The sequence below is a fragment of the Pseudosulfitobacter sp. SM2401 genome, assembly GCF_042932805.1.
Lineage (GTDB): Bacteria > Pseudomonadota > Alphaproteobacteria > Rhodobacterales > Rhodobacteraceae > Ascidiaceihabitans.
Window position 1 is genome coordinate 3,410,867 of record NZ_CP170633.1, and the last position, 227,822, is coordinate 3,638,688.

At 54.2% G+C, this 227,822-nt stretch carries 227 protein-coding genes and 1 pseudogene (2 of these 228 running past the window's edge); 132 read left to right on the top strand and 96 right to left on the bottom strand.

The features are described from left to right. Window positions 1-243 carry the start of an MG2 domain-containing protein gene (locus tag ACFIO0_RS16700; RefSeq protein ID WP_390911527.1) on the bottom strand. 5,145 nt of this gene lie to the left of the window's left edge, so the window shows 243 of its 5,388 coding nt (coding positions 1-243); its start codon is at window positions 241-243; its stop codon lies off the left edge, out of view. 138 nt (window positions 244-381) lie between these two features. On the opposite strand from ACFIO0_RS16700, the gene ACFIO0_RS16705 reads away from it, so the two are divergent. Beyond that, entirely contained in the window at window positions 382-2,586 is a 2,205-nt protein-coding gene (locus ACFIO0_RS16705; RefSeq protein ID WP_390911528.1) for a response regulator, read from the top strand. Window positions 2,587-2,622: 36 nt separating this feature from the next. Beyond that, entirely contained in the window at window positions 2,623-3,582 is a 960-nt protein-coding gene (locus tag ACFIO0_RS16710; RefSeq protein WP_390911529.1) for an EamA family transporter, read from the top strand. Here ACFIO0_RS16710 and yaaA read toward each other — a convergent pair. The 3 genes from yaaA to ACFIO0_RS16725 all read right to left on the bottom strand — a co-directional run bounded on the left by yaaA (window position 3,579) and on the right by ACFIO0_RS16725 (window position 6,798). Beyond that, window positions 3,579-4,352, bottom strand: a complete 774-nt coding sequence (yaaA, locus tag ACFIO0_RS16715; protein WP_390911530.1) for a peroxide stress protein YaaA — start codon at window positions 4,350-4,352, stop codon at window positions 3,579-3,581. The two genes, ACFIO0_RS16710 and yaaA, sit on opposite strands and share 4 nt — an antisense overlap. Before the next feature lie 29 nt (window positions 4,353-4,381). Then, on the bottom strand, window positions 4,382-6,427 hold the full coding sequence (recQ, locus tag ACFIO0_RS16720; protein WP_390911531.1) for a DNA helicase RecQ: 2,046 nt from the start codon (window positions 6,425-6,427) through the stop codon (window positions 4,382-4,384). Window positions 6,428-6,507: 80 nt separating this feature from the next. Then, window positions 6,508-6,798 (bottom strand): YggT family protein, encoded by a 291-nt coding sequence (locus ACFIO0_RS16725; protein ID WP_390911532.1) that lies wholly within the window; start codon window positions 6,796-6,798, stop codon window positions 6,508-6,510. Between the two features lie 135 nt (window positions 6,799-6,933). On the opposite strand from ACFIO0_RS16725, the gene ACFIO0_RS16730 reads away from it, so the two are divergent. From ACFIO0_RS16730 to ACFIO0_RS16760, 7 genes are all read left to right on the top strand, one after another. Beyond that, complete coding sequence (locus ACFIO0_RS16730; protein ID WP_390911533.1) at window positions 6,934-7,476, top strand: thioesterase family protein; 543 nt, start codon at window positions 6,934-6,936, stop codon at window positions 7,474-7,476. A 92-nt stretch (window positions 7,477-7,568) separates the two neighbouring features. Then, window positions 7,569-8,942 carry an MFS transporter gene (locus ACFIO0_RS16735; protein ID WP_390911534.1) on the top strand — a complete coding sequence of 458 codons (1,374 nt, stop codon included), beginning with the start codon at window positions 7,569-7,571 and terminating at the stop codon, window positions 8,940-8,942. Between the two features lie 77 nt (window positions 8,943-9,019). Next, on the top strand, window positions 9,020-9,940 hold the full coding sequence (gene mepA, locus ACFIO0_RS16740; protein ID WP_390911535.1) for a penicillin-insensitive murein endopeptidase: 921 nt from the start codon (window positions 9,020-9,022) through the stop codon (window positions 9,938-9,940). Further along, window positions 9,913-10,737, top strand: a complete 825-nt coding sequence (locus ACFIO0_RS16745) for an esterase-like activity of phytase family protein (protein ID WP_390911536.1) — start codon at window positions 9,913-9,915, stop codon at window positions 10,735-10,737. The genes mepA and ACFIO0_RS16745 overlap by 28 nt, the downstream gene beginning before the upstream one ends. Before the next feature lie 91 nt (window positions 10,738-10,828). Then, window positions 10,829-11,452 carry a queuosine precursor transporter gene (locus ACFIO0_RS16750; protein WP_390911537.1) on the top strand — a complete coding sequence of 208 codons (624 nt, stop codon included), beginning with the start codon at window positions 10,829-10,831 and terminating at the stop codon, window positions 11,450-11,452. Between the two features lie 270 nt (window positions 11,453-11,722). Next, window positions 11,723-12,145 (top strand): alternative ribosome rescue aminoacyl-tRNA hydrolase ArfB, encoded by a 423-nt coding sequence (gene arfB, locus ACFIO0_RS16755; RefSeq protein ID WP_390911538.1) that lies wholly within the window; start codon window positions 11,723-11,725, stop codon window positions 12,143-12,145. A gap of 71 nt (window positions 12,146-12,216) precedes the next feature. Next, on the top strand, window positions 12,217-13,101 hold the full coding sequence (locus ACFIO0_RS16760) for an EamA family transporter (RefSeq protein WP_390911539.1): 885 nt from the start codon (window positions 12,217-12,219) through the stop codon (window positions 13,099-13,101). On the opposite strand, the gene ACFIO0_RS16765 is transcribed toward ACFIO0_RS16760, so the two are convergent. The 3 genes from ACFIO0_RS16765 to ACFIO0_RS16775 all read right to left on the bottom strand — a co-directional run bounded on the left by ACFIO0_RS16765 (window position 13,098) and on the right by ACFIO0_RS16775 (window position 16,011). Beyond that, window positions 13,098-14,390 carry a nicotinate phosphoribosyltransferase gene (locus ACFIO0_RS16765; protein WP_390911540.1) on the bottom strand — a complete coding sequence of 431 codons (1,293 nt, stop codon included), beginning with the start codon at window positions 14,388-14,390 and terminating at the stop codon, window positions 13,098-13,100. The two genes, ACFIO0_RS16760 and ACFIO0_RS16765, sit on opposite strands and share 4 nt — an antisense overlap. Before the next feature lie 90 nt (window positions 14,391-14,480). Continuing rightward, complete coding sequence (gene pncA / locus ACFIO0_RS16770; RefSeq protein ID WP_390911541.1) at window positions 14,481-15,077, bottom strand: bifunctional nicotinamidase/pyrazinamidase; 597 nt, start codon at window positions 15,075-15,077, stop codon at window positions 14,481-14,483. A 52-nt stretch (window positions 15,078-15,129) separates the two neighbouring features. After that, a complete protein-coding gene (locus ACFIO0_RS16775) occupies window positions 15,130-16,011 on the bottom strand; it encodes an alpha/beta fold hydrolase (protein WP_390911542.1) in 882 nt (293 codons plus the stop codon). A gap of 60 nt (window positions 16,012-16,071) precedes the next feature. On the opposite strand from ACFIO0_RS16775, the gene ACFIO0_RS16780 reads away from it, so the two are divergent. Next, window positions 16,072-16,974: a rhodanese-related sulfurtransferase gene (locus tag ACFIO0_RS16780; RefSeq protein ID WP_390911543.1), complete on the top strand. Its 903-nt coding sequence runs from the start codon at window positions 16,072-16,074 to the stop codon at window positions 16,972-16,974. Between the two features lie 41 nt (window positions 16,975-17,015). Here ACFIO0_RS16780 and ACFIO0_RS16785 read toward each other — a convergent pair whose 3' ends face one another. Beyond that, window positions 17,016-18,233 carry an MFS transporter gene (locus tag ACFIO0_RS16785; RefSeq protein WP_390911544.1) on the bottom strand — a complete coding sequence of 406 codons (1,218 nt, stop codon included), beginning with the start codon at window positions 18,231-18,233 and terminating at the stop codon, window positions 17,016-17,018. Between the two features lie 141 nt (window positions 18,234-18,374). Between ACFIO0_RS16785 and ACFIO0_RS16790 the strand changes: the two genes are divergently transcribed. The 5 genes from ACFIO0_RS16790 (at window position 18,375) to ACFIO0_RS16810 (ending at window position 24,259) form a co-directional block, all read left to right on the top strand. Continuing rightward, window positions 18,375-19,217, top strand: a complete 843-nt coding sequence (locus ACFIO0_RS16790) for a flagellar motor protein MotB (protein WP_390911545.1) — start codon at window positions 18,375-18,377, stop codon at window positions 19,215-19,217. Between the two features lie 109 nt (window positions 19,218-19,326). Further along, on the top strand, window positions 19,327-20,628 hold the full coding sequence (locus tag ACFIO0_RS16795) for a flagellar hook-basal body complex protein (protein ID WP_390911546.1): 1,302 nt from the start codon (window positions 19,327-19,329) through the stop codon (window positions 20,626-20,628). A gap of 67 nt (window positions 20,629-20,695) precedes the next feature. Further along, window positions 20,696-22,150: a flagellar hook-associated protein FlgK gene (flgK, locus tag ACFIO0_RS16800; RefSeq protein WP_390911547.1), complete on the top strand. Its 1,455-nt coding sequence runs from the start codon at window positions 20,696-20,698 to the stop codon at window positions 22,148-22,150. Between the two features lie 4 nt (window positions 22,151-22,154). Then, window positions 22,155-23,162 (top strand): flagellin, encoded by a 1,008-nt coding sequence (locus ACFIO0_RS16805; protein WP_390911548.1) that lies wholly within the window; start codon window positions 22,155-22,157, stop codon window positions 23,160-23,162. A gap of 2 nt (window positions 23,163-23,164) precedes the next feature. Then, window positions 23,165-24,259 (top strand): flagellar basal body P-ring protein FlgI, encoded by a 1,095-nt coding sequence (locus ACFIO0_RS16810; protein WP_390911549.1) that lies wholly within the window; start codon window positions 23,165-23,167, stop codon window positions 24,257-24,259. Between the two features lie 3 nt (window positions 24,260-24,262). Here ACFIO0_RS16810 and ACFIO0_RS16815 read toward each other — a convergent pair whose 3' ends face one another. The 8 genes from ACFIO0_RS16815 to rpsT form a co-directional block, all read right to left on the bottom strand. Then, window positions 24,263-25,399, bottom strand: a complete 1,137-nt coding sequence (locus ACFIO0_RS16815; protein WP_390911550.1) for a hypothetical protein — start codon at window positions 25,397-25,399, stop codon at window positions 24,263-24,265. A 168-nt stretch (window positions 25,400-25,567) separates the two neighbouring features. Further along, the gene (gyrB, locus tag ACFIO0_RS16820; protein ID WP_390911551.1) at window positions 25,568-27,985 is read right to left on the bottom strand and encodes a DNA topoisomerase (ATP-hydrolyzing) subunit B; all 2,418 of its coding nucleotides are present in this window, start codon (window positions 27,983-27,985) and stop codon (window positions 25,568-25,570) included. Between the two features lie 78 nt (window positions 27,986-28,063). Further along, entirely contained in the window at window positions 28,064-28,684 is a 621-nt protein-coding gene (locus ACFIO0_RS16825) for a LysE family transporter (protein ID WP_390911552.1), read from the bottom strand. Then, window positions 28,681-29,784 (bottom strand): DNA replication/repair protein RecF, encoded by a 1,104-nt coding sequence (gene recF, locus ACFIO0_RS16830; protein WP_390911553.1) that lies wholly within the window; start codon window positions 29,782-29,784, stop codon window positions 28,681-28,683. The genes ACFIO0_RS16825 and recF overlap by 4 nt, the downstream gene beginning before the upstream one ends. A gap of 53 nt (window positions 29,785-29,837) precedes the next feature. Further along, entirely contained in the window at window positions 29,838-30,956 is a 1,119-nt protein-coding gene (gene dnaN / locus ACFIO0_RS16835; protein WP_390911554.1) for a DNA polymerase III subunit beta, read from the bottom strand. 164 nt (window positions 30,957-31,120) lie between these two features. After that, window positions 31,121-31,888, bottom strand: coding sequence for a hypothetical protein (locus ACFIO0_RS16840; protein ID WP_390911555.1), 768 nt, complete (start codon window positions 31,886-31,888; stop codon window positions 31,121-31,123). 11 nt (window positions 31,889-31,899) lie between these two features. Further along, window positions 31,900-33,258 (bottom strand): chromosomal replication initiator protein DnaA, encoded by a 1,359-nt coding sequence (gene dnaA / locus ACFIO0_RS16845; protein WP_390911556.1) that lies wholly within the window; start codon window positions 33,256-33,258, stop codon window positions 31,900-31,902. A gap of 519 nt (window positions 33,259-33,777) precedes the next feature. Then, on the bottom strand, window positions 33,778-34,041 hold the full coding sequence (gene rpsT / locus ACFIO0_RS16850) for a 30S ribosomal protein S20 (RefSeq protein WP_390911557.1): 264 nt from the start codon (window positions 34,039-34,041) through the stop codon (window positions 33,778-33,780). A gap of 209 nt (window positions 34,042-34,250) precedes the next feature. Between rpsT and ACFIO0_RS16855 the strand changes: the two genes are divergently transcribed. Continuing rightward, entirely contained in the window at window positions 34,251-34,544 is a 294-nt protein-coding gene (locus ACFIO0_RS16855) for a DUF1330 domain-containing protein (protein ID WP_390911558.1), read from the top strand. 16 nt (window positions 34,545-34,560) lie between these two features. Here the strand turns inward: ACFIO0_RS16855 and ACFIO0_RS16860 are convergent, their stop codons facing one another. Together ACFIO0_RS16860 and mutM are read right to left on the bottom strand one after the other, a co-directional pair. Beyond that, window positions 34,561-35,337 (bottom strand): enoyl-CoA hydratase, encoded by a 777-nt coding sequence (locus ACFIO0_RS16860; protein WP_390911559.1) that lies wholly within the window; start codon window positions 35,335-35,337, stop codon window positions 34,561-34,563. A gap of 73 nt (window positions 35,338-35,410) precedes the next feature. After that, window positions 35,411-36,262 carry a bifunctional DNA-formamidopyrimidine glycosylase/DNA-(apurinic or apyrimidinic site) lyase gene (gene mutM, locus ACFIO0_RS16865; protein WP_390911560.1) on the bottom strand — a complete coding sequence of 284 codons (852 nt, stop codon included), beginning with the start codon at window positions 36,260-36,262 and terminating at the stop codon, window positions 35,411-35,413. Window positions 36,263-36,357: 95 nt separating this feature from the next. On the opposite strand from mutM, the gene ubiE reads away from it, so the two are divergent. Together ubiE and ubiB are read left to right on the top strand one after the other, a co-directional pair. Next, entirely contained in the window at window positions 36,358-37,122 is a 765-nt protein-coding gene (gene ubiE, locus ACFIO0_RS16870) for a bifunctional demethylmenaquinone methyltransferase/2-methoxy-6-polyprenyl-1,4-benzoquinol methylase UbiE (protein ID WP_390911561.1), read from the top strand. Between the two features lies 1 nt (window position 37,123). Beyond that, window positions 37,124-38,656, top strand: coding sequence for a 2-polyprenylphenol 6-hydroxylase (ubiB, locus tag ACFIO0_RS16875; protein WP_390911562.1), 1,533 nt, complete (start codon window positions 37,124-37,126; stop codon window positions 38,654-38,656). 39 nt (window positions 38,657-38,695) lie between these two features. On the opposite strand, the gene ACFIO0_RS16880 is transcribed toward ubiB, so the two are convergent. Next, window positions 38,696-39,871: a beta-ketothiolase BktB gene (locus tag ACFIO0_RS16880; protein ID WP_390911563.1), complete on the bottom strand. Its 1,176-nt coding sequence runs from the start codon at window positions 39,869-39,871 to the stop codon at window positions 38,696-38,698. A gap of 103 nt (window positions 39,872-39,974) precedes the next feature. Here ACFIO0_RS16880 and ACFIO0_RS16885 point away from each other — a divergent pair, with 103 nt between their 5' ends. The 3 genes from ACFIO0_RS16885 to tdh all read left to right on the top strand — a co-directional run bounded on the left by ACFIO0_RS16885 (window position 39,975) and on the right by tdh (window position 42,856). Continuing rightward, entirely contained in the window at window positions 39,975-40,538 is a 564-nt protein-coding gene (locus ACFIO0_RS16885) for a helix-turn-helix domain-containing protein (RefSeq protein ID WP_390911564.1), read from the top strand. 96 nt (window positions 40,539-40,634) lie between these two features. Continuing rightward, window positions 40,635-41,819 carry a glycine C-acetyltransferase gene (locus tag ACFIO0_RS16890; RefSeq protein ID WP_390911565.1) on the top strand — a complete coding sequence of 395 codons (1,185 nt, stop codon included), beginning with the start codon at window positions 40,635-40,637 and terminating at the stop codon, window positions 41,817-41,819. After that, the gene (gene tdh, locus ACFIO0_RS16895; RefSeq protein ID WP_390911566.1) at window positions 41,819-42,856 is read left to right on the top strand and encodes an L-threonine 3-dehydrogenase; all 1,038 of its coding nucleotides are present in this window, start codon (window positions 41,819-41,821) and stop codon (window positions 42,854-42,856) included. Before ACFIO0_RS16890 ends, tdh begins: the two co-directional genes overlap by 1 nt. Here tdh and ACFIO0_RS16900 read toward each other — a convergent pair. The 4 genes from ACFIO0_RS16900 to ACFIO0_RS16915 all read right to left on the bottom strand — a co-directional run bounded on the left by ACFIO0_RS16900 (window position 42,853) and on the right by ACFIO0_RS16915 (window position 47,223). Continuing rightward, window positions 42,853-43,584: a metallophosphoesterase gene (locus ACFIO0_RS16900; RefSeq protein ID WP_390911567.1), complete on the bottom strand. Its 732-nt coding sequence runs from the start codon at window positions 43,582-43,584 to the stop codon at window positions 42,853-42,855. The two genes, tdh and ACFIO0_RS16900, sit on opposite strands and share 4 nt — an antisense overlap. 71 nt (window positions 43,585-43,655) lie before the next feature. Further along, entirely contained in the window at window positions 43,656-44,393 is a 738-nt protein-coding gene (locus ACFIO0_RS16905; protein WP_390911568.1) for a Stf0 family sulfotransferase, read from the bottom strand. A gap of 36 nt (window positions 44,394-44,429) precedes the next feature. Next, the gene (gene serA / locus ACFIO0_RS16910) at window positions 44,430-46,025 is read right to left on the bottom strand and encodes a phosphoglycerate dehydrogenase (RefSeq protein WP_390911569.1); all 1,596 of its coding nucleotides are present in this window, start codon (window positions 46,023-46,025) and stop codon (window positions 44,430-44,432) included. Window positions 46,026-46,083: 58 nt separating this feature from the next. Continuing rightward, window positions 46,084-47,223 carry a phosphoserine transaminase gene (locus ACFIO0_RS16915; protein WP_390911570.1) on the bottom strand — a complete coding sequence of 380 codons (1,140 nt, stop codon included), beginning with the start codon at window positions 47,221-47,223 and terminating at the stop codon, window positions 46,084-46,086. 247 nt (window positions 47,224-47,470) lie between these two features. Here ACFIO0_RS16915 and serB point away from each other — a divergent pair, with 247 nt between their 5' ends. Continuing rightward, on the top strand, window positions 47,471-48,349 hold the full coding sequence (gene serB / locus ACFIO0_RS16920; RefSeq protein ID WP_390911571.1) for a phosphoserine phosphatase SerB: 879 nt from the start codon (window positions 47,471-47,473) through the stop codon (window positions 48,347-48,349). A gap of 76 nt (window positions 48,350-48,425) precedes the next feature. Continuing rightward, window positions 48,426-48,743, top strand: a complete 318-nt coding sequence (locus ACFIO0_RS16925) for a hypothetical protein (RefSeq protein WP_390911572.1) — start codon at window positions 48,426-48,428, stop codon at window positions 48,741-48,743. Here ACFIO0_RS16925 and ACFIO0_RS16930 read toward each other — a convergent pair. Beyond that, window positions 48,740-49,720 carry an asparaginase gene (locus ACFIO0_RS16930; RefSeq protein ID WP_390911573.1) on the bottom strand — a complete coding sequence of 327 codons (981 nt, stop codon included), beginning with the start codon at window positions 49,718-49,720 and terminating at the stop codon, window positions 48,740-48,742. The genes ACFIO0_RS16925 and ACFIO0_RS16930 overlap by 4 nt on opposite strands. Window positions 49,721-49,896: 176 nt before the next feature. On the opposite strand from ACFIO0_RS16930, the gene ACFIO0_RS16935 reads away from it, so the two are divergent. Beyond that, complete coding sequence (locus ACFIO0_RS16935; protein WP_390911574.1) at window positions 49,897-50,427, top strand: invasion associated locus B family protein; 531 nt, start codon at window positions 49,897-49,899, stop codon at window positions 50,425-50,427. A 126-nt stretch (window positions 50,428-50,553) separates the two neighbouring features. Continuing rightward, window positions 50,554-51,732 (top strand): 23S rRNA (adenine(2503)-C(2))-methyltransferase RlmN, encoded by a 1,179-nt coding sequence (gene rlmN / locus ACFIO0_RS16940; RefSeq protein ID WP_390911575.1) that lies wholly within the window; start codon window positions 50,554-50,556, stop codon window positions 51,730-51,732. A 29-nt stretch (window positions 51,733-51,761) separates the two neighbouring features. Here rlmN and ACFIO0_RS16945 read toward each other — a convergent pair whose 3' ends face one another. Further along, entirely contained in the window at window positions 51,762-53,234 is a 1,473-nt protein-coding gene (locus tag ACFIO0_RS16945) for a zinc-dependent metalloprotease family protein (protein WP_390911576.1), read from the bottom strand. 265 nt (window positions 53,235-53,499) lie between these two features. Here ACFIO0_RS16945 and ACFIO0_RS16950 point away from each other — a divergent pair, with 265 nt between their 5' ends. Then, a complete protein-coding gene (locus ACFIO0_RS16950; RefSeq protein WP_390911577.1) occupies window positions 53,500-53,712 on the top strand; it encodes a hypothetical protein in 213 nt (70 codons plus the stop codon). Window positions 53,713-53,760: 48 nt separating this feature from the next. On the opposite strand, the gene ACFIO0_RS16955 is transcribed toward ACFIO0_RS16950, so the two are convergent. Next, window positions 53,761-54,603, bottom strand: a complete 843-nt coding sequence (locus tag ACFIO0_RS16955; RefSeq protein WP_390911578.1) for a TIGR00730 family Rossman fold protein — start codon at window positions 54,601-54,603, stop codon at window positions 53,761-53,763. Window positions 54,604-54,726: 123 nt separating this feature from the next. Between ACFIO0_RS16955 and dapD the strand changes: the two genes are divergently transcribed. Together dapD and ACFIO0_RS16965 are read left to right on the top strand one after the other, a co-directional pair. Further along, window positions 54,727-55,554, top strand: coding sequence for a 2,3,4,5-tetrahydropyridine-2,6-dicarboxylate N-succinyltransferase (gene dapD, locus ACFIO0_RS16960; protein WP_390911579.1), 828 nt, complete (start codon window positions 54,727-54,729; stop codon window positions 55,552-55,554). Continuing rightward, window positions 55,547-55,897 (top strand): hypothetical protein, encoded by a 351-nt coding sequence (locus ACFIO0_RS16965; RefSeq protein WP_390911580.1) that lies wholly within the window; start codon window positions 55,547-55,549, stop codon window positions 55,895-55,897. The genes dapD and ACFIO0_RS16965 overlap by 8 nt, the downstream gene beginning before the upstream one ends. Window positions 55,898-55,900: 3 nt before the next feature. Here the strand turns inward: ACFIO0_RS16965 and ACFIO0_RS16970 are convergent, their stop codons facing one another. Genes ACFIO0_RS16970 through ACFIO0_RS16980 form a run of 3 tightly spaced genes read right to left on the bottom strand, consistent with a single transcriptional unit; the run spans window position 55,901 to window position 59,721 of the window. Continuing rightward, a complete protein-coding gene (locus tag ACFIO0_RS16970) occupies window positions 55,901-56,953 on the bottom strand; it encodes a transporter substrate-binding domain-containing protein (protein ID WP_390911581.1) in 1,053 nt (350 codons plus the stop codon). 35 nt (window positions 56,954-56,988) lie between these two features. Beyond that, window positions 56,989-58,083, bottom strand: a complete 1,095-nt coding sequence (locus ACFIO0_RS16975) for a Hint domain-containing protein (protein ID WP_390911582.1) — start codon at window positions 58,081-58,083, stop codon at window positions 56,989-56,991. A 6-nt stretch (window positions 58,084-58,089) separates the two neighbouring features. Then, a complete protein-coding gene (locus ACFIO0_RS16980; protein WP_390911583.1) occupies window positions 58,090-59,721 on the bottom strand; it encodes a Hint domain-containing protein in 1,632 nt (543 codons plus the stop codon). A 264-nt stretch (window positions 59,722-59,985) separates the two neighbouring features. On the opposite strand from ACFIO0_RS16980, the gene dapE reads away from it, so the two are divergent. From dapE to rnr, 4 genes are read left to right on the top strand one after another with little or no spacing between them, the layout of a single operon-like run. Further along, on the top strand, window positions 59,986-61,131 hold the full coding sequence (dapE, locus tag ACFIO0_RS16985; protein WP_390911584.1) for a succinyl-diaminopimelate desuccinylase: 1,146 nt from the start codon (window positions 59,986-59,988) through the stop codon (window positions 61,129-61,131). Beyond that, entirely contained in the window at window positions 61,128-61,550 is a 423-nt protein-coding gene (locus tag ACFIO0_RS16990) for a GNAT family N-acetyltransferase (protein ID WP_390911585.1), read from the top strand. Before dapE ends, ACFIO0_RS16990 begins: the two co-directional genes overlap by 4 nt. Window positions 61,551-61,570: 20 nt before the next feature. Then, entirely contained in the window at window positions 61,571-62,149 is a 579-nt protein-coding gene (locus ACFIO0_RS16995; protein WP_390915355.1) for a TIGR04282 family arsenosugar biosynthesis glycosyltransferase, read from the top strand. Between the two features lie 6 nt (window positions 62,150-62,155). Further along, on the top strand, window positions 62,156-64,411 hold the full coding sequence (gene rnr, locus ACFIO0_RS17000; RefSeq protein WP_390911586.1) for a ribonuclease R: 2,256 nt from the start codon (window positions 62,156-62,158) through the stop codon (window positions 64,409-64,411). Here the strand turns inward: rnr and ACFIO0_RS17005 are convergent. Further along, window positions 64,408-65,100 (bottom strand): Tom37 metaxin N-terminal-like domain-containing protein, encoded by a 693-nt coding sequence (locus tag ACFIO0_RS17005; protein ID WP_390911587.1) that lies wholly within the window; start codon window positions 65,098-65,100, stop codon window positions 64,408-64,410. The two genes, rnr and ACFIO0_RS17005, sit on opposite strands and share 4 nt — an antisense overlap. 84 nt (window positions 65,101-65,184) lie before the next feature. On the opposite strand from ACFIO0_RS17005, the gene ACFIO0_RS17010 reads away from it, so the two are divergent. Then, window positions 65,185-65,898 carry a WYL domain-containing protein gene (locus ACFIO0_RS17010; protein ID WP_390911588.1) on the top strand — a complete coding sequence of 238 codons (714 nt, stop codon included), beginning with the start codon at window positions 65,185-65,187 and terminating at the stop codon, window positions 65,896-65,898. Between the two features lie 58 nt (window positions 65,899-65,956). After that, window positions 65,957-67,282 (top strand): lytic murein transglycosylase, encoded by a 1,326-nt coding sequence (locus tag ACFIO0_RS17015; RefSeq protein WP_390911589.1) that lies wholly within the window; start codon window positions 65,957-65,959, stop codon window positions 67,280-67,282. On the opposite strand, the gene ACFIO0_RS17020 is transcribed toward ACFIO0_RS17015, so the two are convergent. From ACFIO0_RS17020 to ACFIO0_RS17035, 4 genes are all read right to left on the bottom strand, one after another. Continuing rightward, window positions 67,279-68,490: an ABC transporter permease subunit gene (locus ACFIO0_RS17020; protein WP_390911590.1), complete on the bottom strand. Its 1,212-nt coding sequence runs from the start codon at window positions 68,488-68,490 to the stop codon at window positions 67,279-67,281. The genes ACFIO0_RS17015 and ACFIO0_RS17020 overlap by 4 nt on opposite strands. Window positions 68,491-68,495: 5 nt before the next feature. Next, window positions 68,496-69,767, bottom strand: a complete 1,272-nt coding sequence (locus tag ACFIO0_RS17025; protein ID WP_390911591.1) for an ABC transporter permease subunit — start codon at window positions 69,765-69,767, stop codon at window positions 68,496-68,498. Window positions 69,768-69,828: 61 nt separating this feature from the next. Beyond that, window positions 69,829-70,935 carry an extracellular solute-binding protein gene (locus tag ACFIO0_RS17030; RefSeq protein WP_390911592.1) on the bottom strand — a complete coding sequence of 369 codons (1,107 nt, stop codon included), beginning with the start codon at window positions 70,933-70,935 and terminating at the stop codon, window positions 69,829-69,831. A 111-nt stretch (window positions 70,936-71,046) separates the two neighbouring features. Next, window positions 71,047-72,102 carry a polyamine ABC transporter ATP-binding protein gene (locus ACFIO0_RS17035; RefSeq protein ID WP_390915356.1) on the bottom strand — a complete coding sequence of 352 codons (1,056 nt, stop codon included), beginning with the start codon at window positions 72,100-72,102 and terminating at the stop codon, window positions 71,047-71,049. Window positions 72,103-72,360: 258 nt separating this feature from the next. On the opposite strand from ACFIO0_RS17035, the gene ACFIO0_RS17040 reads away from it, so the two are divergent. Beyond that, window positions 72,361-73,539, top strand: a complete 1,179-nt coding sequence (locus tag ACFIO0_RS17040) for a M24 family metallopeptidase (RefSeq protein WP_390911593.1) — start codon at window positions 72,361-72,363, stop codon at window positions 73,537-73,539. Further along, a complete protein-coding gene (gene argE / locus ACFIO0_RS17045; protein WP_390911594.1) occupies window positions 73,536-74,675 on the top strand; it encodes an acetylornithine deacetylase in 1,140 nt (379 codons plus the stop codon). Before ACFIO0_RS17040 ends, argE begins: the two co-directional genes overlap by 4 nt. 5 nt (window positions 74,676-74,680) lie before the next feature. On the opposite strand, the gene ACFIO0_RS17050 is transcribed toward argE, so the two are convergent. Continuing rightward, window positions 74,681-76,078 carry an aminotransferase gene (locus tag ACFIO0_RS17050; protein WP_390911595.1) on the bottom strand — a complete coding sequence of 466 codons (1,398 nt, stop codon included), beginning with the start codon at window positions 76,076-76,078 and terminating at the stop codon, window positions 74,681-74,683. Window positions 76,079-76,236: 158 nt separating this feature from the next. Between ACFIO0_RS17050 and ACFIO0_RS17055 the strand changes: the two genes are divergently transcribed. The 6 genes from ACFIO0_RS17055 to ACFIO0_RS17080 all read left to right on the top strand — a co-directional run bounded on the left by ACFIO0_RS17055 (window position 76,237) and on the right by ACFIO0_RS17080 (window position 82,946). Continuing rightward, window positions 76,237-77,322 (top strand): extracellular solute-binding protein, encoded by a 1,086-nt coding sequence (locus ACFIO0_RS17055; RefSeq protein ID WP_390911596.1) that lies wholly within the window; start codon window positions 76,237-76,239, stop codon window positions 77,320-77,322. A gap of 59 nt (window positions 77,323-77,381) precedes the next feature. Next, entirely contained in the window at window positions 77,382-78,503 is a 1,122-nt protein-coding gene (locus tag ACFIO0_RS17060; RefSeq protein WP_390911597.1) for a polyamine ABC transporter ATP-binding protein, read from the top strand. Continuing rightward, window positions 78,500-79,375 (top strand): ABC transporter permease subunit, encoded by an 876-nt coding sequence (locus tag ACFIO0_RS17065; RefSeq protein ID WP_390911598.1) that lies wholly within the window; start codon window positions 78,500-78,502, stop codon window positions 79,373-79,375. The genes ACFIO0_RS17060 and ACFIO0_RS17065 overlap by 4 nt, the downstream gene beginning before the upstream one ends. Further along, window positions 79,372-80,190: an ABC transporter permease subunit gene (locus ACFIO0_RS17070; protein WP_390911599.1), complete on the top strand. Its 819-nt coding sequence runs from the start codon at window positions 79,372-79,374 to the stop codon at window positions 80,188-80,190. Before ACFIO0_RS17065 ends, ACFIO0_RS17070 begins: the two co-directional genes overlap by 4 nt. Beyond that, window positions 80,187-81,500 carry an FAD-dependent oxidoreductase gene (locus ACFIO0_RS17075; RefSeq protein WP_390911600.1) on the top strand — a complete coding sequence of 438 codons (1,314 nt, stop codon included), beginning with the start codon at window positions 80,187-80,189 and terminating at the stop codon, window positions 81,498-81,500. Before ACFIO0_RS17070 ends, ACFIO0_RS17075 begins: the two co-directional genes overlap by 4 nt. A 120-nt stretch (window positions 81,501-81,620) precedes the next feature. Further along, window positions 81,621-82,946 (top strand): nucleotide sugar dehydrogenase, encoded by a 1,326-nt coding sequence (locus ACFIO0_RS17080; protein WP_390911601.1) that lies wholly within the window; start codon window positions 81,621-81,623, stop codon window positions 82,944-82,946. Here the strand turns inward: ACFIO0_RS17080 and ACFIO0_RS17085 are convergent. Next, window positions 82,943-83,605: a flagellar hook capping FlgD N-terminal domain-containing protein gene (locus tag ACFIO0_RS17085; protein WP_390911602.1), complete on the bottom strand. Its 663-nt coding sequence runs from the start codon at window positions 83,603-83,605 to the stop codon at window positions 82,943-82,945. The two genes, ACFIO0_RS17080 and ACFIO0_RS17085, sit on opposite strands and share 4 nt — an antisense overlap. 11 nt (window positions 83,606-83,616) lie before the next feature. After that, the gene (locus tag ACFIO0_RS17090; protein ID WP_390911603.1) at window positions 83,617-85,119 is read right to left on the bottom strand and encodes a flagellar hook-length control protein FliK; all 1,503 of its coding nucleotides are present in this window, start codon (window positions 85,117-85,119) and stop codon (window positions 83,617-83,619) included. A gap of 115 nt (window positions 85,120-85,234) precedes the next feature. Between ACFIO0_RS17090 and ACFIO0_RS17095 the strand changes: the two genes are divergently transcribed. Continuing rightward, entirely contained in the window at window positions 85,235-85,519 is a 285-nt protein-coding gene (locus ACFIO0_RS17095) for a rod-binding protein (protein ID WP_390915357.1), read from the top strand. After that, window positions 85,512-85,868 (top strand): flagellar biosynthesis protein FlgN, encoded by a 357-nt coding sequence (locus tag ACFIO0_RS17100; RefSeq protein ID WP_390911604.1) that lies wholly within the window; start codon window positions 85,512-85,514, stop codon window positions 85,866-85,868. The genes ACFIO0_RS17095 and ACFIO0_RS17100 overlap by 8 nt, the downstream gene beginning before the upstream one ends. A 161-nt stretch (window positions 85,869-86,029) precedes the next feature. Here the strand turns inward: ACFIO0_RS17100 and ACFIO0_RS17105 are convergent, their stop codons facing one another. Then, complete coding sequence (locus tag ACFIO0_RS17105) at window positions 86,030-86,242, bottom strand: hypothetical protein (RefSeq protein WP_390915384.1); 213 nt, start codon at window positions 86,240-86,242, stop codon at window positions 86,030-86,032. On the opposite strand from ACFIO0_RS17105, the gene ACFIO0_RS17110 reads away from it, so the two are divergent. The 5 genes from ACFIO0_RS17110 (at window position 86,142) to ACFIO0_RS17130 (ending at window position 89,962) form a co-directional block, all read left to right on the top strand. After that, window positions 86,142-87,296 carry a flagellin gene (locus ACFIO0_RS17110; protein ID WP_390915358.1) on the top strand — a complete coding sequence of 385 codons (1,155 nt, stop codon included), beginning with the start codon at window positions 86,142-86,144 and terminating at the stop codon, window positions 87,294-87,296. The two genes, ACFIO0_RS17105 and ACFIO0_RS17110, sit on opposite strands and share 101 nt — an antisense overlap. Before the next feature lie 78 nt (window positions 87,297-87,374). Then, the gene (gene flaF, locus ACFIO0_RS17115) at window positions 87,375-87,752 is read left to right on the top strand and encodes a flagellar biosynthesis regulator FlaF (RefSeq protein ID WP_390911605.1); all 378 of its coding nucleotides are present in this window, start codon (window positions 87,375-87,377) and stop codon (window positions 87,750-87,752) included. Then, window positions 87,749-88,150 carry a flagellar biosynthesis repressor FlbT gene (gene flbT / locus ACFIO0_RS17120; RefSeq protein ID WP_390911606.1) on the top strand — a complete coding sequence of 134 codons (402 nt, stop codon included), beginning with the start codon at window positions 87,749-87,751 and terminating at the stop codon, window positions 88,148-88,150. Before flaF ends, flbT begins: the two co-directional genes overlap by 4 nt. A gap of 2 nt (window positions 88,151-88,152) precedes the next feature. Continuing rightward, the gene (locus ACFIO0_RS17125; RefSeq protein WP_390911607.1) at window positions 88,153-88,941 is read left to right on the top strand and encodes a DUF1217 domain-containing protein; all 789 of its coding nucleotides are present in this window, start codon (window positions 88,153-88,155) and stop codon (window positions 88,939-88,941) included. A gap of 88 nt (window positions 88,942-89,029) precedes the next feature. Continuing rightward, on the top strand, window positions 89,030-89,962 hold the full coding sequence (locus tag ACFIO0_RS17130) for an IS5 family transposase (protein ID WP_390910353.1): 933 nt from the start codon (window positions 89,030-89,032) through the stop codon (window positions 89,960-89,962). 57 nt (window positions 89,963-90,019) lie between these two features. Here the strand turns inward: ACFIO0_RS17130 and ACFIO0_RS17135 are convergent, their stop codons facing one another. After that, the gene (locus tag ACFIO0_RS17135; protein ID WP_390911608.1) at window positions 90,020-91,372 is read right to left on the bottom strand and encodes a FliI/YscN family ATPase; all 1,353 of its coding nucleotides are present in this window, start codon (window positions 91,370-91,372) and stop codon (window positions 90,020-90,022) included. An 82-nt stretch (window positions 91,373-91,454) separates the two neighbouring features. Between ACFIO0_RS17135 and ACFIO0_RS17140 the strand changes: the two genes are divergently transcribed. The 9 genes from ACFIO0_RS17140 to ACFIO0_RS17180 are packed head-to-tail and all read left to right on the top strand — an operon-like array spanning window position 91,455 to window position 96,006. Further along, window positions 91,455-91,838: a FlgB family protein gene (locus tag ACFIO0_RS17140; RefSeq protein WP_390911609.1), complete on the top strand. Its 384-nt coding sequence runs from the start codon at window positions 91,455-91,457 to the stop codon at window positions 91,836-91,838. 8 nt (window positions 91,839-91,846) lie between these two features. Further along, window positions 91,847-92,239, top strand: coding sequence for a flagellar basal body rod protein FlgC (flgC, locus tag ACFIO0_RS17145; protein ID WP_390911610.1), 393 nt, complete (start codon window positions 91,847-91,849; stop codon window positions 92,237-92,239). Window positions 92,240-92,276: 37 nt separating this feature from the next. Continuing rightward, the gene (fliE, locus tag ACFIO0_RS17150; RefSeq protein ID WP_390911611.1) at window positions 92,277-92,561 is read left to right on the top strand and encodes a flagellar hook-basal body complex protein FliE; all 285 of its coding nucleotides are present in this window, start codon (window positions 92,277-92,279) and stop codon (window positions 92,559-92,561) included. Further along, complete coding sequence (locus ACFIO0_RS17155) at window positions 92,561-92,830, top strand: flagellar biosynthetic protein FliQ (protein WP_390911612.1); 270 nt, start codon at window positions 92,561-92,563, stop codon at window positions 92,828-92,830. The genes fliE and ACFIO0_RS17155 overlap by 1 nt, the downstream gene beginning before the upstream one ends. Before the next feature lies 1 nt (window position 92,831). After that, window positions 92,832-93,545 carry a flagellar hook-basal body complex protein gene (locus ACFIO0_RS17160; RefSeq protein ID WP_390911613.1) on the top strand — a complete coding sequence of 238 codons (714 nt, stop codon included), beginning with the start codon at window positions 92,832-92,834 and terminating at the stop codon, window positions 93,543-93,545. Between the two features lie 19 nt (window positions 93,546-93,564). Next, a complete protein-coding gene (flgG, locus tag ACFIO0_RS17165; RefSeq protein ID WP_390911614.1) occupies window positions 93,565-94,350 on the top strand; it encodes a flagellar basal-body rod protein FlgG in 786 nt (261 codons plus the stop codon). Continuing rightward, a complete protein-coding gene (gene flgA / locus ACFIO0_RS17170) occupies window positions 94,347-94,769 on the top strand; it encodes a flagellar basal body P-ring formation chaperone FlgA (protein ID WP_390911615.1) in 423 nt (140 codons plus the stop codon). Before flgG ends, flgA begins: the two co-directional genes overlap by 4 nt. Window positions 94,770-94,779: 10 nt before the next feature. Further along, window positions 94,780-95,511: a flagellar basal body L-ring protein FlgH gene (flgH, locus tag ACFIO0_RS17175; protein ID WP_390911616.1), complete on the top strand. Its 732-nt coding sequence runs from the start codon at window positions 94,780-94,782 to the stop codon at window positions 95,509-95,511. 12 nt (window positions 95,512-95,523) lie between these two features. After that, the gene (locus tag ACFIO0_RS17180) at window positions 95,524-96,006 is read left to right on the top strand and encodes a flagellar basal body-associated FliL family protein (protein ID WP_390911617.1); all 483 of its coding nucleotides are present in this window, start codon (window positions 95,524-95,526) and stop codon (window positions 96,004-96,006) included. On the opposite strand, the gene ACFIO0_RS17185 is transcribed toward ACFIO0_RS17180, so the two are convergent. The 10 genes from ACFIO0_RS17185 to fliL form a co-directional block, all read right to left on the bottom strand. Next, window positions 96,003-96,416, bottom strand: coding sequence for a hypothetical protein (locus ACFIO0_RS17185; RefSeq protein ID WP_390911618.1), 414 nt, complete (start codon window positions 96,414-96,416; stop codon window positions 96,003-96,005). The genes ACFIO0_RS17180 and ACFIO0_RS17185 overlap by 4 nt on opposite strands. A 2-nt stretch (window positions 96,417-96,418) precedes the next feature. Further along, complete coding sequence (gene flhB, locus ACFIO0_RS17190) at window positions 96,419-97,504, bottom strand: EscU/YscU/HrcU family type III secretion system export apparatus switch protein (protein ID WP_390911619.1); 1,086 nt, start codon at window positions 97,502-97,504, stop codon at window positions 96,419-96,421. After that, a complete protein-coding gene (locus tag ACFIO0_RS17195; RefSeq protein WP_390911620.1) occupies window positions 97,501-98,271 on the bottom strand; it encodes a flagellar biosynthetic protein FliR in 771 nt (256 codons plus the stop codon). Before ACFIO0_RS17195 ends, flhB begins: the two co-directional genes overlap by 4 nt. Next, window positions 98,271-100,346: a flagellar biosynthesis protein FlhA gene (gene flhA, locus ACFIO0_RS17200; RefSeq protein WP_390915359.1), complete on the bottom strand. Its 2,076-nt coding sequence runs from the start codon at window positions 100,344-100,346 to the stop codon at window positions 98,271-98,273. Before flhA ends, ACFIO0_RS17195 begins: the two co-directional genes overlap by 1 nt. 12 nt (window positions 100,347-100,358) lie before the next feature. Further along, complete coding sequence (locus ACFIO0_RS17205; RefSeq protein ID WP_390911621.1) at window positions 100,359-101,081, bottom strand: transglycosylase SLT domain-containing protein; 723 nt, start codon at window positions 101,079-101,081, stop codon at window positions 100,359-100,361. A 75-nt stretch (window positions 101,082-101,156) separates the two neighbouring features. Beyond that, window positions 101,157-103,454 (bottom strand): hypothetical protein, encoded by a 2,298-nt coding sequence (locus ACFIO0_RS17210; protein ID WP_390911622.1) that lies wholly within the window; start codon window positions 103,452-103,454, stop codon window positions 101,157-101,159. Continuing rightward, window positions 103,451-104,320 carry a flagellar motor stator protein MotA gene (gene motA / locus ACFIO0_RS17215; RefSeq protein WP_390911623.1) on the bottom strand — a complete coding sequence of 290 codons (870 nt, stop codon included), beginning with the start codon at window positions 104,318-104,320 and terminating at the stop codon, window positions 103,451-103,453. Before motA ends, ACFIO0_RS17210 begins: the two co-directional genes overlap by 4 nt. 67 nt (window positions 104,321-104,387) lie before the next feature. Further along, on the bottom strand, window positions 104,388-104,984 hold the full coding sequence (locus ACFIO0_RS17220; RefSeq protein ID WP_390911624.1) for a MotE family protein: 597 nt from the start codon (window positions 104,982-104,984) through the stop codon (window positions 104,388-104,390). Continuing rightward, window positions 104,981-105,388 (bottom strand): hypothetical protein, encoded by a 408-nt coding sequence (locus ACFIO0_RS17225; RefSeq protein ID WP_390911625.1) that lies wholly within the window; start codon window positions 105,386-105,388, stop codon window positions 104,981-104,983. The genes ACFIO0_RS17220 and ACFIO0_RS17225 overlap by 4 nt, the downstream gene beginning before the upstream one ends. A 10-nt stretch (window positions 105,389-105,398) precedes the next feature. Next, entirely contained in the window at window positions 105,399-105,887 is a 489-nt protein-coding gene (gene fliL, locus ACFIO0_RS17230) for a flagellar basal body-associated FliL family protein (protein ID WP_390911626.1), read from the bottom strand. A gap of 122 nt (window positions 105,888-106,009) precedes the next feature. Between fliL and fliF the strand changes: the two genes are divergently transcribed. Genes fliF through fliP form a run of 4 tightly spaced genes read left to right on the top strand, consistent with a single transcriptional unit; the run spans window position 106,010 to window position 109,280 of the window. Beyond that, window positions 106,010-107,659 carry a flagellar basal-body MS-ring/collar protein FliF gene (fliF, locus tag ACFIO0_RS17235; protein ID WP_390911627.1) on the top strand — a complete coding sequence of 550 codons (1,650 nt, stop codon included), beginning with the start codon at window positions 106,010-106,012 and terminating at the stop codon, window positions 107,657-107,659. Next, complete coding sequence (locus ACFIO0_RS17240; protein WP_390911628.1) at window positions 107,656-108,258, top strand: hypothetical protein; 603 nt, start codon at window positions 107,656-107,658, stop codon at window positions 108,256-108,258. Before fliF ends, ACFIO0_RS17240 begins: the two co-directional genes overlap by 4 nt. Next, window positions 108,251-108,544: a FliM/FliN family flagellar motor switch protein gene (locus tag ACFIO0_RS17245; protein WP_390911629.1), complete on the top strand. Its 294-nt coding sequence runs from the start codon at window positions 108,251-108,253 to the stop codon at window positions 108,542-108,544. The genes ACFIO0_RS17240 and ACFIO0_RS17245 overlap by 8 nt, the downstream gene beginning before the upstream one ends. Before the next feature lie 10 nt (window positions 108,545-108,554). After that, window positions 108,555-109,280, top strand: coding sequence for a flagellar type III secretion system pore protein FliP (gene fliP / locus ACFIO0_RS17250; protein WP_390911630.1), 726 nt, complete (start codon window positions 108,555-108,557; stop codon window positions 109,278-109,280). A gap of 3 nt (window positions 109,281-109,283) precedes the next feature. On the opposite strand, the gene gmd is transcribed toward fliP, so the two are convergent. Further along, window positions 109,284-110,402, bottom strand: a complete 1,119-nt coding sequence (gmd, locus tag ACFIO0_RS17255; RefSeq protein WP_390911631.1) for a GDP-mannose 4,6-dehydratase — start codon at window positions 110,400-110,402, stop codon at window positions 109,284-109,286. Between the two features lie 52 nt (window positions 110,403-110,454). Between gmd and ACFIO0_RS17260 the strand changes: the two genes are divergently transcribed. Then, window positions 110,455-111,189 (top strand): extensin family protein, encoded by a 735-nt coding sequence (locus ACFIO0_RS17260; protein WP_390911632.1) that lies wholly within the window; start codon window positions 110,455-110,457, stop codon window positions 111,187-111,189. Between the two features lie 119 nt (window positions 111,190-111,308). After that, a complete protein-coding gene (locus ACFIO0_RS17265) occupies window positions 111,309-111,650 on the top strand; it encodes a DUF2853 family protein (protein ID WP_390911633.1) in 342 nt (113 codons plus the stop codon). Window positions 111,651-111,882: 232 nt separating this feature from the next. On the opposite strand, the gene ACFIO0_RS17270 is transcribed toward ACFIO0_RS17265, so the two are convergent. The 5 genes from ACFIO0_RS17270 to tsaD all read right to left on the bottom strand — a co-directional run bounded on the left by ACFIO0_RS17270 (window position 111,883) and on the right by tsaD (window position 115,107). Continuing rightward, the gene (locus ACFIO0_RS17270; RefSeq protein ID WP_390911634.1) at window positions 111,883-112,278 is read right to left on the bottom strand and encodes a DUF1761 family protein; all 396 of its coding nucleotides are present in this window, start codon (window positions 112,276-112,278) and stop codon (window positions 111,883-111,885) included. 79 nt (window positions 112,279-112,357) lie between these two features. After that, window positions 112,358-112,777 (bottom strand): EVE domain-containing protein, encoded by a 420-nt coding sequence (locus ACFIO0_RS17275; protein ID WP_390911635.1) that lies wholly within the window; start codon window positions 112,775-112,777, stop codon window positions 112,358-112,360. Further along, window positions 112,777-113,049 carry a YciI family protein gene (locus ACFIO0_RS17280; protein ID WP_390911636.1) on the bottom strand — a complete coding sequence of 91 codons (273 nt, stop codon included), beginning with the start codon at window positions 113,047-113,049 and terminating at the stop codon, window positions 112,777-112,779. The genes ACFIO0_RS17275 and ACFIO0_RS17280 overlap by 1 nt, the downstream gene beginning before the upstream one ends. Before the next feature lies 1 nt (window position 113,050). Further along, window positions 113,051-114,013 carry an NAD(P)H-dependent glycerol-3-phosphate dehydrogenase gene (locus ACFIO0_RS17285; protein WP_390911637.1) on the bottom strand — a complete coding sequence of 321 codons (963 nt, stop codon included), beginning with the start codon at window positions 114,011-114,013 and terminating at the stop codon, window positions 113,051-113,053. Continuing rightward, window positions 114,010-115,107 (bottom strand): tRNA (adenosine(37)-N6)-threonylcarbamoyltransferase complex transferase subunit TsaD, encoded by a 1,098-nt coding sequence (tsaD, locus tag ACFIO0_RS17290; protein ID WP_390915360.1) that lies wholly within the window; start codon window positions 115,105-115,107, stop codon window positions 114,010-114,012. The genes ACFIO0_RS17285 and tsaD overlap by 4 nt, the downstream gene beginning before the upstream one ends. 87 nt (window positions 115,108-115,194) lie before the next feature. Here tsaD and ACFIO0_RS17295 point away from each other — a divergent pair, with 87 nt between their 5' ends. The 4 genes from ACFIO0_RS17295 to ACFIO0_RS17310 all read left to right on the top strand — a co-directional run bounded on the left by ACFIO0_RS17295 (window position 115,195) and on the right by ACFIO0_RS17310 (window position 119,496). Beyond that, on the top strand, window positions 115,195-115,872 hold the full coding sequence (locus tag ACFIO0_RS17295) for a uroporphyrinogen-III synthase (protein WP_390911638.1): 678 nt from the start codon (window positions 115,195-115,197) through the stop codon (window positions 115,870-115,872). Window positions 115,873-115,943: 71 nt separating this feature from the next. Then, entirely contained in the window at window positions 115,944-117,185 is a 1,242-nt protein-coding gene (locus tag ACFIO0_RS17300; protein WP_390911639.1) for a COG4223 family protein, read from the top strand. Window positions 117,186-117,194: 9 nt separating this feature from the next. Continuing rightward, entirely contained in the window at window positions 117,195-118,652 is a 1,458-nt protein-coding gene (locus tag ACFIO0_RS17305; RefSeq protein WP_390911640.1) for a heme biosynthesis HemY N-terminal domain-containing protein, read from the top strand. A gap of 85 nt (window positions 118,653-118,737) precedes the next feature. Next, on the top strand, window positions 118,738-119,496 hold the full coding sequence (locus tag ACFIO0_RS17310; RefSeq protein ID WP_390911641.1) for a YHYH protein: 759 nt from the start codon (window positions 118,738-118,740) through the stop codon (window positions 119,494-119,496). A 74-nt stretch (window positions 119,497-119,570) separates the two neighbouring features. On the opposite strand, the gene ahcY is transcribed toward ACFIO0_RS17310, so the two are convergent. Then, the gene (gene ahcY, locus ACFIO0_RS17315) at window positions 119,571-120,959 is read right to left on the bottom strand and encodes an adenosylhomocysteinase (RefSeq protein ID WP_390911642.1); all 1,389 of its coding nucleotides are present in this window, start codon (window positions 120,957-120,959) and stop codon (window positions 119,571-119,573) included. A 406-nt stretch (window positions 120,960-121,365) separates the two neighbouring features. Here ahcY and ACFIO0_RS17320 point away from each other — a divergent pair, with 406 nt between their 5' ends. The 3 genes from ACFIO0_RS17320 (at window position 121,366) to ACFIO0_RS17330 (ending at window position 122,782) form a co-directional block, all read left to right on the top strand. Beyond that, a complete protein-coding gene (locus ACFIO0_RS17320; protein WP_390915361.1) occupies window positions 121,366-121,479 on the top strand; it encodes a hypothetical protein in 114 nt (37 codons plus the stop codon). A 218-nt stretch (window positions 121,480-121,697) separates the two neighbouring features. Beyond that, window positions 121,698-122,291 carry an HD domain-containing protein gene (locus tag ACFIO0_RS17325; RefSeq protein ID WP_390911643.1) on the top strand — a complete coding sequence of 198 codons (594 nt, stop codon included), beginning with the start codon at window positions 121,698-121,700 and terminating at the stop codon, window positions 122,289-122,291. After that, complete coding sequence (locus ACFIO0_RS17330; RefSeq protein WP_390911644.1) at window positions 122,288-122,782, top strand: GNAT family N-acetyltransferase; 495 nt, start codon at window positions 122,288-122,290, stop codon at window positions 122,780-122,782. Before ACFIO0_RS17325 ends, ACFIO0_RS17330 begins: the two co-directional genes overlap by 4 nt. On the opposite strand, the gene ACFIO0_RS17335 is transcribed toward ACFIO0_RS17330, so the two are convergent. Further along, entirely contained in the window at window positions 122,779-123,333 is a 555-nt protein-coding gene (locus ACFIO0_RS17335; RefSeq protein ID WP_390911645.1) for an ActR/PrrA/RegA family redox response regulator transcription factor, read from the bottom strand. The two genes, ACFIO0_RS17330 and ACFIO0_RS17335, sit on opposite strands and share 4 nt — an antisense overlap. Before the next feature lie 101 nt (window positions 123,334-123,434). Then, the gene (locus ACFIO0_RS17340) at window positions 123,435-124,049 is read right to left on the bottom strand and encodes an SCO family protein (RefSeq protein WP_390911646.1); all 615 of its coding nucleotides are present in this window, start codon (window positions 124,047-124,049) and stop codon (window positions 123,435-123,437) included. An 88-nt stretch (window positions 124,050-124,137) separates the two neighbouring features. Between ACFIO0_RS17340 and regB the strand changes: the two genes are divergently transcribed. From regB to trxA, 8 genes are all read left to right on the top strand, one after another. After that, window positions 124,138-125,535 (top strand): sensor histidine kinase RegB, encoded by a 1,398-nt coding sequence (gene regB, locus ACFIO0_RS17345; protein WP_390911647.1) that lies wholly within the window; start codon window positions 124,138-124,140, stop codon window positions 125,533-125,535. A 98-nt stretch (window positions 125,536-125,633) separates the two neighbouring features. Beyond that, window positions 125,634-127,166: a PAS-domain containing protein gene (locus ACFIO0_RS17350; protein WP_390911648.1), complete on the top strand. Its 1,533-nt coding sequence runs from the start codon at window positions 125,634-125,636 to the stop codon at window positions 127,164-127,166. A gap of 47 nt (window positions 127,167-127,213) precedes the next feature. After that, the gene (tsaE, locus tag ACFIO0_RS17355) at window positions 127,214-127,690 is read left to right on the top strand and encodes a tRNA (adenosine(37)-N6)-threonylcarbamoyltransferase complex ATPase subunit type 1 TsaE (RefSeq protein WP_390911649.1); all 477 of its coding nucleotides are present in this window, start codon (window positions 127,214-127,216) and stop codon (window positions 127,688-127,690) included. Next, complete coding sequence (locus tag ACFIO0_RS17360) at window positions 127,683-128,693, top strand: phosphotransferase (RefSeq protein ID WP_390911650.1); 1,011 nt, start codon at window positions 127,683-127,685, stop codon at window positions 128,691-128,693. Before tsaE ends, ACFIO0_RS17360 begins: the two co-directional genes overlap by 8 nt. Then, the gene (locus tag ACFIO0_RS17365) at window positions 128,669-129,352 is read left to right on the top strand and encodes an NTP transferase domain-containing protein (protein ID WP_390911651.1); all 684 of its coding nucleotides are present in this window, start codon (window positions 128,669-128,671) and stop codon (window positions 129,350-129,352) included. Before ACFIO0_RS17360 ends, ACFIO0_RS17365 begins: the two co-directional genes overlap by 25 nt. Then, a complete protein-coding gene (gene addB / locus ACFIO0_RS17370) occupies window positions 129,345-132,302 on the top strand; it encodes a double-strand break repair protein AddB (RefSeq protein WP_390911652.1) in 2,958 nt (985 codons plus the stop codon). The genes ACFIO0_RS17365 and addB overlap by 8 nt, the downstream gene beginning before the upstream one ends. Further along, a complete protein-coding gene (gene addA / locus ACFIO0_RS17375; protein WP_390911653.1) occupies window positions 132,299-135,646 on the top strand; it encodes a double-strand break repair helicase AddA in 3,348 nt (1,115 codons plus the stop codon). The genes addB and addA overlap by 4 nt, the downstream gene beginning before the upstream one ends. Before the next feature lie 55 nt (window positions 135,647-135,701). Further along, window positions 135,702-136,022, top strand: coding sequence for a thioredoxin (trxA, locus tag ACFIO0_RS17380; RefSeq protein WP_390911654.1), 321 nt, complete (start codon window positions 135,702-135,704; stop codon window positions 136,020-136,022). 48 nt (window positions 136,023-136,070) lie between these two features. Here the strand turns inward: trxA and ACFIO0_RS17385 are convergent, their stop codons facing one another. After that, on the bottom strand, window positions 136,071-136,958 hold the full coding sequence (locus ACFIO0_RS17385; protein ID WP_390911655.1) for a hypothetical protein: 888 nt from the start codon (window positions 136,956-136,958) through the stop codon (window positions 136,071-136,073). Window positions 136,959-137,062: 104 nt separating this feature from the next. Here ACFIO0_RS17385 and hslV point away from each other — a divergent pair, with 104 nt between their 5' ends. From hslV to ACFIO0_RS17405, 4 genes are read left to right on the top strand one after another with little or no spacing between them, the layout of a single operon-like run. Beyond that, a complete protein-coding gene (hslV, locus tag ACFIO0_RS17390) occupies window positions 137,063-137,620 on the top strand; it encodes an ATP-dependent protease subunit HslV (protein WP_390911656.1) in 558 nt (185 codons plus the stop codon). Continuing rightward, window positions 137,617-138,924: an ATP-dependent protease ATPase subunit HslU gene (hslU, locus tag ACFIO0_RS17395; RefSeq protein WP_390911657.1), complete on the top strand. Its 1,308-nt coding sequence runs from the start codon at window positions 137,617-137,619 to the stop codon at window positions 138,922-138,924. Before hslV ends, hslU begins: the two co-directional genes overlap by 4 nt. Window positions 138,925-138,983: 59 nt before the next feature. Continuing rightward, the gene (locus ACFIO0_RS17400; protein ID WP_390911658.1) at window positions 138,984-140,066 is read left to right on the top strand and encodes an alpha/beta fold hydrolase; all 1,083 of its coding nucleotides are present in this window, start codon (window positions 138,984-138,986) and stop codon (window positions 140,064-140,066) included. After that, window positions 140,067-141,278 (top strand): MFS transporter, encoded by a 1,212-nt coding sequence (locus ACFIO0_RS17405; RefSeq protein ID WP_390911659.1) that lies wholly within the window; start codon window positions 140,067-140,069, stop codon window positions 141,276-141,278. Here the strand turns inward: ACFIO0_RS17405 and ACFIO0_RS17410 are convergent. The 3 genes from ACFIO0_RS17410 to ACFIO0_RS17420 are packed head-to-tail and all read right to left on the bottom strand — an operon-like array spanning window position 141,275 to window position 143,558. Further along, a complete protein-coding gene (locus ACFIO0_RS17410; protein WP_390911660.1) occupies window positions 141,275-141,871 on the bottom strand; it encodes a Smr/MutS family protein in 597 nt (198 codons plus the stop codon). The genes ACFIO0_RS17405 and ACFIO0_RS17410 overlap by 4 nt on opposite strands. Further along, window positions 141,868-142,857 carry an MltA domain-containing protein gene (locus ACFIO0_RS17415; RefSeq protein WP_390911661.1) on the bottom strand — a complete coding sequence of 330 codons (990 nt, stop codon included), beginning with the start codon at window positions 142,855-142,857 and terminating at the stop codon, window positions 141,868-141,870. The genes ACFIO0_RS17410 and ACFIO0_RS17415 overlap by 4 nt, the downstream gene beginning before the upstream one ends. 41 nt (window positions 142,858-142,898) lie before the next feature. Next, on the bottom strand, window positions 142,899-143,558 hold the full coding sequence (locus ACFIO0_RS17420) for a Tim44/TimA family putative adaptor protein (RefSeq protein WP_390911662.1): 660 nt from the start codon (window positions 143,556-143,558) through the stop codon (window positions 142,899-142,901). A 106-nt stretch (window positions 143,559-143,664) separates the two neighbouring features. Here ACFIO0_RS17420 and ACFIO0_RS17425 point away from each other — a divergent pair, with 106 nt between their 5' ends. Beyond that, entirely contained in the window at window positions 143,665-144,162 is a 498-nt protein-coding gene (locus ACFIO0_RS17425) for an FxsA family protein (RefSeq protein WP_390911663.1), read from the top strand. Between the two features lie 60 nt (window positions 144,163-144,222). After that, window positions 144,223-144,705, top strand: a complete 483-nt coding sequence (gene secB, locus ACFIO0_RS17430; RefSeq protein ID WP_390911664.1) for a protein-export chaperone SecB — start codon at window positions 144,223-144,225, stop codon at window positions 144,703-144,705. 3 nt (window positions 144,706-144,708) lie between these two features. Here secB and dnaQ read toward each other — a convergent pair whose 3' ends face one another. From dnaQ to ACFIO0_RS17450, 4 genes are read right to left on the bottom strand one after another with little or no spacing between them, the layout of a single operon-like run. Further along, a complete protein-coding gene (gene dnaQ / locus ACFIO0_RS17435) occupies window positions 144,709-145,395 on the bottom strand; it encodes a DNA polymerase III subunit epsilon (protein ID WP_390911665.1) in 687 nt (228 codons plus the stop codon). Beyond that, a complete protein-coding gene (coaE, locus tag ACFIO0_RS17440) occupies window positions 145,388-145,978 on the bottom strand; it encodes a dephospho-CoA kinase (protein WP_390911666.1) in 591 nt (196 codons plus the stop codon). The genes dnaQ and coaE overlap by 8 nt, the downstream gene beginning before the upstream one ends. After that, window positions 145,978-146,805: a shikimate dehydrogenase gene (locus ACFIO0_RS17445; RefSeq protein WP_390911667.1), complete on the bottom strand. Its 828-nt coding sequence runs from the start codon at window positions 146,803-146,805 to the stop codon at window positions 145,978-145,980. Before ACFIO0_RS17445 ends, coaE begins: the two co-directional genes overlap by 1 nt. Beyond that, window positions 146,802-147,395, bottom strand: coding sequence for a Maf family nucleotide pyrophosphatase (locus tag ACFIO0_RS17450; RefSeq protein ID WP_390911668.1), 594 nt, complete (start codon window positions 147,393-147,395; stop codon window positions 146,802-146,804). Before ACFIO0_RS17450 ends, ACFIO0_RS17445 begins: the two co-directional genes overlap by 4 nt. A 405-nt stretch (window positions 147,396-147,800) precedes the next feature. Between ACFIO0_RS17450 and ACFIO0_RS17455 the strand changes: the two genes are divergently transcribed. The 7 genes from ACFIO0_RS17455 (at window position 147,801) to ACFIO0_RS17485 (ending at window position 155,222) form a co-directional block, all read left to right on the top strand. Further along, the gene (locus tag ACFIO0_RS17455; protein ID WP_390911669.1) at window positions 147,801-148,250 is read left to right on the top strand and encodes a CopD family protein; all 450 of its coding nucleotides are present in this window, start codon (window positions 147,801-147,803) and stop codon (window positions 148,248-148,250) included. A 128-nt stretch (window positions 148,251-148,378) separates the two neighbouring features. Next, window positions 148,379-149,710, top strand: coding sequence for a transcription termination factor Rho (gene rho, locus ACFIO0_RS17460; protein ID WP_390911670.1), 1,332 nt, complete (start codon window positions 148,379-148,381; stop codon window positions 149,708-149,710). Between the two features lie 30 nt (window positions 149,711-149,740). Beyond that, complete coding sequence (mnmE, locus tag ACFIO0_RS17465) at window positions 149,741-151,018, top strand: tRNA uridine-5-carboxymethylaminomethyl(34) synthesis GTPase MnmE (RefSeq protein WP_390911671.1); 1,278 nt, start codon at window positions 149,741-149,743, stop codon at window positions 151,016-151,018. Between the two features lie 13 nt (window positions 151,019-151,031). Next, complete coding sequence (gene mnmG / locus ACFIO0_RS17470) at window positions 151,032-152,891, top strand: tRNA uridine-5-carboxymethylaminomethyl(34) synthesis enzyme MnmG (protein WP_390911672.1); 1,860 nt, start codon at window positions 151,032-151,034, stop codon at window positions 152,889-152,891. Beyond that, window positions 152,888-153,502, top strand: a complete 615-nt coding sequence (gene rsmG, locus ACFIO0_RS17475) for a 16S rRNA (guanine(527)-N(7))-methyltransferase RsmG (RefSeq protein ID WP_390911673.1) — start codon at window positions 152,888-152,890, stop codon at window positions 153,500-153,502. Before mnmG ends, rsmG begins: the two co-directional genes overlap by 4 nt. After that, window positions 153,495-154,292: an AAA family ATPase gene (locus ACFIO0_RS17480; protein WP_390911674.1), complete on the top strand. Its 798-nt coding sequence runs from the start codon at window positions 153,495-153,497 to the stop codon at window positions 154,290-154,292. Before rsmG ends, ACFIO0_RS17480 begins: the two co-directional genes overlap by 8 nt. 24 nt (window positions 154,293-154,316) lie before the next feature. Then, window positions 154,317-155,222 carry a ParB/RepB/Spo0J family partition protein gene (locus tag ACFIO0_RS17485; protein WP_390911675.1) on the top strand — a complete coding sequence of 302 codons (906 nt, stop codon included), beginning with the start codon at window positions 154,317-154,319 and terminating at the stop codon, window positions 155,220-155,222. Here the strand turns inward: ACFIO0_RS17485 and hemW are convergent. The 3 genes from hemW to rph are packed head-to-tail and all read right to left on the bottom strand — an operon-like array spanning window position 155,219 to window position 157,690. Continuing rightward, entirely contained in the window at window positions 155,219-156,376 is a 1,158-nt protein-coding gene (hemW, locus tag ACFIO0_RS17490) for a radical SAM family heme chaperone HemW (RefSeq protein WP_390911676.1), read from the bottom strand. The two genes, ACFIO0_RS17485 and hemW, sit on opposite strands and share 4 nt — an antisense overlap. Then, a complete protein-coding gene (gene rdgB / locus ACFIO0_RS17495) occupies window positions 156,369-156,980 on the bottom strand; it encodes an RdgB/HAM1 family non-canonical purine NTP pyrophosphatase (RefSeq protein ID WP_390911677.1) in 612 nt (203 codons plus the stop codon). The genes hemW and rdgB overlap by 8 nt, the downstream gene beginning before the upstream one ends. Further along, the gene (gene rph, locus ACFIO0_RS17500) at window positions 156,977-157,690 is read right to left on the bottom strand and encodes a ribonuclease PH (RefSeq protein WP_390911678.1); all 714 of its coding nucleotides are present in this window, start codon (window positions 157,688-157,690) and stop codon (window positions 156,977-156,979) included. The genes rdgB and rph overlap by 4 nt, the downstream gene beginning before the upstream one ends. Window positions 157,691-157,805: 115 nt before the next feature. On the opposite strand from rph, the gene hrcA reads away from it, so the two are divergent. Further along, window positions 157,806-158,870, top strand: a complete 1,065-nt coding sequence (gene hrcA, locus ACFIO0_RS17505) for a heat-inducible transcriptional repressor HrcA (RefSeq protein ID WP_390911679.1) — start codon at window positions 157,806-157,808, stop codon at window positions 158,868-158,870. Window positions 158,871-158,879: 9 nt separating this feature from the next. Then, window positions 158,880-159,443 carry a nucleotide exchange factor GrpE gene (locus tag ACFIO0_RS17510; protein ID WP_390911680.1) on the top strand — a complete coding sequence of 188 codons (564 nt, stop codon included), beginning with the start codon at window positions 158,880-158,882 and terminating at the stop codon, window positions 159,441-159,443. A gap of 31 nt (window positions 159,444-159,474) precedes the next feature. Here ACFIO0_RS17510 and mutS read toward each other — a convergent pair whose 3' ends face one another. Continuing rightward, window positions 159,475-162,105: a DNA mismatch repair protein MutS gene (gene mutS / locus ACFIO0_RS17515; protein WP_390911681.1), complete on the bottom strand. Its 2,631-nt coding sequence runs from the start codon at window positions 162,103-162,105 to the stop codon at window positions 159,475-159,477. A 134-nt stretch (window positions 162,106-162,239) separates the two neighbouring features. On the opposite strand from mutS, the gene ACFIO0_RS17520 reads away from it, so the two are divergent. Next, complete coding sequence (locus ACFIO0_RS17520; protein ID WP_390911682.1) at window positions 162,240-164,495, top strand: phosphate acyltransferase; 2,256 nt, start codon at window positions 162,240-162,242, stop codon at window positions 164,493-164,495. Then, a complete protein-coding gene (locus ACFIO0_RS17525) occupies window positions 164,495-165,370 on the top strand; it encodes a PfkB family carbohydrate kinase (protein WP_390911683.1) in 876 nt (291 codons plus the stop codon). The genes ACFIO0_RS17520 and ACFIO0_RS17525 overlap by 1 nt, the downstream gene beginning before the upstream one ends. On the opposite strand, the gene msrA is transcribed toward ACFIO0_RS17525, so the two are convergent. Beyond that, window positions 165,367-166,026, bottom strand: coding sequence for a peptide-methionine (S)-S-oxide reductase MsrA (gene msrA, locus ACFIO0_RS17530; protein ID WP_390911684.1), 660 nt, complete (start codon window positions 166,024-166,026; stop codon window positions 165,367-165,369). The genes ACFIO0_RS17525 and msrA overlap by 4 nt on opposite strands. 166 nt (window positions 166,027-166,192) lie before the next feature. Here msrA and ACFIO0_RS17535 point away from each other — a divergent pair, with 166 nt between their 5' ends. Beyond that, the gene (locus tag ACFIO0_RS17535) at window positions 166,193-166,888 is read left to right on the top strand and encodes an HAD family hydrolase (RefSeq protein ID WP_390915362.1); all 696 of its coding nucleotides are present in this window, start codon (window positions 166,193-166,195) and stop codon (window positions 166,886-166,888) included. 1 nt (window position 166,889) lies between these two features. Here ACFIO0_RS17535 and ACFIO0_RS17540 read toward each other — a convergent pair whose 3' ends face one another. After that, on the bottom strand, window positions 166,890-168,107 hold the full coding sequence (locus ACFIO0_RS17540) for an argininosuccinate synthase (RefSeq protein WP_390911685.1): 1,218 nt from the start codon (window positions 168,105-168,107) through the stop codon (window positions 166,890-166,892). A gap of 124 nt (window positions 168,108-168,231) precedes the next feature. On the opposite strand from ACFIO0_RS17540, the gene ilvA reads away from it, so the two are divergent. Then, window positions 168,232-169,467: a threonine ammonia-lyase IlvA gene (gene ilvA / locus ACFIO0_RS17545; RefSeq protein WP_390911686.1), complete on the top strand. Its 1,236-nt coding sequence runs from the start codon at window positions 168,232-168,234 to the stop codon at window positions 169,465-169,467. A gap of 5 nt (window positions 169,468-169,472) precedes the next feature. On the opposite strand, the gene ACFIO0_RS17550 is transcribed toward ilvA, so the two are convergent. After that, complete coding sequence (locus ACFIO0_RS17550) at window positions 169,473-169,802, bottom strand: Hpt domain-containing protein (protein ID WP_390911687.1); 330 nt, start codon at window positions 169,800-169,802, stop codon at window positions 169,473-169,475. A 159-nt stretch (window positions 169,803-169,961) separates the two neighbouring features. On the opposite strand from ACFIO0_RS17550, the gene ACFIO0_RS17555 reads away from it, so the two are divergent. Beyond that, the gene (locus tag ACFIO0_RS17555) at window positions 169,962-171,230 is read left to right on the top strand and encodes a SpoIIE family protein phosphatase (RefSeq protein WP_390911688.1); all 1,269 of its coding nucleotides are present in this window, start codon (window positions 169,962-169,964) and stop codon (window positions 171,228-171,230) included. A 3-nt stretch (window positions 171,231-171,233) separates the two neighbouring features. Here the strand turns inward: ACFIO0_RS17555 and ACFIO0_RS17560 are convergent, their stop codons facing one another. Next, on the bottom strand, window positions 171,234-171,671 hold the full coding sequence (locus ACFIO0_RS17560) for an NUDIX domain-containing protein (RefSeq protein ID WP_390911689.1): 438 nt from the start codon (window positions 171,669-171,671) through the stop codon (window positions 171,234-171,236). Between the two features lie 78 nt (window positions 171,672-171,749). Between ACFIO0_RS17560 and ACFIO0_RS17565 the strand changes: the two genes are divergently transcribed. From ACFIO0_RS17565 to ACFIO0_RS17595, 7 genes are all read left to right on the top strand, one after another. Further along, window positions 171,750-172,736, top strand: a complete 987-nt coding sequence (locus ACFIO0_RS17565; RefSeq protein WP_390911690.1) for an Hsp33 family molecular chaperone HslO — start codon at window positions 171,750-171,752, stop codon at window positions 172,734-172,736. Then, on the top strand, window positions 172,729-173,322 hold the full coding sequence (locus ACFIO0_RS17570; protein ID WP_390911691.1) for a CoA pyrophosphatase: 594 nt from the start codon (window positions 172,729-172,731) through the stop codon (window positions 173,320-173,322). The genes ACFIO0_RS17565 and ACFIO0_RS17570 overlap by 8 nt, the downstream gene beginning before the upstream one ends. Next, window positions 173,301-174,473 carry a CCA tRNA nucleotidyltransferase gene (locus tag ACFIO0_RS17575; RefSeq protein ID WP_390911692.1) on the top strand — a complete coding sequence of 391 codons (1,173 nt, stop codon included), beginning with the start codon at window positions 173,301-173,303 and terminating at the stop codon, window positions 174,471-174,473. Before ACFIO0_RS17570 ends, ACFIO0_RS17575 begins: the two co-directional genes overlap by 22 nt. A 162-nt stretch (window positions 174,474-174,635) precedes the next feature. Then, a complete protein-coding gene (locus ACFIO0_RS17580; protein WP_390915363.1) occupies window positions 174,636-176,474 on the top strand; it encodes an ATP-binding cassette domain-containing protein in 1,839 nt (612 codons plus the stop codon). A 2-nt stretch (window positions 176,475-176,476) separates the two neighbouring features. After that, window positions 176,477-178,309 carry an ATP-binding cassette domain-containing protein gene (locus ACFIO0_RS17585; RefSeq protein WP_390915364.1) on the top strand — a complete coding sequence of 611 codons (1,833 nt, stop codon included), beginning with the start codon at window positions 176,477-176,479 and terminating at the stop codon, window positions 178,307-178,309. Beyond that, window positions 178,306-179,523, top strand: coding sequence for a class I SAM-dependent RNA methyltransferase (locus tag ACFIO0_RS17590; protein WP_390911693.1), 1,218 nt, complete (start codon window positions 178,306-178,308; stop codon window positions 179,521-179,523). The genes ACFIO0_RS17585 and ACFIO0_RS17590 overlap by 4 nt, the downstream gene beginning before the upstream one ends. A 97-nt stretch (window positions 179,524-179,620) precedes the next feature. After that, a complete protein-coding gene (locus ACFIO0_RS17595) occupies window positions 179,621-180,124 on the top strand; it encodes a L,D-transpeptidase family protein (RefSeq protein ID WP_390911694.1) in 504 nt (167 codons plus the stop codon). A gap of 12 nt (window positions 180,125-180,136) precedes the next feature. Here the strand turns inward: ACFIO0_RS17595 and ACFIO0_RS17600 are convergent, their stop codons facing one another. Next, window positions 180,137-180,775 carry a CAP domain-containing protein gene (locus ACFIO0_RS17600; RefSeq protein WP_390911695.1) on the bottom strand — a complete coding sequence of 213 codons (639 nt, stop codon included), beginning with the start codon at window positions 180,773-180,775 and terminating at the stop codon, window positions 180,137-180,139. A gap of 174 nt (window positions 180,776-180,949) precedes the next feature. Between ACFIO0_RS17600 and ACFIO0_RS17605 the strand changes: the two genes are divergently transcribed. The 3 genes from ACFIO0_RS17605 (at window position 180,950) to ACFIO0_RS17615 (ending at window position 182,254) form a co-directional block, all read left to right on the top strand. Then, window positions 180,950-181,540, top strand: a complete 591-nt coding sequence (locus ACFIO0_RS17605; RefSeq protein ID WP_390911696.1) for a L,D-transpeptidase family protein — start codon at window positions 180,950-180,952, stop codon at window positions 181,538-181,540. A gap of 141 nt (window positions 181,541-181,681) precedes the next feature. Beyond that, complete coding sequence (locus tag ACFIO0_RS17610) at window positions 181,682-181,861, top strand: hypothetical protein (protein ID WP_390911697.1); 180 nt, start codon at window positions 181,682-181,684, stop codon at window positions 181,859-181,861. 210 nt (window positions 181,862-182,071) lie between these two features. Beyond that, window positions 182,072-182,254 (top strand): hypothetical protein, encoded by a 183-nt coding sequence (locus ACFIO0_RS17615; protein WP_390911698.1) that lies wholly within the window; start codon window positions 182,072-182,074, stop codon window positions 182,252-182,254. Window positions 182,255-182,305: 51 nt separating this feature from the next. On the opposite strand, the gene hemH is transcribed toward ACFIO0_RS17615, so the two are convergent. After that, the gene (gene hemH / locus ACFIO0_RS17620; protein ID WP_390911699.1) at window positions 182,306-183,367 is read right to left on the bottom strand and encodes a ferrochelatase; all 1,062 of its coding nucleotides are present in this window, start codon (window positions 183,365-183,367) and stop codon (window positions 182,306-182,308) included. A gap of 91 nt (window positions 183,368-183,458) precedes the next feature. After that, window positions 183,459-184,277 (bottom strand): SAM-dependent methyltransferase, encoded by an 819-nt coding sequence (locus tag ACFIO0_RS17625; protein ID WP_390911700.1) that lies wholly within the window; start codon window positions 184,275-184,277, stop codon window positions 183,459-183,461. A 15-nt stretch (window positions 184,278-184,292) separates the two neighbouring features. On the opposite strand from ACFIO0_RS17625, the gene ACFIO0_RS17630 reads away from it, so the two are divergent. From ACFIO0_RS17630 to ACFIO0_RS17645, 4 genes are read left to right on the top strand one after another with little or no spacing between them, the layout of a single operon-like run. After that, the gene (locus tag ACFIO0_RS17630) at window positions 184,293-185,024 is read left to right on the top strand and encodes a double zinc ribbon domain-containing protein (RefSeq protein WP_390911701.1); all 732 of its coding nucleotides are present in this window, start codon (window positions 184,293-184,295) and stop codon (window positions 185,022-185,024) included. A 37-nt stretch (window positions 185,025-185,061) separates the two neighbouring features. Next, the gene (gene grxC / locus ACFIO0_RS17635) at window positions 185,062-185,322 is read left to right on the top strand and encodes a glutaredoxin 3 (RefSeq protein ID WP_390911702.1); all 261 of its coding nucleotides are present in this window, start codon (window positions 185,062-185,064) and stop codon (window positions 185,320-185,322) included. Continuing rightward, window positions 185,319-186,149: a nitrilase-related carbon-nitrogen hydrolase gene (locus ACFIO0_RS17640; protein ID WP_390911703.1), complete on the top strand. Its 831-nt coding sequence runs from the start codon at window positions 185,319-185,321 to the stop codon at window positions 186,147-186,149. The genes grxC and ACFIO0_RS17640 overlap by 4 nt, the downstream gene beginning before the upstream one ends. Before the next feature lie 16 nt (window positions 186,150-186,165). After that, entirely contained in the window at window positions 186,166-186,597 is a 432-nt protein-coding gene (locus ACFIO0_RS17645; protein ID WP_390911704.1) for a MarR family transcriptional regulator, read from the top strand. Here ACFIO0_RS17645 and ubiG read toward each other — a convergent pair. Beyond that, the gene (gene ubiG, locus ACFIO0_RS17650) at window positions 186,594-187,340 is read right to left on the bottom strand and encodes a bifunctional 2-polyprenyl-6-hydroxyphenol methylase/3-demethylubiquinol 3-O-methyltransferase UbiG (protein ID WP_390911705.1); all 747 of its coding nucleotides are present in this window, start codon (window positions 187,338-187,340) and stop codon (window positions 186,594-186,596) included. The genes ACFIO0_RS17645 and ubiG overlap by 4 nt on opposite strands. Window positions 187,341-187,389: 49 nt before the next feature. On the opposite strand from ubiG, the gene pip reads away from it, so the two are divergent. From pip to infB, 6 genes are all read left to right on the top strand, one after another. After that, window positions 187,390-188,373 carry a prolyl aminopeptidase gene (gene pip / locus ACFIO0_RS17655; protein ID WP_390911706.1) on the top strand — a complete coding sequence of 328 codons (984 nt, stop codon included), beginning with the start codon at window positions 187,390-187,392 and terminating at the stop codon, window positions 188,371-188,373. Next, complete coding sequence (locus tag ACFIO0_RS17660; RefSeq protein ID WP_390911707.1) at window positions 188,370-189,230, top strand: ABC transporter substrate-binding protein; 861 nt, start codon at window positions 188,370-188,372, stop codon at window positions 189,228-189,230. Before pip ends, ACFIO0_RS17660 begins: the two co-directional genes overlap by 4 nt. Before the next feature lie 139 nt (window positions 189,231-189,369). Beyond that, the gene (rimP, locus tag ACFIO0_RS17665; RefSeq protein ID WP_390911708.1) at window positions 189,370-189,948 is read left to right on the top strand and encodes a ribosome maturation factor RimP; all 579 of its coding nucleotides are present in this window, start codon (window positions 189,370-189,372) and stop codon (window positions 189,946-189,948) included. Continuing rightward, on the top strand, window positions 189,948-191,564 hold the full coding sequence (gene nusA / locus ACFIO0_RS17670; protein WP_390911709.1) for a transcription termination factor NusA: 1,617 nt from the start codon (window positions 189,948-189,950) through the stop codon (window positions 191,562-191,564). Before rimP ends, nusA begins: the two co-directional genes overlap by 1 nt. 22 nt (window positions 191,565-191,586) lie before the next feature. Beyond that, window positions 191,587-192,207 carry an RNA-binding protein gene (locus ACFIO0_RS17675; protein ID WP_390911710.1) on the top strand — a complete coding sequence of 207 codons (621 nt, stop codon included), beginning with the start codon at window positions 191,587-191,589 and terminating at the stop codon, window positions 192,205-192,207. A gap of 9 nt (window positions 192,208-192,216) precedes the next feature. Beyond that, window positions 192,217-194,694 carry a translation initiation factor IF-2 gene (gene infB / locus ACFIO0_RS17680; protein WP_390911711.1) on the top strand — a complete coding sequence of 826 codons (2,478 nt, stop codon included), beginning with the start codon at window positions 192,217-192,219 and terminating at the stop codon, window positions 194,692-194,694. A 266-nt stretch (window positions 194,695-194,960) separates the two neighbouring features. Here the strand turns inward: infB and ACFIO0_RS17685 are convergent, their stop codons facing one another. The 3 genes from ACFIO0_RS17685 to ACFIO0_RS17695 are packed head-to-tail and all read right to left on the bottom strand — an operon-like array spanning window position 194,961 to window position 197,428. After that, window positions 194,961-195,359 carry an NUDIX domain-containing protein gene (locus ACFIO0_RS17685; protein ID WP_390911712.1) on the bottom strand — a complete coding sequence of 133 codons (399 nt, stop codon included), beginning with the start codon at window positions 195,357-195,359 and terminating at the stop codon, window positions 194,961-194,963. After that, complete coding sequence (argJ, locus tag ACFIO0_RS17690) at window positions 195,356-196,582, bottom strand: bifunctional glutamate N-acetyltransferase/amino-acid acetyltransferase ArgJ (RefSeq protein ID WP_390911713.1); 1,227 nt, start codon at window positions 196,580-196,582, stop codon at window positions 195,356-195,358. The genes ACFIO0_RS17685 and argJ overlap by 4 nt, the downstream gene beginning before the upstream one ends. 6 nt (window positions 196,583-196,588) lie before the next feature. After that, window positions 196,589-197,428: a peptidylprolyl isomerase gene (locus tag ACFIO0_RS17695; RefSeq protein ID WP_390911714.1), complete on the bottom strand. Its 840-nt coding sequence runs from the start codon at window positions 197,426-197,428 to the stop codon at window positions 196,589-196,591. A gap of 186 nt (window positions 197,429-197,614) precedes the next feature. On the opposite strand from ACFIO0_RS17695, the gene secA reads away from it, so the two are divergent. The 3 genes from secA (at window position 197,615) to ACFIO0_RS17710 (ending at window position 203,009) form a co-directional block, all read left to right on the top strand. After that, window positions 197,615-200,311, top strand: a complete 2,697-nt coding sequence (gene secA / locus ACFIO0_RS17700; protein ID WP_390911715.1) for a preprotein translocase subunit SecA — start codon at window positions 197,615-197,617, stop codon at window positions 200,309-200,311. A 120-nt stretch (window positions 200,312-200,431) separates the two neighbouring features. Then, window positions 200,432-201,430 carry a hypothetical protein gene (locus ACFIO0_RS17705; protein WP_390911716.1) on the top strand — a complete coding sequence of 333 codons (999 nt, stop codon included), beginning with the start codon at window positions 200,432-200,434 and terminating at the stop codon, window positions 201,428-201,430. Between the two features lie 19 nt (window positions 201,431-201,449). Next, window positions 201,450-203,009, top strand: a complete 1,560-nt coding sequence (locus ACFIO0_RS17710) for a substrate-binding domain-containing protein (RefSeq protein WP_390911717.1) — start codon at window positions 201,450-201,452, stop codon at window positions 203,007-203,009. Here ACFIO0_RS17710 and radC read toward each other — a convergent pair. From radC to dnaK, 3 genes are all read right to left on the bottom strand, one after another. Next, on the bottom strand, window positions 203,006-203,776 hold the full coding sequence (gene radC, locus ACFIO0_RS17715; protein WP_390911718.1) for a DNA repair protein RadC: 771 nt from the start codon (window positions 203,774-203,776) through the stop codon (window positions 203,006-203,008). The genes ACFIO0_RS17710 and radC overlap by 4 nt on opposite strands. Window positions 203,777-203,817: 41 nt before the next feature. Next, window positions 203,818-204,972, bottom strand: a complete 1,155-nt coding sequence (gene dnaJ, locus ACFIO0_RS17720; RefSeq protein ID WP_390911719.1) for a molecular chaperone DnaJ — start codon at window positions 204,970-204,972, stop codon at window positions 203,818-203,820. A 78-nt stretch (window positions 204,973-205,050) separates the two neighbouring features. Then, window positions 205,051-206,961: a molecular chaperone DnaK gene (gene dnaK / locus ACFIO0_RS17725; RefSeq protein ID WP_390911720.1), complete on the bottom strand. Its 1,911-nt coding sequence runs from the start codon at window positions 206,959-206,961 to the stop codon at window positions 205,051-205,053. 189 nt (window positions 206,962-207,150) lie between these two features. On the opposite strand from dnaK, the gene ACFIO0_RS17730 reads away from it, so the two are divergent. Then, window positions 207,151-207,753 carry an alpha-ketoglutarate-dependent dioxygenase AlkB gene (locus ACFIO0_RS17730; protein WP_390911721.1) on the top strand — a complete coding sequence of 201 codons (603 nt, stop codon included), beginning with the start codon at window positions 207,151-207,153 and terminating at the stop codon, window positions 207,751-207,753. Here ACFIO0_RS17730 and ACFIO0_RS17735 read toward each other — a convergent pair. Next, window positions 207,750-208,355 carry an SH3 domain-containing protein gene (locus tag ACFIO0_RS17735; protein ID WP_390911722.1) on the bottom strand — a complete coding sequence of 202 codons (606 nt, stop codon included), beginning with the start codon at window positions 208,353-208,355 and terminating at the stop codon, window positions 207,750-207,752. The two genes, ACFIO0_RS17730 and ACFIO0_RS17735, sit on opposite strands and share 4 nt — an antisense overlap. Then, the gene (locus tag ACFIO0_RS17740; protein WP_390911723.1) at window positions 208,352-209,176 is read right to left on the bottom strand and encodes an ABC transporter permease; all 825 of its coding nucleotides are present in this window, start codon (window positions 209,174-209,176) and stop codon (window positions 208,352-208,354) included. The genes ACFIO0_RS17735 and ACFIO0_RS17740 overlap by 4 nt, the downstream gene beginning before the upstream one ends. A 130-nt stretch (window positions 209,177-209,306) precedes the next feature. On the opposite strand from ACFIO0_RS17740, the gene cysQ reads away from it, so the two are divergent. The 9 genes and pseudogenes from cysQ (at window position 209,307) to ACFIO0_RS17785 (ending at window position 219,548) form a co-directional block, all read left to right on the top strand. Then, window positions 209,307-210,104 carry a 3'(2'),5'-bisphosphate nucleotidase CysQ gene (gene cysQ / locus ACFIO0_RS17745; protein WP_390911724.1) on the top strand — a complete coding sequence of 266 codons (798 nt, stop codon included), beginning with the start codon at window positions 209,307-209,309 and terminating at the stop codon, window positions 210,102-210,104. Further along, complete coding sequence (locus ACFIO0_RS17750) at window positions 210,104-210,904, top strand: 3-deoxy-manno-octulosonate cytidylyltransferase (protein ID WP_390911725.1); 801 nt, start codon at window positions 210,104-210,106, stop codon at window positions 210,902-210,904. Before cysQ ends, ACFIO0_RS17750 begins: the two co-directional genes overlap by 1 nt. Beyond that, window positions 210,901-211,551, top strand: a pseudogene (locus ACFIO0_RS17755) (glycosyltransferase family 2 protein); the annotation flags it as partial. The gene ACFIO0_RS17750 and the pseudogene ACFIO0_RS17755, both read left to right, overlap by 4 nt. Before the next feature lie 726 nt (window positions 211,552-212,277). Continuing rightward, window positions 212,278-213,171, top strand: coding sequence for a UTP--glucose-1-phosphate uridylyltransferase GalU (gene galU / locus ACFIO0_RS17760; RefSeq protein WP_390911726.1), 894 nt, complete (start codon window positions 212,278-212,280; stop codon window positions 213,169-213,171). Window positions 213,172-213,190: 19 nt separating this feature from the next. Then, window positions 213,191-214,177 (top strand): UDP-glucose 4-epimerase GalE, encoded by a 987-nt coding sequence (galE, locus tag ACFIO0_RS17765; RefSeq protein ID WP_390911727.1) that lies wholly within the window; start codon window positions 213,191-213,193, stop codon window positions 214,175-214,177. A 13-nt stretch (window positions 214,178-214,190) separates the two neighbouring features. After that, complete coding sequence (locus ACFIO0_RS17770; RefSeq protein WP_390911728.1) at window positions 214,191-215,363, top strand: glycosyltransferase; 1,173 nt, start codon at window positions 214,191-214,193, stop codon at window positions 215,361-215,363. A 49-nt stretch (window positions 215,364-215,412) separates the two neighbouring features. After that, window positions 215,413-216,423, top strand: a complete 1,011-nt coding sequence (locus tag ACFIO0_RS17775; RefSeq protein WP_390911729.1) for a glycosyltransferase family 2 protein — start codon at window positions 215,413-215,415, stop codon at window positions 216,421-216,423. After that, window positions 216,420-218,117: a beta-1,6-N-acetylglucosaminyltransferase gene (locus ACFIO0_RS17780; protein WP_390911730.1), complete on the top strand. Its 1,698-nt coding sequence runs from the start codon at window positions 216,420-216,422 to the stop codon at window positions 218,115-218,117. The genes ACFIO0_RS17775 and ACFIO0_RS17780 overlap by 4 nt, the downstream gene beginning before the upstream one ends. A 3-nt stretch (window positions 218,118-218,120) precedes the next feature. Then, entirely contained in the window at window positions 218,121-219,548 is a 1,428-nt protein-coding gene (locus ACFIO0_RS17785) for a sulfotransferase domain-containing protein (protein ID WP_390911731.1), read from the top strand. Here the strand turns inward: ACFIO0_RS17785 and ACFIO0_RS17790 are convergent. The 10 genes from ACFIO0_RS17790 to ACFIO0_RS17835 form a co-directional block, all read right to left on the bottom strand. Next, window positions 219,545-220,009: a PTS sugar transporter subunit IIA gene (locus ACFIO0_RS17790; protein WP_390911732.1), complete on the bottom strand. Its 465-nt coding sequence runs from the start codon at window positions 220,007-220,009 to the stop codon at window positions 219,545-219,547. The genes ACFIO0_RS17785 and ACFIO0_RS17790 overlap by 4 nt on opposite strands. A gap of 41 nt (window positions 220,010-220,050) precedes the next feature. Continuing rightward, window positions 220,051-220,617, bottom strand: coding sequence for a ribosome hibernation-promoting factor, HPF/YfiA family (hpf, locus tag ACFIO0_RS17795; RefSeq protein ID WP_390911733.1), 567 nt, complete (start codon window positions 220,615-220,617; stop codon window positions 220,051-220,053). A 250-nt stretch (window positions 220,618-220,867) separates the two neighbouring features. Continuing rightward, window positions 220,868-221,626, bottom strand: a complete 759-nt coding sequence (gene lptB / locus ACFIO0_RS17800) for an LPS export ABC transporter ATP-binding protein (protein WP_390911734.1) — start codon at window positions 221,624-221,626, stop codon at window positions 220,868-220,870. Further along, entirely contained in the window at window positions 221,626-222,123 is a 498-nt protein-coding gene (locus ACFIO0_RS17805; RefSeq protein WP_390911735.1) for an LptA/OstA family protein, read from the bottom strand. Before ACFIO0_RS17805 ends, lptB begins: the two co-directional genes overlap by 1 nt. Continuing rightward, entirely contained in the window at window positions 222,120-222,719 is a 600-nt protein-coding gene (gene lptC, locus ACFIO0_RS17810; RefSeq protein ID WP_390911736.1) for an LPS export ABC transporter periplasmic protein LptC, read from the bottom strand. Before lptC ends, ACFIO0_RS17805 begins: the two co-directional genes overlap by 4 nt. Window positions 222,720-222,722: 3 nt before the next feature. Further along, a complete protein-coding gene (locus tag ACFIO0_RS17815; protein ID WP_390911737.1) occupies window positions 222,723-223,688 on the bottom strand; it encodes a KpsF/GutQ family sugar-phosphate isomerase in 966 nt (321 codons plus the stop codon). Further along, on the bottom strand, window positions 223,685-224,299 hold the full coding sequence (locus ACFIO0_RS17820) for a ribonuclease H-like domain-containing protein (protein WP_390911738.1): 615 nt from the start codon (window positions 224,297-224,299) through the stop codon (window positions 223,685-223,687). Before ACFIO0_RS17820 ends, ACFIO0_RS17815 begins: the two co-directional genes overlap by 4 nt. Window positions 224,300-224,356: 57 nt before the next feature. Then, window positions 224,357-225,136 carry a PaaX family transcriptional regulator C-terminal domain-containing protein gene (locus ACFIO0_RS17825; RefSeq protein ID WP_390911739.1) on the bottom strand — a complete coding sequence of 260 codons (780 nt, stop codon included), beginning with the start codon at window positions 225,134-225,136 and terminating at the stop codon, window positions 224,357-224,359. Beyond that, the gene (paaZ, locus tag ACFIO0_RS17830) at window positions 225,137-227,152 is read right to left on the bottom strand and encodes a phenylacetic acid degradation bifunctional protein PaaZ (RefSeq protein ID WP_390911740.1); all 2,016 of its coding nucleotides are present in this window, start codon (window positions 227,150-227,152) and stop codon (window positions 225,137-225,139) included. It lies immediately after the preceding gene. A gap of 10 nt (window positions 227,153-227,162) precedes the next feature. Beyond that, on the bottom strand, window positions 227,163-227,822 hold the 3' portion of the coding sequence (locus tag ACFIO0_RS17835) for a 2Fe-2S iron-sulfur cluster-binding protein (RefSeq protein WP_390911741.1). The gene runs 405 nt beyond the window's last position; 660 of the gene's 1,065 nt are visible here — the last part of the coding sequence; its start codon lies off the right edge, out of view; it ends in the stop codon at window positions 227,163-227,165.

Here is a 227,822-nt window from a genome sequence, read left to right on the forward strand (position 1 = left end):
GGCCGATTTGGGAAAGCACGCGCTGGAACGGCTGTTGTAGGTGAATGCAACGCAGGCAGAGGACGCCGAGCAACTGCGCCGGCACGCGTCTTGGGTGGTGTCAAAAAGCGGGGTTAAATCCGAGCCGTAGTAATCGACACCCGATGAATAAACGTAGCGATCCTTGGGCAAACTGGACTGAGCGTAGGCCGCCTGTGCGCAAAATACCGCAAGGGCCGTCAGGACATAAGTCAAACGTTTCATCAAAATGCTCCACCATTAATGTGCTTTAGGATCGCATGGGGTTTGTACAATTTGCAACGATTCCCCCGCAGATTAAGGCGATGTTCACTGAACTGTCCGATTTTGCAGGGGTATCGAACGCAAGGGGCGACACTCAGGATGATTCTTGCCACCAAACTGGCTGAGGAACGGCGCGGGCGCTTGGCTGCCGAGCGTATGCTTGAGCTAAAGCAGGCCGAACTGTTTGCCGCGAATCGCAAACTGGGGCGGCATGCGCAGGCCCTTAGCGAAGAAATCGTCGAAACCCGCGCCGAAGTCGAAGAGGTGCGTGGTGAAAACGAGCGGGTGAAATCCGATCTGGGTGTTGCCAATCAAAAGATCCTGATTGCTGAACGTCGTCTTTGGCATTCCGTCGAAACGATCACTGACGGGTTTGCCTTTTTCAACGCTGAAAACCGGATGATCGCCGCCAATCAGGCCTACCTGTCCATCTTTGACGGGTTAGAAGAAATCAAACCGGGCGTGAACTACGTCACTATTTTGCAAATGCTGACCGACGAAGGCATTGTTAACACCGAAAACATGAGCGCGATTGAGTGGCGTGAAATGATGGTGCAGCGGTGGTACGAACCGCAGCCGCCCCCCGTGACTTTGCACCTGTGGAACGATCAATACGTCAAGCTGGTCGATCGTCGTGGTCAGGATGGCGATATCGTGTCGCTGGGGCTGAACATCACAACGATTGTTGAAAACACCAAACAGCTGGACGAGGCCCGCCAGATTGCTGAATCCGCGAACCGCGCCAAGTCCGCCTTTTTGGCCAACATGAGCCATGAAATTCGCACGCCCATGAACGGTGTCGTGGGCATGTCGGATTTGCTGGGCGAAACTGGTCTGTCCGAAGAACAGCAGCTGTATGTGGATACGATCAAAAACTCTGGCGAGGCGCTGTTGGTGATCATCAACGACGTGCTGGATTACTCAAAGATCGAGGCCAAAAAGATGGAGCTTTATCCCGAACCCTTTGATCTGGAACGCAGTATTCACGAGGTGATCATGCTGTTGCAACCCTCGGCGCGCGACAAAGGTCTAAGCATCGTTCTGGACTATGATCTGTTCCTGCCGACGCGGTTTATTTGCGATCCGGGACGCATCCGGCAAGTGCTGACCAACCTGATGGGCAACGCGGTCAAATTCACCGCGTCAGGGCATGTTTTGGTCCGTGTCCTTGGTGTTCCCAACGAAGAATTGGGGTGCGCAGATGTCACGATCACGATCGAAGACACCGGTATCGGCATTTCCAAAGATATGGTCGGACATATTTTCGGTGAGTTCAATCAAGTCGAAAACGAGCGTAACCGACAGTTTGACGGCACCGGATTGGGATTGGCAATTTCCAAGCGGCTTGTTGATTTGATGGAAGGCGAAATCTGGGTGACAAGCGAGGAAGGCGTCGGGTCGTGTTTTGGCTTTCGCGTGCCGATGGACACCACGGAGATTGATGTTGATGCCCATCCGGTCATTCCAGATGGGCTGCGCCACGTTTTGGTTGTCGATGATATCGCCGCCAATCGCACGATTCTGGAACGGCAGTTGGAACAATTGGGGCTGAAAGTCACGTCTTGCACCAACGGAAAAGAGGCGTTGGTGCATCTGGTGTCCGGACAAAATAGTCAGATTGATCTGGTTTTGACAGATCACAACATGCCAGAAATGGACGGCTTGGAACTGGCCGAGGCATTGCGCCAACGCGGCAATGAAACGCCAATTATCTTGCTCAGCTCGAACCCCGGATTTGCCGAAAAAGACCCCTCGCGCAGGCATCTACACGCCTTGATGCAAAAACCGGTGCGCCGCAAAGAACTGTTCGCCAAGTTGGAATCGTTGGGTGGCATTCATGAGGATGTCGTTGTGGAAAAACCAGCCCCATTGGCAGTGTCTACAGCCACCAGAAAAATGCGCGTGCTCGCCGCTGAGGACAACAAAACCAACCAATTGGTGTTCCGTAAAATGGTCAAAGATTTGGACATCGATCTGGAGTTCGCCAACAATGGAATCGAAGCGGTTGAGGCCTTCAAGACCTTTGCCCCTGATCTGATTTTCATGGATATTTCGATGCCGAAATTGGATGGCAAAGAGGCGACCCGCCAGATTCGCGCCTTGCAAAAAGACGGCAAAGACCAAGTTGTGATTGTCGCCCTGACCGCCCACGCGATGGACGGCGACGACCAAGGCATCCTTGAGGCGGGCCTAGATCACTATTTGACCAAACCTTTGCGCAAACCGCAAATCCACGCGCAGATAGCGCAAACTTGCCCAAAAGATGCGATGCCGCCCTTGCCGCCTGAGCAAAACGAGGGATAGATCAAGGTTATCTATCGTCGAAACGGGACACCTCAAATGCGGACACTCAAACTTTCCCCAAACAGCGCTGGTGCAGTTTTTGCGCTGGTCGGGTTTGCGGTTTTTTCGACGCATGACCTGATTATCAAGCAACTTGGCGCGACCTATTCGACGTTTCAAATCGTGTTCTATACGGCCTTGTTCAGCTTTCCTTTGTTGACGCTGGTGATGATCGGGGATCATAAACCTACGACATTGCGCCCGGTTCATCCGTATTGGATCGCTATTCGCAGTCTTGCTGGCGTTGTCTCTGGTTTGTCCGCGTTTTACGCCATCAGCACACTGCCTTTGTCACAGGTTTACGCATTTATTTTTGCCTCACCTTTGTTGATCACTTTGCTGGCGATTCCGGTGCTGGGCGAAACCGTAAGGCTGCGTCGCGGCTTGGCCGTTTTGGTTGGATTGTTTGGCGTTTTGATCGTCTTGCGCCCAGGTGCCGAACCTTTGACAGGCGGACACATCGCAGCCCTCATCGCGGCTTTTGCAGGGGCGTTGGTGTCGGTCATCACACGTAAAATCGGGCGCGAAGAGCGCGGCGTCGTCATGATTTTGTACCCGATGATGACCAATCTGATCGTGACCGCAATTGCCCTGCCATTTGTCTATGTCGAGGTTCCGCTCGCGCACCTTGGCATGTTCGCTGTCGATTCCGTTTTGGTGCTGATCGCAATGACTTTACTGGTCAAAGCCTACACAAACGCCGACGCAATTTTGGTCGCACCCATGCAATATTCCCAGATCATTTGGGCCACGATTTTCGGAATTCTAATTTTTAACGAATACCCTGAATGGCAAACTTATTTGGGCACTGCGGTGATTGCCTTGTCCGGTTTTTACATTCTGCGCCGCGAAGCAACAGGCAACGTGTCGTCGAACACGCCTGTCTCCAAAACCCGCACCCGCATCGGCCATACAATGGCAATGCGGGTTGGTGATGCGCTGCGAAAACGGCGTTAAGCTTTGGGGTACGGGCGTACAAAAACCGGCTTGTCTGGCGTCGAAAGATCTGGTTGATACGAGTATCCGCCGATGTCAAAATCCTGCAAAGCGGCCACGTCTTTCAAACGGTTTTGCACCATGTAACGCGCCATCGCGCCACGGGCTTTTTTGGCAAAAAAGCTGACGATTTTGGGGCCTTGGCCTTTGTCTTCCATGAAGGCTGGCGTGACCACTCGCAGCTTTAGCGCCTTGAGAGCGACTGCCCCAAAGTATTCCTGGCTCGCACAGTTAACCAAGACATCAGACCCCGTCGCTGCGCCCTGAGTGTTCAACGCCTTTGACAAATCATCACGCCAATAGTCATACAAATTCCCGCCACGGCGTGTCTTTAGGCGGCTGCCCATTTCCAAACGATACGCTTGAATTGAATCGAGCGGGCGCAACACCCCGTAAAGGCCGGATAAAATCCGCAAATGATCTTGGGCGTAGGCCATTTCATCAGCGTCCAAAGTGCCCGCTTCTAACCCTTGATAGGTGTCACCGGCAAAGGCCAACGCGGCGGGGCGCGTCACGTCATCCGTCGGGGCATCCTGAAATGCTTTGAACCGGTCGCGGTTCAAACGGGCCAAATCATCGCTCAGGTGCATCAAACCCTTAAGGTTACCAAGCGTCAGATTCCGGGCCGTCCGCGCCAAACTGATTGCGTCATCCTGAAAATCAGGCGCAGTCGCAGCCACATCCCGTTCTGCCCAATCCAGCCGTTTGGCCGGCGAAATCACCACTAGCATCGCATCACCTCTTGTTGTTGCTCTTTGATCTAGCCCGCCTCGCGTAGCACGTCCAGAAATGCGGGACCGAATCTTTCTGCGCGTCGCTCACCCAGCAATCGATTTAGACCTGCGTCGTCGCTGGGGCGCATTTGCGCGACCTTGGCCAGCATCGCGGCTGAACAGCTCAGCGGCTTGTCGATGCCTTCGATTCCACGGGCAAGTTCCGCCTGCACTTCGAGCAAACGATCATAGACCGATGCTGCCTCGCGCCCTGCCAGCTTGCGCCGTTTGGGATGCATAACTTCGGCTTCACCGTTGATGACCTCAAGAAACGCAGAGCCGTAACTTTCCAGTTTCTTTGCGCCGACGCCGCCGATGCGGGCCATGTCATCCAGATTTGCAGGTCGGGTTTCAGCCATTTCAATCAGCGTTTTATCGTTGAAAATGATGTAAGCGGGCACTTTGTTTGCCTCTGCAAACCCGCGCCGCTTGGCCTTGAGCGCGCTGAGCAACGGCGCGTCTTCTTCGGATACCATTTCTTTGACCGCCGGACGCCGATTGCGACCTGCAGCCTTGATCGTATCGCGGCGCAGCTCGATTGTTGCCTCGTCGCGCAGGATCGGTAGCGCGTCATCCGTCATGCGCAACGCGCCATGGCGTTCGGGGTCCGGACGCACCAAATCATGCCCCATCATTTGGCGAAACACGGCTTGCCATTGGCGTTTGTCGTATTCCTTGCCCACTGCAAATGTCGGCAGGGCGTCATGCCCGCGTTCGCGGACACGATCGGTCATGTTGCCCAAAAGAATATCGATCAGATGCCCAGCGCCAAAGCGTTCGTCGGTGCGCAAAATCGCCGAAAGCGCCTTGCGCACTGCCGTTGTTCCGTCGAACACATCCACCGGCGCATCACACAAATCGCAGCGCCCACAGGTGATGTCGTGTTCGTCAAAATAGCCGAGCAGGTTTTTGCGGCGGCATTGCAGCGCTTCTGCCAGCCCAAGTAACGCGTTCAGTCGTGCGTGATCTGCGGCGCGGCGTTCGGGCGGCGCGAGCCCTTCGTCGATTTGCGAGCGGCGCAAGCGGATGTCTTCGGGCCCGAACAGCGTCAGGGTTTCGGCGGGGGCCCCGTCGCGACCCGCGCGTCCGATTTCTTGATAGTATGCCTCGATCGATTTGGGCAAATCGGCGTGTGCGACCCAGCGAATATCCGGTTTGTCGACGCCCATGCCAAAGGCCACGGTGGCGACAACGATTAACCCGTCTTCTTGTTGGAAACGGCGTTCCGCGATGCGGCGATCCTCGGCATCCATCCCGCCGTGATAGTGCAGTGACACGTGGCCCGCGTCGCGCAACGCGCCAGCTAACCCTTCGGTTTTGGCGCGGGTGCCGCAATAGACAATGCCGGATTGGCCTTTGCGGGCGTTTGCGAAATCCAGAATTTGGCCGCGCGGGCCGTCTTTGGCAGCAAACGCGAGGTGGATGTTGGGCCGGTCAAAGCCGCGCAGGAATGCGCGTGGCGGGCTGCCGTCAAACAGCTTTTGCACAATTTCGGTTTGGGTTTCGGCGTCTGCGGTTGCTGTAAACGCGGCCAATGGCACGTCGAGCATGCGGCGCAATTCACCGATGCGCAGATAGTCGGGGCGGAAATCATGACCCCATTGGCTGACGCAGTGGGCTTCGTCGACCGCGATCATGTTCACACCGACGCGGCGCAGCATGTTCATCGCCCCACCTGATGCGAGCCGTTCGGGGGCCATGTAGAGCAGTTTCAGATCGCCGCGTTCCAACCCTTCCCACACCGCATCGGTTTCCTCAGGGGTGTTGCCAGAGGTCAGCGCACCGGCGCAAACGCCCACTTCTTGCAAGGCGCGAACTTGATCGCGCATCAATGCAATCAGCGGTGAAATCACTACCGTGACCCCCTCGCGCATCAGAGCAGGCAATTGGAAACACAGGGATTTACCGCCACCTGTCGGCATGATGGCAAGCACGTTTTCGCCCGCTGTTACGGCTTCAACAATTTCTTGCTGGCCGGGGCGGAAGGCGTCAAAGCCAAATACGTCGCTTAACAGCGTGGCAGCGCTGGCCATTTATGGAACCCTGTAAGTAAAATTATCTGCTATTTTGATGCAGAGTCACACACTAAGATTCCGTGGACAAGGGATTAAGATCAGCGCAGCCCAAAAACCGTGGGCAAGACTGAATTTGTCAGCAAAATCACGATCAGCAAGGCCACCAGCGGGGCCAGATCAAGCGTGCCTGTATCTGGCAAAAAGCGGCGGATACGGTTGTAAAGCGGCTCTAGCAGACGGTTCAGGCCGTACCAAATTTGCGAAACCAGCGGTTGGTGCAAGTTCAGAACCTGGAAATTAATCAACCAACTCATGATGATATGGACGATCATCACCCCATAGACGACTCCCAATATCAATTGCAGCGCGTCGTAAATGATGATCAGCATGGTGGCGTCCTTTAAATTCGATATATCGCAAGTAAGCGGCGCGACGAAAAAGCGCAAGCCTGCCCCGAGGTATGGCCTTGACCAAAACCGCAATCCGCTCATCTTGCCCAACATGTGTTAAAGGAGCGTTCCCGCATGTTTCCCTTCGTCCGGTTTTTCAAAGACATAGCACTGGCCCGCAGAATGCCACCGATTTCGGGGTTCGATGAAATCCACGTGTCACACCACATTTGCTGGCCGTGGGATTTGGATATGTTCGCCGAGATGAACAACGGGCGGGTGTTGACGATTTACGATTTGGGTCGCTTTGCACTGGCCCAGCGCGGCGGGTTGGTTGCGGCCTTGTTCAAGCACAAATGGGGGCTGACAATGGCCGGCGCATCCGTGCGGTATCGACGTCGGTTGACCGCATTCGAACGCTTTGAGATGCGCAGCAAAATGGTGTGTTGGGACGACCGTTTCATGTATTTGGAACAATCGATGTGGAAGCAAAACGGCGACTGCGCCAGTCACGTGATTTACCGGGCGGCCTTGACCGAAAAGGGCAAAGGCATCGCGCCCACCCGCATGGCCGAGGCCCTAGGTCAAAGCCCGATTTCGCCGCCGATGCCCGAATATATTGCCGCGTGGGTCGAGGCAGAAAGCAAACGACCATGGCCACCGATGGCTGAAACCTGACATCGCAACCACAGGTAAGGTCATGAAACCATGACTTGATTAACCCAAGCGCGCCTGTTCTTACTCTTTCAACAAAAAGAATGGGACAGACAATGGCCGACGTATCACTGCGCAAGCGCATCTGGGGATGGTATTTTTTCGATTGGGCAAGCCAGCCTTATCACACTGTACTAAACACCTTTATTTTCGGCCCGTTCTTTGCGGTGATCGCGGCGACATATTTCCTAAACCTGGGACTAACCGAAGACGTTGCCGACGCCAAAGCCCAATCGCTTTGGGCATGGAGCACAGCATTGTTCGGTCTGATCATCGCATTCACTGCGCCGATTTTCGGGGCGATGGCAGACAGCACGGGGCGGCGGATGCCTTGGATTGTCGGCTTTAGCATTATGTACGTCGTGGGCGCGGGGCTGTTGTGGTTCACCGATCCTGCGGCGGGTAACCTGTATTGGATGCTGGCGGCCTTTGGCATGGGATTCATCGGGGCGGAATACGCGCTGATCTTTATCAATGCGCAATTACCCGCGTTGGGCACCAAGGAAGAGATCGGCAAAATCTCGGGCTCGGGATTTGCGTTTGGGTACATGGGCGGCGTCATTTCGCTGGCCATCGTGCTGGTGTTTGTGGTCGAGCAGAACACAGGCAAAACCATTGCCGGGCTGGACCCGATATTCGGGCTTGATGCGTCGATGCGCGAAGGCACCCGCGCGACCGGCCCCTTTGCCGCCCTGTGGTTTGCGATCTTTATGATCCCCTATTTTTTGTGGGTGCGCGAAGTCCGCACAACCCGCAAACGCGCCAGCATCCCCCAAGCGTTGAGCACGGTTATCGACACCATCAAACGCCTGAAATCACGCCCCAGCCTTGGCGTGTATCTGGTGTCATCGATGCTGTACCGCGACGGGCTAAACGGGCTTTATACCTTTGGCGGCGTCTATGCGGCACTGGTGCTGAATTGGGAAGTCAGCCAGATCGGCATGTTCGGCGTAATTGCGGCCATCGGGGCCATGGTCTTTAGCTACTTTGGTGGCTTTATGGATCGCAAATTTGGACCCAAACCCGTGGTCGTTTGCGCGATTTTGATGCTGATGGCCGTCAGTTTTGTCATCATCAACCTGTCACCCACAACCTTTTTCGGCGTCGCATTGGCGGCAGGCACCGGCCTACCCGACATGGTGTTTTTGGTCTGCGGCGTGTTCATCGGCGGGATGGGCGGCATCGTGCAGTCGGCAAGCCGGTCCTTGATGGTACGCCACTGCGACCCCAAAACCTCGACCGAGTATTTCGGCCTGTACGGCATGTCAGGGCGCGCGACTGCGTTTCTAGCCCCACTGCTGATCGGCATCACCACGCATGTCACCGGCAGCGCCCGATTGGGGATTTCGCCCGTGTTGTTTTTGTTCGCAATCGGCTTGTTCTTACTCATTTGGGTCAATGCACAAGGCGAAGACACCGCTGCCGCCTGACTGGTTACAACTTTCATCTTTTCGTTTGCCCCGTGGTCCTGCTACCATCGGGGCGAACGACGTGAGGGTAGTACGATATGGTCAAGTTTCGACGCACATTTAGCCTGATGCTGGCGCTTTCTTTGGTCGCTTGTTCGGGAAAATCAGACACCAACATTGACGGCACGCAGGTTAAAGAACCCGCACCTGCCGAAATCCGTGGGCTGGCCAAGGCCGCTTTTGGTGCAGCCCGTGTAGGGTCTTCGCAGAAATCCGCGCCGCTTGGCGGATACGCACGGGGCTGTTTGGCAGGGTCCGAACAGCTGGCTGAAACTGGCCCGACATGGCAAGCTATGCGCCTGTCACGCAACCGCAATTGGGGTCACCCCGAACTGGTCGATATGGTTCAGAACCTGTCCAAAGTTGCGGCAGCGCAACCCGGGTGGAACGGTCTGTATGTCGGCGACATGAGCCAACCACGCGGCGGTCCGATGTTGACAGGTCACCGCAGTCACCAAGTCGGTTTGGACGCGGACATCTGGATGCTACCTGCCACGAATTTGAACCTGTCAGTGACAGAGCGCGAAAATATCTCGTCCATCTCTACACGCCGATCCAGCGGAGCGTTCACCAACTCTAGCTGGTCACGCGCGCATCACAACATCATCAAAGCTGCTGCCAAAGACAAACGCACCGCCCGCATTTTTGTGTTTCCAGGGGCCAAGGTGCAGATGTGCAAAGACGAAAAAGGCAACCGCGACTGGCTGCGCAAAGTGCGCCCATGGTACGGGCACCACTATCATTTCCACGTGCGTTTGGCCTGCCCGCGCGGGGCCAAAGGGTGCAAGGACCAGACCCCACCACCGGCTGGCGACGGCTGCGCAGATGCCCAACAATGGGTGAACAACATCCTTAACCCACCTCCGCCAAACCCCAACCCGACCCCTCGTAAAAAGCGCCGCGAATTCACGGTTGCCGATCTGCCGCAGCAATGTTCAAACGTTTTACGTTCGCAATAGCGCTGGCCTTTGGTGGGTCTACCGCTGATGCCCAATCGCTAGAATTCATGTCTGCTACAAACATGCCGGACCCGCTCGGCACGTTTGGTGGGCTGTCCGCCCTCGAGGTATCGCCCGATGGTCTGTCCGCGCTGACCCTGTCTGATCGCGGCCACATCTTTGATCTGGCAATCACGCGGGACGCCGATAACAACATTTCGGACGTACAAGTCACGCGTTCAAAACACCCCAAATTCAAACACGACACCGAAGGTTTGGCGATTGGCAAAGGCGGCACCTTTGTGTCGTTTGAGGGACCGGGGCAGGTTCGCGAATTGGGTGGAAAAGCCCTGCCCAGCCATCCGGATTTCAAAACCATGGCCCCCAACAGCGCGCTTGAGGCGTTGGCCATCGACCAGGCCGGCACGCTTTACACATTGCCCGAACGCTCCGGTGAAATCGACAAACCGTTCCCGCTTTACGCCTTCAAAAATGGTGCCTGGAGCACCGCGTATCAGATCCCGCGCAACGGACCGTTCCTGCCAGTTGGTGCCGATTTTGGCCCCGACGGATTGTTCTATCTTCTTGAACGAGCATTCACCCCACTAGGGTTTCGCACGCGCATCCGCCGCTTTGACCTGATCAAAAATACTCAAAAACCTGTCGAACTTTTGCGCACCTATCCAGCGCGTCACGACAACCTTGAGGGGCTTAGCGTGTGGCGCGATGCAAACGATGACATCCGCCTGACCATGGTGTCTGACGACAATTTCCTGCCGGTTTTGCGCAATGAAATCGTAGAATATATCCTGCGATAACTCTTGCGCCGTCCGACAACCCCGCCTAAAGACCACCCGTCTGCATGGTGCAGGCCGAGTTCTCCGCTACCTTGTAAAACGGATCAAAATCATGACACGCATTCACCTTCCCGGCATTCTTGCCATGGCCGCCATCGTTGTGGCCTCAAATATTCTTGTGCAACATTTGTTTGGCCAATGGCTGACGTGGGGCGCGTTCACCTACCCGCTCGCATTTCTTGTCACCGACGTGATGAACCGCGTTTACGGGGCCGGACCTGCGCGCACCGTCGTGCTGACCGGTTTCGTGGTTGGCGTGTTCTGCTCTCTGGTTGGCACCCAGATCATGGGCGAATTCGGACCACTGGTCACACTGCGCATCGCAATCGGTTCTGGCCTCGCGTTCTTGGTCGCGCAAATGCTGGACGTCGGTATTTTCTCGGCTTTGCGCAATGGCACATGGTGGAAGGCACCGCTGGCCTCGACCTTGATCGGGTCCACCGTCGACACGGCGTTGTTCTTCACAATCGCCTTTGCCGCGCCGCTGACCTTTTTGGAACCGTCCAATGATGTGTCTTGGGCCAACGAAGTTCTCCCCTTGTTGGGCGTCGGCGTGATGGCCCCGTTGTGGGTGTCGCTGGCGGTCGCTGACTGGACTGTAAAACTCACTTTGGCGCTGTTGGCACTGATCCCGTTCCGCCTGATTACTGCGCGTTTTACCGCAGCGGCTGGATAATTCACAAAAAAGGCTTTGCGATTCGGAGAACTTGTGCGACGATTCGAATGAGTTCAACAAATGCAAAGGAGGTGATCTAGTGTCGAGGAAGATATTGGAGCGAGGTGTCGGAACAGCTTGGGAGGTCGCCCGTTAAGGCAGCCCATGACGGTGTAAACCGTCCAAGTGGATCCATCCGGTCTAACCGAGATCCCTCCTGAAACTTTCGAAAGGGCCGCCTGTAATCGGGCGGCCCTTTTTCGTGTCTCATCAAAGGTGTATAGGGGCTGCATGGTGCGCATCAACGATGACATAACCCTGCACGACTGGGAGCTTTCCGAAAGCTTTGTACGCGCGTCTGGTCCCGGTGGGCAGAACGTGAACAAGGTGTCGTCGGCCGTGGAATTGCGGTTTGAGGCAGAGCGCAGCCCGTCATTGACCGCCCCCGTCAAAGTGCGCCTGAAACGGCTGGCCGGACGACGTTGGACGCTGGATGGTGCCTTGATTTTGCAGTGTGACGAGACGCGGTCCCAAGCGCGCAATCGCGACATCGTACGCCAGCGGTTGGCCGAACTGATCCGCAAATCCTTGGTTGCCCCTAAACGCCGGATCGCGACGCGACCAACATTAGGGTCGAAAAAACGCCGCCTGAAGGCCAAGAAAGTGCGCGGCGAGGTCAAAAACATGCGCGGCCGCGTGGACCCCGACGATTAAACCAGATGCCACCCAGAGGCACGTCGCTTTTCGCCATGACATTGATCGGCGGGACACTAAGGTGGGCGCATATGAGCACCCCTGACAAAACCGGCCTCGCCATCATTCTCAGCCTTATCGCGCTGACGTTGTTTGACGCGATGGGCCTGATCATCAAGCACCTGTCGAACGGGTATTCCGCCGCTGAATTATCGGCGTGGCGCAATCTGTTCGGCCTGGTTCCGTCGATCATTGCCCTGTGGTCGTCGCGCGCGTGGCATGCAGGCGGCAGACGCTTGAAAATCCGCCAATGGAAGCTCGCGTTGATGCGCGGTGCCATCGTGACCTTTGCGCAGCTGTGTTTTTATATGTCGTTGGGATTAATGGCTTTTGCGACCGCATCGACCATCACTTACGCCAATGCGTTGTTCATGACAGCGCTGGCAATCCCGATCCTGGGCGAACGCGTCGGCTGGGTCAGGTGGGGGGCAGTTTTAGTCGGCTTTGTCGGCGTCATCATGATCATGCAACCGGGCAGCGACGGGTTTTCTGTCTATGCGTTGTTGCCGCTGGCAGCAGCCGCGTTTTACGCGTTGGTCGGGGTCACAGCGCGCCTGTTTGACGACGACGTATCGAGCCCTTTGGTCAATCTGTATTCGTCGTTAACGGCTGTCGTCGGCGCATTCACCATCGCATTTTTCTGGGGTGGTTTTACACCAATTGCGTCCGCCGCTGACATGGGTTGGATCATCGCCATGGGAGGATTTGGCGGCACGGCAGTGCTATTCCTCGTGGTCAGCTACCGCATGACCGAGCAAAGCAACCTCGCGCCGTTCAGCTATTTTGGCATTCCGCTGGCGTTCGTCATGGGCTGGCTGTTCTTCGACGAGGCCCCTTGGAGCACGCTTTTCCCCGGCGCAATTTTGATCGCAGCAGGCGGTTTGCTGATCGTGTGGCGCGAACGGACGCGGGGCTAAACCACCACGTCCTGTTCGTCCTGTTCACCAACACCAAACACCCGTTTGTAGCGCGCGATTTCGGACGCGGGCCCCATCGCTTTTTTCGGGTTGTCCGACAGTTTAACCGTCGGCTGGCCATTCGCCTTGACCGCTTTGCACACCAATGAAAACGGGGCCAATGCGTCATCCGGCACCAGCCCGCGAAAATCATTGGTCAGCAATGTGCCCCACCCGAATGAGATGTTGGTTTTGCCTGCAAACTGCGCCTGCAATTCCTGAATTTTCGTGACATCCAAGCCGTCACTAAAGATCACACGCTTGTCGCGAGGGTCTTCGCCGCGTGATTTCCACCAATCAATCGCGACGTTTGCCGCCGTTGCAGGATCGCCGCTATCGATGCGGATGCCCGTCCAGCCCGCCAGCCAATCGGGGGCTTTGTCGAGGAACCCTTGGGTGCCGTAGGTGTCTGGCAAAATGATGCGCAAGTTGCCTTCGTGCTCGTCCTGCCAGTCTTGCAAAACATCGTAGGGTGCCTGCGCCAAAGCCGCGTCATCGGGTGCCAAGGCGGCGTAGACCATCGGCAATTCGTGGGCGTTGGTGCCGATCGCTTCGACCTCGCGGTTCATGGCGATTTTGCAGTTCGACGTGCCGGTGAATTTGTCGCCCAGCCCCTCGCGCATGGCTTGAACGCACCAGTCTTGCCAGAGGTACGAATGGCGACGGCGCGTGCCAAAATCGGCAATCGAAAGGTCGGGCAATTCGCGCAGTTTCTCGATCTTTTCCCAAACGCGAGTCATGCCACGGGCGTATAGAACTTGCAGTTCGAACTTGCCCATCTGGTCCAGAACAGCGCGGCCGCGCAGCTCCATCAAAATCGCCAAGGCGGGAATTTCCCACAGCATAACTTCGTGCCATTTGCCCTCGAACGTCAGCTCGTATTGGTCACCTTTACGTTCCAGATGGTAGGCTGGCAGGCGCAATCCCTCGAACCATTCCATGAAATCAGAGGTGAACATCTGGCGTTTGCCGTAGAACGTATTGCCACGCAGCCACGTGCTTTCGCCGCGGCTAAGCGACAGGGACCGGACGTGATCCAACTGTTCGCGCAGCTCGCCTTCGTCGATCAAATGGGCCAGCGGCACATGTTTTGACCGGTTGATCAGGCTGAACGTGACTTGGGTGTCGGGTTTGTTGCGATAGATGCTTTGGCACATCAGCAATTTGTAGAAATCCGTGTCGATCAGGGACCGCACAATCGGGTCGATCTTCCACTTGTGATTCCAGACGCGGGTGGCGATGTCGACCATTCTAGGCTTCTCCCTCATTCGCAGCGATTTAGATCAGCCAGCGCGATTGGGGGCAAGCGGTTGTTGCAGATGAGGATAATGATCGGTGCCTTAGGCGAGTTTCACCTTGGCCGATTGCATCCCGCTCATCGCTGATTCGAGGGATCCGTTCAGATCAATTGCACGGCACAGATCTGTTTTGACCGTGACATCGAAACCCAGTTTTGCCGCATCCACGGCTGAGAAATTCACGCAGAAATCCAAGGCCAGTCCGACCATGACCAGTTCAGAGATACCGCGAGATTTCAGATACCCTTCCAGCCCTGTTGGGGTCGTCTGGTCGTTTTCAAAAAACGCCGAATAGCTGTCGATCTGCGGGTTGTAGCCTTTGCGAATGACCAAATCGGCGCGGTCGCGGTGCAGATCTGTGTGAAACCGCGCGCCTGTGGATCCGATAATGCAGTGATCAGGCCACAGCATTTGATCGCCGTAGGGCATGTCGATCAGGTCGTAGGGCGCTTTGTCGGTGTGCGAGGATGCGAAGGATGAATGCCCCGCCGGATGCCAGTCCTGGGTCAGCACAACCGCTTCGGCGTCGTTCATCAAAGCATTGATGCCTTCGATGATTTCATCGCCACCCGGAACGGCAAGCGCGCCATGGGGGCAAAAATCATTCTGCACATCTATCACAATCAAGGCTTTGGTCATCGGAGCGCTCCAATTTGGTGTCACACATCCCTAGGTGGCGCCGGGCGGTCCGTCAATGTTGCTGCATCCATTCGGCGACACGTGGCCACAAACTGTTTGCCGCAGCGCGTGACCGGATGAGGCGCGCGTGGTTGAAATCTTCGGGGTAGCCTTGGGCGCGGCCACAGATTTCGAACGTCGCGTGTCCTGCGAATCCATCGGCGATTGCACGACATCCTGCTTGGGGCGCGATGACCTTGTCGGCCGCGCCCGCCAGAACCAGCACAGGCAGGGCAACATCGGACAATTGCGCAATCACATCGCGCCCTGCGCGGTCGGTGAATTGTCGTTTGCGGTTCCACAGCGCCCAGTTTTGCATGATGCCCGTCGCCTCACTGCACGGTCCCAGACGCACAATGCGCGCAGGCCAATACCCCAACCGCCGCCCGGCAAACCCCATCAGACGCATGAACAGTTGCACGCGTTTCGGGGACAAATGCGAATGGGTCGCCTGCGCCCCCATCAAGGTCAGCGTGCGCATCACCCGCACCAGATTTGGCGTTTGCGCCAGCGCCAGAACCATCGCCAATCCGCCACCCGAATGCCCCACAACATGCACGCCGTTTTTAGGGTGTTGTTGGTGAACGTGCGCCACTGCATCGGTCATCTCGTCCTCGGCCAAATCGTGGTAGTCAAAGCGCGTGATGTTGCCGCGCCGCAAATCACGCCCACGCCACTCAATCACATAGGTCGGGGCAATCCGCCCAAAATGCTGCGCAATCGGTAGGCATGTTTCTGCGTTTGAAAATGTGCCGTGCGTAATCAACACAGGCGCACCCTCGGACTGATCGCCAATCACGCGCCACAACTGGCCCGGCCCCTGCCAATCTTGTACTTTGATCAAACCGTCTGTTGTCATTTCCACATCGTCGGGCACAGGACCTGCATGCGTCAAAGGTTCCGTCGCGTCCGCCTCCCCTTGCCTGTGCAAAAAGATCGGCGTATCTGAGCGCGCATGTACACCATTGCCGCCCTTTACCACTTTACCCGTTTTGCTGATCCTGATGGTCTACGCCCTGCTTTGCGTGCGGTGTGCGAAGGCAGTGCCGTCAAAGGCACGCTGCTGATTGCAGGCGAAGGCATCAACGGCACGATTGCCGGTCCGCGTGCCGGAATTGACGCCGTTCTGGCCCACATTCGCGCCCTGCCCGGATGTGACGGTTTAGAGTGGAAGGAAAGCTTTTCCGACACCCCGCCGTTTGGCAAAATGAAGGTTCGACTCAAGCGTGAAATCGTGACAATGGGCCAACCCGACGTCGATCCAAAAGCACGGGTTGGCAACTATGTCGAGGCCGCCGATTGGAACGATCTGATCGCACGCGATGATGTTGCCGTGATCGACACGCGCAATGATTACGAGGTAGCGATTGGCACGTTTGACGGCGCGATAGACCCTGAAACGTCGACTTTTGGCGAATTCCCCGCATGGTGGGCGGCCAACAAAGATCGCTTTCATAACAAGAAAGTCGCGATGTTTTGCACAGGCGGAATTCGCTGTGAGAAGTCCACGAACTATCTGCTGGGCCAAGGCGTCGAGGACGTGTTTCACCTAAAGGGTGGCATTCTGAAGTACCTCGAAGAAGTGCCTGAGGCCGACAGCACGTGGCAGGGCGATTGCTTTGTTTTCGACAACCGTGTCAGCGTTGGACATGGCCTAAAGGTTGGACCGCACCAGTTGTGTCATGCTTGTCGTCGTCCGTTGTTTCCTGAGGATGTGAAGAAGGTGGAATTTGTCGTTGGGGTCAGCTGCCACCAGTGCATTGATGAGACGTCCGAGGCTGACAAAAACCGGTTTCGCGAACGCCAAAAACAGATCGAACTGGCGCGTAGCCGTGGCGGCGAGCACTTCGGCAGCTAAACGCGCGCGGTGAGGTAAGGTAGGTCTTGACCCACCAGCCCCTACGCCGCTTGCAATGCCCCTTGCGTTCGACTGCGCGACAGCAACCACACCAGAATGCCGATGTTCAGGAAATTCCACGCGATTCCGTTGATGAATGCCAACTGATACGATCCCGTCAGATCGTAGATCCAGCCAGACATCCAGCCGCCAATCGCCATTCCAAAAATCGTCGCCATCAGGACGAAACCGACCCGCGCCCCGGCTTCGCGCGCGGGCATGTATTCGCGTACGACAACAGCGTAGCTGGGCACGATGCCCCCTTGGCTAAGGCCAAAGATCAGGCTGACCACATACAGCGAAATCAGCGCATCAGACGGCAGGTACAAGAACAGCGCGATACACTGTAGCGCCGAACCGATCAGGATGGTGCGCACGCCGCCCAACCAATCCGCCAATGCGCCAGAGATCAGGCGCGACACCACGCCGCCCGCCAACATCAGCGCCAACATCTCTGCGCCCACCGCAGGTCCGTAACCTAGATCGACGCAGTAGGACACGATATGCACCTGTGGCATCGACATCGCCACGCAGCACCCGATGCCGGCCAGTCCCAACAGGCAGGCCAGTGCCGTTGGTGACAGGCCCGAGCTTTTGGCATTGGCCGATGATACGGCCTCGGCGCGGGCGTGGGCTTCTTCTGGAACTTTGCGGCGCAAAATGAGAGCAAGGGGGATCACAACCACCACCGTTACAATCGCCATTGTCGAATAAACGCTGCGCCACCCAAGGTCCGCCAGCATCCCCGAAAGGGCGACGGGCCAAATCACGCCGCTTAGATAATTGCCGCTAGCCACGATCGCCATTGCGATGCCGCGTCTGCGCATAAACCAGTGCGAAATGTCTGCGATTAGCGGTCCAAACCCCACGGCAGAGGCGAACCCGACCAGCAGTTGCGCCAATGAAATCATGGCGATAGACGTACTGATCACCGCCAACATCATGCCCAAAGACACGCCAACTGCCGCCCCGATCAAGCACAGGCTGACGCCGAATCTATCCACCGCCCGCCCGATGAAAAAGTTGCCCAGCGCAAAGCCAATCATCGTAAGCGTATAAGGTAGTGAGGCGTCGGCGCGATCCACGCCCAATTCGAATTGCATCGCTGGCATGATCGAAATGATCAGCCACATGCCCGCATTGATGACCATCGCAACGGCCAGGGTCAGGCCCATTCGAATCCACGAATATCGGCTGTCGAGAACGGTTAATGCTGACATGAAAATACCTCTGGTTTCTTTGTGCGGGCAATTGGTGCGCCTGCGCAACCCATGTCAGAAAATCGTGACAATTTGAGACGTTAAGCCAAGCGTAATTCAGCGCTGCTAAGTCTGCCTTTGGGTGAAATAGAGGTGGCGGATATGACTGCGCAAGTGAACGTACGTCCAATCATTATCAAAAAGAAAAAGGTCATCAAAGGCGGTGGCCACCATGGTGGCGCATGGAAAGTTGCCTATGCGGATTTCGTGACCGCGATGATGGCGTTTTTTATGCTGATGTGGCTGCTGAATGCGACAACGGAAAAGCAACGCAAAGGGATTGCGGATTACTTTTCACCCACGATTCCGATCAACCGGATTTCAGGCGGTGGAGATGGTGCCTTTGGTGGTGATTCAGTGTTTTCAGAGAATACGCTGCCGCAGAACGGAACGGGTGCCTCGGCTGAACGTCCGACCTCGCAGAATCAGGCGCGTGGCGAATCCGGCATGTCTGATCAGGGTGATGCGGCGGCGGCCTTAGAAGAAGAATCATTCGAGTCACTTGAGGTCAAGTTGTTGGGCAAAGGCGGCGAAAGCCAGGTCATGGAAAACGAGCTTCAGCACATTGTGACACGCATTACGGACGAAGGTCTGGTGATTGAGCTTTTCGCCGTCGAAGGTCAGCCGTTATTCGAATCTGACAGACTGACCCCGACGCCGCTTTTGCGCAGTTTGGCAGCTATGATTACCGATACCGTGCAGACTGTGACCAACCAAATGGCAATCGGCGGCCATGTCGCCGCCCAACCGATTGTTTTGGCAAACAACAGGGTTTGGAACACATCGGCGGCACAAGCCGATGCGATGCGTAAGCTATTGTTAGACGTCGGTATTTCGCCGCGACGCGTACAACGTGTAACGGGTCATGCTGATCGCCAACCTGCATCGCGCAACCCTATGGCCACGCGGAATAACCGGTTGGAAATCATTCTGTTGCGCAAATAAGCCCGGCAAATTTTCAAGACAAATAGAACGCATTTTATCTGTTAGGCGCACGTTAAGCGGAGCCGTCTAAGTATCTCTCAAATCTTAGGTGCAGCAGAAAGGCGTATCCATGACAATATCATCCTCCCTCAATGCAGGTGTAGCAGGGTTGCAATCCAACGCAACGCGACTGGCGTCCATTTCCGATAACATCGCTAACTCGTCGACCTACGGGTACAAGCGTGTGACGACCGATTTTCAGTCCATGGTGATCTCGTCCAAAGGTGGGACATATTCCGCAGGCGGTGTGCGTGCCACGACGGAACGGTTGATTGACCAACGTGGGTCTTTGGTATCGACGTCAAATGCAACAGACTTGGCGGTTCGTGGTCGCGGTATGCTACCCGTCGCACAAGTGTCTGAAGTGCAAGTTGGCAATGGCGACAACCAAATGTACCTGACAACAACAGGTTCATTCCGCACAGATGCAGACGGCTATATGGTATCTCAATCTGGGTTGGTTTTGATGGGTTGGCCTGCTTTGGCTGACGGCACAATCCCCACCTATCCGCGTGACACATCTGACGGGTTGGAACCTGTGCAGATCAATGTGAACCAATTTTCGGGTGAGCCGACCACTCAGATGACACTTGGTGTTAACCTGCCTGCGACAGAAACTGATGCCGGCGCGGATGGTGACACGCAGGAACTATCAGTTGAATACTTCGACAACCTAGGCACATCGGAAAGTATCGGGATTACCTTTACACCTTCTGTTCCGGGTACGGGATCATCCAACGAATGGACCGTCACATTGACTGATTCCGCCCAATCGGGCGCAGTGATTGGCGAATATGTTCTGACTTTTGATGACGGCCGTACATCGGGCGGTACACTGCAATCGATCGTGACATCGACTGGCGGTGCATACGATCCGGCGACAGGTTCGATCATTGTGAACGTCGACGGCGGGCCGATGGAAATCAACATCGGCAAAATTGGCGAAAGCGATGGTTTGACCCAGTTGTCTGACAACTTTGCACCAGTTTCGATTTCGAAAGACGGGTCACCCGTTGGAAACATGACAAGCGTTGAAGTTGACGCAAACGGCTACGTTCACGCATTCTTTGATACCGGAATCACGCGCACAATTTACCAAGTTCCGTTGGTCGACTTGCCCAATCCAAATGGCATGGTTGCGCTAGATCAACAGACCTATTTGCCGTCACCAGAAAGCGGTTCGTATTTTCTATGGGATGCCGGTGACGGACCAACTGGTGATGTTGTTGCCTACGCCCGCGAAGAATCTGCCACGGACGTTGCTGGTGAACTTACAGCGATGATCCAAACACAACGCGCGTATTCTTCGAACGCAAAGGTCATCCAGACAGTGGATGAAATGTTGCAAGAAACCACAAATATCAAACGATAAACGATAGCGGCTGACCCAACCGGGTCGGCAGTTCCACGCTTCTACAGCTTCAAGAATTGAGGTCTACATGACGATCACAGGCGCATTGAACAACGCAATGTCAGGATTAAGGGCTGCGGGCTACGCTTCGCAGGTGGTGTCATCCAACCTATCAAACGCGTTAACTCCGGGCTATGCGCGGCGCAGCTTGGAACTGTCGTCGTCTGCTTTGGGCGGCAACGGGGGCGTACGTGTTGACGGACAGGTGCGGCATATAGATCCAGGCTTGTTAGCTGATAGGCAAATGGCCAGCGCCAGTTTTGGTAACAAGCGTGACACGTCTGCTTTCTTATCCGAACTGGAACGATTGCTGGGGACACCAGATCAAGCTGGATCATTGGCAGGCCAGTTCGCCAACTTCGAAAGCAGCTTGATCACTGCCGCAAGTCGACCGGACGCTCCAGATCGACTCGCCTCCGCTGTGAATGCAGCGCGGGATTTGGTAGATACAGTTGGAACAGCGGCTGCCGGTATCCAAGATCAACGGACACGTGCTGATCGTTCCATTGATGCACAAGTTACCCGTCTAAATGATGCTCTAGGGGAACTTCAAACCTTGAATGGTGCCATCACTGCCACCCGCGTTCAGGGCGGTGATGACGCAGCATTGCAAGACCATCGCCAACGATTGGTCGACGAAGTGAGTGAAATGGTGCCTGTACGCACGGTCGCACGTGCCAATGGCGGCATCGCGCTCTACACCAACGGCGGCGCAACCTTGCTAGATGGCAAAGCTGCTGAGATCGGATTTGAGCCAGTCAATCTAGTCGCGTCTGGTATGTCTATCGAGGCGGGTTCTCTTTCTGGTCTAACGCTCAACGGAAACAGCGTTCGAACGGCGTCTCACAATGGCGCACTAAAGGGCGGAACACTGTCAGCGCAATTTGAAATTCGCGACGAACTTGCGCCGGAAGCCGAAACAAATCTTGACGCAGTCACGCGCGATCTCATCGAACGTTTTCAAGACAGTGGTGTAGATTCGACTTTGGCCGCAGGTGCGGCTGGGCTTTTCACTGACAGCGGATCGGCGTTTGACGCAATAAATGAGGCCGGTGTGTCCAGCCGTCTGACAGTCAACGCGTTAGTTGATCCAGATCAGGGCGGCGAAACTTGGCGCATCCGGGATGGTTTAGGCGCGGCAGCCCCGGGAAATGTGGGTGATGCGCACTTGCTGCAAGCGCTAGGGGATGCACTGACGCAAACCCGTGTCCCGGGTTCCGGGGCATTTGGATCAGGGGCTTTTGACGCCTCCGGTTTGACCACTTCAATGATGTCACAGATCGCTGCGGATCGAACCAATTCAGAGCAACACCTTAGCTTTGCTTCTTCAATGCTGAGTGAGCTAACGAGCCAAGAATCGGCGCAAGGCGTCGACAGCGACACTGAGTTGCAACAATTGATCTTGATCGAACAAGCTTACGCTGCCAACGCGCGGATGATCCAAACCGTTGACGAAATGATGCAAACTTTGCTGAGGTTATAACGCTATGAATGGTTTATCTATTGGCGATCTGGCCAACTCTTTTCTGCTGCAACGACGTGGTACTGCATTGAAAACCGAGATGTCCCGTCTCACACAAGAATTGGCGACGGGGCAAGTAACCGACATCAAGACGGTGCTGGCTGGAAATTTCAGCTATCTCAGTGACATTGAAAACAGCATGAAAACTCTGGCCGGCTATAAGGTAGCTGGCGCAGAAGCAACGCAACTTTCAAGCACGATGCAAGCGGTCCTGGAAAACGTACAAAATATCAGTAGCGATTTTGCCGCTGATCTTCTGGCTGTGTCATCTGGGGGTTTGGATTCTATCGCCCAGCAAAGTGCGACCGAGGCCCGCCAACAACTGGGCAGTGTGGTGTCCGCGCTTAATACCAATTTTGCGGGGCGAAACCTGTTTTCCGGTACCGCGACAAACACAGTGCCCATGCCGACATCAGATACAATTATTGACGCACTACGCACAGAGTTAGCTGGCGTTACCGGCTCCGCATCAAAAGCTGCAGCAGCCAAGGCGTGGTTCGATGATCCAGCTGGTTTTGACACCGTCATTTATCAAGGATCCAACGATGCTTTGGCTCCTTTTCGGTTGTCTGATACAGAGGATATCTCTCTAGACATTCGGGCGAATTCTGAGGAGTTGAAGGAGGTTATCCGTCATTTGGCGCTGGCTGGATTGGCAAACGATGCTAGCCTATCGATAGATGCCGCTGAACGCAGCGATATGTTGTTGGCGTCGGGTGAAGGGCTGATAAAAGCCCAAGATAACTTGACTGCTTTGCGTGCAAATGTTGGTTTCACCGAAGCACGAATAGACCAAATTTCAACACGTAATGCATCAGAAATGACGTCGATGGAATACGCTAAAGGAACGTTGCTGTCAGTCGATCCGTTTGAAACCGTCACCCGTCTGGAGGAAGTCCAATTTCAATTGCAAAGCCTGTACACCGTCACGTCAAGATCTTCCGAGCTTACACTTTTGAACTTTCTACGATGAGTATGCTTAGGGTCATTATAGCCTGGCTTTATCTGGCGAGCGTAAGTCTAGCCGGGCCTGTGCGGATCAAAGACTTGGTCGAATTTGATGGCGTTCGCGGCAATGATTTGGTCGGGTATGGGCTGGTTGTTGGCTTAAATGGCAGCGGTGACGGGCTGCGAAATGCACCTTTCACTGAAGAAATTATGTCAAATATTTTGGAGCGTCTCGGTGTAAATGTTGCAGGCGAGCAGTTCAGACCGAAAAATGTAGCAGCAGTCTTGGTCACGGCAAGCTTGCCGCCGTTTTCTCGTGCTGGTGGCAAAATTGATGTGACCGTCTCTGCAATCGGGGATGCAAAAAGCCTACTTGGCGGTACTTTGGTGATGACACCATTGAACGCGGCAGATGGCGATATCTACGCAGTGGCCCAAGGCAGTATTATTGCCGGCGGTGCGGTTGCTGAAGGTGATGGCGCAAAAGTCACGCGTGGCGTCCCGACGGCGGGCGTCATCCCATCTGGTGCACGTGTGGAACGAGAAATTGACTTTGATCTTGGAAGCCTAAGCATCGTACGTTTAGCTCTGCGTGATGCAGATTTCACGACGGCGGCCCGTATTGAACAAGCTATCAATTCGAATTTTGGCCGGCGTGTCGCATTGATGTTGGATTCGGGAACTGTATCTTTGGATATCGCCCAGACGAGAATGATTTCCGTTGCCCATGCTTTGGGGCGTGTCGAAAATATATCTGTGGAACCAGAACGCAAAGCACGTGTGGTTGTAGACCAAAGGTCCGGGACTATCGTCATGGGCGAAGACGTTCGCATTTCACGAGTGGCTGTGTCTCAGGGGAATTTAACGCTTCGCATTCAAGAAGCGCCGATTGTTGTTCAACCCAATCCCTTTGCGGAGGGTGAAACTGTGGTGGTCCCACGCACCAACGCCGCAATCGAGGAAGAGCCTGGAATCGGCCTGGCCGAAGTTCCTGACGGTGCCTCGCTATCCGAGGTTGTTGCAGGTTTGAATGCGCTGGGCGTGTCGCCAAGAGACATGATCGATATTCTCAAAAGTATCAAAGCCGCAGGTGCATTGCATGCAGAATTCGTTGTGAACTAGCTGTTACGTGAAAACCCGGATCTTTTTCACAAAAAGTGCTGTTGGCCCCGGCCAAATTCGATGATGTTTTATAACGTGAAAACTCAAGATTGAGGCCGCCAATATTCTGTATACTGCATATGATTGAGCGATGTCGTTTGCATGTATTTCTGGACGGAATACCAACATGCCAGCCGCGCCAATTGATCCGAAAATCGACGCAAGATCTTGGGTAGAACGCGGTAGCAGAATTTGCGCCACAACGGCGGATTGACCTAGAGCTGCGGGAACAAAAATCGAGATCAATAGATATGTCGCGGTCGTGCCAAAGGAGCCCACATTCAGATACGTTGTTGATACAGAAGGCTGAAAAGTTACTAGCATCGTCGCCACGGCTGCCGCGATCAAAAAGAAGCTAAGATTGACTCGTGCCATCGCACTCACAAAATCAGAATGTTTGGACTGCCGATGTGTTTGAACAATTGCCGGCGCGATCAAAGTCTCGAAACTATGCAAAACAGCAGGTAGTAAAAAAGTCGTTAACCGCGCGGCAAAATACAAAATTGCTTGTGCGGGAGACAACAACATTGCTGCGATCCATAGGTCGGCAGTATTTGTCATCGAAAGGCAGTTTATCTGCAGCCTCGCATTTTCAAAAACGCGTTGTGGCTTGAAAGAAAGGTCACACAGCGCAATCATAAGCGACGTTAGACACATCAGCAAAACCACCATTTCTAAATTCCAGGCTGCAAACATGCTCAGTACGGATAGTATCAGCGTCGACAATCCCAGAACTAACGCCGTTCCGTTAACCGCATTTCCCAAAGTGGTCCGCGCTGTGATCGCGCAAACCTGCGTCAGACAAAACGCGCTAGCAATGAAAAGCGACGGCAAAAAGCCTGTTAACCACAAGATGCTTGAGGTGGCCAAAGAAACGATGACCATCCCCAACACTTTTGCAGGTCCTCGTAATCCCTGAGACGCGGAGGATTGAGCGATTCCAGTAACAGCGATTAACGTTACGACTAGCACTAAGATGCCATGTGATCGGTGGGCCTGAACGCCAGACAGCGTTACAGCGCACAATACGATGCCGCACAGAACTGTTATCGGCCATTCAAAAATGCCCGAACGCCCAGTGTGATGGACCGGGTCAGACATTATCTTGCCCATGCACTAAATGCAGATACCAAACCGTAAGCTTCATTTTCACTCTACCCTTTTCCCAATTTGCAAATTCGCAGAAGGATAAAAAGAGGGCATTAACAACGCAGATCGCCGCCCCATAAAAGAGCGGCGATTGTAATTTAAATCTGGCCTATCGGTATCTTAGAAGTCCAGATTTTCCACGTTCAGCGCGTTCTGCTGGATGAATTCACGACGTGGTTCGACAACGTCACCCATCAGTTTGGTGAACAAATCATCGGCCTCGGCCATATCGGCGACCTGTACTTGCAACAAAGTTCGTGCATCCGGGTCCAGCGTCGTTTCCCACAACTGATCAGGGTTCATTTCACCCAAGCCTTTGTAGCGTTGCAGGGACAAGCCTTTTTCACCTTCTGCCAAAATCGCATTCAGTAAATCCATCGGGCCAAAAATCATCTGCGTTCGGTCTTTGCGGATCAGTTGCGCTGGCAGCGAATAGACCTCTTGCAAGCTTTGCGTAAACGACCCGGTCCGCCGGGCTTCACCACCGCGCAAAATACGACCATCCAGCGTGCGAACTTCTTCGACACCGCGCAGAATACGAGCCAAACGAATGCCGTGATCTTGGGTAATGCGGCCCTGCCAGCCCTGTTCATATTCCAAGGCGATCAGGTTCAAACGCGCCGCAACTTTGTCCGCTGTGCCTTGCAAATCAGACTCGACAACGCCGGGCGAAAAAGCACCTGCAATCGCAGCCTGCTCCAGAATATGGCGCGGATAATGCGTCGGAAAGGCCTCAAGCACACGGCGCATTTGACGGGCCAAATCGACGACACGCATCAGGTCTGCACCGCTAATTTCTTCACCGTTGCCTTGGCGCAGCATCGCGCCGTCAATACCTTGATTTACCAGATAATCTTCCATGGCGGCTTGGTCTTTGAGGTACACTTCGGACTTGCCGCGTGACACTTTGTACAACGGTGGCTGCGCGATATACAGGTGACCGCGCTCGATCAATTGCGGCATTTGGCGATAGAAGAATGTCAGCAAAAGTGTGCGGATGTGCGCGCCATCGACGTCCGCATCCGTCATGATGACGATCTTGTGGTAGCGCAATTTGTCGATGTTGAATTCGTCGCGACCAATGCCAGTGCCCAGCGCCATCACAAGGTTACCGATTTCCTGACTGCCCAGCATCCGGTCAAAGCGCGCGCGTTCAACGTTAAGGATTTTACCTTTTAGTGGCAGAATCGCTTGGGTTTGACGGTCACGACCCGTCTGCGCAGAACCGCCAGCCGAGTCACCCTCGACGAGGAAAACTTCGGTTTTAGACGGATCTTTTTCAGAGCAATCCTTGAGCTTGCCTGCAAGGAAATTCACATCCATCGCCGTCTTTCGACGGGTCAAATCACGGGCTTTGCGGGCCGCTTCACGCGCGAGCGCTGCTTCGACAATTTTGCCAACGATAACCTTGGCAAGGTTCGGGTTTTCCTCGAACCATTCTGACAGCTTTTCGTTCACCAAACCTTCGACTGCGGGGCGCACTTCGGACGACACCAGCTTGTCTTTGGTTTGAGACGAGAATTTCGGATCAGGCACTTTGACGGACAACACACAGGTCAAACCTTCGCGCGCGTCATCACCCGTAAAGCTGATCTTTTCTTTTTTCGCGATGCCAGATGTCTGTGCATAGTTGTTGATCGTACGCGTCAACGCGCCACGGAAACCGGCCATGTGCGCGCCGCCATCCCGCTGGGGGATGTTGTTGGTAAAGGGCAGCACGTTTTCATGGTAACTGTCATTCCACCACATCGCGACTTCGACGCCAATGTCATCGCGTTCGCCTGTGATAAAAATCGGTTCTGCCATGATCGAGGTTTTGGAACGGTCCAGGTATTTTACAAATTCCTTAACGCCACCGTCGTAATACAGCTCTGATTTCAGATGTTCGGCAGGGCGTTCGTCTGTCAAAATTATGCGCACACCAGAGTTCAGGAACGCCAATTCCCGCAATCGTTTCTCAAGCGTTTCAAATGAATATTCAAGGTTCGAAAAGGTATCGGTCGAGGCAAGGAACCGCACTTCGGTCCCGGTGCGATCACCGCAATCGCCCACGATTTTCAGGTGTTCGACCGTGTCCCCGTGCGAGAATTTTGCAACGTGTTCTTTGCCGTCGCGCCAAATGCGCAGGTCCAACTCGACCGACAGCGCGTTCACAACAGACACGCCAACGCCGTGCAAACCGCCCGAAACCTTGTACGAGTTGCTATCGAATTTGCCGCCCGCGTGCAGTTGGGTCATGATAACTTCGGCCGCTGAAACGCCTTCTTCCTCGTGGATGCCCACAGGAATACCGCGCCCGTTATCGCTGACTGAAACCGAGGAATCCTCGTGGATTGTGACCGTGACCGCGTCCGCGTGACCGGCCAATGCTTCGTCAATTCCGTTATCGACGACCTCGTAGACCATGTGGTGCAAACCAGAGCCGTCATCGGTATCCCCGATGTACATGCCTGGTCGCTTGCGAACTGCTTCTAAGCCCTTGAGAACTTTAATAGAATCAGCGCCATATTCTTCTTTTTTCTGCTCAGGCTCGGACATGCGATTTTACCTTCGTAATTTTGTCATTTTATACGATTTTTCAGGGGGAATGTCACGGCTCAGACACAAGATTTTGTGTCAGAGGACGGCAATAACAACCCCGACCAAAATCAGCAGGGCGCCAGAGCCGATATTGATGCGACGAAGCGAATTTGGGGACCCGATCAAGCCACGCATTTGGCCGACACATGCGGCCATTGCGAGGTTTCCCGCCAACGGAACTGCGATGGACACCGCAATGATTATTCCGACGTCAATCCAGGTGATCGCGCGCAAATCAAAGAACCCCGGCAAGACGCCCATGTAAAATAGGACGGCTTTTGGGTTGCCTAAAATTGCGGCGACGCCGGCGATAAAACCGGCCCACATGCCCGGCCGTGTCAGGGTTTTGTTGGCTGAAATCGCGTGGCCTGCATGTCGGATCAACGCAAGGCCCATCAGGATGAAAACGCCGCATGCCACCCACCGCAAAACTGTCATGAACGTGTCGAACACCGACAAAATCCAGCTGATGCCCAGCACAGCGACCAGCGGCCAAATGATGTCGCCAACAGCCACGCCTATCGCCAATGGCCATGCCGCTTGGAATCCACCAGACAAACTGCGGGCCGAGATTGCCAGCCACACAGGACCCGGCGTTGCGAACAAGATCAGCAAGGCCCCGCAGTACAGCAGCAGATCGGATCCAGCGATTGTCATGACAATTGATGCACGTGCGAAACGCCGGCCTCTTCTGTCACCTCAAGATATTGCGCGCGCGTGCCCAAATCAGCAAACAGCTCCATTCCCGTTCCCGTCATCCAAGCTTGCGCCTTGAGCCCGCAAATTTCGTCGTACAGAGCGGCGCGGCGATTCGCGTCTAAATGCGCCGCAACCTCGTCGAGCAACAACAACGGTGGAGCGCCAAAATCTTGGGCCAAGGCGCGGGCATTGGCCAAAATCAAGGACACCAAGAGTGCCTTTTGCTCGCCTGTAGAGCAGTCCTTGGCAGGCACATCTTTGGCCGCGTAGACGCCATAAATGTCGGCACGGTGCGGCCCGATCAACGTGCGCCCTGCGGTCAAGTCACGCGCGCGACCCTCAGACAGGGCAGTGCGCAAATCATCAACGGTTTCGGGCAAATCACCGTCACTGTGGGTGAGGGTCAAATCCGCTGCGGGAAACGCTGTCTGCGCACCGCTTTGGGCGTCCTTCAACTGTGCCAGTGCCGCCATCCGGTTGTCATGAATCGCGCGACCGGTCTCGGCCATCTTGGTCTCAAGCGCGCTGTACCAATGCGGATCACGCACCATGTCCTTGAGAAGACGATTGCGTTCGCGCATCGCCTTTTCGTAGGTCAGCGACAGATCCGCATGCGATGGCGTAAAGCTCAGCGTCATGCGATCTAGAAAACGGCGACGCCCTTCGGCCCCCTCGATCCACAAACGGTCCATCGACGGGATCAGCCACAGCACGCGCGCAATACGCCCCAATGCAGTCTGAGCGGCAGATTTTTCATCGATCTTGGTTTGGCGGGCCTTGCCGCTTTCGGACCAGATTTCGACTTCGTGCACCTGCGACAAGGAATGCAAAACGCCCGAGACTTTCCAACCCAGCGCCTCGGGCCTGCGCGTCATGTCTTCTGCACTGGCGCGGCGCAATCCACGGCCGGGTGAAAACAGCGAGACGGCTTCGATGATGTTGGTTTTACCGGCACCGTTTGGCCCAAAGATCGCGACAGGGCGCGGATCAACAGACACGCGCGCCAGTTTATGCGAGCGAAAGTGGGAAACCGTCAAAGAGGACAGGTGCAAGGTCATGTCAAAGGGGCCGATTTGCGTTGTCGAAAACGCACCCGTTCATCAGATGTGCGTCAAACACGCATCGGCATGACGACGTAGACCGCTGAGTGGTCATTGCCTTCGCGCATCAGGGTCGGATCGCCGGAAGAATTGAACATGAACACTGCATTTTCGCGGTCAACCTGACTGGCAATTTCCAGCAAGTATTTGGCGTTAAACCCGATTTCCAGACGTTCGTCACCGTAGGCAACTGCCAGCTCTTCTTCGGCAGCACCGCTGTCAGGCGCGTTGACCGACAGGATCAGGCGGTCTTCGTCCAACTGCAATTTCACGGCACGCGAGCGTTCAGATGACACGGTTGCAACACGGTCAACGGCCTTGGCAAAGTCTGCGGCGTCGACTTCCATTTTACGCGTGTTGCCTTGCGGGATAACGCGCGTGTAATCGGGAAACGTGCCATCGATGACTTTGGATGTCAGCGTGATGTCCGGCGTGGCAAAGCGAACTTTTGTCTCGGACACGGACACGGCAATTTTCATGTCGTCGTCGTCGAGCAGCTTGCGCAATTCGCCAACAGTTTTGCGCGGCACAATTACGCCGGGCATGTCAGATGCGTTTTCGGGCAGGTCGGTATCGATCCGCGCCAAACGGTGGCCGTCGGTGGCCACGCAGCGCAATACTTTGCCGCCGTCAAAATCGGACACGTGCATGTACACGCCGTTCAAGTAATACCGCGTTTCTTCGGTCGAGATTGCGAATTTCGATTTGTCGAACAAGCGACGCAATTTTGGTGCTTCGATCGAGAAATTGGAGGCGTATTCAGACGACGCCATCACAGGGAAATCTTCTTTTGGCAAGGTCGCGAGCGAAAAGTTCGAGCGCCCAGCTTCGACTGTCAATCGGCCCGCGGCGCTGTCTGCCGTCAAGGTAACCAACGCGCCGTCCGGCAATTTACGAACAATTTCGTGCAACGTTGTTGCGGCGACGGTCGTGGCACCTGCGCGTTCAACTTGGCCCGGCGCTTTGTCGACAACTTCGATGTCCAGATCGGTGGCGCGAAACGTCACATCGGACCCTTCGGCTTCGATCAGCACGTTTGCGAGGATCGGAATGGTATTGCGCCGTTCAACCACGGACTGCGCTTGGGACACTGCTTTGAGCAGATTTGCGCGTTCAATACTGACTTTCATGTGTCTTCTCCCATCCGGACTGCCGGAGGGTTAAACTACTCTCTCACAGCATATTCTCAAGCATTATCTTGCTTGTGCGGGGGTTTGATTGGGGCGTCAAGGGTGACAGCACCCAAGCGGCGCGTCTCGATCCGTGTCCGCCACTAAAAACGCCACATAATCGCCTATGGTTTTTCGAACAGATCCAGGATTGCAGGGATTTTTTCAGCAAACTCAATGAACACTGCTGGTGGTGGCTGGTTTTCTTGCGGCCAATCCGGGATTTTCACACCCCAAGCCTCGAAGACTAGTCCGCTGGACTTCAATTTCACCCTGACAATGCAAGTCTTGTCAGTCTCGTGCGGGTACACTGCGCAGGATGAGGCAATCCGGTATTCATCTTTCAGCCAACCGGCTGTTTCCATGTATTGTCTGTTTAGGACTTCGTTGAAGGGTTTGGTTCGTCGAAAATGATTTGGGTCAGTAGAATCCAAACTGATTGGATTGGGCCGCACCAAATCTCCAATCGCGTTTCCGAATTGAAACCGAAAAAGAGACTCGGCGGACGGAAGCGTCAACTGCTGCGCAATTTTGTTATTTGCAGTCTTATCCAGCAGGACAGAATCAATTTTTGATCTACCCGCGATGTCCTCGGCGCAGAAGCCATTGGTGGGTTCTGGAAAGGCCGAGTCATCCGGTAAAACCATCCGAGGCAAAGGCGATCCGTCTTTGGGTGGCGGGAACATAAGATAGTGGGTTTTTTGAACGGGAATCGAAAGCTGTTTCCCATTCATAACGATATCAGCAGATGTAACGTGCGTGCAGACTTTGGGGTCTGGTGCGTGGATGTAGCCACGCACCAGAATGATACAAATCAGCCCAACAAACGAAACAATCGCTAAGACTGCTAGCCCAAAGACCCATCTAAAGAAATTCGCCAGATACACATCCAATTTGCGTAGTCTTACGCCTCTAGCGCGCGGCGCAGCAATTCGAGGTCTTCGGCGATCTGGACGTCGGCCTGTTTCAGCTCTTCGATGCGTTTGACGCCGTGCATGACCGTGGTGTGATCACGACCGCCAAAACGACGCCCGATTTCAGGCAAGGACCGGCTGGTCATGTGTTTCGACAAATACATCGCCACCTGACGCGGGCGGGCAAAACTGCGCAGGCGTTTTGGGCCAATCATGTCGGACAGGCGGATGTTGTAGTGGTCAGACACTTTGCGCTGGATTTCTTCGACAGTGATTTTGCGTTCGGATGCACGCAGCACGTCGGCCAGACAATCTTGGGTTAGCGCCATGTCGATTTCGCGACCAACAAGCGAGGCAAAGGCGAACAGACGGGTCAGCGCGCCTTCGAGCACGCGCACGTTTGTGGAAATGCGGTGGGCGAGGAATTCCAGAACGCCGTCTTCGATTTCAAGACCCGGATAGTTCACGCGCTGGGTTTCGATCTTGCTTTGCAAAATGCCGAGGCGCAGTTCGTAGTCTGTCGGGTGCAGATCGACAACCAAGCCACATTGCAGGCGCGATTTCACGCGATCCTCAAGGTCCTTGATTTCGCCCGGCGCGCGGTCAGCGGAAATGATGATCTGTTTTTGCTGGTCAACCAGCGCGTTGAAGGTGTGAAAGAATTCCTCTTGCGTAGAATCTTTGCCAGCGATGAATTGCACATCATCGACCATCAGCACGTCGACGGACCGAAAGATCTCCTTGAAATCCATCATTTTGCGATCCCGCAACGCTTGGACAAAACGGTACATGAATTGCTCAGCAGACAGGTACAGCACGTTCAGATCAGGGCGCGAAGTTTGCAGCTCCCATGCGATGGCGTGCATCAGGTGGGTTTTGCCAAGGCCAACACCGCCGTACAGGAACAACGGATTGAACGTGACAGGGCCACCTTCGGCGACGCGCTTGGCCGCGGCATGGGCCAGTTCGTTCGGTTTGCCGACGACAAATTTATCAAACGTAAACCGCTTGTCGAGCGATGCTGTGTTCAGCCCGTTTGCAGCAGGCGTGCGGACGGGCTGGGCAGTCATCTGAGGCTTGGCTGCGATGTTCATACGCGGCGCGGGTGCAGCGGACACGGCAAAGCTAAGGCGACGGATAGACGGATCGGCCGCCTTGAGTTCGTGCAAAATCATATCCGAGAAATTCTGGCTTACGTAGTTGCCCAAAAAGTTCGTCGGCGCGTTAAAGGATGCGATACCTTCGGTGACGTCACGCAATCGCAGCGGTTCAATCCATGTTTTGAAGTTGTTCTGGCCCGCTGTCTTAACCAGCTTATGGCTCAGTTTTTCCCACTCGTCCTGTGTCATGCGTCGCTTACCGTCCCGTACACTCGTTGCCTGTCAGAGTTGCTTCCTGGCGCACTCTGTTTGCCTCACACATCACTTCATCCGGCAACACTTCTCGGACCAGTTCCCCCAACAGAAACAAGTGTCCGACTTGGATATTAACAGCTGCGCACCCAGTCGTGGCCGGAGCATTACCGACACTGTGACTAAATGCTTAATGCATCCAAATATGTTTTTGACAGTGCTTGGTTGCTAGGCAACTCAATGCAGACACCTACAAAAGCGATCGTTTGCTCTTGCTCAGTTACCCACCTTCACAGCTACGTTTTACCGCGCTCTTTCAGTGACCTGTCCCCCCGCGAAGTGAATCGCTAGGACAGTGGTAGCAAGTTCGTGAGTAGCCCGGCAACTGATCTTCTGTGTTGACTCATTGAATCTAGAAAAAGAATCTCTTGGTCAAAAAACTGGTCTGAAACGGAAAAAAGGCACCGCGTTATGCGATGCCTTTTCTATCAACTGCTTAGCCATAAATAGCGAGGGTTAACCGACCGCTTTGACCCGTGCAGACAAGCGCGACATTTTGCGCGCGACTGTGTTTTTGTGGTACACACCCTTGGTCACGCCGCGCATCAGCTCTGGCTGAGCGGCACGAAGGGCTGCGTTTGCTGCGTCTTTGTCGCCAGATTCGATAGCTTCTTCGACTTTGCGCAGGAATGTGCGAATGCGCGAACGACGCGCTTTGTTGACTTCGAAACGTGCTGCGTTTTGACGCGCGCGTTTTTTGGCTTGAGGCGTATTTGCCATTTTATCTCGTCCCGTTTCATGTTCGGTGCGGTAGTTTTATGCAGCACTAGCTGCGGTGAAGTCGCTCACTTAGGCCCGGTTGGGTTACGAGTCAACCAATTACGGTGCCCAACACGGCCTGTTACACGCAGCATAGTTCGCTTTGTCATTTCCGATGTCGCAAAATTAAGGCTAGTTATGATGCATGATCTAAATGTACTGGAATATGAATGACCGTCCGTGTTTGCGCTTTAACAACCGTCAACCCAAACGAAACAGAAGCACTTAGCGCTTACATGGCGACCACAACGCCACTGTTAGAGAAAGCCAAGGCCAAGATTGTAGTCACCTACGCTGTCGCCCGCACAATCGTCGGTGACACCGTCCCGTCCACAGTCACGATCGTGGAATATCCCACCATCGAAGACCTGGAAAGCGTGTTTGATAGCGCGGAATATGGCCTGCTAAAAGAAATCCGCGCCCGGGCGTTTCTATCTTATCAAATCAGTATTTTGACTGACTAAAGCGGCCTTGAACTGGTTACTTGTCGCGGAATTGTGCCTGGCGTTTTTCGAGGAAGGCGGACATGCCTTCTTTTTGATCTTCGGTTGCGAACAGCGAATGGAACACGCGCCGTTCAAACAGCAAACCTTCACGCAATGGCACCTCGAATGAACGGTTCACTGCTTCTTTGACAACCATGGTGGTGATCATGGATTTTTCAGCGATCTTTTGCGCGGCACCCATGGCTTCGTCCATCAGCTTTTTCGCAGGCACGATGCGGCTGACCAGTCCGGAGCGCTCAGCCTCTTCGGCATCCATAAAGCGGCCGGTCAGGTTCATGTCCATCGCCTTGGCTTTGCCGATTGCGCGGGTCAGGCGCTGTGTGCCGCCGATGCCAGCAACGACGCCGAGGTTGATTTCGGGTTGTCCAAATTTCGCATTGTCCGCGCAAATGATAAAATCGCACATCATCGCCAATTCGCAGCCACCGCCCAGCGCATAGCCTGCAACGGCAGCGATAATTGGTTTGCGCACGCGACTGATCTGGTCGGTTTCCGAGGTGAACAAATCCGTGGTGAACACGTCGACAAACGTCTTGTCGCGCATCATGGAAATGTCTGCACCGGCGGCAAATGCCTTTTCCGAGCCGGTCAGAACGATGCACCGCACTTTGTCGTTGGCTTGCGCGTCGGTCATTGCCTGGGCGAGTTCCGTCAGCAATTGATCGTTCAACGCATTCATCGCGTCAGGCCGACTTAGCGTGATCAGACTGACGTGATTGTCTACTGCAACGGTGATCGTTTCATAGGCCATGTGGTGTGCTTTCATTATCCCCGTTAGAGGAATTAGTTATCACGAGCAGCGCAGGTTTCAAGCAAAGTTTGCCCTAGCTTTGGCATGACTTGCAGTAAAACGAGGATCGGCCCGACTGTACGATGCGCTCAATCATGTTACCGCAACCAGTGGTGTGGCATGGGTCGCCTTCGCGGCCATAGACATCAAAGGATTTCTGAAAATATCCAAGCTCTCCATCAGCTTGGCGGAAATCCTTGAGCGAGGATCCACCTGCCTCGATTGCCTCTGACAACACGTCGCGGATGATGGGAACAAGGGCGGCAATGCGGGCCTTGCTGATCTGTCCAGCTTTGCGTGTGGGGGAAATTCCTGCGCGAAAAAGCGCCTCGCACACATAGATATTGCCCAACCCGCAGACAATTCTTTGGTCCAACAGCGCTGATTTAACGGGGGAGTTCTTGCCTGAGAACGCCTCGATCAGAACCGAATCGTGAAAATCATTGCCCAGCGGTTCGGGCCCCAAAACAGCGAGCAATTTGTGCTGTTCTGCTGTGGCCGTGTCCAGCAAATCCATCGCCCCGAAACGTCGCGGATCGTTAAACGTGATCCGCGCCCCGTTGCCCATGTGAAGCACAACATGATCGTGTTTTTGTTGCGCTGGGTGGTCGTGGATGAATTGCCCAAGCGGGTCACCCGACACGGTCATCCGCCCAGACATGCCAAGGTGGATCAACAACGTCTCGCCGCTGCTGAGATCGGCCAGCACGTATTTTGACCGCCGCCGCAGACGCAAAACCGTTTGCCCCGTCAGTCGCTCTGCCATGCGTTCAGGAAACGGCCAGCGTAAATCTGGACGGTTCACATCTGCGCGCGCGATCACCTGCCCTTCCATGGCCGGGGTTAACCCGCGACGGACTGTCTCAACCTCTGGCAACTCGGGCATGGGATGCTCACCTTTATCATGTGACGAAAGCGCCGCATTGTGCGCGGCCACGTCTGCTCTATAACAAGTGTTGAATTCAAGGACAGCAAGCCCTCATGACCCAAGACACTGCAAATACTCCGGCAAAAACAACACATTTCGGATTTGAAACCGTGCCCGAGGGCGAAAAAGCGGGGCGCGTGCAAGGCGTGTTCAACTCTGTTGCCTCAAAGTACGACATCATGAACGACGTCATGAGCATGGGAATTCACCGTATCTGGAAAGACGCGATGATGGATTGGCTCGCCCCGCGTCCCGGTCAAAAGCTGCTGGACGTGGCGGGTGGCACAGGCGACATTTCGTTCAAGTTTCTGAAACGCGCAGGGCATGGACACGCGACCGTCTTGGACATCACCGAACCCATGCTGATCGAGGGGCGCAAACGGGCCGAGGCCGCGTCGATGGAAGACAGCCTAAATTGGGTTGTGGGCGACGCGATGGCATTGCCCTTTGCCGACAACACGTTCGATGTCTACACAATCAGCTTTGGCATTCGCAACGTCACCCGCCCCCAAGAGGCCCTGAACGAAGCGTTCCGCGTGCTGAAACCCGGCGGTCGCTTGATGGTGTTGGAATTCTCGCAGCTGCCCAATGCAGCCATGCAAAAAGCCTACGATCTGTATTCGTTCAACGTGATTCCGCAGATGGGCAAGATGATCGCCAATGATCGCGACAGCTATCAATATCTGGTCGAATCGATCCGCAACTTCCCCGACCAAGACACGTTCCTTGGAATGCTGCGCACCGCTGGTTTTGAGAATGCAAAATACCGGAACATGACGATGGGTGTTGCGGCACTGCATTCGGGTTGGAAAATCTAGCGTGCGCGGCCCGCACAACATTTGGCGCCTGATCCGCACAGGGGCCACGCTGGAACGCACCGGCGCGATGAACGTCATTCTGGACGCGTTCGACGCGCCACCAACCCTGCGATTTATCGCACATGCGCTGGGAAAACCATTCATGTGGCTGGGGTACAAAGGGGATCCATCGGTCCCGCCTGCCCCGCGCGCTTTGACGGCACTAGGTCCGGCCTACATCAAATTCGGTCAAGTGTTGTCGACCCGCCCGGACGTGGTTGGCGACGAATTAGCCGTGCAGTTGCGCGTGCTCCAAGACAAACTGCCCCCGTTTTCCGTTGAGGAAGCCAAGGCAGAGGTAGAGCGTGAATTGGGCCAGCCCGTGTCCGACATGTTTTCGGAATTCAGCGGGCCTATCGCGGCCGCCTCAATCGCGCAGGTACACAAAGCCAAACTGAAAACGACTGGCGAAGATGTCGCCGTCAAGATCCTGCGCCCCGGCATCGAGCGGGCGTTTTCCAAAGACGTGGATGCGTTTTATTTCGCCGCCCGCATCGTCGATATTTTCGCCCCTGGTGCACGCCGCTTGCGCCCGATGGAGGTCATCGAGCATTTTGACGGTGTCGTTCAAGGCGAACTTGATCTGCGGTTAGAAAGCTCTTCAGCTTCGGAATTCGCGGCCAACACAGAAAAAGACGAAGGTTTCGAATTGCCCCCCATCAAATGGGATTATTCGGCACGGCGCGTGATGACATTGGGCTGGGCTGACGGTGTTCCGATGGGCGACAACGACGCGATTGACGGCGCCGGCCACGACCGCCAAGTGCTTGGCGAACGGGTGCTACAACTGTTCCTAAGCCACGCATTGCGCGACGGATTCTTTCACGCGGACATGCATCAAGGCAACCTCAAGGTCGCACCAAATGGCAACATCATCGCCTATGATTTCGGGATCATGGGGCACATCGACGAATACACCCGCCGCGTCTACGCCGAAATCCTGTTCGGCTTTATCCGCAAAGATTACAAACGCGTCGCCGAGGTTCATTTTGAGGCAGGCTATGTTCCCGCGGACAAAGACGTAGATGAATTTGCGCGTGCTCTCAGGGCCGTAGGCGAACCGATCTTTGGCATGAACGCCACCAACATTTCGATGGGTCGTTTGCTGAGCTATTTGTTCGAGGTCACCGAACGCTTTGGCATGGAAACCCGCACCGAACTGATCTTGCTGCAACGCACAATGGTCGTCGTCGAAGGGGTGGCACGCAGCCTGAACCCGGACATCAACATCTGGCAAGTCGCCAACCCGATTGTCACCAGCTACATCGGCAAATCCATTGGGCCAAAAGCAATGCTGTCCGACCTTGCAAAGACGGCTCGGGTCTTGGGTCGTTTCGGCCCTCGCTTGCCCGGATTGGTCGAGGCTGCACTGATCAAACAAGGCAATCCAGAACCACCCAAGCGCCAAACGTTCTGGCGTTGGATTGTCTTAACAGCGATCGTTTCATCCGGGGCAGGGATCGGACTTTGGACCGCAGCCCAAAGCTTGTTCTGATCACAAATACTCAAAAACCTTTGGGGGCCAAATCGCCCTTCAAAGACGTTCAATCGCCAACGCAATCCCTTGCCCGCCACCAATGCACATGGTGATCAACGCTTTGGACCCACCGATGCGTTCCAGCTCGTACAGCGCCTTAACCGTGATGATCGCACCGGTCGCACCAACCGGATGACCCAGCGCGATCGCGCCGCCATTCGGGTTCACGCGTGCCGGATCAAGCCCTAGCTCTTTGGACACGGCCAGCGCTTGTGATGCAAAGGCCTCGTTGCTTTCGATCACATCAAAATCAGACGCGGACAGACCCGTCTTGACCAGCAAGTTTTGTACTGCAGGGATTGGTCCGATCCCCATGACTTCCGGACGAACGCCGGCGTGGGCATAGCCCAAAATGCGCGCTTTGGGTTTCAAACCTGCCTTTTCGGCTGCCTCTGCTGTTGCCAGCACAATCGCGGCACCACCGTCGTTGATCCCGCTCGCGTTACCTGCGGTCACCGAACCGTCTTTTTGGAACACCGGACGCAACCCACCCAAGATCTCAAGGCTCGTTGCTTTTGGGTGTTCATCGACCTCGAACGGCACCATATCGCGTTTAACTTTAACCTCGACTGGCGTGATCTGACTTTGGAAGTGCCCGGCAGCAATTGCCGCTGCTGCGCGTTGCTGGCTTTGCATCGCAAACGCGTCCTGCTCGGCACGGCTGACGTCAAATTCGCTTGCGACATTTTCCGCCGTCACGCCCATGTGCCCAGTCCCGAACGGGCAATTCAACGCGCCCAACATCATGTCTTGGGTGCGAATATCGCCCATTTTGGCACCCCAGCGTTGGGACGAATTGATGAACGGGCTGCGCGACATGTTTTCCGCCCCACCGGCCAAGCCGAATTCGGCGTCACCCAGCATCAAAGACTGCACAACAGACACGATCGCTTGTACGCCAGATCCGCACAAACGGTTCACGTTCATTGCTGGCACGACGTCCGGCACACCTGCCTGAATCGCCGCGACGCGTGACAAATACATATCGCGTGGCTCTGTGTTGATCACGTGCCCGAATGCGACGTGCCCGATTTGACCGCCCTCGACGCCTGACCGCTCCAGCGCCGCCTTGGCCGCGACCGTCCCCAAATCGATGGGAGTTGTGTTCGCAAGCGCCCCCCCAAAAGTGCCGATTGCCGTACGTGCGCCGTCCAGAATTACGATGTCAGTCATGATGTGTCCCTTTGTTTACGCAGGCTCTAACCGCCCTGCCCTGCGTTGTCAGCCTGAACGTGCCGTCATTGACACCAGCCCTGTGCGGCGGCACATATCCGGTATGACGGAAAATCCTGACGCTATCCTAACGCTTTTGCCTGCTCGCCTGAAAGAGGCGCGGCGCACCCAAGGGCTATCACTGGACGCAGTTGCAAAGCTATCTGGCGTCAGTCGGTCCATGGTCAGCCAGATTGAGCGCGGCGAAAGCAGCCCGACAATTGCAACGCTTTGGAATTTAACTCGCGCCTTACAAGTCGATTTCGCGGGGCTGCTGGATGCAGGTGCAACCCAGACCCAGATCGAGGTTTTGCGCGCCGCCGACGTACCCACAATCGAGGCGCGCGGCACAGGTTGTTCCATCCTGATTTTGTCGCCCCCCGAAGAAGCAGGCCGGCACGAAGTGTACGAGTTACGCTTTGCCAAAAACGGGGTGCTGAACAGTCAGCCGCACACGCACGGCGCCCGCGAACACCTGAGTGTGATCGAAGGCGCATTAGAAGTCACAAGCGGTGACAGTGTGATGCGAATCGATGCTGGCGACACCGCGCGCTACGCCGCTGACGTGCCACACAAAATCACAGCTTTGGGCGCAGCACGCGCGTATTTGGTCGTTCAGGACGCATAAAAATTCCGCGATCACGGAAAATTTCCCTCATTACGGAAATCCTCTATTCCGGAATCGCGTCCGCTATGGTAGAACTTCGCTCAAAGGAGATTCATCATGACCCAGAAATATCTAAACCACATCGCCGCCACGCTTGACCAAATTAGGGCCGATGGCATGATGAAAACAGAACGCATGATCACCTCGCCTCAGGGTGCGCAGATCGCGGTGGGCGATCACGACGTCATTAACCTTTGCGCCAACAATTACCTTGGGCTGGCCGATCATCCAGATCTGATTGATGCGGCAAAACTGGCAATGGATCCCAAAGGGTACGGCATGGCGTCGGTCCGGTTTATCTGCGGGACCCAAGACATTCACCGTGAATTGGAACAGCGGTTGGCGACGTTTCTGGGCAAGGATGACTCCATACTGTTTGCCGCTTGTTTTGATGCCAATGGTGGGCTGTTCGAACCACTATTGGGTCCCGAGGATGCCGTTGTTTCCGACAGCCTGAACCATGCGTCGATCATCGACGGCATTCGTTTGTGCAAGGCGCGTCGCTATCGTTATGCCAACAACGACATGACCGATCTTGAAGGGCAATTGCAGCTGGCACGAGACGAAGGTGCACGGTTTATCATGATCGCAACCGACGGTGTTTTCAGCATGGATGGGACGCTGGCAAACCTGCCCGAGCTCACCGCGCTTGCCAAAAAATACGAAGCGCTCGTGATGGTCGATGACTGCCATGCAACCGGTTTCATGGGGCCAAAAGGCGCTGGCACACCCGCCCATTTCGGCGTCGATGTCGATATTTTGACAGGCACCTTGGGCAAGGCGTTAGGTGGTGCAATCGGTGGCTACATCGCCGGCCCACAGCCTGTCATCGATCTGCTGCGCCAGCGCGCTCGGCCCTATTTGTTCTCTAACTCACTGCCCCCGTCCATCGTGGCCGCTGGGATAAAAGCCATTGATTTGGTTGAGAAAAGTGACAATTTGCGCACCCAATTGTTCGAAAATACACGGTACTGGCGTACAGGTTTGGAACGGCTGGGATTCGATCTGTTGCCGGGCGAACACCCCATTGTGCCAGTTATGTTGGGCGAGGCGCAATTGGCCCAAGACATGGCCGCCCGCCTGTTCGACGAAGGCGTTTATGTTTCGGGTTTCTTCTTTCCCGTGGTCCCCCGCGGACAGGCTCGTATTCGCACGCAGATGAACGCCGCATTGACCCGTGATCAGCTGGACCGCGCCTTGTCGGCATTTGAGGTGGCAGGCAAAGCTTGCGGGGTGATCTGATGCGCAATGAAATGAAAGCGTTGGTAAAACGCCATCCCCGCGAAGGTCTGTGGGCCGAGACAGCACCAGTGCCTGAAATTGGCCCAGACGACGTGCTGATCCGAGTTCGCAAAACTGGAATTTGCGGCACCGATGTGCACATCTGGAACTGGGATGAATGGGCCGCGCGCACGGTGCCTGTTCCGTTGATCACCGGCCATGAATTTGCTGGCGAGATCGTTGAGATCGGGCGTAATGTTGACGGGCTGCGCTTTGGTCAGCGGTGTTCCGGCGAAGGCCACTTGATTGGCAAGCAATCGCGCCAATCGCGCGCAGGGCGGTTCCACCTGGACCCGGAAACCCGTGGCATTGGCGTTAATGAACAGGGGGCATTTGCCGAATATCTGCGCTTGCCCGCGTTCAACGTCGTCCCCCTGCCGGATGAGATCAGCGACGACATCGGCGCGATCCTCGACCCGTTGGGAAATGCCGTGCACACCGCGCTCAGTTTCGATTTGATCGGCGAAGACGTATTGATCACCGGTGCTGGCCCGATTGGCATTATGGCCGCCGCTGTCGCCCGTCACGCAGGTGCACGCAATGTGGTGATCACCGATGTGAATGACGCGCGGTTGACCTTGGCCGCGCAGGTCGCTGACGTCGTTCCCGTGAACGTCACGCGTGAAGATTTGGACGACGTGCGGGCGCGATTGAACATGACCGAGGGCTTTGACGTCGGCCTGGAAATGTCCGGAAACCAAGCAGCCCTAGATCAAATGATCGAGGCCATGGTGATGGGGGGACGCATCGCGATGCTGGGCATTCCACCGGGCAAATCACCTGTCGATTGGTCGCGCATCGTGTTCAAAGCGATCACCATCAAAGGCGTCTACGGCCGCGAGATTTTCGAGACGTGGTACAAGATGATCGCAATGTTGCAGAATGGATTAGACGTGTCTGGCGTGATCACGCACCGTTTGCCCGTCGATGATTTTGAAGCAGGCTTCGCCGCGATGAAATCGGGCACGTCAGGCAAGGTGGTCTTGGATTGGGGTTAGTTGGCTGTCAGTTCAACACGACCCTGATCCGTAAGCTTCCAGATGCGCCCGTCCTCGAACACGGTCGCGGTCAGTTCTTTGCCATAGCCGGCACCAGAATCAATGTTCACGCGGTTGCCGTAGTGCGTTGCTTGTTCGACAGGTGTGTGACCATGCACGATCAATTTCGGATGCAGGTCGGTGTAGTCGTGGAATTCTTGGCGAATCCAGATCAGGTCATGCTTGATTTGATCGGCCAAGGGCACCTCTGGACGGATACCTGCGTGACAGAAAAATAAATCATCATGCGTGTGCGACAATTCCAGCGACTTCAGGAAATCGACGTGCGTTTGCGGGATCGTCTCAAGCGCTTCGCCGTGGGTCACAGACAGCCGCTTTTTCGGCTCTGACACGACGCCATACGACGCCATGGTCGTGTCGCCGCCAAGACGTTGATGCAGCCAGTACAGCTCAGTCGGTAAATGGGCGTCATGCTGGGGCGGAGACTGCATGAACATGCTGAACATTTCGTCATGATTGCCCAGCAGAAAGGTCCAGTTGCGCCCCGCCTCTTTGGCCTCAACCAGTTGATCCAGAACACCTTTGCTGTCGGGGCCACGGTCAGTGTAATCACCGACAAAGACGATCTTGGCGTCTTTGCCACCGTCTTTTTCAATCAGGTCCAGAACCCAATTCATCCGGCGCAATTGACCGTGCACATCGCCGATGGCGTAAATGGGTTGTGTCATATCCGGTTCCGTTCTGTTGCCTACTGATCCAGACTGCGCATACGCGTTTTTCATCCAAAAGACGAGTAGCCTCAGGCGGTTTCATGCGTGAATTTTCGCACCCATTCCAAATTTATGGCATCCGCCAGTTGCGCTGTCGGAGGATCAAGATTTTGGACTTGATTTACATCCAATCCGAGATGGTCAAAAATCTGATGTATCATGTCTGCCGGGGCAGCGGCCAGGGTTTCATAGTCAATGTTAAATGGGGTGATGTTTTCAGTTTCAAACCAATCGCGCCACGCATGATCGAATGCCGTCAATTCAGCCATTTCCCGTGAAATCGCGGCACGATCGTAGTGCAATTCCTGTGATGGCTTTAAGCGTTCCAATTCTGATCCATCGGCGTTTCGATGCCACAAACCGCTTTGCGCAGCGCGCACTAACGACACCGCTTGTGCGATCTTGTCCTGTCTCGTCAAATGGATGAAAGCGGTGGTTCCGAATGCTTTTTCAATACGGCCCACGCCCGAGGATGGCTCTGGATGCAGCGCCGTCAGTTGCGTCATCCAGAAATCAAAACTGTGACGCTGCAAACGCAAACCGAAGATGTCCGAGTTTCCGGAACCGACGTGGCGCGCTTGATCAAAAATGCGCTTGAGATTGCAGTTCGCAGCAAGGTGAAGACCGTCCCGCCAATCGGCCAGAGAGGGGCGGTGAAAGTAACTTTGAGGGTCACCGGCACATCCGGTTTTACGCAAAAGTCCGCACAAAAGCGTACTGCCGCTGCGTGGTGTCGTACACAAAATGTAACTGTCGAAAAATGTCATGGGCACGTCAACACTAAGTGACGTGCCCAAAAATGGCTATACCACGTCAAAGGCAAGCGGTTTAACTTGCGTGAACATACCCGTGGTTTCGAGCGCAACCGTAACTTCGGGTGCGATGGGGTGGTCGATATACAACAGCGCGATCGCCTCGCCGCCGACCGAATTGCGGCCCAAGGTAAAGTTGGCGATGTTGACGCCGTTTTTGCCCATCGTGTTGCCAAGCAAGCCAATGATGCCCGGCACATCTTCGTTCGTGGTGTACAGCATGTTTGCACCAATTTCGGCGTCAATGTTGATGCCTTTGATCTGGATAAAGCGTGGCTTACCGTCGCTAAACACAGTGCCCGCGACTGAACGTTCGCGTTTGTCTGTGACCACTGTGACCTTGATATACCCGTCGAAAACGCCGGATTTATCTTGGTTCGTGGTGGACACCTGAATGCCGCGTTCTTTGGCGATCACCGGCGCAGAAACCATGTTCACATCAGGGTTTGCGCGCTTCATGATTCCTGCAACCACGCCACAGTTCAACGCGGCCAGGTTCATTTCTGACACGACACCGTCGTACAAAATGTTGATCGCTTTGATCGGCTCGTCCGTCATTTGACCGATGAAAGACCCGAGGTGACCGGCCAGTGAAACCCAGGGACCCATAACCTTGGCTTCTTCGGCAGTGACCGACGGCATGTTCAGCGCGTTTTCAACCGCACCTGTCAGCAAATAATTGGCCATCTGGTCCGCAACTTGCAGGGCCACGTTTTCTTGTGCTTCGGTGGTGGCAGCGCCCAAGTGCGGCGTGCACACTACGTTTGGCAAATTGAACAACGGGTTTTCGTTCGCTGGCTCTTTGGCAAAAACATCAAACGCAGCGCCCGCGACATGACCGGATTTAAGCGCGTCTGCCAATGCCTCTTCATCGACCAAACCACCACGGGCACAGTTGATGATACGCACGCCTTTTTTGGTTTTTGCGATGTTTTCACGGCTTAGGATGTTTGCTGTTTGATCCGTGAAAGGAACGTGCAGCGTGATGAAATCAGCGCGTTTCAGCAGGTCATCAAGTTCAACTTTTTCAACGCCCATTTTGTCGGCTTTTTCATCACCGAGAAACGGATCATAGGCGACGACTTTCATTTTTAATCCGCGCGCACGGTCACACACGATGCCACCGATGTTGCCGGCACCAATAACGCCAAGGGTTTTACCAGTCAGTTCGACCCCCATGAATTTGGATTTTTCCCATTTGCCGGCATGCGTGGATTCGGAGGCTTCTGGGATTTGGCGCGCAACCGAAAACATCATCGCGATGGCGTGTTCAGCCGTCGTGATCATGTTGCCGAAGGGCGTGTTCATCACGATGATACCCTTTTTGCTCGCGGCCTCTTTGTCGATGTTGTCGGTGCCAATGCCAGCGCGCCCGATAACCTTGAGGTTATCCGCGGCTGCGATGATTTTCTCGGTTACTTTGGTGGCAGAACGGATCGCAAGGCCGTCGTAATCGCCGATAATCGCGGCCAGTTTGTCTTTGTCCTTGCCAATGTCAGGCTGGAAATCCACGTCGATGCCACGGTCTTTGAAAATTTGAACCGCTGCTTCTGAGAGTTTGTCGGAGATGAGAACTTTAGGTGCCATGAGGATGGTCCTTTGAATAGGGGTGGTGTGCCGCAGGCACACCTCACAGGTATGTAAATTACGCGTTGATCTCGGATTCGAACGCCCATGACAGCCAGGGCAACATGGCTTGGATGTCAGAGGTTTCGACCGTTCCACCGCACCAAATGCGCAGCCCCGCTGGCGCGTCACGATAGGCACCAACATCGAGCGCCACGTCTTCATCAGCCAGTCGTTTGGCGATCGCTTTGGCGAACGCGGCCCCGTCTTTGATCCGGTCATCGGTGAACTTCAGACACACAGATGTGTTGGAGCGTGTCGCGGGATCAATCGCTAGGAAATCGATCCAGTCGTTGTCATTAACAAACTGCGTGATGGCTGCCGTGTTTGCGTCTGCACGTCCGATAAGACCCTTGAGACCACCTATAGAACGGGCCCAATCAAGCGCGAAAAGATAGTCTTCGACCGCAAGCATTGAAGGTGTATTGATCGTCTCGCCTTTGAACACGCCGTCGATCAGCTTGCCGCCTTTGGTCAGGCGGAAAATCTTTGGCAACGGCCATGGCGGCGTGTAATTTTCCAGCCGCTCAACAGCGCGAGGGGACAGAATGAGCATGCCGTGCGCCGCTTCGCCGCCCAGCACTTTTTGCCAGCTGAACGTGGTCACGTCCAGTTTGTCCCAAGGCAGATCCATCGCGAATGCTGCGGATGTGGCATCGCACAACGTCAGCCCGGCGCGGTCGCCAGGAATTGCGTCACCGTTTGCCATGCGCACGCCGGACGTCGTGCCGTTCCATGTGAAACACACGTCATTGTCGTAATTCAGGGCCGTCATATCCACGATCTCGCCGTACTCAGCGGTGTGGACGGAATGTTCGATTTTCAGCTGCTTGGCCACATCCGTGACCCAGCCTGCACCAAAGGATTCCCACGCGACCATTTGCGCCGGGCGCTCACCCAACATCGACCACATCGCCATCTCGAACGCACCGGTGTCAGACGCGGGGACGATGCCGATTTTGTAATCTGCGGGGATGCCGAGGATCTCGCGTGTTTCTTCGATGGCGGCCAACAGTTTGGCTTTGCCAACGGCAGCACGATGCGAGCGACCAAGCGGTGCATCCGCAAGTTTTGCCAAATCATGGGTGGGGGGTTTGGCACATGGGCCAGAGGAAAAACGCGGATTAGCCGGCCGCGTTGCCGGTTGTTGTATAGCCATTGCTGCTACCCTTACAGATAATTGCCTCTCGTTGGGGAGAGGTGTCCCACGGGCAGAGGTAGGGGGATGCGGCATGGCATGCAACCTAAAATCAGGTCAAATGCGACGGATCGTGAAATTTGTGCGACGCATTTTGACGCCAATCGGAAACTTGCAGGCATCGAACCCGACCTGTTGGCCCTGGGCAAAGACTGGTAAATCAGCGGATGGTACGCTAAATCCCGCGCACCCAATCTGAGGATTTCTGATGTTCACTGCCACGTTTCTCGCCTCTCCGGATCGCCGTAATCTTGAACCAGCTTTGGTGCATTCATTGCGCAATGCTTGGGGTGGTGGCGACGTGATCTGGTTGGCCCCAGATGAGGCTGCTGAATTTTCGCTGACTGCCGAACCCGCGAACTTTTGGGAGGTCTGGGAGACCGCGCAAAGCATGGGCGTTGATCTGATGTTACAGCCCACAATCGGGCGCCGCAAAAAGATGCTGTTGGCGGATATGGATAGCACGATGATCCAACAGGAATGCATTGATGAATTGGCGGACGAGGCAGGCGTTGGTGCACGTGTCAAAGACATTACCGCGCGTGCGATGAACGGCGAATTGGATTTCGACGCAGCCCTGCGCGAGCGTGTTGGTTTGCTAAAAGGACTACCCGTTTCGATCATCGACAAGGTGCTGTCTGAACGGATCACGTTGATGCCCGGCGGTCCAGAATTGCTTGGCACGATGAAGGCAAACGGGGGCTACGCGGCCTTGGTATCAGGTGGTTTCACGGCCTTTACCGGGGCTGTCGCCAACCAATTGGGGTTTGACGAAAACCGCGCCAATACACTGATCGCGAAAGACGGCGTTTTAACGGGCGAAGTGGGCGTCCCGATCCTTGGGAAACAAGCCAAGGTCGATGCGCTGAACGAAATCACCAAACGCATTGGCTGGACGCCTGACGACGTGATGGCCGTGGGCGACGGCGCGAACGATTTGGGCATGCTGCACAAGGCCGGCGTCGGTGTCGCGTTGCACGCAAAACCGGTCGTCGCAGCAGAAGTCAGCACGCGGATCAACTTTGGTGATCTAACGGCGCTTTTGTATTTGCAGGGCTACGGCCGAGACGACTTTGTCGTTGCCTGACATTTTGCCCAAGTGAACGGATGCGCTTGATCTGTGCTAAACTGGTGTGCGACTCAAATTTCCCAAGGAGAGAAACATGCCGAATTATTTGTTAGCCTACCACGGCGGCACTGCCCCGCAGTCCCCCGAAGAAGGTGCCAAGGCGATGGCCGCGTGGAACGCTTGGTTTGGATCAATCGGTGTCAATGTCGTCGATGGCGGCAATCCGGTTGGCGCGTCCTCGACCGTCAGCGGCGATGGCGTCACTGACAATGGCGGGGCAAATCCGGTCTCTGGCTATTCCATCATCAGCGCTGACGACATGGCTGGCGTGATTGAAATTTCCCAAGCCTGCCCGATTGTTACCGCACACGGCGGCAGCGTTGAAGTCGCGGAAATCATGCCGATTGGCTAGATCAGCGTGGGTGCTGCCCGCAGTGTCCCTGTCTTTGTTCCGACCCAATTTCGGATCGGCGCGTTCAGGTATTTCATCGTCTCTGGATGTTCTGCATCCAGCACCCCCAGCTTGACCAAAATCGCGGCGATCGCGCATTCGCTGGCGCGGGTGCTGCCGTCCGAAATCTTGAGCGCAACGCCCATTTTCTTTTCCGGAATGATGGCGACGAAGAACGCCTCGGCTCCGGTTTTAATCGCCACCTTGCCGCCCATCGCGCGCATCAGATTGGTGCAAGCCCGCCCTTCGCCCGCGACCAGTTCGGGGTGCAACATCATAGCGGATCGCAGGCGTTCTTCGGCGCTGCCATCGGGGGCCGACGCGAAATGTGCCATTGCGCGCGCCATGCCAGACAGGGTCGTGGCGTAGTTCGGCGCACTGCATCCGTCGATACCAAAACCCGGCGATGTGACGCCGGTTAGACGCTCGTAAACCTCGAGTGCTGCGGTCTGAACCGGATGATCAGGTTCGATGTATTCAGGACCAGCGCCAAGATGTTTGGCCAGCGTCAGGAAACCGGTGTGTTTGCCAGAGCAATTGTTGTGAATTTGGCACGGTGATTGGTCGGATTTGATCAAAGCGTCACGCGCCGGCACATCGTTCGGTGTTTGCGGCCCACAGCGAAATGCGCTGTCGTCTAACCCGAGATGATCAAGCCATTTGCCCACGCGGTCGGTGTGGATCGCAGCGCCCTGATGGGACGCACAGGCCAGCGCCAGATGCTCTGTCGTCAACCCGAATGCATCCGCCGCGCCCGAGGCAATCAAAGGCACCCCTTGGATCATCTTTGACGACGATCTGGGCAGCACAACTGCATCGGGATCGCCCCACGCCTGCACGATTTGGCCGCTGTCATCGCAGATCACTGCATGGCCTGAATGGACACTTTCAAGGAAAGGACCACGCCAAATTTCGGCCATCGGGGCTGGATTCGTCATATTCACACTCTTTTGTTGGCAAAAAAGCGCCAATCAGGCTTTCGCAACTCGCCCATTTCGCGCTAATGTGCCACTTGTCGAGAAGAATGTGTGCGCTGGCAAGTGCGAGGTCGAAAAAAGAACCCGCCAAAGCGCATGAACGAGTTGAGGTTAAGGACAGTCTGGAGGCTGGACACATGGGATTTAAAACGATTTTTACCGGAACGCTGGGGGCTGCAGCCCTGTTTGCATCCGGTGCATTGGCGCAGGATCAAAGCACGAACCGCGTCGCGCAAAAAACCAAATGGAGCGTGTTTGTAGAAAGCAATCCGACCGAGTGCTGGAGCGTTTCCGCACCCGAAGAGACTGTGAATTCGAAAAATGGGCAAGTTGTTGCCGTAACACGCAGCCAAATCTTGCTGATGGTGTTTTATCGCCCCTCCGAGGGTGCCAAAGGCCAAGTCGCGTTTACCGGTGGCTACACCTTTGCGTCCGGCAGCACAGTTAACGTGAACATTTCGGGCAACGAGTTTGAGATGTTTACCGACGGCGAATGGGCCTGGCCTGCAAGTGCCGCGGATGACACCAAAATGGTGACGGCGATGAAGCGTGGCGCGTCGGCTGTCGTGACCGCTGTGTCCGGTCGTGGCACCAAAACCAAAGACACGTTTTCACTGCTTGGCTTTACGGCTGCGGTTGAAGATGCGGAAAAACGCTGCGGCGGTTAAGCTGCCAAAGACAGTGTGAAACAGATGCAGCGCCCATTGCGGCGCTGTTTTGCGTTTTCGAATCCTTTTATTATGGCCCCTCTTGCATATATAGAGGCGCATCTTTGCCCCTGAGGGATATGTTTCATGTCGACGCCGAACGCTCCGATCACCCAAGACCTAGTCACCATTCCGCGCAAATTGCCGGAGGGGCCGATCAATCTGGTGGGTTTGACCCGCGAGGCGATGCGCGATGTGCTGATCGAACACGGCACGCCTGAAAAACAGGCCAAGATGCGGGTCGGTCAGATTTGGCAATGGATCTACAATTGGGGTGTGCGTGATTTTGACGAAATGACCAACCTGTCCAAAACCTTCCGCGCCGAGCTGGCAGAGAATTTTGTGATCGCGGTTCCTGAGGTCGTGAACAAGCAAGTCAGCAAAGATGGCACGCGCAAATATCTGGTCCGCATCGCTGGTGGTCACGAGGTTGAAGTTGTCTACATCCCCGAGGCTGATCGCGGCACGTTGTGCATCTCATCCCAAGTTGGCTGCACGCTGACCTGTTCGTTTTGCCACACTGGCACCCAAAAACTGGTGCGCAATTTGACGGCCGGTGAAATCATCGGACAGGTGATGCTAGCACGTGATGATCTGGGCGAATGGCCCGAACACGGCACCCGCACCTACGAGGCTCGCATGCTGTCGAACATCGTTTTGATGGGCATGGGCGAGCCGTTGTACAACTTTGAAAATGTGCGTGATGCGATGAAGATCGCAATGGACCAAGAAGGCATCCAGCTGTCGCGCCGTCGTATCACGCTGTCGACCTCGGGCGTGGTGCCAGAAATTCACCGCACTGCGCAGGAAATCGGCTGCTTGCTGGCCGTGTCCTTCCATGCCACCACGGACGAGGTCCGCGACAAGCTGGTCCCGATCAACAAGCGCTGGAACATCGAGGCGCTGCTAGAGGCTTTGCGCGCCTACCCGAAGGTGTCAAATTCGGAACGGATCACGTTTGAATACGTGATGCTGGAGGGCATCAACGATTCTGTTGAGGACGCGCATCGCTTGGTGAAATTGCTTGAGGGCATTCCCGCCAAGGTCAACTTGATCCCGTTCAACGAATGGCCAGGGGCGCCGTACACACGGTCATCCGGCAACCGTATTCACCGTTTTGCGGACATCATCCATGACGCGGGGTATTCCAGCCCGATCCGGACACCGCGCGGCGAAGATATTTTTGCCGCCTGTGGTCAGTTGAAATCCGCGACAGAACGCGAACGTAAGTCGCGCAAGCAAATCGAGGCGGACGCAGGGCTATAACCCGCGCATCCGCCTAGGATCTCGTGAATTTAGGCGAACACAAAGTCATTCGCATCCAGCAGTGACGCGTCACGACTGGCCAGCGTGATTTCAAACCAGTCGCTGTACGAAATGTCAGTGTGCGCGCCACGCTGCGTGATCGTCAGCTGGTTGATCGAGGTAAAGCCGATGGCCGAAATATCGATAAGGTCTGAATTGAATTCAAAGCCAAAGATGTAGTCTTTTTCGTTGGCATCTGCCCCGTCGAACACAAAGGTGTCTGACCCGCCGCCACCAAACATACGGTCGGATCCGTCACCGCCGCGCAGGGTGTCATTGCCAGAATTGCCGATCAATGTGTCGTTGCCATAGCCGCCTTCGACCAAGTCATCGTCATTGCCGCCAATCAGATAGTCGTTGCCTTCGCCGCCGTAGATTGTGTCATTGCCATTGTTGCCAGACACGCGGTCATGGCTGGTCGCATTGCCAGAATACGGGTTCGCGTCGATATCGCCGTACAGCAGATCGGCACCATCGCCGCCCACGACGAAATCGTCGTCGTTGCCGCCGAGAATTGTGTCGTTGCCGCCGCTGCCGAACAGTCGATCCGTGCCGTTGCCGCCATCAAGATAATCGTCGTCTGCGCCGCCAAACAGGCTGTCGTCATCATCGCCGCCATACAGGGTATCTTCGCCTGCGCCGCCATACAGGCTGTCGTCGCCTTTGGCACCCGTTATGGTATCGCTACCACCGCCAGAGAACACTTTGTCGTTGCCTTCACGCCCGATCACTTCGTCGTCGCCGGCATAGGTAAAGATCAGGTTGTCTTGATCCGTGGCCAAAACGACTTCGGCTTGGTTGGAGGATTTGATCGTGATGAGGTCGTTGGCATCAACGGAAACGCGCCAGTTGTCGATTTGATCGGCCGTGCCATAAATGTGCTGCATGGCTTGGATGTCAAAGATCCCCAGTTCGGTCACGTAAGGATTTTCGATGTTGTAAGTCATGACAGTGTTGGCTTGGGTATCAAGCGTCGGGTCCAGCGTTAAGTCGCCTTCGTGCGGGTGTTGCAAGCCCATGGCGTGGCCCAGTTCGTGCAGGTTCACTTGGTATCCGTAGTCGCCTTCGCCCATGTTTTGATAAGCGTTCACAAAGTTACCGTTGCCGGTCGGATTGTCACCGTATGTTGTCGAGAACGGAATATTCGCCCAGCCACCAACGCCTGATACTTCGGCACCAAAGACGTTGATCATGGACGATCCTTGGACCTCGACGAATTTGACGCCTGCGACTTCTTCGTATTTGGCAATGACTTCGCGGAACAACGTGCGCTGCGTTTCCGAATAGGACCAGTAGGACGTCGCCCCGTATGGGTCGTAGTCCTCTAATGACTGCAGATCAGCTAAATCTGTAAAACTGTAGGTAACAATTGTCTGCGTTCCGACATCAGCCTGTGCATTCCAGCGGCCCGGCGCATAGGATGGGTAGTAAAGTAGTGCAGTATAATCTGTTACAACGGTCATTTCATTTTCCTCAAAAAACACATGGTTGTAAGTAACCTATTTACTAAATGTGGCTACGTTAGGTTCAATTAAGCACGTTTCGTAAACAGTTTGGTTAAGATTTCGCAACAATATTGGATGCCTGACTGTTGCAGATTTTGACTCAATACAGTCAACCTTGCCACATTATACGTAATTTGCCGCCTAATGGCCCCAGTTTAGTACGTTTCCTGCCGTGCTGCGCGGGCAAGCTCATCTCGAACAACAAACGAATTGGAGCAAAACAATGTCTATTACCGTGAACCAAGACGCTTTCATCACAGCACAAGTGGTCGAGCTGGTCGCAACTGAACGTAACAAAGCGCTGTCAACCCGCGAATGGAAACACCGTCTGGCCGGGTTTGGCTATGGCATCCGCGAAACAGACGCCGGTCAGGTTATCGAAACTTTGCCGCATCACTTGGAAGTTTGCGCATTGCCTGCTGAACTGAGCGTCTGAGCAGCACGGTTCTGCACTTCACTCAGCCTCACAGGCAAAACGCGATTTTTAGCGGCCCGGAATTTCCTTGCGCATCTCGCCGACTTCCCAGTTGTCGATAAGGTCCATCGCCTCTTGGGCGGTGTCAACAAAGCGGAACAGATCCAGATCTTCGGCAGAAATCGTGCCTGCATCAGCCAGCACATCCCAGTTGATGATGCCGTCCCAAAACTTTTTGCCAAACAGCAAAAACGGCACGCGCTGCATGCGACCGGTTTGAATGAGCGTTAAGGCCTCAAACAATTCATCCAGCGTCCCAAAGCCGCCGGGAAATACGGTAATCGCCTTGGCACGCATCAGGAAATGCATTTTGCGGATCGCAAAGTAGTGAAAGTTGAAACACAAATCCGGCGTCACGTAAGCATTCGGTGCCTGTTCGAACGGCAGCACGATGTTCAGCCCAATTGACGCACCACCCGCTTCGACAGCGCCGCGGTTTCCCGCCTCCATCACGCCGGGGCCACCACCCGTCACGATGACGTCTTCAGTGCCGCCACTTTCCATAGATTTCAGCGTCATAAGACGCGCAAATTCACGCGCCTCGTCGTAGAAAACTGACAGGTCAGCCAGTGTTTTGGTGCGGGCAGTTTCCTTTTTGGCAGGTTCAGGAATACGGGCACCGCCAAACATCACAATCGTGCTTTGAATTCCTGCTTCGTCCAGCAGCATTTCGGGCTTGAGCAATTCCAACTGCAAGCGCACCGGACGCAGTTCGTCGCGACACATGAAATCATCATCCGCAAAGGCCAAGGCATAAGCCGGTGCGCGCGTTTGCGGCGTATCGGGAACCCCTTTGGCTGCTGTGCGATCGGTATGTGCATCGCGAAACGGATGTGCTTGTTTTTTGCTCATTACTGTCGTCCTCATTATGTTTGGACACAGGCGTAACCTGCGCTGACTGCCTTGCCCAGATATGATTGCACAAACGCACAGTTTGTTGTCTAAGCGCGCCAACAGTTTTTGAGGGGAAATACGATGTCAAACGCACAGCTTGAAACCGCAATCGAAGCCGCATGGGACGCACGTGACACGATCACGCCTGCAACAACCGGCGAAACACGTGACGCGATCATGGACACGTTGAACGCGCTGGACGGCGGCGGTTTGCGCGTTGCCGAACGTCAGGAAAATGGCGATTGGCACGTAAACCAGTGGGCCAAAAAGGCCGTGTTGTTGGGTTTCCGCCTCAAGGATATGGAAATGCAATCCGGTGGCCCGCAAGGCGTCAGCTGGTTCGACAAAGTCGACAGCAAATTCCACGGTTGGGGCGAAAACGAATGGACCGCTGCGGGTTTCCGCGCAGTCCCAGGTGCCATCGCTCGCAAATCCGCCTACATCGCGCCCGGTGTTGTGTTGATGCCATCGTTTGTGAACTTGGGTGCATACGTCGACACAGGCACCATGGTTGATACGTGGGCCTCTGTTGGATCTTGCGCGCAGATCGGTAAAAACGTGCATCTGTCTGGCGGCGTCGGCATTGGCGGCGTTTTGGAACCCATGCAAGCAGGGCCGACAATCATCGAAGACGGGTGTTTCATCGGCGCGCGTTCCGAAGTCGTTGAAGGCGTGATCGTGCGCGAAGGTGCCGTGTTGGGCATGGGCGTGTACATCGGCCAGTCGACCAAAATCGTCGACCGCGAAACCGGCGAAGTGTCTTACGGCGAAGTTCCAGCAGGGTCGGTTGTTGTCTCAGGCACGATGCCATCCAAGAACGGTGTGAACCTGTATTGCGCCGTCATCGTAAAACGGGTTGATGCAAAAACGCGCTCAAAAACTTCGATCAACGAGCTGTTGCGTGACTGATACGCCCCAAAATACGCCTAAGCCCAAAAAACCGTCCCGCCAGCAGGTCTATACCCTGCTGGTCGAAATTGGCCGCAAGGACGGTGATGGCTTGCCACCCAAGGCGACGGGTGCTGCGTTAATGTGTTTTGCCAGCGGCATCGACGAGGCTGAGGCCGTGCGCGAAACAGTTGCGATCCTGAAACAGGCGGACACTGCGCCGCTGGACGTGACAGGTTACGGCACTTTGGCTGAACGCGAAGCAGAAGGTCACGAGATCGACGACGAAGAACGCGATCTGATGCAGCGCGCATTGGACGAGAATTCGGTGATCATCGCGCAGATGACCCCGTTTTTTGACTGACGCCTAAGGCGATTCACCAAACCATTTACGGTAGAGCGTCGCGTAGGTTCCGTTTTCACGCAACTTTAGCAATGACTGGTTGATCGGCTCGTTCAACGGGCTGTCCGTGGGCAAGGCAATTCCATAATTTTCCTGCTGGAAAATCGGACCTGCCAGCTCTGCGATTTTGGCCCCATCCGTGTTCACATAATACGCCAGAATTGGTGAATCAAAGACGACTGCGTCAACTTCTTCTTCTTCAAATGCCTTCACAAGCGCCTGAAAACCAGTGAACTCTTGGGATCGAATATCGCGGGAATCCAGAAACAATTGCGCTGTGCTGTTGGTGACTGTGCCAACGCGTTTCCCGTACAAATCATTCACAGAACCAACCGAGCTTTCGATCGCGCTGACGGTCATTGCCGCTGTGATCCGCGCCACAAAAATGGACACGATGAAAAGCGACGAGATGACCAGCAACACGCCAAAGATACGACCCATGAACGAGCGCGGCATGCGTTCTTCGAACCCACCGTTTACGACTAAATTCAGAGCCCACCAAAACGCGGGAAACACAGCCTTGGACGCGGGTTGATCAAAATATTCTTGTTTGTCGCGCTCAAACAGCCACATCAGCATTCCGCCCAACAGCAACAAACCAAACGCCAGCATGATCGCAAAGAACAGATCCCACGATGCCAATGCCCAAATGATCGAAAAATTGGACGCAGATTGGCGCGGGATCATCGTGCGCAAACCCGAGGCAAAAATCGGATGGGTAAAGTCCATTTCCAATTCACGTTGCGACGTGATTGAAATGTTGGCGATGGCGACATCGGACGATCCAGATTTGACCGCTTCTAGCATTTCACTAAAGGTTTCATGGCGGATCAGCTGAAAATCACGGCCTAAATCTTTGGCAACAGCGCGCCACAGTTCGATTGAAAATCCGGTATCAGAACTGTTTTCTTCCATCGAAAACGGGGCTCTGGTTACGGTGGATACCGTTAAATCTTGGGCAAACGCGGGAATGGCAAGGGCCATTGCGAACATGGCAGATGCGATGAATTTGAACATGGTGTCAGTCTCGTTTGATCAGTCGGTGGCAGTGCTTAGGCCGCGCGATGTGCAGCTAGCGCAATCGCTTCGAACGCTTTGAGCATAGGAAAGAACGGTTTACCATGCTCTGGCAAGCTATTGCGATCAAGCGGTGCCAAAATACTAGCCTGCAAATCAGCCTCTTTGCGGCGAATGCGTCCGATATAAAGGCTTTCGAGCGCGGCACCTGCCACCATTAGGCTTTGATGTGCAGGCAGCAAAAGATGGGTGTATGTGACCGTTCCGCCTGTTGGCTCGTACCGGGCGGCGTACCCGTTAACCAAGTGGCGCGCAGGGACCAGCACGGATTCCTGACCGAACATATATTCCACATCCGATCCGTGAATGACCAACCGTTGATCGGGCGCGGCGATGATATCGCGGCGCAAGCCGAAATAGGGCGCACGTAGGCGAATGGGGGCAAAGCTGCCCAGCGCTGGCACGGTGCGTTGGATACTGTGCAGAATTGGAACCGCCCCGTCATCGGGCGTAGAAACGGTATCGCCGCGCTGCAAACCGCCGGCAGCCCGCGTGCCCCAGGGGGTCAAAATCGGCGTTGAGGGGCACAGCGTTGGCATCGGACCAACCGGTTCGATCTTTGTAGACAGGGCGACAAATACGGCGTCTTTTGCCAAGGTGCGTCCGCCTTTAGCAAGCATCACGTCATGCAAATCTTGGGTAAAAAGTGGCTTTGGATTAACGATATTGACCGACGTAACGGTGGAATCTTCGGGCCGTTCAAGCGACAATCGACCCCATCCGCGCGGCGCATCCCATGCGTATGTGATACGCACGATGTCAGCACGCCCCGTGCCTTTCCAGCGCAGGGCCGCATGTTTGACGTCATCACCATGTTCATGGACCAGCGCGATACCACCGCCGGGTATAGCCTGGATCGACAAGCTGCGCGCCCAAGGAAAATCACGTTGGTAGCCGAACAGAACCTGCGGTTTTCCGTTCGGGCTCATTCGCGTTTCAAGCATGATTGTCCCGCGCACCATCAAGCTGGACGGGTCGACCGTCAGCTGTGGTTCAGCCTGACGATCCACGCCCAATCCATGGGGCGAAAACCGTCCCTCAAGATGATCAGCAGAAGCGATCCACGTCATGTCGCGTTACGCCGCGTCTTGGGTTTTGCGAAGCAGCTTGGCCTCGAAATGTTTAAGCACACGTCGCGCTGCGGGGCTGTATCCCAACCCAGTATCAGGATCTATTTCGGGGAAAAGCGTGCAAATTTCGTCGACAATCGCGCGCTCGAAACTTTTGGTGGTTTGCGGGCCGGGCAGAAAGCTTTCGGTGGCAAGCCCTTCGGAATAGACAACTTGGTGGCGATCAAACATCAGGTGCACATAGGTCACCTGCCCACCCACACGTCGGGTGACGGACCGGTCATTTACCAAGTCTTTGGCAGCGACAAGCACCTCTTGTTCGCCAAACAACAGCTCGGCCACGCTGTCACGGATCAACACGCGGTGTTCTGGTGACACCAACAATTCGTCGTGCTGGCCAAAAGTGTTGGCGCGAATTCGGATCGGGGCAAAGTTGTCTTGGGCCGGAACCGTACGCGACCCCATCCAGCGCAAGGGTTGTGGCCCGTCGTCTTTGGTCACGACCATGTCACCCAAGCACAAGGTTTCCACCGGTCGTTGCCCGTCAGGGGTCGCAATCAGCGTGCCCGCAACAAAGCAAGGGATCGAACTGACGTTAACCACGCCAATGTCAGTGTCAGTGCCGTTGTCGATGGTGTAAGTGAAATTGAAATCTTCGGTATCGCCGTCACCCACCAGATTAATCGAACCATCAGCGTTCAACATGATGGTTTGACCGGTGTTCAGCGTGACTGGCACACCAACCGTTACTGGCACGCCGTTCAGGTGCGTGATGGTCAGTGTACCGCCGCCCAAATTGAGATCATTGGAAAGTACATCATGATCCTTGGACCCATTGGGATCAAGGTGCGTGTCATCAGCAAACGCGATGACTTGCGATTGCACAGAATTCCCTGCGATCAGCAGGCTGGAATCATAGTTACTGTCCGACACGTCCGCGATTGCGATGCGGATCGAATTGGTCTCACTTTCATTGACAGGAATCGTCAAGGTCATGGTGACGGTAAAACCATCCATTTCCGTATTGTAGTCGCTGTTGGAGTTGCTGATGTATAGGTTTTCGTTGTTCGTCGAGTTGATGTTGCCAGGGTCAGTTTCGCCATCGCCCACTTGCATTTCGACGTAGCTACCGTTGATCCAAACACCGACGAAATCTTGATAGACTGAGTTTTGAAATTCTGGATATTCTTCGGACGAGAAAACAAACTGCATTGTGATGAAGTCGCCATCGGGGATGAAATCCACATCCAAAACTGCAGCGTCATAGGTGTTTGTACCCGCCGCTGAGTTGAATTGGCCGAAATTGTTTATGCCGCTTGTGTTGGTCGATGTGTTGGTGCTTTGGTTTGCCTGTTGGCCGCCATTGCCGTTGCCGTTACCGTTATTGCCATTCCCATTGCCGTTGCCGCTGCCACCGCTATTTGTGAAATCCTCGGCATCGCCTGTCGACAAAATGACGCCTGTATCGCCCGGCGTGACGCCCGGTGAAACGGTGTCGCCGTTGGTGTAAATTCCCGATGAATCATTATCACCGTAGAACGTCGCGCCGGTCACTTCGACACCGTTGCCAAAGATATTTTCCGCCATTTGCGTTGCCGTAGCGGTCGTATCGATGGGAAGTTCTGATGCTGCTACCATGTGCCTCTGCCCTTGTCTTTTGAGGACAGATCACACGCGCAGCCACACGGGTTTACCCCGCGTTTTCAAACGTACATCGTTGGTACGAATTGCCGTTCATTGACGGCGTATTGCTCGAATGCCCTGCCTCGGGTCATATTATTAACACGACGTTAACACGGTTTACGCGCATTTGTTAATGGTTTTGCACGTCTTAGCCCTTGGCATCGCGCCATTTTCGCCACATTCCTGTAGACGACATCCCAAACCGCTTAGGAGCACACAATGTCTGGTATCGATCCTGTCACTCTCACCGCAGATTTGGTGCGTTGCCCGTCGGTTACGCCAGCTGACGCGGGGGCCTTGGATATCCTTGCACAGCTGCTCGGCGATGCCGGTTTTGATTTAGCCTGGGCAGACCGCGGTGGTATTCGCAATTTGTTTGCCCGTTGGGGGGCCAAAGGACACGCGCAAACCTTTGGGTTTAACGGTCACACGGATGTGGTTCCAATCGGCAACCCCGACGACTGGACGATGGACCCGTTCGGGGCCGAAATCAAAGAGGGCATCATGTACGGTCGCGGCACCACAGACATGAAATCAGGCGTCGCTGCCTTTGCTGCCGCGGCCATTGATTTTGTCAAAGACACACCACCCGACGGTGCCATCATTCTGGCGATCACCGGCGACGAAGAGGCCGACGCGATTGACGGCACAACCGCCTTGCTCGCTTACATGGATCAGGAAAATGAGGCGATGGATGTGTGTCTTGTCGGCGAACCCACCTGCCCAAATCAGATGGGCGAGATGATTAAAATCGGGCGGCGCGGATCGATGACCGCGTTCTTTACCGTGACCGGCACCCAAGGCCATTCCGCCTACCCGCATCGCGCCAATAATCCACTGCCTGCCATCGCCCGCCTGATGGATCGGCTCGCCAGTCATGAACTGGACCAAGGCACCGATCATTTTGACGCATCAACCTTGGCTGTGGTTACAATCGACACCGGTAATCCTGCGACCAACGTGATCCCTGCACAGTGCAAAGCCACCGCGAACATCCGGTTCAACGACCTGCACAGCGGCGCCGCCTTAACCGAATGGATGCAAGGCGAAGTCGACGCCGTCGCGACCGAATTCAACGTACAAATCGACATGCGCGTCAAGATTTCTGGCGAAAGCTTTATCACACCACCCGGTGGGTTGTCTGATCTTGTCAGCGCTGCCGTTCAGGCCGAAACCAACATCGTGCCGGAACTTAGCACAAGTGGTGGTACGTCGGACGCGCGGTTCGTGAAACATCATTGTCCCGTGGTGGAATTTGGCCTTGTCGGGCAGTCGATGCATCAAGTTGATGAACACGTTACCGTCGCCCACATCCACCAGCTGAAATCGATCTACAGCCGCATCTTGCGTGACTATTTCGCATGACGGTGCAGATCATCGAAACCCGCGACATCGTGACGTGCCGCGCGCTACGCCGCACTGTGTTCATCGATGAACAGGGCGTGTCAGAGGCGGACGAAATCGATGAATTCGACGATGTAGCGTTGCATTTACTGGCCACTGATAATGGCGTACCTGTCGGTTGCGCGCGCGTTTTGATCGACGGATCCTCGGCCAAGATCGGGCGGGTTTGCGTGTTGAAATCCTATCGTGGAACGGGGCTTGGGGCCGATTTGATACGCGCGTGTTTGCGCACTGCAAACAACCAGTCGGGTGTAACGCGTGCATCGTTGGGCGCACAAACCCACGCTTTGGGGTTCTACGAAAAATTGGGCTTCTCAGCTTACGGCCCCGTTTTTGACGACGCCGGTATCGACCACCAAGCGATGGAAATCGAACTGTGAAGCGTCAAACCCTAATCATCATGTTGAAAGAGCCCCGCGCTGGTCGCGTCAAAACCCGCCTTGGGCGCGACATTGGCATGACCGCAGCCGCGTGGTGGTTTCGTCATCAGGTCCGCCGTTTGCTGCGAAATATCGAAGACCCGCGTTGGCAAATTGTGCTGGCTGTCGCCCCGGACAATGCCGCGATGGCCAGCCGTGTGTGGCCCGCGCATTTGCAGCGCGTTCCGCAAGGTTGCGGGAATTTAGGCGACCGTATGGCGCGGATGATGGGGGCCGTAAACGCTGGCCCGGTCTGTCTGATCGGCGCTGACATTCCGGGCATCAACCGGCAACGCATCGCGCGGGCCTTTGATCTGCTTGGTCAGAACGATGCGGTGTTCGGACCTGCACCAGACGGTGGATTTTGGTTGATCGGACTGAAACGCACGACCCCGATGCCACCGCGAATGTTCCAAAATGTGCGTTGGTCCAGCGCCGATGCGCTCAGCGATACGATTGCGACTTTGCCCACCGACAAAACCGCGTTTTGCGACACTCTGCGCGATGTCGACACGGTTGCAGATTTGAACATGACCTTTCCGACAGGCCATGATACCTGAGGCGGCATGAGCCGTATTCCCACAAAGCCCGAAGTTCTTGATTGGATCACCTCCAATCCGACCCTGACCTCTAAACGTGACATCGCCAAGGCGTTTGGCATCAAGGGGGCTGCCCGCATTGATCTCAAGAAACTCCTGAAGGAGCTTGAGGAAGAGGGGCATTTGGAAAAGCGCAAGCGCAGCTATTCTGATCCCGATCGTTTGCCGCCCGTCAGCGTGCTGGTTGTGACAGGCCCCGACGATGCGGGTGATCTGTTTGCACGACCTGCCGAATGGCATGGCACGGGGCCTGAGCCGATTGTGCTGTTTATCGCTAAATCTGGCGATCCAGCGCTGGGCAAAGGCGACCGCATTCTAGCCCGCGTGACCCAAGTCAAAGAAGACAGCCACCAATACGAAGGTCGTTTGATCCGCCGCATCGGGGCCAATCCGGAACGCATCGTTGGCATCTTTCGCATCGGCGCCGAAGGCGGGCGCATCAAGCCCATCGACAAAGGCAGCGACAGCGAATGGATCGTTGGTGCAGGCACCGCCGGCGGCGCAAAAGACGGCGAACTGGTCGAGGCTGAACAATCCGGACCAAAGGGTCGCATGGGCCGCCCGCTGGCGCGTATTGTTGAACGGTTGGGCGATCCCTCTGCACCCAAAGCCGTGTCGTTGATCGCAATCCACCAACACGCAATTCCTGACGCGTTTCCTGACGACGTTGTGGCCGAGGCCGACGCGCAAAAACCCAAAGAGCTCGAAGGTCGCGTTGATCTGCGCGACATGCCGTTGGTCACGATTGATCCGTCCGATGCGCGTGATCACGATGACGCGTGTTTTGCCAAAGCTGACGATGATCCTGCGAACCCAGGTGGTCATATTATCTGGGTCGCGATTGCCGACGTTGCCGCCTACGTCACGCCGGGGTCCGCGTTGGATCGCGAGGCGCGCAAGCGTGGGAACTCCACCTATTTCCCTGACCGCGTTGTGCCGATGTTGCCCGACCGTTTGTCTGGCGATCTGTGTTCCCTGCACGAAGGAGTGCCGCGCGCCTGTATCGCTGTGAAAATGACGCTGGGTGCGACTGGCGAAAAGCTGCGCCACGAATTCGTGCGTGGGCTGATGCGTTCGCCCGCGTCCTTGCACTACGAAGAGGTGCAGGCCGCCATGGATGGCAACCCGAACGAGCGCTGCGAAGCCTTGTTAGAGCCCGTTATCGCCCCGCTTTACGCAGCCTACGCCACCTTGGTGGAGGCACGGGGGCGCCGTCAGCCGCTTGAGCTGAACCTGCCAGAACGCCAAATCGTTTTGGGGGACGACGGCAAGGTCCATTCGGTCAATTTCAAAGACCGTCTCGACGCGCACAAACTGATCGAAGAATTCATGGTGCTGGCCAACGTCGCCGCCGCTGAAACGCTGATCGAAAAGAAGACCGGCTTACTGTTCCGCGTGCACGAAGAACCGTCGCCTGAAAAGTTGAATGCGCTGCGCGAAACGGCGGGTGCGGCGGGTCTAACGCTGGCCAGAGGGCAAGTCTTGCAGACCTCGCATTTGAACCGTCTGTTGGCGCAGGCCGCCGACACAGATGATTCTGAATTGATCAATCTGACGACGCTGCGCTGCATGACGCAGGCCTATTACAGCCCGAATAACTTTGGGCATTTTGGGCTCGCGCTAAAATCCTACGCGCACTTCACGTCGCCGATTCGCCGCTACGCCGATCTGATTGTGCACCGCGCATTGGTCACGTCACACGGTTGGGGTGACGACGGTTTAACACCTGCAGACGTCGACGATTTAGAAAAAACCGGCACGCATATTTCCGACACGGAACGCCGGTCCATGATGGCCGAGCGCGACACGACTGATCGTTATTTGGCGGCCTATTTGTCCGAGCGTGTTGGTGAAGAATTTACCGGCAAAATCAACGGCATCGCCAAGTTTGGCATGTTCGTGAAACTGGACGATTCCGGTGCCGACGGGCTGGTGCCTATCCGCACTTTGGGGAATGAATATTTCCATTTCGACGGCGACGCGGGCACCCTTGAAGGGGCCGATACCGGGGTCGTTTACCGGATCGGGCAACGCGTCACCGCCAAGCTCGCGCAAGCTGAGGCACTGACCGGCGGCGTCGCGCTGGAATTACTGACCGTTGAAGGCGTCGAAGTCGTGCGGGGCAGTCGATCGCCTGCAGGTCGCGCGCCACGTCGCAAGGCGGCCTCGCACAAGCGCAAGACCGACAAGACCAAGCGGAAAGTTCACCGTTCTCGCCCCTAGCCCAAGGCTGCTGCCACGCGATCAATGTAACCGGACAGCACCTTGTCGTCTTCGATGCGACGACGAAGCGCTGTCGGTTTCGGCGTTGAACGCATAGAGGCCAACACCGGCGCGACGCTGGCATCTGCGGCGCTGGGTACCGCACCAAACAGATAAGGTCCGTGCCACAATCGCTGAGTGATCGCCTGCAAATCAGGCTCAAGCCGTTCCATCCGTTCTTGGGGTGTCCAGCGACCCAATCCCTGCGCGTGCATCCCTTTCATCAGTTGTTTGCGCAGACCTTTGGTGATGATCAGGCGCGGCAGTTTCGGGATGTCCTTGAAATACACGTCCCGCACTATCGGCCACACGTCATCGTTGCCCCAACGGTCCATAACCACATGAAAGTACATGTGTTCCTCGGCCATTCGAATGATTGATACAGCGGTAGATTTATCTAAATCCGACAGCCCCGGTTCCAGATCAACCCCTAGCGTTTCCAGGTAAACCCGAATGCGATTGCTGTCACCGATCGTGCGTCCGTCAACAGTGATCGCGGGCAATTTCGCCTTGGGCCATTTGCGCGGATCATTGGTATCTTGGCGCTGCCACTCAACCCCTGCCATGTTCAGAAGGTACATCGCTTTGGTGCAAAACGAACTCGCGCTAGGTTCGCCAAAGGTCGGGGGAAAGGTGATAAGTGTGATCATTTTCAGCTCCAAAATTATGCATTCGAAAGCTTCATATGCACCCATCCTGTCAATTTCTGTCAGCATGTGATGAAATGGTGAATTATGAGCAGAACACACCGCCTTTTCCAAATGATGCAGTCGCTGCGTCGCATGCCTCCGCCCGTCACCGCCACGCAATTGGCGAATGATATGAACGTATCGCTGCGCACGATTTACCGCGACGTTGACGCGTTGCGCGGATTGGGTGCGGTCATTGATGGCGAGGCAGGTTTTGGGTTTACCTTGATCGAAGACGCGGCTTTGCCACCGCTTGGGTTCGATAATGACGAACTTGAAGCCTTGGTTTTGGGACTGCGAAACGTAGAAATCATTGGTGATCCGGCATTGGCCAAAGCAGCGACATCAGCACTGGCAAAAATCCAAGCGCGCGTGCCTCCCCGTCAGGCTGACCGTCTGAAACACGCTATTTTGGATGCTCATCGGTTTCATCGCCCCGAGCCACCAGTCATCGATATTGCCGCGCTACGCCAGGCCACATGGGATGAAGTGTGCGTGCAATTTGACTATGTCGATGCGGTCGGGGCTGCAACGCAACGCACTGTTAAACCACTTGGAATTGCCTACATGGACTACAATACTTCGCTGTTGGCGTGGTGTTTATTGCGGCAAGATTTTCGCGTTTTCCGGCTGGATAGAATGCGCAGCCTGAATGTGACCAGCGACAGCTTTAGGCCGCACCGCGTTGCTCTTTTACGTGATCATCTGGCTGCAATCCGCGCAAATGTGGAATCATCGGCAAAGCTTCGCAAGACGTAGATCGCGCGCCTTTCTAAAATCGGTGATTGTCGTTAAATTGGAAACAACATAGGTTTCAATGAGGCACATCATGTGGGTTTTACGAGTATGCGCCATCACGGCGGGGCTGTCTTTGGTCAGTCAATCGGCACAAGCGAACACAATGTCCGCATCAACGCGTCCGCCGTTGAAGATTGCGGCGCAAAATTCGGCGCAACCGGTTTCCTTTGATGCGCGCCCACCAGTTCGGACGCAGGCTCCCTCGCTAGCAAAAACGGTGTCATCAGATGCGGGATTGCAGTTATGGATCACTGAATTCAAACCACGAGCAGTCGCGCAAGGTATTGATTTATCTGTTTTAGATCGGGCGCTGCGCGACGTGAACTATGATGCAAAAATCATCAAGCGTGATCGCAACCAGTCTGAATTCACAAAGACAATTTGGGATTATCTAAGCACGGCAGTCTCGGATTTACGGATCAAAAATGGCAAAGCGGCACTGCAAAAGCATGCTGAAATCTTTGAACAAGTTGAGGCGAAATACGGCGTCGAAAAAGAAGTCGTGGCAGCAATTTGGGGTTTGGAAAGCGCCTACGGCACATTTCGCGGCAGCGACAGTGTGATCCGTTCGCTGACAACATTGGCGTACGACGGCCGCCGCGGAGAGTTCTTTGAAGGAGAGCTAATTGCCGCCCTAAAAATCCTGCAAAACGGTGACACAAGCGCGCAAAACATGACCGGCAGCTGGGCTGGGGCCATGGGGCATACGCAGTTCATCCCGACGTCATTCTTGGCCCATGCCGTGGATTTTGACGGCGATGGGCGGCGCGATATCTGGTCCGATGACCCCCAAGATGCCATCGCATCGACCGCTGCCTATCTGGCACATTTTGGCTGGGAAAAAGGCACGCCTTGGGGTGTCGAAGTAACGATCCCTGACACTTTCGACTACCTATTGGCCAACCGGGACATCGCGAAATCCCCGCAAGAGTGGGCGAATTTGGGCATTACCGGGACGCATGGATCCATCAAAAACTATGGGCTCGCATCGATCTTGCTGCCTGCGGGCGGCGACGGGGCTGCCTTTATGATCTTTGGGAATTTCGAGGTGCTCGAAAGCTACAACACCGCGGACGCTTACGTGATTGGAGTTGGGCATCTAAGCGACCGGATCAAAGGCGGTGCGGCGATCAAATCGGGTTGGCCGTTTGACGACAGTGCTTTGACGTTGACACAACGCGAAGACATGCAGCGCCTTTTGACTGCCAAAGGATTCGACACAGAAGGGATCGACGGCAAAATCGGGCCCAAGACTGTCAACGCCGTGCGCGCCTATCAGGTCAGCGAAGGATTGCGCCCCGACGGCTATGCATCCCCTGCTTTGATCAATCGATTGCAGCGCTAAGCTGGTGACATACCGCGCAGGCGTTCAGAGCGACGACGCAGCATTTCAACCACGGTCAGCAAGCAAATCGAGATAATCACAAGCAGTGTCGCAACGGCCAGAATTGTCGGGCTGATTTGCTCGCGCAGGCCTGTAAACATCTGCCATGGCAACGTTTTCTGACCAGCTGAACCGACAAACAAAACCACGACGACTTCGTCGAATGAGGTGATGAAGGCGAACAATCCGCCGGAAATTACGCCCGGCAAAATCAGTGGCATTTGAACCCGAAAGAACGTCGTCACAGGGTTCGCACCCATGTTCGCGGCTGCCCGCGTCAACGAGTTATCAAATCCGACAAGCGTCGCTGTCACGGTGATGATCACGAACGGAATACCAAGCACGGCGTGGGCCAAAATGACTTTGACGTAGCCGACGAAATTCTTGCCCAGCCCAAGGCTGTTTTCCATGAAATTCCCAAGGTCCGAGTAGAAAAAGAACATGCCCGTCGCCGAAATGATCAGCGGAACGATCATCGGTGAAATCAGGATCGCCATGATCGTACCCTTTAGCGGCATGTGTGATTGGCTCAGACCGATCGCGGCCAGTGTGCCCAGAGACACCGAAATGATCGTGGCAATCGGCGCAATCGTCAGCGAGTTTTTCAAGCTGCGTTGCCATTCGTTGTTGTTAAAGAAATCCTGGTAATGCTTGAGCGAGTAACCCGCAGGATCGAACCGCAGCATTTCTGGCGTGTAGGTGAAAAAGTCCTGCGCGTTAAAGCTAAGTGGGATGATCACCAAAATCGGTGTGATCAGGAACACAAAAACAGCGCCGGCAATAATGCGGAAGGCGTAGTGCCACAGCACTTGGCCACCCGTCAGATAAGGCAACAGACGGGCGCGATAACGCCCTTCAAACAGCCAGAATGTGAACCAGTGGAAAAACCACCCCGCCAGCGCACCGAGGATCAAGATCGGTAAACCGCCAAACAAAAACCCTGCAGCCCCAAAGCCAAAAATGGTGAGACCTCGGGTGAAGCTTTCGTATTTCGCAGAGACAATCAGGACAAACGCAATCGCGGCCATGATGATTGCGCCAGCGACCAGACCCATCGGACCAGCCCCGTTTGCGGTGCCAACCAGCAGGCCAACAAAGGCCCCGGCCAAGGCAACGCAAGGCAATACAAAGGACAAAGGTGTTCGTGATATCGGTGTCAAAGCAGCCATGTTTCTTATCCCAATTTCACGTTGTCGATGCCGACGATTTTGTCATAGGCCCAGTAGAGCAGCAGAACCACCACCAGCAGAATTGTTCCCAATGCGGCCGCCAAACCCCAGTTTAGAGAGGACGAGATGTGATAGGCGATCCGGTTCGAGATAAAGACGCCCTTGGTTCCGCCCACGATTTCCGGCGTGATGTAGTAGCCAATCGACAGGATGAACACGAGGATCGATCCCGCGCCAATGCCCGGAACGGACTGCGGGAAATAGACGCGCCAGAAGGCTGTCCAGTTGGTCGCGCCCAGTGATTTCGCCGCACGCAGATAGCTAAGCGGAATGGTCTGCATCACCGAATACATCGGCAAAATCATGAACGGCAGCAGGATGTGCGTCATCGCCACAATCGTACCAAATTGGTTGTTGATCAGGATCAGGCGATCCGCGTCGGGCACCAAACCAATCCAAACGAGCACCTCGTTGATGACCCCGTTTTGCTGCAACATCACCTTCCACGCTGATGTCCGCACCAACAGCGAGGTCCAGAATGGCAGCAACACAAGGATCAGCAGCAAGTTGGCAGTGCGCGCAGTCGAGTTCGCCAGCAACCAAGCAACCGGATAGCCCAGCATGATGCAAGACCCCGTGATGATCAGCGACATGATCAATGTTCGCCCGAACAGCTTGAGCAAAATTTGCTTTTCTTCGGGCTGCCAGGCAATCCCGTCAGGTGTCTTTTGTGCATCAACCGCGTTCAGGAAATACCCGGATGTAAAGATACCGGAATGGGTTTGCAGCACTTTCCACGTCTCGACGTCACCCCACCCTTTGTGGATGTCGATCAGCTTGTCCTTGAACGGCGCATCTGCCACCGGATCAAGCTTTTTCATCTTGCGACCCGATTGGCGGAACATCGATGAAAAACCCGTCTTTTCATAGTTCAAACGGCCACCAAGGCGCGTGTGCTTCTTGGCCTCGATTGCGACGGCCATGTCACGTGTGAATGCGGCATAGACGGCCTCGTCTGGCAATTGGCCGCTGCTTGCATCCCAACTGCCCAGCGCGCGCACCGTTTCAGGCAGCGTGTTAACCACAATGTCGTTCTGCACCGACCGTGACAGCATGTTCACGATGGGGAAAATGAACGTCAAAAGAACAAAGATCAGCAATGGGGCAACCAGCATCAAAGCCCGTAGTTTCTGGCGTCGCATCGCACGGGCTAAACTGCGCTTTAGCGGCGTGCCATCTGCGGCCAAAACTGGCCCGTCTGCTGTGATATCGCTCATCTTTGGTCTCTTTAAATCAGAGGGGTTGGGTGGGCATTGCTGCCCACCCGAGGTCTACGAATTACTTCGCCAACCATGCTTGGAATTTCGCGTCGATATCGTCGCGGTAATCTGCCCAGAACTCGTAGTTATACAAGAACGTGTTCTTTGCGTTGTTTGGGTCTGTTGGCATGTGTGGTGCCATGTCGATGCCCAATGTTTTGTGCTTGCCGACCAAAGGTGCGGAAGACTTACGTGCAGGACCATAAGAGATGTACTGCGCTTGGTCTGCCAGACGCTGTGTGTCTGTGGCGAACATGATGTAGTCCAGTGCGCGTGCTTGACGCTCTGGGCTTAGGCCCGCTGGGATGATCCAACCGTCAAGGTCAAATACTTGTGCGTCCCACAGCATGCCGATTGGCTGCTTTTGCTCTTCGATCGCTGCGAACAGACGACCGTTGTACGTGGAGCCCATGATGACTTCGCCGTCGGCCAACAGTTGTGGCGTATCCGCACCAGCAGACCACCAGATTACGTCGTCTTTGATGGTGTCCAGTTTGGCCAACGCTTGGTTTTGGCCTTCTTCGGTTCCCAGAACGTCATAAACTGCGTCTTTTGCAACGCCGTCACACAGCAAAGCCCATTCCATGTTGTTGATTGGACGCTTTTCCAAAGAACGCTTGCCTGGGTAGGCGTCCGTGTCAAAGACAGCGCAAACGGATGTTGGGGCTGTGTCGCCAACCAAATCCGTGCGGTAGCCGAATGTTGTGGAATACACGATTTGTGGGATGAAGCAGTCGGACACCAACAGGTCACCAAAGTCTTCGGATGCTTTTGTGCCGTCTGGTGCGTCAGCCAATTGCGTGTCCGGGTCGATTTCCAGCGCAAGACCTTCGTCGCACAGGCGGATCGCGTCTGCTGCAACAACGTCAACCACATCCCACGTTACGTTGCCCGCTTCGTTCATCGCGCGCAGTTTTGCAACCGCTTCGGCAGATGAATCGTCGTTGATGATGTTGACGCCGTTCGCTTCGGCATAGGGGTCGTGATACGCGCCTTTTTGAGACGCAGAGTAAGCGCCGCCCCAAGATACGATTGTCATTTCGGATGCCATGTGGCCGTCAGCCGATACCATGGATGCCGCAACAGTAAGGGCCGTCGTGGCCATCAGTGTTTTGGTGAGTTTCATTAGGTAGTCTCCCAAGTGTTGCCCGTGTGAATGATTAGGAAGGTTATAACGGGCATGATCCCCTTCCCTTTTTCATCGCGCTAGGTGATTGGAACGCGACATCTCGTACCGCTATGCATCAAGCGCGCGGCAATCCTCTGCAAGCCAGCCAATTTCGATTTGCTGGCCCGGTTTCAGGCGCACCTGATCTGGTGCGTTGCGGGTTTTGATCACAAAATCGTCCTTGCCAGCGACGCGCAGACGCGTGCGGAAAATGTCACCCATGTAGATGAATTCCAGCACTTCGGCTTTCAACGTATGCGCCCCTTCTTGCAGGCGCGTCGGGTCCATTTCGACCCGTTCCGGACGGATGGAAACGCGTGTGCGCTGACCAGCCTCGGTTACGTTGACGGGCTTGGCATCAATCAGATCGCCATTGTCGAGCTGCACCAGCGCCACGCCGCCTTTGATCTCTTTGACCACACCTTCGAGCGTGTTGTTTTCACCGATGAACTGCGCAACGAAACTGTTTTCCGGCTCTTCATACAGTTGATCCGGCGGGGCCAACTGCTGAATGCGACCATCGTCAAACACGGCAACGCGGTCTGACATCGTCAATGCTTCGGTTTGGTCGTGCGTAACATAGACCGTGGTGATACCCAACTCGTGCGCGAGGTTTGTGATCTCGAACTGCAAAGTTTCGCGCAGTTGCTTATCCAAAGCACCAAGCGGTTCATCCATCAAAACCAGCTCCGGTTCGAACACCAAGGCACGCGACAAAGCGATCCGCTGTTGCTGCCCACCAGACAATTGCGTCGGACGGCGGCCTGCGAAATCTTGCATCTGCACCATACCCAGCGCGCGCATGACTTTTTCCTCGCGCTCGGATTTGCCGATTTTGCGCACTTCCAAAGGAAAGGCGAGGTTTTCAGCAACCGTCATATGCGGGAACAACGCGTAATTTTGAAACACCATGCCAATGCCGCGTTTGTGCGGTGGAATGTTGTTGATCGACACACCATCCAGACGGATATCGCCGTGGGTCGCCGTTTCAAAACCCGCCAGCATCATCAGGCAGGTCGTCTTGCCAGACCCCGATGGTCCAAGCATTGTCAGAAACTCGCCCTTGGGCATCGACAGGTTCAGGTCTTTGACGACGAGGTTCACGCCATCGTAACTCTTTTGCACACGTTCGAATTCGACGAACGCCGCATCACTAGTAGAATTGGCCAATTCAGGCTCCCCGGTTGTCTTTGGCGGTTTTTCCCGCTTTGTTGACGGAATTAAAACCAATCAACACCAGCATTACAACAGTCGAAGTCCAGATTCCGACCAATGCAGGCGAATTTACGGTAATTCGACCGAATTCAAGGCGATAGGGCTTGTGATTGAAGGCTTGCGTGTTCGCCCGCGCTTTCGCAGGGTGGTCTGGCAGGAGGACACACCATGACAGCCAAGCATCTACCCTTTGAGCAATCTGAATACGATCGGCGTCTGTCGATGGTGCGCACAGCGATGGCGATCGCGGGGTTGGACGCGCTGCTGGTCACTGATCCGTCAAACCAAGCATGGATCACCGGATACGACGGCTGGTCGTTTTACGTGCATCAAGCTGTGATCGTTCTGCAAGACGCCGACCCGATCTGGTGGGGGCGCAGGCAGGACACCAACGGCGCGCTACGCACCGTTTGGATGGCGGATGATTGTGTGCTGGGTTATGACGACAACTACGTGCAATCCACCGAAATGCACCCGATGGAGGACTTGGCGCGCCACTTGGACGGCATTGGGGTCGAAAACCTCGGCGTTGAAATGGACAACTACTATTTCTCGGCCAAAGCGTTTTCCGTTTTGTTGCAAGCCTTGCCCAACGTCGGGTTCGCGGATGCAACTGCCATGGTAAACTGGCAACGCGCGATCAAATCCGAACCCGAAATCGCATTCATGCGCAAAGCGGCGTTGATCTCGGAAAAGGTGGTGGACGGGTTGCTGGAACGCGTCGAACCGGGCGTTCCTAAAAACGAAGTTGTCGCAGAAATCTACCGCGACGCGATCCGCGGCGTTGACGGCGCGTGGGGCGATTATCCCGCAATCGTGCCGCTGTTGCCCTCTGGCACCGACGCCGCCGCACCACATCTGACATGGGACGGACGGCCATTCGCAACGGGCGAGGCGACATTTTTCGAAATCTCGGGCTGCTATCGCCGCTACCACGCCCCGTTCTGCCGCACGTTGTTTTTGGGCAAACCGCCCGATGATCTGAAGCGCGCCGAAGCCGCATTGATCGAAGGACTAGAGGCAGGGCTAGCGGCCGCCCGCCCCGGCAACCGCGCGTGCGACATCGCCAACGCACTTGCTGCACCCTTGGAAAAAGCAGGCATCGAACGCGGCGCGCGCTGCGGCTATCCCATCGGCCTTAGTTACCCGCCAGATTGGGGCGAACGCACAATTTCACTGCGTCCAGAAGACGAAACCGTACTGGAACCCAACATGACGTTCCACTTTATGCCAGGCCTTTGGATGGCCGATTGGGGGCTTGAAATCACCGAAAGCATTCGCATTCGTCATGAAGGTTCCGCCGAAACTTTCTGCAATCGTCCACGTCAGATGTTTGTCAAACCATGAGCCTAGAGGCGACGGTTGATCTGCTGGGCCGACTGGTCGCCTACCCTACCATATCCGCGGACAGTAACCTTAGCATGATCGCCGAATTGGGCGATCGACTAGAGACCGCAGGCGCACGGGTCGAGGTCCTGCAAGACGGATCCAAAGCCAATCTGTTCGCCACCATCGGGCCCGACGGTCCGGGCGGTTTGGTGCTGTCGGGCCACACGGATGTGGTTCCAGTAACAGACCAAGATTGGAGCAGTGATCCCTTTGTGATGCGCAAGGAAAACGGGCTGCTTTATGGTCGTGGCACCTGCGATATGAAGGGGTTCATTGCAGCTACAATTGTGATGGCACCACTATTTGCGCAAGCCAAAAAACCGGTGCATTTCGCATTTACCTACGACGAAGAGATCGGTTGTCTTGGCGCACGCGCATTGGTGCCTGAATTGCAAAAACGCGGTATCCAACCAGCCATGGCCGTAATCGGCGAACCAACAGAAATGCGCGTTATCGAGGGGCACAAAGGCTGCAGTGAATACACAACACATTTCACGGGGTTAGAAGGGCACGGATCAGACCCCGATCAAGGCGTGAATGCCGCCGAATATGCCGTCAAATACGTCTCCAAATTGCTTGAACTACGATCAACTTTGATCGCACGCGCACCTGCCAACAGCCGGTTTGAGCCCCCCTGGACAACGATCAACATCGGACGCGTATCAGGGGGCGTGGCGCACAACGTGATCGCGGGAAAAACCGAAGTGGATTGGGAAATGCGCCCTGTTCAGCCTAGCGACCACGCCTTAGTCAAAGATACGATTTTGGCATATTTAGAGACTGAATTACTACCAGCCATGCGCAGCGTTCATCCAATGGCGGACATCCGAACCGAAGTGATCGGAGAGGTCGCGGGACTGGAGCCAATGTCCGAAAATGCAGCGCGGGATTTGGTCGCGGGATTGGTGGGATCAAACGGGGCGGACGTCGTTTCGTTCGGAACCGAAGCCGGTCTTTTTCAGCAAATGGGGATGGACGTCGTCGTATGCGGGCCCGGCAGCATTGCGCAGGCCCACAAACCGGATGAATTCATCGCAATCGATCAGCTAGCGGCTTGCATCTCGATGCTTGAAACGCTCGCTGATCGTGTTTGATTTGATCAAGACGCCGCCTTTAGCAGGTCAAGTTCTTTCATTTGTGCGTAGGCTTCGTCCAGCGCAGTTCGCGCCCGCGCGCCCATGATTTTGATTTCTTCTGGCGAGATAATCAGCGGCGGTGAAATCACCATCCGGTCATAGACGTGGCGCATGATCAGATTGTTGGCAAAGCAACGTTCGCGCGTCATGAAACCGGCAGTGCCAGCATCAGCGGCAAACTTGGCACGGGTTTCCTTGTGAGGCGTCAGGGCAATAGACCCCATCATGCCGACGATCGTTGCTTCGCCGACCAACGGGTGATCCGCCAGCCCGTGCCACATCTCGTGCAGGGCCGGCATTGCCACATCGCGCACATGATCGAGGATGTTTTCCTCTTGTAGAATACGCAAGTTTTCAAGTGCGACGGCGGATGCAACTGGGTGACCCGAATACGTGTAACCGTGGTTAAATTCGTCGCTGTTGATCGCTTCGGCAACTTCATCCGACACGATGGACCCGCCGATTGGCTGATAGCCGGACGACAATCCTTTGGCGATGGTCATGATGTCCGGTTTGATGCCGACTGTCTCGGATCCGAACCAGTTTCCTGTGCGCCCGAATCCACAAATGACTTCGTCTGCGATCAGCAGGATTTCGTACTTGTCACAGATACGCTGGATTTCCGGCCAATAGGTGCTGGGCGGTACAATCACGCCGCCGGCGCCTTGGATTGGTTCCGCGATAAACGCCGCAACGCGGTCTTCACCCATCGCAAGAATCGCTTTTTCCAATTCCTGTGCGCGGGCCAGACCAAAGTCAGCGGGAGTTTGATCGCCGCCTTCGGCCCACCAATACGGCTGGTCAATGTGGTGAATATCAGGGATCGGCATCCCGCCTTGCGCGTGCATCGGTGTCATACCCCCAAGGCTGCCGGACCCCACAGAAGACCCGTGATACGCATTCTTGCGCGAGATGATGATCGACTTTGTCGGCTTGCCTTTGATCGCCCAATAATGGCGCACCATTCGGATGTTTGTGTCGTTCGCCTCAGAGCCTGAGCCTGCAAAGAACACGTGGTTCAAATGCGCCGGGGCCAGCTTCGCAATCTCGGCGGCCAACGCGATCACAGGCGCGTGGGATGTCATGAAAAATGTGTTGTAGTAAGGCAGCTCCTTCATCTGGCGCGCGGCGACTTCGGCCAATTCATGGCGCCCATATCCAATGTTAACGCACCAAAGACCCGCCATTCCGTCGAGAATTTCGTTGCCTTCGCTATCTTGCAAATAGACACCATTCGCCCGCGTGATAATGCGTGCACCTTTGGCCGCCAGTTCATCATTCGTGGTAAACGGATGCATGTGGTGGGCCGCATCCAGCGCTTGCAGTTCGGCGGTCGGCAGGTGATTTGTAATAGCTGGCATGATCGGTCCTTAAGATACGGGTCAACGCGCCGACATTATGTGCATTTCAAGTGCTGTCAATCGCCGCGAACGCACCATCTTCTTGCCGTGGCCCTTAAAACTTGGTTCTATACATTGATGACCGGGACAAACTCGGCAACCACCCACGGGAGAGATTTATGAGAAACGTAATGCTTGGCACAGTTGCCAGCTTGGCGCTGCTGGCGACCGCTGCAACCGCCGAAGAAGTCCGCGTCTACAATTGGTCCGATTATATCGACGAAGAATTGCTGACCAAATTCGAAGAAGAAACCGGCATCAAGCTGATCTACGACGTCTTTGACAGCAACGAAGTTCTGGAAACCAAAATGCTGACCGGGTCCTCTGGTTATGACGTTGTTGTGCCATCGGGCACGTTCTTGCAGCGCCAAATCTCCGCGGGTGCGTTCCAGCCGCTGGACATGGACAAGTTGTCAAACAAGGGCAACCTTTGGGACGTGATCGAAGCACGCACCGCACAGTATGACCCTGAAAACGCGCATTCAATCAACTACATGTGGGGCACAACCGGCCTTGGCGTAAACGTCGGCAAAGTGACCGAAGCCTTGGGTGCAGATGCGCCAATGGGGTCGCTGGAATTGGTGTTTAACCCGGCCAACATGGAAAAGCTGGCTGACTGCGGCGTGCATTTCCTCGACGCGCCTGCCGAAATGATCCCTGCCGCGCTGAACTACATCGGCGAAGACCCAGACAGCCACGACCCAGACGTCATCGCCAAAGCCGAAGCCGTACTGATGGCCGTGCGCCCCTACATCACGAAATTCCACAGCTCTGAATACATCAACGCGCTGGCGAACGGCGACATCTGCGTCGCGTTCGGCTGGTCAGGTGACATTTTGCAAGCGCGTGATCGTGCGGCCGAGGCTGAAAACGGCGTCGAAGTTGCCTACACTGCACCGACCGAAGGTGCGCTGATGTGGTTTGACCAAATGGCGATTCCCGCGGATGCACCAAACCCGGACGCGGCCCATAAGTTCCTGAATTTTATTTTGGACGCCCAAAACATGGCCGACGCGTCGAACTACGTTTATTACGCAAACGGCAACAAGGCTTCGCAAGAATTCTTGGTCGAGGACGTGATCGGCGATACAGCGATCTACCCAGATGAGGCGACGCTGGAAAACCTGTACACCACCACACCGTACCCTCAAAAAGTACAACGCGTCGTCACGCGCCTGTGGACCAAAATCAAGTCGGGTACCTAAGCCGACTTTCGGGGCGCGGACACGATCTGCGCCCCACCTCAAATTCAGAAAGAACGCCAGTGTCAGAGCCTGTTTTCGCCCCTTGGAATGACGCGGATGCGACCCCGCTGATCACCTTTCAAAACGTCACCAAAAAATTTGGTGAGTTCGTGGCGATTGACGATTTGACGCTTGATATCTTTGAGCAAGAATTTTTTGCCCTGCTGGGCCCTTCGGGCTGCGGCAAAACCACGATGATGCGAATGCTGGCGGGTTTTGAAAACCCGTCGAACGGCGCGATTTCATTGTCTGGCAAAAACATCGCGGGCGTGCCGCCAAACCAACGCGCCGTGAACATGATGTTTCAGTCCTACGCGTTGTTCCCGCATCTGTCGGTTTGGGAAAACATCGCCTTTGGCTTGAAGCGCGACGGCATGGTCAAAGACGCGCTGAACGCCCGTGTCGACGAGATGCTAAAACTGACGCGGCTCGAGAAATTCGCCCGTCGCAAACCACATCAGATTTCCGGCGGACAACGGCAACGTGTGGCGCTTGCCCGCTCGCTGGCCAAGGCCCCCAAGCTGCTGTTGCTGGATGAACCGCTTGGTGCCTTGGATAAGAAATTGCGACAGGACACGCAGTTTGAATTGATGGACATTCAGGAAAAAACCGGCACGACATTCGTGATCGTCACCCATGACCAAGAAGAAGCGATGACTGTTGCCTCTAGAGTTGCCGTCATGGACGAGGGTCGGATCATTCAAGTCGCCACGCCCGAACACATCTACGAAGAACCAAATTCTGTCTACGTCGCGGACTTTATTGGCGATGTGAACCTGCTGACAGGGCAGGCAAAGGCAACCGGGCAAGACACGTACGAGATCGAAGTACCTGTGTTAGGGTCGATTTTTGCCTCTAGCGCCCGACCATTTTCAGACGGCCAAACCTGCCATCTTGCGATCCGCCCAGAAAAGGTGGCGATCCACGCGGAACGGCCAAGTGCTGACAACGCAGTGCAGGGAAAGGTCCTCGATATCGCGTATCTCGGCAATCTCAGCACCTATCACGTTGAACTGCCCGGCGGCCAAATTATCAAAGCCCAAAGCGCTAATACCCGCCGAATTTCCCGTCGCACATTCACGTGGGAAGACCCTGTTTGGGTCAGCTGGACCGCCACGGCCGGCGTGTTGCTAGATCAATGAGACGCGCGATCCTCATAGCGGTTCCGTACCTTTGGCTATTGGCGCTTTTCTTGATCCCGTTCTTTATGGTGTTCAAGATTTCGATGTCAGACGCGATCCTCGCAATCCCTCCTTATGGCCCGACGATGAAAGACGGGTTTCGCGAGCTGATCAGCCAGCTGGACTTCGAGAACTTTGTGTTTCTGACCACCGACGATCTCTATTGGAAGGCGTATCTGAGCAGTCTGAAAATCGCATTCATCGCGACAGTTTTGACCTTGATGGTTGGCTATCCCGTCGCCTACGCCATGGCCCGCGCGCCCGAAGAATGGCGCCCAACCCTGATGATGCTGGTAATCTTGCCGTTTTGGACCAGCTTTTTGATCCGCGTTTACGCATGGATCGGCATCCTTAGCACCAACGGTTTCCTCAACCAATTTCTGATGGGCATTGGCGTGATTAGCGAACCACTGACCATTTTGAACACCAACACCGCCGTCTACATCGGCATCATTTACACCTACGTCCCGTTCATGATCTTACCGATCTACGCCGCTTTGGACCGATTGGATGCGTCCCTGATCGAAGCTGCCGAAGACTTGGGCTGTTCCCGATTCAAGGCCTTTTGGTTGATCACTTTTCCACTGTCCAAAAACGGTGTGTTCGCGGGCTGTTTTCTGGTGTTCATCCCGGCTTTAGGTGAATTCGTGATCCCGTCGCTTCTGGGTGGATCAAGCACCTTGATGATCGGCAAAGTATTGTTCGAAGAATTCTCCTCTAATCGCGATTGGCCAGTCGCCAGCGCCGTCGCCGTCGTCTTGTTGCTGATTTTGATCGTGCCAATCGTTTTGTTCCAGATGAACCAACAGCGTGCACAAGAGGCAGAACAATGAGACGCCTGAGCCTGTTCAATTCTGTATCGCTGACCTTGGGCTTTGCGTTCCTGTATTTGCCGATGCTGATCTTGATCATTTACAGTTTCAACAAATCAAAACTGGTCACGGTTTGGGCTGGTTTTTCAACGCAATGGTATGGCGAGTTGATGCAAAACGAAGCGTTCTTGGACGCGGCTTGGGTCACTTTGAAAGTCGCAGTTGTATCCTCGACCATCGCGACGGTTTTGGGCACGATGGCGGCTTATGCGCTGGTGCGTGGCGGGCGGTTCTTTGGACGAACTCTTTTCTCGGGGATGGTTTTCGCCCCACTTGTCATGCCCGAAGTCATCACCGGCCTGTCGCTGCTATTACTCTTTATCGGCATCGGATTAGACCGCGGCGTCCTGACAATCATCCTCGCACACACCACATTTTCGATGTGCTTTGTGTCGGTTGTTGTTTCGTCACGCCTATCCACATTTGACCGCTCACTCGAAGAAGCAGCACTCGATTTAGGGGCCTCCCCCTTCGCCGCATTCAGACTGGTGACACTGCCAATCATTGCGCCCGCCGTGGTCTCAGGTTGGTTGCTGGCGTTCACGTTGTCATTGGATGATTTGGTGATCGCGACCTTTGTGACGGGCCCTTCGGCCACAACGCTACCGATGAAAATCTGGTCCTCTGTGCGCCTTGGTGTGACACCTGAAATCAACGCACTTTCCACGATTTTGATCGGGTTGGTCGCGACAGGCGTCATCACCGCGTCCCTTGTGTCCAAGCGCAATTTGGTTCGAATGCAGCGCGAAGAACGAGCCGCCGAACGGGCGCAATGACGCGAATTTTTCCTGATTTTGCGTATAGCGACGGACCGCGCGCAGGGTGTTGGTGGGATGACACATGCGGCCTGCCCGACTACCCGGAGATGGATTCGGATATCGACTGTGATGTTGCGATCGTCGGCGCAGGATTCACCGGATTAAACGCCGCACTTCGCCTAGCCGAAGCAGGCGTCGACGTGATCGTGGTCGATGCCGAAACCGTTGGATGGGGTGCCTCTGGCCGCAACGGCGGCTTTTGTTGTTTAGGCGGCGGAAAAATCAGCGACGCAAAATTGGATCGACGCTTTGGCAAAGATGAACGGCTGGCGTATCGCGCGGCTGAAAAAGCAGCTGTTTTTCACGTTCAAAACTTGATTGACCGCCTTCAACTGGACGTCGACAAACATTCTAACGGCGAAACCGAATTGGCCCACAATCCCCGTGTCTTTCGTAATTTGGTGGATACAGCGGCGGCAATAGAAGAAAACTATGGCGTCACGCCAGATTTCACTTCCAAAGACAAATTGCACGATGCCGGATTGAACGGACCGTTTCACGGCGCACGAACAACACCGATTGGGTTTGGTCTTAACCCTCGAAAATACATTGTCGGCTTGGCACAGGCAGTCGTAAACGCGGGTGGACGCATTTTTTCAAACTCACCGGTTTTGTCGATCTCAGGAACAACCATTCTGACCAAACGAGGCCGTGCAACTGCCAAAAACGTGATTGTCGCAACCAACGGATATTCCAGTGAAACTGTCCCAAACTGGCTAGCCGGACGCTACATGCCGGCACAATCCAGCGTGTTAGTTACGCGACCCCTAAGCCAAGCAGAGCAGTCCGAACAAGGTTGGAGCAGCGCGCAAATGGCATTCGATTCACGCAATTTGCTCCATTACTTCAGACTTATGCCCGATGGCCGATTTCTCTTTGGGATGCGCGGCGGACTACGGTCATCACCCAGATCAGAAGCGCAATCTCGACGGAAAACGCATCACGATTTAAAGCAAATGTTTCCGGCTTGGGCGCAGATCGATGTGACACATTCTTGGTCTGGGATGGTCTGTGTCGCGCGAAATCTTCTGCCATATGTCGGCCCTGTCCCAGAGCAGCCCGGCGTGTATACGGCGCTGTGTTATCACGGAAACGGTGTCGCGATGGGCAGTTTCAGCGGGGCGCGCATTGCCGATCTTATTCTGCATCAGAATGAACGGGTTTTACCAAAGGCGATGCGGCAACCGCTTGCGACATTCCCGTTCGGCAAAGCACGCCGATTATTGATGCCGCCAGTTTATGCCGGTTACGCAGTTTCTGATTTGTAGTCTTGTGCCCGAATCGCCGCGACACGGCGTAAACAATAGTTCAATTTGATCGCGATTGTTGACACAACCAGCCCCATCCACCATTTCGATATCAAAGCCAACGATAAAAAAGGTGAGCAGATGAAAATCGCAATGATCGGAACTGGATACGTCGGACTGGTGTCTGGAGTATGTTTCTCGGATTTCGGGCACGATGTGATCTGCGTTGACAAGGATCCTGCCAAGATCGAAATGCTCGAAGCTGGCAAAGTGCCAATTTATGAGCCCGGACTTGATGCCTTGATGGCCAAAAATGTCGCTGCAGGACGGTTGTCATTTTCAGGCGATTTGGCTGCTGCTGTTGATGGTGCGGATGCTGTTTTTATTGCAGTTGGAACACCAACTAGGCGCGGCGACGGCCATGCTGATCTGACGTATGTTATGGCTGCGGCCGAAGAAATTGCGCATGCTTTGACAGGATACGCAGTGATTGTGACCAAGTCGACGGTACCTCTCGGGACAAATCGTCAGGTCAAGCACACCGTATCCAAGGCGAACCCCAAGGCTGAATTCGACGTCGCATCAAACCCTGAATTTCTGCGTGAAGGCGCCGCGATTGACGATTTTATGCACCCGGACCGTGTGGTGGTTGGCGTTCAAAATGATCGAGCCGCCGAAGTCATGACGGACGTGTACCGTCCCTTGTATCTACGCGATTTCCCAATCATGACCACTGATTTGGAAAGCGCCGAGATGATAAAATACGCGGCCAACGCGTTCTTGGCGACCAAGATTACCTTTATCAACGAAATCGCTGCACTTTGCGAACGCACCGGTGCAGACGTAAAAATGGTGTCCAAGGGGATGGGTCTGGACGGGCGTATTGGAAACAAATTTTTGCATGCCGGTCCTGGTTACGGTGGCAGCTGTTTTCCAAAAGATACGCAAGCTTTGGCGCGTATTGGGCAGGATCATTCCATGCCCATGCAGATTACCGAAGCCGTCATAAAAGTGAACGAAGAAATGAAACGCAGGATGATCGACAAGATTATCGATCTTTGCGGCGGGTCGGTGAACGGAAAAATCATCGCAATGTTAGGTGTGACATTCAAACCGAACACCGACGACATGCGTGACGCGCCGGCTCTAACGATTGTCCCTGCATTGGTTGGTGGCGGCGCTAAAGTACGTGTTGTTGACCCTCAAGGACAGCGCGAAGGCGAAGAGTTACTGCCTGGTGTGAACTGGATGGATGACGCTTATAAAGCCGTTCAAAACGCCGACGCTGTCGTGATTTTGACAGAATGGAACGAGTTCCGTGCCTTGAATCTAAAACGTGTCGCCAATCGAATGGCGACACCTGTCATGGCTGACTTGCGCAACATCTATACGCAGAAAGACGCCAAACGCGCTGGATTTGTGGCCTACACTTCTATCGGTCGCGAAGACTATGGAATTAAACGTTAGGCCCCTTCACGCAGACCGCTAACTTGCGCGGTGGTGATTAGCGTTCCGCCTTCAAGGACAAGAACAGCGGCACCCGCTTCGATCCTTGCTTCAGTGATCCGAGAATATGTTTCTACCGGAGAGAGGTCCATCAGCTCGCCGTTGGACCTCGATTCAACTGAGAACGAATATTGTCCCTCTTCAAACGGTGATCCGTCATCTTGAACACCGGCCCATTCAATTGGCTCGGCAGAAACGGCAATCAGTGTGCGCTGCACTTCTTCTCCGGCTTTGTCGTACACTACCAAGTATGCTTGATCCGCTGCTGCCAAGGGGCGTGGTTCGACAGTAACAGGTGCCCCGTCAAAGAATGCAGGTGCGGTTGTGCGTGCCTCCATGCCGATCCAACCCGCCATACTTGCCATGTTGCCAGCGCCAAGCTGAGCGGCCAAACCAGAGAGCAATTCGTTTGATTTCACTTGCTGTTCCACCATCGAAAATTGCGCCAGCTGTGCCGCGTATTCAGACGAATCAATAGGCTCAAGTGGGTCTTGGTACTTTGCCTGCGTCGTCATCATATGCAGGAAAGTTTCAAAGTCAGATGACAATACCGAGCTTGCCTGATTTACGCCCTGCGTAGACGCCGATTGTACCGCTGATGTGAGGGATGAAATGTCCATCGTTTAGTTCCTTAAACTAGAATGTCGACGCCTGTACTTTGCGTCCGCAAAATCGGGGTTTGATCTGGATTTTCGAGATTTGAAATGGAGTCATTCTGCGGTTTTTCGACCACGTGATCCGCCCCAAGCTGACGGTCATCTTTTTGATCATGGGCGCCGTTTTGTTCGAAATTAAATGACAGGTTCTCGTGGCCCATTTCAGCAAACGAGCGCGCCAAATCATCAATATTGCGCCGCATCAATTCCAATGTCTCTGACCGTTCCGCTGAAACGGTCACAACCATACCGGTCTCCGCAGGAGAAAGAGCGATTCGCACACGCCCTAATTCAGCTGGCCGTAATGCGATTTCAACAGTCTTTTCCGCAGTTACTTGCGCGCGAACTGCGTCCGTCATTTGACGTATCACAGTCTGGCTCATCTCTTGGCGAATGCTAGGTGCGGAAGCAGTTGCTACATTTGCGAAGCGGGCCTCGTGACGGGCTTCAAAAGACTGTTCAAAGCCAGCTTTCGAACCTTCTTCAGCCTTCATTGATAGGCGTGGAATTTCCTCTCTGCTCTGGAAAGCACTTCGCATCAAAGAGACCGTTTCCGCCACAGCGTTTGAGGGTGGTCGAACCTCATTTTGAGTAAACTCTGATTGCACTGGCTCCCTTTGATTTAACTGGGACATAGTTTGTCGCAAAGATGGCTCTACTGAAGTTGAACCTGTGCCAAGTTCTTGTGGAAATTTTACATGTGGTTGGCCAGACAATGGCGACCCAGATCCAATTTCCAAATTCTTAGCGGCTGAGTTAGATGCGGGTGCCGCTAATACATCCTGGTCATTCTGTGTCGCAGAAAGCATCAAAGTACTGTCAGACCTACCCAACTTTGTTGAAATATTTTCGCTGTCTGCCATTGAGCTATTAGGTAACGTAATTTCACCTACTCCCGCGATTTCAGGTGTTCTTGGGTACAAAGCGGTTTCCGCACGACCTGACAAATCCAATTTGCCGGAACTATCCGCACGCATTTCATTTAACAGCGCTGCTTCAATTGAGGACGGGATTCTTTGTTTGGAAACCTGTTCTTCCCCATTCGAACCCACGTTATTCACGAACTTTGGAAGGTCAGTTTCATCAATTTTGGAGCCAAAATTGTTTGTTTTTGGACCAAGCCCGTAGGGGTCTTGCGTTGAATCATCATGATCTCCGGCGGGAAGCTCCCGCCCATAAGCATTGATCGGAATGTCTGAGTCGGACTCTCCGCCTAAGACGGTGTCTGAATCCATCACTTCGTTATCCGAATCGTCGATTTCCACTTGATCCTGATCGTCCTGATCAGAATTTTCAGGAAAAATCGTCAAATCAGAGTCTGATTCTTCTCGACCAGAAATCATAGTTTCCCGATCGTCAAATTCATCAAAAACTTGACAAAACCCCTGTGAATGCTGCGATTTTTCAATGCTTTCCGCACGCTCAATCGCAGGTGAACTCGGCTGCGTTCTAGCCATAATAGAGTCTGTAATTTGCATAGTGTACTCCGGGATTTCTTCCTCGTTTGGGTGCACTATGCTGATTGGTGGTTACCAGTTCTTTACCGGTTTGCGGGCATGGTCGACAAAATACATCGAATTGAAGGAAGTCGACATGATCAACGCGCTGTCCGCCGAAACGGCGGTCAAACCTGCATCTGTCAATCGCAATGATGCATTGCAAGCGGCGGCCAAAGAATTGGAAGCAACATTTCTGGCGGAGATGTTGAAATCTGCAGGCTTCGGTCAATCCCGCGAGAGTTTCGGCGGTGGATCAGGCGAGGACCAGTTCGCATCATTTCTCGTTTTAGAACAAGCCAAAGCGATGGTGGAGGCCGGAGGAATCGGGCTTTCTGAATCGCTATTTAACGCCCTAAAGGAGCACCAGAACAATGGATGACATGATTCAAGATACGATCGATTCGCTAGATGACCTACTAGATGCTGAGCGCGCGGCCTTATTGACGGGAGACATCGACCAAATTGGCCGACTTATGGCGCAAAAGGAATCGCTCATTGATACGCTCAATGATCAAGAGGCAGTGGATCGCTCGGAATTAGAGCATTTGAATTCGAAAGTTGAGCGAAATCAAGAGCTGCTACATTCAGCACTAGATGGTATTCGTACGGTTGCACGCCGCTTGGCCACGATGCGCCGAATTCGCAAGACACTAGAGACCTATGATGCACAAGGTCGCAAAAACAGCATCGTTCTACACCAAGAGCAAACAGTAGAACGTCGTGCGTAACTCGTGGTCATCTCGGATTGATTCAAATCTGCGATAAAGCAGGAAAGAGGTTTAGGAAAACATTAGCATTTGCACACTTAAAGTTGGGGTGCACTCTGATTGGAGTGGCACAAAACCGGAAACCCGGAATTTGTATCGGTCAGAACGACATCTTGTTCGCCTTACAGAGGCGAGAAACCAACTTGGCGCAAAGCGCCGCGAAAAAGGAAAATGCAAATGTCGAGCATTCTTACAAACAACAGTGCAATGGTTGCACTGCAAACTCTAAAGTCCATCAACAGCAGCTTGTCTTCAACACAAAGCGAAATTTCGACAGGTAAATCTGTCGCTTCCGCAAAAGACAACTCTGCTGTCTGGGCGATTTCCAAAGTCATGGAATCGGACGTCAAAGGCTTTAAGGCAATTTCTGACAGCCTGTCTTTGGGTGAAGCATCGGTATCGGTTGCACGTAACGCATCCGAATCTATCACCGATCTGTTGACAGAGATGAAAGGCAAGATCGTTGCCGCACAAGAAGACAACGTTGACCGCGGAAAGATCAACGACGACGTAACTGCACTCAAAGATCAAATTGCTTCGGTTGTCGGTGCAGCTCAGTTCAACGGTCTGAATCTTGTCAATGGCAACCTCGCTTCGACAAATGTCCTGTCCTCTTTGGATCGGGATGCGGCAGGCACCGTGACGGCCTCTTCGATTACGGTCGACGGGCAAGATCTGTCTACTGGTGGGTACACGGCTAAAGCAGCCTTTACCGGTTCTGACGGCGTATCAGCAGATGCTGCTGACACGTTCGGCTTCTCCCTGGATGCGACTGGTGGTACCGACGACGCAGGTGTCGTGGTCATCGCTGATCCTACGTATGCGGCTGGTGACAAGGTTTCCATGACGGTTGGAGACTTTAGTGTATCTTACACGGTCACAGCCGAAGATGTTGCGTCCTCAACCACCGAGGACATCGTCGCAATCGGTCTGAAAACAGCCATCGAGGCGACAGATGCAGACGTTACCGTGGACTACGACAGTGCATCACCAGGCCAGTTGGACATCACCAACACCGGAACTGGCTCGCTGAGCATCAGCGGCCAATTTACAAACGCAGGCGCTGGTGGTCTTGGTGCTTTGGACACAATCGACGTGTCTACAGGCGCTGGTGCAATCGCAGCTTTGGGTGCGATCGAAGGACTGATTGATACCGCAATTGACGCATCAGCAGCCTTCGGTTCTGTTGAAGGTCGGATCCAAACTCAGGGTGAGTTCATCTCGAACCTGACCGACTCTCTTAAATCTGGTATCGGCTCAATGGTTGATGCGGATATGGAAGAAGTCTCTGCACGTTTGCAAGCGTTGCAAACTCAGCAACAGTTGGGCGTTCAGTCGCTTTCTATCGCGAACCAAGCACCACAAACTCTGTTGTCCTTGTTCCGTTAAACTAGCTTGGCTGGGGCGTCATAGCGCGTCCCAGCTACACCCACGACATTCAGATTTCATCATTATGAAAGTAGCATCGTGAACGCATTTTCTTCAGCTCAACGCGGATATGCCGCCAATGCCGAAACAACCCAAACAGGGCGGCGCGCGGAGTACGCTTTGATTGCAAAACTCACACATCGTTTACGCGCAACCGCTCAAACTGCCGATCTGCATTATTCTGACTACGCACAAGCATTGCATGACAACCGAAAACTATGGAGCACACTAGCCATAGATGTCGCTGATGCCGACAATGAATTGCCGGAAGCACTGCGAGCAAGGGTGTTTTATTTGTCTGAATTTACGACACAACACACCTCAAAAATTTTACGTGAAAAAGCATCCGTAATGCCATTGCTAGAAATCAATATGGCCGTGTTACGTGGCTTGAAAAATGAAGGAGCAGTCGCATGAGCGGGCTCATCATCAAACTTAGTCCAAAAGAACGGATTCTGATAAACGGTGCCGTTATCGAAAATGGTGACCGAAGAAGCCGTATGACGATCATGACACCGGCAGCAAATATTCTAAGACTACGCGATGCCATTCATCCTGAAGATGCCAAAACGCCAGTGCGACGTGTGTGCTATGCCGTTCAATTGGTTCTTACAGGTGACACAAAAGTTGAAGATGCACGTCTCCCATTGCTCAGAAACATTGAAGAACTCAGTCAGATTTTTGTTGATTTAGACAGTCGTCGACATCTTGATGCCGCTTCCAGTGCTTTAGTCAAAGAAGATCATTATCACTGCCTCAAGGCCCTCCGTTCTTTGCTACCGCGTGAAGATCGGCTTTTGGCTACGAGAGTCTAGTTATGTTTCAACCAGTTATTCCCACAGGTGGTGTTGCAGGTTGGCGTTTCTTGCAACGCACTTACGATACGCAGCTCGAGACCTTTGGCCAATCCGCTCAAATTCAGCGAGAAACTGATCATTTCAGAGACAAGATCGCTCAAATCGCATCAGCCGAAGACTTAGTCGCTGATAGGCAGTTGCTAACCGTCGCTCTCGGAGCTTTCGGATTGAGCGATGATATCGACAACAAATTCTTCATCAAAAAAATGCTCGAAGAAGGTAGCATTGCTGACGATGCTTTAGCCAACCGCTTCACTGATACCCGCTATAGTGAATTAGTTGCTGCATTTGGATTTGGTCCTTCAGAAGTCACACGTACTGGGATCTCGTTATTTACTGACGAAATCATCGAAAAATATCAGGTCAACCAATTTGAAGCTGCTACTGGCGTCCAAGACGAGAGCATGCGCATCGCGCTTTACGCACAGCGTGAGTTGGTGGAAGTGGTGAGTGAAGAAGGATCTGAAGCGCAAAAGTGGTTTACAATCATGGGTCAACCTCCGCTCCGATCGTTGTTTGAAACCGCATTGGGTTTGCCAAGCGCTGTTGCCCAAGTTGACATCGACAAACAGTTGGAAATTTTCCAAGATCGAGCGCAATCTATTTTTGGGAGCTCGAGTGCAGCGCAATTCACCGACCCCGAAAAAGTTGAAAACTTGGTTACTCAATATCTGGCAAGGGCGCAAATCAACTCAATCGGTACAGGGGCATCCTCAACTGCGATTGCGTTGACCTTATTGCAAAGCTAGATTTCGTTTCTACAATCTCAACGGGCTTTGTTGCACAAATCGGTTTGCTAGGATTCATGTTGTGAATCGAGCGTGTTAGCAGACCATCATGAGTAGCTGGACACCGACGACTTACAAGACCATGAACTGGTCAGATTACAATCGAGCCCTGAAGCAGCGGGGTTCGCTGTCGATCTGGTTTGACGCTGCTATGGCTTGGGATGCGATGCCATCTGGCCGACGGGGCCGTCAACAGGCGTATAGTGATGCGGCGATCCAAGCCTGTCTGACGATTAAAATGCTGTTCGGTTTGCCCCTAAGGCAGACGACGGGGTTTGTCGAAAGCCTCCTGGAATTGGCCGGGTTGGACTGGACGGTGCCAGACTTCAGTACCTTGCGTCGGCGGCAGAGAACGTTGTCGGTCATCATTCCCTATCAGGGCTCACCGGGGCCATTACATCTGCTCATTGATAGTACCGGCATTAAAGCTGAAGGCGAAGGTGAGTGGAATGCCCACAAGCATGGCGGCCCTAAACGCCGCCTCTGGCGCAAAATTCACATTGGTATCGATGAAGAAACACTAGAGATACGTGCCGTCGAGGTCACCAGTAGCGGCATCGGTGACGCACCCATGCTACCTGACCTGCTCGATCAGATCCCCCCGGACGAAGAGATTGGCAGTGTCACCGGGGACGGTGCTTACGACACCCGCAAATGCCACGATGCAATTGCAGAACGTAACGCCCATGCTGTCATTCCACTGCGTAAGAACGCCAAGCTGTGGAAGCCCGACACGTCCGGAGCCAGAGCGCGCAACGGAGCGGTCCGATACTCAAAGTACCTGGGTCGCGCAATGTGGCGGCAAGTCACTGGATACCACCGCCGAAGCCGCGTCGAAACAAAGATGCATTGTCTGAAACTGCTGGGTCAATCGCTCATGGCCCGCGACTTTGATCGCCAGGTCGCTGAGATCCAAATCCGCGCTGCCATCCTAAACGGCTTCACTGCACTAGGTATCCCCAAGACACAGGCTGTAGGCTAAATCGGTCCGGGGTCAGGGGAGGTCCGACCTCAACCCGATTTGTGCAACAAAGCCATCTCAACGCGTCAAAACCTGCGAACTCTTCGATTGAGCCCTGCGTAGAATCAAGTTGATCTGATCGAAACAATGATCGATTCCTTGCGTATCTAATTTTGCGAGAAATCCCTCAAATTCAGGCCATAACTGGATAGCTAAATCGATTTCTGGGTCACTCCCTTGGGCGTACAGACCAGCCGTAATCATCATTTCGTTTCGTTCATAAACGCTTACAACTTTTCGCATTTTCTGGATGGTTTCGTTTTGCTCAGGCGTTGCTGCAGCCGGTAAGCTGCGTGAAACAGATTTCAACAAATCCACGGCAGGATATCTTCCGCGCTCTGCAATCGTACGATCCAGGACAACATGCCCATCCAGAACGCCGCGCAGGACATCTGCGATTGGCTCGTCCATATCCGATCCCGCAACCAAAACGCTGAAGACCCCTGTTATATCTCCTTGCTCTTCGGTGCCGGGCCCAGCGCGTTCACAAAGTGACATAATCAAGTGAGACGTCGATGGTGGGTGCCCTCGCAAAACTGGCGCTTCACCTGCTGCCACTGCCACTTCGCGGTGCGCTTCTGCAAAACGGGTGATAGAATCTGCAAGGAACAGAACGGATTTACCTTCGTCGCGGAAATGTTCTGCGACCGCCATGGCTGTCCAAGCACATCGTCGTCGCACCAAAGCGGATTGGTCAGATGTCGCGGCAACAACAACTGATCTTTTTAAACCCTCTTCGCCAAGGACACTGTCAACAAAATGACGTACCTCACGCCCCCGCTCACCAATCATTGCAATTACAACGACATCGGCCTGCATGTGCTGAGCAAGCGCACCTAACAGGCTGGATTTCCCAACGCCTGAACCGGCAAACAGCCCAATTCTCTGCCCCTTCACAATGGGTAAAACGGTATTGAATGCGGCCAATCCGGTCGACAGCCGCTCGCCCATCGCTCGTCTTTGCGCCGGTGGTGGAGGGGATGCACGTAACGGGCGCGCAGCAAATCCGTTTCTCAAGTTTCGCCCATCCAATGGTTGCCCATCCGGATCGACAATACGACCAATCCAGGCATCACATGGCGCAACCATCGCAGCACTGTGCACAGTCGCACGATCACCCAATGCGATCCCCTCTAATTCGCCATCTGGAAGCATTGTTAAGGTGCTACCTGCAAGCTGAACCACCTCGCCTTTCAAGACTTCGGCATCTTCACGCATGACTTTAATGCGATCACCGATGCAGGCTTGATCTGCCAAGCCGGTGATAATGACGACACCGCCAGTGACGCCAGATACACGCCCGACCGAACGCACAGGGCTTAGCCGCGTCAACTGTGATCGCATCGTCAATAAGGTGTTTTCGCGATTCATTACAATCCTCCACAAATCTCACACTCTTTCTAAAGGAATCAGGGTTAAGCCTTGATTGAGATTGCTCGAGGGAGAAGCCCCGATGTTTGAAAACTTAGATGTCTTTAAGATATCGCACGCCATGGCAACACATGCTGGTCAACGCCAAGCATTGATTGCGCAGAATGTGGCGAATGCTGATACGCCCGGATATATCGCACGTGATATTCCTGCGTTCAAAGCCGCCTATGAAAACGACGGATCTAGTTTGCAACGGGCAACCCGCAGCAAACATTTGAACGGTGTTTCCGCGAACGGCAATTCAACCCCGATAGATCAGCGCGCTATGGCGTCGCCCGACGGAAATACCGTGTCCATTGAACAGGAAATGCTCAAGGCCACCGACACCGTTCGTCAACATGATCGTGCTCTTGCGATCTACAAGTCATCGCTGGGCATTCTTCGTTCCGCGCTTGGCCGCAGATAGGAAATCAAATGAGCGAATTTTCAAAATCACTCAGTGTGTCGTCAAGCGGATTGCAAGCGCAGGCTGCACGACTGCGGCACCTTTCAGAGAATATCTCAAACGCAGATACGCCGGGTTATCGCCGCAAGACCATTTCATTTGAAACAGCTTTCGGTGCAGGTGATTCAGTATCTCGCGTTGAAACTGGCCGCGTGAATTTGGACACCACAGATCTAGAGCGAATCTATGACCCTGCGCATCCATTGTCAGATGACACAGGTCACTATGATGGATCGAATGTTGATCTTTTGATTGAGCTTGCCGACGCGCGAGAAGCGCAACGTAGCTATGAAGCAAATCTAAAAATGTTCGAACAAGCCCGCAAGATGTCGGGCAGTTTGATGGAACTCCTCCGCCGATAAACACAACCCAGATTTGGGAACAGAAAGGACATCCAGAATGGATATCAATGCAATTTCAGCCGTACAAAAGTACGCAGCATCTAAACCTGCTACAGACCCCGCAGCGGGTGGGCCAGGCGGCGTTCTTGGCAACGTAGCCATGGATTTCGCGGAAACATTGGCGCGCGGTGAAAACACATCCAAGACAGCCATGATCGGCGACGCCGACCCACATGCATTGGTCCAAGCATTGGCGCAAACCGAGCTGGCGGTGGAAACAGCAGTGACCGTCCGCAACAAGGTTGTCGAAGCCTATCAAGAAATTTTGCGGATGCCTGTCTGATGCTCAACGAGGTCATCTTTTTTGATACTTTGCGCCAAGGCTTGTGGGTTGCGGTCGTTATTTCGATTCCAATTCTCGTTGTTGCTCTTGTTGCCGGCGTCACAATTGGCCTCGTTCAAGCATTAACCTCAATCCAAGAAATGACGCTGACATTTGTGCCAAAATTGGCCGCCATCATCGTCGTTTTCTGGATGTCGATGGGGTTCATGACGCAAACGCTCGTGTCGTTTTTCCACGAACGCATCATCCCGCTGATTATCGGAGCATAAAATGGACAACACAGGTTACACAACGATAACACGCCAATCAGGTTTGATGCGCGAAATGCAGGTTGTCGCGAACAATATTGCGAACGCAGCCACCACAGGTTTTCGCGAAGAAGGAGTTATTTTTTCCGAATATGTCATGGCAATTCGGGATGGGCCGTCTCTATCAATGGGTCAAGGGAACGTTGGAAAAACGAACTACCTGCAAGGCACTTTGGCACAAACAGGTGGCACGTTTGACTTTGCGGTTGAAGGCGATGGATACTTTTTAATCGAAACGCCCCAAGGCGAACGATTGACCCGCAACGGCGCATTTTCACCCAATGCGGATGGCGATCTTGTCACCATGGACGGGTTCCGAGTTTTGGATGCCGGCGGCGCCCCAGTCTTTATTCCGCCCGGTGTCGGTAGCATCGCTGTTTCAAGCGATGGCACGCTAAGTGCGGATGGCAATCTGGTTGGCCAGCTCGGATTGGTGGAACCCACCGAACCGTTAAATATGATCCGCGAAGACGGCGTCATGTTCCGCGCAGACGATGGGTATGAACCGGCTGAAAACGCGCGCGTTCTACAAGGCTTTGTCGAAAATTCCAATGTAAACGCCGTCTCACAATTAGCGCGGATGATCGAGGTTCAACGCGCCTATGAAATGGGCCAAAGCTTTCTCGAAAGCGAAGACAAACGTGTGCGATCCGCGCTTGAAATACTCACCAAATAATTCCCGATAGGAGGCAGACATGCGAGCACTTCAAATTGCGGCCACAGGTATGGCAGCGCAGCAAACACGGGTCGAGACGATCTCGAACAACCTCGCGAACATGAGCACCACTGGCTACAATGCCCGTCGTGCGGAATTCGCCGATTTGCATTATGAACAACGCGCACGGGCCGGCGCAGTAAACGCGTCTGATGGAACTGTTTTGCCAACGGGTGTGCAGCTTGGCCTTGGGGTGCGACCCGCGGCCGTCTCGATGCATTTGGCCCAAGGTTCCCTATCTGCAACTGGTGCCGATCTGGACGTCGCCATTGACGGCAATGGTTATCTGGAAATCACACTGCCTTCTGGCGCATCTGCGTATACTCGCGACGGCGGATTGAAACGGACAGGCGAAGGATTGATCGTCACATCAGACGGCTATCCTGTTGCACCCGAAATTGTGATTCCGTCTGACGCACGCAGTATTTCCATCAACGGGGATGGCGAAGTTTACGCCTATTTTCTAGACACATCCGAAGCGCAACTTTTGGGACAATTCACTTTGTCCGGCTTTACCAATGCAAAAGGCCTCGAGGCGCTCGGCAGCAACCTGTTTTCCGAAACAGAGGCTTCCGGACCCGCGCTGATTTCAAATCCTGGAGAAAATGGCCTAGGCACACTTCGCCAAGGATATTTAGAAGACAGTTCGGTCGATGCGGTACGTGAAGTCACGGAACTGATCGAGGCTCAACGCGGTTACGAAATGAACGCCAAGGTCATCTCTGCTGCTGATCAAATGATGAGCGCGACGACGCAAATCCGATGAAACATTGGTTGATCTCATTCGCTTTGTTGCTGTGCGCACAATCAGCCGTCGCAGACATTGTCGTCACGACGCGAACATTGCGACCCGGCGATCTAATTTCGGAATCCGATTTGGGAATAAAGGCAGGCGAACGAACCGATAGCTACGACCGAATGAGGGACGTTGTCGGACAAGAAGCGCGCGTGGCCTTGTACCCAAATCGACCAATCCATTTCGATCAAATCGGACCGCCTGCGTTGGTTGACCGAAATCAAATCGTATCCCTACGATATTCTGGAAAAAGCCTGATGATCACCACCGATGGACGATCACTAGAACGCGGCGGAATTGGGGATCGGGTCCGGATTATGAATCTTTCTTCACGCACCACTTTGTTTGGCATCGTCCAAGCAGACGGAAGCGTCGCGGTAACACAGTAAAGGTAAGATTATGCGTGTATTTTATGTCTCAGGACTTGTCGGAATTTTGGCACTGACCGCATGCGGACGAAGCGATCACATTGGCAAAGCCCCTTCGTTCTCGCCTGCTGCAGAAACAGCAGAGCATTCCGCAATGGTTTTTGAAGGGTTACCGGCCCGGATCGAACCAGAACGGCCAATAGATCAAGCCTCACTTTGGAGCAGAGAGCGGCAATCGCTGTTAGGTGACAGGCGCGCAATTCGGCGCGGCGACATTCTGACGGTCGTAATCGAAATTGACGAAAAAGCGGAAATTTCAAACGCTACAGGCAGATCACGATCCGGCGCGGAAAGTTTAGGTATTCCGCAATTGGGGGGGCTGTCGCAGCGACTTGATAACGCATTGCCTGAAGGGGCATCAGCGTCGGAGTTGGTGTCAATAAACTCAAGCAGCACCTCATCAGGCAACGGATCAGTAAAACGCAAGGAAAAGCTAACCTTGCGAGTCGCAGCCACAATCGTCGATGTTTTACCAAATGGCGTCCTGTCTATCTCAGGATCACAGGAACTGCGCGTGAATTTTGAGTTACGCGAACTGCTGGTCACTGGATATGTGCGACCCGAAGACATATCGCGCCAAAATGAAATCACTTATGACAAGATCGCATCAGCACGTGTGTCTTATGGTGGGCGTGGGCAAATTACTGATGTTCAGCAACCGCGCTTGGGACAGCAAGTGCTTGATGTTATTTTACCTTTTTAGGGCCTTAGTCACATGAAAAAATTACTTCCACTTATCCTCTTGTTGGTTGGTTCGGGTGCCGGAGTTGGCGCAGGAGTGTTCTTGCGGCCTCCTCCTGTCGAAAAAACAGAAGCCGAACTGGTGCAGGAGAAGGAGGAAAAAATGGAAATGGCGGCCGAAGAAAAAGCTGCGAACTTTGAATACTTCAAAATGAACAACCAGTTCGTCGTCCCGATCGTCGCAAAAGATCACGTAAGCGCACTTGTCGTGCTATCGCTGAGCCTCGAAGTGCCAGCAGGTAGAAAAGATGCCGTGTTTGCACGAGAGCCCAAACTAAGAGACGCATTTTTGCAAGTTATGTTTGATCATGCAAACCTAGGTGGCTTTGAAGGCGAATTCACCAACGCAAACAATTTGGATATCTTGCGAAATGCTCTTCGTGAAGTTGCTAAAAAGCACATGGAAGACGGCATTTCCGACGTTCTAATTATGGAAATTGCTCGGCAAGATTACTAATCTTTATTCTGCAAAGAATGCCCGATTGCTTGATCAAGTGCACGGTGCCGGGCAACCTTGGCTTTTTCGTTAGAGGCCAATTGAAACAACTTTTCACTGACCGTTTTTTTGCCAAACGCCTTCCGCACTCTTCCAATATTCTGCTCTTTTTGAGCTAAGACCCGTGCCAGCTCAAGATTCAGTTGTGCGCGGGTTTTGACCAGCCAACCTTCCCACAACAGATCGGCACCAATTGCTCGCATGTCTCCGATTGTAGGTTTATGATCTGCTCGAACGGCTTGGGCATTGCTATCCAGCTTTCTGAGCTCACCACGTAAATGCGCTTCACGTTGCAAGATGGCACGCAAGGATTGTTGTGCTTTCAGATACATCGCGTCCGTGATGCTATGTAGTCTGCTGAAATCCGACATATTTAGACCTGCTGTTTGGCGCGTTCACGCATATCTTCGGCAAATCGAATGGCTGCCGCTACTGACTGATACAAGTCAGTCGGAATTTCGACTCCAATATCGACGACAGCGAAAAGGGCACGCGCTGTTGGTGGATCACTGCGAATCGGAACACCGTTGCTTTGTGCTACTTCACGAATGCGTGCCGCCACTTCATCTAGGCCTTTAGCGACGCAGATTGGCGCTGACCCGGATGAACGGCTCCATTTTAGAGCAACCGAGTAGTGAGTAGGATTCACAATCACCACATCAGCGTCAGGAACATCTGCCATCATCTGATTCATGGCTATGGCCTGAGCCCGCTGGCGTCGTTCTTGCTTAAGGTGTGGATCACCTTCTGATTCTTTGCTCTCGTCAGTCATGTCTTTGCGAGACATACGGTTCTTCCTGATGTGTTCAGAGTGCTGCCAAAACGCATCGATCGCACCAATTGCGCCAGCCACAACAACAACCACGAACAAAAAAGCGATGCACAATTCGGCCAAATACGTAACGATCATCCCAGGAGATAACTGCACAGACGTCACAATCTCGGGCAACCGGCCTTTAAGGAAAAACGCCAAACACGTGGAAAATATGACCAGTTTTGAAAAACTTTTGGCAAATTCAAACAGCCCGCTGCGACCAAATTTGTTTTTGGCGTTTGAGATAACGGAAATTTTTGAGAGCTTTGGCTCAAGCTTTGAAGGGGCGAAAACGAACCCGTTTTGTGCCGCAATCGTCATTAGCACAGCAAGTGCAGGCAACAAGAAGATCGGCAAAACAGCCCAGCCGACGCCTTTTGCGATGCCTCCTATTGGCGTCGCCGCATCGCCTTCAAAAACCAATTTGGACAGCGTTCCTGGTTGATCGAGCAATGTCGTTAATGTTGTGCCCAGATTTTGCACAACTGTTGCCCCTACTAATAAAAACGCCAACGTCAGCCCCGCATAACTGGCTGCGGTATTTAGGTCCGTTGACCGAGCGATTTCGCCCTTTTTACGCGCGTCTTCAAGCTTCTTTGGCGTCGGATCAAACGACTTTTCTGTATCATCATCCTGACCACTCATGGGAGCAACACAAAGGGATTTGCCATAAAGCTATCTAAAGCGTCCAGCCAGACTTTGAGCATCAATGGTGACGCAACACACAAGAGAAACAATCCGCCTGCTGTAATGACAGGTGCGCCCACAAACGCCACCATAAGTTGCGGCATGGCTTTGTTTATAGCGCCTAAGGTTAAATTGTAGAGAACCGACAAAAGGATGAACGGTGCACCCAATGTAAAGGCCAATTCAAAAGCGCGTTTGACTTGCGCGACTCCCCATTCCGCTACATCACTTCCACCAATGAACATGTTGGATGGCAAAATGTCGTAAGATAAAATCATCAATTCAGCTGCCTTAACATGCAACCCCATCATTACCGCGAGCGCCAAACCTGCGATGGTCAAAACATACCCAATAGCGGCCAATGGTTCGATTGCAGCGCCACCCAGCAATTGAGATAGCGACGTTGACTGAGCGGCGATCGCACCAGCCGTTTGTAAGGCCAAAACGAACAACCGGATACCTACGCCAATCAATAGCCCTGAAATAGTTTCTGACAAAGCCGTTGTCAAAACGGCCCCTAAGCCGCTAGGAATTGAAGAGACTGGAACGCCCGCTGCAACGATCATGGTAAACGCAATAGTGACCGCCAGCTTTACGCGCATTGGCACTGATTCCTCGCCAAATGCTGGCAAAAGGGAAACCACGGCACCAACACGCAGGAAAACTGCAAACCCATGCCAATAGTAGACATTTGTTAGATCAGACAGTTGGGCCAAATTTTCCATTATGCTGGCACGACACCAACTAACGCAGGACGCGCATCGACACCAATTTCCTCGAATGACAACACCGGCGCAGTCAAACCCTTTGCCCGCATAACTGTCCGCAGAAACCTACGGCGACGTGTATTGGTAACTATCGCTGGAAAGACACCATTTTGGTTCGCGTCTTGCAATTTTGCCGCAACATTGTCTGCCAACAAATTGAAAATGTCTGGCGGCAGCGCAATGTCCAACCCCCGATCTGCGTCGACTTGGTAGGTCGCAAACGTGTCCTCCCATTCCGGAGCCAACTGCACCAATGGAACAGTTCCATCGTCGCGACGCACTTCAGCCACTAACTGGAAACCCAACCTTTGACGAACATGTTCACATATCGCCTCAGGCATCGCATTCTGACCACGCGCTTCGGCCGTTGCTTCTAAGATTAGCGGTAGATTTCGGATCGAAACTTGCTCGTCCAACAAGAGTCGCAAGACCGCATGCAAAACATCAACTGGCACTTTGTCAGGGATCAATTCATCCAGCAGTTTTCTATTCGCTTCAGCGCGTGCCGGATCTGTTATGTTAACCATTTCCGCCATCAATCGGCGCAGTGATTTCAATGTAAGCAACCTGCTGAAGTTTCGCTTAACTACTTCTAGCAGATGCGTTGCTAAAATCTCCGTGGGTGTCACCAAAGTAATACCGTTCATCGCAGCACTTTCTTGGTCGCGATCATTGATCCACCGCGCTGGCGCGCCATAAACAGGTTCGATCGTATCTTCGCCTTCGGGCAAGGTTACGGGGCCGTCAGGCACAAGCGCCAGTATTTGATCCGGGCTAACATTTGCACGAGCTTGCTCCACGCCTTGAATGCGGACGATGTATGTTCCGCTTGCCAAACCAGGATGATCAGTAAGGCGAATCTCTGGTAAAATTAGGCCAAATACAGAGGCGACATGGGTGCGCATGTTTACGATTCGAGCATCCAATCCGGTTCCCGGATCCAACACCATGTTAACCAAATCAGGCGCAAACTCGATATGAATGTCGTCCAGCTCTAAAATGTCTCCCAATGGGCGTTCAGTCGGAGATTGTAAGTCCTCTGATGTCTCTGGTTCAACCGCAGCCTCAGTCGCATTATTGCGCCGAATGAAATAAGCAGCTGTACCTAAACCGATGGCACCTATCATGAACGGAAGGAAAGGCAGACCCGGAAGTAAGGCAAACCCCCCCATTAAAACAGCTACAGTGGCCAGCGCAGTTGGATGACGACCGAGTTGCGCAAAGACAGCCAAGTCTGTCGCACCTTGGGCGCCGCCTCGCGCCAACAACAGTGCAGATGCGATGGAAATAATTACCGCAGGAATCTGAGTTACAAGCCCATCGCCAACTGTCAAAATTGCATAGGTTTCGAACGCTGCACCGACTGGCATTCCATGGACGGCAATGCCCATTATCAATCCCGCAACGAGGTTTAAGAGAGTAATTAGCAGGCCTGCTACTGCATCGCCCTTTACGAATTTAGACGCACCATCGAGGGATCCAAAAAACGTTGTTTCCTGTTGCTCGCGCTCACGACGTGCTTTGGCTTCTTGGTGGTCAATCGCGCCGGCTGACATATCACTATCGATTGCCAACTGCTTGCCAGGCATTGCGTCCAAAGCGAACCTTGCACCAACTTCGGCCATGCGAGCAGCGCCTTTGGTGATCACCATAAAGTTGACAATCAACAAAACACAGAACACGACTAGTCCAAGAAAAACACTGCCACCCATAATGAACTGGGCGAATCCTTCGATCACTTCACCTGCAGCTTGCGTACCAGTATGTCCCTGCCCGATAATCAACTTTGTTGAAGATACATTAAGCGACAAGCGTAGCATCAGCGATGCCAATAGAATCGTTGGAAACGCAGAGAAATCTAAAGGCCGCTCGATGAAAAGGGTAATCGTAAAAATCAAGATCGCGAGAGCAAACGAAGCCGCCAAACCAATGTCCAAAATTACAGATGGAACCGGCAAAATCATCATAACGATGATCGCCATCAATGCGACTGCAAGAAGAACTGTAGGACTAAATAGTGCTTTGGAATTCATCAGCATTGAACTCTATCCTCCTGAAATCAAAGAGGTGCTATCAACATTGATGCTAGCCGGTTTCAACGGTACCAAAGAGCCCAAGATTGCCGCGTGATTTTGCTTGGAGAGTAAGGGATAGTCATTAAGTCCCGTTGCTGTTTCGATAGGTAAATCAGGTATTTCTTTACCCAATCCAGCAAGAATTTTTTCATATCGGGCTTTGTATAAATTTGCGTATTTTGGTGTCCTTGAATGATAAGCACCAACGGCGGCGGACCATGATCCCAATTCTGCGCGAAGCGACTCCAAAAATTGCGCAGCATACAAGGCATTTTTATCCGGATCGAACATTTCTTCGATCGAAGCAAATGCATCGCCATGCCATTTGTAGTTTATTTGAAAGCAGCCGACGTCAAAACTACGGGCACCTTGTTTGAAGTGGCGGAAAACGTAGGCGCGCGCGCTGTCCTCCGATTCAAACCACTTTCCAGTACCTTCCATATTCACCGTCCAAGGCCACGGAACGAAACCTATACCCTTTTGCCTCCCAGTTTCAGCCCGTGTGATTGTTCGTAAAAGGGCAAGCGGTACATCTGTTTTCGATGCTGCAAATTGAGCCGCTTGATCACAAATCTGTTCGGTGGATGCCAGCACTGGCGCAGAAAATGCCGCGCTGATTAATAGGGAAAGCGCTCTAAATACAGCGCTTTTGGCAAAAGTTGATTTTGAAGTTTGAAGCAATGTAAAATCCAATCACGTTCTGTGATCGGTTGAGTATCGGAAAATACAGTTTATTTTTAGTAACTAACATCACATAAGAGTGCCGGATTATTCGAGATTATTTTGTAAGATGGAATCAATCAACTCCCTTGATTGTAAACTTTCTGCCAATAATCCTTGAGATCTCGCCATCATACCAGCTGTCCCTTCTGACTGATCCAGGGTCCGATTCGAAACAGGGAGTAACTGTCCAAAACCAGAAACACTCGGATCTGTAAGAGATTGCCATTCTTCGGCGAGCCAAGCGTTGTTTTGTGCCGCTTCGAAGTCATCCATTTGAGAATAGAGGTTGTAGGCTGAAGCCCATTCAGATTTTTTCTCTTCTGCCTGAGCCATCAATTTGATAACGTCGTGACCCTCAAGGTCAATCAAGAATGCACTTGCTGCAGCTGGCCTACCTAAGTTTAGCGCGATTTCAGCACGCAACTTCTTTTGTTCAGGAGTATTCACGCCAACGTTAGCATCAATCAATATCCGTTCTGATGTTTCCGAAAAACCAAGTTTCTGCAAGCGCTTTGCGACTTCAAAAACGTTACCTTTGTCTTCCATTTCCACTAGGCTTGGTATTTTCGTAAAAACAATTTTCAAAAAGATTTCATCTTTGGCTTCAGTAGATAATATCTCAAATATATTTGATTTAAGGGCTTGCGCGTTCTGAAATACACTCAATTTTTTCACTGCGTCAAAAGCCTTATCGAATTGACCAGATTTCGCAAGAGCTAAGATATGTATTTTTTTTAGCTCGTCTCCAATAGGAGATCCATTGAGTTCTGTGGCATAGGCTTCAACCAAACTTGCTGTGGCAATGTCTATGGTACGCCCCGCGCCCATCTCGGATTTTATTAATCCAATCAAAGCCCGAGCCGAGAATTCTGAATTTGAATTCACTACATCAGTAAGCATTTTTTCGGCTACATCTGATTCACCCTTTGAAATCTCTATCTCTGCGCTGGCCAACAATGCACGCCCATCAAGTTGAGTTCCCAGGCGATCAAGGTTGCGCATTGCAGTTTGTGCGCTGGGTCGATCTCCGTATTTCAAAAGGCGCATACTTAGATCTGGCGATAAGACTTTTCTCAAGTGAGCTGGTAGGGAATCGAGCGCCCTTAGCACAGCTTGTGTGTTCACAATTTTGCCTTCACTTAGTGTTCTCGCTGACATAACTGCCCAAAGGGCTGCTACGGAATCACACTCCGAATATTTCTGCAAAACCCGCCCGTCTTCAGCAGAACCATATTCCAAAATTTGCGCAATCTCGAACAATTCTGGCCAATTGTTGAACCCACCTTCAATCAAATTCAAAGTGTTTTTGGCTTCGGCACCGAAACCAAAATGGATGTACAAGCGCACAAGAGCGATAGAATTTCTCTCGTCAATTTGATCAAACTCTCCAAAAATGGCGCGGCGACGATCTCCCAACTGTTGTTCGAAAGGCCTATTGTCACTCCAAGCATTGATGTCAACACGGTCTAGATTTATGCACTTTTGCCCAGACGACATAATACCATCAATCGGGTTTTCCAGAAACAAATTGTCGGCGCTGGAAGTAATGCGAATTTGTCTGTTCTGGATTTCAGTTTCGTTTTGCTGAATATGGGAAGAATTGAAAATACTGACATCAACTTGGGGGTTTTTGCGGTTGATGGAAGGTTGACGAAAAACTAAATCAGGACTAAGCAACCCGCGCGAAGAAGCTGATCCGATTTCTTGAATCAGTTGCTCTTGTATCACCTGCAGATTTTCCCGTTGCGCTGCGGACGGTTGATCACTCAATGCTTGTCCAGAAATGGGTAAACGCACTACGGACGGTTTAGACTGAGAAGTCAGTTGGATTGGGTCGACTTCCTGCAGTATTCTAGAAACATTGGATGCAGGTGTAAATTCTTCCAACCTAGGATTCAAAAGTTGCGCGCCAAATTGCAAAGGCTGGGAACTCTGAGGTAACCTTGGTATCTCCATAAATGCTGTATTACTTTTCGTGGAGTTGTCTTTGATTTCCTTAATGTCGACAACCAGTACTGTTTTCCCAATCTCGAAAATGTCGACAACACATTCGCAGCCTACTTGAAATCCAAAATTGGAATTTTGAGTCGTGAACGACTTTACCCGGTCGTTGTTTATGTATTTGTAAACCGTCTGAGTTTTGAAACCATCGCGGTGATTGGGAAACCTTATTGTATAATCATTTTCCGCCTGATCATATACCCATCCTTGAACCCCTCTCCCTTCAAACACCAATCGGGAAAAATCACCATGTTCGCCAGAGCTGACTGGAATTGATTCACTTGACGCCAAGCTGCACCATAGCGACGCAAACAAAACAATTAGGATTCGAAAAAGTGTCATGCTGCGCTCTGCTTTACGGCCTTTAAAGCTTCTTCCAATTCGGAATAGCTAGGACGGCAGTGCGTTGGCGTATTTTGGCGACCAACTTCAATGCAAATATTGGTTGAGTGATTGTGTAAATTGGCGACCAGAACTTCGCGAATCAATTGATAGAAGTGGCCATCTTCTTCGATGACCACCTTTACTTTCGCTGCAAATGGACCAACTAATCCATAAGCAAGAAAGACGCCCAGAAATGTCCCAACTAGGGCACCGCCAATTAGTTTTCCCAAAACTTCTGGTGGTTGGTCGATAGATGCCATTGTTTTGATAACTCCCAAAACAGCTGCGACAATCCCCAGCGCTGGCAAACCATCAGCTACTGTTTGCAATGCGTGACTGGAATGCAATGCGTGATGCATGCTGGCATCCATTCGCTTTTCCAAAACCTCTTCAACCTGATGTGGATCATCATAATTCATTGATGCTGAGCGCATGGTGTCACAAATCAAAGCCGTTGCCTCTGCATCTGCAACGATCTTAGGATACTTGGAGAATATACTTGATTCTGCTGGCGCCTCGATATGTTCTTCGATCGCCACAGGATTTTGACGGGCCAATCGAATAAGTTCAAACAATAGACAAAGTAGATCACTATAGTCGTGATGCGCCCATTTTGGACCCTTAAATACTTTACCAAGATCCTTAACTGTATGTTTGACTTCAGCAAGACTGTTGGAAATCATAAATGCACCAATTGCAGCGCCCAAGATCATCGTCATTTCAAAGGGTAACGATTTAAGAATGATGCCCATCTTGCCGCCAGCGGCTAGGTAGCCGCCGAAAACCATTACAAAAATGGTTATAATTCCGATGATCCCAATCATGTTTTTCCCCAGACTGTTTGTGGTTCAACCATCTATTCAGATCGAAGTTAATAAACCTGCCTACTCTCTAGCTTTTCGGAGCATTTGCATTCCGCCCGGCCAAAATTACGCTGATTGTATATGCTGTTTCAGGCTTCAAGCCCGACAAAATTGCCGCCGCCGAATCGGGACGCATACGACCTAAAAATCCAGCGGCGAACTTTGGCTCCATTTCTTCAAACAATGCAGCCGAGTCTTTTGGCTTCATATTTTCATAAACCGTTGTAAGGCGTGCGACATCGTCTTCAGCAGCAGTATCTGCGCGTGCCAAAGTGGCGCTCAATCTTTCTTCAGCAAGCTTCAGCGCTTCGATACGGCGCTCAATTTCATGCTGAACAACATCCAGCGCTTTGCCGCGCATTCGCTGTTTCAGTTCTATTTCAGCTACACGTTCTTCACGTTTTTGGATTGCATTTACTAACGCGGAAATTTCGACTGTTTCAGTTTCGACCTGGATGGGTTTTTCCAGCATCGCAGGCTCTGAACTTTGTGGAGCCTCTTCGGATTTTGCCATAGCCGCAGATGTGCCTAGCCCTATCCGCAGCACCGCTGATCCAATCAGCAACCCTACAATCAAAAAGAGTGGGCCCGTCCTGTTTTTTGTCCGGCTTTTTTTCACAATCATTGGTTCGCTCCGTTTGAACTGTGCCGCACAAACATTGGTTGAGCTGTTTCAGAAGGTGGAGGCGCGGAAACTGGCTCAACGGGCGCTGCTTCAATACGTTGCTCTGGAACTTTTGGCCCTGTTGGAATGTCATGTAATGATGCCATCTGCAGCTCTAACTGTTTTGACATTCCTTCTGCGCGCGCAGTTAATTCTGTCAGCGTCTTGGCAGAACCAGCCGCGGTCGCTTGGGCCGCATTTAGCGATTTGTTCAAATCATCTACTTGCGCGGAAAGGACCGCAACGGCACCACCTACGCCTTGTTCAAGACTGTTGAATCGCTTCAAACGTCTGCCAAGAACCAAGCAATAAAACGCGGCGCTTACAGCACCTGCGACCAACAATATGTCAGCGATCATTTCCATCTTTTTACCCTCAATTCAGTACAAATTCTGTGATCAAAAGATCGTTGATGCGCCCGTCACCCAGTACGATCTGAACGCGGCGCAACATTTGCGCGCGCAACCGGATCAAAGCCGCCGGATCTTCCAGATCGCTCGTTTCCAACGCTCGCAAGTACCCATTCAAAACATCAGTGACCCGTGGCAACAACGTCTCAACATCAGCTTGAAACTGGCTGGGCACCTCAAGGTGCGCGCGAAAGCTAAGATGTCTGTTTGCCGAACCAGGGCGTAAAGAAATCACGATTGGATTTACTTCTACAAATGCTACATCGGCCAACTCGGACACGGAAATTTCTTCTGCATGGTTTGAATCATGCGATTCGTCTCCCAAAATCATTCCTGAAAACGTCGCATAAAACCCTCCTCCTCCACCTATCAAGGCGGCTAAAAGCCCAAATACCAAAGGCTTTTTGGACGGTTTCTTTGGTGTTTCTTCAAGCTCTTCTTCTGACTCAGACATATGCATCCCATTCGATGGCTTCGAAATTTGTATAACCTTAGATGCACTAACCGATTGTTAAGCCTGATCGTTCATTGCTGTGATTGAGGTCGGGCAGAAAGCCGGACATATCGGAGGCCATTGTGCAGCAACTCTTAAATGCGTGGACCGGGTTAGACCTGCGTCGGCAAATCATCGTAGTAGGAGCCACGGTAGCGATGTTTTTTGCCGTGCTCGCAATGTCACGGATGGCGACAGCGCCGAGTATGACACTGCTTTATGCCGGTTTAGAAAGCGGTGCAGCAGGGGATGTTGTTCGGTCACTTGAACAACGCGGTGTGGTGTTCGATGTACGTGGTGGGTCAATCTTTGTTGACGCAAAAGAGCGCGATCAGTTGCGACTTACGTTGGCCAGCGAAGGGTTGCCTGCAAACTCTAACAGTGGATACGAACTACTCGATTCGTTGTCTGGCTTTGGCACAACATCACAAATGTTCGATGCAGCATATTGGCGCGCGAAAGAAGGCGAATTGGCCCGCACGATTGTCTCTAGCCCACATATTTCCATGGCTCGTGTTCATATCGCAACAACTGGTTCCAATCCGTTCCAACGCGGTGTCACGCCCAAAGCGTCTGTATCCGTTACGCCAAATGGCGGCAGCGTTTCTGCCCAGCACGCAAAGGCTGTTCGCTATCTTGTGGCATCAGCCGTGTCCGGATTGGCACCAGAGGACGTCGCAGTCATTGACGCCAATGGCTCGCTAATCGGAGCCACGGACGACGCTGTTCCTGCCGTAGGCGGTGACGACAAAGCTCAGGTTCTAAAAGAGCGCGTTCAACGATTGTTAGAGGCCCGCGTTGGGTTTGGCAATTCCGTCGTTGAAGTCAGCGTTGATACGGTCACCGAAAGCGAAGCAATCCGCGAACGCCGCTTTGATCCGGAGGGGCGCGTCGCAATCAGCATCGATACAGAACAGCGCACCAATTCATCAAACGACGCCGGCGGCGGTGATGTTACTGTTGCCAGTAATCTGCCCGAAGGTGACGCAGGAAATGGAGGCGACAACTCGTCCTCGCAGAACAATGAAACGCGCGAACGGATAAACTACGAAGTTTCCGAAACAGAAACAGAAATCGTGCGTGCACCAGGTGCGATCAAACGACTGACGGTTGCTGTATTGGTCAACAACGCGACGGTGGTTGGCGAAGATGGCCAATCCAACAACGTGGCACCCCGCGATGATGCCGAACTTGAGGCACTACGTGAACTCGTTTCTTCTGCTGTTGGTTTTGACGAAACACGTGGGGACATCATCACAATCAAATCCATGTCTCTACAATCGGTTTCACCAGCTGGAACTGCTGCCGGCACGTCTGTTTTTGACTCAATTAATCTAGACTTGATGTCAGCTTTGCAAATGGCTGTCCTCGCCGTCGTTACACTAATCCTCGGACTGTTCGTCGTTCGCCCCGTTCTTGCACGCGCACCACAAGCTCTTCCCGCTCCAGCGCCGGGCCTGCCTCAAGAGCAGATTTCACCAGATGCTTCACAACAGCAATCGTTGCCAGCACTTTCAGGTGAAATCGACCCGGTTGGTGACTTTGATTTGCCCAGCTTTGATATTGGATCGGACTTTAGTGAACTGCCTGATCTTCCGATGGGTGGCGGCGCGGCTGGCGGTAGCATGTCCGAAGATCCAGTGGATCGTCTTCGGTCTATGATCGGTGATCGTCAGGAAGAAACCGTTGAAATTCTGCGCAGCTGGCTGGAAGAAAAAGAGGAAAACGTATGATGTCTCTTTCTCATAGATATCAAGAGTTTGGCTCCAAGACTGTTGGCGTAGATGCGAAACCTGACCTCGACATGTCAGAAATCGAAGACGAAAAGCTTGCCTGTTTCGAAGCTGGCTTTCAGGCCGGTTGGGACGACGCTGTAAAAGCGCAATGCGATTCCAACACGCATATCTCGTCCGATTTAGCGAAAAACCTTCAGGACACGTCTTTCAGTTACCACGAAGCACGTTCTGCTCTTATCAAATCACTTCGTCCATTGTTTTCAGACATTACTGACACTCTGCTGCCTGCAATCGCACGCGAATCTTTGGGTGCCCACGTCGTCGAGCAACTAACAGACATGTCACGCGAGGCGTTGGACCAAGTGATCGAGGTTACGATTGCGCCCCAAAATGTCGAGCCAATCGAACAATTGCTAAACAACGCCCTTCCCGAACCGTTTGTCTTGATCAGTGATCAAAATCTCGGAGAGGGACAGGTATTTCTAAGGATCGGTTCTAATGAACGTGAAATCGATCTGGAGCAGGTTGTCTCTAGTATCGCAGCCGCGATGGAGACGTTCTTTCAACACGCCCAAGAGGATGTGACACATGGATGATTCGACCGCAAAACCTAACTTTGCCGCAGATACCAGCAACCCATTTACCGCTGTTCCCATCGAAATCACGGTATCCGTCGGCAAGGCGCGACCTCTGGTTCGTGACCTTGTGATGTTGGGCGCGAATGCTGTGTTAACTTTGGACAAACGCGTCGATGACCCGGTTGAACTTTTTGTAGGCGAAAAGTTAATCGCACGTGGAATGCTTGAGGAAGACGAAGCAAGCGGAAGCGGTCAGCTAAATGTGCGGCTGACCGAAATCATCAATTTGCAATCCGGCCTGTAAGCGGTTCTTGATGTCTCGCGCGCTCATATTGCTGGTCACTTTACTGACCATTTCCAGCCCGGCTTTTGGTCAGGATCTATCCGTTTCGCTTGGCGATGATGGATCGATCAGTGCGCGGACAATTCAGCTTTTTGCCCTGATTACGGTGCTCAGTATTGCACCTGGTCTTGCAATTATGCTGACCTGTTTTCCATTCATAGTCACCGTCTTGTCGATCTTGCGCCAAGCCATCGGACTACAGGCATCGCCACCCAATATGCTGTTGGTGAGCCTCGCAATGTTCCTAACATACTTTGTGATGGAACCTGTTTTCACAGAGGCTTGGATCAACGGATTAGAGCCGCTCACCAACGAAGAAATTGACGCAGAAACCGCGTTTATTCGCACGTTGGAGCCGTTCCGAGTGTTTATGGCAGCCCGCATGGACCCCGACACTTTCTCGGCCATGGCCGATCTGCGCCCGGACACACGTGGTCAAACACTAGCACCAGAAGCGCCACTATCGGTCATGATCCCGAGCTTTATGTTGTCCGAGATCAGCCGCGCGTTCCAAATCGGGTTTCTTATATTCTTGCCGTTTTTGATCATTGATCTCGTCGTCGCCGCGGTCCTGATGTCCATGGGCATGATGATGGTGCCGCCCGCGATCGTCTCGCTCCCGTTCAAACTGGCGTTCTTTGTCGTCGCTGACGGGTGGAGCTTGATCGCCGGCGCGCTGGTACGAAGTTACTTTTGACGATTATTTCTCTGTGCTTAGGGCTGCGTTGTATCCATGCGATCGCAACAACGCGCTTTGCTTTGCAATCTTCAAATCTTCTTTCACCATTTCAGTGCACATTTCCTGAGTTGTGATTTTCGGTACCCACCCCAAAACCTCCTTGGCTTTGGTCGGATCACCTAGCAGCGTTTCGACCTCGGCGGGACGGAAGTAGCGCGGATCGATCCGCAAAATCACATCACCTGATTTCACCGCAGTTACATCATCGCCAGTGATCGTATCGACAATACCAACCTCATCTATGCCAGTCCCTTCGAACCGCAACGTCATGCCAAGCTCGGCGGCACTCCATTCGATAAATTGGCGCACAGAATATTGCTTGCCCGTCGCGATTACAAAATCATCCGCCGTGTCTTGTTGCAGCATCATCCATTGCATACGCACATAGTCTTTGGCGTGGCCCCAGTCGCGCAGCGCATCAATGTTGCCCATGTACAAACACGGCTCTAACCCCAACGCGATGTTGCACAAAGACCGCGTGATCTTGCGAGTCACAAAGGTTTCACCGCGGCGCGGGCTTTCGTGGTTAAACAAAATACCGTTGCAGGCGTACATTCCGTAGGCTTCGCGATAGTTAACCGTCATCCAGTAGCTATAAAGTTTTGCGACAGCGTAAGGCGAACGCGGATAAAACGGGGTCGTTTCCCGCTGCGGCGTCTCTTGCACCAAGCCATACAATTCAGACGTAGATGCCTGATAAAACCGTGTCTTTTCCTCAAGACCCAACAAACGGATCGCCTCAAGCAAGCGCAATGTGCCCATGCCGCTTACGTCGGCTGTATATTCCGGCGATTCAAAACTGACGGCAACATGGCTTTGCGCGCCAAGATTATAAACTTCGTCAGGCTGCACTTCTTGGATAATGCGCGTCAAGTTCGAGGAATCCGTCAGATCGCCATAATGCAGCTTTAGCCGCGCATCCGGCACATGCGGGTCCTCAAAAATGTGATCAATCCGCTGCGTATTAAACGATGACGAACGTCGCTTGATGCCATGAACTTCGTATCCCTTGGACAACAAAAACTCAGCCAGATAAGATCCGTCTTGTCCTGTAATTCCGGTGATCAATGCGCGTTTCATGGCTGCTCCTTCTCATTTGCCTCGTTCCTAAGGGCTTGGATGCAATGCCGCAATGGGGCGTGACATGCTAGGGCGGTCAATCGCCTCTGCTTTGACGGCAATCATCAGTGTCGCAATTTTGCTTTTTGCAGGTTTGGGTGTGCTGATTTACATGCCGGATTCGCCGCTGCCAGATCACTGGAATCCAGCCAAGCCTTTGGTCATAAATGATCCCGTCAACATGTTGACAGACTGGAAACTAGCCCGTGTTTTGGCAAATGGTGCGCTGTGCAAAGCCACGCTTGCAACCGGTGCCACGTACAACACGCAACCCGAAAAGATTGATGGCCCAAGATGCGGGATCACAGATCACATTTCGCTTCAGCGGATCGGAAATGCACAAATCAAACCTGTGAACACCAGATGCCAAACTGCGTTGCGCTGGGCAATGTGGACGACGCATGATCTGCAACCCAAGGCGCGGGAGCTGTTCGATCAAGACATCCGCGAAATCAAACATTTTTCTAGCTACAATTGCCGCGAAATTCGCACATCCGCCGGGTCTGGTGGACGGATGAGCACCCATGCCACAGCCGAGGCAATCGACGTCGCTGGTTTTGTTCTACAAGACGGCACCTCGGTCGATCTAAAAAGAGATTGGAGTGGCGCCACATCTAAATCCGCGTTTCTGCGGCACGCTAACACATCAGCATGTAAATGGTTTCGTGTCACCCTTGGGCCAAATTACAACGCGCTGCATGCTGATCACTTTCATCTGCAACACACCGGTTGGGGGTTGTGTCGGTAGGCGAAATACCTCCGCACGGGGAAAGCGACTGAAAATTTCCCTTTGTTTTGGCTGAATTGGACTCTAACCTCTCACGCAAGGCCTGAAAGAACGGTCAAGTCCAAGGTGGGAGAATTTCAATGGGCAAACGTGACGACTTAATCGCGCAATATGCAGACGATCTGAAAAACAAATGCGGCATGACACCAGACATGGATCTGCTGACAAAAGTAACAATTGGCTGCGGCCCTGCGATCTACAATGCAGACGCGTCCACGGTCGCGGCATCACAACCTGCCGAGCTGGAAACAGTCAAAGAAAACTTTCTCAAGAAAAAGCTGGGTCTGGCCGACGGTCCTGCGCTGAAGGAAGCAATCGACAAAGCAATGGAAACCTATGGCCGTTCAGAGCGCAACAAATACCGCGCCGTGGTTTATTACATGCTGACCAAGCACTTTGGCAAAGAATCCGTTTACGGCTAAGCCTTTGACATTGAATGATTAAGGCTCGCTTTTTTAGGCGGGCCTTTTTCTTTTGAACTTCATTTTACAGACTATTACTTTGCGTTTTTGCCTAACCAAGTGTAGTTGTTCAGCAACGGCTAGTATGGCCAGAACCAATTTCCAAGAACGCGTGTCGGGTAGTGTAGCACGCGGGGTGAGTGAGGGGTTCTGGCGCAAGCCAGAGCCCTTTTTCGTTCCAGTGACATCGCTGCTAGAACAGCGTCAAAACCGCACCCATCACTGCGCAACCGATGGTCGCGTAACCGCCGTTGATCAACGTCAACGCGCGCGGTTTTCCTTCAAATCCGTTAAAGGTCGCGATCCACGGCGTCACCAAAAACAGCCCAATCCCAAGACCCGACACCAAGCCTTTGCCAAATGTATCAATGCCGCTTAGCGAAAAAACATGCCGCATCATTCCGGCCACCAGCACAGCAGCGACGAAACTTGTGATGTAGGGGATCGGATCAGACCTGTTTTCCGGCTGCCCATCTTCGCCAACGGCGACACCCGACGCGGCCATCCAAGGCTTGGCCAGCGACATGTACCAAATCGCCCCGAAAATAAAATTCGCCACTGCAGCAGCAAGCACGCTAATAAAACCCATATTGTCCCTCCTTGTTGGTCTGTTTTCAGACCGGTGGATCAACATTGCCCCAAAAGCAGGCATTCTCCAAATTCTGAATTCAGGGTTCGATCCCGGCAAGCCCGCAGACAATGCCCCATTCAGGTTCAGTGACGGGTTGCACAGACAATCGAGAATTCCGCACAAGTATCATATCATCTAATCGCCCATCGGATTTGATCATATCCAAAGTGACTGGCGTTTTCACAGGGCGGATCGCTCTGATATCGACGCATTCCCAACGTTCATCGTCGGTGGTGCTGTCTTGGTGCGCGGTAGCGATCACTTCGATCACGCCGACGACTGCTTTTTCAGTTTGAGAATGATAAAAGAACCCAAGGTCGCCCACGGCCATCTCGCGCATAAAATTGCGCGCTTGGTAGTTGCGTACGCCGTCCCATTCCTCGCCAATATCGCCTTTGGCGACTTGGTCGTTCCAGCCCCACGTCGCGGGTTCAGATTTGAAAAGCCAATACGCCATCAGCCGATAACCTTGTTCCATGCCATCAATTTAGCGGACTGAAACAGGCCTGCTTTGCCATACGGATCACCGGCCATCCACGCCTCAGCTGCGGCCATATCCGGTAAATCCAGAATGATCAGCGATCCGCACATGTCACCTGCGTCATTCAGAAACGGACCCGCTTGCACGACAGCGTCTGTGCTTTTCAGATAGGCAACGTGAGCATCGCGATTGGCTTTGCGCACATCCAGCGCACCTTCTTTGTCGTAGGCCATCAGGGCAATCAACATATCATTCTTCCTTTAAGGGTCGGGACAAAAGGGCAACCATCGCAGCCCTGACATCCATTGTTTTATCCAAAATTGCAGCGATCGTCACGGTTATCGGCAGATCAATATTTTGCGCAATTGCGACATCTCGCAATGCACGTGCCGTCGCCGCGCCTTCGACCGTGATCCGGTCATCGAATTCCTGACCTGCGCCCAGCGCCAGCCCCAATTGATAATTGCGCGACTGGTTCGACGTGCAGGTCAACGTCAAATCCCCAAAACCAGACAGGCCCACAAGGGTTGCTGGCAATCCACCGCGCACCTGGGCAAGCCGTGTCATTTCGGCAAATCCTCGGGTCATCAAAGCAGCCCGGGCGCTTTCGCCCAGACCCGCACCCATCGCCACGCCACACGCAATCGCAATCACGTTTTTGAACGCCCCACCAAGCGCCGCGCCGGTCGTGTCTGTTGTTCGATACAGACGCAACGCTGGCGTCGATATCGCTTGTTGCAGTGCCTCGCCGACATCCTCATCCGCGCAGGCCAGCGTCAAAGCGGTCGGTAACCCTTTGGCAATATCAGCTGCAAAACTTGGGCCGGTCAGGATCGCCGATTGGGCATCAGGCACGTGTTTAGCAATCGTTTCGACAGGTCCCAAACCGCTGGATTGATCGACACCCTTGCAACACGCAACCAGTGTCTTTGACGACAAAATTTGACGATGCGATTGTACGAAACCAGCCAGCTTTTGCATCGGCACAGCAAGCAATATTACGTTGTTACGACACGCCAACTTCAGGTCATCCGTAACCGTCAATTGCGTCGGAAACAAAGCATCCGGCAGCCGTTTGGCGTTTTGCCGCGATGCCTGCATTTCCGCGACATGCGCAGCGTCACGCCCCCACAAAACGACATCTGTTTCGCGTGAAATCGCGATAGCAAGTGCTGTGCCAAATGCGCCTGCACCCAAGACGGAAATGCTCATGCTTTTGCGCCCTTTTTGCCGCTGCCCAACATTGACGGGCTAACACTGTCCAGCGGCCAGCGCGGGCGGGCAGACAACGTCATGTCATCGGGCGCGCGTTCAGTCATTTGGGCCAACGCGGCGTAGGCAATCATCGCGGCGTTGTCGGTGCACAGCGCCAAAGGAGGTGCCACAAATTCTGCTTCAAACTCGTGGCACACAGTTTCCAGCCCGCTCCGGATCGTCATATTTGCCGCGACGCCACCAGCAACACAAAGGGTTGGCGCGATTGGATCAAGCGCTAAATATTCGGTCATGGCGCGGCGGCTTTTCTCGGCGAGCACATCCGAAACAGCGGCTTGAAAACTGGCAGCCAAATCAGATTGATCCTGAACGCCAAGCCCGCCTTTTTCGGCAATGACCGTGTCGCGTGTCCGCAGCACGGCTGTCTTCAAACCGGAAAACGACATATCGCACCCCGCCCGATCCAACAACGGACGCGGCAGTTTGAACCGCTTGGGATCACCCTGTTTGGCGGCCCGTTCAATCATCGGCCCACCTGGCTGCGGCAGGCCAATCAGGCGCGCAACTTTGTCGAACGCTTCGCCCGGGGCATCGTCAATCGTGCCGCCCAAACGCCGAAAATCTTGTGGGCCTGTAGCGATCAAAAACTGGCAATGCCCGCCAGACACCAGCAGCATCAGGTAGGGGAATTCGACGTTGTCCGTCAGACGCGGCGTCAATGCGTGACCCGCCAAGTGGTTCACGCCGTAAATCGGTTTGCCCGTCGCCACCGACAGCCCCTTGGCCAGCATCACACCAGACACAACGCCGCCGATCAATCCGGGGCCCGCCGTCACGGCAATCGCATCGATGTCGGACATGTTCAATTTTGCCTCAGCCAAGGCCTGGATCACGCTGACGTCCAGTTTTTCAACATGCGCGCGCGCGGCGATTTCGGGCACAACACCGCCAAAGGCCGCGTGCAATTCGGTTTGACCAACCACGATCGACGACAAAACCTGCGCCACGCCACCGGGCACACCACGCACCACGGCCGCTGCCGTATCATCGCAACTGCTTTCGATGCCCAAAATGTTCTGCTGCTTTGGCAAGACCTGCTCCATTGCGCGAAACCTTACTCCGAGGTAACACCCTAGACCGTGGCAAACAATGCAAAGCACCTGCAGATTTCTCTGCTTTTGACGCGGCCCCAGCGCGGGTCGGACGCCTTTTGGAAGGCGTTGCCTGCGGATGCCCAAGCCAAGCTACAGCTTTTGATCGCGCCCTTGATCCGGATCGAACCGATTTCCGTTGATCTGCCGAACATTCGTGACGTGATTTTCACCTCTGCAAATGGCCCGCTTTGTGGACCACAGGGGACCGGTCAGATCGCCTATTGTGTCGGTGCGCAAACAACGCAATCGGCGCAGGACGCCGGTTGGGATGCCCGCCATATCGGAAATACAGCGAACGATCTGGTCGAACGCCTTGTTCAGTCACCGCCAATTGGCCCCCTGACCCATCTGTGTGGCACGCACACACGCGGCAATGTCGCGGCCCGATTGACCGCTGCCGGGATCAAAACGACAGAGATCACGATCTACGATCAAGCCCTGCAACCGCTTTCGGACCCGGCAAACGCTGTCCTTGGCAGGGAAAACCCCATCATCCTTCCCCTTTTTTCGCCGCGCACCGCACGTCAGTTTGCACAGCAATACAAAGGGGCGGCGACATTGCACATCATCGCGCTAAGTGAAGCGGTATCTACAGAAGTCGCCGGATTGAACGCGGCCTCGTTGCATGTTTGCGCAGATCCGTCGCGTAAGATGATGCTTGATGCGGTTCAAAACGTCACAGCAAGCATTCCCTTGGGTTGAGAGCAATCAAGCGCCCGCGTAGAGTAAAATTTGTAGCACCAAGTTCGATTTAGAATCGGGAAGGTAGAAGAGTGGCCAAGAAGTCAGTCAAAAAAGCCAGCAAGGCGGATACGGACCTGTCCGACACCCTTGTGCTTGGCGATGATACGGTAAATCTGGATGCGGACATTGCGCAAGACAGCGTCACCCCGGAGGCAGATGTAATCGAGGCCGAATTGATCGCCGATGACACGCTGACTGCGGATGCGGATGCGGATGCGGATGCGGATGCGGATGCGGATGCGGATGCGGATGCGGATGCGGATGCGGATGCGGATGCGGATGCGGATGAAGTCGCAGACACGACCGCCCCCGTGACGCAAGCGCCTGAAACCCAACCTACTCGTATTTGGCCGCTACTCTTGGGTGGTATCGCTGCTGCGATCTTTGGTTTTCTGGCTGCCCGTGCCGATTTGATCGACAATTTTTTACCGCCAAGCATGCGCGCTGGCGCTGAACAAACCGCTTTGGCTGACGGCCTTAAGACAGCCAATTCGCAAATCGCGCGTCTAAAGGGTGATCTTCAGACTCTTGATGCAAAGATCGAAAGTCAGCCCGCGCCTGATACGACGTTGATCAACGAATTGCAGGCTGTCATCGCAACGCAAAGCGACCGAATTGCTGCGCTGGAAAAACGCCCCGCAGGAACAACAACCGGGTCTGGTGCAAACTACGACGCAGAATTTGCTGAACTTCAGGCGACTGCGGCAGCGCAACAGGCCGAAATTGACAAGCTATTATCCGACGCGCGCCTTGTGGAAAAATCAACCGAGGACGCGGCAAACAGCACACTGGCACGCGCCGCCGCCACGCGCATTATTGCTGCCATCGAAAGCGGTGCGCCGTTTGATGCAGCGCTGGGTGATCTTGAGGGAACAGGCGTTGTCGACATTCCTGAGGCTTTGACTGATGCCGCTGCCGACGGGGTGGCCCCATTGTCTGCGTTGCAGGCCGATATTCCCGATGTTGCCCGTGCCGCTCTTGCTGCCAGCCGCGCCTCTGGCGATGAAACAGCCGGTGGATTTAGCGGCTTCTTGAAACGGTCCCTCGGTGCGCGGTCGACCGAACCACGTGCGGGTTCAGACCCTGACGCAGTTTTGTCACGTATCGAGGATGCGGCGCGAAATGGTCGGCTTACCGACGCCGTCGCCGAAGCGGAAACTTTGCCACCCGAAGGTCAGGCCGCGATGGCCGACTGGGTGGATCGCGCCCGCACCCGTCAGTCTGTTATGTCCGCGTCAGAAGCCCTGATGCAACGCCTCGCCGCGAACTAAGGAAATATTATGCTTTGGTCTCTAGTTAAAATCTGTCTGTTTGTTTGTGTCGTTGCGGCGGCTGCGTTTGGGGCCAGCTATTTGCTCGAATCCAATGGCGGTGTGCGGCTAGAGGTGGCAGGCACCGAGTACAACTTTGGCCCGCTTGAATCGGTCATTGCGCTGGTCGTTTTGCTGGTTGCAGTCTGGGTTTTGCTAAAAGTGCTGTCCTTGTTGGTCGCAGTTTGGAAGTTTTTGAACGGCGATGAAACGGCATTGTCCCGCTATTTTGAACGCAATCGTCAGGCCAAAGGCTACGACGCATTGTCCCAAGGGATGATGGCGTTGGCGTCAGGCGAAGGGCGTCAGGCAATGGCAAAAGCGGCAAAAGCCGAGAAGTATTTGAACAAACCAGAACTGACAGATTTGCTAACGGCGCAAGCTGCCGAGATGTCTGGCGACCGTCGCAAGGCCGAAGAAACCTATCGCAAACTGGTCGCCAATGACGCCACTCGGTTTGTTGGCGTTCGTGGAATCATGAAACAAAAGCTGGCAGACGGTGATACAGACATGGCGCTAAAGCTGGCGGAAAAAGCGTTTGCTTTGAAGCCCCGTCACGAGGATACCCAAGACGTTTTGCTAAAGCTGCAGGCCCAATCCGAAGACTGGTCGGGCGCACGCGAAACGCTGAATGCCAAACTCAAACACGGTTCTTTGCCGCGCGATGTACACAAGCGTCGCGATGCGGTTTTGGCATTGTCCGAAGCCCGCAAAATCTTTGATGCCGATCAAACAATTGAGGCTCGCGAGGCAGCGATTGAAGCCAACCGTCTGTCCCCTGATCTGATCCCCGCAGCCGTCATGGCCGCGCACGGATACGTCGAACAGGGCCAGAACAAATACGCGACCCGTGTGATCAAAAAGGCGTGGGACGCGCAACCGCATCCCGATCTCGCCGCTGCCTTTGTTGCGATTGAACCGAATGAGGACGCCAAGGCGCGCCTGAAGCGATTTACTGCGCTGACCAAAGGCCAAGCAGATCACCCCGAATCCAAAATGCTGATGACGGAAATGCACCTCGCGAACGAAGATTTCCCGGCAGCGCGCCGCGCCCTTGGCAATCTGTTTGAAACCGACCCTACAGCCCGCACCGCAACCTTGATGGCAGCGATTGAACGCGGCGAAGGGGCCGAGGACACGGTTGTCAAAGGCTGGCTCGCACGTGCGCTGTCTCTGCCGCGCGGTCCGCAGTGGATTTGCGAAAACTGTCAGCACATTCATGCGGACTGGGCCCCGATGTGCACTAACTGCAACAGCTTTGATACGCTGTCCTGGAAGACCCCGCCTCAGTCCGAAGTCGCCATGCCCGGTGGTCTGCAAATGCTGCCATTAATCGTTGGATCAGCGCAGGGTGACAGCACAGACATGGTCGTTGTCGAGGATGCAGAAATCATCGAAGTTGACGATTCCACAGACGCGACAGCCTAGGGCAACTCGACGCCTGCCACGGCGCAAACGACGGAAATGGCGCGTAAGCCCGTTCAACAAAGGTACAAACTTTTGGAGAATAACTATGTCGCGCCACTTTTTTACAGCTTTGTTACTGGTGTCCTTGCCCGTCGCAGCCACAGCACATGAAAACGTCTCAAAGGTAACTCAGAATTCTGACCTGACCTGCATCTCGTCGAACGGGGCACCCAACCACGACATGGGCAAGTTCCCGAACAGAGCGAACCCAAATGCCTTTCGCGAACAGGCGCTAAAGTTTTGTTTTCCAAACGATCCTCAGCAATCAAACACTGTCACGACAGGCTTGATGACCGTTGGCGTATCGTTGACCGGCGTGCCGTTCCGTCCTTTTACAGCAGGGTATTACGACCCGAACGGACGACGCGGTTTTAGCCATGATCCGTCCAGCGGTTGGCGCCAGCAAGCCATGCACGAACCACGCAGGTTGGGAATGGATGACCAAAATGCGCATGTCGATAAATCTGGCCTGTACCACTATCACGGCGTTTCGTCAGACTACGTGGCCTCGCTGAGCGGAACATTGATCGGGTATGCGCCAGATGGATTTGAAATCCACTACAGCCCCAGCGCGGCCACCTCGTCTTGGCGCCTAAAGGCTGGCACACGACCCACAGATCCATTGGGCGCGTATGACGGAACATTCGAAGAAGACTTTGAATACAAAGCCGGATCAGGCACGCTCGACGAATGCAACGGCAGGTTGGTTGACGGCGAATACCGCTACTTTGCGACCGACAGCTATCCGTATTTTCCACGTTGTTTCAAAGGCGTTGTGAACCCGCAATTCATGACCCGCGGCTAGGGTTTTCCCGTTCAAAAACGAATAAGGCCGCCCGGATTTCTCGGGGCGGCCTTGGTCAATTATCTTTTAGCCGATTAGTAACGGTAGTGCTCTGGCTTGAACGGGCCATCTGGTGAAACGCCGATGTAGGCCGCTTGTTCTGCGTCCAGTTTCGACAGCTTCACGCCGATACGATCCAAGTGCAGGCGTGCAACTTTTTCGTCCAGATGCTTGGGCAAGATGTAAACGCCAGGCTGGTATTCGTCGCCTTTTGTGAACAATTCGATCTGCGCCAGAACCTGATTGGTAAAGGATGCGGACATCACGAATGACGGGTGACCTGTCGCGTTGCCAAGGTTCAGCAAACGTCCCTCGGACAGCAGGATCAAGCGGTTGCCGTTTGGCATCTCGATCATGTCGACCTGTTCTTTGATGTTGGTCCATTTGTGGTTCTTCAGCGACGCCACTTGGATTTCGTTATCAAAGTGACCAATGTTGCCAACGATCGCCATGTCTTTCATTTGACGCATGTGCTCGATGCGGATCACGTCTTTGTTGCCGGTGGTCGTGATAAAGATATCGGCCGTTTCCAGCGCGTCCTCAAGCAGAACAACCTCGAAACCGTCCATCGCGGCTTGCAATGCGCAGATCGGGTCAACTTCGGTGACTTTCACACGTGCGCCCGCGCCGGATAGGGATGCAGCAGATCCTTTGCCAACATCGCCGTAACCCATGACAACCGCAACTTTGCCGGCCATCATCGTGTCTGTCGCGCGGCGGATACCGTCAACGAGTGACTCTTTGCAGCCGTATTTGTTGTCGAACTTGGATTTCGTGACCGAGTCATTGACGTTGATCGCAGGGAAAGGCAGTTGGCCTTTTTTGTGCAGATCGTACAAGCGGTGAACGCCTGTTGTGGTTTCTTCGGAGACACCCAAAATCGCTTCGCGTGTTTTCGTGAACCAGCCTGGGGATTCTTTCATGCGCTTGGCGATTTGTACTTTGATCGCTTCTTCTTCTTCGGACTGTGGCACGGCCAAAATCTCTTCACCGGCTTCGGCGCGGGCACCCAACAAAATGTACAGCGTCGCATCGCCACCATCGTCGAGGATCATGTTTGCGCCCTCAGGGAACATGAAGGATTTGTCGAGGTAATCCCAATGCTCTGTCAAAGACTGACCTTTGATCGCGAACACTGGTGTGCCGCCAGCTGCGATTGCGGATGCCGCGTGATCTTGGGTCGAGAAAATGTTGCAAGATGCCCAGCGCACGTCGGCACCAAGTTCAACCAGCGTTTCGATCAAAACCGCAGTTTGGATGGTCATGTGCAGCGATCCAACGATGCGCGCGCCTGTCAGTGGTTTGCTTTCGCCGAATTCGGCGCGGCACGCCATCAGGCCCGGCATTTCAGTTTCGGCGATGTCCAGTTCCTTGCGACCGAACTCGGCAAGGGTGATGTCTTTTACAATGTAGTCGTTGGCCATGTGGATGCTCCTCAAATAGCGTTGCGCGTCACTAGCCCGTTTCGTCACAAATCTCAATGCGTGTGTGTCCTGTGGCTTGATGCAGATGTGCCGCGGCACGCAACACGCAAAGGTTGCTGCAAATCAGCCCCGCTTGCTCATCAATAAGCCTCATTTGAGTAGGATTAGATTAAAAAGGGAACTAATGGGGGGCAAATGGCATGGGCGCGTTACTGGCAGAAAACAAATGCGGCAGATATTCTGTTCCCGAAATTCTAGATCATCGACCGGCTGTCCGATTGGTTACGGCTGGTGATGTTTACGAACCTAAAACCATCCGCTTCATGGCTGAAAACGCTGGTGACGGCGATATTATCCATGCCAGAACATTCTTTGGTGATTTTTTTACGTCGAAAAAGTCGCATCCATTCGCTTGGATGACATCGTGCCGATGGATCGCAAAGTGTCGATCTTGCAACTGGACGTCGAAGGGCACGAACGCGCTGCCCTGTTAGGGGCACGGGGTATCATCGACAAATGAAAACCCATCCTAATTCTAGAGGAATTCAAGCGCCCGCGTTGGATTCGCCGTCACTTTGGGCAACATGGATACCGCTTGGTTGGCCAGCTGCATGGCAATCGGGTATTCGCAACGACGGATGTTAAACTTCGGTAAATTTCTAAAGGTGCGCAGCTTTTCGGGTTTTCACACCGCCTGTCTCGTGGAACAACTAAGACTTGTTTCAAAAGGTGCGCACTATGGCTACTCCTCCCCGTGCATGGCAGCGGATGCTGTCCGGTCGCAGGCTTGATCTGCTGGACCCGACGCCAGTTGATATCGAAATCGAAGACATCGCCCACGGTCTTGCCTTTGTGGCGCGTTGGAACGGTCAAACCCACGGTGATTTCGCCTATTCGGTCGCTGAACATTCACTGCTGGTCGAAACCCTGTATGGACGGATCGCGCCCAAGGCTCCGACAAAATGGTTGATGGCTGCATTGCTGCATGACGCCCCTGAATATGTGATCGGTGATATGATTTCGCCGGTCAAAGCCGCTGTGGGTCCGGGTTACGGTGCCTTGGATGATCGACTGACCGCCGCGATCCACATTCGATTTGGACTGCCTGCCGCAATTCCTGTCGCGATCAAAAAGCAGATCAAAAAGGCCGACAAAATCAGCGCGTGGATGGAGGCGACACAAATCGCTGGCTTCACCGAAACCGAGGCGACCAAATTCTTTGGCAAACCAGACACTGCAATCATGGCCGGTCTGGCAATCGTCCTGCGCACGCCAGTTGAAACCCGCAACGCGTTCACCAACCGCCATGCCCAGTTATTGGAAAAAATGTGACCAAATCCCCGCTCCATATTCGCCGCGCCGGCGCGCTTGACTGTCGTGCCTTGGCCGCGTTGCTAAACGAAATCATCGCCATTGGTGGCACAACGGCAAAGGTCGAACTGGTCACTGGTGATCAACTTTCGACGTGGATGGAACGCGAACACGCCGTCTGGCATTTGGCCGAAGACGACACCGGAAAATTATTGGGGTTTCAATACATCCAACCGCACAAAGACATTCCCCACGATTCCACCGATATCGCGACATTTACGCGCGTTGGGCAAACCGGTTTGGGGATTGGATCGGCCTTGTTCGCCGCCACGCGCAAGGCCGCCTTGGAAATGGGATATGTGACAATCGATGCGGTCATTCGCGCCGATAACGAAGGTGGGCTCGCCTATTACCAAAGCCGCGGGTTCGAAACGATCAAGCTGCTTAAGGACGAAAAGCTGTCCAACGGCCAAGTTGTCGACAGGGTTTGGAAGCGGTGTTCACTGCGCTAACGCGGTGAACGTTTCGCCAAAATCCGCTGCAAAGTCCGACGGTGCATGTTCAGGCGACGCGCCGTTTCCGACACGTTGCGGTCGCACAATTCGTACACCCGCTGAATGTGTTCCCAACGCACGCGGTCCGCGCTCATCGGATTTTCCGGGGGTGGCGGCAGATCGTCACCCGTCGCCAGCAACGCGTTGGTAATGTCGGTCGCGTCGGCGGGTTTTGACAAATAATCCGTCGCACCGATTTTGACCGCTGCCACGGCTGTTGCGATTGCGCCGTAGCCTGTCAGCACAACCACCCGGGATTCAGGGCGTTTTTCGCGCAGCACTTCGACCACGTCCAAACCGTTGCCATCCTCTAACCTTAGATCAACGACGGCATACGCGGGCGGGCGGGCCGTGGCGATTGCACGACCACCGGCAACGGATCCGGCGGTTTCAACTTCGAACCCGCGCTTTTCCATCGCTTTGGCCAAACGGCGTAAAAATGGTTCGTCATCATCGACCAAAAGCAGCGAACGATCTTCGCCAATCTCGTGTTGCGTTGGCTCTGCCATAGGTCTTCTCCGGTCCAGAATTTGTTCTGACGACTATGTAGCGCGCGGCGGCCTGCGTCAATTTATCCGATCAGAGGCAGATGGTCACAGCAACCAAAGGCTTAGGCGTTGTCGACAAAACAGCCGATCTGCTTGGCCATTTGTTCTGGCGTCACGTCGCGGCGGAAAAATTCGACAAAACCTACTTCGGGCAACACCAAATAACTGAACGTGGAATGATCAACGAGATAGTAATCCGACCCGTCATCATGCGGCTGATAGTAGGTGCGATAGGCTTGGCTTGCTGCTTTGACCTGCTCTGGCGATCCGGTCAGCCCAACCATTTTTTCATGCATGTTGAATGCGAAATCACCGACGACTTCGGGTGTGTCGCGTTTGGGATCAATCGAGATAAAGACCGGCGTGACCGACTGCCCTGCCTCGGCGAGCAAATCAACGGCTTCGGCATTGCGCGAGACATCGAACGGGCAAACGTCAGGGCAAAACGTGTAGCCAAAATAAATCAACGACGGTTCGGTGATCACGTCGGCTTGGGTCACTGTTGCGCCTTTGGCGTTGAGCAACTCGAACGGTCCGCCAATTGCGCCCCCACCGGCCACCGAACTGGTGCGGCATTGCGCGAACGGATCGCCGTTAGAATTCTGAGACATGTACCAGGTTCCACCAACAACGGCGGCGACAGCAACGGCGGCAACAGGTGCGATAATGCGGATCATTTGTTTCCCTCTCGAATGGCTGTAGGTTCATCTTGGGCGCATTGGTATCAGCAGCGCCAACAAGCGCAATGAACGAATTGGTGAAGCAATGGCGAATTCAGATCTGAACATGTTCACCGGACAGCAAAGATCCAACTGGATAAGGCTGCGCACGATGATCCTGCTGCGTTGGGTCGCGATAGTGGGACAATTAACCGCAATCACTGTGGCCCAGCGGATGTATGATTTGCAGCTGGAACTGGGGCTTTGCTATCTGGTGGTAGGGTTGTCGGTGATCGGCAATCTGGTGGCGATTTTTGTGTTTCCGGAAAACAAACGGCTGTCGGAAACCGAGAACCTAGCGATGGTTTTATTCGATCTGCTGCAATTGGGCGCGCTGCTGTATCTGACGGGCGGATTGCACAATCCGTTTGCGTTGCTGCTGCTCGGGCCTGTAACTGTGTCCGCCGCGGTTTTGACCACGGCGTCCACTGTTTTGGTTGGGGCAACGGCAATTATTTTGGTGACGATTCTGTCGCAATTCCATGAACCGTTGCGCACCGTTCAAGGCTTTCATCTGCGCATTCCTGAACTGTTTGTGTTTGGAAATTGGCTGGCGTTGGTGATCGCGATCATGTTCATCGGGGCCTATTCACGGCGGGTCACGTCGGAAATGCATTCGATGTCGGACGCGCTGTCAGCAACGCAAATGGCGCTGTCTCGTGAACAGAAATTGACCGATTTGGGGGGCGTGGTTGCGGCCGCAGCACACGAACTTGGCACACCTTTGGCGACAATCAAACTGGTCAGCGCAGAGCTGATGGACGAACTGTCAGACAATCCGGACTTGTACGAGGACGCCGCCCTGATCCGCGAACAAGCCGACCGTTGCCGGGACATTTTGCGCGACATGGGGCGGGCCGGCAAAGACGATCTTCACCTGCGCCAAGCGCCTTTGATGGCTGTCGTGACCGAAGCCGCCGAACCGCATGCGCACCGCGGCAAATTCGTGCATTATTCGCACGATCCAGACGCGGGCAGCGAATTGAACCAACCCGCGATTTTGCGCAAACCCGAGATCATTCACGGCCTGCGCAACCTCGTGCAAAACGCCGTCGATTTTTCAAACGCCAACGTCTGGGTAGAAACCGATTGGAGTGCCGAAACCATCTCGATCCGTATCATTGACGACGGTCTTGGTTTTCCACCGTCTTTGATCGGGCGCATCGGGGACCCGTTTATGCGAAAACGGCGCAGCACATCAGACAATCAACAACGCCCGGAATACGAGGGCATGGGGCTGGGATTGTTCATCGCGAAAACTTTGCTTGAACGGTCCGGCGCAGAGCTGAAATTCGCCAACGGGCCTGAAATTACGATCCCCAATGACGCGCAAACCAAAAAAGTCGGTGCCATCGTCGAGGTTGTCTGGCCAAGAGACGCCATCGATGCGCGCCACGGATCCAATGCTGTGCCGATCGGACTGAACCAACATATCACCAACTAACTGATTGTTAATATTTTCGCCGCCACGCCGCATGTATTAACGACACATTAACTTTTGCAACCGAAGGTATAAAAAACGCTGTCACGAAGGATCAGCATATGACGTTTCAAGACATCATTCTGGTGATTTGTGTATCTGGTGTGACTGCGGTCGCCGGGCTTTTGTTTGTGGCCTGGATGCCTGTGCGATCCGCGCAATCTGCCCCACAACCCATAACGGCCGACATTTCGCTGTTGTTTCGGGGCCCTGATCTGGAACATGCATCGAATACAGCACGGTTTATTCTGGCTCAGAATTCTGGCGAAACAGACTGGATTAGCCTGTACCGCAGTTTTGGCGCACGCTTTCCCGCCCTGCCGCGCGATCCCGTGACGGACAGTGATGGGTCCATGATCCTTGCCGCGCAAGACATCCAAGACACTGCGGTTCTCAAAATCGATCGCGTTAACGAATGCACACATGTGCAAGTCGTCGATCCTGACGCCTTGGGGTTGGATGATCACCACCGTGTAAAGTCGCTCGAGGCTGAACTGCAAACGCTACGGTTGGCCAGTTCAACCGCACCCCACCCCACATGGCAAGCGGACGAGGACGGCAACGTCAAATGGTGCAATGACGCCTACAAAGCCCTGTACAAAGACGTCCACGGATCGGAACCGGATTCAAAAAATCCGTTGCTCAAGTCCTTTACAGAAAAGCTGGATGACAAAGGCCAGTCGCGCGCCTCTTTGAAGGTCGATGACGAACGTCCGTTGCTGTGGTTTGATGTCAGTTCAATGCGTGTGGATGACGGCACGATGTTTCACGCCATCGATATTAACGCCGTGATCCGCGCCGAAATTGCCCAGCGTAATTTCGTGCAAACGTTGGCGAAAACCTTTGCGCAGCTTTCGACCGGATTGGCGATTTTTGATCGCAACGGCCAGTTGGCTTTGTTCAATCCTGCACTGGTCGATCTGACATCTTTGCCCGCGGATTTCTTATCCGCCCGACCAGATTTGTCGTCCTTTTTCGATCGCTTGCGCGACAATCGGGTCATGCCTGAACCCAAGAATTACCGGTCTTGGCGCCAAGAAATTTCTGACGTCATCAGCGCCGCCACTGATGGTCGATATCAAGAAACATGGTCGTTGGAATCTGGTCAAACTTACCGTGTGTCTGGTCGCCCGCACCCCGACGGGGCCATCGCGTTTTTGATCGAAGACATCAGTGCCGAAATGTTGTTAACCCGAAATTTCCGCGCCGAGCTAGAGCTAAGCCAATCGTTGATGGACACGTTTGACGACGCGTTGGTCGTATTTTCGTCTGCAGGGCTTTTGCAATTCTGCAACACTTCTTACCGCGAGATGTGGAAACTGGACCCCGAAAACAGCTTTGCAGAAGTGACAATTATCGACACGATCAAAGATTGGCAAAAACAGTGTCACCCCAACCCCGCGTGGGGCGAGGTTCGCGATTTTATTATGAACTTTGAAGAGCGCGCACCGTGGGACGCAACCATCGAACACAATCAGCACAGCGAACTGCGCTGCCATGTTGACCCTATCGTTTCAGGTGCCACGCTGATCCGGTTTTCGCGGATGCGCCAGACACAAACCTCGGCCAAAAAGCTGACAAATATGGCAGGCTGAACCGCATTCCACTTGCGGGCAGCGCCACCCCGCGCCACCATGCCTGAATGGCAGCCAACACCTTGATAATTGATCTACCTTCCGTTGATGCAACGGCAGATTTTGCCATTCAAATCGGTGCCAAGCTGACGATGGGCGATACCCTATTGCTTGCTGGTGACGTCGGTGCTGGCAAAACCTTTTTTGCACGCGCTTTGATCACGTCTTTGTTGATCGAGGCAGAAGACATTCCTTCGCCAACTTTTACATTAGTTCAAACCTACGACACCCGATCCGGCCCCCTGTGGCATACGGATTTGTACCGGTTGTCGTCGTACTACGAGATCGAGGAATTGGGGTTGGTGGACGCCATGATCGATGCCATATGCCTGATTGAATGGCCCGACAGATTGGGCGAATACACCCCACAAAACGCACTGAATATTGCACTGTCCGCGGGTACATCCGATGATGCGCGCAGTATGGTTGTCAGTTGGACAGACCCACGATGGAACGACGCGATGAAAGACTGGCAAAATGACTGACCGACAAAACGCTTCGAACGACTTTATTGCCGGTGCAGGTTGGCAAGACGCCCAGCGCCAAACGGTTGCGGGGGATGCCAGCAATCGCCGCTATGATCGACTGACAAAACCGAACGGCGACACGATTATCCTGATGGATGCGCCACGTGAAAGGGGCGAGGATGTGCGCCCATTTGTACAAATCGCAAACCATCTGCGTGCGATTGGTCTTAGCGCGCCAGAGATCCTGGCCACCGACGCTGAACGCGGGTTTTTGTTGATTGAGGATTTAGGCGACGACCTATTTGCCCATGTTTTACAACAAGATGCCAGCCTCGAGCGCCCGTTGTACACTGCCGCAGTAGACGTGCTGACGCATTTGCATGGCGCGCCTTGTCTCGACCTGAAACCGTATGATGCAGATGTCATGACCGAAATGGCGGCATTGGCGTATGTTTGGTATGCGCGCGGAAAAACCCCCGAAACAACAGCACGATTCACTGCTGCATTTCACAACCTGATTGCGCCGTTGGATCAGGCCGCGCGCGTTCTGATCCAACGTGATTACCATGCGGAAAACCTGCTTTGGCTGCCTTTGCGCAGTGGTGTCGCACGTGTTGGTTTACTGGATTTCCAAGACGCAATGTCCGGTCATCCTGCCTATGACCTGGTGTCGGTTTTGCAGGACGCGCGCCGCGATGTAAGCGCAAATATCGAAACCGAAATGAAGGCGCATTACGTCGCCCAGAACGGTTTGAATGCGGATGATTTTGAACGCGCATACGCCATCCTTGGGCTGCAGAGAAACCTGCGCATTCTCGGGGTGTTTGCGCGCCTGTGCATGCGTGACGGCAAGGCGCATTACGTCGATCTGATCCCTCGGGTTTGGGGGCACATCCAAACCAATTTGCGGCACCCCGCATTGACCGGTATCGCCACGATCATCAACGCTGATCTACCGCCGCCCACCCCTGTTTTTCTGGAGCATTTGAAATCCCAATGCGCAACACTCCCACATCCGTGATGCTGTTTGCTGCGGGCTTTGGCACGCGGATGAAACACCTGACCGCCCATCAACCAAAGCCATTGGTGCACGTCGCCGGGCGCCCATTGATCGATCATGCCTTGGATTATGCGTATGCGATTGAACCCAAAACAATTCTCGCGAACCTCCATTATTTGCCGCACATGCTACAGACGCATTTGGCCGACACAAACGTGCGCACGATTACCGAAAGCCCCGACATTCTCGAGACCGGCGGCGGATTGCGAAATGCACTGCCGATCTTGGGCAATGGCCCGGTTGTGACGATGAACACCGACGCGATTTGGTCCGGACCCAATCCGGTCAAACTGGCGCTGGAGGCATGGCAGCCTGACACGATGGACGCGCTGTTGGTCTGCATCCCTGTCGATCAAACCGTCGGATACAACGGCAACGGCGATTTTTCTATTTCGCCTGATGGCCAGATCAACCGTGGCCACGGTTTGGTTTATGGCGGCGTGCAAATCATCAAAACGGATCGCCTTGCCGCAGTTCCTGAACAGGCGTTTTCGCTGAACGTGATTTGGGATCAAATGTTGGCGGACGATCGACTGTTTGGCCTGCCCTACCCCGGCCGATGGTGCGATGTTGGTCATCCCGGCGGCATCGCCCAAGCCGAAGAGTTGCTAAATGTTTGATCCCTCACTGATCCCACGCGTGTTTGGAATCGCCCCCGGTATCGATTTTCCGCGGGCTTTGGCCGAGGGTCTCGGCACTAAAATGCACGGCAAACCACCCGCAGACATGGCGCGGATCGAGGTCATCGTGAACACGCGGCGCATGGCCCGTCGTATGCGTGATTTGTTCGACGCAGGCCCCGCGCTTTTGCTGCCGCGCATCCGCGTTTTGTCCGAATTAGAAGGGTTATCGGACACCCTGACCGTTGCCCAACCTGCCCCGCCGTTGCGGCGTCGGCTTGAACTGATCCAACTGGTCGCTGATCTGCTGGACAAACAACCGGACCTTGCGCCACGCGCTTCGCTTTATGATCTGGCAGATAGCCTTGCCGCGTTGCTCGACGAAATGCAGGGCGAAGGCGTGCCAGCAAGCGCTGTCGAAAATCTGGATGTGACCGATCAATCGGGGCATTGGGAACGTGCCAAAACCTTTATCAATATTGCCCAAACCTACGTTGGTTTGTCCCAAGACAACCCAGATGCAGAGGCGCGCCAACGTCTGATCGTCGATGGGCTGATCGCGCAGTGGGACCAAAACCCACCGCAGCATCCGATTATTTTGGCCGGCTCAACAGGATCACGCGGCACCACAATGTTGCTGATGCAGGCGATCGCGAAACTGCCACAAGGCGCTGTGGTTTTGCCCGGTTTCGATTTCGATATGAAAGACACGGCATGGCACAGCCTGAGTGACGAAATGTTGTCCGAAGATCACCCGCAATACCGGTTTTACAAGCTTATGCGCGCGTTGGATTTGCTAAGGCCTGACGTCAAGGAATGGGACGCGCACACGGCACCTGCCCCATCCCGGAACAAACTGGTGTCGCTGGCCTTGCGTCCTGCGCCGGTCACCGATGCATGGTTAACCGAGGGGCCAAGTTTGCAAGACATCCCCGCCGGACTAAAAGACGTAACGCTGGTTCAGGCCGAAACACCGCGAGACGAGGCGTTGGCCATTGCGATGCGTTTGCGCAAGGCGGCCGAAGACGGGCAATCCGCGGCCTTGATCACACCCGACAGAATGTTGTCACGCCAAGTTTCCGCCGCTTTGGATCGCTGGGATATTTTGCCTGACGACAGTGCCGGTGCGCCGCTGCATCTGTCGCCTCCGGGTCGGTTTTTGCGTCACATCGCGGGGCTGTTCACTCGCAAGCTCGATACCGAAGCACTGCTAACCTTGCTGAAACACCCCCTCACCCACAGCGCCGAAGATCGCGGAACGCACCAGTTGAACACGCAGCGACTGGAACTGCGCGCCCGCCGCGAAGGTTTGCCATACCCGACTCCGGACGGGATCGACCGGATCGCGTCACTTGCCGCCACCAAGTTGGAAAAGCCCGACGCGTTTACGGATTGGGCCGCTTGGGTAGGTCAAACATTGTGTGCGCACCACGATACTCAGGACCGCAGTTTGACAGATTGGGTCGCCGCACACATGCACTTGGCCGAGGCCGTCGCGACCGGTCAAACAGGCTCTGATACAGGGGAATTGTGGAAAAAAGGCGCAGGACAAGAGGCGCTGCTTGTCATGCAAAACCTGTCTGACAACGCAGAATACGGTGGCGACATGTCCGCGTCGGATTACAGCGACCTTGTCGGTGCGTTGCTGTCAGCAGGCGAAGTCCGCGACCGCGATGCCCCCCACCCGAACGTCATGATTTGGGGAACGCTAGAGGCGCGCGTCCAAGGAGCCGATCTGGTGATCCTTGGCGGTTTGAACGAAGGCACGTGGCCCGAAGCGCCAAAACCAGATCCGTGGTTGAACCGCTCAATGCGCAACGCCGCCGGTTTACTGCTGCCCGAGCGCCGCATCGGTCTGTCCGCCCATGATTTCCAACAAGCGATTGCAGCGCCAGAGGTTTGGATCACGCGATCTGTGCGCTCGGATGATGCCGAAACCGTGCCGTCACGCTGGCTAAACCGTTTGCAAAACTTGCTGAATGGCTTGCCTGAACAAGGCGGCAAAACCGCCCTAGAAGATATGGTCAAACGTGGTGATCAATGGCTGGCGATGGCCCACGCGCTAGAAGAACCAACACCTGTTGCGCGTGCCTATCGCCCCTCGCCGCGCCCGCCTTTGTCTGCGCGCCCGCACGCATTATCAGTGACAGAAATCAAACGTCTGATCCGCGATCCTTACGCGGTTTACGCCAAACATGCGCTGCGCCTGCGACCGCTCAACGCGATCTCGCCTTCGCCCGACGCACCCATGCGCGGCATCTTGATCCACTCGGTGATGGAGCAGTTCGTAAAGGACGTGCACGACGATCCATCGTTGCTGAATGCGACCCACTTGATGGCTATCGCTGAGCAGATTTTGACCGCCGAAGTCCCCTGGCCCGCGGCGCGCACATTATGGTTATCACGCCTGTCCCGCGTCACCGATTGGTTCGTCGAACGCGAAATGACACGTCGCAAAAATGGCACGCCAATCGCGCTCGAGAAAAAGGCCAAAGGCGTGATGGACATGCCTGATCTTGGCTTTACCCTGACCGGTTACGCGGATCGGATCGATCAAACCAGCGCGCACAGCGTTTCGGTTTATGACTACAAAACCGGTGCCCCGCCCAGCGCCAAAGAACAGGCCCGTTTTGACAAACAACTGCTGATCGAAGCGGCGATGCTAGAGCGCGGCGATTTCAAACACGTAGGCGCAAAATCTGTGGACGAGGCCGTGTTCATCGGGCTGGGCAGTAATCCGGTCGAAGTGCGCGCGCCGCTGGACAAAGAACCGCCAGCCAAGGTTCTGGACGAATTGGCGCAACTCATCCGCTCCTACTTGTCCGAAGATCAGGGGTTCACCGCCCAGCGCGTTCCAAAGTCAGAGCGTGAAACCGGCGACTACGATCAGCTGGCCCGTTTTGGCGAGTGGGATGGCACAGATGCCCCCGTGCCGGAGGATCTGAAATGAGCATCATCAACGAAGCAACACGCCGACAAATGGACGCCGCTCACCCCGGAACATCCACGTGGTTGGCCGCCAATGCTGGCTCTGGCAAAACCCGTGTTTTGACCGACCGCGTCGCGCGATTATTGCTGGAAGGCGTGCAACCGCAACACATCCTGTGCCTGACCTACACCAAAGCTGCCGCATCCGAGATGCAGAACCGGTTGTTCAAGCGTTTGGGTGATTGGGCGATGCTGCCTGATGATAAATTGCGCTCGGAATTAACAGACTTGGGTGTCGAACGCACCGCAGATGCGCGTCAATTGACAGATGCGCGCACGCTGTTTGCCCGCGCGATTGAAACCCCGGGTGGTCTGAAAATCCAAACGATCCACTCGTTTTGTGCGGCCCTTTTACGACGCTTCCCGCTTGAGGCAAAAGTTAGCCCGCAGTTCAGCGAAATCGAAGATCGCGCGGCAGACATGTTGCGCGCCGAAATTGTGGACGAGATGGCAGGCGGGGCAGAGGCGCATTTGGTCGCCAACTTGGCAAAACAATACACAGGCGAAGATTTTCTGCGGTTGACCCAAGAAATTGTCGGGCAGCGCGGCGCGTTCAATCACCCGCTTAGCTGGGCTGAATGTCTCGCGTTGTTCGATCAACCGGCCGATGCCAGCAGTGACAAAATCATGTCCAATGCCTTCGCTGGCGGCGAACTACAGCTGATCAACGAACTGATCCCACGCCTGATTGCGAAAGGTGGAAATGACGCCAAAGCAGGTGAAAAACTAAAGCTGATCCGCGCGTTGGATCTTAGCGCACTGCCGCTTTTGGAAGCTGTGTTCCTGACCGGTGCAAAGGCAAAAGACCCGTTTTCCGCCAAGTTAGGGTCGTTTCCCACCAAAGCGACCCAAGACGTTGTCGCACATTTGATGCCCCAGCTTGAGGCATTCATGCTGCGGATCGAAGATGTGCGTGAATCCCGACTGGCCTTGATGTCGGCGCACCGCACGCAAGTTCTGCACGCTTTTGCATTTGCTTTTATCGGACATTACGAGCGTGCAAAACTGGTGCGCGGATGGCTGGATTTCGACGACCTGATCCTCAAGGCACGACAGCTGCTGAACGACGATAAAGTTGCGGCTTGGGTCTTGTTCCGCATCGATGGCGGCATCGATCACATTCTGGTCGACGAAGCCCAAGACACCAGCCCAGATCAGTGGGACGTCGTGCGCCGGTTGGCCGAAGAGTTTTCAAGCGGCGAGGGTGCGCGCGCCGATACATTGCGGACCTTGTTCGTGGTTGGCGACAAAAAACAATCCATCTATTCGTTCCAAGGCGCAGATCCACGCGAATTTGACCGAATGCAGGCTGAATTCAAAGCCAAGTTTGATGATGCCGGCGCTGGCTTTCAAGAAACCACACTTGATTATTCATTCCGATCGTCTGCGGCAATTTTGCGATTGGTGGATCAAACATTCGACAATCGCATTCAGGCCGGATTTGCCAAAGACAGCCAGCACGTCGCATTCAAATCCGATTTGCCGGGTCGCGTTGACCTGTGGCCCGTTGTTGAAAAGGTCGAAGACGAGGACGACCGTGTTTGGTATGACCCTGTTGATCGACGCAGCTCGAAACACCATTCCGTTGTTCTTGCGGATCAAATCGCCAAGTCAATTCAGACCCTAATCAGAGATAAACACACAATTCCGGTTGATGGGGACGCGAACGGCACGTTCAACAAACGACCCATTCGTGCAGGTGATTTCCTGATTTTGGTGCAACGGCGTTCCGCGCTATTTTCTGAAATAATTCGTGCCTGTAAGGCGCATGATCTGCCAATTGCCGGCGCGGATCGCCTTAAGGTCGGCGCGGAATTGGCTGTTCGTGACCTTGGCGCATTGCTGTCGTTTCTGGCGACACCTGACGACAGTTTGTCGCTCGCCACTGCGCTAAAATCGCCGCTATTTGGTTGGAGCGAACAACAGCTTTTCGACACTGCCCATCGCCGCACCCAAGAACATCTTTGGCCAAATATCCGCAGCAGGCCTGACGATTTCCCCGACACGTTCCCGACGTTGCGCGATCTACGCGACAATGTTGATTTTCTGCGACCCTTTGACTTGATTGAACGCATTCTAACCCGACACGACGGGCGCCGGAAATTGCTAGGGCGTTTAGGAACCGAAGCACAGGACGGGATCGACGCGTTGCTGTCTCAGGCTCTGGCGTACGAACGCACTGCGGTGCCCAGTTTGACCGGTTTTCTAGTTTGGATGAAGACCGACGATCTGGATATCAAACGCCAGATCGACAGCGCCTCGGACCAAATTCGGGTGATGACGGTGCATGGCGCAAAGGGGCTAGAAGCCCCAATCGTGATCCTGCCCGACACTGGAAAACGCGACAATCCAGTGCGCGGTGACATGATCGAAATCGGTGATGTCCCCGTCTGGAAAGCGAAAGAAGCAGACACACCCGCGCGCATGAAAACTGCGATTGAAGACAAGAAAGAGTCGCAGCTGAATGAACGGATGCGATTGCTCTATGTGGCTCTAACACGAGCAGAAAAGTGGTTAATCGTTGCTGGTGCCGGTGACATGGGCAAGACGTCAGAGGATTCTTGGTACAGCACTATTCAGGCGGCGATGGTGCACAGCAACGCCACTGATACTCCGTTTCCTGTTGTTGGTCAGGTCAAACGATTGACCCATGCGGATTGGGATGCGCCCACCTTGGTTTCCGCCAAATCCGTGCAAAAGCAAACCGCTAATCTAAATCCATTGTTCACCCGCGCAGCACCACCGCCAATGGCCAAACAGCAAACACTGTCGCCATCGAAAATGGAGGGCACCAAAGCGCTGCCTGGCCCTGCGGCGCTAGACGAAGACACCGCCAAGGCCTACGGAACTTTGGTGCACTGGCATCTGGAACATCCAAACGCCCAAGCGCCTGCGTCGTCAGCCTTGCCAGATGCGCTGGTAGCACAAGCCACAGCGGAGGCGCGTGCGACGTTAGATGCCGCAAATCTCGCTCATGTTTTCGCAAGGGACACGCTGGCAGAAGTTTCAATAACCGCACCTTTGGGCACGCATCGTTTGCACGGCACAATTGACCGGTTGATCATCACGCCAACCACAATCACGGCCATCGATTTCAAATCCAACGCCGTCGTTCCAACCAATCCGAACTTGTGTCCGAACGGGATTCTGCGACAAATGGGGGCCTATTTGATCGCACTACAGGCCGTCTATCCGGACCACAAAATCGAAACAGGTATCGTTTGGACAAAAGAACAGTCGCTGATGATGCTGCCACACGATCTTGTGTTTGATGCCCTTAAATCATCGCCATATCTTGACGTTTAACCGCGTCGTCCATAGGTTCAACACCTGAAATAAACACCCCTCGAGGAGAAGCCAAATGGCAACCGTTGCTGTCTCGGACGCACAGTTCGACGCCGAAGTGAAACAATCCGACATCCCCGTTGTGGTGGATTTCTGGGCCGAATGGTGCGGTCCTTGCAAACAGATCGGCCCAGCCCTCGAAGAGCTGTCCGCCGAGATGGAAGGCAAAGTGAAAATCGTCAAAATCAACGTTGACGAAAACCCGAATGCACCTGCCCAAATGGGCGTGCGCGGCATTCCAGCCTTGTTCATCTTTAAAGGCGGAGAAGTCGTGGCCAACATGGCCGGCGCAAAACCCAAAGCTGCGCTCAAAAGCTGGATCGAAGATTCAGTCTAAGTTGACTTAAAACTATTCGAAAAAGGCGTCGCTTCGGTGGCGTCTTTTTTATTCAATCCAGCCAAATGCCCGCAAACGATCCGTGATTTTTTCCTCAGCCGACGGATGGCCGGCATTAATGCTTTGATTTTGCCAAAACCACCAAATGTAACGGGCATAGTCCGGGCGATGGTTGGCAATTTGCCCAAAATCAGACAGCTGCATGCCATCCAATGCGATGTGATGGAAATCGATCTTACCAAACAGAACGGCAGGCTTTCCGTAAAAATAACCATTGAATGCCGCACTGGAATTTTGGGTCACAACACAGGCACATTTTGGCAGCAGGTCAATCATCTGACCCGTTCGCAATTCCAACTGGCTATGTCGTTGTTCCAACCGCGCCATCGTGTTTTGTTCTGATTGTAAATACTCTTCTTTTGGGTGGAACGTCGCGATAATTTTGCGGTCAGGCAAGGCAGCCATCACACGTTCGATCATCTCGATCGGGGAACAACTTTGAAACGATCGATGCTGTGTAAGCTTGCCTTGCAAAGGCACGTAAACGAACCCGTCATCGTCGCAGTCGCCCTGCAAATCATACAACCTTTTACGCCAGAAATTGTAAAAACGGTTCGCTTCTTTTTCATCGATTTGCACAGGGTCAAACTGTGCCTGAGCCACCCGCCAATCCCATCGTTTATCCGTTTGGTCGATCTGCCAAAACGGGTAATGATAAACGCGGCGAAAGGTCAGGCCATGTCCTGTTTCGGGCACCTTCATGTGGGTCAACGCGTACCCGCCAGTCCCACGATCTGACATCTTGTGAAACGCGACATCAAAGCCGTGCACACGCAAAACATCTGCGACTTTGTTAATGAAATTATGCTGACCTGATTGCGCACTTTCACGCAGCCTGTCTTCGAGAAAAAATCGTACTGTCTTTGGCGTGCTCATAACGCGACGCTATGTCGTTCAAGGGCCCGCAACAAGCCCGTTGCACTTGTGTCGCATCACGCCCAGCGCCATATAGATTGCCAAGCCCTATCAGGAGACTCCACATGGCACGCGACGAATTCCCCGGCTGGCACGGCACCACAATCATCGGCGTCAAAAAGGACGGCGAGGTCGTGATTGCAGGCGACGGTCAAGTGTCGCTTGGTCAAACCGTGATCAAAGGCACCGCGCGCAAGGTGCGGCGTTTGTCACCCGGCGGCTTTGACGTGGTTTGTGGATTTGCCGGATCCACCGCAGATGCGTTTACCTTGCTCGAACGACTTGAGGCCAAGCTAGAAGCGACACCAGGTCAGTTGGCCCGCGCCTCAGTTGAGCTAGCCAAGGACTGGCGCACCGACAAATACCTCCAGAAACTAGAGGCGATGTTGATCGTAACCGACGGCACCGAACTGCTGGTGATCACTGGGGCAGGGGATGTTCTAGAACCTGAACACAACGTGGCAGCGATTGGATCGGGCGGTAACTTTGCTCTCGCGGCGGCCCGTGGCATGATGGACAGCGACCGCAACGCCGAAGCAATTGCGCGCGACGCCATGGCGATCGCCGCTGACATTTGCGTCTACACCAACGGAAAACTGACAGTGGAAAGCATCAAAGCATGACCGATCTGACGCCTCGCGAAATCGTATCCGAACTGGACCGTTTTATCATCGGTCAGAACGACGCCAAACGCGCTGTTGCGGTAGCCATGCGCAACCGCTGGCGCCGTCAACAACTGGGCGATGATCTGCGCGACGAAGTGTACCCAAAGAACATCCTGATGATCGGGCCCACCGGTGTTGGTAAAACCGAAATCAGCCGTCGCTTGGCAAAGCTGGCTAAGGCGCCGTTCCTAAAGGTTGAGGCGACCAAGTTCACCGAGGTCGGTTACGTCGGTCGTGACGTCGAGCAAATCATCCGCGATCTGGTCGACAGCGCCATTGCGATGACCCGTGAAAACATGCGCGACGACGTCAAAGCCAAGGCCCGTCACGCCGCCGAAGAACGTGTGATCGATGCCATCGCCGGGTCCGAAGCCCGCGCCGGCACCCGCGACATGTTTCGCAAAAAACTGAACTCGGGCGCACTGGACGACACCGAGATCGAGCTGGAGGTCGCCGACACATCCAGCCCGTTCCCGACCATGGACATTCCGGGCCAGCCGGGTGGTGGCATGGGCATGATGAACCTTGGTGATATTTTTGGCAAAGCCATGGGCGGGCGCACCACGCGGCGCAAGCTCAAGGTCTCAGACAGCTACGAAGTTCTGATCGGCGAAGAGGCCGACAAATTGCTGGACGATGAAACCGTGACACGCGCCGCGGTTGAGGCGGTCGAGCAAAACGGCATCGTTTTTCTGGACGAGATCGACAAAGTTTGTGCGCGTTCTGATGCCCGTGGTGGTGACGTTAGTCGCGAAGGTGTGCAGCGCGATTTGCTGCCCTTGATCGAAGGCACCACCGTCAGCACCAAACACGGCACCGTGAAAACGGACCATATTTTGTTCATCGCTTCGGGTGCTTTTCACATCGCTAAACCGTCTGATTTGCTGCCAGAATTGCAAGGTCGCCTGCCGATCCGTGTTGAATTGCGCGCCCTGACCGAAGAGGATTTTGTGCGCATCCTGACCGAAACCGACAACGCGCTGACCCGTCAATACACAGCGTTGATGGGCACCGAACAAGTCACCGTTTCGTTCGAAGACGACGGGATCAAGGCACTTGCCAAAATCGCCGCCGACGTGAACCAAAGCATCGAAAACATTGGCGCGCGGCGTTTGTACACCGTGATGGAACGCGTGTTCGAGGAACTGTCTTTTGGTGCACCGGACCGCGCCGGTGAAAAAGTCGTGGTGAATGCCGGCTTTGTTGAGGCGAACCTCGGCGAATTGACGCGCTCCACCGATCTTAGCCGCTACGTTCTTTGACTGGTCACACCGGATTTGCTGCGGTAAGTCTGGGACAGGGTAGCAGCAGTAGGTTCAAGATGCGTTGGTTCATCATAGGTGCGTTGATTATTGCTGGTGGGTGTTCGAACCGTACTGACGCACCGGTTTTGCCTAGGGCGTTGAACATCGGCGACAACCAAACCGTCTTTGTTGGCACCACGCGCAAACTAGATGAAACCGGTGTTTACGGGATTGGCAGATCAAGGGATTTGCAACTGCTAGAGCTGGAAATTTCGATCCCGCCGAAACGCACTTTGGGTTCGATTTCAGATGGCTTCGACAAGCCTAATCCAACCAAAGATTTTGTCATCGCCGCGCAAAACCGCTTTGCAAAACCGCGTGATTTTCAAACAGCTTTGCGCCAGTCTTATGATGCGCAGCGCGAAGTCACCGTTTTTGTGCATGGCTACAATTACAGCTTTTCGGATTCGTCATTCAGGCTTGCTCAGCTCGCTCATGATCTGGAATTGCCCAGCACGATGGTGTCCTATTCATGGCCCAGCCGTGGGCACGTTTTGGGGTATGAATACGATTCAGACAGCGCTTTGTTCGCCCGTGACGGCCTGCAAGAATTGCTGCAAACCGTCAAAGCCAGCGGCGCAAGCAGTATCGTTTTGGTGGCCCACTCGATGGGTGGAAACCTCGCGATGGAAACGCTGCGCCAGATGGAAATCAAGGAACCGGGATGGTCTGCGGAAAACCTGTCCAGCGTCGTTCTGATCTCGCCGGACATCAACGTGGATGTGTTTTTATCACAAGCCCGAGCGTTCAAGAAACTGCCAGAACCGTTCATCGTTTTCAAATCCCGCGCAGACAAGGCGCTAAAGTTTTCGGCCCGATTGCGGTGGGAAGAAGCACGACTTGGCTCGGTCGAGGACATTTCCGAATTCGCGCATTTGCCAATCGAATTTGTCGATGTGACCGCCTTTACCGATGCCGGTGGCGGCAATCATTTCACTGCCGGCAGTTCGCCTGCATTGATCGCTTTGCTAAAATCAGCGGGTCGACTTGATCGCCAATTCCTTTCTGGTGAAACGGGGTCAGCCGGGCTTTTGCCAGGGCGCAAACGTGTCTTGCGAAATGCCACCCAGATTATTGTATCACCGGGCAGCGATCGCTAAATGCGCACCACACATTTTCTGACGTCAAACGCGCCGTGGCTTGCCGCAGGTGGATCATTGACCTTGCTGTCATCGTTTGGACAGACGTTTTTCATCTCGATTTTCGCGGCTGAAATCCAATCCGAATTTTTGCTGAGCCACGGTGAATGGGGCGGAATTTACGCAATCGGCACAACTGCATCTGCAGCAGTTATGGTCTGGGCAGGGGGCCTGACGGATATGTTTCGCGTGCGAAACATTGGGTCAGTGATACTGGCACTATTGGCGGTGGCCTGTTTGGCAATGGCCCTCAACCCATACGTATGGGCACTACCAGTCGTTATCTTTTGTTTGCGCATCACCGGCCAAGGCATGACCAGCCACATCGCAGTTGTCGCCATGGCACGCTGGTTTGTGGCGGCGCGGGGCAAGGCGCTGTCGATTGCGACGTTGGGCTTTTCCGTGGGCGAGGCGGTGTTGCCGTTCATCTTTGTCGCGCTGTTAACGATGATGGATTGGCGCTGGTTGTGGGTAATCGCAGCTGCGGTGGCATTCGCTGGAATCCCGATACTGATCGCATTGCTGAAACGCGAACGTACCCCGCAATCCATGGCCAGCGAAAACGCATCGCTCGGAATGAACGCCCGCCACTGGGGCCGGATAGAGGCACTGCGCCACCCGTTGTTCTGGTTCATGGTGCCCGCCATTTTGGGCCCATCCGCGTTCAACACCGCGTTCTTTTTCCATCAGGTGTATTTTGCCGAACTCAAGGGATGGGAGCACCTGACTTTGGTGTCGATGTTCCCTGTCTACACGACCGTTTCAATCGCCGCGATGATCGCGTCGGGCTGGGCGCTTGATAAATTTGGCACGCCGCGATTGATCCCGTTTTTCCAGCTGCCCATGGTCGCCGCATTCCTGTGTTTTGCCTATGCGCAATCCATCGCGCTGACCGTCGTCGGGTTCGTGATGTTGGGGTTGACGTCAGGTGCGAATTCGACGCTGCCTTCGGCGTTTTGGGCAGAATTCTACGGCACGCGCTACATCGGTTCGATCAAGGCGCTGGCAGCCGCGTTCATGGTTCTAGGATCCGCAATCGGGCCGGGGCTGACGGGATTGTTAATCGACCAAGGTTTGGGTCTCGAGACGCAGTTCATCGGGGTCGCCGCGTTCTTTATCTTCACCTCGATCCTGATCTGGATCGGGGTGCGCCGCTATGCCCGCGATCTTTAGCGCGGCTTGCGCAGGTAGACGTAGTAGGCTCCGCCACCGCCGTGCTTCAGATGCGCTTGGGTCACTTGCAAAATGGCAGAGGACAGCGGCGGCATCGACATCCATTGCGGGACTTGGTGGCGCAAAACGCCGAACCGCACAGGAATCGGGCCACCGTCGTCGCGCGCTTTGCCCTTGCCCGTGATCACCAGCACCAGCCGTTTGCCATTGGCTTGGGCCGACAGAATAAATTGCATCAGGGCAGGGTGCGCGCGATCCAGCGTCATGCCGTGCAGATCAATGCGTCCTTCGGGTTTCAGCTTGCCCCGTTTCATCTGATCAAACGACTTGCGGTCCATTTGGACTGTGGCCGTGCGGACTTGGTCAGCGATGGCCGGAATCAGATGTGCGCGGGCAGTGGGTTTCGCAGGTTTGGCGCCCAGTTTTCCCTGCGGCACTGACAGGGTGTCGATCATTTTGCGGCGCTTGGGGGCGGGCACGAACTGTGGTTCGATGTCCAACGCGGCAGGGCGCGTGCCCATTTCAAGCCGTTCGGTTTGCGCCGCGACCTGTTTCCATAACTCGATTTCGTCAGGTCGTAATTTTCGGCTCACAGCGCACCTTCGGGTAGCAGGGCAAACGCACGTTGGATCGGCATCAAAACCAGCATGCGGCCGGGATCACGCAAACGACCTGCGGCGCGACCTGCCTTGTCGCCGGTGCCAAAAAACACATCAGCACGTTGCGCACCTTTGATCGCTGATCCGGTGTCTTGGGCAATCATCAAACGGCGCAGGGGCTTTTTACCATCTTTTTCGATCCAGACGGGCGAACCAAGACGCACGTAAGACGGATCAACCGCAACGCTGCGCATAGTCGTGATTGATCTGTTCATCGCGCCAAGCGGACCCTTGTGTGCTGGCACCTGATCGACGCTGCGAAAGAAAACGTACGACGGATTGTGGAACAGCAGTTCGCGACCCTGAATTGGATTGCGGCGCACCCAGTTTTTGATCACTTGCGCGCTGACTTGATGGGGTTTGTAGACCTTGCGGCGGACCAGTTCGGCCCCAAGGGATCGGTAGGTGTGACCGTTCGCGCCTGAATAACCAACGCGCAGGAAACTACCGTCGGGCAGGCGGATGCGCCCCGATCCCTGGATCTGCAAAAAGAACAGTTCAACCGGATCATCGACCCACGCGATTTCCAGCCCGCGCCCCGTCATGACGTCGGTGCTAAGGATGTCGCGGCGGGTCAACCACGGGCGGATTTTGCGGGCCTCGGGTGGCATTGCGTAAACCGGATAGCGGTAGCGCGCCGTCTTTACGCGCGAGCCGTCAAGTTCCGGTTCGAAGTACCCTGTGAACATTGCATCATTGCCGTCATCAATCATGACCGGGCGAAACAGAAGTTCGAAAAACGCGCGCCCGTCTGTGGCTTGGGTCGCGTAGGCGCACAAAGACCCCCAATCGGGGTCTTTCATGTCGCGGCAGGTGTTTTGGAAAACCGTTAATGCGGCATCGTGATCGTCGTCCGCCCAGCCGTCTAACTGGTCAAAGGACAGCACCTGATAGCTCACTTCGGCTTTTGCTGGTGTCATTGTTAAAAACCCCGCAGCAAAGACCCAAGTGAGCGCGCCTTTTACGCGTCTGTAGAAACAAGCAGCCAATTTGGATCATCCGAACCCATGATGCGCGCAAACGACCACGTGTCTTTTTGTTTCTTGACGTCTGTCAGCGATCCTTCAACGATATCGCCGCCTTTGTCGCGCACAGCTGATGTCAGTTCGGCGACAAAGCGGATCGTGATTTCGGCCTCGTTTGTGTCTTTGTCCAGCGTCGCATTTGACAGGCGCATTTCACGCACACCGATAAAGTTCGCTTCGATTGTCAGCCCTTGGTCTTCGCGCGCGGCAACACCGTCCACAAAGCTTTCGTAGATTTCTTCGGACAGGAAGGGTTGGATTTCGGCCAGATCGCCGTTTTCATACCCCATCACGATCATCTCGTAGGCACCGCGGGCCCCACCGATGAAATCACCAACACCAAAGGATGGCTCAAGACGTTTCATGCCAGCCAGCGCGTCTGCGGAATCGCTGCCTTCGTCCACGTGATCGGTGATGTCCAGATCGGGGCCACCTTCGATGACCTCTAGGTCAGGGCGACCACGGCGTTCAGACGGTTGGGTCTGGACCTCGGGCTGTTCAAACCCTTCACGGGTGCCCAGCACGCTTTTGAGGCGCAGGATCAGGAAAACGGCAATACCGGCCAAAACCAAAAGCTGGATCAGGGGTGAATTCATAAAAAGCCTCGATATGGGTAAAACATGGAAACGGATCGTTGTTGCCCTTATGTAGGGTGTGACCCCCTACAAGTCCACTGTAGGGAACGTGAAAGGACCGATCCACATGTGGCTTTTGTTTGCTTTTATCGGCGTACCGCTGATTGAAATTACGCTGTTCATCCAAGTTGGCGGGGCCATTGGGCTGTGGCCAACGTTATTGGTGGTGATTGTGACCGCGTTTTTGGGCACCTATCTGGTTCGCTCGCAGGGGCGCAGCGCGATGGCGAACCTGCAATCTTCGTTTTCGGATTTGAACGACCCGACAGAGCCGTTGGCCCATGGGGCGATGATCTTGTTCGCCGGTGCGTTGCTGCTGACGCCGGGGTTTTTCACCGATGCCGTTGGCTTTGCGCTGATGGTGCCACAGTTTCGCACGGCGGCGTTCAACTATTTGCGCAAACGGGTGAACGTGCAATCGTTTTCCATGGGCGGTGGCATGGGTGCCAATATGGGTGGTCAGCGTCGCCCCCAGAATGATCCAAACGTCATCGACGGCGAATTCGAAGAGGTCAAAGAACCACACGATGGCCCGTCTCTGCCGTCTAATGGGACAAAGCATTGAGGCCCACCCGCCAAGGTGTTAGAGCGGTAAAAACGCCGATATTTCCGCAGGAGTAAGAAAATGGCCGAGAACGAAGCACAACAAGCCCAGCCGCAAATGCGCATCTTGGGTCAATTCATCCGCGACATGTCGTTTGAAAACATCATGGCACAAAAAGGCGCGCCAACGGATTCACAACCGGACGTACAAGTTCAGGTGAATTTGGACGCCAAAAAGCGCGGTGGCGACAACAACCAGTTTGAATCATCGATCAAATTGAACATCACGTCCAAAGCCAAAGAAGGCGACGCGACGCTGTTCGTTATGGAAATCGATTATGTCGGCATTTTCCACATCGAAGGCGTGCCAGAAGACCAGATGCACCCGTTCTTGTTGATCGAATGCCCGCGCATGATTTTCCCGTTCCTGCGCCGCGTTGTGTCTGACGTGACACGCGACGGTGGCTTTCCTCCGCTGAACTTGGAAAACATCGATTTCATCGCGTTGTACCGCAACGAGATCGCGCGCCGTCAGGCCGAAAACGAATCCGCAGGCACGGCCTAAGGTCTAGGTTTTGCGCCAAAGCGGGGCACCGCCCAATTCTTTGGTGATATAAGCGTCATGCGCGGCGGTCTCTGCCGCGCTAATCCGGGAATTCAGAGGTGTGGAGCGCGGTTTTGGTGTCCACACATCGCCCGATGCACCCGATCCCGATTGCGCCGATGTGTTCAGCCCAAAGTCAGGCTGCCGCCCGCCGATCAATTCCAGATACACCTCTGCCAGAATTTCACTATCCAGCAAGGCACCGTGCAAATCGCGTTCTGTTGTGATCCCGAAACGACGGCAAAGCGCGTCTAGCGAAGCCGGAGAACCGGGGAATTTCTTGCGCGCGATAAGCAGCGTATCAAGCGCCTGTTCCATCGGAATTTGCGGCAGGTTCATCCATTTAAGTTCGGCATTCAGGAACTTCATGTCGAACGACGCGTTGTGAATGATCAGTTTGGAATCTTGAATGAAATCAAGGAAGGACTGACCGACTTGTGCAAATTTTGGTTTGTCGCGCAGGAAATCGTCGCCCAGCCCGTGCACCTGAAAGGCTTCGTCCGGCATGCCGCGTTCGGGATTGATGTATTTGTGGAACGTTTTGCCAGTGGCGACGTGGCCTTGCAATTCAATCGCGCCGATTTCAACGATGCGGTCGCCGGAAAACGGGTCAAACCCAGTGGTTTCGGTATCAAGAACGATTTCACGCATCTGCAATTCCTTGGCGGATAGAGTTTACGATTTCTGCGACCTGCGCGCGGGCGTGTTCAGGGGTATCTGTGACGATAACATAGTCTGCACGGTCGCGTTTTTCGTCGGCGGGCAATTGTTTGGCACGGATCGCCTCGAACTGTTCTTGGGTCATGATGCCGCGTTCCATCACCCGTTTTTCTTGGGTCTGCGCGTCAATCCAAACGCAGGCAACCGCGTTCATGTTTACCTGACCACCGGTTTCAAACAGCAGCGGGATGTCGAAAACCACGATGTCCGATGTGACCTTGGCCATGAAATCAGCGCGGTCCTGACCTAGCAAAGGGTGCACAACCCCTTCGATCTTTTTCAGCAACGTCGGGTCATTCATGATTGCCTCGCGCAGGTGGTCGCGCGAAATTTCGTCATTCACTACGGCCGCGGGGATCATGGCGCGCATAGGTTCAATCGCCAGCCCGCCTTTGCCGTACATCCGGTGCACGGCGGCGTCGGCGTCGTACACGTCGCACCCCAGATCGCCGAACATCTGCGCCGTCGTGGATTTTCCCATCCCGATTGAACCTGTCAGGCCAAGCTTGAACATCAGCGCAGGGCCGCAGCACGGGTAGCGCTGTCAACGACGGGGCGTTTGCCGAACCAACGCTCGAACGCCGGGACCGCTTGGTGCAGCAACATCCCCAAACCGTCGACGGTGATGCAGCCCCGTTGTTCGGCGACTTTTATCAGTTGCGTTTGCAACGGCGTGTAAACCAGATCGGTGACAATCGACCCTTTGCGCAGACCATCCAGCGGCACGCGCAGGTCTTGTTTTCCGATCATGCCAAGCGATGTGGTGTTCACGGTCAGCACGGCTTCTTCAAGGATGTTGCCGGCTTGCACCCAATCGACCACCTGAACGCGGTGACCAAAGTCGGCGGCCAGTTTTTCAGCGCGCACACGGGTCCGGTTGGTCAGCAAGATTTCAGGCACACCGGCATCTAACAGCGAGGCAACAACGGCGCGCGATGCACCGCCAGCCCCAAGAACCGCGGCAGCCCCCGCCTTTGGGTTCCACATCGGCGCGCCGGCCTTGAGGTTTTCAAGAAAACCGTAGCCATCGGTGTTGTCCGCGTGAATTTTGCCATCCTTGCGAAAGATTAGCGTGTTGGCAGCACCGATCAGCGTGGCGCGGTCTGTGACCAGATCGGCAATTTCAAGGATCGTTTCTTTGTGCGGGATCGTGACGTTGACGCCAACAAACCCCATTTGCGGCAGCGTTGTCAGAACTTGGCGCAGGTCGGCGTTTGACACATCCATCGGGATGTAAAACCCCTGCAGTCCATAGGTTTTAAGCCAATGTTTGTGCAGCTGAGGCGACTTTGAATGGGCAATCGGCGATCCGATCACACCGGCCAGTGGAATTTTATTCATGAGTCAATCTCACCTCTGAGAGTTAGAAACGCCAGCAGTTCCAAAAGTGGCATACCGAGGACGTTAAAGTAATCCCCTTCGATGCTGTGAAACAGGCGCACGCCTTCTTCTTCTAGTTTGTACCCACCGACGCTGTGGCGGATGCTGTCCCAGTTTCGGGTCACGTAGTCTTGGATGTAGCTGTCTGACGCTTGGCGCATGCGCAGGCGGACTTGGCCGACGTGACGCCAGATCGGTTTGCCCTCGTTATAGATGACTGCGGCGGACAATAGTGAGTGTCGTTCGCCGCGCATGGATTTGATTTGGCTGATTGCCTGATCCGGGCTGTCTGGTTTGGACAGCAGCGCGCCTTGGAAATCAAGCACCTGATCACAGCCCAAAACCATGGCATCCGGGTGTTTGGACGCGACCTTGCGGGCTTTGGATTCTGCCAGCGCATCTGCAATATCACGGGGGCTGGCACCCTCGGCCAAAAGCGATTCCTTAATCATTTTTTCATCAACACGTGCGATTTCTATGTTGAACGGAACACCAGCATTGCGCAGCAGTTGCGCGCGGATTTCAGAACCTGATGCTAGAATGAGTGGCATAACTATGTGGATAAACCCGTGACAAAATTAAGCGTTTGTTAAGGAACTGTTCTGAATAATGGCGGGCCGTATGGCAAGGGGGTTAAACGAACATGCCTCACTGCACTTGTGTCAATTTCGCCCTCTTGGGGTAAGGATAACGTTGCTGCTGAGGACAAACATCATGTCCCAGAGTTTTGCACAGGTTTATCGCGAATGAGATTTGTTGTTTTCAGATATCCTTTTGTTATTAAATAATAATTTCTGAAATCGACAGTTATCCACACAAGCAGGTGTAGATTTTTCCCTGTGTGGATAAGCCCCTGAACAACCCATTAATCCACAGGAATCGGCGTCCCTACTTAATCATCATCCTTTTCTCTATATATATTTATTATATAGGAAGGTCAGAGCAGGGAGCGCGAGATGACAGACCTACTGGCCATTGCCTATCCTTGGATCAAGTCGATCCATATCATTTCCGTGATCTCGTGGATGGCTGGTATTTTTTACCTTCCACGTCTGTTTGTCCATCATTCTGAGAAAGTACAGCTGAGCGGTGAAACCCACGATCTGTTCTGCATGATGGAGATGAAGCTGCTGAAAGTGATCATGAACCCGGCCATGATCTCGACATGGATCTTTGGCTTGCTGTTGGTGGCGACACCAGGGATCGTAGATTGGTCGGACGTGTGGCCATGGCTCAAGGCGATCAGCGTGATTGCCATGACGGTGTTTCACATGTGGCTTGGCGGACAACGCAAACGGTTTGTTGCCGGCGCGGGTGTCCTTGAAGGGCGGCGTTACCGGATCATGAACGAAGTGCCGACAGTGTTGATGTTCGTCATCGTGATCTCGGTGGTTGTGAAGTTCTGAAAACGTTGACTCGCGGCAGGTTTACTCTTATCTGAGCGGCAACGCCCCATTCGGGGATCGTGTAAAGCGAACATTGATAAAGTAGCACCAGCGCATGAAACCCATGCGGGCTGGCGATAGGTATTCCCATGACAGATGATGTAAACACAGACGTATCCGCAGAAACGACGCAGGATGTGGCCACAGATGGTCCGGTTGAAAAGCTAAACCTTGCGGACCTGAAAAAGCAAAGCCCGAAGGCCCTGTTGTCCATGGCCGAAGAGCTCGAGATCGAGAACGCCTCGACCATGCGCAAAGGCGAGATGATGTTCCAGATCTTGCGTGAACGGGCAGACGAAGGTTGGGAAATCTCTGGTGATGGCGTGTTGGAAGTCTTGCAAGACGGCTTTGGTTTTCTGCGCTCGCCTGAGGCAAACTACCTGCCGGGCCCGGATGACATTTACGTGTCGCCCGACCTGATCCGCCACCATTCGCTGCGCACCGGTGATACCATCGACGGTGTGATCAAAGCGCCGGATGACAACGAACGTTATTTTGCCCTGACGCTGACGACCAAGATCAACTTTGAGGATCCGATCAAAGCCAAGCACAAAGTTGCCTTTGAAAACCTGACCCCGCTGTATCCGGACGAACGTTTGAACATGGAAACGGCTGATCCAACAACCAAGGATCGCTCTGCCCGGATCATTGATCTGGTGGCACCCATCGGCAAAGGCCAACGGTCGTTGATCGTGGCGCCGCCGCGCACCGGTAAAACGGTTCTGTTGCAAAACATCGCCAATAGCATCGAACAAAACCACCCTGAGTGTTACCTGATCGTGCTGTTGATCGACGAGCGGCCAGAAGAAGTCACCGACATGCAACGCTCTGTTAAAGGCGAGGTGGTATCATCCACATTTGATGAACCTGCGACGCGCCACGTGGCGGTGTCGGAAATGGTCATCGAAAAGGCCAAACGCCTTGTTGAACACAAACGCGACGTGGTGATCCTGTTGGATTCCATCACACGCCTTGGGCGCGCGTTTAACACGGTTGTGCCATCCTCAGGTAAGGTTCTGACCGGTGGTGTCGATGCGAACGCCTTACAGCGCCCAAAACGCTTCTTTGGGGCCGCGCGTAACATCGAAGAGGGTGGATCGCTGACGATCATCGCGACGGCCCTGATCGATACGGGTTCGCGTATGGACGAAGTCATCTTTGAAGAATTCAAAGGCACCGGTAACTCTGAAATTGTTCTTGATCGCAAGATTGCAGACAAACGCGTGTTCCCGGCGATGGACATCTTGAAATCCGGTACCCGCAAAGAAGAACTGCTGGTCGACAAAGTCGATCTGCAGAAAACCTTTGTGCTGCGTCGTATTTTGAACCCGATGGGCACCACAGATGCGATTGAATTCCTGATTTCCAAGCTGAAACAGACCAAGACCAACTCGGACTTCTTTGATTCAATGAACACGTAACTTATTGTTCAATAACAATGGGTTAAGCTTATGGAAACGATTTTTGCCCTCGCCAGTGCCCAAGGCCGTGCTGGTGTATCCGTTGTTCGGTTGTCTGGTCCAGACGCGCATGTCGTGTTGGGTGGGCTGATCAATAATATGCCTGCGGATCGCGTGGCTGGTTTGCGCGAAATCCGCGATCCCACAGGTGAATTGCTGGATCAGGCATTGGTGCTGCGGTTCGACGCGCCGCATAGCTTCACTGGCGAAAACGTTGTTGAACTGCATTTGCATGGCAGTATTGCCGTGGTCCAGTCCGTGCTGCGGACTTTGGGCGACAACCCTCGAATGCGGCTTGCGGAGCCTGGCGAATTCACGCGGCGTGCGCTGGAAAATGGCAAAATGGACCTCGCGCAGGTTGAGGGTTTGGCGGACCTGATCGAATCCGAAACCGAAGCACAACGCAAGCAAGCGGTGCGCGTGGTTTCAGGCGAACTTGGGAAACTGGTCGAAGGGTGGCGTAGTTCGCTAATCCGCGCCGCCGCCCTGATGGAAGCCACAATTGATTTTGCCGACGAAGATGTTCCAATCGACGTGTCGCCAGAAGTCATGGCGTTGCTTGTTCAAGTCAAGTCAGAGTTGCAGGGGGAAATTGCGGGCAGTCGTGTCGCAGAGCGCATTCGTCTTGGTTTTGAAGTTGCCATTGTCGGACGACCCAATGCTGGGAAATCAACTTTGTTAAACGCGTTTGCGGGCCGGGATGCGGCGATAACGTCTGATGTCGCTGGAACCACGCGCGATGTGATCGAAGTTCGGATGGACCTAAATGGCCTTCCGGTCACAATTTTGGATACTGCCGGTCTGCGCAAAGGGCTGGACAAGGTTGAGGCGCTAGGAATTTCGCGTGCAGTGTCGCGCGCCGAGGACGCGGATCTTCGCATTTTCCTAACAGATGACGTTACGAACCTGCCGTTGACGCCCGTGAGGGATGATATCATCGTGTCACCGAAAGCTGATCAAACCGGTGTTGGTGTTTCTGGTTTGACAGGTCAGGGCGTGTCAGAACTGCTGGATCAGGTGCAAAATATCTTAGGAAACCGGTCCTCGCAGGCTGGTCTTGCTACGCATGAGCGGCACAGAACCGCCATGCAATCGACTTTGGCCGCCCTTGATGTTGTGCTGCCCCTTGTCGAATACGGTCCAGAGCATTACGACATAGCAGCTGAAGAATTACGATCGGCCATTCATGCATTAGAAGCGTTGGTAGGTCGAATTGACGTTGAAAACCTGCTGGATGAAATCTTCGCCAGCTTTTGTTTAGGTAAATGATGGAGTGTTTCACGTGAAACATTTTGATGTACTTGTCATTGGTGGCGGCCACGCTGGCACAGAAGCTGCGCATGCTGCGGCTCGCATTGGTGCGCAGACTGGCCTGATCACGATGACCCGCGATGGAATCGGCGTGATGTCGTGCAATCCGGCGATTGGTGGATTGGGCAAAGGGCATCTTGTTCGTGAAATTGACGCTTTGGATGGTGTTATGGGGCGCGTCGCCGATGCTGCGGGAATCCAATTTCGTTTGCTAAATCGCCGTAAAGGCCCCGCTGTACAGGGACCTCGAGCCCAGGCAGACCGCAAGATCTATCGCCAAACTATGCTTCAATTAACTGAATCTCGGGAAAATCTGGAAATCATCGTTGGTGAAGCGGTGGATTTCATGATGAAAGGGGACCGCGTTGTTGGGGTCATTTTGGATGATGGGTCCGAAGTTCTAGCGAAAACGGTGATCCTGACCACAGGTACGTTTCTGCGTGGCGTAATTCACATCGGAGACGTCGCACGTTCCGGCGGGCGGATGGGTGACAAAGCGTCTGTAAAGCTCGCCGATCGGATAGATTCTTTTGGTCTCCCGCTAGGGCGCCTCAAGACCGGTACACCGCCGCGTTTGGATGGACGTACGATTAAATGGGACTTGCTTGAAAGCCAGAAGGGTGACGACGAACCGACTCTTTTCTCCTTTATGTCCAAGGGCATAAAAGCCCGACAAGTTTCTTGTGGCATGACATATACCAACGAGAAGACCCACGACATCATCCGCGAAAATCTGGCAAAATCAGCTATGTACGGCGGTCACATTGACGGTGTTGGGCCACGGTACTGCCCTTCTATCGAGGATAAAGTGGTCCGTTTTGAAGATAAGACATCGCATCTGGTGTTTCTTGAGCCTGAAGGCTTGGATGATCACACGGTTTATCCGAACGGCATTTCAACGTCTTTGCCTGAATCAGTGCAGCACGACTATGTGACATCGATTTTTGGACTTGAAGACGTCAAAATTTTGCAACCGGGTTACGCGATTGAGTATGACTACGTGGATCCGCGCGTTTTGGACATGACACTGGCGTTGCCAAATGTTCCAGGTTTGTATCTTGCGGGACAGATCAATGGCACGACGGGATATGAAGAGGCGGCGGCACAGGGTATGGTTGCAGGGCTGAACGCTGGGTTGGCGGCTCTTGGTCGTCGTTCTGTGGAATTTGGTCGTGGTCAAAGTTACATTGGCGTCATGATTGACGACTTAACGACGCGTGGTGTGTCAGAGCCTTATAGAATGTTCACATCCCGTGCTGAATTCCGCCTTTCGCTTCGTGCTGACAATGCGGATCAACGCCTTACGCCCTTAGGGATTGAGTTGGGTGGAGTTTCTGAGGATCGAAAAAGATCGTTCGGTGACAAGATGGAACGTCTAAAAGTGGGTCATTCCGCTGTTTCACGTGAAACATATACGCCAAAAACCATTAAGAACGCGGGAATTGAAATTAACCAAGATGGAACGCGTCGCACACCTTATCAATTGTTGGCGTTTCCAAATGTCGTTTTTGATGATGTAGTGATTTTGCAATCGGATCTGGCTGATTTGGATATAGAAACAAGGGTACAACTGTCCCGTGAGGCGCTGTACGCCAACTACATAGCGCGCCAACAGAAGGAAATTGACCGTCTTGCAAAAGATGAAGCCCACAAAATTCCTCCATCATTCGACTATTCTGGGCTGGAAGGGCTGTCGAATGAGTTAACGACAAAGCTAAACACGGTGAAACCTTACACGCTTGCCCAGGCCGGGCGCATTGACGGGATGACGCCTGCTGCGTTGGCTCTAATTTTGGGAAAAATTCGCCAAATGGCTAAGAAATCGGCATGATGGTTCCGTCGTGGATTAAGGTTGATGTTTCACGTGAAACATTAGAGCGCTTAGAAATCTATGTTTCTCTAATCGAAAAGTGGAACCCGCGGATCAATTTGGTCTCAAAAACCAGCCTCGAAAACGTTTGGGATCGCCATATTTGGGACTCTGCGCAAGTTTTCGACGTTGAAAAGCCCAAAGGCACCTGGGTAGACTTGGGAAGTGGTGGGGGGCTACCGGCAATTGTGCTGAGTATATTGGCCAAGCAAGATTCTCCGGAAACCCTTGTTCATATGGTTGAAAGCGATCAACGAAAATGTGCATTTCTGCGTACAGCGGTTCGTGAGCTTGAGTTGAACGCAAAAGTTTCCGCTGATCGTATCGAAAGCATGCCCTCGTTAGGCGCTGATGTTGTTAGTGCGCGGGCCTTGACTGATTTGAACGGGTTGCTGGAATACGCTCAGATGCACTGCGCGCCGGATGGTGTTGCAATATTCCTCAAAGGCGAAACCTGGAAAAAAGAAGTGTTGTCGGCACAAGAAAACTGGTCATTTGAATACGAAGAACATAAAAGTCAGACAAACCCCGGTGCTGTCATCTTAAAGATCAAGGAAATTGCCCGTGTCTGACCCTTCCCGTCCCAAAGGTCCGAAAATTATCGCGGTTGCCAACCAAAAGGGTGGCGTTGGCAAAACGACTACGACGATAAATTTGGCGGCGGCTTTGGCAGAGCTTGGCCGCAAGGTGCTGATTGTCGATCTTGATCCTCAGGGCAACGCCTCAACTGGTGTCGGGATCAATCTTGAAGATCGTGAATACACAACATACGAATTACTGCTCGAGGATGTTGATCTGGATGACGTAATTCAATCAACTGACCTTGAAAACCTGTCCATCGTTCCTGCAACTGTCGATCTGAGTTCAGCGGATATCGATTTGATTTCAAATGAAAAACGCAGCTTTCTGTTGCATGATGCGCTTAGGCAAACACAAATGGACGTGTTTGGGTTTGACTATGTGCTGATCGACTGCCCGCCGTCACTGAACCTGCTGACTGTTAACGCAATGATTGCGTCGCACTCTGTTTTGGTTCCGCTGCAAAGCGAATTTTTCGCGCTAGAAGGCCTGTCCCAGCTGATGATGACAATCCGAGAGGTGCGTCAAGGTGGAAACAAAGACTTGCGGATCGAAGGCGTTGTTTTGACAATGTACGATCAGCGCAACAATTTGTCCCAGCAGGTAGAGCAGGATGCCCGTGATAATTTGGGTGAATTGGTGTTTAAGACAATGATTCCGCGGAATGTCCGCGTGAGTGAAGCACCATCCTTTGCTATGCCGGTTCTGACGTATGATTCAGCATCCAAAGGGGCCAAGGCGTATCGCGCGCTGGCCAAAGAAGTTCTGAACAGAAACACTTGAGTGATTTAGAAAGCGAGGCATCCAATGGCACCGAAAAAAGACAAGAAACGTGGCTTGGGTCGTGGACTATCTGCCTTGATGGCGGATGTTGCTGAGACTGAAACAGTCGCGCAAACAGGTGTGGCAGGCGCGGAACGCTTTGTTCCGATTGAACAAATCACCCCCAATCCTGACCAACCTCGCAAGCTGTTCAACCAATCGCATTTGGATGATCTTGCATCTTCGATCAAGGAAAAGGGCGTCATTCAGCCTCTGATCGTTCGAGAAACCGGGCATAACGCCTACGAAATTGTTGCAGGCGAACGTCGCTGGCGGGCGTCCCAGATAGCGAATTTGCACGAGCTGCCCGTGATTGTGCGCGACTTTACGGATACCGAAGTTCTCGAAGTTGCCATTATTGAGAACATTCAGCGTGCAGATCTGAACCCGATCGAAGAGGCCGCTGGCTATCGGCAGTTGATGGACAAGTTCGGGCACACTCAAGAGAAAATGGCCGAAGCATTGGGCAAAAGCCGCAGTCACATTGCAAATCTTTTGCGTTTACTGAATTTGCCTGCCGATGTCGTTGATATGGTGCGCAACGGTGACATCAGCGCGGGTCATGCGCGTGCGCTGATCACGGCCAGTAACCCGTCTGAACTGGCAAAACTTGTGATCAAGGATGGGCTAAGCGTACGCGCGACCGAAGCCTTGGTTAAGCGTGAACAGGACGGTCGGTCTGACAACAATATCTTTGGGGATGGGAAAAAACCGTCGACAAGGTCTGACAAAGACGCTGACACGAAGGCGTTAGAGGGCGATCTATCGGCGGGATTGGGCATGAAAGTGGTTTTGAACCACAAGAATGGCGCTGAATCCGGTCAAATGGTTATTGCCTACAACACGTTGGATGACTTGGATGAACTGTGTCGGAAGTTGGGTGGCCTTTAAGCCTCCAGCAGCTTGCGCAAAACGCCGTTTAAAACCATAAAGCCTTGATCTAAAACGGTTAATTGATCGGCCTTCATCGAAATGAGGTTTAGTTCGGTCAGTTCCTGTACCGCATTTTGATCCAATGGTTTTCCGGCAAGTGTTTCGTATCGCTTGATCGATACGCCCTCCTTGAGGCGCAAACCCATCAAAAGTAGTTCGCTTGCTTGATCTTCAGGGCTCAGCAACTGGCGGGGTTTTTCCGACGCGCCTGTCATAGCCTGATCCAACCACTTTTTCGGGTTGCTGTACGCCTCTGTCGCGGTGCGCTGGCCGTTCAATGTTAGACGCCCATGCGCGCCAGGACCGATTCCGACGTAATCGCCGTACCGCCAATAAATCAGGTTGTGCCGCGATTGCGCACCATCGCGCGCATGGTTTGATACTTCGTAGGCGAGCATCCCTGCGGCCCCACAAATATCCTGCGTAATCTCGTACATATCGGCGCCCAGATCATCGTTCGGTAATCCGGCAAGCCCGCCTGCGTTGTATCGATCCCCAAATGCGGTGCCTTGTTCGATCGTCAGTTGATACAGCGAAAGATGGTCTATTGCAATGTTTAGAGCCTGTTTCAGCTCATTCTTCCAATCTGACAGCGACTGGTTTTGGCGACCGTAAATCAAATCGAAACTGACGCGTTCAAATGTGCCTCGCGCAATATCGAATGCTGCGCGTGCCTCTGACGCGGTGTGAATACGCCCCAAACGACGCAAGTCATCATCATTCAACGCCTGCACACCCATCGAAATTCGATTTACGCCAGCGTCACGGAAGGCAACAAAACGTCCTGCTTCGACTGATCCGGGATTGGCCTCGAGCGTGATTTCCATGTCATTCGCAGTGGGCCAGTGGGATTTGATCGCGGCGATGATGTCGCCGACGACGTCGGGTTCCATCAAGCTGGGCGTGCCGCCGCCGAAAAAGACGGAATGCAGAACGCGCCCTTTGGTCTGGGACGCGACGCGTTCCAATTCGCGCAAATACGCAATGCGCCATTCGTTGTGATCGATTTGGCGGGAAACATGGCTGTTAAAATCGCAGTAGGGGCATTTGGCGGCGCAAAACGGCCAGTGAACATACAAACCGAAGCCGCCGTTTTGCCAGTCTTCAGCCAAAACAACCTGCAATCAGTTTTTTGAAGGCATCAGCGCGATGGCTGATCTCGTTTTTGGCGTCATGGGTCATTTCGGCAAAGGTAATATCATGGCCGAGCGGCTGGAACATCGGATCATAACCATGACCTTGCTGACCGCGCATTGGCCAGACCAACGTGCCTTCGACTTTGCCCTCGAAAACCTCATCGTGTCCGTCGGGCCATGCGAGGACCAAAGTCGAACAAAACCGCGCGGTGCGAGGCTGCGGCGCGTTTCGTTCTTGCAGCAGATTGTGCGTCTTGGTCATCGCCATGACAAAATCACGACCGTTCGGCGTTTCGGCCCAATCAGCGGTGTAAACGCCAGGGGCGCCATCAAGTCCGTCCACCATGATCCCGGAATCGTCGGACAAAGCGGGCAGGCCAGTTGCCTTGACCGCCGCGTGCGCTTTAATCCGCGCGTTGCCGACAAACGTGGTTTCGGTTTCCTCGGGCTCGTCCAATTTCATTTCTGCTGCACCGACAACCGACACGTTGAAAGGGGCGAAAAGTTCGCCCATTTCTTCCAGTTTTCCAGCGTTGTGCGTGGCAATCAGAATGCGGTTTTCGGTGAATTTGCGGCTCATGCTGTGGCGGCTTTTGCGGCCTCAACCAATTCGCTGACGCCTTTTTCTGCCAAATCCATCAGTTCGTTCATTTGCCCGCGGGAAAATACGGAACCTTCAGCGCTCATCTGGACCTCGATCAGCTTTTTAGAACCGGTCATGATAAAGTTACCGTCAACGCCGGCCTCGGAATCCTCTGGGTAATCCAGATCAAGCACGGGCTGGCCCGCGTAGATGCCACAGCTGACGGCCGCGACCGGATCAACCAGAGGATCGGAAATAACATCGCCGGCTTTCATCAATTTGTTCACGGCCAAACGTAGCGCGATCCAACCGCCAGTGATTGACGCACAACGCGTGCCGCCGTCTGCTTGCAACACATCGCAATCAACAGTGATCTGACGTTCACCCAAAGCAACGCGATCAACACCAGCGCGCAAAGACCGCCCGATGAGACGCTGAATTTCGACGGTACGACCGCCTTGCTTGCCAGATGCTGCCTCGCGACGCATCCGCGTGTTTGTGGCGCGTGGCAACATGCCGTACTCTGCCGTGACCCAGCCAAGGCCGGACCCTTTGATGAACGGTGGCACGCGGTCTTCGATTGTCGCGGTGCACAACACGTGCGTGTCGCCCATTTTGATCAGGGCGGACCCTTCGGCGTGTTTGGTAAAGCCAGTTTCAATCGAAACTTCGCGCATTTGGTCTAGGGCACGTCCTGAAGGTCGCATGGGATATCCTTTTTAGGTTCAAACGTGGGATACCGCCCATAGCCGCATTGATGCAACCCTGATTGACCTTTGATTGGCGACGACATTTAGTGCGCATAGCCATAGGAACCCGATGATGTCCGACACGCGAACCTCTTTAGAAGACATGAACGATCGCTCGCGCGAGGTGTTTCGCCGCGTGGTCGAAGGGTATTTGGAAAACGGTGATCCCGTCGGATCGCGCACGTTGACCCGTGATTTTAGCAAAAAGGTAAGTGCCGCAACGATCCGCAACGTGATGCAGGACCTGGAATACATGGGGTTACTAGATAGCCCGCATGTCAGCGCCGGGCGTATTCCGACGCAGGCTGGTTTGCGCATGTTCGTGGATGGCTTGATGGAAGTCGGCTTGCCCGATGACACAGATCGCGAAAAGATTGACGCGACGCTAGGCCGAAACGAAAGCGACGTTGGTGGGCTGCTGGATCGCGTCGGATCTGCCTTGTCTGGTGTGACGCATGGCGCATCTTTGGTGCTGACACCAAAACATGAAGCGCCGATCAAACACATCGAATTTGTTTCACTGGCCGCCGATCGTGCCTTGGTCGTGCTGGTGTTTGCGGATGGTCACGTCGAGAACCGCTTGTTCACGCCGCCGCCCGGACAAACGCCCAGTTCGATGCGCGAGGCGGCGAATTTCCTGAATTCCCTGATCGAAGGGCGCACGTTGTCTGACGTGCGTAGTGTGATCCAATCTGAAATCTCGCGGCGGCGTCAGGAAATCGATGTGCTTGCGCGCGCCTTAGTCGAAGACGGGCTAGCGGTTTGGGCGGACGAGGGCGAAAATTCGGAACGATTGATCGTGCGTGGCCGTGCAAATCTATTGGAATCAGCCGCAGAGGCCGCCGATCTGGATCGCATCAGAACCCTGTTTGACGACCTTGAACGCAAGCGCGACATCTCGGAATTCCTTGAATTAACCGAGGGTGGCGACGGTGTGCGCATTTTTATTGGTTCTGAGAACAAACTTTTTTCACTTTCGGGTTCATCTTTGGTCGTTTCCCCTTATATGAACGCTGATCGCAAGATCATTGGCGCTGTCGGTGTCATTGGTCCGACGCGGCTGAATTATGGACGGATTGTGCCGATCGTAGATTATACGGCGCAACTGGTCGGCAAAATGCTGTCCGACCGGAGCTAGAGGTGAAAAATGGCAGACCAAGAGAACAACGACTTTTTGGATAACCTCGCGAATGCCGAGGCCGAAGAGTTCGCCGATGAGATGATGGAAATCGACGATGAGGCGCTGGAACTGGACGCAGTGCGCGCTGAGCGTGATGAATTGCGTGATCGGTTTATGCGTGCGCTTGCGGATGCTGAAAATGCGCGCAAACGGTCAGACAAAGATCGTCGTGAGGCCGAAAATTACGGTGGATCGAAATTCGCGCGCGACATGCTGCCGGTGTATGACAACATGAAACGTGCGCTTGAAACGATCACCGATGAACAACGCGCCGTTGCGGGCCCGTTGCTCGAAGGGATCGAGCTGACGATGCGCGAGTTGGTCAGCGTCTTTAGCAAACACGGTATCGTCGTGATTGCGCCTGTCGTTGGTGATGCGTTTGATCCGCAGATGCACCAAGCGATGTTCGAAGCGCCGGTTCCGGGCACAAAAGCAGGCGATATCATTCAAGTCGCCGCTGAAGGTTTCATGCTGCACGATCGACTGCTGCGTCCTGCGCAAGTCGGCGTGTCGTCGATGCCAAAAAGCTAAGCAGCTAAGCAGATTATTTTCAGGGAGGCGGTCAGGATTTGGCCGCCTCTTTTAGTTTGTAGATCAGATCCAGAGCTTGGCGAGGCGTTAGTTCATCCGGTAAAATACCGCCCAACATGTCCATCGCGGGCGAGTCCTGAATTTTCACAGGCAGCGGCGCAGGTGTCGCGGAAAACAGTGGCAAATCGTCGATCAACGCTTTTTGTGTAACGCCGCCTTCGCGTTCGCCTTTTTCCAAAGCATCCAAAACCACACGCGCGCGGGCGATCACAGTTTCGGGCAAACCTGCCAGTTGCGCGACCTGTACCCCATAAGATCGATCTGCCGCGCCTTTGTGGACCTCGTGCAGGAACACGATTTCGTTCTCCCACTCTTTGACAGCGACAGTCGCGTTATCAACGCCGTCCAGTTTGGCCGAAAGAGCAGTCATTTCGTGATAATGCGTAGCGAACAGCGCGCGCGATTTGTTGACGTCGTGCAGATGTTCCAGCGTGGCCCACGCGATCGACAATCCGTCATAGGTTGCCGTGCCGCGTCCGATTTCATCCAAAATCACCAGCGCATGATCATCGGCTTGGTTCAGGATTGCTGCGGTTTCAACCATTTCGACCATGAACGTGGACCGTCCACGGGCCAGATCGTCAGAGGCACCCACGCGGCTGAACAGCTGGCTGATCATACCGATGTGGGCCGAGGTCGCAGGCACGTAACTGCCCATTTGCGCAAGCAGCGCGATCAGCGCATTTTGGCGCAGAAACGTCGATTTACCAGCCATGTTCGGCCCGGTTAGCAGCCAGATATTGGCGGCTGTATCGGCGCTGAGGTCACAGTCATTCGCAATGAATGGCTGACCTGATTGATCGCGCAACGCCTTTTCCACGACCGGATGGCGCCCACCGACGATGTTAAACGCACGGCTGTCGTCGACCTTTGGCTTGCACCAATCCTGCGCGCGGGCGAGATGGGCAAGGGAGGTCGCCAAATCGATCTCAGCCAAGGCACGCGAGGTCTGATTGATCAGTGGTGCTTGATCCAAAATCGCGCCCTTTAGGCTTTCATAGAGCCGCTTTTCGATCTCAAGTGCGTGGTTACCAGCGTTCAGAATTTTCGTTTCCATTTCGGACAGCTCAACCGTGGTGAATCGCACTTGGTTCGCGGTTGTCTGGCGATGGATGAAGGTTTCATTCAGGGGCGTCGACAGCATCTTGTCTGCGTGGGTTGCGGTGGTTTCGATAAAGTACCCAAGCACGTTGTTGTGTTTGATCTTTAGGGTCGAAATACCTGTAACAGAGACGAAGTCTTGTTGCATTTTTGCAATGACACTGCGCCCCTCGTCACGCAGTTTTCGGGCCTCGTCTAGTTCGGTGTCGTACTCAGGCGCGATGAACCCACCATCGCGCGCCAGCAACGGTGGTTCTGCGACCAAGGACTGATCAAGCAGATCGATCAGTTCGTCATGGCCTGTCAGATCAACAAGCGCAGTTTTCAGCAAATGCGGGGCATCGCCCAGTCCAGTTTGTGCAATCAACGCAGCCTCGGCCAACCCATTTCGGATTGCAGTCAGATCACGAGGGCCACCACGGTCCAGTGACAAACGGGACAAAGCGCGATCCAGGTCAGGAACTTTGCGCAATTGTCCGCGCAATTCTTCGGTCATACGGGTGTTTTCTGACGCATGCGATACAGCGTCCAATCGGTGGTGAATCGTCTCTAACACGCGCGAAGGTCCTGCCAAACGACGCTCCAATAGGCGCGCGCCACCCGACGTCACGGTTTGATCAATCACGGATAGCAACGATCCGGCACGCCCGCCGGACAGAGCCTGCGTCAGTTCCAGATTCCGGCGTGTCGCGGCGTCGATTTGCACGGATCGCAGGTGCGTTTCCTGACGCGGGGGCTGCATCAGCGGCAGCTTGCCCTTTTGGGTCAGGTGCAAGTATTCGATGATCGCACCCATCGCCGCGACTTCTCCGCGATCAAAGCTGCCGTACGCGTCCAACGTACTGACGCCGAACAGATCGCAAATCCGTTTTTCGCCAGAGGTGCTGTCGAATGACGCCCGCGATAGTCCTGTTATCGGAATGGCAAAATCAGAGACTAATTCGCCCAATTCTATCTCTTGCGCCTCTGACACAACCAATTCCGAGGGTACCAAGCGCGCCAGTTCTGGCCCCAATCGTGTGCGGTTCGCTTGCATGACGTGAAATGCGCCGGTCGAGATATCGACCCATGCCAGCGCCGCTTGATCGCGCACTTCGGCAAAGGCGGCCAGATAGTTGTGGCGGCGGGCTTCTAGCAGGCTGTCTTCGGTCAAGGTGCCTGGCGTGACCAGTCGAACAACGTCCCGTTTCACGATAGATTTGCCACCGCGCTTTTTCGCCTCTGCGGGGGTTTCTAGCTGCTCGCACACGCCAACGCGGAAACCCTTGCGGATCAACGTCAGCAAATATCCTTCGGCTGCGTGAACGGGGACGCCACACATCGGAATGTCAGCGCCGTCGTGTTTGCCGCGTTTGGTCAGGGCAATATCCAGCGCATCAGACGCATTCACCGCGTCGTCAAAGAACATCTCGTAGAAATCGCCCATACGATAGAACAACAACGCATCAGGATGCGCGGCTTTGATTTCTAGATATTGCGCCATCATGGGCGTGACGGTCATGGAATGCTCCTCGGCGAATTCGTGGAAACCTTACAAAGCGGTGGGGTGCACTTAAACCCACAAACCGCATGACGGTTGAGGCAAGGTAAACAAAGCGATAAGAGGCTTGGACGCACAAAGGGAAGTATGCCGTAATGTCCAAGACCAAAGTTACCGATGAAGAGGCGCTTGCCTTTCACCTAGAGCCAACACCTGGCAAATTCGAGATCTCGGCGACTGTCCCGATGATGACCCAGCGCGATCTTTCGCTGGCGTATTCCCCCGGTGTTGCGGTGCCGTGTCTTGCGATCGCGGACAACCCAGAACTGGCGTATGATTACACGAACAAGGGCAACCTCGTTGCGGTGATTTCAAACGGCACGGCGGTTCTTGGATTGGGCAATCTGGGCGCATTAGGGTCGAAACCAGTCATGGAAGGCAAAGCGGTTTTGTTCAAACGCTTTGCTGACGTCAACAGCATCGACATCGAACTGGATACCGAAGATCCGGATGAATTCTGCAAGGCTGTGCGCCTGATGGGTCCGACGTTTGGCGGCATTAACCTTGAGGATATCAAAGCACCGGAGTGCTTTATCATCGAGCAGCGGCTGAAAGAGGAAATGGACATTCCCGTCTTTCACGACGACCAGCACGGCACTGCGGTGATCTGTGCGGCGGGTCTGATTAACGCCCTGCATCTGTCCGGTAAAAAAATCGAAGACGTCAAAATCGTGCTGAATGGTGCTGGTGCCGCGGGTATTGCGTGCCTCGAACTATTGAAATCCATGGGCGCGCGGTATGATAATTGCATCATGTGCGACACCAAGGGCGTGATCTACCAAGGTCGCACCGAAGGCATGAACCAATGGAAATCTGCGCACGCGGTGAAAACCGAAGCGCGCACATTGGATGACGCGATGAAAGGTTGCGACGTATTCTTGGGCGTGTCGGCCAAGGGCGCTGTGACGCCCGCGATGGTCGCAAGCATGGCCGATAATCCGGTTATTTTTGCAATGGCGAACCCCGATCCCGAGATTACCCCCGAAGAAGCGCACGAAGTGCGGATGGACGCGATCGTTGCCACGGGCCGCAGCGATTATCCGAACCAAGTGAACAACGTTTTGGGTTTTCCGTACCTGTTCCGCGGCGCGCTCGACATCAACGCACGTGCAATCAACGACGAAATGAAAATCGCCTGCGCCCACGCTTTGGCTAACCTTGCACGCGAAGACGTGCCGGACGAAGTCGCGCTGGCCTACGGTAAAAACCTGACGTTTGGACGCGACTATATTATCCCGACACCGTTCGATCCGCGCCTCATTCACCGCATTCCGCCAGCCGTCGCAAAGGCCGGCATGGACACAGGTGCTGCGCGTCGTCCGATCATCGACATGGACGCCTACGAGCTGTCATTGAAATCACGGATGGATCCGACAGCCAGCATTCTGCGTGGCTTGAACACACGTGCCCGTACCGCCCAAGCGCGCATGATTTTTGCCGAAGGTGACGATCCAAAAGTGTTGCGTGCCGCCGTGATGTATCAGCGATCGGGTTTGGGCAAAGCTTTGGTTGTGGGGCGTGAAAATGACGTAAAAGCCAAGCTCGAAGAAGCCGGTCTTGGCGATGCTGTGCGCGAACTCGAAGTCGTGAATGCGGCCAATACGCCCTATTTAGAGACTTATAAGACGTTCCTGTACGACCGTTTACAGCGCAAAGGGTTCGACAGTTCCGACATTCATCGCCTTGCCGCGCGTGACCGTCACGTGTTCTCGGCCTTGATGCTTGCACATGGTCACGGCGATGGGTTGGTGACGGGTGTAACACGTAAGTCCGCCCACGTTTTGGAACGGATCAACCATGTGTTTGATGCAGACACGGCTAATGGCGCGGCTGGTATTACTGCGCTGCTGCACAAAGGCCGGATCGTATTTATGGCTGATACGTTGGTGCATGAATGGCCTGACGAACATGACCTTGCGAATATCGCTGAACGCGCTGCTGTCGTTGCGCGCGACATGGGTCTGGAGCCTCGTGTTGCGTTCGTCAGCTTTTCGACATTCGGATACCCTGTGTCCGAGCGGGCCGAGAAAATGCACCTCGCGCCAAAGGTTCTTGACCAGCGCGGCGTTGATTTCGAATACGAAGGCGAGATGACCGTCGATGTTGCGTTGAACGAAAAAGCGCAAGGGCAGTACCCGTTTTCGCGTTTGACCGGTCCTGCAAACATCTTGGTCGTGCCGGCCCGCCACTCAGCCAGCATTTCGGTGAAACTGATGCAGGAAATGGGCGGAGCAACTGTGATTGGCCCTATCCTGTCGGGCGTCGACGGGTCGATCCAGATTTGTTCGACCAGTTCAACTGCAAACGATATTCTGAATATGGCCGTTTTGGCGGCGTGTCAGGTGGGCTAATGACGATCTACAACCTTGGTTCGATCAACATCGATATGGTGTATCGCTTGCCGCATTTGCCGATGCCTGGTGAAACCTTGGCGGCGCGCGATTACACCCAAGGATTGGGCGGCAAAGGCGCGAATATGTCAGTGGCGGCAGCCCGAGGTGCAGCGCGCGTGCGTCATATCGGGGCTGTCGGTTCCGATGGGCGTTGGACGGTGCAACGCTTGTTGGAATACGGCGTAGATACCACGCACATTACCGAACTTGATGCCACGACGGGCCATGCGATTATCAATGTTGATGATGCGGCCGAGAATGCGATTGTGTTGTGGTCGGGCGCCAACGCTTTGGTCGATGCGGCGCAAATTGGTCGTGCGTTGTCAGATGCAAACACCGGTGACATTTTGGTGATGCAAAATGAAACGTCGGGCCAAGCGGACGCCGCGCAAATGGCCAAGGATTTGGGTATGCAGGTCATCTACGCCGCCGCGCCCTTTGATGCTGATGCAGTTCAGGCTGTGCTGCCGTTTGTCGATTTGTTGTTCTTGAACGAAGTCGAGGCGGCACAGTTAGAACAGGCAACGGGACAGGCACCAAATGCGTTGGATATCGATGATGTCATCGTCACCTTGGGCGCAAAGGGATGTCGTTGGTATCAAAATTCGGCCAATTTAGAGACTGATTTTAATGCGATCAAAGTCGAACCTGTGGACACAACGGGCGCGGGTGACACGTTTACAGGTTACGTTGTTGCAGGTCTTGATCGCGGTTTACCAATGGCTCAAGCGATTAATTTGGCGACACAAGCGGCAGCGTTGATGGTGACGCGTCACGGCACAGCGGATGTGATCCCGGATCTCAAAGAAATCCAGGACGCACGGTTTTCTTAACCCAGGAATGCGGCGGCACTGCCCCACAGTTGCTTGACGCGTTGATCGCGCCCACACGCACTTCGATAAGCTTTGTATGCCTTGGCCTGAGATTTTGGACCAAAGCGGGTTAGAACAATTTTCGAACCCTTGTAGTAATCCTGATGATAGGCGTCCGCCGCGTAGAATTTAGTTGCCCCCAAAACCGGTGTCACGACTTTGGTTCCAAGCGCAGATTGCGCCGTTGCTTTGGCTTTTTCGGCGGCTGATTTTTGTGCAGCTCCGTTCGCGAATATTGCTGTGCGGTAGGTGTCTCCGCGGTCGCAGAATTGACCACCTGCATCCGTTGGATCTACAGAGCGAAAGAATTTAGAGAGCAATTCGTCACGGCTGACTACACTTGGATCAAACGTGATTTGAACCGCTTCGTAATGACCCGTGCCGCCAGCGACGACTTGTTTGTATGTCGGGTTGGCGACCTTGCCGCCTGCAAACCCGGACACAGCGCTTTTGACGCCCTTAACGCTTTCGAAATCGGATTCAACACACCAAAAACAGCCGCCAGCGACGGTCAGTGTTTCAGTGTCAGCGGCGTGCGATTTCGTGGTTTGCGCGAACAAACCCAAAGCGATCATAATGGCTAAGGCCACTGGTTTTGCAGTGCGAAATAGGGTCATTTTAAGTCTCCTTTCCCAATCCTTCATGCGCAATCGGCCTTCTTACAAATCACAGGCCCGCGAGGTCACGCAGGGGTGAAACAGGTTACAGCTTGGAACTGCGGATGATCGGCAATAGCCTGCCGAAAAGTCGGGAGAGATTATGAAAGACGTTAAACGCATCGCGATGTGGTCGGGTCCGCGCAATTTATCGACGGCGATGATGTACAGTTTCGGTGCGCGATCAGACTGCGCGGTGTTAGATGAACCGTTTTACGCGGCCTATCTTGCGATGACGGGAATTGATCATCCGATGCGCGACGAGATTTTAGGTGATCAACTGAACGACCCTGACGCAGTTGCCGGCCAAATGATGGGGCAAATAGATCGACCCGTGCAGTATCAAAAGCACATGACGCAGCACATGATCGATGGTGTGCCGCGCGACTGGATGGCTGATGTCACGAACGTGTTTTTGATCCGTCATCCGGCGCGCGTGGTGGCCAGTTACGCCAAAAAACGCGAAGGTCCGGTTTTGGAGGATCTTGGATTTGCACAACAGGCAGAGCTGTTTGATCACGCGATCGCGCTGGGCCAAACGCCAGTTGTAATTGATTCGGCTGACATTCGTCGTAACCCTGAACAGATGATGCGGGCGCTCTGTTCGGCGATCGATTTGCCGTGGGATGCATCAATGTTGCGATGGCCCGCGGGTGGTCATACGGCTGACGGAATTTGGGCCAACCATTGGTACGGGGCCGTGCATTCATCAACAGGTTTTGCTGATGCAGAGCCTGATTTGCCTTTGTTAGAGCCGGAATATGCAGAGGTCGCGTCGCAAGCCCAGCCGTTTTACGACAGGCTTGCCACGTTGAAATTGTAGTTTATTTCAGGCGACGCTCACGTGCGGCCAACAGCTTTAGGCGCAGTGCGTTCAACTGGATAAATCCTGCTGCGTCTTTCTGATCGTAGGCACCGGCATCGTCTTCGAACGTCACATGCGCTTCGGAATAAAGGCTGTGATCTGACCAACGTCCAACCGTGCGCGAAAGGCCTTTGTACAGTTTCAAACGAACCGTACCTGTCACGTGTTCTTGGCTTTTGTCGATCATTGCTTGCAGCATTTCGCGTTCGGGTGAGAACCAGAAACCGTTGTAAATCAGCTCTGCGTATTTCGGCATCAATTCGTCTTTTAGGTGGGCGGCACCACGGTCAAGCGTGATGGATTCGATACCACGGTGCGCCTCGAGCAGAATCGTGCCGCCGGGTGTTTCGTAGATGCCGCGCGATTTCATCCCGACAAAACGACCCTCAACCAGATCAAGACGGCCAATGCCGTGCTTGCCGCCCAATTCATTTAGTTTTGTCAGAACGGTCGCGGGGGACATTGCCTCGCCGTTGATCGAAACGGCGTCACCCTTTTCGAATCCGATTTCGATAAATTCGGGCTCGTTCGGCGCATTTTCGGGGCTGACGGTGCGCTGGTAGACGTATTCTGGTGCGTCGATTGCTGGGTCTTCCAGCACTTTACCTTCGGAGGAGGTGTGCAAAAGGTTCGCGTCAACGCTAAATGGCGCTTCACCGCGTTTGTCAGTTGCGATCGGAATTTGGTTTTTCTCGGCAAAGTCGATCAGCTTGGTACGGCTGGACAGATCCCATTCACGCCATGGCGCGATGACTTTGATGTCCGGGTTTAGCGCGTAGGCGGCCAGTTCGAAACGGACTTGATCGTTGCCTTTGCCGGTTGCGCCGTGGGCGACTGCGTCGGCACCTTCGGCCTCAGCAATTTCTACGAGGCGTTTGGAAATCAGCGGACGCGCGATAGACGTGCCCAGCAAATACAGACCCTCGTACAGCGCGTTGGCGCGGAACATTGGAAACACAAAATCGCGCACGAATTCTTCGCGCAGGTCCTCGATGTAAATCGAGGAAGCGCCCATCATTTCGGCTTTGGCGCGCGCTGGCTCCAGCTCTTCGCCTTGGCCCAAATCGGCGGTAAAGGTCACAACTTCGCAGCCGTATTCTGTTTGCAACCATTTCAGGATGATCGAGGTATCAAGGCCGCCTGAGTAGGCAAGCACGACTTTTTTGGGCGCGGACATGTTGTGAGTTTCCTTTGTCGGGTTCGCCGTGGGCGATACTGCGTTTTCGCGCGAGGGGCAAGATGTTGACCGCTATGGTGTGGGCGCATAGGTCTGTTTGATCTAAGCGGTTTAGGATTTGACCATGAGTTCCGATACTTTCCAAGCGGCGGCGCGCGCGGCCGAGCAACAAATGCGGACAGTTTTTCCAGCGACGCCTTTGTTGCGGAATGACCTGTTGTCGGACCGGTTTGACGCGGACATCTGGCTCAAGCGCGAAGACCTAAGCCCGGTGCGATCCTACAAATTGCGCGGCGCGTTCAATGCAATGCGCAAGGTGATCGCGGATCAAGATACGTTTGTGTGCGCAAGTGCTGGCAATCACGCGCAAGGCGTTGCGTTTATGTGTCGGCATTTTGGAGTGCACGGGGTCGTGTTCATGCCGGTGACGACCCCCGATCAAAAAATCCAAAAAACACGGATTTTTGGCGGTGATCATGTCGAGATTAAATTGATTGGCGACTACTTTGATGAAACTTTGCGGGCGGCGCAAAGCTATTGCTTGGACAAGGGCGCACATTTCTTGTCGCCATTTGATGATGACGATGTAATCGAAGGACAGGCAAGTGTTGCGGTTGAAATCGAAGCGCAACTTGGCAGCATTCCGGATCATATCATTTTGCCAGTTGGTGGCGGCGGTTTGTCGGCAGGCACGTATAGTTATTTTGGATCCAAATGCGATTACACATTTGTGGAGCCAAAGGGCGCACAAAGCCTTGCTATGGCATTGGACGCAAACGCGCCAATCGACGTCTCACCAATCGATAATTTTGTGGATGGTGCTGCGGTTGCCAAAATCGGAATGCGCACGTTTGAGCGATTGAGCGGTGTTGATCCAGCCAGCGTCATTAACTTGTCCGAAGATCGCATTTGCACAACAATCCTAGAGATGTTGAATGTCGAAGGTATCGTTTTGGAACCCGCCGGTGCCTTGGCCATTGAGGCCCTAAAAGAGATGCGGGACGTGATCAAAGGCAAGACCGTGGTGTGTGTCGCATCAGGTGGAAATTTTGATTTCGAACGCCTTCCGGAAGTTAAGGAACGTGCTCAGCGTTACTCGGGTTTGAAAAAGTATTTTATCCTTCGCTTGCCGCAGCGCCCTGGTGCGTTGAAGGATTTCTTAGGTAGCCTTGGTCCCGACGATAACATCACCCGCTTTGAGTACATGAAAAAATCAGCGCGCAATTTTGGGTCTGTTTTGATTGGAATTGAAACCACTGATCCAGCCAATTTCGAAACGATGTTTTCACAGATTGAATCTGTTGGTTTTGCTTACACAGACATCACCAACAACGAAACGTTGACGCAATTTGTGATCTGACGGACCTACTGAATTGCGTTGGGTAGGTCGTTTAAAAACACTGCTTTTGAACTGGCATAGCAGGCCAAAACCGATCCGACATCCAGGGTATCTGCCTCGCCTTGGGCTGACAGGTTTTCGCCGTCTTGGCAAAGCCTTGAGAACGATTCAAACCCAAGATTCATCGCGCTGCCTTTAAGGAAGTGCATGTCATCTTCTAACGTTGACGTGTCAGCACTGACTTTCAGGCGCTCAACCACTTCCTCGACTTCTTCTAGAAAAAGTTCGACAACCTCTTCGAAATCCTCGGGACCGACTTCATCCCGAAGTGACTTTACTTGACCCCAATCAATCATATCGACCTCCGATTCTTTGGTAGGATCATCGTTGGGCAATCATCTTAACAAAACCTGACTTGCTAAACTTTTAGTATCTCGGATTTTTGCTTTCATGGGTCGTTAAGTTTGGACACATAAAGATGCGGAAATCCAACTTAAGCTGGAAATTTGTCTTCTATGTCATCGCTGCTGAAAATCTCTGACCAAGGCGCACAGCCAGAGCCTATCGTCCCGAAGCGACGTGTGTTGATTGTTGATGACAGTCGGTTGCAGCGCAAGATTTTGTCCAGTTCTGTTAAGCGTTGGGGGTACGAGGTTTCAGAAGCTGACAGTGGTGATGTCGCGCTCGAATTATGCAAATCGGATCCGCCTGATATTGTGCTAAGCGACTGGATGATGCCCAAGATGAATGGCTTGGAATTTTGCGATGCGTTTCGCAATTTGCCGGGCGATCACTACGGTTACTTTATCCTTTTGACCTCCAAAAGTGAAAAGGGTGAAGTTGCGCAAGGGCTTCAGGCTGGTGCGGACGATTTCCTGAGCAAACCGGTCAATGCGCATGAACTGAGGGCCCGGATTTCTGCGGGTGAGCGTATCTTGGATATGCAGCGCGAGCTGACTGAAAAGAACCGGATGATTTCGGAAACGCTGCAGGAGCTGCAGCGCGTTTATGATTCCCTTGATAGCGATCTGATCGAAGCTAAAAAACTGCAACAGTCCTTGATTCGCGAACGGAAAAAATCGTTCGATACAGGGGAATTGTCTTTGCTCTTACGCTCTAGCGGGCATGTCGGTGGTGATCTCGTCGGCTTTTATCCAGCAGGTGACGGGCATCTTGGATTGTACGCAATCGACGTGTCCGGTCATGGTATCAGCTCTGCCTTAATGACGGCGCGATTGGCTGGATATTTGTCCGCATCCGCCCCTGATCAAAACGTCGCTCTGGAGCGGTTGGATGATGGTACTTATCGATCATTGCCACCAGATCAAGTGATCGAAACGTTAAATGATCTGGTTCTGGATGAGATGGAAACAGAGCATTACTTTACGTTGCTGCTTGCAGACGTTGATCTGAAAACCGGTAAGATGGTTTTGGGTCAAGCAGGCCATCCGCATCCGGCCGTACAGCGCAGCGATGGTAGCGTTGAACAAACGGGAACCGGTGGTTTTCCTGTTGGCCTCATGTACGGCATTTCATTCGAGAGTTTTGAAATTCAACTAAACCCTGGCGATCGGATTGCGTTGCTTTCAGATGGGGTAACCGAGTGCCCCAACCTTGATGGTGATATGCTAGAAGAAGACGGGCTCGCCAAGATGATGACAGAGCTACGCGACATCAAAGGCCCTGCGTTTTTTGAGGCCCTGATGTGGAATCTATCAAGCTTTGCTGGAACTGATGATTTCCCCGATGATGTGTCGGGTGTGTTGTTTGAATTCAACGGCTAAGTGTCACCTAACAAACTTGCTCACAAAATGCCGCGCGCCTTCGCACCCTAGGGCAACTACAGCTTCTGACGGGTCTAGCACCAAGGGAACATGATCCGCTTCTAGAGGCTCTGACACTTGATAGACGGGGCGCGCAATATAGACATGGCATAGCTTTTCGGCCCAAAGATCATAATCCGGCATAAAAACGAACCTACGAAACGCACCCAATCTACGCGGCGATGCAATAACCCATCCCAACTCTTCGCGCACTTCGCGGTGCAGGGCTTGGATATGGGACTCTCCTGGGTCAATCCCACCGCCAGGCAGTTGGATGTCAAAGATTTCAGCGTCTTGCCCGGTTAACAAAAGCCGCTGCTGCAATGGCAAAATTGCATAAGCACCGGCGCGCACCGTATAGCGCCGCCCGGCCTCGGGGGGTGATCCAACACGTCGTATCATTTGCGGCCCTCTTTTTGTTTGGCTTGTGGCACCTATATAGACGCGATATGCCAACGTGTGGCGCGTAAGGAAACCCCCATGACACTCGTAAACAAAATCGCGTGGGACGATACAGTCCTGCCTTTTCAGCTTGATGCAGCAGACATTCGCGGGCGCGTAGCGCGCCTTGACGGTGTGTTGGACGGCATTTTGAAACAGCACGAATATCCTCCGGTGGTCGAGGCATTGGTGGCAGAAATGGCGTTGCTGACCGCGCTTATCGGTCAAACGGTCAAGCTGCGCTGGAAGCTGTCCTTGCAGGTGCAATCCAAAGGTGCGGTGCGCATGATCGCCACGGACTACTACGGCCCTGAAAAAGACGGCGATCCGGCGCGTATTCGCGCCTATGCGACCTATGACGAAGATCGACTGACCGACGGCACTCCGCTCGAGCAGGTTGGCGAAGGCTATTTCGCGATCATGATCGATCAGGGCCAAGGCATGAAACCGTACCAAGGCATCACGCCACTGGCGGGTGGATCATTGTCCAAATGTGCCGAGGCATATTTTGCGCAATCCGAGCAGCTGCCAACCCGTTTTGCTTTGTCTTACGGCAAGTCCATGGAACCGGGTGTGGCCGAGCATTGGCGCGCAGGTGGCATGATGATCCAGCACATGCCCAAGGCGTCGCCGTTTGCAGCCCAAGCCGAAGGCACAGGCGAGATGCTACAAGCTACTGACCTTCTGAACGAGGATGAAGGCGAGAACTGGAACCGCGTGAATATCCTTTTGGATACGGTCGAAGAAATGGAACTGATTGGCCCCCAAGTCCCGCCAAATGATCTGTTGCTGCGCTTGTTCAACGAAGAAAAACCGCGTGTGTATGACACTCAGGCAATCAAATTCGGCTGCTCGTGTTCCGAAGAACGTGTGCGTCAAAGCCTGTCGATTTATTCGGCCCGTGACATTGCAACGATGACAACACCCGAAGGGCGTGTAACCGCAGACTGCCAATTCTGCAGCTCGCACTACGATCTTGATCCGGCCAGTATTGGATTTGAATCAGAAGACGCCGCGCGTGAGTGACCTGATCGCCGACATTCGCCGTGCCTTGGGCGAGGTCGGTGAACCGTCGTCAGACTTTGATCTGAACCCGGATGTGGCATTGCCAGCGGGGCGTAAATTGCGCCCTGCTGGTGTGCTTGCCCCGATCTTTATACGCGATGGTGTGGCCGAATTAATCCTGACAAAACGGTCATCTGCGCTGAAACACCACCCTGGCCAGATCGCTTTTCCCGGTGGCAAGCAGGATGACAACGACGCTGATGTCATCGCGGCCGCATTGCGCGAAGCCCGCGAAGAAATCGGTTTGCCCACCGAAATCGTCGAGGTTCTTGGCACGCTGCCAATCCACGAAACGGTTACCGGATTTAGCGTCACGCCTGTGATTGCTTTGGTGCGTGAACAGTTTGACGTAAGGCCTGAACCGGGCGAAGTCGAAGAAGTGTTTCGCGTGCCGTTGGCCCATGTCTTGAACGCCGATAATTTCAGCGTCCAATCCCGCCGTTGGCGCAGGCAACGTCGCCACTTTTTCACAGTACCGTACGGCCCCTATTACATCTGGGGCGCAACTGCGCGTATGTTGCGCGCATGGACCGATCGAATGACCTGATCCTGCCGGCTGAAACGCCATGGCTGAAGGACACAAATGCCCAAGCATTGTGCGCCGTTTTTGCTGATGCCGGTCATCAGATTTTTTTCGTCGGTGGCTGTGTGCGCAACGCTGTCCTGAACGAGGCTGCCAGCGATATTGATCTGTCCACAAACGCGCATCCGCAACAGGTTATGGATTTGGCCAAAGCGGCAGGGCTCAAGGCTATTCCAACAGGCATCGATCACGGCACGGTGACCGTCGTGATGGACGGGACCCCGTTTGAAATCACCACATTCCGGCGTGATGTCGAAACAGATGGCCGCCGCGCTGTTGTGGCGTTTTCGGACAATATCGCTGACGATGCGCGCCGCCGCGATTTCACGATGAACGCGCTGTACGCTGATGCCACGGGCCGTATTGTTGACCCGTTAAACGGGCTAGGCGATACCCGCGCCCGCCGTATTCGGTTTATCGAAAACGCGTCGATGCGCATTCGCGAAGATTACCTGCGCAGCCTTCGGTTTTTCCGGTTTTCGGCGTGGTATGGTGATGCTGATTTGGGCTTTGATCCAGAGGCGTTGAATGCCATCGCATCAAACCTAGACGGGCTTGTATCGCTGTCGGCAGAGCGCGTTGGATCAGAGATGATCAAGCTGCTCGGGGCCCCAAATCCTGCGCCTTCGCTGGCCGTCATGCGGCAAACCGGTGTGCTGCAAAGCGTGTTGATGGGCAGCGACGACACGTGGGTTGCGCCGTTGGTACACATCGAAAGCGTGATGGGTTTAACGCCTGATCCGCTGCGCCGTCTTGCGGCGCTGGGCGGAATTAATGTGACAACCACGCTGCGATTGTCCAAACCGCAAGCGCGTGCATTGGACGTTCTGCGCGATGGGCTTGGTAACCTGCAATCCGAGGGCGAGTTGGGGTATCGTCACGGTATCGAAACAGCGCTGGGCATTGTTGCCTTGCGCGCAGCCTTTGCCGGTCAGATGCCGCGAGCGGATGCCCGCCTGAAAATCGAACATGGCGCGCATAGCGTCTTTCCGATCAAAGCAATTGATCTTCAGCCTGCATTTACAGGGCCTGCGTTAGGTCAGCGTTTAAAAGCACTTAAGCAAGACTGGATCGCCTCGAATTTCGCCAAAACCAAGGCCCAGCTTTTGGGGTGACTCTGGCAAAAGTTTGCGCTATCAAACACGAACACATTGGAGGTGTACGACATGTATCGTGGGATTTGGCTAAGCCGGCACTAATCGGTCCAACCTAATTGGATGGCTCGATTTATTCGACGCAATCCGCATGTCTACCTTACAATTGCAGGTCCTTCCGTGATGTTCAAATTCCTTGAAAACCTTGTCGACCCTTACGTCGACTATCCCGAAAATGATGTTCCGCCGACGAAACTTTGGCCGTTTCTGCGCGACTATTCCAAGCCGTTTAAAATGGTGTTTTGGCTTACCGCATTGATGTCTATCATCGTGGCTGGCGTTGAAATTGGTCTGATTTTTTACATGGGCCGTGTCGTTGATTTGCTGGGCGGCGAACCGGCGCAAGTGTGGGCGGATCACGGCTATGAATTCATTGCGATTGCGCTGTTTATCCTGATCTTGCGGCCAATGTTGCAAGTGCTGGATGTGGCGCTTTTGAACAATGCGATCTTGCCGAATTTTGGGACGCTTATTCGCTGGCGTGCGCACAAACATGTTTTGCGTCAATCGGTTGGCTGGTTTGAAAACGATTTTGCCGGTCGCATTGCGAACCGGATTATGCAGACGCCTCCTGCGGCTGGTGAGGTCATTTTTCAGGTGTTCGACGCGATCTCGTTTTCGCTGGCGTATCTGATTGGTGCCGCGATTTTGCTGTCCACGTCGGATGTGCGTTTATTGCTGCCATTGCTTGGCTGGTTTGTGTTGTACGGCTTTTTGATCCGCTGGACGGTTAAACGCGTTGGCCCAGCTTCCCAAGCCGCATCTGATGCGCGATCCACAGTGACGGGCCGTGTCGTTGATGCCTATTCCAACATCCATTCGGTTAAGATGTTCGCCCACCACGCCCGCGAACTGGACTATGCAAAAGACGCCATCGAAAAGACCCGCCAAACATTCCAGCGTGAAATGCGCATTTTCACGATCATGGACGTGATGTTGGTGACGTTGAATGGCCTGTTGATTGTTGGCGTTGTTGGCTGGGCTATCGCGCTTTGGATGCAGGGCGAAATGTCGGTTGGTATTGTTGCTGCGGCGACGGCGCTGACCCTGCGATTGAACGCGATGACGGGTTGGATCATGTGGGCGCTGACCAGCTTTTTCCGCCAGCTAGGTGTGGTCGCTGAAGGCATGGAAACCATCGCGCAGCCCATCACGTTGATCGATACTCAGAATGCCAAAAGGCTGGAAATGGCTGATGGCCGGATCGAGCTGAAGGCACTGACCCACCACTATGGCCGTCAGTCCGGTGGCTTGGATGCTGTCGATTTGATGATCGAACCGGGCCAAAAGATTGGTTTGATCGGGCGTTCGGGTGCGGGCAAATCGACTTTGGTCAAACTGCTGTTGCGGTTTTACGATCCTGAGGCCGGCAAGATTTTGATCGACGGCCAAAGCATCACGGACGTGACCCAAGACAGTCTGCGTTTGAACATCGGTATGGTGCAACAAGACAGTTCGCTGCTGCATCGTTCCGTGCGTGACAATTTGCTGTACGGCCGCCCGGATGCGACCGAGGATCAGATGATCGCCGCTGCAAAACAGGCCGAGGCGCACGATTTCATTCTGGATCTGCAAGATCCCGAAGGGCGCAAAGGCTATGATGCCCAAGTCGGCGAGCGCGGTGTGAAACTGTCTGGTGGGCAACGTCAGCGTGTGACTTTGGCCCGTGTGATCCTGAAAAACGCGCCGATCTTGCTGCTGGACGAGGCAACAAGCGCGCTGGATTCCGAAGTCGAGGCCGCGATCCAAGACACGCTGTACGGTATGATGGAGGGCAAAACCGTGATCGCGATTGCCCACCGTTTGTCGACAATTGCCAAGATGGATCGCATCCTTGTTCTGGATCAAGGCAAGATTGTCGAAGACGGCACCCATGACGCGCTTTTGGCCAGCGGTGGGCTATATGCAGACTTCTGGGCGCGCCAGTCGGGCGGGTTCTTGAAAACGGAAGACGTGACATGAACCTGAACATTGGCAATTGGATCAACAGCTTTCGCCCAGCAAACGGGCCGCCGCCGCAAACATTGGGCGCGTTCATGCGCTGGTGTTTGTCCGGTGCGTGGCCCGCGATGTGGTTGGCGGCCGGATTTTCTGCTCTTGCCGGCGCGATGGAGGCGGGCACAGCCCTGATCCTTGGCCGCGTGATTGATGCAACTGTTACGCTGGGGCCAGAGGGATTTTTCTCTGTCACCAATGTCGGTTTGATCGCCGCGTCGCTAGGGTTTTTCCTGATCGCGCGTCCGGTGTTGTTTGGGCTGTCTGCGGCGACCAATTCGATCATCGTGCAGCCCAACGTGAACCCGTTGGTTTTGTCGCGCTTGCACCGCTGGACGCTTGGCCAAACTGTCACGTTCTTTGACGATGATTTCGCGGGCCGCATCGCGCAAAAGCAAATGCAATGCGCGCGGGCAGTGACCGATGTCGCGTCCGAGGTGATCAACGTGGTTGCCTTTGCGCTGGCCTCGTTGGTGGGGTCGGTGCTGCTGCTGGTGGCGATTGATTGGCGTGTGGCGATCGGGTTTTTCGTCTGGCTGGTGCTGTATTTTGCGCTGATCAACTGGTACCTGCCGCGCGTGCGGATCCGGTCGGCAGAACGGGCGGGCAAGCGCGCGATGGTGTCTGGCCAAGTCGTCGATACGATCACCAACATAAAAACGGTCAAGCTGTTCGCCCACGCCGATCACGAAGACCGCGCAGCGCTGGGCGCGATGCAATCGTTCCGCGAAAGCTCGTTGAAATTCGGCTACTTGTCCGCGGCTTTCCGATTTGCGCTGATGTCCTTGGCGGGCCTGTTGCCGGTGCTGCTGTTGGGCGGGACCATCATTTTGTGGCAAGCGGACCAAGCAACGTCAGGTGACATTGTCGCCGCTGGTGCCATCGCCATTCGGATCGCGCAGATGACGGGTTGGGTCAGCTTTACGCTGATGGCGATCTATTCCAACATCGGCGAAATCGAAGACGGCATGCGCACCCTGACCCCACGCACGCGAGTGGAAAACGCCAGCGATGCAACTGATCTACAAGTGCCACAGGGCGAGATCGCGCTAAAGGGACTTGGTTTTGCCTACGGTCGCGACAAAGGCGGGATTTCGCGGATTGACCTGACGATTGGCGCTGGCGAAAAGCTGGGCATCGTCGGGGCCTCTGGTGCCGGTAAATCGACGCTCGTTTCACTGTTGCTGCGGCTGTACGACCCCGAAGAAGGCGCGATTGAAATCGACGGTGTTGATACGCGCCAGGTGACCCAAGAAAGCCTGCGTCGCAGCATCGGAATGGTCACGCAGGAAACCGCGATGTTCAACCGCTCTGCGATGGACAACATTCGCTACGGCAAGCCCGACGCGACCGAGGACGAGGTGATTGCGGCGGCGACAAAGGCCGAGGCGCATACCTTTATCAAGGATCTACAAGACCACAAAGGGCGCACTGGTTACGACGCACATTTGGGCGAGCGCGGTGTGAAATTGTCAGGTGGTCAACGCCAGCGAATTGCCCTTGCGCGTGCCATCATCAAAGACGCGCCGATCCTTGTGTTGGACGAGGCGACCAGCGCGCTGGATTCCGAAGTCGAGGCGTCGATCCAGGATGCGTTGTCGCGCGTGATGCAGGGCAAAACCGTTTTGGCCATCGCGCACCGCCTGTCGACGCTGACCGAAATGGACCGGATTATCGTCATGGACCAAGGCCGCATTGCCGAAGTTGGATCGCATGATGCACTTCTGGCGCAGAAAGGGTTATACGCCCGCTATTGGGATCGCCAATCCGGCGGATTTATCACCACACAGGCAGCAGAATGACTGAATACACAATCTTACGCGTCGGCCATCAGGGCGACGGCATTGCACACGGGCCGATCTTTGCGCCAATGACGCTGCCCGGTGAAACGGTGACCGGAACGCTGACAGGCGACACGCTGAGCGACGTGAAAATCGTCACGCCGTCCGATGATCGGGTGTCAGCCGTGTGTCGTCATTTCAAATCCTGTGGTGGCTGCCAGTTGCAGCACGCGAGCGAAGATTTTGTGGGCACGTGGAAAGGCGACGTGATCCGTCGTGCCTTGGCCGCCCATGATCTTGCGCCTGAAATTCGCCCGACGCTGACGTCGCCTGCGCAGTCACGCCAACGCGCAACAGTTGCGGCGCGGCGTACGAAAAAAGGCGCGATGGTCGGCTTTCACGGGCGCGCTTCAGGCACCGTGATCGAAGTGCCCGATTGCCAACTGATTGATCCGCGGATCAAAGCGGGTTTTGCAGCGGCCCATGATTTGGCCGTTGTCGGATCGTCGCGCAAAGGCGTGTTGGCGGTGACGTTGACGTTGTCGTCGGACGGGCTGGATGTGTCCGTTCACGGCGGCAAACCTATCGACGGGCAGCTGCGGATTGAACTGGCGTCGTTGTGCGATCGCACCGGTTTGGTGCGTCTTGCGTGGGACGGCGAAACCATTGCGATGCGCACGCCGCCGCGCCACGACTTTGGCGATGCTCAGGTTGTTGTGCCGCCCGGTGCGTTTTTGCAAGCGACGGCACACGGGGCAGCCACGCTGCAAACTTTGGTGATCGAGGCCGTGGGCGAGGCCAAGCGCGTCGCAGATTTGTTTGCAGGCAGCGGGACGTTTTCGTTCCCACTGGCCAAGAAATCCGAAGTCCACGCGGTTGAGGGCGACAAGGCGATGGTCGAGGGTTTGGATCACGGCTGGCGGATGTCGAAGGGGTTAAAACCTGTGACCTCAGAGGCGCGTGATTTATTCCGACGCCCGTTGCTGCCGGACGAGCTAAACCGCTTTGATGCTGTTGTTCTGGATCCGCCACGCGCGGGTGCTGCGGATCAAATCGCCGAACTTGCCTCCGCGACAGTTCCGCGCATTGCGTATGTGTCTTGTAACCCCGTGACGTTCGCGCGTGATGCGTTTCAGTTGACCCAAGCAGGCTACGTTCTGGATTGGGTGCAGCCTGTGGATCAGTTCCGCTGGTCATCGCACATCGAATTGGCAGCCGCGTTCCGGCGGGCGTAATCTCACAGATGGGTGACTTTGCGGCATTTTCCCTATGCGATTGATGCCGTAGGGTGATACGACGCAACGACAGTAAAAATTGATCAGAGCAGATTTTATGAAGCGCAGAACCTTTGTTTTAACCAGTGCAATGGCATCCCTTTTGGCGGCCTGTGGCGGCAACAAAAGCCGTTTTCAAACCTACAACGGACCTGAGGTGACGTATGTTATCGTCAACAAAGGCGCGCGTAAAATGTACCTGCTGAACGAAAGCAAAGTGATCAAGGAATACGACTTTGTTCTTGGGTTCGCGCCGATTGGCGACAAGTTCTTTGAGGGCGACGGCAAGACGCCAGAAGGTACGTATTACATCGATCGTCGAAATCCGAACAGCCGGTTCCACCTGTCGCTGGGTATCTCGTATCCAAACGCGCAGGATCGGGCCGAGGCCAAGGCGCTGGGCAAACCACCCGGTGGCGACATCTTTATTCACGGTCAAGAAAACCCGTTGAAAAAGAACAAAGGCGATTGGACGTGGGGCTGTATTTCGATTTCAAACAAAGAGATGGAGCGCGTTTACGCGATGGTCCAGACCGGTACGCCAATCCAGATCAACGCCTAAGCGGAACCGCCTTTATCCAGTGGTTCCAACGATAGGCGTGCCTGTTTCATCGATGGCAGTGATTGGTTCTTCTTCTGAAATCTTGGCGGGAACCAAACGGCTTGCGGATGGGTTTGCCAATGGAATCAACGGTGAATTTGACGGGTTGCCCATAATCATTGTCCACCAGATTTTACCGTTGGATTCCTGAAACCATGCGAAACCCATGTCTTGAGCCTCTGCCGACATGATCGTGCGGCGCGTGTCTGTTTGTTCGATCCAGGCCGCCAATGTTTCCAACTCTGTCTCGTAAGATTCAGAGATGTTTTCACCAACCAGCTGCCCTGTGTAGCCAACGCGCTGGACGCGGTCGATAGGGGAAGAGCCGTCCGAACCAAAGTGCCATGGGCGGTTTTGAGCCGACATGTCGCGTGAATGTGTGGCTGCGGCTGCGTTCAAGGCGGGGTTCAATGCGACTGGTGCCACGCCTTGGGCGCTGCGCAGTGCATTCACGGAATCAAGCATCCGAAACTGAAGCTTGCCGGTGTCGCGCTGGCCAATTTTGTAAACCTTGCCAACGGCTTTGCCATTTGCCCCGATGGGCGGCGCTGCTGGCGTACAAGCAGAAAGCGCGATCAATCCGGCCATCAATACTGCAATCATTCTGACCATTTTCTGTGCTCCACTCGAAAATACTGTTACATATCGCCTTAACGTCAGTTGCGTTGTATTTCAAACGCACATCGGCGTGAGGCCGCGAAATGACGCTTGTTTGATTTGCGACTGCGACTTTCACGCAATAAAGTACGCGCAATGGCAGTATTTCTAAGAGACGGAGACGTAACAATGTCCAAGAAACTATTCGAAACACCGACGCGCCGCGCCTTTTTGGCCGGATCTGCTGCGGTTCTCGGCACCCCGGCGCTAGCACAAACGCAAGCTGGACAGGCTGAGCGCGACCCATCATTGTCTGTACGCCGCAACATTTCCAGCTTTCGAACGCTGGATTGGCGCCCGTATTTCTCTGACTTGAAGAAAGGCGCGGTTCTGGTCGATCTGGACAGCCGCGCGGTGCATTACTGGAGCGAAGACGAAACAATCTACAAATTGTACCCGTCCAGCATTCCGTTGACCGAAGATTTGACGCGCCGTGGCCGTACCAGTGTGACCCAAAAGGTAGACGGACCCAGCTGGCGTCCGACGCCCTCCATGCTAAAGCGGAACCCGGAATGGCCAAAATTCATCGGACCGGGCCCAGAGAACCCATTGGGAACGCATGCTCTTTACCTGAGCTGGACGTATTACCGAATCCACGGAACGCATGACACACGCAAAATCGGGCGCAAATCGTCAAATGGTTGCATCGGTCTGTACAACGAACACATCGCTGAGCTGTTTGGTATGGCCAAAGTAGGCACTCAAGTGTTGCTAATTTGACGACAACTTGACGTTTTGCGTGTTTGTTGGACGAAACTGGGTTTGCAATCTTGGCGAATTGCTGGTTAGAACAAGTACACGAGGTAAGTCTTGGGTGTGCACCAGCGCAATTGCTGGATGTGCCTTTTCTGGAGAAAAAACATGAAAAAACTAGTACTCGCTGCCGCTTTGACAGCCGCCGCAACAACAGCATTCGCCGGCACACCAGCCGATCCAATCATCGAAGCGCCAGTGATCATCGAAGAAGCGGGCTCGTCCTCTTCCGGTATCCTGTTGCCATTGGTGCTTTTGGCTCTGGTTGCTGCAGCCGTAGCTGACTAAGCTTAGGCTTAGACAAAAATTTAAAGAGGCGGTGCAGAGATGCGCCGCCTTTTTTCGTTTGTGGACACCACCAAAATGCTCGCACCGCGTTGTAGTGTTTTGAAAGCTTTCGTTATTTGTGCTCGTCAGGCCTTGGCCATCTAATGACCTCACACAAAATATCAAGCACGCACCGGCGCTGTTGTCGGATCGCGGCTCTTGGAGGTTAATATGAAAAAAGTCGTTCTAGCTGCTGCACTGTCCGCCCTGGCGTCCACCGCGTTTGCAGGCAACCCGTCTGATCCAATTATCGAGCCACCGTTGATTGTCGAAGACACGACAGGCACGTCGTCTTCTGGTATCTTGTTGCCATTGGTGCTGCTGGCATTGGTTGCCGCAGCCGTTGCTGACTAAACCGCGATCAAACTAACGACCAAACGGGCGGCACAACAGTGCGTCGCCTGTTTATTCCAGCCAGCCTGCCAGGTTCCGTTCGATCACGCCGCTGAGTGCTGCGATGTGTGAATCGTCGTCATTTAGGCAGGGGATGTACGTGAACGCTTCGCCGCCGGCGTGTTCAAAGCTTTCTTTGATCTCTTCATTGATCTCTTCCAGTGTTTCGATGCAATCCGCAGAAAACGCAGGTGCGCAGACCGCGATGTTCTTTTTGCCAGCTTCAGCCAAACGCGCGACTTCTTCGACGGTGTAGGGTTGCAGCCATTCTTCGGGTCCGAATTTGGATTGGAAGGTGGTTTTAATCTCGGTGTCGTCCCAGCCCAGACGTTCCTTTAGCAGGCGCGTCGTTTTCTGGCATTGGCAATGATAGGGGTCGCCCTCCATCAGGTACCGGATCGGCACGCCGTGGTAGGAACACACCAGAATGTCCGGTTTCTTTTCCAAGTCCGCGTAGGCACGCTCAATCGATTGCGCGAGGGAATCGATGTAGGCCGGATCGTCGAAATAGGGCTGCACAGTGCGCGCAACCGGTTGCCATTTTTCCTCGATCAACGCGCGAAAGAATTCGTCGTTGGCGGTGGCTGACGTGGCCCCTGCGTAGTGCGGGTACAGCGGAAAGAACAAGATCTTCTGGCAGCCTGCTTCGGTCAATGCCCGCACCTTGGATTTGGTTGACGGGTTGCCGTAGCGCATGCAGTAGTCAACGATCACGTCATCGCCGTAGCGGTCCTGCATCGCGGTTTTGATCTTGGCGGTTTGCGCTTTGGTGATCGTCAACAACGGGCTTTCGTTGTCTTTTTCGTTCCAGATTGACTGGTACGCGGCCCCGGATGAAAACGGGCGTTTCGTCAAAATGATCAGCTGCAAAAGCGGCTGCCACAGCCACGGGCTGTAATCGATGACGCGGCGATCAGACAGGAATTCGTTCAGGTAGCGGCGCATCGACCAGTAGTCGTAATTGTCGGGCGTCCCGAGGTTGCTCAGCAAAATTCCGACCTTGGGTGCTTTGACCTTTGGGTGATCCGGCTCTGCGTGGGCAGGGCAGGCGGCGTTCTGAGAAGCGTCCAACATGAATATCGTTCCAATTTAGTGTGCCAAAGCGGCGGCGTTGTGTTGCAGATAAACGCTTTTGGGCGCAGGTCAATCTGAGGGCCGTCTGATTTCAGTCTGACAACGGGTTTTCCTGAGTGCCCAGCGCATCCGCAAGCCGTTGCGCCGCGGACCCCGGGCGCAGAGGTTTTGGCTGACTGTCATCGGGGGCCCAACCTGCAAGAAACAATAGATCAAAGGTCGCAGTAATGCCGCCATCTTTGGCTGGAAATGTTTCACAATATAGTGTGTTGGCGCGTTCAAACACGGCGCGCGGGGTCGCTTTGCGCTGCCGAGACATGAGCGCATTTGTCTCACCCATAGCCCGCAGATCGTGCATCAGATGCCAGATATCGCGGTAGGTCACGTTCAGGTTGGCGACATCAGCGACGGGCAATGCAAGACCGGCGCGTTGCAGCAGCCCGCCCATGTCGCGCAGTTCCGCCATCGGGGCGATGCGCGGTGACAGGCCACCCATGATTTCGATTTCGGCCTGCCCAAGACAGGCGCGTAGTTCATGCAAGGTTTGCCCACCGAAACACACCGCCAGAAACAGCCCGTCATTTTGCAACGCGCGTTTGCATTGGATGATCTGCCCGACCGGATCGTTTGCCCAATGCAGTGACATGGCGTGGATCACCAGATCGTGGGCGTTTTGGTCAAGCTCAAGCAGATCGGTGTCGGCAACGCTGACCGCATTTGGTATCTGATTGCCCCAAAAGTTTGAGTAACCATTAACGACGGCAGGCGCTGTAAACGTCCTGTTAACACTTTGTAGGCGATCTTGCAGCTCATCCATCGCGGCGACGTGTAAAAACAGGTCGTCCTTGTTGGCGCGGGCACGGTTGGCGGTCAAAGCAGACGAATCAGTAAGAGGCTGAGGTGTGGACATGAGGGCACAAATAGAATGGCCGTAAGCACATTACAAACCGCACTGCGCCTGGTCTATCCGCCGCGCTGTCTGACGTGCTCGACCACGGTCGACAGTGACTTTGGTTTGTGCGGCCCGTGTTGGCGCGATACGCAGTTCATCGGGTCGACGATTTGTGACGCGTGTGGCGTGCCGTTGCTTGGCGATGATCCCGGTGTTTTGGCGCATTGCGATGAATGCATGACAACCACGCGGCCATGGGCGCACGGTCGGGCTGCGGTTCTGTACAAAGACAACGGTCGCAAGCTGGTGTTGGGTCTAAAACACGGGGACCGCCACGAAGTTGTGCGCCCCGCAGCGCTTTGGATGGCCGCGGCTGTCAAAGACATTTTGCAACCTCATATGCTGATCGCGCCGGTACCGCTGCATTGGTCGCGATTGTTGAAACGGCGATACAATCAGTCGACGTTGCTGGCGCAGGCTTTGGCGAAACAGGTTGATCTGGAATGTTGCCCTGACTTGTTGATCCGGTCAGAACGAACAGCGTCCTTGGATGGGCTGAGCCGTGATGCGCGGTTCGATATGCTGCAAAACGCAATCCGACCTCACCCCAAGCGTAAACACAAAATGGCGGGGCGCCCTGTTTTGCTGGTGGATGACGTCATGACATCAGGTGCCACTTTGGCCGCAGCAACCCAAGCATGCACGGCGGCAGGCGCAAATCACGTTTGCGTCGTCACACTGGCGCGCGTCGCAAAAGATACCTAAGTTCCCGTTAACGATTACTTCACGAAGGAAATGACCCATGAATAAGGTCGAAATTTACACCTCGCCATTGTGCGGATACTGCCATGCGGCAAAACGCTTGCTGAAGCAAAAGAGCATCGATTTTGATGAAACCGACGTTTTGGCCCAGCCGAACATGAAGGCTGAAATGATCCAGCGCGCACAAGGTGGGCGCACCGTGCCACAGATTTTCATCGGCGGTGAACACATTGGCGGCTGTGATGAGCTGCACGCGCTGGAACGGGCGGGAATGTTGGATAAAATGCTGGAACTTCAGTGAAAGCAGCGCTGCTACAGCTAAATGTCTCGGACGATCCGGCGCAGAACCTGGTTCAAACGCTGGCTTATTTGGACGATGCAGTTGCGACCGGCGCGCAGTTTGTCCTGACCCCAGAGGTCACGAATTGCGTGTCGACCAGCCGGTCGCATCAGCAGGACGTTTTGCAGCACCAAGACCAAGATCAAACGTTAGCGGCCTTGCAAAATGCGGTCAAAGAACACGGAGTTTGGGTGCTGATCGGATCGCTTGCGTTGAAAACTGATGACGCAGACGGGCGATTTGCCAACCGGTCCTTCCTGATTGATCCACAGGGTCAGATCGTCGCGCATTACGACAAGATCCACATGTTTGATGTGCAAATTTCTGACACTGAGACGTTTCAGGAATCTGCCGGTTACCGCGCAGGAACTAAGGCGGTGGTTGCCAAGACCGACTTTGCTACACTCGGAATGGCGGTTTGTTACGACATGCGGTTCCCGTTGTTGTCGAATGCATTGGCCCAAGCGGGCGCGCAAATTCTAACCTATCCGGCTGCGTTTTCGCCCGTCACGGGGGCTGCGCATTGGCATTCTTTGCTGCGTGCGCGGGCCATTGAAACTGGCTGTTACGTGATTGCGCCAGCGCAAACCGGACTGCATGCATCCAGCGGCACAAGTTCGCGCAGCACCTACGGTCATTCGCTTGTTGTGGCCCCATGGGGCGAGGTTATCCTTGACGCAGGCGCGGATGCTGGCGTTTATGCATTTGAAATAGATATGCAAAACGTGGCCGACGCACGTCGCAAAGTTCCGGCTTTGCACAACGCGCAACCCTTTGAGGCCCCGTAAAAAATCGGCGCGCAAAATGAGTAGCGACAAAAATGCCCTGGCAATTTCGCTGTTTGGCGAGATTTTGGCGGCGGATCAAACGGTCCGCAACCGGCTTAGTCGTGTGCTGCCCAAAGGCATGGAAATCTCGCATTTTTCGGTTTTGAACAATCTGGATTGGCACAACGGTGAACGATCACCCGCACAACTGGCCGAGACGTTTAATGTGACGCGCGGGGCCATGACCAACACGCTGAGCAAGCTGGAATGGGCGGGCTACATTCATGTGCGCCCTGATTGGGATGATGCGCGCCGCAAGATGGTGGCGATCAGCCCGTCTGGCAAAGCCGCGCGTGAACAGGCGCTGAGCGCAATCGCCCCGATGATCAACCAAGTGATCGAACAGCTGGGCGAGGACCGCGTCAAAGCAACCCTGCCGATTTTGCGCGAGCTGCGAAAACAGCTTTAGCTGGGTTTCACGCTTGCGGTCACGTAGTTCACGCTGAGATCGCGATCAGACAGTTTCCAGCCCCAAGTGATCGGGTTGAACACAAAGCCTTGGCGATCCACGGGTTCCATCCCCGACTGTTTGTGCAAATCAAACAGCTCGTCTGGCGTGATGAATTTGTTCCACTCGTGCGTGCCTTTGGGCAGCCAACGCATCACGTGTTCGGCCCCGACAATCGCAAACATGAACGATTTGGGATTGCGGTTGATCGTCGAACACACGTGCAGCCCACCGGGTTTCAGCAGCAGTTGGCAGGCCGTCATGTAGGCGAGCGGATCAGCGACGTGTTCGACCACTTCCATGTTCAGGACCACGTCGAATTGTTCACCGGCTGCGGCCATCGCCTCGGCTGTGGTGAACCGGTAATCGATGTCCAATTCGGACTGCAGCGCGTGCGCTTGGGCGACGGGAATGTTGCGTTCGGCGGCATCCACACCCACAACAGTTGCCCCAAGCCGCGCCATGGGTTCTGACAGCAGACCCCCACCGCACCCGATGTCGATAATCCGCAGCCCCGCAAACGGCATCGGCTGGATCATGTCGCGGTCATATTCGCCGGCGATTTGGGAGGTGATGTAATCCAGACGGCAGGGATTCAGCATGTGCAGAGGCTTGAATTTCCCGTTTGGATCCCACCATTCAGCAGCCATTGCTTCGAATTTGGCGATTTCTGATGGATCAACTGTCGTTTGATGCGCTTGCATTCTGATCTCCGTATGGTCTTGTGCCGTTCCATGCTTATATAGGGCCGTAATGGACAAACACACTGATAAAGACTCAGGTCAAAAGCGCGCAGTGCAATATCTGTATCCACCGATTGATCCATTTGATCAGCGGATGATGGATGTGGGCCAAGGCCATCGCATTTATGTCGAGCAATGTGGCAACCCCAAGGGCATACCTGTTGTCGTGCTGCATGGCGGGCCTGGCGGCGGCTGTAGCCCGTCGATGCGCCGCTATTTTGACCCCTCAGTGTACCGTGTCATTTTGTTTGATCAGCGCGGCTGTGGCCGTTCGCGCCCGCATGCGGCTGTGGCCAATAACACGACGTGGCATTTGGTTGATGACATCGAAGCGATTCGCCATGCGCTGGAAATCGACGCGTGGATCGTGTTTGGCGGCAGCTGGGGCGCCACGTTGTCGTTGGTTTACGCCCAAGCGCACCCCGATCGCACCACCCATCTGGTTTTGCGCGGTGTGTTCTTGATGACCCAAGTCGAACTGGATTGGTTCTATGGTGGCGGCGCTGGCAAATTCTGGCCTGAAACATGGGCGCGCTTTGTTGATCTGATCCCAGCGGACGAACGTCACGACATGATTGGTGCCTATCACCGACGGTTGTTTTCCGGCGATATCCCGGTTGAGACGCGTTACGCCAAGGCTTGGTCGTCGTGGGAAAATGCGCTGGCGTCGATCCAGTCTAATGGTCATGGCGGCGAGGCCCCCGGCGATTATGCCCGCGCGTTTGCCCGTCTGGAAAACCACTATTTCACCAACGCGGGTTTCCTGGAATTTGACGGGCAGATTTTGGCGCACATGGACCGGATCGCGCACATCCCCGGCACGATTGTACAGGGCCGCTACGACATGATTTGCCCACCAGAATCCGCGTATTCTATCGCGCAGGTCTGGCCGAATTGTGATTTGAAAATGGTGCGCAACGCCGGTCACGCGCTGTCAGAACCGGGGATCAGCGCTGAATTGGTGCGCACGATGGATCGGATTGCTGCCCAATGACCCGCCTTGATCGCCGTTTGCTATTCACGACAGGTGCCGCTGCGGCTTTGCTGGCGGCCACCGGCGTGTCTGCGCACGCGTCGCCAAAGCGTGGTGGCCGTTTGGTTGCCGCCCTTTCTGGCGCGGATCGCAGCGATACGTGGGCGCAACCACAGGGCATTTTTATGCAAGCAGCGCGGGGTGCCGTTTACGAAACCCTGACGGAAATCGCAGCCGACGGCACGCTGCGTGGTGATATCGCATCGGGTTGGGCGACGCAGGACGGTGGCCTGACGTGGGAGTTCGAGACGCACAGCAACGTGACATTTCACGACGGTCTTGCGCTGGGCATGGATGATGTCGCTGCGGTGTTCGCCCGCCACGCTGATTTGAATGTTCTGACGGCTGAGGCAACTGGCGACCGCACGTTGCAGATCACTTTGACCGCACCAAACCCCAGCTTGCCGTATGTGTTGGCCGCCCCCAAATTCGCGGTCCTTCCCGCTGATCCGGCGCGCCAAGACGCAGGCATTGGAACCGGTCTGTACAGCGTTCAGAAATTCCAAGCGGGGCGGCACTTTATTGGCACCCGCGTGTCGGCGCATCGCAAGGATGGAACCGCGGGCTGGTTTGACACAGTCGAGCTGGTGTCGATCCCGTCCGACACCGTGCGCGCCGAAGCATTGCGTGACACGTTGATCGACGTGGCGGACATCGTCGCACTGGATGCGTATTCCGATCCGCTGGATTTTCAGCTGCTGCCGTCCGACCACGCCCCTCAGCAAGTTGCGCGCAAAACGATTGGCGTTCCGGCGGCTGTTGGCGCAGCTTGGCCTTTGGATGATTTGCGCATGACCCAACGCTGGTGGATGGCCTAACCGATAGGCCTTGCAGACTCAGCATGGTTTGCGTATATGGCTTTTAACAGCGCGGTGTTGGGGTCCAAACCTAACATCCACCGACCTTCACAACGGGCCGCGCGCCCGTTTTTTTGTGCCGTATTGGCAGATGGATATCATGAACAACGACCTGATCGCAAAAGCTGCAATTGACCAACGTCTGGCCCAGATTATCACACCGGTAATCGAGGACTTGGGCTATGAGTTGGTGCGCGTGCGTTTGATGACGGGCAAAAACGCGATTCTGCAAGTTATGGCCGACAAGCCTGAAGGCGGAATTGAGGTTGATGACTGCGCCAAGATTTCAAACGAAGTCGGCGCGGTGTTGGACGTCGAAGATCCGATTGCCGAAGAATACGCGCTAGAAGTATCGAGCCCCGGCATCGACCGTCCGTTGACGCGGATGAAAGATTTTGAGAACTTCGAAGGGTACGAAGCCAAGATCGAAACCACAGAACTGGTCGATGGCCGCCGCCGTTTCAAAGGCGAGCTGGCAGGCATCGAGGGCGACGAGGTTTTGATCAACGTAGCAGAAGGTACGCTTGGTCTGAAATTCGATTGGTTGTCTGACGCCAAACTGGTCCTGACAGATGAATTGATCACTGAAATGCTCCGCCAGCGCAAAGCAGCGGGCACACTGAATGAAGACGCTTTTGACGAGATCCAGACTGAAGAGTCTGATGAGGGAGAAAACTAATGGCTATTACTTCTGCAAACCAGCTTGAGCTGCTGCAAACGGCTGAGGCTGTTGCCCGCGAAAAGATGATCGAACCCGGTTTGGTCATCGAGGCGATGGAAGAATCGCTCGCACGGGCTGCAAAATCCCGCTACGGCGCGGAAATGGACATTCGTGTTGCGATTGATCGCAAGACAGGCCGCGCGACATTCACCCGCGTACGTACAGTGGTTGCCGAAGACGAGCTGGAAAACTACCAAGCCGAATTCACGGTAGAGCAAGCCAAACAATACATGGCTGATCCCGAAGTTGGCCAGCAGTTCAGCGAAGAAGTTCCACCAGTTGAAATGGGCCGTATCGCGGCACAATCCGCCAAACAGGTTATCTTGCAGAAAATCCGCGAAGCTGAGCGTGATCGCCAGTACGAGGAATTCAAAGACCGCGCTGGCACAATCATCAACGGTTTGGTCAAACGCGAAGAATACGGCAATGTCATCGTCGATGTGGGCGCCGGCGAAGCGATCCTGCGTCGCAACGAGAAAATCGGCCGCGAATCATATCGCCCGAACGACCGTATCCGCGTCTACATCAAAGACGTGCGTCGCGAACAACGTGGTCCACAAATCTTTTTGTCCCGCACCGCGCCAGAATTCATGGCCGAGCTGTTCAAAATGGAAGTGCCTGAAATCTACGATGGTATCATCGAGATCAAAGCCGTGGCTCGTGACCCCGGTTCGCGCGCCAAGATTGCCGTGATTTCGTTTGATAACTCGATCGATCCGGTTGGTGCATGTGTCGGTATGCGTGGTTCGCGCGTTCAGGCCGTTGTGAACGAATTGCAGGGCGAAAAGATCGACATCATTCCTTGGAATGACGATCAGCCGACATTCCTTGTGAACGCGTTGCAGCCTGCCGAAGTGTCCAAAGTTGTTTTGGACGAAGAAGCTGGTAAGATCGAAGTGGTTGTTCCAGAAGAACAGCTGTCCTTGGCAATTGGCCGTCGCGGCCAAAACGTGCGCCTTGCGTCCCAGCTGACGGGTCTTGATATCGACATCATGACCGAAGCAGACGAATCTGCACGCCGTCAGGCCGAATTCGAAACCCGCACCAAGCTGTTCATGGACAACTTGGATCTGGACGAATTTTTCGCCCAGTTGCTGGTATCCGAAGGGTTCACGAACCTCGAAGAAGTCGCATACGTCGAAGTCGACGAATTGCTGGTCATCGATGGTGTCGACGAAGGCACCGCTGGCGAATTGCAGGCCCGTGCCCGCGACGTGCTAGAAGCAGCCAACAAAGCGGCGCTGGAATCAGCCCGCGCATTGGGTGTCGAAGACAGCCTGGTTGAATTTGAGGGTCTGACACCCCAAATGCTAGAAGCATTGGCAAAAGACGACGTTAAAACGCTCGAAGATTTCGCAACTTGTGCGGATTGGGAATTGGCCGGTGGTTGGACCACAGAAAACGGCGAACGCATCAAAGACGATGGCTGCCTGGAACCGTTCGAGATTACTTTGGAAGAAGCCCAGACAATGATTATGACCGCCCGCGTAATGCTGGGTTGGGTTGATCCTGCGGAATTGGAAGCTGAAGAAGCTGACGATGATGCCGACACAGAAGAGGAAGCCGAGGCCTGATCGTAGGCCTCGGAAGCTCCTGATGGGTCGCGGTGGCGCCTCCAAAGACCGGGAAGACGGTCCTGACCGCAAGTGCATTGCCACGGGCGAAGTCCAGCCGAAGTACGGCCTGATTCGCTTTGTTGTCGGGCCAGAAGATACTATTTATCCTGATGTCTCAGGAAAGTTACCTGGACGTGGTATATACGTGGCAGCAGATCGGGATGCCTTGGAACTGGCAGTGAGCAAGAAATTGTTCGCGCGTGGTGCCAAGCAGCAGGTCAAGATACCTGATGATCTGGTCGCCGAAGTTGAAAAGCAGCTGGCGCGCCAAGTGGTCAATCTGATCGCCATGTCGCGCAAGGCAGGGTCGGCGGTTGCTGGCTACGAAAAGACCAAAGCTTGGCTTCAATCAGAAGAAGCTCAAGTGCTGTTTCAGGCCTCTGACGGGTCGGGACGCGGCAAATCGAAACTTAGCACGCCGCACTACGGTAGCTATATTGGCTGGCTGACAGCAGACGAATTGGGTTTGGCGTTCGGACGCGAAACTGTGGTACATGGGGCGCTCGCCTCTGGTGGACTCACGAAACGTGTTGTAGAGGAAGCCCAGAGGTTGCGTGGCGTGCGCGCAAAAGAGGATGGCATTGGCCATTCGGAAGGATAGACGAGCTAGATGAGCGATACTGACGGTAAAAAAACATTGGGTCTGCGCGGCGGCGCGCGTCCTGGCAACGTGAAACAAAGTTTCAGCCACGGGCGTACCAAAAACGTTGTCGTCGAGACCAAGCGCAAACGCGTTGTGGTCCCTAAACCAGGTGCGGCTAACAAAGCTGGCGCTGTGGCTCCTTTGGGTGTGGGCGATCCGTCCAGACGCCCTGCCGGCATTACGGATGCCGAAATGGAACGCCGCCTGAAGGCTGTTCAAGCCGCGAAGGCGCGTGAAGTCGAAGAAGCAGCCGCACGCGCCGCTGACGAAAAAGCCCGCGCCGAAGATCGCGAGCGTCGTCGCGCCGAGATCGAAGCCAAAGAGCGCGAAGAAAAAGAACGCGAAGAGAGCCTCAAGGCGAAAGCCGAGGAAGAAGCCGCAGCTGTCAAAGCCGCAGAAGCCGCAGCCCAAGCGGCCGCAGCCCCTGCCGAGCCGACACAAGCGCGTCCAACGCCAAACCGTGGCGGCCCACTGCCTGCCGCGACACCGCGTAAAAACGAGCGCGACCAGCAAGCACGCCCGAACCGTGGACGCGAAGAAGACGCGCGCCGGTCCGGCAAGCTGACGCTGAACCAAGCATTGGCTGGTGGCGCCGGTCGTCAACGCTCAATGGCGCAAATGAAACGCAAGCAAGAGCGTGCGCGTCAAAAAGCGATGGGCGGCACGGTCGAGCGCGAAAAGGTATTGCGCACAGTGAACCTGCCAGAAGCCATCATGGTTTCTGAACTGGCCGCTCGTATGACCGAACGCGTTGGTGACATCGTGAAATCGCTCATGACTATGGGCATGATGGTGACGCAAAACGAAACCATCGATGCCGACACAGCAGAGCTGATCATCGAAGAGTTTGGTCACAAGGTGAACCGCGTTTCTGATGCGGACGTCGAAGACGTGATCAACGAAGTCGAAGACAAAGACGAGGATCTGAAGCCGCGTCCTCCGGTCGTGACCATCATGGGCCACGTTGACCACGGTAAAACGTCGTTGCTGGATGCCATTCGCAAGGCCAAAGTTGTGTCCGGCGAAGCAGGCGGGATCACGCAGCACATCGGTGCCTATCAGGTGACGACGGATGGCGGCCAAGTGCTTTCGTTCCTCGATACGCCGGGCCACGCTGCGTTTACATCCATGCGTTCGCGCGGTGCCCAAGTCACTGACATCGTGATCCTGGTTGTCGCGGCGGATGACGCTGTGATGCCACAAACGATCGAGGCGATTGCCCACGCGAAAGCGGCCAAAGTGCCGATGATCGTAGCGATCAACAAAATCGACAAATACGAAGCCAATCCGACAAAAGTACGCACAGATTTGCTGCAACACGAAGTTGTTGTGGAAAAAATGTCTGGTGACGTGCAGGACGTCGAAGTTTCAGCGCACACAGGCGAAGGTCTGGATGAACTGCTTGAGGCTATCGCGTTGCAGTCTGAATTTCTGGAACTGAAAGCCAACCCAGATCGCGCCGCCCAAGGTGCCGTGATCGAGGCCAAGCTGGACGTGGGTCGCGGCCCTGTTGCCACAGTTTTGATCCAAGCCGGTACGCTGCGTGTTGGTGACATTTTTGTTGTTGGCGAAAAATACGGTAAGGTACGTGCCCTGATCAACGATCAAGGCGCGCGCATCAAAGAAGCCGGTCCGTCGGTCCCTGTTGAGGTTCTTGGCCTGAACGGAACACCGGGCGCGGGCGATGTTTTGAACGTCACCGAAACCGAAGCGCAAGCGCGTGAAATCGCGGAATATCGTCAGAAAGCTGCGAAAGACAAACGCGCAGCAGCTGGTGCAGCAACGACGCTGGAACAGTTGATGGCGAATGCCAAAGCCGACGAAGATGTCAGCGAATTGCCGATCGTGGTAAAAGCGGACGTTCAAGGCTCTGCCGAGGCAATCGTGCAAGCGATGGAAAAAATCGGCAACGACGAAGTCCGGGTTCGTGTCCTGCACTCTGGCGTTGGCGCGATCACAGAAACCGACGTTGGTTTGGCCGAAGCATCTGGCGCACCGATCATGGGCTTTAACGTCCGTGCAAACGCATCAGCGCGCAACACAGCCAACCAAAAAGGCGTCGAAATTCGCTACTACTCGGTCATCTATGACTTGGTGGACGATGTGAAAGCGGCGGCCTCAGGCTTGCTCAGCAACGAAATCCGCGAGAACTTTATCGGTTACGCGACAATCAAAGAAGTCTTTAAGGTTACAGGCGTCGGCAAAGTTGCTGGCTGCATGGTCACCGAAGGCGTGGCGCGTCGTTCTGCAGGTGTACGTTTGCTGCGTGACAACGTGGTCATCCACGAAGGCACGTTGAAAACGCTCAAGCGCTTTAAAGACGAAGTGCCTGAGGTCAAATCGGGCTTTGAGTGCGGTATGGCGTTCGAGAGATATGAAGACATTCGTGCTGACGATGTGATCGAAATCTTTGAGCGCGAAGAAATCACGCGCACATTGGCCTAAGTCACAGGCACATACGAATAAGAAAAGGGGAGGGCATCGCGCCTTCCCCTTTTGCGTTTTGGACTAGATGGGTTTGCCGACGTAAACTTTGCTTCCGTCCCGAACCGCCATCAGGCCGTTGGGTAAAAACCTTTCAAAGACGCCCTGCACTGAAATGCAGCTTCCTAGGATTACTGTGCGCAGCATGGATTCAACTCCTGTCAAGAAATCACAGGAACATTAGGCGCTCAAAAAGTTAACAAGGTCTAAAGGAAGCGTTTCGAGCGCTACAGCCAATCGCGTAAAATTGGAATTAACGGGATGTCAGCTGCTGGCATCGGATAGTCGCGCATCGCTTTGGGGAACACCCACTTTAGCACTTGGTTCTCACGGGCGATTGGCGTGCCCTCCCATTTGCGGCAGGCAAACAGGGGCATGAGCAGATGAAAATCATCGTAGGTATGGCTGGCAAAGGTCAACGGCGCGAGGCAGGATTGCCAGGTGTTTATGCCCAACTCTTCTTCGAGTTCCCGGATCAAAGCGACTTCGGGGGTTTCGCCAGCTTCAACTTTGCCACCCGGAAATTCCCACAAACCGGCCATGGATTTACCCGCTGGGCGTTGGGCCAGCAGCACGCGCCCGTCCACGTCGATCAAGGCAACGGCAGACACCAAAACGGTCTTCATGATCGGTAGTCCGCGTTGATTTCGATGTAGCCGTGGGTCAGATCACAGGTCCAAACGGTTGCAGCGCCCATGCCCATGCCCAGATCGACGCCGATTTCAATCTCGTCGTGTTTCATCAATGCGGCGGCGTCTGCTTCGACATACGTCGGGCTGACCCAACCGTTTTCGGCCACGACCACATCGCCAAACTTGATCGAGATCAGATCACGATCTGCCAGTGCGCCTGACTTGCCAATGGCCATCACGATGCGCCCCCAGTTTGGATCTTCGCCCGCGATCGCAGTTTTGACCAAGGGTGAATTCGCAATCGCCAATGCGTGGGTCCGGGCGGTTGCGTCGTCGCTGGCACCGCTGACAGAAATTTCGACGAACTTGGTCGCGCCTTCGCCGTCGCGCACGACTTGATGCGCGAGGTTCAGCATGACGGAGTGCAGCCCGTTGGCAAATCCGTCGTCACCCTCAGCGTTCACGCCAGATGCACCGGTCGCGGCCATCAACAACGTGTCCGAGGTCGAGGTGTCGCTGTCGACCGTGATGCAATTGAACGTCTTGTCAGACAGGTCCGACACCAACGATTGCAGCGCGTTTTGTTCAAACACCGCATCGGTGAAAATGTAGACCAACATCGTCGCCATATCGGGCGCGATCATGCCGGAGCCTTTGGCGATGCCGACGATGTTGACCGCCCTACCGTCAATCACGATCCGCTGGCTGGCACCTTTGGCGTAGGTATCAGTTGTCATGATGGCTTGGGCGGCATCGGAAACGGCGCCGGATGACTGTGATTTGTTCAGCGCCTCTAACTGTGCGGTCACGCGGTCGTGCGGCAAAGGTTCGCCAATGACGCCAGTGGATGACGTGAACACGCGGCCCTGCGGCACATCGCAAACTGACGACACAGCAGCAGTGATGGCATCGACAGATGCTTGGCCGTTGCGCCCCGTAAATGCGTTGGCATTGCCCGAATTCACGAGGATCGCAGCGGGTGTGTCGCTGCCGCCGCCCAGCTTGGCCTGACAGTCCAGAACAGGGGCCGCGCGGGTTGTGGATTTGGTAAACACGCCGGCAATCGTCGTGCTAGCCGTTAGCTTGGCCAGCATCACATCGGTGCGCCCGGAATAGCGCACGCCCGCCTCAACGGTGGCAAAGGTAACGCCGTTCACAACGGGTAGGTCAGGAAAGCGCGCTGGCGCAAGCGGAGAGCGGTTCGGCGTGCTTCCCATTGTTGCTTACTCGACCAATTTGAGGTTTTTCAGGATCGCAGGGTCGATACCTTCGCTGTCGGCCCTTTCTACGGTAGCACCTGCAATGACGGCCTCGATTGTTGTGGTGGCAACGGTTCCTTCGATTTCTGTGACCAGATCTGCGCGTACTTCATCCAGCGTTGGCAAGTCAGCTTCGCGGCTTTCGTTGCGTTTGACGACGTGCCAACCAAATTGGGTTTTCACAGGGGCCGAAATGCTGCCGTCTTCCAACTCAAGCACTGCGGCCTCAAAGGCTGGAACCATCGCGCCTTTGCCAAACCACCCAAGCGATCCTCCGCCGGGACCAGACGGGCCTGTGGATTTTTCGCGCGCGAGGGCTGCGAAATCTTGACCGCCCTCGAGGGCTTCGACCAGCGCCAACGCTTCTTCTTCGGTTTCGACCAAAATATGCGAGGCGTTAAATTCTGTTTCCGCTTTGACGTCTGAATAACGCTCGTCGTAGGCGCTTTGGACAATTTCAGGAGTGATCGCATTGGCAAGTGCGGCATCAAGGCGTTCGCCTGCTTTAAGAGACCGCGTTTCATTTTCGATGGAGATCGCAACACGTGCTGGCAGGTCGCCTTCATAGCTGTCGGCAAGCGCTGATTGTTGGATCAACTGGTCCAAAATGCCTGTAAACAAGACTTCGTCGGGCAATTCTTGGTATTGCTGGGGCAATGACGCGCGCGCCACGATCATGTGACCGATCGTGATTTCGGTGCCGTTTACGGTTGCAACGACAGTGCTGGCGTCTTGGGCCTTGGCAGGCATGGCAAGGGTCACGGCCAGCCCAAGAGCGGCCACAAAGCTGAGAGGTTTTTGCATCGTTTGATCCTATGGATAAGGTCACGGCATGGCGTAACATTGACACGGTTAAACGCGGCCCTTACATCGCCCTATGGGCGCCGCTCGGAACGTTTCTGACATTCTATCTATGGGCTGCGCACCAGTCGGGCAAGAGCGGACAGGCCACTTGCTGGCAAACACAATAAACCATCGGCTGGAGATCGCATGCTCGGTATCAAAACACTCGCCAAAAAGGTCTTTGGCACACCTAATGACCGCAAGGTCAAAGCGGTGCGCCCGCTGGTCGAAAAGATCAACGCACTGGAACCCGAGTTCGAAAAACTAAGCGATGAAGGTCTGATCGAGAAGACCGAAGAATTCCGCAAACGCGCGATTGGGGGCGAAAGCCTTGATAGCCTTTTGCCCGAAGCATTCGCCAACTGCCGCGAAGGGGCCCGCCGTGCGCTGGGCCTGCGCGCCTTTGACGTGCAACTGATGGGCGGGATTTTCCTGCACAACGGCAACGTCGCTGAAATGAAAACCGGCGAAGGCAAGACACTGGTTGCGACCTTTCCTGCCTACCTGAACGCCCTGACAGGTGACGGTGTTCACGTCGTCACGGTCAACGAATACCTTGTGCAGCGCGACGCAGAATGGATGGCCAACGTCTTTGGCGCTTTGGGTCTGACAACCGGTTATGTTGTCGCCAACATGCCCGAGGACGCCAAGCGCGCCGCCTATGATTGCGACATCACCTACGCGACCAACAACGAGTTGGGTTTTGATTATCTGCGCGACAATATGAAGGCCGAGTTGTCGCAGATCTTCCAAAAGAAACACAACTTTGCGATCGTGGATGAAGTCGATTCAATCCTGATCGACGAGGCGCGTACGCCACTGGTTATTTCTGGTCCTGCCGAGGATCGCTCTGAGATGTACCAAGTTATCGACGCGCTGATCCCGTCTGTCCAAGACGACCATTTCGAGCTGGACGAAAAAACCCGCAACGTGACGTTCACCGATGACGGCAACGAGTTTCTTGAGGAACAGTTGCGCGCACGTGGTTTGCTTGAGGGTGACGCCAGCCTTTACGATCCGGAATCCACCTCGATCGTGCACCACGTCAACCAGGGTCTGCGCGCCCACAAGTTGTTCACCAAGGACAAGGACTACATTGTTCGCGACGGTGAGGTCATGCTGATCGACGAATTCACCGGCCGTATGATGACCGGTCGTCGTTTGGGTGACGGCCTGCACCAAGCGATTGAGGCCAAAGAAGGCGTGAACATCATGCCGGAAAACACGACGCTGGCCTCTGTGACCTACCAAAACTATTTCCGCCTGTATTCAAAACTGGCAGGCATGACTGGTACGGCCTCGACCGAAGCCGAAGAATTCCAGCAAATTTACGGTCTGGGTGTGATCGAAGTACCCACCAACCGCGACATTTCGCGTGTTGATGAAGACGATCAAGTGTTCCGCACGGGCCGCGAAAAATACGAAGCGATGATCGAAGAGATCAAAGCGGCGCATAAAAAAGAGCAACCCGTTCTGGTTGGCACGACATCCATCGAGAAATCCGAAATGTTCAGCCAAATGCTGACAGCGGCGGGCATCCAGCACAACGTTTTGAACGCACGCCAGCACGAGCAAGAAGCACAGATTATTGGCGATGCAGGCAAACTGGGTGCGGTCACCATCGCGACCAACATGGCCGGTCGTGGCACCGATATTCAGCTGGGTGGCAACGCCGAGATGAAGGTGCTGCAAGCGATCACTGCTGACCCAGAAGCTGACCCAGAAGCCATCCGTGCGCGGATCGAGGCCGAAACTATTGATGAGAAGAAACGTGTTCTTGCGGCGGGCGGCTTGTTCGTTCTGGCCTCTGAACGTCACGAAAGCCGTCGCATCGACAACCAGTTGCGCGGTCGCTCTGGCCGTCAGGGTGATCCGGGCCGCACGTCATTCTACCTAAGCCTCGAAGATGACCTGATGCGTATTTTCGGATCAGAGCGTTTGGAAAAAGTCCTTACGACTTTGGGTTTGGAAGAAGGCGAAGCGATCGTTCACCCTTGGGTCAACAAATCGCTGGAACGTGCGCAAGCCAAGGTCGAAGGTCGTAACTTTGACATCCGCAAACAGCTGTTGAAATTCGATGACGTGATGAACGACCAGCGCAAAGTGATCTTTGCCCAGCGTCGCGAAATCATGGAATCCGCGGATCTGTCCGAAGTCACAATCGACATGCGCACCGAAGTGATCGACGATCTGGTCGACACCTACATGCCGGCCGGGTCTTACGCGGACCAGTGGAACACCGAAGGCCTGTACGCTGCGGTGATCGAAGAGTTGGGCATCGACGTGCCGGTCATGGAATGGTGCGAAGAAGAAGGCGTCGACGACGAACAAATCCGCGAACGTTTGATGGCGGCAACGGACGAAGTGATGGCGGGTAAGACCGAAGCCTTTGGTCCGGAAAACATGCGCATGATCGAAAAGCAGCTGTTGTTGCAGACGATCGACGCCAAATGGCGCGAGCATCTTTTGACGCTTGAGCATTTGCGCTCCGTTGTTGGCTTTCGTGGCTATGCGCAGCGTGATCCGTTGAACGAATACAAAAACGAATCATTCCAGTTGTTCGAAACCATGCTTGATTCCCTGCGCGAAGATGTGACCAAGAAATTGGCGCAAATTCGCCCCATGAATGAAGAAGAACAGCAGGCGATGGCTGAGCAAATGGCGATAGAACAGGCCGCCCGCGAGGCCGCGATGGCACCTTCTGCACCCGCGCCTACAGCCGAAGCAGTGGCGGCTGGATTTGTCGAAAATGATCCATCTACATGGGGAAACCCTGGGCGCAACAACCCGTGTCCGTGTGGGTCTGGTGAAAAGTTCAAGCACTGCCACGGGCGTCTTACCTAAACTCTGGTCACGGCAAGGTTGTCTCAATCTTGCCGTAATGACTCCTCCAAGCGGTCACAACTCGGCCCTTTTTCCCTGCCAAACACCTTTCTGAGCTAATCCGCCAGAAGGGACAGGATCATGTTAAAGACCAGAGAGATGTTGACCGCTGCGGGTACGCTTGCGTGTGCGGTTGGCATCGGATTCATCATGCAAAGTGGTGACACCGCCAAGCAACGCTACAGCGATGTTGCGACGGCAAACGCACCCGCTGAAATCCCGCCGTCCATTGTTGATGCGCATATTGCGTCGGCTGCAGGGACGCTGTTGGAAGTGCAGGATATCACGCTGACATCGGCACAAACCGATACGTCCGATGTGATTGTGACGCCTGAAACCGGTGTTCAACTTTCCTCTGCGAGCGCGTTGGTGACACCGAAATTGGATACGCCGGTTCCTGCCGCCTCTTGCGAGATTTCAGCCGCGGCTACGGCATCCAAAGGTGCGATGATTGATGTAGAACTGGCGGCACCTTGCATGCCAAATGAACACGTCACAGTCCATCACAACGGCATCATGTTCTCGCAATCCACTGCCCTAGACGGCAGCCTTAGCGTGTCTGTGCCTGCCATGGCAAAAGAGGCCGTGGTGATTTTTGCATTCCCGAACGGCGAAGGTGCCGTTGCCCAAGTGTCGGTTCCTGATTTGGGCCAATACGACCGCACGGCAATCCAGTGGAAAGGCGACACAGGCTTTGAAATGCACGCCCGCGAATTTGGGGCAGATTACGGTCAGGAAGGTCACGTTTGGGCCGGCGCGACACGCGATGTGGCAGCGGTTGATTCCGCACAAGGGTTTCTAACGCGCCTTGGAAATAAATCAGCTTTGGCACCATTGATGGCAGAAGTTTATACCTTTCCAACAGCGATGGGGACCCAAGATGGCATTATCGATCTAAGCGTCGAAGCCGAAGTGACATTGATGAATTGTGGCCTCGAAATCGAAGCGCAGTCACTCGAATTGCAGGGCGGACAGGTCAAAACCCAAGATTTGACCCTTGCCGTGCCGGAATGTGACGCAAAAGGTAGCTTTCTGGTGTTGAATAATTTGGTCCAAGACCTGACAGTCGCCAGCAACTAAAGCTGCGATAGGATCAGTTATGACCTTGAAACGAGCGGCGGCCTTCGCCGCTCTTTTTCTTTTTACGCTAACGGGTTTTGCCCAAGCGCAAGACGTGACGCTAACGTCGCCTGATGGTCAGGTGGAACTTAGCGGCACCCTTTTGGGATTTGATGGTGAATTCTACCGGCTGGAAACCGTCTACGGTGAATTGACCGTCGATGGATCAGGCGTGAACTGCGAAGGACCTGCATGCCCGAATCTACAAGATTTCGTTGCCGAATTGTCCATCTCAGGCTCTGCTACGATGGGGTCGGTATTGATGCCGGCGCTGATCGAAGGATTTGCCCTGCGTCACGGGTTTCGCACCGAACGTACGTCAATCGGACCGACCCGTTTCACCTATAGCTTGTTCAACGAAAGCAGCGGAAAACTGGCGGCGGAATTTCAGTTTCGCGTGACCAATACAGACGAAGGATTTGCGGACCTGCTCGCCAATGAGGCGGACATCGTGATGGCGTTGCGTGAAATCAGACCGGGCGAACGCCAACGTGCCCGCGAGGCTGGCATGGGCGACATGACCCAAGCAAACCGCAGTCGCGTTTTGTCATTGGACGCGGTTGTGCCGATCGTGTCGGCGTCCAATCCCGTACGCTCGATTTCACCGCGCCAACTGGCCGAGGTGTTTGCAGGACGTATCACAAATTGGGTCGATTTGGGAGGGCCTGATGCACCGATCGATTTGCACATGCTGGGGGCAGATACGGGTCTTGGCCAGGCGGTCGAAGATCAGGTTTTGAAGCCGGTGAATCTGTCGCTTTCTGATACGGTTTTACATCATGCGCGGGGTGCCGATCTTGCGCAAACCGTTTCCAAACATCCGTTTGCGATTGGGATCGCCAGCTATGCGGAAACAGGAAATGCGCAAGTTTTGACGCTAAAGGGGACATGTGGTTTTTCTTTGCAGGCCGCCCGTCGCACGATCAAAACCGAAGATTACCCCCTGACTGCGCCAATGTTTTTGTACATTCCAGCGCGGCGTTTGCCCAAAGTCGGGCGTGATTTTCTTGGGTACACGCGTGGTCCTTCGGCGCAAATTCTAATTCGGCGTGCGGGGTTCGTGGACCAAGCGCCCGAAGAGGTTTCAATCGCGGATCAAGGCAACCGATTTGCCAACGCGATCACAACAGCGGGGCCAGAAATTTCCCTTGAAGAATTGCAGCGTATGACCAGAACGTTGACCGGTATGGCACGCCTGACAACATCGTTTCGTTTTGAAGCAGGATCAATCCGGTTAGACGCGCAATCGCGTTCCAATGTGCAGCAACTGGCGCGTGCGTTAGAAATCGGAAAATACGATGCGCGGCGTATTTTGTTTGTAGGATTCAGCGACGGGGATGGCGCCGCAAAGGCCAATCGCGACATTGCCCTGCGCCGTGCAGAAGCCGTTCAACGTGCCGTTATTGCAGCCGCAGAAACGGCGAACTTGGATCGCTTGTCGTTGGGTGTCGATGCGTTTGGTGAAGCGTTGCCAATGGCTTGCGATGACAGCGAATGGGGTCGCCAAGCCAATCGCCGCGTCGAGGTTTGGGTGCGTTAAAGATAGCCGTCCGCGCGAAAGCTCAGTTCGCAAGATTTTCCGATGATCAGATGGTCGTGCAGGGTTAGGTTTAAGGCCTGACAGGCTGCAAGGATTTGGGTTGTCATATCAATATCTTGCTGCGACGGTGTTGGGTCACCTGAGGGGTGATTGTGCACCAAAATTATCGCACTGGCGTTCAGTTCTAAGGCACGTTTGGCTACTTCACGCGGATAAACCGGAACGTGATCGACCGTGCCTTTGGCTTGTTCCTCATCCGCGATCAGGGTGTTTTTTCTGTCCAGATACAGCACGCGAAACTGTTCTGTTTCGCGGTGGGCCATGGTCGTGTGGCAGTAGTCCACCAATGCATCCCAACTGGTCAAAACTGGTTTGTGCATCACTTTCGCGCGCATCATGCGGTGGGCCGCGGCCTCGACGATTTTTAGCTCTGTTACGACAGCGTCGCCGACACCTTTGATGCTTTTCAAACGTGCGATTGGCGCTGTAATAACACGGTTAAAATCGCCAAACGTGTCCATCAAAGTGTGGGCCAATGGCTTTACGTCGCGCCGGGGAATTGCGCGGAATAGCACGAGTTCCAGCAACTCATAGTCAGGAAGTGCGTTTGCGCCGCCGTCCATAAATCTGCTCCGCAATCGGCTACGATGGTCAGCAATGTAGGACGGGATTTTTCCAGAGGGCAGCGGCACTGACCGCGCCTCGTCCATCTGGAAAAGGCTGCCCATTTCGGCAAATGCGTGGGGGGAATTTGGAGACTGTGTCATACACACAGCCTCGCAAATCACAGTTACAGAAAGGTTAAGGTTTAACCCTTCATAGAATCCCAAAAGGATTTCACAGAAGAGAAAAAGCTGCTGCTTTCCGGGTTATTTTCTGACGACAGTTCGTCAAATTCCTTAAGCAGTTCTTTTTGGCGCGAGGTCAAGTTCACCGGCGTTTCGACTGCCAGTTCGATGAACATATCCCCGGCTGAGCCGCCACGTAGGGCAGGCATGCCCTTGCTGCGTAGACGCATTTGACGGCCGGATTGGCTGCCGGACGGGATCTGCACACGGCCACGGCCACCGTCGATTGTCGGCACTTCGATGCTGCCTCCCAAGGCTGCGGTGCTCATGGAAACGGGAACGCGGCAGAACAGGTTGACGCCGTCGCGCTCGAACAACTCGTGATCTGACACTTCGATGAAGATGTACAAATCACCTGCCGGTCCGCCGCGCATGCCTGCTTCGCCTTCGCCGGCAAGGCGAATGCGTGTCCCGGTTTCGACGCCAGCAGGGATGTTCACTGACAGTGCGCGTTCCTTTTCGACGCGGCCTGCGCCACCACAAGATTTGCAGGGGTTGTTGATGATTTGACCAAGGCCGGAACACGTCGGGCAGGTGCGTTCAACCGTGAAGAAACCCTGCTGCGCGCGGACTTTTCCCATGCCAGAACATGTCGGGCAGGTTGATGGTTCTGCACCACCTTCAGCGCCGGATCCGTTGCAGGGATCGCACGAAATTGACGTTGGTACGTTGATCTGTTTTTGCAAACCGCTAAATGCGTCCTCAAGCGAGACATGCAAGTTGTAGCGCAAGTCAGACCCGCGCGCGGCGCGTCGTCCGCCGCCACCACGTTGCCCTGCAAAATCGCCAAACAGGTCGTCAAAAATGTCAGAGAACGCGCTGCCAAAGTCGCCTTGACCCTGACCGCCGCCAAATCCGCCGCCTTGTCGTCCGCCGCCGCCCATTCCGCCTTCAAATGCGGCGTGGCCGTAGCGGTCGTAGGCCGCTTTTTTCTCGGCGTCTTTTAAGACTTCATGCGCCTCATTTGCCTCTTTGAACTGCTCTTCGGCTTTTGGATTGTCCGCGTTGCGGTCAGGGTGCAGTTCTTTGGCCTTGGTGCGATACCCTTTTTTGATCTCGTCAGCAGATGCGCCTTTAGAGATGCCAAGCACGTCGTAATAGTCACGTTTTGCCATGGATCGAATTCCTTGTTGAAACGTCAAAGGCCGGTCCGGCTAAAACGGACCGGCCCATTGAGCGGTTTCTGTAGACGCTTACGTGCGCTTGTCGTCGTCCAGATCTTCGAACTCGGCATCCAGGATGTCATCATCCATGCCTTCGTCCGCGCCTGTTGGCTCCGACGCGCCTTCGCCTTCGTCTGCAGCAGCTTTGTAGATCGCTTCACCCAGTTTCATGGCTGCTTCGGTCACGTTCTGGATGCCAGATTTGATCTTGTCCGCGTTTTCGGTTTCCAGCTCGTCATTCAGCGCAGCAATGGCCAATTCGATCGCTTCGACAGTTGTCGGATCGACTTTGTCTTTGTGCTCTTCCAGCGATTTCTCGGTGGAGTGGATGAGGCTTTCGGCCTGGTTTTTCGCTTCGATCAGCTCTTTGCGTTCTTTGTCCGCCTCGGCATTGTCTTCGGCATCCTGAACCATTTGTTCGATGTCTGAATCGGACAGGCCGCCTGACGCTTGGATCGTGATCTTTTGCTCTTTCATCGTGCCTTTATCGAGCGCGCCGACGGCCACGATGCCGTTGGCATCGATGTCAAAGGTCACTTCGATTTGTGGCATGCCGCGTGGTGCTGGCGGGATGCTTTCGAGGTTGAAGGCGCCCAGAATTTTGTTGTCTGCAGCCATTTCGCGTTCGCCTTGGAACACGCGGATGGTCACAGCGTTCTGGTTGTCTTCGGCTGTCGAAAAGATCTGGCTTTTCTTTGTCGGGATCGTTGTGTTGCGGTCGATCAAACGTGTGAACACGCCGCCCAAAGTTTCGATGCCCAGCGACAATGGTGTTACGTCCAGCAGAACCACGTCTTTGACGTCGCCTTGCAAAACGCCGGCTTGGATTGCGGCACCAAGGGCGACAACTTCGTCCGGGTTCACACCTTTATGAGGCTCTTTGCCAAAGAATTTGGTCACTTCTTCGATGACTTTTGGCATGCGCGTCATACCACCAACCAACACGACTTCGTCGATGTCTTTGGCGGAAAGGCCTGCGTCTTTCAACGCAGCAGCGCATGGTTTCATCGAGGCTTTGATCAGATCGCCAACAAGGCTTTCCAGTTTTGCACGCGTCAATTTCATGACCATGTGCAGCGGCTGGCCGGTAGAACCCATCGAGATAAACGGTTGGTTGATCTCTGTTTGGTTCGCGGAAGACAGTTCGATCTTGGCTTTTTCAGCAGCTTCTTTAAGACGCTGCAGGGCCATTTTGTCTTGGGTCAGATCGACGGAGTGTTCTTTTTTGAACTGATCGGCAAGGTAGTTGACGATGCGCATGTCAAAGTCTTCACCACCAAGGAACGTGTCGCCGTTGGTGGATTTAACTTCGAACAGACCGTCGTCGATTTCCAGGATCGTGACATCGAATGTACCGCCACCAAGGTCATAGACCGCGATGGTTTGGGTTTCTTTTTTGTCCAGACCGTAGGCCAAAGCCGCGGCAGTTGGTTCGTTGATAATACGCAGCACTTCGAGGCCAGCGATTTTGCCGGCGTCTTTGGTGGCTTGGCGCTGTGCGTCGTTAAAATACGCAGGCACGGTGATGACCGCTTGGGTTACGTCTTCGCCAAGATAGCTTTCCGCTGTCTCTTTCATCTTGCCCAGGATGAAGGCAGAGATTTGAGCCGGCGAATATTTCTCGCCTTTGGCTTCGACCCACGCGTCACCGTTGCCGCCGTCAATCACGTTGAACGGCAGGTTCTTTTTGTCTTTGGCCAGATCTGCGTCGTCATTGCGACGACCGACAAGACGCTTAACACCAAAGATTGTGTTTTCAGGGTTTGTCACCGCTTGGCGTTTTGCAGGCTGACCTACAAGACGTTCATTGTCGGTGAAGGCCACAATGGATGGCGTTGTGCGCGCGCCTTCTGCGTTTTCGATAACGCGAGGCTGACTGCCGTCCATAATAGCAATACAAGAGTTGGTTGTTCCGAGGTCAATACCAATGACTTTGGCCATATTTTCGATCCCTTTTCATAACATAAGGCGATGTGACGAGATGCAGACCCGTTACGGCATCTGCGCCCCGATGGATTGATGCGCAAGAGATAGGTTCTGCGCGGTTCGGAGCGTATATAAGGACCACATATGCACCCTGCAAGCGGTCTAGGTGTGGGAAATGGAGGAATCTTTGGGAAAGAGGTGGATATGTCGGTTTTAACCTTGCGTGGTTTCGAAATTCACAAGGATTTCTTAACGTCTGAGGCGCAATCAGCGGTGTTGGAGGCTGTGCGCAGTGTTGCCATGGCGGCACCTGTGTTTTCGCCAATGACGCCGTACGGGAAACCGATGAGCGTTCGGATGACGTCGGCCGGTAAATACGGGTGGTTTTCCGACCGCACAGGGTATCGCTATGTGTCGCACCACCCCGGTGGGGCGAAATGGCCCGCGATTCCCGCACCCATTTTGGATATTTGGAACGCGGTCGCAGGGGTTGATCGTGCACCTGATTGCTGCTTGATCAATTTTTATGGCGAAGGGGCCCGCATGGGTATGCACCAAGACAAGGACGAAGCTAATTTTAGCTGGCCTGTGGTGTCCGTGTCGTTAGGTGACGATGGCTTGTTTCGGATCGGCAACACAGAACGTGGCGGCAAGACAGAGTCGATCTGGCTGACGTCCGGTGATGTAGTGGTGATGGGCGGTGATGCCCGTCTTACCCATCACGGAGTCGACAAGATCAGGTTTGGATCCTCTCGATTGCTGCCCAAAGGTGGGCGGATCAATCTGACGCTGCGGGTCGTGGATTAGCGTTGAAGCGTGCAACAGCCTGCAAGGTTTGGACCGCCTGTCAGAGACAAATCAATCGATAGGCCATACAGATTGTCAGACATGCCATCCGAGCAGATTTTGTGCGTCATCAACGCGTCAAATTTGCGGACCCTGCCATTTTCACCCTGAATTTTACCCGCATAGGCAAAGGTTCTTGGCATGACAGTTGTGGTCATGAGTGTTTCTAGGTCTGTAACCTTGCCTTTGCTTTCGGGCGAGGACCATTCGCTGGCCACGCCAGTTTCGTCCAGTATCAAGCCCCAAAACGGCTCTGTTCCAAAGCAACTGGCAAAGAATGGAGCCGTGTCGGACAGCGGTGTCAGGTAGCGTACTGCGGCCCAACCGACGCGTTCATTGACGTTGACCTGCCCCCATTTTCCATCGTCGCTGAGTGTGACAACTTCGACGCCAGATGCGTTGTACACAAATGCGCCAAGTAGCTCAGCCTGAGCGTTTGGTTCGGAGCGAATGTTTAGGACATCATCGGCTGCTACGCCGATCACGGCATATAATTTAGGAAAATCCGACGCCGCAGCGAAGCCGCCCCAGAAAATGCAAACAACAGCAAAAAGGTATTTCATCGACGTGCCCCCCAGCTGAGCGATGCATGACGGCGTGTATAAAATTCGCCCATAAGCCCCAGCATAATCAAAATCAGACCCACATAAAACGCATATTCCCACGTACTATAACGCGGGTTGTAGTTGATAAACGCAAAACCGCGCGCCTGATCGATGCAGTGAAACAGCGGGTTCCAATCAAACATCGCTAGCATAAAGCCGGGCAGCGTGTTGGCGACAAACATCTTGCCGGACGCAATCATATTCGCGCGCTGGTACAGGGTGGTGAAAACGCTGACAGCTGTTGGGAACCACGGTTTGATCGCAAGCAAAACCAGACCCAATGCGACGCCGGTGAACCACGCGATCAACAGCATGCCGAACGCCTCAATCGGGCGATCGATTTCAAGCGGGACAAAGGCGACGTGGTAGATGAACAAGATCATGAACAGCGACAGCACCTGAACATACAGCGCACCGATGGCGGCCGACGCAATCGAGATAATTGTGTTCATCGGCGCGTGCTGCATCATCGGGCTTGCTGGCCCTTCGGACCCAACAACAGCACCCAGCGATTTGGTGTGCGTCATGTACAAAAAGATGCCGGACATAATGTAGATCAGAAAATCGCCACGGATCGCCGCACCACGCAGCCCAAGAATCGAAAACATCACGTAAAACGCCATCACGAAAATGACGACCTGCAACATGTTCATCGCAATGGCCAGAAACGCATTGTTGTGCGTCTTGCGCACCGATCGCACGATGGAATGGTAGATCAGCTCTAGAATAGAAAGAGCGGATGCAAAGCCACCTTGCGGTTTGCGGACAGGTTGAAACATATGAGCTGCCTTACGCCTAGCGCGATGTGCGCACGTTAAAATCGCACGGAATTCTTGCCGTTCCGTTATCAGCGCAGCATAAGTGACAACAAAGCGCATTTCAACAAATGCGATGAGCAGGAGAGCAATTGTGAACTACGAAGACTTGGTACCGGTGATCCGAAAACTGGCATTGCAGGCAGGCGACAAGATCATGGAAATCTATGACGCTGATGATTTCGACGTGAAATTGAAATCCGACGACAGCCCGGTCACGGCTGCGGATGAAGCTGCGGATGCGATCATTTCTGAAGGCCTGCGCGCAGCATTCCCCGACATGATGCTGGTCACCGAGGAACAATCTGACACACACACCGCATCTGGCGACACGTTCTTGATCGTTGATCCACTTGATGGCACCAAAGAATTCATCCACCGCCGTGGCGATTTCACAGTCAACATCGCGTTGGTCGAGGGCGGCAAACCGACGCGCGGCGTGGTCTATGCACCTGCTAAAAACCGGATGTTCTTTACCCTGGCTGACGGTCAATCGGTTGAGGAAACAGGCGATCTGGACAAGGATAAAATGGGCGCGATTTCCCCGATCAATGTGTCGGACGCGGACAACAGCGCCCTGATGGTTGTGGCGTCAAAATCGCACCGTGATCAGGCAACCGATGATTACATCGGCAAGTACAACGTCAAGGACATGAAAAGCGCCGGATCGTCGTTGAAATTCTGCCTTATCGCAACGGGCGAAGCTGACGTTTACCCACGGGTCGGGCGCACGATGGAATGGGACACAGCCGCAGGTCACGCCGTACTTTTGGGCGCAGGTGGCGACGTGGTCCGGTTCGACGATCACACGCCGCTCAAGTACGGAAAAGCCGATTTTGCCAACCCGTTTTTCATCGCCTACGCGCCGTCGGTCGAACTGAAGCCTGCCTAGTGTCAGTCCTGATCGTCATCCCCGCGCGCTACGCATCGACCCGCTACCCAGCGAAACCTTTGGCACTGCTTAAGGGCGCGTCGGGCGTTTCGCGGTCCTTGATCGAACGGTCTTGGCGCGCGGCCTGCGAGGTCCGAGGCGTCGACCGCGTGGTGGTGGCCACAGACGACGATCGTATCCGCGAAGCCGCAGAAGCATTCGGTGCAGAGGTCGTGATGACCTCGGTCGATTGCGCAAACGGGACTGAACGCTGCGCCGAGGCACACGCGAATTTGGGTGGCAACTACGAGATCGTCGTGAACCTGCAAGGCGACGCACCCTTGACGCCACATTGGTTTGTCGAGGATCTGGTCACTGGCCTGCGCGCCGCCCCTGATCAAGACATCGCAACGCCGATTTTGCGCTGTGACGGGGCAACGTTAAACGGGTTTCTAGAGGACCGCAAAGCCGGTCGTGTTGGTGGCACAACTGCCGTTTTTGACGCGAATTTGCGGGCGATGTATTTCTCGAAAGAAGTTGTGCCATTTACGTCAAAAACATACTCTAACACGGATGAAACGCCGGTTTTCCATCATGTCGGGGTGTATGCGTATCGCCCAAAACCGTTGGCGGATTATCGGTCGTGGCCCGTTGGCCCGCTAGAGATGCTTGAGGGGTTAGAACAACTTCGGTTTATGGAAAACGGGCGGGCTGTCAGATGCGTAGAAGTCGAGGCAAAAGGCCGTCAGTTTTGGGAGCTTAACAACCCCGAAGACGTTCCAAAAATCGAAGCGATGATGGCCAAGATGGGTCTGGAATGATCCCCCCATCGGCCAAGGTTTCGGTAAGTGTTGTGGTCGTAAGCCGCGACCGACCGATGGCTTTGAAACGCTGTGTGACGGGTTTGTCCCAGCTGCAATATTCCAATTTTGAAATCGTTGTTGTGGCTGACCCTGCTGGAATTAACGCCTTGGATGACATCAAGGATTTGATCAAAACGATCACGTTCGATGAGCCCAATATTTCCGCCGCGCGCAACACAGGCATCAACGTCGCCGCTGGCGAAGTCATCGCGTTCATCGACGATGATGCCGTGCCGGAACCGACGTGGTTGACGTATCTGACGCAGCCGTTTGAGAATGCCAAAGTCGGTGCAGCGGGCGGGTTTGTACGAGGTCGCAACGGTATCAGTTTTCAATGGAAAGCGCGGGTGCTGGATGCCCAAGGACAGGCGAGCGACCTGGCCGTAGACGAAACCCAAACCACGATCCTGACACCGCAACCAGAGACCGCGATCAAAACCGAAGGCACCAACATGGCAGTGCGCCGTGACGTGCTGGTGGACCTCGGCGGTTTTGATCCTGCCTACACGTTTTACTTGGACGAAACCGACCTGAATATGCGCCTGTCTGCTGCGGGCCATTTGACCGCGATTGCGCCGCTTGCGCAGGTCCACCACGGGTTTGCTGCCAGTGTGCGACGCCGCGTTGACCGTGTGCCGACGGACCTGTTTGATATCGGGGCCAGTTGGGCCGTGTTTCAACGCAAATACATAGCACAAGAGCATCGTGATGATCACTGGCAACGCCAACTTCGATCCGAACGTCGCCGTGTGCTGACCCACATGATCGCCGGCGGATTGGAACCGCGACAGGTACGTTATTTGATGCACCGACTTCGTGAAGGCTACAGCGATGGGCAATCACGCGAACTGGCCAAGGGCGGACTTTCGTCCCATGCTTCAGACGCTTTTAAGAAGTTCCACGTTAAGCCACGCACCAGCACGTTCGAAGTCGTAGGGATTCGCGGCCGAAAAGCCGCCCTTGAGCAGGCAAAGTTTAGGGTGAAAAGTAAGGAAATTCTCACCTTGATGATCCTGTCACCGACGGCTTTATACCACCATGTTCGGTTCCATGTTGATGGCTATTGGGAACAACGCGGTGGTCTCTTTGGAAAGGCTGAACGCTCGGATAAGGCGTTCAAACTGAGCACAAAAACGAGGCGCCGAAAACAAGAGATGTCGCGGATTCATGCCATTCGAGGGCTAAGTGACGAAAAATGACTACCGGCTACACCAATTGCGTGTAATTTGGCGAAAATGGGCTTTTCGGACGTGCTTTGTCCAAAATCCTATGCGAAAATGAATAAAACATCGCCTGCTTTGTACAGAGCGGTCAATACATGAGGACAAGGTATGCGTAAGAAAGTCACAAAAGCCATCTTTCCGGTGGCAGGGTTGGGCACGCGGTTTTTACCAGCGACAAAATCAGTCCCCAAAGAGATCATGACTTTGGTCGATCGCCCCCTGATTCAATACGCCATCGACGAAGCGCGTGCGGCAGGCATCAAGGAATTCATCTTTGTGACCTCGCGCGGTAAAGGTGCGCTTGAGGACTATTTCGACCACGCCCCGAACCTTGAGCAAGAGTTGCGCAAGAAGGGTAAAGACGAACTTCTCGAAATTCTAAAAGACACAAACATGGACAGTGGCGCGATCGCGTACATGCGCCAACACAAAGCGCTGGGCCTTGGTCACGCGGTTTGGTGCGCCCGTCGTTTGATCCACAACGAACCGTTTGCGGTGATTCTGCCAGACGATGTGATTGCGGCTGAAACGCCCTGCTTGCAGCAGATGGTCGAAGCCTACGAGGAAACTGGCGGCAATATGGTCGCTGCGATGGAAGTCGCGCCCGAGAAAACCTCGTCTTATGGCGTTTTGGATGTGTCCGAAGACATGGGTGCAATGGTCCGTGTTAAAGGTATGGTTGAAAAGCCACCTGCCGCAGAAGCGCCGTCAAACCTGGCCGTGATTGGCCGCTATATTTTGTCACCGTCTGTGATGGGCAACCTGAACAAGCTGAAATCCGGTGCGGGTGGAGAAATCCAGCTGACGGACGGAATTGCTGCAGAAATCGCGCAAGATAACCCGGTTTACGGTTTCCGTTTCCGTGGTCAGCGTTTTGATTGCGGATCCAAGTCGGGCTTTTTGCAAGCGACTGTTGCCTTTGGTTTGGCACGTGAAGAATTGCGCGACGACCTGTTGGGGTATATTACTGACGTTGTTGGACAGCAAAAAGCGGCTGAATAAACCGCAACAGGGGTACTAAATGGGGCAGAATGTTCTGGTCACGGGTGGGGCGGGCTATATCGGCTCGCACGCTTGTAAGGCGTTGAAAACTGCCGGGTTTGTGCCCGTTACATTTGACAATTTGGTGACAGGTTGGAAAGAGGCCGTGAAATTCGGCCCCTTTGCGCAAGGCGATTTGCTAGACCGCGCCCGTTTGGACAAAGTATTTGCCGAATTTCAACCCGTTGCAGTGATGCATTTTGCAGCGCTTAGTCAGGTCGGCGAAAGCATGTCCGAGCCGGGCAAATACTGGCGCAACAACGTGTCCGGATCGCTAAACCTGATCGAAGCGGCGGTGGGTGCCGGTTGCAAAAACTTCGTATTTTCAAGTACCTGCGCGACGTACGGCGATCAAGACAACGTGGTGCTCGACGAAAACTCGGCGCAATTCCCGATCAACGCATACGGCGCATCCAAGCGCGCCATCGAAGACATTCTGCGCGATTTCGAGGTTTCGGATGGCCTGCGTCACGTGATCTTCCGTTACTTTAACGTGGCTGGTGCGGATCCAGACGGCGAGGTCGGTGAATTCCACCAACCCGAGACACATTTGATCCCGCTGATGTTGGACGCGATTGATGGTAAACGCGATGCGCTTACCATTTTTGGTACGGATTACGACACGCCGGACGGCACCTGCATTCGCGACTACGTGCATGTTTGCGATTTGGTGGACGCGCATGTTTTGGGGCTGAAATGGCTACAAGACGACAAGGACAGCCGCGTGTTTAACCTTGGCACCGGCAGCGGTTTTTCTGTGCGCGAGGTCATCGATCATTCGCGTAACGTGACCAACCGGGTAGTGCCGTTTAAAGAGGGCGCGCGTCGTGCCGGCGATTGTACGAAACTGGTGTCGGGTTCCAGCCGCGCCGTTTCCGAGCTAGGGTGGAACCCCGCGCGATCAACGCTGCAAACCATGATCGCAGATGCATGGAGATGGCACCAAACTGGACACTACTCTGAATAAGCCCCCTGCTCGTGTGATTGATATCACCCGCTTGATCCGCCGCGCGGGTCGGGTACTGACAGGCGTGGATCGGGTCGAAATGGCGTATGTGCGCGCGCTGATCGCCCAAGATTGTCCCGTGTTTGCCTTGGCTCGTACGCCGTTTGGGTATGTGCTGCTGGATCAATCTGGCTTGATCGAGATGGAACAGCGGCTCAGCGGCAAAAGCCCATTCTTTCGCCCTGATTTGTTGTCTGTTATGCAGCGCAAACTTAGCGTGATCGAACGCAGCGCACAGGCTGATTTACGCAGGCTGTCGATGGCAAGGTGTCTGCCGAATAGGCTGATTTCGATGCTGAGGCAGCACGTTCCCAATGGCGCGTCCTACGTTAATGTTGGTCATAGCAATTTGACGTCGCGGGTTTTGCAATCGGCGAAAACTGCGCTGGGCGGACCTATCGCTGTGATGATCCACGATGTAATTCCGCTGGATTTCCCGCAATTCCAGCGTGCGGGCACAGTTGACGTGTTCCGTGAAAAATTGCGTCGCACCCAAACATTTGCCGATGTTGTGATCTACAATTCCGCGGATACACAGGTGCGTAGCGAGAGGCACATGCGCGCTTGGGGGGCGGTGCCGCGTGGTATTGTTGCGCATTTGGCAACAGACTTGCCGCAGCCGAATCCTGAATTCGTCTGCCCACATGCCCCGTATTTTGTCTGTATTGGCACAATTGAACCCCGCAAGAATCACGCGTTCCTTTTGGATATCTGGCAGGAAATGGGTGTTGATGCCCCGCATTTGCACATTTGTGGCGGGCGCGGTTGGAACAACAAAAACGTGTTTGATCGCCTTGATGCTTTGCCCGCTGACACCAAGATTATTGAACACAACAACATGAACGATGCCGACATGGCGGCCCTCTTGAATGGCTCAAACGGATTGCTGTTTCCGTCCTTTGCCGAAGGGTTTGGGCTGCCTCCAATTGAGGCCGCGTGCCTGAACGTGCCAATTGTGTGCAACCCATTGGAGGTATTGCGGGAAACCTTGGGCGATATTCCCGTTTACGCAGGCGTTTCAGACAGCTATCTGTGGATAAATACGATTAAAGAGTTGGCACAAGCCAGCCCTGAGGCGCGCGGATCGGGAACATACAAATCCACTACTTGGGGCGACCATTTCAAGGTCGCGTTAAGGATGTTCTGATAAAGCTGCTATAAGGGATGGGCAACACCGACAAAGTAAGGGCAGAAATTTGGGTGCTTGGCAGTCATATCGACTGAGGCTTCAACGCAAGCGATGGCGCATCCGTGCGGTTCGTAAACGTCGGGAATTGGGTCGCGTGGCAGATCGTACTTCGCAGATTCGCGAAGAAGATATTTTGCTGTTCTCGACCCTGCGCAACGAAAAGATTCGGCTGCCGTATTTCCTGAATTACTACCGTGACCAAGGGGTCAATCATTTCCTAATCGTGGACAATGACAGCACTGATGGTTCGGCCGAGTATTTGGCGGACCAGCCTGACGTATCTGTTTGGCGCACGAGTGCCAGTTACAAGCGGTCCCGTTTTGGTGTGGATTGGCTGAATTGGTTGCAGTTGAAATACGCGCATGGCCATTGGGCGCTGACCGTCGATCCAGATGAATTTCTAGTCTATCCATTTTGCGATACGCGTCCTTTGCGGGCGCTGACCGACTGGCTGGATGCGTCCAACATCAAATCCTTTAGTGCAATGTTGTTGGACATGTATCCAAAGGGTCGATTGGATGAACAACCCTACCAATCAGGGCAGGATCCGATTGAGATCGCCAGTTGGTTTGACAGCGGTAACTACAATCTGTCCCGCAACAAGCGGTTTGGGAATCTGTGGATCCAAGGTGGGCCGCGCGCCCGTGTGTTCTTTGCCGATGCGCCGGAAAAGGCACCAGCGTTGAACAAAATCCCCCTCGTGAAATGGGACCGCAAGTACACGTATGTCAGTTCGACGCACATGTTGCTGCCGCGCGGTTTGAACTTGGTCTATGATGAATGGGGCGGCGAAAAAGCCAGCGGCGTGTTGCTGCACGCAAAATTTATCGACACGTTCACGGTCAAGGCGCAAGAAGAACTAAGTCGAGGGCAACACTATTCCGCGTCCGTCGAATACAAGGCCTACGCCGAGAGCCTGAAAGACGACCCAGAACTGTGGTGCAAATGGTCCGAAAAATACATCAACTGGCGCCAGCTTGAGATTTTAGGCCTTATGTCTAAAGGAAACTGGGCATGAGCGTCGGGATCGTCATGTTGGTGCACACGGCCCTTGACCGCGCTGAACAAGCCGCGCGTCACTGGGCGGCAGGCGGTTGCCCCGTTGTCATCCATTGCGACAAATTGGTGGACAACAAAACCTACAACGCATTTGTGACATCTCTGTCTGACGTTCCGAATGTTGAATTTTCGACCCGATATCGCTGCGAATGGGGCACTTGGGGCATTGTCGCAGCCACGCAGGTCGCATCTGAAATGATGCTGAACCAGTTTCCTTTTGTGCGTCATGTCTATCTCGCGTCTGGATCTTGCTTGCCCTTGCGGCCCGTCGAAGAATTGGTCGAATACCTTGAGGAACGACCGCGCACGGATTTCATCGAAAGCGCAACAACAGCCGATGTGCCCTGGACCGTTGGTGGCTTGGATCATGAACGCTTTACCTTGCGCTTTCCATTTTCATGGAAACGGAGCCGTTTTTGGTTCGATCGCTACGTTCAATTTCAACGCACATTACGTCTGAAACGCAAAATTCCCAATGGCGTGATTCCACACATGGGCAGCCAGTGGTGGTGTCTGACACGGCAAACATTGTCGGCAATTTTACAAGATCCGGATCGACCAGATTACGACAAATATTTTAAGCAGGTCTGGATCCCCGACGAGAGCTATTTCCAGACATTGTCGCGGCAGTATTCCACGAATGTGGAAAGCCGGTCGCTTACGCTGAGCAAGTTTGATTTTCAGGGCAAACCGCACATCTTTTACGACGATCACCTGCAACTACTGCGTCGTTCAGATTGCTTTGTGGCACGCAAAATTTGGCCACATGCGGATCGTCTGTACGAAGCATTCCTGACCGATATGGCGGGCGCGATGAAACGGACCGAACCCAATCCGGGTAAAATTGACCGTATTTTTGCCAAAGCAGTAGAGCGTCGCACACGCGGCCGGCCGGGCCTGTACATGCAAAGCCGCTTTCCCAATGAAGATTGGGAAAATGGCGTGACGGCTGCGCCATATTGCGTTTTCCACGGATTTTCCGAGTTGTTTGTAAATTTCGAATCTTGGTTAACCAAAGCGACAGGCGCACGTGTTCACGGCCATCTTTTTGCGCCTGACCGAGCTCATTTTGCGGACGGCCACGAAACCATCCACGGCGCCATGAGCGATAGCGCGATTTCGCGTAACTATAATCCAGGCGCGTTCTTGACCAACTTGATCTGGAACACGCGCGGCGAACGTCAGTGTTTTCAATTTGGGCCTGCGGACAATCAAAAGATTAACTGGCGGATATCCAAAGACCACAACGCACAGATTTCCGTGATCAGCGGCGCTTGGGCTGTGCCGTTGTTCAAATCAAATTTGAATTTTATCGATATCCGTAAAATGGCGGCTGAACTGCAAAAGATCGAAAACGATCACCTCAAAGTGTTGCGATCACCCTTTGCCAAAGCAAGAGTGCGCATTTGGAGCATGGCTGAGTTCATCGAGGCACCTATGGAACCGTTGCAAGGTATTCTGGACGAGATCGGACCGACCCAATCGCGCCGCCTGTCCGAGGTTCCAAAGATGGAGGACCTTGCTGGTTTTGGCCAATTCCTGCAAAATCTAAAAAATCAAGGTATGCATCCGCATTTGATGGGCGATTTTCCTGTCGATCGTGGGACTGAAACCACAAACAAGCCGCCGCGCAAACCCTATTTGGTACAATGAATTATGGCCGGATCTTTTGACTACTTTGTTGTCTTCGCAGAAATGCGGACGGGCTCGAATTTTTTGGAAACGAACCTGAATGCCTTTGACGGCATCGCTTGTCATGGCGAGGCGTTCAATCCTCATTTTTTGGGTTATCCCAAAACGACTAAGATTCTGGGTATCACTCAAGAAACGCGCGATGCTGATCCAATGCGCCTGCTGAAAGAAATCAAAAAGCAACCCGATGCCATGGCTGGTTTTCGTTATTTTCATGACCATGATCCGCGGGTCTTGGACCCTTGTTTGAACGATCCGAAATGCGCCAAAATTATCCTGACGCGTAATCCTTTGGACAGTTACGTTTCATGGAAAATCGCGCAGGAAACCGGCCAATGGAAGCTAACGGATTCCAAGTCACGAAAAGACGGCCAGGCTGACTTTGATGCGGACGAATTTAGCGCCCACCTAGAAGCGTTACAAAGTTTTCAGCTGCAATTATTGAACCGTCTGCAACACAGCGGACAGACAGCCTTTTACATTTCATACGAGGATCTTCAAAGCGTTGAGGTGATGAACGGATTGGCGCGTTATCTGGGTGTGGATGAAGAATTGGAGGCGCTGGACAAGAGTTTAAAGAAACAGAACCCCAGCGCAATTTCCAAAAAGGTGCGCAACTTTCCGCAGATGGAAACGGCTCTATCGGGCCGTGACTTGTTCAATCTAACTCGCACACCGAATTTTGAACCTCGGCGTGGGCCCACGATTCCGACGTATGTGGCGGCTGCAGAGTCTGGTTTGTTATATTTGCCGATGAAAGGTGGCCCGGAAGATCGTGTGTTGGATTGGTTGGCTGCCGTGGACGGCGTGGACCGTGGCGCGCTTCAAAGCAAGTTTTCCCAAAAAGACTTGCGCCAATGGAAGCGAAAGCATCCGGGCCATCGCAGTTTTACTGTTTTGCGTCATCCAGTTGTGCGTGCGCATCATGCATTTTCCAAACATATTCTTGGCACCGGAGAGGATAGTTATTCTGCTTTGCGGCAAACTTTGCGCCGACGTTATGCGCTGCCAATTCCAGAGCAGATGCCAGATGAGTCCTATGATCGCGCAGCGCATCGTTCTGCTTTTGCGGCGTTTCTAGTGTTTCTAAAGGGCAATATTTCCGGTCAGACAGCCATTCGTGTTGACGCTTCATGGTGTACGCAGACCCAAGCCCTTCAGGGATTTGGTGAATTTGCATTGCCTGATCGTGTGATCCGAGAGGATGACTTGGAAACAGAGCTTGCGCAACTGTTGGACAAAATAGGCCATGACAAAGAGGTTTCTGTGGGGGCAGCCACTGGCGATTTGCCGTTCGACCTATCTGGCATTTACGATGCAGAAATAGAAAAGCTGACGCAGGATGTGTACCAGCGAGACTACATGATGTTCGGTTTTGAAAGCTGGCGTTAGGCCGCCTGTGCGGACTGGTTTTCTGCCAGAATCGCGAACAATTTGGTCGGATCTGGATTTGCGCGCAATTTTGCGCAAATTGACGAATCCCGAAGGGTCCGAGACACCAATGCCAATGCCTTGAGGTGTTCAACACCGGCTTGCTCGGGTGCGAACAAAGCAAAAGCAATATCAACCGGCTGACGATCTACGGACGAAAAGTCGATTGGTTTGTCCAACAGAACAAATACACCAAGAACGCTTTCCAGACCTTCGATACGCGCGTGCGGTAAGGCGACGCCGTGGCCAACACCCGTTGGCCCCAGCGCTTCGCGTGCGAGCAAAGCATCGCTGACAACAGCAACATCCAGTCCATAAGCGCTATGCGCCAATTCGCTGATGCTGTGCAACAACCGCTTTTTGCTGGATGCAGAGGTCACGACCTTGACCGCATCCGGTTGTATCAGTTTGGCAAAATTCATTCTGCTCGCACTTCGTTTCGGGCGCGTTCTACGCCAGGGATTTAAGGGTCAATCCATCCGATGTTGCCGTCTTCGCGACGATACACCACGTTAACCCCGTCTTTGCCTTCGTTGCGGAACACCAAGACCGGTGCGCCCGCCAATTCCATCTGCATAACCGCTTCGCCTACGGACAGGGATGGGATGTTGGTTTCCATCTCGGCCACGATAATTGGCTGCAGCGTTTCCGGCTCGACCTCGTCAGAGCTGGCTGTGTCTGAAGCGAGGATATAAGAGGAAGCGCCGAAAAGTTCAACTGGTTGTGAGCGGTCCTTGTGGTGGTCCTTCAAGCGACGCTTGTAGCGACGAAGCTGTTTTTCCATCTTTGCGCTACAGGAATCAAAAGCGGCGTAAATCTCGGTTTCTTTTGCCTTGGCTGACGCATTCAAACCGGTTGAGAGGTGAACCGTAACTTCGCAATTATATTCATGCGCTGATTTTGAAAAAACCACATTCGCGTCTGTCGGTCGGCCGGCGTATTTTTGAACGATGCCGTCTAACTCAGTCTGCACATGCGTTTGCAGAGCCGTGCCAATGTCAATTTGTTTGCCGCTGATTTGATACCGCATTCTTTCTCCATTTATTAGGCGAAAACATAAGCCGGACGGGACCCGGTCGGGTCACGTTCGGTTCGGTCTAGTTTCGCAGGAATGACATTTCAGTTGGTTGTCTAAGGACGGGCCCCGTGATCAGGGCCAAGTCATATTCAAACAGTGACAACAGTTTTGCCATGACCCCATTGAGCCCGATATGACAGGCATGTGTCAATCAAAAGTGGTGCAGGATATCGGGAAATTACGTCAGATTTGACGGACCATCTTAGGAGATGCGAAAATTTTCGCCTAGATAAACGCGGCGTACATTTTCGTTTTGTACGACCTCTTCGGGCGAGCCAGACATAAGAACTTTGCCGTCGTGCAAAATATACGCACGGTCCACAATTTCCAATGTTTCCCGTACGTTATGGTCAGTGATCAGCACGCCGATACCACGTTTTTTCAGATCAGAAACGAGGTGGCGAATATCGCCCACCGAGATAGGATCGACGCCGGCAAACGGCTCGTCCAGCAGCAAGTAGTTGGGGTCTGCGGCTAAACACCGCGCAATTTCTACGCGCCGACGTTCGCCGCCTGAAAGCGCCATGGCAGAAGCACGCCGCAAGTGTTCGATAGAGAATTCTGATAGCAATTCTTCGAGTCGTTCGCGGCGTTTTTGACGGTGCTTGATGGTGATGTCGAGAATAGCGCTGATGTTGTCTTGGACGCTAAGCCCGCGAAAAATGCTCATCTCTTGGGGTAGATATCCGATGCCCAACTGGGCGCGGCGATACATCGGCAAGGTGGTGACATCGGTGCCGTCGACAGTAACTTTGCCACCTTCAGGCGTGACCAAACCGGCAACAGAATAAAACGTCGTGGTTTTGCCGGAACCGTTCGGGCCAAGTAACGCGACAACTTCGCCCCGGTTCAAATGCATCGAAAAATCGCGGATCACGACCTTTTTGCGATAGGATTTACGCAGATGTTCGATGCGCAAGCCAGAGTCGCCGCCGGCAATTTTAAGGTTAGGCTTGGCCACTAGTTTTTGCCGGTGTTCAGGATCGTTTTGACGCGACCCGACATCTGCGCGGTGCCGTCACGTAAGTTCACGGTCATTTTCTCGGATGTCAGCGCACTTGGCCCTTGGGTCAGCAAAACGTCGCCAGTCATCACAATGGTACCCGAATCAATGTCATAATCCGCGCGTTGCGCTTCGGCCGCATCGAGGCCGGATACCAGGGTCACGCCACCGGACGCTTCGAGGCGCGAGATGCCTACGTTTTGGTCGCGATAAACCACCAGCACCTTGGCCGCAGAAAGACGTAAATCGCCTTGGCCAATCAACACATTGCCAACAAAAATAGCGGTTCCATTTGATTGATCGACAGAAAGATTGTCAGCCGTCACCTCGACAGGGGCGGTGGTATCTTGCCGGATTGTGCCAAAAGCGACGTTCGTCCCTTGAGCAAAAACAGGAGCGGCACTGAAAAGAGCCAAACAAAAAACTAAAGGGCGCAAAAGGGTCACAGTTATCATTCTTCTATCATTTGAGGCAGGTATATCAGTTTCACGCCATTAGTAAAAACCAATTGGGCGTTTCCGTTGCTTTCAGGGGCATTCAAGCGCATCGCACCCGCAGTCAAAGTCCCGATTGGGCCAATTGCCGTGACGTCTTTGGGTGATTCTACGCTCAGAGCGGACATTGCGGCGACCAATTTATCTGAGTTAATTTTGTACCCTGATGATGTCGTGATTAGCACGTTACCAGTCAAGACGGATTGGTCTTCGGCCAGATTGACGATCCCTTGGTCGGCAAAAAATACGATTCTTGACCCTGAAGCCAGGTCGATTTGCGCGGAAATATTGTCTGCTTTCGTGTTTCCACTATTTTCTGCGGTGCCCATTTTTGCTGCCGAAAATGAAATTTGATCACCGCCAACAGTTGAACCCGAAAAGAAAGGCCCAGTGATTTGCTGATCGCGCAGCCTGTCTTGAATTTCTGAGTCAGCAAACGGAATTTCCGCTGTGGGATCGATGCTTCGCGATAGCAGAAAAAGGGTCGAAAGCAGACCCAACGCCATCAAAGGTAGCAGCACTTTTAGCCACGCTACCATCCGTGAATAGCGGTCCATTTTCTAGCCCAGCCCGACGCGAAGGCAGTCATGGATGTGCAGCAATCCGGTCGGCGCGCCAGTGTCTTGGGGCACGACAAACAAGCAAGTGATCTTGCGGTCGTTCATGATGTGCACGGCTTTTTCAGCCAGTGATTGGGGTGTGATTGTCGTCGGTGCTTTGGTCATGACGTCTTGGGCGGTAAGCGACAAAAGCCCGTCCATATGCCGGCGCAAATCGCCGTCGGTGACGATCCCGACCAAGGTGCCGTCGTTGTTTACGACGCCAACTACGCCGAACCCTTTTTGGCTGATTTCGATCAGCGCATCGGACATTGGTGTGCCCAAATGCACCAATGGTAGAGCATCGCCCGAGTGCATCAAATCGTTTACCAAACTAAGCTGCGCGCCAAGTTTTCCGCCTGGGTGAAAGTCGCGGAAGTGTTCCGGCGTAAAGGCGCGGTGTTCCATCAAGGCGACGGCAAGCGCGTCACCCATCGCGAGCGTTAGCGTCGTGGATGTGGTCGGCACGACACCTGTTCCGCAGGCCTCGCCCAAGTCTGGCAGTAGCAAAACGATGTCCGATTGTGACCCTAAACTGCTGTTTTCGGCCTTGGTGATCGCAATCAATGGGATGTCAAAGCGGCGGGTGTAGGCGACGAGGTTCGCTAATTCCGGCGCTTCACCCGAATTGGAAATCCCGATCACAATGTCGGCGCTGGTGATCATGCCCAGATCGCCATGGCTTGCCTCAGCTGGGTGCACAAATTGCGCGGGTGTTCCGGTGCTGGCCAAAGTTGCGGCAATTTTGCGCGCGATATGCCCTGATTTTCCGATACCGGTGACGATCACACGACCTTTGGATTCTAGCAGCTTGATCACCGCATCTGCGAACCGGTCATCCAGACTTGCGGCCAAGACGCGCAGGGCGTCAGCCTCAGCTTCGATCACGCGGCGGGCGGTGTCACGGTATGGAGTTTGGGTGCTCATGAGTGCGCAAAAATATCCGTCTCAGGCCAGCCGATCAGATCCAGGTTGGAGCGCATGGGCAAGAAATCAAAACAGGCTTGCGCCACTTCCATGCGACCTTCGCGGATCAACCGCTTGTTCAGTTCGTCACGCAATCTATGCAGGTACAAAACGTCAGATGCGGCGTATTCCAGCTGCGCTTTGGTAAGTTGATCCGCGCCCCAATCACTGGATTGCTGCTGTTTGGAAACATCAACGCTCAGCAATTCTTGAAGCAGGTTTTTCAACCCGTGACGGTCCGTATACGTGCGGATCAAACGGCTGGCGATCTTGGTGCAATAGACCGGTGCAGTCACTGCGCCAAACGCGTTTTGCATCGCCGCAATGTCAAAGCGTCCGAAATGAAACAGCTTTAGCACATCTGGATCAGTTAGCATTTTGCACAGATTGGGCGCGTCGGTCTGGCCCTTTTTGATCTGCACGATATGCGCGTTCCCGTCACCGTTTGACAGCTGCACAACACACAATCGATCGCGGTGAGGGTGCAGGCCCATAGTTTCACAATCGATGGCGACTTCGGGTCCCAGATCAAGCCCGTCGGGCAGGTCGGATATGTAAAGATGATTTGTCATGTCACCGCTATAGCGCGGGTTTGTCCGGTGGAAAAGCACTGGGTTCAAGAACGTGACTTAACCAAGTGCAACTTCGCTGAGCACAGGCCTGGGCAATCGGGTCAAAAGGGACATCACCAAAACCCGGCAATCATGCCCGCGCCAATCGTCTGAATACAACTGCCGTGGTAAATTCGGATGACGCAAAACCAGACGGCGCCAACTGTGCACGATGGCACAACGCAGGACTGCAGCTTGTCTTGGGTTCAGTTTGTGATCTTTGCTCAGCGCCTGATCCAGCTGGATCAATGTGCTGTGCAGCGCGGCATAATCCTGAACAAGATCCTTTGGTTCAAATTGCGCACTTAACCACGCAGGAACGGATGCTGCGGGTAATGCCAGCGTGTCTTTTGGCGGGATGGCATCGCCGGCTCCGACATAAATACGCGGCATAAGCGGGGCAAAGCCGAGCTCTTCCATTGCTTCACGTGACTGCGATGACGTGCTTTCCAACATGACCAATTGCCAGCTTTGAACGATGTCCTGAGGCAACCCGTAGATGCGTGGATTTGCAGCGGCCGAGATTTGACGCCCGTGTTCTGTCAGGCTGTGACGACTGGTGCGTCCATGCTTGGCCGAGATGATCCAATTGTCGTTGCGCAATCGGTGCAGCGCGACGCGCGTCGCTTCGGGTTTGATATGCATGTCTGCCATCAAAGCAGACAAAACGGGCCCATCGATCCCATCACCTTTGTTTTGCGCAAGATCACCAAAAACAGTGACTAACAAGGACCAAACGCGTTGTGGCCCAAGAGTTGTCAGCCGTTCGACTGCCGTATCAAGTGCAAGGTGATCCATCTAGAACGCGTTCATTGTCAGCAGCTCGTATTCGGCTACTTTGTCGTCGTCTTGATTGTGAACATCGACGTGCCAGCGGACCTCGCCGTAGTCGTCGTTGCGCGGCGTTTTTGCCTTGACGGTCAACTGCACATTGATGCTGTCACCGGGCTGTACGGGTTTCATGAAACGCAGGTTATCAAGGCCGGTGTTGGCCAGAACGGGACCCGGATCAGGTTGTACAAATAGACCGGCCGCAAAACTGAGAATGAGGTAACCATGCGCAACACGACCAGGAAAGAACGGGTTCGCTTTGGCTGCGTCTTCGTCCATGTGCCCGTAGAATAAATCGCCGGTGAAATGGGCAAACTTTTCGATATCGTCCAGCGTAATTTCGCGGGCGTCTGTGTGAAGTGTGTCGCCGATTTGCACCTCGTGAAACGTGCGTGTGAACGGGTGCGGCGTGTCGGTTTGCACACTGCCACCGGGCGTCCATTGCCCGCCGATCGCGCTGATGATGTCGGGACTGCCTTGGATTGCGGTGCGCTGCATGTAGTGCATGACGGCCCGTACGCCGCCCAATTCCTCGCCGCCACCTGCGCGCCCGGGTCCGCCGTGCACCATGTGGGGTAATGGGGCACCGTGGCCTGTCGCCTCGGCCATGCTGTCGCGGTTGTTGAAATATAGCCGCCCGTGGAAAGCTGCGGATTGCATCACAATTTCGCGCGCCACATCGCCGTCGCGTGTGATGACAGAGGCCACCAACGATCCCTTGCCTTTGTTCAGCAGCGTGCAGGCGTGCGCCAAATCGCGGTAGGGCATAATGGTCGAAACAGGTCCGAACGCTTCGGTGTCGTGCACATGTTGCGCGTTGTCCGGATCGGCGCAGTGGTACAGCATGGGCGGCAAAAACGCGCCTTTGCTGTCTGACATTGCGTGGTTTTCGGGGTCGCCAAACACGCGCGTGGCCTCTGATCCGATCAGGGCTGCCTTGTCCAAAACGTCGAATTTCTGCGCGTTCGAAACGAGTGCACCCATCTGCGTATTCTTTTCGTGCGGATCCCCAAGCGTGACATTCGCCAGCCTGTCCCGAAGCGCATCTATCGTCGCCTCGCTTGCAGATTGCGGCACAAGGATGCGGCGCACAGCGGTGCATTTTTGGCCCGCTTTTGTGATCATTTCGTGCTGAACTTCTTTGATGAACAGATCAAATTCGGGCGTCCCGGGTAGGGCATCAGGGCCCAGAACCGAAGCGTTCAGGCTATCCTGTTCTGCCGTGAATCGCACCGAGTTTTTCAACAAATTTGCGTTGCCGCGCAGCTTTAGCGCGGTGTTGGCGGACCCCGTGAATGTCACCACGTCCATACAATCCAGATGGTCTAGCATGTCGCCGATGCCACCCGAAACCAGTTGCAGTGCGCCGTCTGGCAAGATGCCGGATTGAAGCATGATCCGCACGCAAGCTTCGGTCACGTAACAGGTCGCGGTGGCCGGTTTTATGATCGCGGGCATGCCACCCAAAAGGGTCGGCGCAAGTTTTTCCAGCATCCCCCAAACGGGGAAATTGAAGGCGTTGATATGCACGGCAACGCCTTGCAACGGCGTGCAAATGTGGTGCCCCATAAATGTGCCTGTGCGCCCCAATTGTTCCAGATCGCCGTCCAGAAACACTTGGTTATCAGGCAGTTCGCGTCGCCCCTTAGAGGCATAGACCAGCATCGTGCCGATCCCGCCATCGACATCGATCACGTGGTCGTTCTGCGTGCCGCCGGAATTGAATGACAAGTCGTACAGTGTTTGCCGGTGGTCGCGCAGGTGCAGCGCCAGCGCCTTTAGCATTCGTGCACGATCGTGAAACGTCATGGCGCGCAAAGTCGGGCCACCAACATCGCGCCCATAGGCGATCATGGCTTGCACATCCAAGGTGTCGTTGCCCGCGTCTGCGATGATTTCGCCGGTGATTGCGGACTGGATCGTGCGCGCGCCTGATCCCGGGGCAACCCACCGACCGGCAGCGTAGGAATGGACGTGCAGCATTTCGTGATCCTTAATGTTGGTCGTAATCGACGACGAGTTTGTCAGACAATGCGTAGCACTGGCAGGTCAGGACATAACCCGCCTCGACCTCGTAATCCTCAAGCGCGTGGTTGGAGAGCATCTCGTATTCGCCTTCGCTGACCTTGGCGATGCAGGTCGAACAAACGCCAGCTTTGCACGCAAACGGCGCATCCAGATTGTTGGCGAGCGCGGCCTCTAGCACGGATTGATCTTTGGGAATGACAAAGCTGTGGGTCGCCCCTTCGATTTTGACGGTTGCCTGTGTGCCTTTGGCGTTTTCACTGCGCGCACTGATCGCCTGTTTGGCCAGTCGCCCTTGTTGACCGGCCCCAAACAGTTCGAATTTGATCTGGGATTTATCCAGCCCATGTGTCGTTAGTGCGTCGACAATCGCCAGCATCATTGGTTCAGGTCCACAGATAAAAGCAGTGTCTATACTTGCAATATTGATCCAGGATTTAAAGAGTGCTGCGCATTTTTCCTGATCGACACGACCGCTGAACAAATCTATGTCTTGGCCGGTTTCAAGCACGTGAATGATGGTCAGCCGACCCATGTAGGTGTTCTTGAGATCCTCCAGTTCCTCGCGGAACATGATCGTGCCAACAGCGCGGTTCGCATAGATCAAGGTAAAGGTGCTATTCGGCTC

Coding starts and splice junctions, on each gene's coding strand:
- ACFIO0_RS16705 (WP_390911528.1), top strand. CDS start 382: ATGATTCTTGCCACCAAACTGGCTGAGGAACGGCGCGGGCGCTTGGCT.
- ACFIO0_RS16710 (WP_390911529.1), top strand. CDS start 2,623: ATGCGGACACTCAAACTTTCCCCAAACAGCGCTGGTGCAGTTTTTGCG.
- yaaA (WP_390911530.1), bottom strand. CDS start 4,352: ATGCTAGTGGTGATTTCGCCGGCCAAACGGCTGGATTGGGCAGAACGG.
- recQ (WP_390911531.1), bottom strand. CDS start 6,427: ATGGCCAGCGCTGCCACGCTGTTAAGCGACGTATTTGGCTTTGACGCC.
- ACFIO0_RS16725 (WP_390911532.1), bottom strand. CDS start 6,798: ATGCTGATCATCATTTACGACGCGCTGCAATTGATATTGGGAGTCGTC.
- ACFIO0_RS16730 (WP_390911533.1), top strand. CDS start 6,934: ATGTTTCCCTTCGTCCGGTTTTTCAAAGACATAGCACTGGCCCGCAGA.
- ACFIO0_RS16735 (WP_390911534.1), top strand. CDS start 7,569: ATGGCCGACGTATCACTGCGCAAGCGCATCTGGGGATGGTATTTTTTC.
- mepA (WP_390911535.1), top strand. CDS start 9,020: ATGGTCAAGTTTCGACGCACATTTAGCCTGATGCTGGCGCTTTCTTTG.
- ACFIO0_RS16745 (WP_390911536.1), top strand. CDS start 9,913: ATGTTCAAACGTTTTACGTTCGCAATAGCGCTGGCCTTTGGTGGGTCT.
- ACFIO0_RS16750 (WP_390911537.1), top strand. CDS start 10,829: ATGACACGCATTCACCTTCCCGGCATTCTTGCCATGGCCGCCATCGTT.
- arfB (WP_390911538.1), top strand. CDS start 11,723: ATGGTGCGCATCAACGATGACATAACCCTGCACGACTGGGAGCTTTCC.
- ACFIO0_RS16760 (WP_390911539.1), top strand. CDS start 12,217: ATGAGCACCCCTGACAAAACCGGCCTCGCCATCATTCTCAGCCTTATC.
- ACFIO0_RS16765 (WP_390911540.1), bottom strand. CDS start 14,390: ATGGTCGACATCGCCACCCGCGTCTGGAATCACAAGTGGAAGATCGAC.
- pncA (WP_390911541.1), bottom strand. CDS start 15,077: ATGACCAAAGCCTTGATTGTGATAGATGTGCAGAATGATTTTTGCCCC.
- ACFIO0_RS16780 (WP_390911543.1), top strand. CDS start 16,072: ATGTACACCATTGCCGCCCTTTACCACTTTACCCGTTTTGCTGATCCT.
- ACFIO0_RS16785 (WP_390911544.1), bottom strand. CDS start 18,233: ATGTCAGCATTAACCGTTCTCGACAGCCGATATTCGTGGATTCGAATG.
- ACFIO0_RS16790 (WP_390911545.1), top strand. CDS start 18,375: ATGACTGCGCAAGTGAACGTACGTCCAATCATTATCAAAAAGAAAAAG.
- ACFIO0_RS16795 (WP_390911546.1), top strand. CDS start 19,327: ATGACAATATCATCCTCCCTCAATGCAGGTGTAGCAGGGTTGCAATCC.
- flgK (WP_390911547.1), top strand. CDS start 20,696: ATGACGATCACAGGCGCATTGAACAACGCAATGTCAGGATTAAGGGCT.
- ACFIO0_RS16805 (WP_390911548.1), top strand. CDS start 22,155: ATGAATGGTTTATCTATTGGCGATCTGGCCAACTCTTTTCTGCTGCAA.
- ACFIO0_RS16810 (WP_390911549.1), top strand. CDS start 23,165: ATGCTTAGGGTCATTATAGCCTGGCTTTATCTGGCGAGCGTAAGTCTA.
- ACFIO0_RS16815 (WP_390911550.1), bottom strand. CDS start 25,399: ATGTCTGACCCGGTCCATCACACTGGGCGTTCGGGCATTTTTGAATGG.
- gyrB (WP_390911551.1), bottom strand. CDS start 27,985: ATGTCCGAGCCTGAGCAGAAAAAAGAAGAATATGGCGCTGATTCTATT.
- ACFIO0_RS16825 (WP_390911552.1), bottom strand. CDS start 28,684: ATGACAATCGCTGGATCCGATCTGCTGCTGTACTGCGGGGCCTTGCTG.
- recF (WP_390911553.1), bottom strand. CDS start 29,784: ATGACCTTGCACCTGTCCTCTTTGACGGTTTCCCACTTTCGCTCGCAT.
- dnaN (WP_390911554.1), bottom strand. CDS start 30,956: ATGAAAGTCAGTATTGAACGCGCAAATCTGCTCAAAGCAGTGTCCCAA.
- dnaA (WP_390911556.1), bottom strand. CDS start 33,258: ATGACACAGGACGAGTGGGAAAAACTGAGCCATAAGCTGGTTAAGACA.
- rpsT (WP_390911557.1), bottom strand. CDS start 34,041: ATGGCAAATACGCCTCAAGCCAAAAAACGCGCGCGTCAAAACGCAGCA.
- ACFIO0_RS16855 (WP_390911558.1), top strand. CDS start 34,251: ATGACCGTCCGTGTTTGCGCTTTAACAACCGTCAACCCAAACGAAACA.
- ACFIO0_RS16860 (WP_390911559.1), bottom strand. CDS start 35,337: ATGGCCTATGAAACGATCACCGTTGCAGTAGACAATCACGTCAGTCTG.
- mutM (WP_390911560.1), bottom strand. CDS start 36,262: ATGCCCGAGTTGCCAGAGGTTGAGACAGTCCGTCGCGGGTTAACCCCG.
- ubiE (WP_390911561.1), top strand. CDS start 36,358: ATGACCCAAGACACTGCAAATACTCCGGCAAAAACAACACATTTCGGA.
- ACFIO0_RS16880 (WP_390911563.1), bottom strand. CDS start 39,871: ATGACTGACATCGTAATTCTGGACGGCGCACGTACGGCAATCGGCACT.
- ACFIO0_RS16885 (WP_390911564.1), top strand. CDS start 39,975: ATGACGGAAAATCCTGACGCTATCCTAACGCTTTTGCCTGCTCGCCTG.
- ACFIO0_RS16890 (WP_390911565.1), top strand. CDS start 40,635: ATGACCCAGAAATATCTAAACCACATCGCCGCCACGCTTGACCAAATT.
- tdh (WP_390911566.1), top strand. CDS start 41,819: ATGCGCAATGAAATGAAAGCGTTGGTAAAACGCCATCCCCGCGAAGGT.
- ACFIO0_RS16900 (WP_390911567.1), bottom strand. CDS start 43,584: ATGACACAACCCATTTACGCCATCGGCGATGTGCACGGTCAATTGCGC.
- ACFIO0_RS16905 (WP_390911568.1), bottom strand. CDS start 44,393: ATGACATTTTTCGACAGTTACATTTTGTGTACGACACCACGCAGCGGC.
- serA (WP_390911569.1), bottom strand. CDS start 46,025: ATGGCACCTAAAGTTCTCATCTCCGACAAACTCTCAGAAGCAGCGGTT.
- ACFIO0_RS16915 (WP_390911570.1), bottom strand. CDS start 47,223: ATGGCTATACAACAACCGGCAACGCGGCCGGCTAATCCGCGTTTTTCC.
- serB (WP_390911571.1), top strand. CDS start 47,471: ATGTTCACTGCCACGTTTCTCGCCTCTCCGGATCGCCGTAATCTTGAA.
- ACFIO0_RS16925 (WP_390911572.1), top strand. CDS start 48,426: ATGCCGAATTATTTGTTAGCCTACCACGGCGGCACTGCCCCGCAGTCC.
- ACFIO0_RS16930 (WP_390911573.1), bottom strand. CDS start 49,720: ATGACGAATCCAGCCCCGATGGCCGAAATTTGGCGTGGTCCTTTCCTT.
- ACFIO0_RS16935 (WP_390911574.1), top strand. CDS start 49,897: ATGGGATTTAAAACGATTTTTACCGGAACGCTGGGGGCTGCAGCCCTG.
- rlmN (WP_390911575.1), top strand. CDS start 50,554: ATGTCGACGCCGAACGCTCCGATCACCCAAGACCTAGTCACCATTCCG.
- ACFIO0_RS16945 (WP_390911576.1), bottom strand. CDS start 53,234: ATGACCGTTGTAACAGATTATACTGCACTACTTTACTACCCATCCTAT.
- ACFIO0_RS16950 (WP_390911577.1), top strand. CDS start 53,500: ATGTCTATTACCGTGAACCAAGACGCTTTCATCACAGCACAAGTGGTC.
- ACFIO0_RS16955 (WP_390911578.1), bottom strand. CDS start 54,603: ATGAGCAAAAAACAAGCACATCCGTTTCGCGATGCACATACCGATCGC.
- dapD (WP_390911579.1), top strand. CDS start 54,727: ATGTCAAACGCACAGCTTGAAACCGCAATCGAAGCCGCATGGGACGCA.
- ACFIO0_RS16970 (WP_390911581.1), bottom strand. CDS start 56,953: ATGTTCAAATTCATCGCATCTGCCATGTTCGCAATGGCCCTTGCCATT.
- ACFIO0_RS16975 (WP_390911582.1), bottom strand. CDS start 58,083: ATGACGTGGATCGCTTCTGCTGATCATCTTGAGGGACGGTTTTCGCCC.
- ACFIO0_RS16980 (WP_390911583.1), bottom strand. CDS start 59,721: ATGGTAGCAGCATCAGAACTTCCCATCGATACGACCGCTACGGCAACG.
- dapE (WP_390911584.1), top strand. CDS start 59,986: ATGTCTGGTATCGATCCTGTCACTCTCACCGCAGATTTGGTGCGTTGC.
- ACFIO0_RS16990 (WP_390911585.1), top strand. CDS start 61,128: ATGACGGTGCAGATCATCGAAACCCGCGACATCGTGACGTGCCGCGCG.
- ACFIO0_RS16995 (WP_390915355.1), top strand. CDS start 61,571: ATGTTGAAAGAGCCCCGCGCTGGTCGCGTCAAAACCCGCCTTGGGCGC.
- rnr (WP_390911586.1), top strand. CDS start 62,156: ATGAGCCGTATTCCCACAAAGCCCGAAGTTCTTGATTGGATCACCTCC.
- ACFIO0_RS17005 (WP_390911587.1), bottom strand. CDS start 65,100: ATGATCACACTTATCACCTTTCCCCCGACCTTTGGCGAACCTAGCGCG.
- ACFIO0_RS17010 (WP_390911588.1), top strand. CDS start 65,185: ATGAGCAGAACACACCGCCTTTTCCAAATGATGCAGTCGCTGCGTCGC.
- ACFIO0_RS17015 (WP_390911589.1), top strand. CDS start 65,957: ATGAGGCACATCATGTGGGTTTTACGAGTATGCGCCATCACGGCGGGG.
- ACFIO0_RS17020 (WP_390911590.1), bottom strand. CDS start 68,490: ATGGCTGCTTTGACACCGATATCACGAACACCTTTGTCCTTTGTATTG.
- ACFIO0_RS17025 (WP_390911591.1), bottom strand. CDS start 69,767: ATGAGCGATATCACAGCAGACGGGCCAGTTTTGGCCGCAGATGGCACG.
- ACFIO0_RS17030 (WP_390911592.1), bottom strand. CDS start 70,935: ATGAAACTCACCAAAACACTGATGGCCACGACGGCCCTTACTGTTGCG.
- ACFIO0_RS17040 (WP_390911593.1), top strand. CDS start 72,361: ATGACAGCCAAGCATCTACCCTTTGAGCAATCTGAATACGATCGGCGT.
- argE (WP_390911594.1), top strand. CDS start 73,536: ATGAGCCTAGAGGCGACGGTTGATCTGCTGGGCCGACTGGTCGCCTAC.
- ACFIO0_RS17050 (WP_390911595.1), bottom strand. CDS start 76,078: ATGCCAGCTATTACAAATCACCTGCCGACCGCCGAACTGCAAGCGCTG.
- ACFIO0_RS17055 (WP_390911596.1), top strand. CDS start 76,237: ATGAGAAACGTAATGCTTGGCACAGTTGCCAGCTTGGCGCTGCTGGCG.
- ACFIO0_RS17065 (WP_390911598.1), top strand. CDS start 78,500: ATGAGACGCGCGATCCTCATAGCGGTTCCGTACCTTTGGCTATTGGCG.
- ACFIO0_RS17070 (WP_390911599.1), top strand. CDS start 79,372: ATGAGACGCCTGAGCCTGTTCAATTCTGTATCGCTGACCTTGGGCTTT.
- ACFIO0_RS17075 (WP_390911600.1), top strand. CDS start 80,187: ATGACGCGAATTTTTCCTGATTTTGCGTATAGCGACGGACCGCGCGCA.
- ACFIO0_RS17080 (WP_390911601.1), top strand. CDS start 81,621: ATGAAAATCGCAATGATCGGAACTGGATACGTCGGACTGGTGTCTGGA.
- ACFIO0_RS17085 (WP_390911602.1), bottom strand. CDS start 83,605: ATGGACATTTCATCCCTCACATCAGCGGTACAATCGGCGTCTACGCAG.
- ACFIO0_RS17090 (WP_390911603.1), bottom strand. CDS start 85,119: ATGCAAATTACAGACTCTATTATGGCTAGAACGCAGCCGAGTTCACCT.
- ACFIO0_RS17095 (WP_390915357.1), top strand. CDS start 85,235: ATGATCAACGCGCTGTCCGCCGAAACGGCGGTCAAACCTGCATCTGTC.
- ACFIO0_RS17100 (WP_390911604.1), top strand. CDS start 85,512: ATGGATGACATGATTCAAGATACGATCGATTCGCTAGATGACCTACTA.
- ACFIO0_RS17105 (WP_390915384.1), bottom strand. CDS start 86,242: ATGACTTTGGAAATCGCCCAGACAGCAGAGTTGTCTTTTGCGGAAGCG.
- flbT (WP_390911606.1), top strand. CDS start 87,749: ATGAGCGGGCTCATCATCAAACTTAGTCCAAAAGAACGGATTCTGATA.
- ACFIO0_RS17125 (WP_390911607.1), top strand. CDS start 88,153: ATGTTTCAACCAGTTATTCCCACAGGTGGTGTTGCAGGTTGGCGTTTC.
- ACFIO0_RS17130 (WP_390910353.1), top strand. CDS start 89,030: ATGAGTAGCTGGACACCGACGACTTACAAGACCATGAACTGGTCAGAT.
- ACFIO0_RS17135 (WP_390911608.1), bottom strand. CDS start 91,372: ATGAATCGCGAAAACACCTTATTGACGATGCGATCACAGTTGACGCGG.
- ACFIO0_RS17140 (WP_390911609.1), top strand. CDS start 91,455: ATGTTTGAAAACTTAGATGTCTTTAAGATATCGCACGCCATGGCAACA.
- flgC (WP_390911610.1), top strand. CDS start 91,847: ATGAGCGAATTTTCAAAATCACTCAGTGTGTCGTCAAGCGGATTGCAA.
- fliE (WP_390911611.1), top strand. CDS start 92,277: ATGGATATCAATGCAATTTCAGCCGTACAAAAGTACGCAGCATCTAAA.
- ACFIO0_RS17155 (WP_390911612.1), top strand. CDS start 92,561: ATGCTCAACGAGGTCATCTTTTTTGATACTTTGCGCCAAGGCTTGTGG.
- ACFIO0_RS17160 (WP_390911613.1), top strand. CDS start 92,832: ATGGACAACACAGGTTACACAACGATAACACGCCAATCAGGTTTGATG.
- flgG (WP_390911614.1), top strand. CDS start 93,565: ATGCGAGCACTTCAAATTGCGGCCACAGGTATGGCAGCGCAGCAAACA.
- flgA (WP_390911615.1), top strand. CDS start 94,347: ATGAAACATTGGTTGATCTCATTCGCTTTGTTGCTGTGCGCACAATCA.
- flgH (WP_390911616.1), top strand. CDS start 94,780: ATGCGTGTATTTTATGTCTCAGGACTTGTCGGAATTTTGGCACTGACC.
- ACFIO0_RS17180 (WP_390911617.1), top strand. CDS start 95,524: ATGAAAAAATTACTTCCACTTATCCTCTTGTTGGTTGGTTCGGGTGCC.
- ACFIO0_RS17185 (WP_390911618.1), bottom strand. CDS start 96,416: ATGTCGGATTTCAGCAGACTACATAGCATCACGGACGCGATGTATCTG.
- flhB (WP_390911619.1), bottom strand. CDS start 97,504: ATGAGTGGTCAGGATGATGATACAGAAAAGTCGTTTGATCCGACGCCA.
- ACFIO0_RS17195 (WP_390911620.1), bottom strand. CDS start 98,271: ATGGAAAATTTGGCCCAACTGTCTGATCTAACAAATGTCTACTATTGG.
- flhA (WP_390915359.1), bottom strand. CDS start 100,346: ATGAATTCCAAAGCACTATTTAGTCCTACAGTTCTTCTTGCAGTCGCA.
- ACFIO0_RS17210 (WP_390911622.1), bottom strand. CDS start 103,454: ATGACACTTTTTCGAATCCTAATTGTTTTGTTTGCGTCGCTATGGTGC.
- motA (WP_390911623.1), bottom strand. CDS start 104,320: ATGATTGGGATCATCGGAATTATAACCATTTTTGTAATGGTTTTCGGC.
- ACFIO0_RS17220 (WP_390911624.1), bottom strand. CDS start 104,984: ATGATTGTGAAAAAAAGCCGGACAAAAAACAGGACGGGCCCACTCTTT.
- ACFIO0_RS17225 (WP_390911625.1), bottom strand. CDS start 105,388: ATGGAAATGATCGCTGACATATTGTTGGTCGCAGGTGCTGTAAGCGCC.
- fliL (WP_390911626.1), bottom strand. CDS start 105,887: ATGTCTGAGTCAGAAGAAGAGCTTGAAGAAACACCAAAGAAACCGTCC.
- ACFIO0_RS17240 (WP_390911628.1), top strand. CDS start 107,656: ATGATGTCTCTTTCTCATAGATATCAAGAGTTTGGCTCCAAGACTGTT.
- ACFIO0_RS17245 (WP_390911629.1), top strand. CDS start 108,251: ATGGATGATTCGACCGCAAAACCTAACTTTGCCGCAGATACCAGCAAC.
- fliP (WP_390911630.1), top strand. CDS start 108,555: ATGTCTCGCGCGCTCATATTGCTGGTCACTTTACTGACCATTTCCAGC.
- gmd (WP_390911631.1), bottom strand. CDS start 110,402: ATGAAACGCGCATTGATCACCGGAATTACAGGACAAGACGGATCTTAT.
- ACFIO0_RS17260 (WP_390911632.1), top strand. CDS start 110,455: ATGGGGCGTGACATGCTAGGGCGGTCAATCGCCTCTGCTTTGACGGCA.
- ACFIO0_RS17265 (WP_390911633.1), top strand. CDS start 111,309: ATGGGCAAACGTGACGACTTAATCGCGCAATATGCAGACGATCTGAAA.
- ACFIO0_RS17270 (WP_390911634.1), bottom strand. CDS start 112,278: ATGGGTTTTATTAGCGTGCTTGCTGCTGCAGTGGCGAATTTTATTTTC.
- ACFIO0_RS17275 (WP_390911635.1), bottom strand. CDS start 112,777: ATGGCGTATTGGCTTTTCAAATCTGAACCCGCGACGTGGGGCTGGAAC.
- ACFIO0_RS17280 (WP_390911636.1), bottom strand. CDS start 113,049: ATGTTGATTGCCCTGATGGCCTACGACAAAGAAGGTGCGCTGGATGTG.
- ACFIO0_RS17285 (WP_390911637.1), bottom strand. CDS start 114,013: ATGAGCATTTCCGTCTTGGGTGCAGGCGCATTTGGCACAGCACTTGCT.
- ACFIO0_RS17305 (WP_390911640.1), top strand. CDS start 117,195: ATGCTTTGGTCTCTAGTTAAAATCTGTCTGTTTGTTTGTGTCGTTGCG.
- ACFIO0_RS17310 (WP_390911641.1), top strand. CDS start 118,738: ATGTCGCGCCACTTTTTTACAGCTTTGTTACTGGTGTCCTTGCCCGTC.
- ahcY (WP_390911642.1), bottom strand. CDS start 120,959: ATGGCCAACGACTACATTGTAAAAGACATCACCCTTGCCGAGTTCGGT.
- ACFIO0_RS17325 (WP_390911643.1), top strand. CDS start 121,698: ATGGCTACTCCTCCCCGTGCATGGCAGCGGATGCTGTCCGGTCGCAGG.
- ACFIO0_RS17335 (WP_390911645.1), bottom strand. CDS start 123,333: ATGGCAGAGCCAACGCAACACGAGATTGGCGAAGATCGTTCGCTGCTT.
- ACFIO0_RS17340 (WP_390911646.1), bottom strand. CDS start 124,049: ATGATCCGCATTATCGCACCTGTTGCCGCCGTTGCTGTCGCCGCCGTT.
- regB (WP_390911647.1), top strand. CDS start 124,138: ATGGCGAATTCAGATCTGAACATGTTCACCGGACAGCAAAGATCCAAC.
- ACFIO0_RS17350 (WP_390911648.1), top strand. CDS start 125,634: ATGACGTTTCAAGACATCATTCTGGTGATTTGTGTATCTGGTGTGACT.
- tsaE (WP_390911649.1), top strand. CDS start 127,214: ATGGCAGCCAACACCTTGATAATTGATCTACCTTCCGTTGATGCAACG.
- ACFIO0_RS17360 (WP_390911650.1), top strand. CDS start 127,683: ATGACTGACCGACAAAACGCTTCGAACGACTTTATTGCCGGTGCAGGT.
- ACFIO0_RS17365 (WP_390911651.1), top strand. CDS start 128,669: ATGCGCAACACTCCCACATCCGTGATGCTGTTTGCTGCGGGCTTTGGC.
- addB (WP_390911652.1), top strand. CDS start 129,345: ATGTTTGATCCCTCACTGATCCCACGCGTGTTTGGAATCGCCCCCGGT.
- addA (WP_390911653.1), top strand. CDS start 132,299: ATGAGCATCATCAACGAAGCAACACGCCGACAAATGGACGCCGCTCAC.
- trxA (WP_390911654.1), top strand. CDS start 135,702: ATGGCAACCGTTGCTGTCTCGGACGCACAGTTCGACGCCGAAGTGAAA.
- ACFIO0_RS17385 (WP_390911655.1), bottom strand. CDS start 136,958: ATGAGCACGCCAAAGACAGTACGATTTTTTCTCGAAGACAGGCTGCGT.
- hslV (WP_390911656.1), top strand. CDS start 137,063: ATGGCACGCGACGAATTCCCCGGCTGGCACGGCACCACAATCATCGGC.
- hslU (WP_390911657.1), top strand. CDS start 137,617: ATGACCGATCTGACGCCTCGCGAAATCGTATCCGAACTGGACCGTTTT.
- ACFIO0_RS17400 (WP_390911658.1), top strand. CDS start 138,984: ATGCGTTGGTTCATCATAGGTGCGTTGATTATTGCTGGTGGGTGTTCG.
- ACFIO0_RS17405 (WP_390911659.1), top strand. CDS start 140,067: ATGCGCACCACACATTTTCTGACGTCAAACGCGCCGTGGCTTGCCGCA.
- ACFIO0_RS17415 (WP_390911661.1), bottom strand. CDS start 142,857: ATGACACCAGCAAAAGCCGAAGTGAGCTATCAGGTGCTGTCCTTTGAC.
- ACFIO0_RS17420 (WP_390911662.1), bottom strand. CDS start 143,558: ATGAATTCACCCCTGATCCAGCTTTTGGTTTTGGCCGGTATTGCCGTT.
- ACFIO0_RS17425 (WP_390911663.1), top strand. CDS start 143,665: ATGTGGCTTTTGTTTGCTTTTATCGGCGTACCGCTGATTGAAATTACG.
- secB (WP_390911664.1), top strand. CDS start 144,223: ATGGCCGAGAACGAAGCACAACAAGCCCAGCCGCAAATGCGCATCTTG.
- dnaQ (WP_390911665.1), bottom strand. CDS start 145,395: ATGCGTGAAATCGTTCTTGATACCGAAACCACTGGGTTTGACCCGTTT.
- coaE (WP_390911666.1), bottom strand. CDS start 145,978: ATGTTCAAGCTTGGCCTGACAGGTTCAATCGGGATGGGAAAATCCACG.
- ACFIO0_RS17445 (WP_390911667.1), bottom strand. CDS start 146,805: ATGAATAAAATTCCACTGGCCGGTGTGATCGGATCGCCGATTGCCCAT.
- ACFIO0_RS17450 (WP_390911668.1), bottom strand. CDS start 147,395: ATGCCACTCATTCTAGCATCAGGTTCTGAAATCCGCGCGCAACTGCTG.
- ACFIO0_RS17455 (WP_390911669.1), top strand. CDS start 147,801: ATGACAGACCTACTGGCCATTGCCTATCCTTGGATCAAGTCGATCCAT.
- rho (WP_390911670.1), top strand. CDS start 148,379: ATGACAGATGATGTAAACACAGACGTATCCGCAGAAACGACGCAGGAT.
- mnmE (WP_390911671.1), top strand. CDS start 149,741: ATGGAAACGATTTTTGCCCTCGCCAGTGCCCAAGGCCGTGCTGGTGTA.
- rsmG (WP_390911673.1), top strand. CDS start 152,888: ATGATGGTTCCGTCGTGGATTAAGGTTGATGTTTCACGTGAAACATTA.
- ACFIO0_RS17485 (WP_390911675.1), top strand. CDS start 154,317: ATGGCACCGAAAAAAGACAAGAAACGTGGCTTGGGTCGTGGACTATCT.
- rdgB (WP_390911677.1), bottom strand. CDS start 156,980: ATGAGCCGCAAATTCACCGAAAACCGCATTCTGATTGCCACGCACAAC.
- rph (WP_390911678.1), bottom strand. CDS start 157,690: ATGCGACCTTCAGGACGTGCCCTAGACCAAATGCGCGAAGTTTCGATT.
- hrcA (WP_390911679.1), top strand. CDS start 157,806: ATGTCCGACACGCGAACCTCTTTAGAAGACATGAACGATCGCTCGCGC.
- ACFIO0_RS17510 (WP_390911680.1), top strand. CDS start 158,880: ATGGCAGACCAAGAGAACAACGACTTTTTGGATAACCTCGCGAATGCC.
- mutS (WP_390911681.1), bottom strand. CDS start 162,105: ATGACCGTCACGCCCATGATGGCGCAATATCTAGAAATCAAAGCCGCG.
- ACFIO0_RS17520 (WP_390911682.1), top strand. CDS start 162,240: ATGTCCAAGACCAAAGTTACCGATGAAGAGGCGCTTGCCTTTCACCTA.
- ACFIO0_RS17525 (WP_390911683.1), top strand. CDS start 164,495: ATGACGATCTACAACCTTGGTTCGATCAACATCGATATGGTGTATCGC.
- msrA (WP_390911684.1), bottom strand. CDS start 166,026: ATGACCCTATTTCGCACTGCAAAACCAGTGGCCTTAGCCATTATGATC.
- ACFIO0_RS17535 (WP_390915362.1), top strand. CDS start 166,193: ATGTGGTCGGGTCCGCGCAATTTATCGACGGCGATGATGTACAGTTTC.
- ACFIO0_RS17540 (WP_390911685.1), bottom strand. CDS start 168,107: ATGTCCGCGCCCAAAAAAGTCGTGCTTGCCTACTCAGGCGGCCTTGAT.
- ilvA (WP_390911686.1), top strand. CDS start 168,232: ATGAGTTCCGATACTTTCCAAGCGGCGGCGCGCGCGGCCGAGCAACAA.
- ACFIO0_RS17550 (WP_390911687.1), bottom strand. CDS start 169,802: ATGATTGATTGGGGTCAAGTAAAGTCACTTCGGGATGAAGTCGGTCCC.
- ACFIO0_RS17555 (WP_390911688.1), top strand. CDS start 169,962: ATGTCATCGCTGCTGAAAATCTCTGACCAAGGCGCACAGCCAGAGCCT.
- ACFIO0_RS17560 (WP_390911689.1), bottom strand. CDS start 171,671: ATGATACGACGTGTTGGATCACCCCCCGAGGCCGGGCGGCGCTATACG.
- ACFIO0_RS17565 (WP_390911690.1), top strand. CDS start 171,750: ATGACACTCGTAAACAAAATCGCGTGGGACGATACAGTCCTGCCTTTT.
- ACFIO0_RS17575 (WP_390911692.1), top strand. CDS start 173,301: ATGGACCGATCGAATGACCTGATCCTGCCGGCTGAAACGCCATGGCTG.
- ACFIO0_RS17580 (WP_390915363.1), top strand. CDS start 174,636: ATGTTCAAATTCCTTGAAAACCTTGTCGACCCTTACGTCGACTATCCC.
- ACFIO0_RS17590 (WP_390911693.1), top strand. CDS start 178,306: ATGACTGAATACACAATCTTACGCGTCGGCCATCAGGGCGACGGCATT.
- ACFIO0_RS17595 (WP_390911694.1), top strand. CDS start 179,621: ATGAAGCGCAGAACCTTTGTTTTAACCAGTGCAATGGCATCCCTTTTG.
- ACFIO0_RS17600 (WP_390911695.1), bottom strand. CDS start 180,775: ATGGTCAGAATGATTGCAGTATTGATGGCCGGATTGATCGCGCTTTCT.
- ACFIO0_RS17605 (WP_390911696.1), top strand. CDS start 180,950: ATGTCCAAGAAACTATTCGAAACACCGACGCGCCGCGCCTTTTTGGCC.
- ACFIO0_RS17610 (WP_390911697.1), top strand. CDS start 181,682: ATGAAAAAACTAGTACTCGCTGCCGCTTTGACAGCCGCCGCAACAACA.
- ACFIO0_RS17615 (WP_390911698.1), top strand. CDS start 182,072: ATGAAAAAAGTCGTTCTAGCTGCTGCACTGTCCGCCCTGGCGTCCACC.
- hemH (WP_390911699.1), bottom strand. CDS start 183,367: ATGTTGGACGCTTCTCAGAACGCCGCCTGCCCTGCCCACGCAGAGCCG.
- ACFIO0_RS17625 (WP_390911700.1), bottom strand. CDS start 184,277: ATGTCCACACCTCAGCCTCTTACTGATTCGTCTGCTTTGACCGCCAAC.
- ACFIO0_RS17630 (WP_390911701.1), top strand. CDS start 184,293: ATGGCCGTAAGCACATTACAAACCGCACTGCGCCTGGTCTATCCGCCG.
- grxC (WP_390911702.1), top strand. CDS start 185,062: ATGAATAAGGTCGAAATTTACACCTCGCCATTGTGCGGATACTGCCAT.
- ACFIO0_RS17645 (WP_390911704.1), top strand. CDS start 186,166: ATGAGTAGCGACAAAAATGCCCTGGCAATTTCGCTGTTTGGCGAGATT.
- ubiG (WP_390911705.1), bottom strand. CDS start 187,340: ATGCAAGCGCATCAAACGACAGTTGATCCATCAGAAATCGCCAAATTC.
- pip (WP_390911706.1), top strand. CDS start 187,390: ATGGACAAACACACTGATAAAGACTCAGGTCAAAAGCGCGCAGTGCAA.
- ACFIO0_RS17660 (WP_390911707.1), top strand. CDS start 188,370: ATGACCCGCCTTGATCGCCGTTTGCTATTCACGACAGGTGCCGCTGCG.
- rimP (WP_390911708.1), top strand. CDS start 189,370: ATGAACAACGACCTGATCGCAAAAGCTGCAATTGACCAACGTCTGGCC.
- nusA (WP_390911709.1), top strand. CDS start 189,948: ATGGCTATTACTTCTGCAAACCAGCTTGAGCTGCTGCAAACGGCTGAG.
- ACFIO0_RS17675 (WP_390911710.1), top strand. CDS start 191,587: ATGGGTCGCGGTGGCGCCTCCAAAGACCGGGAAGACGGTCCTGACCGC.
- infB (WP_390911711.1), top strand. CDS start 192,217: ATGAGCGATACTGACGGTAAAAAAACATTGGGTCTGCGCGGCGGCGCG.
- ACFIO0_RS17685 (WP_390911712.1), bottom strand. CDS start 195,359: ATGAAGACCGTTTTGGTGTCTGCCGTTGCCTTGATCGACGTGGACGGG.
- argJ (WP_390911713.1), bottom strand. CDS start 196,582: ATGGGAAGCACGCCGAACCGCTCTCCGCTTGCGCCAGCGCGCTTTCCT.
- ACFIO0_RS17695 (WP_390911714.1), bottom strand. CDS start 197,428: ATGCAAAAACCTCTCAGCTTTGTGGCCGCTCTTGGGCTGGCCGTGACC.
- secA (WP_390911715.1), top strand. CDS start 197,615: ATGCTCGGTATCAAAACACTCGCCAAAAAGGTCTTTGGCACACCTAAT.
- ACFIO0_RS17705 (WP_390911716.1), top strand. CDS start 200,432: ATGTTAAAGACCAGAGAGATGTTGACCGCTGCGGGTACGCTTGCGTGT.
- ACFIO0_RS17710 (WP_390911717.1), top strand. CDS start 201,450: ATGACCTTGAAACGAGCGGCGGCCTTCGCCGCTCTTTTTCTTTTTACG.
- radC (WP_390911718.1), bottom strand. CDS start 203,776: ATGACACAGTCTCCAAATTCCCCCCACGCATTTGCCGAAATGGGCAGC.
- dnaJ (WP_390911719.1), bottom strand. CDS start 204,972: ATGGCAAAACGTGACTATTACGACGTGCTTGGCATCTCTAAAGGCGCA.
- dnaK (WP_390911720.1), bottom strand. CDS start 206,961: ATGGCCAAAGTCATTGGTATTGACCTCGGAACAACCAACTCTTGTATT.
- ACFIO0_RS17730 (WP_390911721.1), top strand. CDS start 207,151: ATGTCGGTTTTAACCTTGCGTGGTTTCGAAATTCACAAGGATTTCTTA.
- ACFIO0_RS17735 (WP_390911722.1), bottom strand. CDS start 208,355: ATGAAATACCTTTTTGCTGTTGTTTGCATTTTCTGGGGCGGCTTCGCT.
- ACFIO0_RS17740 (WP_390911723.1), bottom strand. CDS start 209,176: ATGTTTCAACCTGTCCGCAAACCGCAAGGTGGCTTTGCATCCGCTCTT.
- galU (WP_390911726.1), top strand. CDS start 212,278: ATGCGTAAGAAAGTCACAAAAGCCATCTTTCCGGTGGCAGGGTTGGGC.
- galE (WP_390911727.1), top strand. CDS start 213,191: ATGGGGCAGAATGTTCTGGTCACGGGTGGGGCGGGCTATATCGGCTCG.
- ACFIO0_RS17780 (WP_390911730.1), top strand. CDS start 216,420: ATGAGCGTCGGGATCGTCATGTTGGTGCACACGGCCCTTGACCGCGCT.
- ACFIO0_RS17785 (WP_390911731.1), top strand. CDS start 218,121: ATGGCCGGATCTTTTGACTACTTTGTTGTCTTCGCAGAAATGCGGACG.
- ACFIO0_RS17790 (WP_390911732.1), bottom strand. CDS start 220,009: ATGAATTTTGCCAAACTGATACAACCGGATGCGGTCAAGGTCGTGACC.
- hpf (WP_390911733.1), bottom strand. CDS start 220,617: ATGCGGTATCAAATCAGCGGCAAACAAATTGACATTGGCACGGCTCTG.
- ACFIO0_RS17805 (WP_390911735.1), bottom strand. CDS start 222,123: ATGATAACTGTGACCCTTTTGCGCCCTTTAGTTTTTTGTTTGGCTCTT.
- lptC (WP_390911736.1), bottom strand. CDS start 222,719: ATGGACCGCTATTCACGGATGGTAGCGTGGCTAAAAGTGCTGCTACCT.
- ACFIO0_RS17815 (WP_390911737.1), bottom strand. CDS start 223,688: ATGAGCACCCAAACTCCATACCGTGACACCGCCCGCCGCGTGATCGAA.
- ACFIO0_RS17820 (WP_390911738.1), bottom strand. CDS start 224,299: ATGACAAATCATCTTTACATATCCGACCTGCCCGACGGGCTTGATCTG.
- ACFIO0_RS17825 (WP_390911739.1), bottom strand. CDS start 225,136: ATGGATCACCTTGCACTTGATACGGCAGTCGAACGGCTGACAACTCTT.
- paaZ (WP_390911740.1), bottom strand. CDS start 227,152: ATGCTGCACGTCCATTCCTACGCTGCCGGTCGGTGGGTTGCCCCGGGA.